Origin of the sequence: Saccharospirillum salsuginis (assembly GCF_014651855.1) — a bacterium.
Lineage (GTDB): Bacteria > Pseudomonadota > Gammaproteobacteria > Pseudomonadales > Natronospirillaceae > Saccharospirillum > Saccharospirillum salsuginis.
The window spans coordinates 1-230686 of the sequence record NZ_BMXR01000002.1 but is presented as its reverse complement, the minus strand read 5'-3'; the positions used below and the strand labels follow the sequence as shown (position 1 = coordinate 230686).

The window sequence follows — 230686 nt, the reverse complement described above, 5'->3', positions numbered from 1 at the left end:
ACGAGGACGCCCAGCGCCAGGCGCTGTTCGATGTCATGGACGACTATCGCGGCCGCAACATCCACGCCCAGTGGTCCGCCTTGTCGAGCGTCCACTGGCGCGGCCGCTACCGGGACATCCCGATGGCGTTCACACTCACGCGCCTGAACAGTGAACGCTTCGACGCCAAACCCCATCAGGGATTCGGTACCGATGGCGTTCTGACGGTCCATGCCCGGCGGCTGGAAGGCATCGTCTTCGGCACCGCCGTGGAAACCGGCGACTGGCATTGGGGGCTCGCGGCGAAGTCGATTCATCGGGACCGCATCGCGGACAGCTACACACCGCGCGAACTGGTCGAAATCGCCCGTGACAACCCGGATTTCGAGGATCTGTACAGTCACGGAAATGCGAAGAGCATCGATCTGGGCCTGCAGTTTTCCTTAGACCTGCCCTACCTGCGACAGGGCCGACTCGGACTGGTAACCCAAAACCTGGGTGGGCTCGATTTCGGAGACGCCGGTTGGATTCCGCAAACCACCAGCCTTGGCATCGCCTTTCATCCGCCCGCGCCCGGTCCGACCTCGCTGACCATCGGCGCCGACTACATCGATCTGTTTCACGACATCGATATCGACGACGATCCGATCAAGCGCACTCGCGTCGGCGTCCGCTGGCAATTGTTCGAACATCGACGCTCCGCCCTGGCCTACAGCATGGGGCTCTACCAGGGGGCGCCAACGCTGGGGCTGATATGGCGGTGGCGCGCGGTCGAACTGGCGGCCACCACCTACGCCGAAGAACAGGGCATCTACGCCGGTCAGGATCGGGAACGGCGCTACCTGTTGGGATTCGCCATCGGTATCGGCGACGCCGCGGATACCGGGCGGATCGAGCCGGGGAGCGACTGATGGTGATGGTTCGATGACTTTGGTGAAATCTCGGCTATCCTGAATACTTGGACTGCCAAGAGCGACCCGCCCGTACCTGAGACCGGACCGCACTGCCTACTATGAACCGATATGAATCAGAAGAAGTCGCCGTTTCTGTTTCTGACCTGGAAATCGGTATGCAGGTCACCCGGCTGGACCGTCCCTGGGAGGAAACCCCTTTTCTGCTGCAAGGCTTCGTCATTCAATCGATGGAAGACATCCATCAGCTGCGGACTTACTGCCGACAGGTCTACATTGATGTGAAAGTCGAACATGGCCCGGATCGGAAAGGTCCTGTCCATCCACGGCCATCAAAGGACACATCAAAGAACAAAGACGCTCCCCCGACCCGTTTCACCCCGGGCGATACACCGAAACGCAAGGTCCGCTATCTGAACCAGGTTTCTTTCCGGGACGCCGTCGAATCGTCGCGCATGACGTTCGACTCGGCACGTCAACTGGCCACCGCCATGATGGATGGGCTGCGCATCGGCCGGCAACTGGACATCAACGAATGCCGGGAAGTCGTGCGAAATGTGGTCGACAGCGTGCTGCAGAACGACAGTGCGTTGCGCTACCTCGCCATGATCAAACACAAAGACAGTTACACCGCCGAACACAGCATGAACGTCTGCATTCTGAGCGCCGCCTTCGCACGGTACCTGGGTTTGATCGAACCGGAGATCGAACGGGCCGCCCTGTCGGGTCTGCTGCACGATGTCGGCAAGAGTCGGACACCGCTGGAGGTGTTGAACAAACCCGGCCGGCTGACCCGGGAAGAAGCCTACATCATGGCTGAACACACCACTCATGGCCGCGATATTCTCATGTCGGCCAAAGGCGACCACCTGGTCGCCGTCGATGTGGCCCACTCACACCACGAACGGCTGGACGGCCAGGGCTACCCGCGCGGGCTATCGGGTTTTCAAATCCCCTACTACGCCCGACTGGTCGCCCTGACCGACGCCTTTGATGCCATGACCAGTTCCCGGTGTTATGGCCAGCCCAAGTCCAGTGAACAGGCTTTGAAAATCATCCTCCGGGGCGTGGGCACCCAATTTGATTCCGACCTGGCCCGGACCTTTGTCAAATTCATCGGTTTTTACTCGGTGGGTACGCTGGTCGAATTAAGCGCCGGACAGTTGGCCATGGTCATCCGCTACAACCCCGGGGATTTCCACAGACCCAAGGTTCTGGTCTTGAGCGACCCGACGCAGACTCCGCTCCAACAGCCACTGCCGCTGGATCTGTCCGACGCGGCCAACCAGGCCATCGCGATCCGCCAGGAAGTGCCGAACGGTACGGCCGGCTTCGACATCAGCGACTACATCGGGACGTCAATGGACCTCGCCCACCTTTGAAAGCGGCCGGTCAGGACAGCCGCAATTTCATGTGACGGTTCACATCCTTGTACAGCAGATAACGGAACGGCCCCGGGCCCCCGGCATAGCAAGCCTGCGGGCAAAAAGCGCGCAACCACATGTAGTCGCCGGCCTCGACTTCGACCCAGTCCTGGTTCAGTCGGTACACCGCCTTGCCTTCCAGCACGTAGAGGCCGTGCTCCATAACGTGTGTCTCGGCGAAAGGAATCACCCCGCCGGGCTGAAAGGTCACGATGTTCACGTGCATGTCGTGACGCAGGTCTTCCATGTCGACGAATCGGGTTGTAACCCAAGCGCCATCGGTATCCGGCATGGCGATCGGTTCCACTTCGCGTTCGTTGGTCACGAAGGGTTCGGGCACCTCGATGCCGTCGACGAATTCATAGGCCTTGCGAATCCAGTGAAAGGTCACGTTTTCATTGCCCGCGTTCTTCACCTCCCAGCGACATTCGGGCGGCAGAAAGGCGTAACCGCCCGCTTCCATCACATGGGTTCGACCTTTGACAGTCAGAGTCAGTTCTCCGCTGACCACGAACAACACACCTTCGGCGCCGGAATCCAGCTCGGGCCGATCACTGCCGCCACCCGGCGCGACCTCGACGATGTACTGGGAAAACGTCTCGGAAAAACCGGTCAACGGCCGGGACAATACCCACAGGCGCGTCTTTTCCCAGAAGGGCAGCTTGCTGGTCACGATGTCCTGCAGCACGCCTCTGGGTACAATGGCATAGGCTTCGGTAAAGACCGCGCGGTCGGTTAGCAGTTGGGTTTGCGGCGGATGGCCGCCGGTTGGAGCGTAATACGGGTTCTTGTTCATGATGGTTCCACGGGTCGATGGATAGTGCAGTAGGCGGCCTTGCGCCGCGGATTGTTGTTGGCTCTATAAATTTGACCGATCGGTTAATTTTTAAGGTTAGCATCGGGATGGAGGGGTTGCAAGGTGGTTTGTAGCGGGTGATCGGGAGTGCCTGGGTGGGGTTGTTGGATTACGGCCCTGCGGGCCTAATCCAACCTACGGAAGAAACTCTTATGCACACCGCGTTCCACAAAGTGCGGATGCTGCAGGGCTTCCGCCAGGGTCAACACCGGCTCCACGCAACAATCGCCCGACAACCGCTGCAACCAGACCGAGCGGACCTCACCGGCGAACACGGCCTGCAGATCCACCTTCAGGGCCTGTTGCCGGGCGGGCGACGGGTCCAGGAACCGTTCCACCCACTCCGGTCGCTCCAAACCGTCACACAAGGCCTGGATGAATTTCGGCTCCAGGCCGCCGACCGAGACCCATTTGCCGTCGGCGCATTGGTAATAGTCGTAAAACAGGCCGCCGTTCAACCAGCCCCGCCCCGGCTCGGGACTTGGCGTTCCGGCGGACACCGCGGGCGCCTCCATCGCGTTCAGCTTCAAGGCGCTCTCGGCCATGGACACATCCAGATACCGGCCCCGCCCGGTTCGGTGCCGTTCGTGCACGGCCGCCAGAATGGCGATGACGGCATTCAGGGATCCGGCGAGGTCCGCCACCGGCACCGAGGTCAGTTGCGGCCGCTCGCTACCGCCATAGGAAGCCAGGCCAGATAGCGCCTGGTAGTTGATGTCGTGTCCGGCTTTGTCCTTCAACGGTCCCGTTTGGCCGTAGCCGGTCAACGAACAATAGATCAATTCCGGGAAATCAGCTTTCAGGCTCTCGTAATCCAGCCCGAATTTCGCCATCACGCCGGGCCGGAACTGTTCCAGTACGATGTCGTAATCACCGAGCAATGGCCGCACCTGGTCGCGGGCACCCGGTTCGGCCAGATCCAACAGCACCCGGCGTTTGTCGCCGTTCAGATAGCCGTCCGTGGTCGGGAACTGCTGCATCAGATCCGGATGACGCGGCGAGACGATGCGCAGCACTTCGGCACCCAGGTCCGCCAACTGGCGGGTCGCGAACGGGCCCGGCAGCAGGGTGCTGAAGTCCAATACCTTCAGGCCGGTGAGCGGGCCCATCAGCGCTCCTCCGTCAGCGCGCGGCCGATGATCAGTTTCATGATCTCGTTGGTGCCGGCGTAGATGCGCTGCACCCGGGCATCGGCCCAGGCGCGGGCAACCGGGTATTCCCACATATAGCCGTAGCCGCCGTGCAATTGGACGCACTCGTCGGCCACCTTGCACTGCAGGTCGGTCGACAGGTATTTCGCCTTGGCGGCCATAATGGCATCGAGTTGTCCGTGGATATGCCAGTCCAGGCACTGGTCCACGAACACACGCATCATGGTCAGTTCGCTGTCCAGTTCCGCCAGCTTGAACTGGGTGTTCTGGAAGGCGGTGATGGGTTTGCCGAAGGCGGTGCGCTCCCGGGTATAGGTTAGAGTCTCGGCCAGCACAGCCTCGGCATGGGCGACGGCGTTGATGGCGACACTCAACCGTTCCTGCGGCAGTTCTCGCATCAGGTATTGCAAACCGGCACCGCGTTCGCCAAGCAGGGCGTTCTCCGGCAGGCGCACATCCTCGAAAAAGAGTTCGGAGGTGTCCTGGGCTTTCATGCCGACCTTCTTCAGGTTGCGGCCCTTGCTGAAGCCGGCCGAATCCGCATCCACCAGAAACAGGCTGAAGCCCTTGGAACCGGCGTCGGGGTCCGTTTTGGCGACAACGATGACCAGGTCGGCCAGTTGGCCGTTGGTGATGAAGGTTTTCGCACCGTTGAGCACCCAGCCATCGCCTTCGCGCACCGCATTCGTGGCGATCCCCTGCAGGTCCGACCCGGTGCCCGGCTCGGTCATGGCGATGGCGCCGATGCAGTCGCCGCTGACCATGGCTGGCAGATAGTGCTGCTTCTGCGCCTCCGTACCGTAGTGCAGGATGTAGGGCGCGACGATGTCCGAGTGCAGGCCGAAACCGATGCCGGTCAGACCCAGACGGTTGATCGCCTCGTCGACCAGGGCGTTGTAGCGGAAGTCGACGCCCACGCCGCCATATTCCTCCGGGACTGTCGGGCACAGCAGGCCTTGTTCGCCGGCCTTGCGCCAGAGGTCGCGGTCCACCTGCCCGGCTTCCTCCCAGGCTTCCCGGTGCGGCAGGGCTTCGGCGGTCAGGAACTGGTTGACCGCATCGCCAAACAGGCGCAGTTCGGCGTCAAACAGGGTGCGTTCGGGTCGGTTGGGGAGGTTCATGCGCGGGTGTCCTTGTCTTGGTAGGTCTGGTGGTTCCGGGCGCGTTCGACCAGGCTGGCCGGCGGCTGAAAACGGTCGCCGTATCGGCGGGCCAGGTCGGTGGCGCGCTCGACGAAGGCGTCGAGTCCGTATTGATTGATGTATTGCAGCACACCGCCGGTCCAGGCCGGGAAACCAAGCCCGAAGATCGACCCGATGTTGGCTTCGGCGACGCTGTTCAGCACGCTTTCGTCCAGAATGCGGACGGACTCCAGCGCCTGCACGGCCAGCAATCGGTCTTTGAGGTCCTGCAGCGGTGCGGTGACAGAGGCGCCGAATTCCTGGGCCAGGCCCGGCCACAGGCGTTTCGGGCCCTCCGCGGGGTAATCGTAAAAACCGGCCCCTTTGGCACGGCCGAGTCGTTTCAGCGCCAGCATCCGGTCCAGTACGGCATCGCCCGGGTGTTCCGGCGCGGTCTGACCCGCGGCTTCGAGGTCCGCCCGCGTCTGGGCGCGCACATGTTCAAGCAAGCCCAGCGAGACTTCGTCCATCACCGCCAGCGGCCCGACCGGCAACCCGGCCAGCCAGGCCGCGTTCTCGATCTCGGCGGCCGGTACGCCCTCGGCCAGCATCGCCAGGCCCTCGTAGGTGTAGGTACTGAAGACGCGTGAGGTGAAAAAGCCGCGCCCATCGTCGACCACGATCGGTGTCTTGCCGATGCGTTTCACCAGATCGTAGGCCCGCGCCAGGCTGACGTCGCTCGAATGCTCGCCGCGTATGATCTCGACCAGCGGCATCTTCTCGACCGGCGAGAAGAAATGCAGGCCAACGAAGCGTGCCGGATCGGAGACGGCCGTCGCCAGCGAGGTGATCGGCAGGGTGGAGGTGTTGGACGCGATCAGGGACTCCGTTCCGATCGCGGCTTCGGCCGCCCGGGTGACCTCGGCTTTCAGGCTTCGATCCTCGAACACAGCCTCGATGACCAGATCGCAGTCTTTCAGGTCGGTGTAATCGGACGTCGGTTTTATCGAATCCAGGACGTCATTGCCCTGCGCCTCGGTCCAACGCCCCTGGCCGACCCGCCTGGCGACGAGTTTTTCGCTGTGCGCCTTGCCGTGCTCGGCTTTCTCCCGGGAGACATCCAGCAACACCACCGGGATGCCCTTGCTGGCGCAGGCCCAGGCGATGCCGGCACCCATCATGCCGGCACCGAGAACGCCGACCCGACGAATCGGCTCGGCCTCCGCTGTCGGCCGGTTCCAACCGCCGTCGATGGCGTTTTTCTGGAAAAACAGCGTCGAAATCAGGCTCTTGGCCACCGGGCCCTTGGCCAGCGGCATGAAATAGCGGTTTTCGATCCGGCCGGCCGCCTCGATGTCGAGCGAAGCCCCCTCAACCGCCGCCGCCAAGACGGCGACCGGTGCCGGGTAGCAGCCGTGCGTCTTCTGTTTGATCATCGCCGGGGCCACCGAGAGCAACGGCGCCAGGCGCGGTTGATTGGGCAAACCGCCCGGCAGTTTGAAACCTTTCCGGTCCCAGGGCGCGCAGACCTCGGGGTTGGCGCGGATGTAGGCTTTCGCCTGTTCGTACAGGGCCTCCGTTGTGGCCGCTCGTTCGTGCACCAGACCTTGTTGCTCGGCCGCGTCCGGTGCCAATTGCTTGCCTTCGGTCAGTAACGGCATGGCCGCCTCCAACCCCAACAGGCGCACCATCCGTGACACGCCGCCAGCGCCGGGCAACAGCCCCAGCGTCACCTCGGGCAGGCCGACCCGAATGCGCGGGTCGTCCAGCACAATGCGATGCGTACACGCCAGCGCCAGCTCGAAGCCGCCCCCGAGAGCCGTGCCGGTCAGGCACGCCACCACCGGCTTGTGCAGCAACTCCAGGCGCCGGAATGAGCGTTTCAGGCTGTTCAGCAGGCCCAGCACAGTCGCGGCATTGTCGTCGTCGACCCGGCGCAGCAAATCCAGGTCACCGCCGGCCATGAAGCTCTTCTTTTCGGAGCGCACGATCACACCGGCCAGGTCCGGCCCTGCCTCCAACGCGTCCAGACACCCCGCCAGATCCTCGCCGAAAGCGGGATCCATCACATTGGACGAGGCATTCGGCCGGTCCAGGATCAGGTGGGCGATACGGTTTTCATCGGTTTCCAGTCGTACAGTCGTCATGCTCAATCCCCCAACCGTTCCACGATGGTGGCGATGCCCATGCCACCGCCCACACACATGGCCACCAGGCCATAGCGCTGGTTGCGTGCCGCCAGTTCATCCAGCACGGTGCCGATCAGCATCGCGCCGGTCGCCCCGAGCGGATGCCCCATGGCGATGGCGCCGCCGTTCACGTTCACCCGATCCGGATCCACATCCAATTCGCGCTGAAAACGCATCACCACCGACGCGAAGGCTTCATTCACTTCCCACAGATCGATGTCCCGCGCGCTCAGACCGGCCCGTTTCAACGCCTTGGTCGCCGCCGGCGCCGGCCCGGTCAGCATGATCGTCGGCTCGGATCCCACCACGGCCGTGCTGACCACACGACCGCGCGGTGTCCAGCCCCAACGCTTCGCCTGGGTCTCGTTGCCGACCAGGAGTAAGGCCGCGCCATCGGCCAAGCCGGAGGAATTCCCGGCATGATGCACATGCTCGACACGCTCCACTTCCGGGTACCTGGACCGGACCACATCATCGAACCCCGACGCGCCCATCGCGGCGAACGACGGCTTCAACCCCGACAGCCCCGCCATCGAACAATCGGCCCGCACGGTCTCATCGCGCGCCAGCACCGCCTCGCCATTGCTATCCACCACCGGCACGACCGACTGATCGAAACCGCCCCGGTCCCAGGCCGCGGCCGCCTTGCGATGCGACGCCACCGCGAAGGCATCCACCGCCTCGCGATCGAAGCCGGCCAGGGTCGCGATCAAATCCGCACCGACGCCCTGGGGCACAAACCCCGTACGGTCGTTCGTCTCCGGATCCAGCGCCCAGGGTCCGCCGTCGCTCAAAATCGGTACCCGCGACATCGACTCGAAGCCGCCAGCCACCACCAGGTCCTCCCAGCCCGAACGCACCTTCATCGCCGCCAGGTTCACCGCTTCCGCGCCCGAGGCGCAGAACCGGTTCAGCGTCACCCCGGCGATGTCCGTATCCCAGCCGGCGTAGAGACTCGCGATCTTGGCGATGTCCCCACCCTGATCCCCGATGGCCGAGACGCAGCCCAGCACAACGTCATCCACGGCACTCGTCTCCATCGGATTGCGTTCCACCAGGCGCTGCATCAGCCCGGCCACCAATTGAATGGGCTTTATCTCGTGCAGCGCGCCACCCGGCTTGCCCCGCCCCCGGGGCGTGCGGATGGCGTCGTATATAAGAGCGTCCGGTGTCATAAGAGATCCTCGGCGTGCTTGGTACGATCGGAGTGGATGGCTGAACGGCCACCGAAACTGAACCCAGCTTAGAAGCTCACCAAAATGGGGCAATGACCGAAACGGTCAGGGGAATTGATCAATTCGCTCAGACAGGCGTCGTCATGATGGAGGGGGCTGCCGGTAATCCCCGGGATTGATCCGGGTCCACCGTTTGAACGCCCGGTGAAAGGCACTGGCTTCCGAGAACCCCAGTTCGAGCGCGATCCGTTGCAGGGTCCAATCCGTGGTCTTCAGTAAATGCACGGCCCGCCCCCGACGCCACTGGTCCTTCAACGCCTGAAAGCGGGTCCCTTCCGAATGCAGATGCCGACGCAAGGTCGCCGGCGACACCGCCAACCGATCCGCCACATGGCTCTGGTCCAGGGTCAGCGGGTCCTGGCTGGCATTGAGGATACGCCGCACCTGCTGGGCCAGGCTGCGATCGCGGCGATACTGGGTGAGCAGAACGGACGGGGCCTGCGCCAGGAACTCGGCCATTTGTTCCGGTGTACGGTTCACGGGCAAGTCGAGATAGGCCCGGTCGAAGATCAGGGCGCACTCGGGTTGGCGGGCATACACCGGACAGCCGTACATGGCCTCGTACTCCTCCCGATAGGGCGGCCAATCGAACGACAGGTGCACCCGCTCCGGCAACAACGGCGTGTCCACCAGCCAGCTCGACCAGCGCAACCAGATGATCAGCAGCGAATCGTAGAACACCCGCCGGTCCAGATCGGACGGTTCGCGCAGTTGAATCACAACCCGGGCTTCCTGGCCTTCCTCGTGCAGCGAGACGTTGAGACAGTCCCCGACGATGTCGTAGAACTGGCCGCTGCGGATCAGCGCCTTGCGCAGGGTTCCGGCCGACGCGACAGCGTAATTGGCCATGGCGAAGGTGCCGGTCTTCATCTTCTGCCGGCAAAAACCGCCCGATTCGTCGCCCATCTCACGCCACAAGGTTCCCAGCCACTGGCCGAAGGCCTGGATGTCGCTGCGCCCCTGCTCCCTGAAAACGGCATCCGGGTCCAGGTCGAAGCGATGCAGAAACGCTTCCACATTCGCACCGCGTGTCTGGGCGGCGCGGGCATGGGCGGCGATGATGCTGTTGGGGACGGTGGACATGGCGGTTCGAAAGCAGGATGAAGCGGATATGGTACCCAACTGTGGGAGCGCAGTCCCCTGCGCGAAAGAATGAGGCGGAGGCCATGCGCGTTGCGACTGAATAACAAGGCTCCAATCGCCTTTTGTCCCGCTCTGGTGTTCGAATGGTCGCGCAGAGGACTGCGCTCCTACCGATATCCGCCGGCCCGGTAGTCCGGGAATTGCCATTCGAAGCCGGTACTCGCCAGCCGATCGGACAGCAACCGCTTGCCGCCACCGACCGGCGGCACACTGTCGATGGCCGGCAGCCCTTCCCGCTCGCGCAGATAGCTCAACACGTCGTACAAGGGCACCGGGCAACGGTCGGTGACCAGATACCGCTCGGCAAAAGGCGCGTCCAGCACAACATGCGCCAGGGCCGAGGCGGCATCCTCGATATGGATTCGATTGGTCCAGTGGTTGCGTTTGGGCGGCTTTTCCTCGAGTGACCGGGCCATACGCCGCAACCAGTCCCGACCCGGACCATAGATGCCACTCAGCCGGGCCACGGTCGACGGCACGGGCAGGGCGTCCACCTCGGCTTCCATCTCCGCCAATTGCTCCCCGGCCCAATCCGCCGGTTCGATCGGACTGTCTTCGGTCAGCTCGCGACCGTCATCGACGCCATAAACGCGGGAGGACCCGACAACGACCACCCGGCTCGGCATCCGTCGCCAGCGGTCCAGGCTCTCGCGCAGGCGATTGACCGGTTCGACATACCCCTGACGGTAGCCCTCGGCCGTGCGTTCGGGCGCGGACAGCGCCATGACAACCCAATCCGCGTCCAGATCGGGCCAGACCTGGGTGGCAAGATCCAGGCTGTGCTGCTCGAACCCCAGATCGGCGTCCGGCGACGAACGGCGCAAACCCACAACCTCGCCCCCCCGATCCAGAAACCGCCGCGCCACGCGCCGATTCAGATCACCGACGCCGGCCAACACCACTCGCCCTGCCATTCAATTACCCTCTTGTATCAGAAAAGACTTTTCGATAGCTTACACTTTATCCTCGATAATCCCAGGCCCAACCGGAACCCATCATGACACTGACCGAACTGCGCTACATCGTTGCCCTGGCCCAGGAGCGTCACTTCGGCAAGGCGGCGGATCGTTGCTTTGTGGCGCAGCCCACGCTCAGCGTCGCCATCAAGAAGCTGGAAGACCGACTCGGCGTCGCCATCTTCGAACGCGGCAAATCCGGCGTTCAGGTCACGCCCATCGGCCAGCGCATCGTCGAACAGGCGCAGCGGGTTCTGGAGGAGAGCCACAAGATCGAGGATTTGGCCCACGCCGGCAAGAACCAATTGTCCAGCCCGCTAAAACTGGGTGTCATCTATACCGTAGGCCCCTATCTGTTGCCGCACATCATTCCGCAACTGCGGCAGATGGCGCCGGACATGCCACTGGAAATCGAGGAAAACTTTACCGGGGTGTTACGGCACCGGCTGCGCGACGGTTTGCTCGACGCCATCATTATCGCTTTGCCGTTCAATGAACCGGATGTGCTGACCAAGCCGATGTTCGACGAGGACTTCGAAATCCTGCTACCCAGCGGTCACCCGCTGACCCAGGAGCAGGCCATCCCGGCCGAACGGCTGATCAAGGAACCCCTGCTATTGCTGGGCGAGGGCCACTGTTTCCGCGACAACATCTTCACCACCTGCCCGAACATCGCCTCCGCCTCGCGCGACCCCAAAGGGCGCGTGCGCACCATGGCCGACGGCAGTTCGCTGGAAACGTTGCGCCATATGGTCGCTTCCAACCTGGGGGTCACCATCCTGCCGCAATCGGCCACCGGCACCACTTTGTACAACGACAAGCAGGTCGCCGTGCGACCCTTCGCCGGCAAGGCCCCGCGCCGGACGGTCGCGCTGGCCTGGCGCGCCAGCTTCCCGCGCCCCAAAGCCATCGATTTGCTGGAGACCTGTATCCGACAGTGCAAGATCGGTAGCAACGCCGCCTGATCCGTCATGGCGCTTGAGCACCCCATCAACCAACTGAGCGGCATCGGACCCAAACTGGCCGAAAAATGCGCCGGCATCGGTCTGCTGACCGTCGGCGACCTGCTGTTTCACCTGCCGTACAAATACCAGGACCGGACCCGGCTGACGCCCATCGGGCAATTGAAGCTGGGCATGGCCGTGGTCATCGAAGGCGAGGTCATGGGCAGCCAGGTGTTGTTCGGACGGCGCCGTAGCCTGATCTGCCGCATCTCGGACCGGACCGGCCTGCTCACCATGCGCCTGTTTCACTTCACCAAGGCACAACAGAACCGTTTGCGGCAGGGCGCCCGCATCCGCTGCTACGGCGAGGTGCGTATGGGTTCGACCGGGCTGGAGATGATGCACCCCGAATACCAGGTGCGTGACGATGGCGATTTCCCACCGCTGGACGACGCCCTGACCCCGCTGTATCCGAGCACCGAAGGCCTGAACCAGGGTCGCCTGCGCTCACTGGTGGAACAGGCGATCACCGCGTTGAAGCGCCAGGGGGGCCTGCCCGAATGGCTGCCGCCCGACTGGCTCGCCGGCTGGGGGCTGCCGTCGCTGACCGACGCCCTATTGAGCCTGCACCATCCCTCACCCGGCAGCGACACCGACGCTCTCCTCGCCGGCCTGCATCCGGCCCAGCAACGCCTGGCGCTGGAGGAACTGCTGGCGCATCACCTGAGCCTGATGCAGATTCGCCAGAAAACCCAGGCGTTCGGCGCTGTGCGTTTTCCACCGAGCACGTCACTGGTCAGCGAACTGCTCAAACAACTGCCGTTCACCCTCACCGGCGCCCAGCAACGGGTCGTCGGCGAAATCCAGGACGATCTGGGCCGTTCGCTGCCGATGTTGCGCCTGGTGCAGGGCGACGTCGGGTCGGGCAAGACACTGGTCGCCATGCTGGCGGCGCTGCAGGTCATCGAAGCCGGTTACCAGGTTGCCCTGATGGCGCCCACCGAACTGCTCGCCGAGCAACACTTTCGCAACATGAGCCAGTGGGTCGAACCACTGGGCTTGACCTGCGGCCTGCTGCTCGGCAAACACGGCAAGAAACAACGCGGTGAGACCCTGGACGATCTGGCCCAGGGCCGTATCCAGATGATGATCGGCACCCACGCCCTGTTTCAGGAAAGCGTCGAATACGCGCAACTCGGGCTGGTCATCATCGACGAACAACACCGCTTCGGCGTGCACCAGCGTCTGGCGCTGAAAGAGAAGGCGCGACAGGGCCTGCCGCACCAGTTGACCATGACGGCCACCCCCATTCCACGCACCCTGGCGATGACCGCCTATGCCGATCTCGACGTCTCCATCATCGACGAGCTGCCGCCGGGGCGCACACCGGTGACCACCACCGTGATCAGTCAGGACCGGCGCGATGCCGTCGTCCGCCGCGTCGATGCCGCCTGTGGCGACGGTCGCCAGGTCTATTGGGTCTGCACCCTGATCGAGGAGTCCGAAGAGCTGCAGGCCGAGGCCGCCGAAGACACCGCCGACAACCTGCAGCGTGCCCTGCCCGGCCGGCGCATCGGTCTGCTGCACGGGCGCATGAAGGGCGCCGAGAAAACCCGCCTGATGACGGCGTTCAAGGACGGTCAGCTCGACATCCTGGTCGCCACTACGGTCATCGAAGTCGGCGTCGATGTGCCCAACGCCTCGGTCATGATCATCGAAAACCCCGAACGCCTGGGTCTGGCCCAATTGCATCAGTTGCGCGGCCGGGTTGGCCGGGGCTCGAAAGACAGTTATTGTCTACTGCTGTTCGGAACACCGCTGTCCGAACAAAGCCGCCAGCGACTGGAAGTCATGCGCAGCACCTCGGACGGGTTCGTCATCGCCGAGGAAGACTTGAAATTGCGCGGCCCGGGCGAGGTTCTGGGCACGCGCCAGACCGGTGCCATGCAATTCCGGGTGGCGGACCTGGAACGGGACCGTAACTGGCTGGATGTTGTACCGGAGCTGGCGCACCGGTTGACGGTCGAATACCCCGGCCACGTGGAACCGCTGGTCAACCGCTGGCTGTTCAATGCGGACCGATATGCACAAGTGTGACACAATCGACGGTTTGACACTGGGTTAATGACCATAGTCACTCGATCAGTCGACCCCTCGGGGTCATATTGATCTACACTCACGGATGAACGATAAAGGAAATCCACCACATGGCGAAAGCGATGGCCGAGCCCAACGATTCCGATCTGCCTTTCCTGGTCAAGCAACATCTGCGCAAACACGGCATCGATCATGAATTGGGCCCCTCCCGGTCCAACCGGGTGCGTGCTGAAGTAGCGCTGCTGAGCGACTCGTTCGGCCTGGTACAGGTCTTTTTCCGTTCCGACAGTCTGCTCGATCTGGAAAAAGTCCGCCGTCTGACAGGACGGCAGTTGCAGCCTCTGTCGGTCCCTGAAATCGAGAAAATCAAAGCCAAGTTATCGATCAAGACACTGCCGGCCTTCGACGACCTGATCGAAGCCGAAACCCTGATCGACAAACGGCTGCTCGACTCGCCCGAAGTGTTCATCTACAGCGGCAACAAAACCCGCCTGATTCACCTGCAGGACATCCGCCTGATCAAACAGCGCGAAACGACCAAGGTGAACGACCTGTGCGTCGACCTGCCGCCGTTGATTCCGGACCATGAAATGTCCCTGTTCGAGCACGACCGGGAAGAGATTCACCGGGCGGTCTCCAATTTCACGGCCCTGCGTATTCGCCAGCGCCTGGAAGAGACACTGGAAATACCGCCGCTGCCGCAAACCGCCCAGGCCATCATCCGCCTGCGCGTCGATCCGGACGCGGACATCAGCAAACTCAGTCGCATCGTCGAACGCGACCCCAGTCTGGCGGCTCAGGTTGTCAGTTGGGCCAGCTCTTCCTACTACTCGGCGCCGGGCTCGATCAAATCGGTCCAGGACGCCATCGTGCGGGTGTTGGGGTACGACCTGGTGATGAACCTGTCGCTCGGCCTGTCCCTGGGTCAGACGCTGGAACTGCCCAAAGACCATCCCGAAGGCTTCGCGCCCTACTGGACGCGGGCGGTCTACGTCGCCGCGACCTGCGGCGCCCTGCTGTCGCTGATTCCGCGTGAATTCCGCCCGGGGTTTGGCCTCGCCTACCTGACCGGCCTGTTGCACAACTTCGGTTACCTGATTTTGGCGCACGCCTTCCGGCCGCATTTCTCGGCCACCTGCCGGATGCTCGAAGCCAACCGCCACATTCAGCATCAACATGTCGAGCACTACCTGCTCGGCATCACCGGCGACCAGATCGCCGCGTCTTTAATGAAAAGCTGGAAGATGCCGGACGCGGTCTGCATCGGCATTCGCTATCAGGCCGAACCGGACTATCTGGGTGGGCACGCCGACCACGCCCATCTGGTGTACCTGGCCAACCACCTGCTGCAGGAATACAACCTGTTACCGGGCGAGCCGGTCCAATTCGACGACAGCGTATACGAGCATCTGCACATCAATCCGGACGACGTGGATGAAGTGATGCAGAGCCTGGTGGAATCGAAAGATCAGTTGTCGGGGATCATCAAGGGACTGGGAGGCTAAACGTAGGGTGGGCATGGCCCACCATCGGGATGGATGCAACCCGGTTCAATGCCACTGGCAGTCCATCAGATCGATCGCCTATTGCAATGGCCCGGCGTACTTCCATGGTGGGCTGTGCCCACCCTATTTCAACGACTCGTGCCCACCCTAAACGCGCGCCAAATCCTCCAACACCCCTGTCACCAACCGCCAAAACGGCTCGACTGTCGCGATCTCCAATCGTTCGGTCGGGCTGTGCGCGCCCTTGATGGTCGGGCCGAAGGAGACGATGTCGAGGTCCGGTTTCTTGCTCTTCAGAATGCCGCACTCCAGACCCGCGTGGATGGCCTTGAGCACCGGCACTTCGCCCAGTTGTCTGGCCGCGATGTCGCGGGTACGGGCGACGAGGGCGCTGTCGAAATCCGGATTCCAGCCGGGGTAGTCGAGAATGATGGAATACCCTATCTGAAAAATCTCGAACAAGGCTTCCAGTTTGTGTTTGAGCGGGCGCGCCTGGTTTTCATTGAAAAAGCGCATGCTGGTCTGAATACGCAGTGTATCGTCCTGCAGCATAACCACGGCCAGATTGACGCTGAGGTCCACCAGATCGGCCGGCTGTTGCAGGTTATAACTCTGGGCGCCATGCGGCAGGACACTGAGCAGGTTGAGGATCATGTGCGTGTCCGCGGCCGAAGCGACCAGCGGCTCTTCCCGCTCGATCGGCTCGAACACCCAGTTCAGCCCCTGGTCCGCCTCGGGCAGGTAACCGAGCCAGCGGTCGCGGACCTGATCGAGGTGGGCTTGCCACTGATCCATCTGCTCCGGGTCGACCAGAATCTCCACCGAGGCCTCGCGGGCGATGACGTTGTGGGCCACACCGCCGCGAAAACGGCTCAGTTGCCAATCCAGTTCATCGGCATCGACCAGTACCTCGGTCAGCAGTTTGTTCGCATTGCCCAGTTGTTCGTGAATCTGAATACCGGAATGGCCACCGCTCAATCCCTTCAGGTGCAACATATAGGGCACAAGACCGGGACGCGGACGCTTCATCATGATCTGGCGCTGGGCTTCATAACCATACCCGCCGGCGCAACCGATGTAGAGTTCGCCCCAGTCCTCGGTGTCGAGGTTCAGCATGCGCGTACCGGTCAGTAGAGAGGCATCCAAATTGGAGGCTCCGTGCAACCCGGTTTCTTCCTCGGTGGTGAACAGCAATTCCATTGGCGGGTGCGTCACGTCCGGATCGGTCATCGCCGCCAGGGCGGCCGCCACACCGACGCCGTTATCGGCTCCCAGCGTGGTGCGGTCGGCGCTCAGCCAGCCATCCTTGACCTGCAGGGACAACGGGTCGCGCTCGAAATCGTGTTCTTTGTCACCGGTCTTCACCGTCACCATATCGAGATGGTTCTGGATGATCACAGTCTCCGCCGACTCGCATCCTCCCGAGGCCGGCACATACACCACCAGATTACCCGCCTCATCGACCGCATGGCGAAAACCACGCTCTTCGGCTAACTTGATAATACGGTCACGCAAAGCACCTTCCTGACCGGAAGGACGCGGAATTCGGGTAATGGCCTGAAAATGACGCCACAGGTGTTCGGGTTGCTGTGGCAATGCCAGGTCAGATTCAAACTGTGCGTTCATGCGACTCCACCAATGACCAATACAAACGGCGGATCAGCTTACTGGGAGCGGTTACAAAAGGCTATTATTCGACTTTAAAAGGATTGCGGGGATACAGGACAAGTGGCAACCTGAGTTAACGTTGAGCGAACATGCCCGTCCGCTCTGGAGTACGAGCCATGGCAACCAAGCCACTTGAGGCACCGGACTATCGCAACCGCTTCAACCGCGGACTCTGGCTGAACGAACGCCGGCGCGACCTGCGCCACTACTTCGACAGCCGCCACATCGTCATCGGCGCCATCGACATCGAACCGTTCTGGAGCAAAGTCCCCTACGTCGGCCTGTGGCGCGTGCGCAGCCTCGGCACACCCGGCTTCGACGGCTGGTACGGCATCGCCGGCGACGTCCCATCCGACATTGTCGGCATCAACAACTTCAGCGACCGTCCGCGCGACATCCTGCGCTACTTCGCCGCCAAATGGCGCTTCGCCGCCGCCCGGCTCAAAGCCGGAGAAGACTACCCGGAATTTAGAATCGAATTCATCGAAGACCGGCCCAAAATCGGCGCTGCCATCGAAGACCGCGCCATGCGGCTGCAGCGGTGGGTCGACGAAGACAGCTTGTGGTAACTGCATTTAAGTAGGAGCGCAGGCCCCTGCGCGACAGAATTAACCCGAAGCACTGTGGAAGCGGCCGACTGAATACCCGGCCTATGGCGCACAGCTCCGCCGATGTCTGCGACTTGTCGCGCAGGGGCCTGCGCTCCTACAGGTAACGCGTCACCCGGCCAGTTTTCGGGCAAAACCGGTGAAATTCCGGGCCAAATCCGCCAACTGACCGGACAGTCCCTCATCCAACACCTCACCACCGTCGCCCAACACCTTACCGGCGCCACCCACACCCAACTGCTGGCGATATACATTCAGCCCCAGATTCCCCAACTGCAACCGCAAATGCGGCAAAGCCCGCATACCGCCACGCCCGCCGGGCGACGCCGCCAAAATCAGCGCCGGCTTATCCGCAAACACCGCCGTCCCCGACTCACCGCCCGTCTTGCGCGACATCCAATCCAACGTATTCTTCAACAGCGCCGGAAAGAACCCATTGTACTCCGGCGTCACCACCACCAACGCATCCGCAGCCCTCATCCGCTGATTCAACGCCTTGATCGACTCCGGCACCCCGTCACTGTCTTCCAGATCCCCGTCATACAACGGCGCCACCAAATCCCCGGGCACCACCCGATCCACCTCAACCCCCTCAACCTCCAGGTTCGCGGCAATCGCATCCAGCAAACGGCGGTTCAGACTGTTTTCCCGGCGGCTTCCGGGTAATAGTAGGGCTTTCATAGTACAAACTCCTTATCGAATGTTGGGGTCTTGACTGATGTGGCTAGCGACGGATGCCGGGTTTGCTCAGTCGGGGATATCTGAGGCATGGATGCCGAAGTTAAGCCCCCACGGATGGGTTCACGGCGGCCCCGAATGAGCAAACCCGGTAGCCGGCGCGGGTTTCCGGCACATTGGAGCCAAGCCACCAGACATCGCCATTGGTTACGAAGGTTATAATGCCGACCCACTTTCATTCCAGACAGTTATTTTGAGCAATGACTTGAATTAATCTGATCAATGAAAGACAAGCCCCATCACCTCATGTATACTCCGCGGCCGTTTTACCTGCCCAGGGAAGCCCACAACCGCTTCCCGGAAACGAATTACTGTGTCAGCAGGTGGTGGAGCCGGTTTGAACCGGTCGACGACGACCCCCTCGGATGAATGGTGTGACTCGAACAAGGCTCCCAGTGATACAGCCTGACCGGCCGTGAATACCTCATGGCCACCTCGAGGAAACAACCGATTATGACCGAAGAAACCGCCCGTTTTGACCAACTGGGCCTGGCGCCCGCCTTGCTCGACACCCTGAACAACCTCGGATACGAAACCCCGACCCCCATCCAGCTCCAGGCCATCCCCGCCGTACTCCAAGGCCGCAACGTCCTCGGCCTCGCCCAGACCGGCACCGGCAAAACCGCCGCCTTCGCCCTGCCGCTGCTGTCGATTATGGAAACCGGCAACCAGGGCCCGCAAACCCTGGTCCTGTGCCCCACGCGTGAGCTGGCCATCCAGGTGTCCGAAGCCTTCCAGGCCTACGCCAAGGGTCTCGACAACTTTCACGTCCTGCCCATCTACGGCGGCGCCGACATGCGCAACCAATTGCGCGGCCTGAAGCAAAACCCCCAGGTCATCGTCGGCACCCCGGGCCGCGTCATGGACCATCTGCGCCGCAACTCACTCGACCTGAGCGGCCTCAAGCACCTGGTACTGGACGAAGCCGACGAAATGCTGCGCATGGGCTTCGTCGAAGACATCGACTGGATTCTGGAACACACGCCGGCCACCAAGCAGGTCGCTCTGTTCTCCGCCACCATGCTGCCCCAGGTCAAACGCCTGACCCAGCAATACCTGAACGACCCGGTGCGCATCGAGATCAAACCGAACGAAACCACGCTCGGCCAGATCGAACAGTTCGTCTGGCACGTCGGCGGCATCAACAAGCTCGAAGCCCTGACCCGCATCCTGGAAGTGGAAGACTGGAACGCCGCCATCCTGTTCGTGCGCACCAAGGTCGAAAGCCAGTTCCTGGCGGAAAAACTGGCCGCACGCGGCCACGCCTGTACCGCCCTGAGCGGTGACGTGGCCCAAAAGCAGCGTGAAGACATCATCAACCAGTTCAAGAAAGGCAAGCTGGACCTGGTCATCGCCACCGACGTCGCCGCGCGCGGCCTGGACGTCGAGCGCATCAGCCACGTCATCAACTGGGACATCCCCGGCGACGTCCAGACCTACATTCACCGCATCGGCCGGACCGGCCGTGCCGGTCGCAGCGGCAAGGCGATCATGTTCGTCAAACCGCGCGAGCGCCGTCTGCTGCGCGACATCGAACGCGTCACCAAGCAGCAGCTCAAGCCCTACCCGCTGCCCAGCGCCGCCGAACTCAGCGAACACCGCGCCGCCGCCTTCAAGACGGAAATCGAAGAACGCATTGAAACCGCCGACCTCGGCTTTTTCCGCGCCGTTATCGATGGCTGGACCGAAAACGAAGACCTCGATTTGCGCGACATCGCCGCCGCCCTCGCCATGATGGCCCAGGAAGACAAGCCGTTGCAGGTACCGGAAGACCCGAAACCACGCCCGGCGAAAGAACGTCGCGAACGCCCCGACCGTGATGGTAAACCACGCCGTGAGCGCGGTGCTCCGCGGGATCGCGCACTGGACTACGACGCCAACAAATACCGCCTCGACGTCGGCCGCAAGGACGGCGTCCAGCCGGGCAACATCGTCGGCGCCATCGCCAACGAAGCCGGCATCGAAGGTCGCTTCATCAACAACATCAGCATCTTCGACAACTACACCCTGGTCGACCTTCCGACCGGCATGCCGAAGGAAATCTTCGAGCAGCTGCGCAAGACACGGGTAAAGGGTCGTCCGCTGAACCTGCGGGCCTGGGTCGAGGACGGTAAAGGCGAGAAGCGCCCGCCGCGCAAAAACAAGCCACCCCGCAAGTCGTAAGCTATTCGTCTTTGTAGGGCAGGAGAGCCCTAGGCGATATCTGCCATGGCGGGCACCGCCCGCCCTAGTTTTCCTAACGTGGCACCGGCTAGAGGGCTGCGCCCTCTCGGCAGATGTCGCCTCCGGCTCTTCTGCCCTACCCGCTCCCCTTCCCCGATTTTTACCCTTGGCTTCATAGCCACACCCCACCCGAATTCTCTACACTTCCGGTAATCCCATCGCAAACGGACGACCGAATGCTTCCCAAACACACCGCCCAGAGCGTGCTCGACCACGCCCTGGCCCAGGGCGCCGACTTCGCCGATCTGTTTATCGAGCGCCACCAAAGCCAGAACCTGCGCACCCTGCTCGACCAGGTCGAGAACGTCCAGAGCGGTCTCGATTTCGGCATCGGCATCCGCCTGGTGTACGGCAATAAGGTATTGTACGGCTACACCAACGACGACCGGCCGGAGGCGCTGAACGCCGTCATCGACCAGTTGGCCGCCAAGGACCGCCGCGACCCGGTCACCACGGCCACGGCCTTCGATTTTCGTGAATTCCCCAACCGTCACCCGGCCCGCATCGCCTTGAGCCAGGATCTGTCGCTGGCCGAGAAGGTCGACTTTCTGCGCCGGGCCGACCGCGCCGCACGCGCCCACAACGAGGCCATCGGCCGGACCATCGGCAATTGCCTGCAACGCGAACAGGACGTGGAAATCTTCACCACCGAAGGCCTGCACACCCGCGACAGCCGCCACTACTGCCGCATCGCCGTGACCGCTGTCGCGATGGATGGCAGCCGCCAGGCGACCGGTTCGGACAACGTCGGCGGACTGCTGGGCTGGGAACTGCACAGCCAGCAGGACCCGGACCGTCTCGGCGAGGAAGCCGCCCGGCAGGCCATGGTGAACCTGGGCGCCAAGGCCTGCCCGTCCGGTCACATGCCGGTGGTGATCGGTAACGGTTTCGGCGGCGTCATCTTCCACGAAGCCTGCGGCCACTTGCTGGAAACCACCTCGGTCGCGCGCAAGGCCTCGGTCTTTCACGACAAGCTGGGTGAAATGATCGCCAGCCCCGTGGTCAGCGCCGTCGACGACGGCACGCTCGACAACGTCTGGGGCTCGATCAACATCGACGACGAAGGCATGGAGACGCGCAAAACCCAACTGATTAAGGACGGCCAACTGACCAGTTTCCTGGTCGACCGCATGGGTGCGCAGCAAACCGGATACGAACGCACCGGGTCCGGCCGCCGCGAGAGCTATCGCTTCGCACCGGCCTCGCGCATGCGCAACACCTTCATCGAACCGGGCAACGACGACCTGGACGACATGGTCGCCTCCATGGATCGCGGCATCTATGCCGCCCGCATGGGCGGCGGTTCGGTGCAGCCCGGCACCGGCGAGTTCAACTTCGCCGTCACCGAAGGCTATTACGTCGAAAACGGCAAGGTGCAGTACCCGGTCAAGGCCGCCACCCTGATCAGCACGGGCCCGGCGGTGTTGCGGGAAATCAGCATGGTCGGACGCGACCTGGCGCTGGCTTGCGGCATGTGCGGCTCGGTCAGCGGCGCCGTACCGGTCACGGTGGGCCAACCCGCCCTGAAAGTGGACAATATCCTGGTGGGAGGCAACGCCTGATGACCGATACACGCCCATACGACACCCTGCTGGAGAAAGCCCGCGACCGGGGAGCCGAAGCCGACCTGATCATCGACCACCAGCAAAGCCTGTCACTGAAAGCCCGTGACGGGGAACTGGAAGAGCAGGCCGTCAGTGACACCCGCACCCTGGGCCTGCGGGTCATCAAGGACGAACGGGTGGGTCTGGCCTATTCGGAAGCCCGCGACGAGGCCGCACTCGATCAATTGCTGAACCAGGCCCTGGTCAACGCCGAATTCAGCAAGCCGGACCCGGAGCAGCAGATACCGGACAACGCCCAGACGCTGACCAGCGACGACGCCCTGCTGTGCCCGGAGAGCCACCTGACGCCGGAAGCGCGCATCGACCTGGCGCTTTACCTGGAACGCACGCTGGCTGGCCGCGACCGCATTCGCAATGTCCCCTACAACGGCGTCAGCGAGCGCATCGGAGAACGCCAGTTGCTCTCGACCCGGGGCCTGAACGCCCGCCACCGCAGCCGCACCAACAGCCTGTTCGCCTACGCTCTGGCGGCCGACGGCGACATCACCGCCATGGCCGGTCACGGCCAGACCGCACGCACCGGCGAGGCGTTGAACGCCGACGACCTGATCGAGCGGGTGTACGCGGACGCCATCGATCTGCTGGCCGGCAAGCCCGTGCCCAGCCGGCACTACGACGTCATCTTCGATACCGAGGCCCAGGCCGGCCTGTTGTCGGCTTTCATGTCGGCCCTGTCGGCCAAGGCCGCCAAAGACGGGGTCAACCCCTGGCGCGACCAGCTCGGCCAGGCCGTCGCCTCGGCCGACTTCAACCTGACCGACGAGCCGGACAACACCGACGGCTTCGGCTATCGGTTGTTCGACGCCGAGGGCACCGCCTGCCGGACCACACCGCTGATCGTGAACGGCGAATTGCGTACGCTGCTGCACAACAGCGCCACGGCCCGACACTTCGGCCTGGAAACCACCGGCCATGCCCAGCGCGGCCCGAAATCGTCACTGGGTGTCGGCGCGCACCAGCTGACCGTCACACCGGGCCGGGCGACCTCGGCGGACCTGACCTCGGGCGAGTACCTGCTGCTGACCGACCTGGACGGCCTGCATTCCGGCACCAACGCCCTGACCGGCGATTTCAGCCTCGGGGCCAGCGGGTACCTGTGTCGGGATGGCAAGCGAATTCAGGCGGTACGCGGCATCACAGTCGCGGCCAACTTCTTCGAATTGCTCAAACGGATTGCTGTAATCGGAGATACGGCGCAGTGGAACTGGCGCCGTTCGGTGAGGATGCCAACTCTCAGGTTCAGTGACGTGGCGATTTCAGGTTAATTAGTTGGGACGATGAGGGGAGATCCCCCTCTTTCCAGCGTCTGACGGGTAGGGTGGGTCGGTCCGATGCATCGGTCGCCCACCAGCCTGCTGAAAGCAATCACTACACACACCGCCAAGTGACACGTCGAAGCCAAGTTATCCTTCCATGGTGGGCAGTGCCCACCCTATTTGCATCATCGCGGCGATGGCTGCAGGTGCACGTCGGATATCTCATCGATGCGCAGCGGCATCACCATCTGGCCATTGTAGACGTTCTGCTGGAACCGCATCCGCTCCCCGTCGAGCGAGAGCATCATCCCTTCCAGGCGACGCCCGTCGTTCAGTGTCAACCAGACCGGCTGATTCAGGTGGGTCGACCATTCGGATCGGCCCAGTCGCTTGATCTTGGGTTTGGACGATGTTGGCTCTTCCGGTTGCGCCACCGTTTCCGGTTTCTCGTCGGAGTTTTCCGAGTCCGTCTCGGCCTCACCGGTTTGCCCGGATTCACGCCAATCCTCCATCGCAACCGCCACCCGGAAGGGACGCGGTTCTCCGTCGTTGGCGCGAATGCGCGGGTCCAGCAGCTGAAACAGCGCCTCCGGTGTCGGATTCATCATCGCCTGCATGAAGTTGATCTCCGGATAGGTCTCCAGCGTCAGACTGCCCGGTTTTTCCACAAAGTCACCATAGGCGGCGACCAGACCGTCTCCCGGCACCATCGAAAAGTTGGCCCAATTGGCCTCCCAGGCAGCCAGATGCTGCTGCCGGTAACTGGCGACGTCGAGCCCGGTTTCGCGGGCACAGAAGTTGAGTACCGCGTCCATGTAGCCGTGATCAACCAGACGCACTCTGGCGTGGTGCAGTTGCAGCCCGGCCTGGCCGCTGGGCAATTGCAGATCGGCACTGTATTCGACGCCGGCCATCCCCCGGGTGATCCACTCGCCGCTAACGGTCAGGCGATTCGGACCGGGCTGGAAGCGGTACTGCAGGGTCATGTCCGACAGCATGGACTGATAGCCCATGGCATCCCGGTCGGCGAAGGAGAAGTAGGTGCGTTCGCCGCAGCCGGCGGCGAAAAAGTCGGCCGGCTGGCTCGTCGCGCCCTGCCCGACCGGTTGCAGAAAGTTGTCGCCGAGATCCGCCTGAATGCCTTCGAAGTCGACGGTCAGGTTTTCCGGGGGTTGCCCGCCTTGCATACCCTGGCCAAGGTCGTACAGCGCCTTCAGGCTGCCCGTCCGAATGGCGACCCGTTCTATGCGCACATCGCCCGAAGTGCCATTGGGGTAGAAAACGACCCGGTTGATCAGCGCCGTGCCGGTCGGAGTGATGAAGATATTGCCGTGATTCAGGCTGCCGGCGGCGGCCATGTTGTCCGACATCTGGTCGATCCGGTCGCCGACCTTGCCGGCGATGATCTGGTGAGTCACAACGAAACCGCCGACGACGGCTACGAGCACGATGAGCAGCATCCTTTTCATATCGAATCCTCTGTAGGCGGAACACAAGGCATCGGGTGTACAACCGGCCCCCGACGGCCAGCTTACCGGCCCGGCATCAGCGGATCAAAGACATGGATCGCAAAACGAGCGGCTCGTGGTGAGAAAACAGGGATCCGGCAAGGCCGGGATGGGCGGATCAACCGCCCATAAAGTACCGGATGGCGGCACCGATCAGGACCAGCGGCACCAGAATCCGGATCCACTTGGAATACTTGGCGGCCTGCTCGTCGGACAGGGTGGTCGGGTTGGCCGAGGTGACTTTCAGCACCACGACCAGAACCAGCAACAGGACGGCGAGAATCGGGATAATAACGGGCATCAAAGCGCTCCAAAGAGTTCGTTCAGGCGGGCCCCGGGATCATCGGCACGCATAAAGGCTTCGCCCACCAGGAAGGCGTGCACGCCAGCCTGACGCATACGCTCGACATCACCCGGTTCGAGGATGCCGCTTTCGGTGATCAGGGTGCGCCCGTCGTCCACCGCGTCTTTCAGCGTCAGCGTGGTCTCAAGCGACACCTCGAAGGTGTGCAGATCGCGGTTGTTGACGCCGATCAGCGGCGTATCCAGCTTGAGCGCCTCGTCCATTTCCGGAGCGTTGTGCACTTCCACCAGTACGTCCATGCCCAGTTCACGGGCCTGGTCGTGCAGATCCAGCATCTGTTTCGGGTCGAGCGCGGCCGCGATCAGCAACACGCAATCGGCGCCAATGGCCCGGGCCTCGGTGATCTGATAGGGGTCGACCAGAAAGTCCTTGCGAATGACCGGCAGCTCGCACTCGGCGCGTACGGCCATCAGGTAATCTTCATGGCCCTGGAAAAAATCCCGGTCGGTCAGAATCGACAGGCAGGCGGCGCCGGCGCGGGCATAGCTGTGCGCGATGTCGACTGGCAGGAAAGGGTCGCGCAGCAGCCCCTTGCTGGGGCTGGCCTTCTTGATTTCGGCGATGACGCCGGCCTTGCCGGCTTCGATCTTGTCGGTCAGCGCCCGGGTGAAACCGCGCGGAGCCGGGTGCCGATCGAATTCGCGTTCCAGATCGGCCGCACCGATACGCCGGGAACGCTCGGTCACTTCCTCGGCCTTGCGGTCGAGAATCTTCCTCAAAATGGTCGGGGCTTGGGTCGCGCTCAACGATCAGTCTCCTGCCAGGGCGTCGGTGAAGGACGCCAGTTCCTTCATTTTTTCAAAGGCGAGACCGGTGGAAATGGCGTCCTGCGCCATGGCCACACCGGCCTCGAAGCTGTCGGCGGCGCCGGACACATAGATGGCGGCGCCGGAATTCAGGGCGATGATGTCGGCGGCCCGGGCCGAGATCTCATCATCGGCACCGGTCAGGGCGTGCTTGATCAGTTCGAAACTTTCCTGGGCGGAGTTGACCGCCATGCCCGACAAGCCCTGGGTGGCAATGCCCAGGTCTTCCGGCCGCACCTGGTAGGTGGTGACTTTTCCGTCTTTCAATTCAGCGACCACATTGCTGCCGCCGATGCTGAATTCGTCCAGGCCATCGCGCGAATGCACCACCATGACGTGCTCGGCACCCAGGCGCTGCATGACGTTGGCCAGCGGTTCGCACAGGTTTTCGCTGAACACCCCGATCACCTGGCGCTTGACGCCGGCCGGGTTGGTCAGCGGGCCGATGATGTTGAAGATGGTACGCATGCCGAGTTCCTTGCGCGGGCCGATGGCGTACTTCATCGCACTGTGGTGCGCCGGTGCGAACATGAAACCGACGCCGACGGATTCGATCGCGCGGGCGGTCTGTTCCGGCGTGATGTCGATGTTGATGCCGGCCGCTTCGAGCAGGTCGGCACTGCCGGAATTGGAGGACACGCCGCGGTTGCCGTGCTTGGCGACCTTGCCGCCGGCCGCCGCCACGACGAAAGCGGAGGCGGTGGAGACGTTGAACAGGTCCTGGCCGTCGCCGCCGGTACCGCAGGTATCGACCAGATGGTCGGCCACAACCGTGACCTGGGCCGCCAGCTCGCGCATCACCAGAGCCGCGCCGGTGATTTCCTCGATGGTTTCCCCCTTCATCCGCAGGCCCATCAAAAAAGCGCCGATCTGCGCATCGGTACATTCGCCGGTCATGATCTGCCGCATGACGGACTGCATTTCGTCCTGGCTGAAATGGCCGTGCTCCGAGATGCGCTTGAGCGCGTGTTTGATCTCCATGGCTGCTCCTGCGGTAGGGTGGTCGGTTATCGGGTGGACTATATCAGATTGACGGTGCCGGTTCAGGCTCCGATTGGCGGTCGAGCCGGTTCAGGTAGCGTTGCAACAGGGCATGGCCCTGCTCGGTCAGGATCGATTCCGGGTGAAACTGGACGCCTTCGATGTCCAGGTCGCGGTGACGCAGCCCCATGATCTCTTCGAGCGAACCATCCTGCCGCTGGGTCCAGGCGGTCATATCCAGGGTCTCGGGAAGGCTGTCCGGACGCACCACCAGTGAATGGTAGCGGGTCACGGTGAACGGATTGGGCAGACCGGAGAATACACCCCGATCACGGTGATGAACCCGGGAGGTTTTGCCATGCATGACCTGGCCGGCGCGCGTCACCTCGGCCCCATACACCTGTCCGATGCACTGATGCCCCAGGCAGACCCCCAGAACCGGCACCCGCCCGGCGAAATGCCGGATGGCGTCCATGGAAATACCGGCTTCGAACGGCGTGCAGGGGCCCGGCGAGATCATCACACCGGCCGGCGCCAGCGCATCGAGGTCGGCCAAGGTGACCGCGTCGCTCTGGACTACGGCGACATCGGCCCCCAGCTCACCCAGATAGTGCACCAGGTTGTAGGTAAAGGAATCGTGGTTGTCGATCATCACCACCGTCATGGGCGACCGGCTCCTTGAAGGGCATGTGCACCCAGTTTACCACGGTCGGTGGCGCGACGAATCCGGTTCCTCTTCGCTGCATCGGTCAGGACCCGTCGACTATACTGATCGCATGACTGAACAACCCCGCTTTCTCGCCGATGCCATGCTGGCCCGTCTGGCCCGATGGTTACGGGTGCTCAATTTCGACACCCGTCACGACCCGTCCATCCACGACCCCGAACTGGTACAGATGGCCGACCGGGAGGATCGATGGCTGCTTACCCGGGACCGCGCCCTGGTCAAGGAACTGCGACCCAGCAAAGCGGTGTTGATCACCCGGGATGATCCATTGCGCCAACTGACCGAAGTGGTCGAGCAGTGTGAACTGGATAAACCGGAGCGTTTGTTTCTGCGCTGTCTGGTGTGCAACACCCCGCTGCGCGAAGCCACCGACCGGGAAATTCGCGACCGACTGCCGCCCAGTGCCGAGAACTATCCCGACACCCGGCTTTATTGCCCCCATTGCCAGCGGCTTTACTGGCCGGGTTCGCACACACAGCGCATGACACGGACGCTGGCGCGGGCGCTACCGGACTGGTTCGACCGGTAATTTCCGCCAACGGTGCTATATTCCCAGTCACCTGGATTCGACTAACATCGAACCGACGGTAAAACCCAGAGGCACAGCATGAGCACCCAACACCTCGATTCCCGAACGCCCGAATGGCATGACGACAAGCGATGGCTGTGGTTGCTCGGGCCAGGCATTCCATTGCTGGTGCTGACAGCTCTAAGCGTATTCTGGCTCAGCGGACAGGGGGCGGCGCTGGTCTGGATCGGGCCCGTGCTGGTGTACCTGGTCATTCCGCTGCTGGACATCGGCTGCGGCGAGGACCGGCAGAATCCGCCCGAGTCCGTGATCGCTTCACTGGAACAGGATCGTTACTACCGGGTATTGGTGGCCGCTTACCTGCCCAGCCAGTTCGCCATCACCGTGTTGGGGTGCGCTTTGGTGGCCAGCCAATCGCTCCCACTCTGGCATCTGATCGGGCTGGTGTTGACGGTTGGCACCATAAACGGCATCGGCATCAACAGCGCGCACGAACTCGGCCACAAGAAAACGCGCTGGGAACGCGGACTGGCGCGACTGGCGTTTGTTCCGGTGGCCTACGGCCACTTCTTTATCGAGCACAACCAGGGCCACCATGTCCGCGTCGCCACACCTGAGGATCCTGCCAGCGCCCGCATGGGCGAGAGCTTCTGGCGGTTCCTGCCACGCACCCTGTTGGGCAGTGTGCGGTCGGCCTGGCGCATCGAACGGCTGCGTCTGGAGCGGGCAGGATCCGGTGCCTTTTCATGGGGCAACCGGGTCCTTCAGAGCCTATTGTTGACCACCCTGTTCTTCGGTGGCCTGACCGCCCTGTTCGGCTGGTCCGTCCTGCCCTTCCTGTTGCTGCAGGCTCTGTACGGCATCTCCCTACTGGAAGTGATCAACTACATCGAGCACTACGGTCTGTTGCGCGAGCGAGGCGCCAATGGCCAATACGAACGCTGCCAGCCCCGCCATTCCTGGAACAGCAACCATCGCGTAACCAACCTGGTGCTTTACCATTTGCAGCGTCATTCGGACCATCACGCGAATCCGACCCGACGCTATCAATCGCTGCGCCATTTCGATGAAAGCCCGCAATTGCCCTCGGGTTACGCCAGCCTGCTGATTCCGGCCTACCTGCCGTTCTGGTGGTTCCGGTTGATGGACAAGCGGGTGCATCGCCACTATGACGGCGATATCCGCCGGGCGAACCTGCAGCCGGGTCGGACTCGCACTCTGCTGCGGCGCTGGCCACCCCCGACCAAAGTACCGGGTCAGGCCACTTGACGGTTTGCGCGCCTTGGCGCAACGTGATTCCGCCTAAAACAAGAATCAGGGTGTCCCATGAACGATTTGATCCACGCCTTGCAGGACCTGCTGGGCGCCCATCAGGTATTGACCGGCGACGATGTCCGCCAGCGGGCCGTCAGTTGGTTCGACCACAGCCCGAACCAGGCCGGCGCCATCATCCGTCCCGCGTCCACCGAAGAAGTCGCCCAAGCGCTGTCGTTATGCCATGAGGCCGGCATATCGATTGTCCCCATGGGTGGATTGACCGGTGTCGTCGATGGCGTGCGAGCAACTCCGAACCAGATCGGCCTGTCGCTCGAGCGCCTGACCGGGATAGAACCGATCGATGTGGACAGCCGCACCCTTACCGTCGAAGCCGGCGTCCCCTTGCAGAAAGTGCATGAAATCGCCGAAGAACACGGCCTGCATTTCCCCGTCGATCTCGGTGCACGGGGGTCGTGCACCATCGGCGGTATGGCCTCGACCAATGCCGGTGGCAACGAGGTTTTGCGCTACGGCATGATGCGCGAGCAGATTCTCGGGCTGGAAGCCGTGCTGGCCGACGGCCGCGTGGTTTCCAACCTGCGCCCGCTGATGAAAAACAACACCGGTTACGACCTGAAGCAACTCTTCATCGGCAGCGAAGGCACGCTGGGCATCGTCACCCGGGTCACACTCAAACTGCGCCCGCTGCACCACAGCTTGAGCACCGCCTGGGTCGCGGTGGATGAGTTCGCCAACCTGTCGCGTTTATTGCGTCAACTGGAACGCCAACTGGGCGGCCGGCTCAGTGCGTTTGAAGTGATGTGGCGCGACCACGCCGAACTGATGGCCGGTGACGACAGCCCGCACACTCTGCCACTGGAAGACAAGGCGCCCTATTACGTGCTGATTCAGGCGGCCAACTATCACGAATCCGAATCCGCCACCTTCGAGGCCGCGCTGGAAACCGCCTTCGAACAGAACCTGATCACCGACGCCGCCGTGGCCAGTTCCCAGGCCCAGCAAGCCAAGATGTGGGCCATACGGGACGACATCGAACGTTTGACCAAAAAACTGGCTCCCTACGCCGCCTTCGACATCAGCCTGCCGATCAAGCACATGGAACCCTATGTCGACACACTCAAATCGGAGCTGACCGCGCAATGGCCGGCCGCCAAATTGATCGTGTTCGGTCATCTGGGCGATGGTAACCTGCACATCTTCATCAATGTCGGCGACGCCATGGACGATTCGAACCGGCACGCCATCGAGTCCATCGTGTATTCACCGCTGCAGCATGTCAGTGGTTCCATCTCAGCCGAGCATGGTATCGGATTGGAAAAGAAAGCGTATTTGGCATTGAGTCGCAGCGAGACTGAAATCGCGCTCATGTGGCAACTCAAACAGGCGCTGGATCCCATGGGTGTTCTCAATCCCGGTGTCATTTTCGACTGACCACCGCCGGCCGCTCGACTCCACTCGCCCCCGGGCACACAGTAGGTTGGATTAGCCGCAGGCGTAATCCAACGTGGCTACGGTGGTAATTACCCACCCCATGGCTTGGACCGTTGGATTACGCCCTTCGGGCTAATCCAACCTACTCACTAACCGCGCGCCCTTGGCACGATCTCTGCAATTTCCTGCCGACTCCCGGACGATGGCCGCCGATGTGCGTGTCGGCCGTCCGGAATAACGCGCCCCGCCCATAACGAACGCACCAAAACAAAGCGCCGGCGCACCAAAAAGACACAATCCCATGTCCGCATCACAGAAAATATTCAAGGTCCGACGCCACTACAACAAATGGGTCGCGGATCAGACGCTCGAAGATTACGCGCTGCGATTCACCGCCCATTCCGGTCGGCGGATGAGCATCGAGCGGGTCGGCCACACGGCGCTCGGGGCCACGGCTTTCCTGGCGCTGGAAGGCATCGCCGCGGCTGTGACCTTGAACTATGGCTTCATCAACACCGTCAGCGCCATGCTGGTGGTGTGCCTGTTGTTTTTCATCACCGGTTTTCCAATCACTTACTACTCGGCCAAACACGGGCTGGACATCGATCTGCTGACGCGAGGTGCCGGTTTCGGGTATCTCGGCTCAACGCTGACGTCTCTGATCTATGCGTCTTTCACCTTTATCTTTTTTGCCATCGAAGCGGCGATTCTGGCGTCCGCGTTGAAAGCCTTGCTCGGCATTCCGCTGCCACTCGGGTATTTCCTCTGCGCTGTGGCCGTGATTCCCATCGTCACCCACGGCATCAAGGCCATAAGCCGGTTTCAGGCCGGGACCCAGTGGCTGTGGTTGCTGTTGCAATGCTCGGCCCTGGTGGTCGTGGTTGTTCACGACTACCAACAGATTCCGGATTGGACGCAGTATGCGCCGGCCAAAACCCCCGGCAGCGATCACTTCGATCTGGTGTTGTTCGGAGCGGCGGCCTCGGTCTTTTTCGCGCTGGTGGCGCAAATCGGCGAGCAGGTCGACTACCTGCGTTTTATGCCGCAAAAAACGAAGGCCAACGCGCGGCGTTGGTGGTTCTGGTTGATTCTCGCGGGCCCCGGCTGGGTGCTGTTCGGGTTGATCAAGATGCTGTTGGGTTCCTTCCTCGCCTTTCTGGCGATTCGTAATGGCCTGCCGGCCGAACAGGCCTCCGACCCGACACAGATGTACCGCACCGTCTTTCTGTACCTGACACAGACTCCGGCGCTGGCGCTGATTCTGGCGGCCTTGATGGTCATCGTCTCGCAGATGAAGATTAACGTGACCAATGCCTATGCCGGGTCCATCGCCTGGTCCAATTTCTTCTCGCGGTTGACGCACAGTCACCCCGGCCGGGTGGTCTGGCTGGTGTTCAACGTAACCATCGCCCTGATCCTGATGGAGCTCGGCATTTACCAGTCGCTGGAAGCCATCCTCGGTGTTTTCGCCATCGTCGCCGTCAGTTGGTTGTGTTCCCTGTCGGCGGATTTGCTGATCAACAAACCTCTGGGGTTGAGCCCGTCTTACGTCGAATTCAAACGGGCGCACCTGTACGACATCAATCCGGTCGGCCTCGGTTCGATGATGCTGGCGACGACACTCGGCATGCTGAGCTACCTGGGCGCCTTCGGGGAAACACTCAGCCACCTGGCGCATTTCGTCAGCCTGGCCACCTGCTTCATCAGTGTACCGGCACTCGCCTGGTTAACCCGGGGTCGTTTTTATCTGGCCCGGCAATCGCCCGAATTGATACCGATGGATCGCGAAGCCGAATCCCCCGGCCGATACACCACTCTGACCTGCGGTCTGTGCGAGAACGATTTCGAGGTGGAGGACATCAGTTATTGTTCGGCCTACGAACTGCCCATTTGTTCACTGTGTTGCTCGCTGGATGTGCGCTGCCTCGACAGCTGCAAACCCAAGGCCCGATTGTCGCGACAATTATTCGACGGCTTGAGCCTGGTTTTACCGAAGCGCGCGGTACGCTGGGTCAATTCCCGACTGGGCCGATTCGTCGCTTTGTTACTGTTGATCAACGTCTTGTTGGCCGCCTTGCTGGCTGTGATCTATCGACAACTGGTCCCGGACGACCTGGCCGGCACACTGCTGTTGCAGCAAACGCTGTGGACTTTGTTTTTCACACTGCTGATCGTATCCGGCGTCATCGCCTGGTTGTTTTTACTAGCGCACGAAAGCCGGGTTGTGGCGCAAAAGGAATCGAACCGGCAGACGCAAAAACTGACGCAGGAAATCGAAGCCCACCACGCCACCGACCAGGCGTTGCAACGCGCCAAGGAACTGGCCGAACGCGCCAACGCGGCCAAGAGCCGATACCTGACCGGGCTCAGTCACGAACTGCGCACGCCCTTGCAATCCATCCTCGGTTACGCGCAGTTGTTGTCCGACCGACCGGACACACCGGAACGACACCGGCACGGTCTGTCGATCATTCATCGCAGTGGCCAGTACCTGACCGACCTGATCGAAGGGCTGCTCGATGTCTCGAAAATCGAGGCCGGCCGACTGGACCTTTATCGCAACCGAGTCGACCTGCCCGAGCTTATCGATCAGCTCGCCAACATGTTCGCCATGCAGGCGCGGGACAAGGGCATCCAATGTCATTGCACGATACACGACCCGCTGCCGCGCGAAGTCAATACGGATGAAAAACGGCTGCGCCAGATCCTGATCAACCTGCTCTCGAATGCGATCAAATACACGGCCGAGGGCGAAGTGCATCTGGACATTCGCTATCGCAACCAGGTCGCCGAGTTCACCATCCGCGACAGCGGCGCCGGCATTCCGCCCGATGCATTGGAGCGCATTTTCGATCCTTTCGAGCGCGTGCGTAACGCCGATACTCCGAACGTTCCCGGAACCGGTCTGGGCCTGACCATCGTGAAACTGCTGACCGAAATAATGGGCGGGCATCTGGACGTGACGAGCGATCTGGGTCATGGCAGTTGCTTCACCGTCAGCCTGATGTTGCCCTGGGTTACGGACGCGGCGCCCAAGCCGATTCGGCCACAGCGGGTGGTCGGTTACGAAGGCCGGCCGTTGACGTTGTGTCTGGTCGACGACGACCCGGTATTGCGCGGTCTATTGTCCGATCTGTTGATTCCGTTGGGCTTCACCACGCTCGAAGCGCACGATGCCCAAACCTGCCTGGCCATGCTCGACCGGGTCACGCCCGATCTCTTCCTGCTCGACATCTCCATGCCCGGCATGAACGGCCTGGAGCTGGCCCGGACGTTACGACAGTCGGACAATGAACGCATTCGCTCGGCCCCTATCGTCATGCTGTCGGCCGATGCCCAGGACCATCAGCGTGACCCGAACGCTCAGGCCGACTACAACGGTTACCTGATCAAACCGGTCGGTAACCTGCCGTTGCTCGACCAACTCGCGCAACACCTGCGCATCAGCTGGATCTACCAGGACGATGCGCCGAACCCACCCAATACCGTGGGTCTCGCCAACACTCCGACGCTGTCGATCCCGGACCACCCGCTGATCCATGAATTGAAAGCCTGCGCCGACATCGGCTATACCCGGGGCGTCCGTACAGCCCTGGAACGCCTGACCGACAGTAGCGTGTTGAGCGACGCCACGCTGAACCATCTGACCACCTTGAGCCAGTCGCTGCAGTTCGAACAACTGGCCCAGAGTTTGGAGGTTGAACCGTCATGACACCCCAGATCCAACGCACCGACGTCGTTCTCGTCGTCGACGATTCACCGGATGCGCTGAGCCTGATCAACGATGCCCTGGAGACCGCAGGCCTGGACGTGCTGGTCGCACTGGAGGGCAAACAGGCGCTGACCATCGCCCGTCGCATCCGGCCCGACATTATTCTGCTGGACGCCGTCATGCCGCACCTCGATGGGTTCGACACCTGCCGGGCGTTGAAAACCGACCCCGAGTTGGCCGCCATCCCGGTGATCTTCATGACCGGTCTGACCGACCCCGAGGACATCGTTCGCGGTCTGAACACCGGCGGCGTCGACTACCTGACCAAACCGATCAATCCGGAGGAGTTGCTCGCCCGGATGCGGGTGCACCTGAACAACGCCCGGCTGACCAACAGCGCCCAGACGGCGCTGGACCGTACCGGCCAAACGCTGTTGACCGTCGATGCGCAAGGCCAGATCCGGTGGGCCACGCCCCAGGCGCATGCCCTGTTGGCTCGCGCACAGGGTTCGGATAGTTGGCAACAGGGAGAACTGGCCGAACAGGTTGCGCAATGGCTGAGCCACGGCCCGGAGCCGGAGCATCAACTCGGTTTGACCGGTCTCGACCAGCCGTTGAGTGTCCGCCTGATCGCCCGGCAGGACAACGGCGAGACCCTGTTGAAACTGATCGAGGATGAACACGCCAGTGGCCCTCGGCGGCTCAAGGAAACTTTGGGTCTGACGGACCGTGAATCCCAGGTGCTGTACTGGGTCGCCAACGGCAAGACCAACCGGGAGGTGGCGCAAATTCTGGAGATGAGCCCGCGTACGGTGAACAAACACCTGGAGACGATCTTTCACAAGCTGGAGGTCGACAACCGAACGTCGGCGGCCGGCATCGCCCTGCGCAAACTGGCGATGTTATAGCCCTCGATCCATCTCACCCAGATTATTCAGCGACTCATCGTGCAAACTGACCAACAAAGGCGCGCCGTCATCATTCACACGAAAACGCCCGTAGCGGGCCGCCTCGTACCGGTCGGCCGTGCCTTCCCGGAAGAAAAAGGCATTGGTCGCGATCTTCACCCAGTGGTTCCGGATCCGATACTGCAGACGGATTTCGTTTTCCGCCAACGGCGCATCGGCGTCATCCAGTCGAACGAATTGCGCTACCCGATTCTCATCGAGACGCACGATCGCGGTACCATTCACCGTTGCCGAGGTATTCTGCCGGGCATTGCGGATATCGTTTTGCAACGCAAACCGCAATGCCATGTAATCGCCCTGCATCAACGAACGCGGGTCGACCGGCGCCAGCTCCAGATAGACCACTTCGCCCATCGCCAGGTGATACTCCTTCATGGCGATGGACAGATTGACCAAGACCAACACCACCAGCGCCGAGGCAACCACCCAGACCTTACGCATCGTTCACCTCCCGCCCCAACCAACGAACCAGAGCCCAGCGTACGAGCAGCAGTACAGCACCAAGACCGAACAGCGTGGCCGCTTTGATCAGCAAGGTCACCTCCAGCCAATAGTAATAGCTCGACACCGCCAACAGTGAGGCTGCGATTCCGAGCCCCATCAACAACCGATTGGACACCGCGAACCCCAATACCAGCAAGACAACCGCCGGCACCAGGCCAACGATTTCCAGCGACAACAGACCGATGCCTATGGACGCGAAGAAGGCCAGCGTGATCACCTTGGAGTCGACCTGCCAGTCGACCCGCTGAAATATCGCCACCAGCAATAACACCAATGCCAATAACGCGATGCCATTATCCACCCAGGTTGTCCATTGAGGGATCTGGCTGGGCCAGATCTCGTCGGCCCAACCGAAGCGAAGAAACAGCCCGATAATCACCACCCCCAACGCCAGGCCATATCCCAGCGCCTGAAAGGCCCGAGCCCAACGAGGCACCCGAAATTCATTCAGCCAAAGCACCACCAAGGCCAGCAAGGGCACTCCCGCCGGTGACGCCAACCAGCCACTCATGTACATGGCCACACCGAAGGCAAGACAGGCAAATCCCATCGTGACCACACGGTGGATGAAGTTGGGCATGGCTATCGCCAGAAACAACTGAATCGCACACAGAGCCGCCCAGAACAGGCTGTTCAGATCGAAATTCAGCTGGTCGCTGAGCGCCCAGGCGATCAATAATTGACCGGCCAGACTGACCGCAAGACCCAGGTGCTCAACAAAATCGTTACCGGCCAGCCGGAACAATCCGTAGGCACACACAAGACAGATCACCCCCACAACCGAGGCACCGCCCGCCTCGCGGACCACCGATTCCAGTGCCAGACCGAGGAAACCGAGAATAAACAGGGACGCCAGCCAGCCGGAAAGCGCCAACAGCGTTTTTACGAACCAGGGGGATTCGGGCTCCACCGGCTGTACCGGCCCTACAGGAACACCGGCCGCCTGAAGTCGGTCGGCCAAGTCGTGTGACGATTGGGTCATGCGCTCACCTCCTTGTGCAGGGTGTTCAACCAATGGGCCGACGCCGCCCCGAGGCCGAGTATAACCAGTGCGATGATCCCGAAGCCCGCCATCTCATTACCTTCGAAGACATAGCGAGCCAGCAAAGCGGTAACCACCAGCGTCGCCGATAGGCAGCCACCGGCCAACATGAACAGGTCGAGACGCCAGCGCCGGTAGGCTACATACAACCCGGCCAGCCAGAGCCCGTAAGCCAGCAAAGGCATGGCTTCGGGGTGGCGATCGTTAAACACGGCGAGCAGCGTCAACCAGGTAATGGCGGTACCGGCCGCGACCGCAACCAGGCGCCGTGCCCAGTCCACGGCCAGCCAGGTCCAGCGCAACGCGGCCGCTTCCCAGACCCCCAGAACCAGCACATTGAACAGAAACAGCAGCCAATACATCGACCAGGCGCTTTCGAACATCAGGCCGAACAGACCGAACGACTGGAAATACAACACCCCGGAGAGGTTTAACAAGGCGACCCAGACCACCCAGAGAATGACCGCCCGGCCAAGCAAAGCCCAAGGCAGCATCAACACCGCCCAGGCGAAGAACAATTGCCAGGGGTCGGCTCCGGTCTGATACACCTGTCCGACCAGCGCCAGCAACGCACCCAGCGACAACGTCGCCGCCAGCAAGGCAGCCTGTGCCGCGATGCGGTGATGCTCCCAGCGCACATAGGCTGCCACAGCCAGCAGTATCGCCACCTCGACAATCCCGAAGCGCGCGAATCGCCCCCACGCATCCCAGTTATACGCTACAAAAAACACGACCGACGCGGCCAGTGCGAGGCTGGCCATCCAGAGCAGCAAGCGGTCCAGAAATCGATACCAGTCGGCACCGCCGGGATAGAGGCCGGAAGACGTTAAAGCCTTCTGTATATCCTTCGGTGCCAGGGCGTCCTGTTTGATCAGATCAATGAATTGTCGGCGGGTCGATGCCACGAGTCTCTCCTTGGGTGTCGCGTCTTATTGTTGTATCGCGCATTCGGACAGTTTATGCGACCCGGGCTAAAAAATAACCCGCTTTGATCGAACAATTGTGATGCAAATTCAAGGGTGCCCCACTATTTGGTGACTTTGTGTGATCAATCACATCTTACTCAGCCGCCCTTGCTAACCTCGCCGACGCATCCAGCACAAAAACAACAATGGAAGCACTGTTATGACAACAATAATGAACGCAGTTGGTCCCAAGGCAAGGGCCCTATCAACTTTCTATCGACTGAAGATTGCCTGTGTGTTCCTGCTCGCCGGCGCCCTTGTGGGCTGCGGCGGACCCGGCGGACTGGCCAGTAACGCGCGTGTCTCCGACGCCGACAACGACCAGGTGGTCGCCATCGGCGATTCGATTTTCGCACTGTCGGGCAAGCTGCAGGATAACCTCGAAGACTATGCCGGTGAATCGTTCCGACGCTATACCCTGTCGGGCGCCGAGCTGGCCGGCGGCATCATCGCCACCTCGATCGTCGATCAGTATGCCATCGCCAAAGACGACAATCCGGCCATCGACACCATCGTGATGGACGGCGGCGGCAACGACATTCTGATTCCCGCCATCATGCTCGACCCTTACGACTGCAAGACCCAGTGGTACGAATTCGGCAGACTCAGTCAGAGCTGTAAAAACCTGGTCGACGATGTCTATGTCGACGCGGTCAACCTGCTGAACCGGATGCAATCCGACGGCGTCGACAACGTGGTATTCGTCGGTTATTACCACACCAAAAATGCGCTGTTGTTGCTCGACAGCATGGAGGAAGCGATCGACTACGGTGACCTGCGTCTGTCCCAGGCGTGCGCGTATTCCGTTGCGGACTGCACCTTTGTCGACCCGCGCGACAGCATTAACGACAGCGACATCATTGTCGACGGCATCCACCCGAACAGCAGCGGCTCCCAAAAGCTCGCCGACCTGACCTGGCCGGTGCTCGAACCCCTGCTGTAAACCCTCCCTCTGTGTTGGATGCACGGGGTGGCTCGACCGAGCCACCCCGACCGGTAGTCAAAACAACAATAACGATGATGACCCAGGATTCTCACCATGCTCATCAAGACTCTGACCCTGGTCGCAACGCTCGCCATCGCCGCCGGTGGTGCTACCTGGTATCGATTGAACAGTCCGAAACCGGACGCCCTGGTCGGGACGACCGTGTCGCCCCAGCCGACGAATATCGAACAACCGCTTAAAACTGCGAACACAACGAACCGTCAAGCATCGGCGAATACCGAGTCGCCCCGGGATTTCGTGGACGCCCTGGCCCGTGAACTGAAGGCGGAGTTCGGGCCTCGCATCGAGGAAGTCAGCATCCAGGCCCGGCTCTATCGCATCCGCCTGGATGTCATGGAACGCTTTCCGGCCTCAGGCCTGAACGACTTCAACAGCGCAATACGACAGGCCTTTCCCGACCATGCCCGGGCCATCCTCGCCCTGATGGACAAGTTGGACCGCTACAACGACTGGCTGGACCGGGAAACCGCCGCGCTTATGGATCTCGCCCCGCTCGAACGACACGGCACCCTTTGGGCCAAACGACGCGAACTGTTCGGTGACGACGCCGACCTGATCTGGGCCGATGAACGTAACAAACTGGCCCGCAAACAGGAGGAAATGCAAACCCTGCTGGCCGAACTGAACCAGGCCGAGCACAGCACACTCGATGAAACCCTCTATCAATTGGAAACTCGCATGAAAGACACTCTGGGCGAGGACCTGGCCCAGTACGGGGACGTTAACAGCGTCATTACGAAAGTGTTTTTCGGATTGACTTCCGTCCAGAAAACGCTGAAAGCATTACCGCCTGAACAGCGGCAGAATGAAATCGACGACATTCGCCGGCAAATGGGCTACAGCGAAGAACAGGTGGAGCGGCTGCACAAACGGGACCAGGAACGAAACCGACGCTGGAACAACGGCCACGCCTACATGGCCGAGCGCGAAACCCTGGTATCGACCCTGACCGGTGATGAACGGCGCCGGGCTTTGAATGACCTGAGAGAACAGTATTTCGGCGTCGAGGCGAAAACCATTCGGCTCGAAGAGGAAAACGGCTTCTTCCGCTACGAACGACCGCGCGTATACGGCCGGAACTGAGGCAAAGCCCCCTTCCTTGTCGCGTAAAGGGATGAAAAAGGTTAATCTTGGCGCGAATCAACCCCCTGTAATTCAACGCCATTGACCACACCTACTGATTTGAGGGGCCTCCTTAGCCCCTTTGTCCAATCCATCCTGTGAAAGAAAGGAGGGCCGCTATGAGCCCGGAAGACCAAAAAGCCCTGTCCAACCTGTCGGCCGAAGAGCGGTACGACTATCTGTTGGACGCCATCATCAAGAACGAACAGGTATGGACTTTGCAAAGTGTCGACGGCGTCGTGCTGATGTCGTCCGACCGGGTGGAATGCCTGCCCATCTGGCCACATGCCGAACTGGCCAAGGAATGGGCAAGCGGTGACTGGGACGATTGCTACCCGGCCTCGATCGATCTGGATTCCTGGATGAGCCGCTGGTTACCGGGCATGGAGGAAGATGGCTATTCGCTGGCGATGTTCCCGAGCGTGAACGAGGAAGGCATTGTCATGACCCCCGCCGAACTCAGAGACCAGTTGGAAACCGAAGACTGACGCTCGCTACAGTGCACTCGGGCGGCCACACCCCGATGCGGCCGTTCGGATTCAAGCCACCGGGCTTTCCACCGCCGCATCGGTCGGGAAGCTGATGCGGAACACGGTGCCGGTTTTCTTGCTCACATAAGTCAGGGTGCCGCCCATGCCTTCGATCAAGGCCTTGATCACCGACAGTTTCATGCCGTGGCCGTTACTGTCCCCGGCGTCGTCGCTGCGAGAGCGGAACCAGCGGGAAAGACGACGACGGGTCGCATCCGGCAGGCCCGGCCCCTGATCCCGAATGGACACCTCACACCATTGACCGTATTGACGTACGCTGACCTCCACCTGGGTGCCGGCCGGCGACGCTTCAATCGCGTTGGTCATGACCGTGGTCATTGCCTGCCGGAAGCGGCGGGCATCCAGAACGCAGCGGACCTCGGGCTCGATCTGGCCAGCCACCAACACAACGCCCCGGGTCTCGGCCATGCCCGACAGAGCGTGCATGGCTTCTTCCACCAGATCCGTCATCCGATGGGAAGCGGGCTGATAGTCCACGATTCCCGCCCCGGCCCACTCATATTTGGCCAACTCATCCACACGGGTAAGGACCCACTCGGCATTCCGATGCGCCAATTCGATCATCTGACGGGTTGTGGGCTGCAGTTCGCCTTCCTTGCCCTTCACCAGCAGGGACAGCGCATTCAGGATATTGTTCAACGGCGTGCGAACTTCCTGGCTGACGGTGGACACCAGGGTTTCTTTCAGACGCTCGGACTCTTCCCGCAGCGCCCGTTCCTGACCCTGTTGCTTGAGCCAGGCACGAATGGCCACGCCGACCAGGGCCACCATCACAGCCAGTAGGCTGTAGGCACTCAGGCGGAACAACCAGGTGAACATGTCCCCGTCCCGGGGCTGAAAGCGCAGTCGCCAGGTCGCCCCCGGCACGGTGATGACACTGGTGTACTGGGTCCGCTCCAGGTCCACCGGTTCGCCCCAGAGGACTTCGGGTTCGCCACCGCGCAGTCGGTACAGCTGAATGTCGACGTTCTGGTTCTGGCTGGCCTGCTCCAGAATCCGGAAGACGACCGGGGCATCCATCACCGTACTGACCAGCCCCCAGTATTGACCATCCACAAAGACCGGGGCTCGATAGACCAGGCCGCGTCCTCCCTGAACCAGCGATACCGGTCCCGCCAGCACCGGTTTACCGCTGTCCATGACCGCCTGCACCTCGGGCCACTGCTCCGGCAAATCTGGATAGTACAAACCCATGGCGGCCTCATTGCCTTGCAGCGGATACAGATACTGGATGCGATTGTCGGGCGCGACGCCGATGTTCAGGATGGCTTCGTCCTGTTCGAGCATCCGCGACAGCCAACGGGTCATCTCGCCCCCGTCGATATCGCCTTTCTGACTTTCGATGTAGGTGACCAGGCCGGTCGACAGGAACAGGGCCGACGACAGACGGGCTTCCATCTGGGCACGGACGTCGGCACCGACCTGCACCAGACGCTGATACTGGTCCTGACGACGCTGCTCGCCAATCTCCCAATGCAGAAACTCGACCAGCGCCACGCCGGCCAGAGCGATCACGGCCAACCACCGCAGCCAGCGACCAGAATTTCGGAACATGAAAAGGGCTCCTCGCGTCCTTGAGGGAGGTGTCCGGGCAGTCCCTATTGACTTCGGCACCCTCCAGACCCCCAGTATGAACGACTCTCGCCAGAATGCGAACCAGTCCGCATTTTAGCGACATCAGGTTCGATTCAACAACCGACGCCCCTGGGACAACACCTCCCAGCCCAGTATGGCCACAACAACTGTCAACCCCAGGCGAATCGACAACTCCAGCGCCGATTGCAGCTTGACCAGGGTTTCCGGCAGGGGTTCGTTGGCGTAGACAAGCAATGCATCGGCCTGAATCGCATACAGCAACAGCCCCATCCAGATGAGATTGATCGCGATATCCATCGACCGGATTGACGGACGCCAATAATGACGGATCAGCTTGAAAGCGGCGAACACCAGATCGATGACCAGCAAAACATTGACCAACACCATCACAAAGACGCTGATCTCGGGTAAGGACCAGGCGTAGGTCTCCCCGGCATGTTCCACCCGCAGCGGCCACCGGACCGCACCGTTCCACCACAGCAGGGCCACCAGCGCGACCACCATGTCGAAGAGCGTTTCACCCACCGGAATCCGAACGCTGACATCCCGGCTGCGAAGCACCTCGGGACGCCAGTCGACCGCGCTACCAATGCGCTCACCGGTCCGCTCGAACACGGCGAAAACCAGAGTCAGGATACCGGCTACGACCAGCCAGGTCCCCGGGAAGGACGCCAACTGCTGTATTGTGGTCTGAATGTAGCCGCCTTCTCCCAGCGCGACCTTGACCACCCACAACAACAGATGCAGCGCCGCCACCAGCACGGTCGCGACCCGAAGACTGCGAATATAGGGAAGGTACAGATCCGGCCCGATGAGGTAGCGCTCCCCAATGAACCGACGGGCCATCTTCATCGGGGGCGGTTGCTGGCGCAGAAACGTCAGCTGGTGTTCTTCACTGCCTGTTTCATGCGACTGCTCCGCGTATTGCTCGCACAAGTCGTCGTAGAGTTCGTCCCCGACGGACCGGCGTTCCGCCGGGGGCAAGTACTCCGTTACGGCATCGCTATAGCGTCTGATCAAGTCCATGGTTCACTCCTTCGGTAAAAGCGGCTCCAATGCGGAACCCAGTAAACGCCACTCTTCACTCAACCGGTGCAGGACGTCGCGCCCCGAATCGGTCAATCGATAAAAGCGCTTCTTTCGATTACCTTCCTCTCGCCACTGGCTGGACAACAGCCCTTGCGCTTCCAGGCGGCGTACCAGGGGGTACAAAGTCCCCTCGTCGATGGCGATGCCGTCATCGTTGAGCCGCTTTCTCAACGAATAGCCGCTGTGTTCGGCCTCCAGCCGGGCCAGCACGGCCATGACCAGCACCCCTCGGCGCAACTCCAGGCGTAACTTGTCGAATGTCGGGTTGGATTCCATTTACTGTGTATCACATAGTATATGGCACTCACTGTATGCCACACAGTGTCTTTGTCAAGCCTGAAGCCTATAGACTGACGGACTACATCACGCCTGCCTGCCGCACTTCCTGTTCAACGCGGCGTATGGACATGGACTGTTATTCAACCGCACGAGACGATCCGCCAGAGAGTACCTGCATGCTGTTTGCCTCAATCCCTTCAACCAAACACCTGACCTGGCTCATTCCCGTTATTTTTTCCGTTACGGCCTGCTCAACGGCCAGTGACCCCAACCCACCGGGTGGAAATGGGGATAAGGACGAAGGTACTGTACCAACCACGAACGAATTCACCCTGATCTCAGTCAACGACCAGTTGTGGCGTACCGATGCGGACGGGAATGCCGAAGTGGTGACCTACCTCAACAGCAGCAGTGACGGCAGTGCCTTCCCCTACGACGTCGAAACCGTCTTACTGAATCAACACGCTTTCTTTGCGGCATCGGACGGCATCCACGGTACGGAGCTGTGGCGGTTCGATGGCAGTGACCCCGTCATGGTCAAGGACATCAACCCCGGCAGCCCGAACAGCTACCCGACCAACCTGGTCACTATGGAATCCTCGCTCTATTTCCTCGCGTCTACGCCAGACGCTGGCCAGGAATTGTGGCGCAGCGACGGCACTGAAGACGGTACCTGGCTGGTCAAGGAGTTTCGTCCGGGTATTGAAGATGGCTTCCCCAACTCGTCCCACACAAACAATCAAATCGTGGTAGCCGCCGAACAGCAGCTCTACCTGTTGGTGGAAAGCGACGCAGACTCCCTGTCTTTGTGGAGCAGCGACGGTACGTCCGACGGTACCCAATGGGTGATGGACCTCAACCGTTACCATGAGCATCGATTGATCCCAAACGGCAATGACCTGTATCTGCTGGAATTAACCGACGATGACGTAACACTTCGATATATCGACGGCGAAACCCACCAACCAATCCACTTGGGGGACACCTACACTACCGATGACTCGACAGTTGCAACCGCCTTCCATAACGACCAGCTCCACCTGCTGGTGGGCAAAGACCGCAGTCAAATGTGGCGCAGCGATGGCACCGCCGACGGTACGACCCTCCAGTTTGAAAACGGGGTACGATGCGGAACCGAATCCACTATTCCGGTTCTCGGCGATTCACTGATTATCGTAAGAGAACTGGAAGACAACAGTTGCGAGCTGATCCGAACCGATGGCACCCCCGAAGGCAGCGAGCCGCTCAAAGACATCTCACCTGACAACACAGCGCCCTACTCGATCGGCCCCACAGCGACCCTGGGTTCAACGCTCTATTTCATCGTCGAACGCAGCGGTACCGGGCATCAATTGTGGAAAACCGATGGCACACCGGAAGGTACCGTAATGATCGAAGACACCACCGGCGACCTGACGAATGCCACGCTGACCTCATTACACACCGTGGGCAACACGCTCTACTTCACGGCACGCATTGACGCGGGGTCTGGTGAATGGTGGCGTACGGACGGCAGCATAGGTGGTGCGACCCGAGTTGCCTCCGTGGACGACAGCTATCTGGGCCGCCGAAACAACGATATCTTCGCCCTGGGCCAAAACCTGTACTTCGTTGCCAACGACGCAACAAAGGGGGCGGAGTTGTGGACCAGTGACGGCACCGAAAGCGGAACCCGGATAGTAAGCAACATCAACCAGGCCCACCCAGCCAGTTGGCCAAGCGTCGCCCTGTCCGATTACCGTAAAGCCAGCACCCATCTGGATGGCGAAGACTACTTCACCGCCTACGACAGCGAGAACGGCTGGTCACTGTGGCGAAGTGACCGTACCAAGGCGGGCACGCATCGCGTGAAAGCCATTGCCTCGTATCCGTTAAAAGATGGCATTCAGGATTTAACCACGATGGGTTCGACCGTTTACTTCCGAGTCGATGGCGGTTACCAAAGTCAATTGTGGCGCAGCGATGGTACCGAGAGCGGTACAGTTCCCATACTCAGTGCCGAGGGGGATTCACTGTATGAAGTCGATAACCTGACGGCCTTGAACGGCCTTCTGTTCTTCGAAGCGCTCGATGATGACGCCTACTCACGTCTCTGGCGCAGCGATGGTACTCAAGCCGGCACCTACCCATTGACAGGCGTGGGTTCACTGGCCGATGTCATCGTCGAGGCGCCCTCGTTCATGGTGCACGATTCAACCTTGTATTTTCCCGCGTCGGACCCGGACCACGGTGAAGAACTATGGCGCACGGACGGTACCGAAGCCGGTACCTATTTAGTCAAGGACATCTACACCGGTGAAGAAGGAAATTATCTGGAACCCTTGGGGGTAGTGGGTGACTACTTGTACTTCAGCACCTGGGAAGTGGATTTCGGTAAGGAACTGTGGCGAACCGATGGCACGGCCAAAGGCACGCATCGCGTGAAAGACATTAACCCCGGACCCAACGGCTCCGGCCCGGAAGACATAGTTGCAGTGGGATCGATCGCCTATTTCATCACCCATCTGGATGGCTACCGACTATGGCGAACCGACGGCACTGAAGACGGTACTTACCAAGTCACCGACACCACCACAACCAGCCAAGGCCGCATAGCCGCCTTCAACGAATACATATACTTTGCTGGTGTAACGTCTGAATCGGGTAACGAACTGTGGAGAACCGATGGCACGGTAGGTGGCGCCGAACTGTTAATCGATGTGCACCCTGGGACTTATGGGGGTGACCCATCAGACCTCACCGTCATCGGCAACCGACTCTACTTTGTCGCCGAACCCAGATACGGCAGCGGGTATTCTACCTGGGTCAGTGACGGCACACTTGAGGGGACGCGTTTGGTGGAGTAAATGAGTTTACGGTGCCAGTTTTCCTATGAACTCGTCGTGCTTGAAGACAGGATGGTGGACTGCACCTTCAACCTTGCGACTACCGCGATATTTTCGTCATTACCTGTCGGCACAGCGATCGAATTCCATCCAGTATTGGCGTTTTACTGAAACTATCGTAGAGACCGATCAGAAGAGCAAAAATCAACGTATGCAACCAACGGTCCGCGTCCCACCCCGATGGATTCCAAATTAACAAAAGCCAAAAAAAACCAAGAAAATACACCGGAAAGATCATCGTGTTGGCGGCCAGATACCCCCAAGCCTTCACCAGGGACACTTGGTTCCGTCGTCGTGCCGCTTTCTTCCTAATCCAGCGTTTCACCACCAGATCCTCACGGGCGGCTTCAAATAGGGCGAGCAAAAAGCCTATGCCGGACAAAATGACGACTTGTTTGAGTGTTGGTCGGGATGGCCAACCCAGGATCAATACTGCCAGGTTACAGAAAACCATCAGATAGACAGCACTCAGCCAGAAGACTACGGACTCTTTCGGGTAGGGGCGTTTCATTGTGGGTCGAATCCTTTGGGTGACAATGTGTTGCTTCCATGACGAAACCTCGCCCTACATATTTGAACACAACCGAAAGGCGAGAGACAAACACCAATGATCGCCAACCGACGTCCACCAACAGCATATCCTTGAGGCAAAAAAAAGAGGCGGGTTACGCCTCTATTCTTACCCCCGTCAACTGCGGGGGCTGTGGTCAATCAGCTCAGGCTGCTTTCTTGCTCCGACGCGCCAGGCCAAGACCCACAATGCCCAAGCCCAACAGAGCCAACGAACCCGGCTCCGGAACCGCTGCAATATTCTCCACGGCGGTATCGAACATCCAGTTGTAGTTGGACGTGGAGGTTGAATAGCTCCAGTTGTTCCAGGTCATGTAGGCGTCTTCAGTCACTTGATCCCACTGGAACGCGTTCGGTGTCCAGATGTTGTTGGTGTAATCAAAGTCGCCGAGATCGTTCAGGTCGGCAAAACCGGCGCCGCCGCCGTAGTTGGTGTTCCAGTTGTCCAGCTCATTAAAGGTCAGCCAGCCGTCGTTATTCGTGTCCGTTCCTGAGAATGAACCCGCAATAGACGAGTAACCGGAGTTTGTCGCCTGGTAATCGACAGTGATGAGGCCGGCAAAGGCGGACGAAGAGGCGGCCAGGGAAAAAGCGAGAGTGGTTAGGACCTTCATGAACTGCTCCAATCATACGGCGTAAGGTTGATCTTCGCACCAGCACTATTTATGCCAACTCGCCAACAAGCCTACCCATAGGGAGTTATGTGCACTCCATCACAAAACACCCTCGCTTCTGTAAATTTTTCCGACACCATCCTTAGCGCAAAAAGCGCTTTTCACCCTTAGTCATCCATATCTATGTGTAAGGTTTTCCGACACCCTCTGTGATCCCAACCAATCCTTCAGCGTTGTTGTGGTTCGAACCGCATCGACCACCGGCTTCTCACCGGCGCGGTCGTAGTGCCGCATCAAATCCGCGACATCCATCAAGGTCTCGTCTCGGCTGATGAATCCAACGGCCTTTGCCAACCAGGCGGGCATTCGCTGAACCTTGAGATCATGGTGCCGGGCATAGGCCGCCATAGCTTCGGCCATGGTCATGCTTTCAGAGCCATAGAGGACGATCCGACGGTTGCGAACGCTCGGGTCGGCGAGCGCGCGGCTGACTTCCCGGGCATAGTCCTGCGCCGCGATCCAGTGAATGGGTTGAGTGGACGGGCCGATGTGCACCAGCCGCTGCTTCTGTTTGAACAACGCCAGCGTTTCCATAAACCAGCTGGGCATGAACACCAGATACGGCAGACCGCTCGCCTTCAACAAGGCTTCCGCTTCCATCTTGTAGCGGTTGTCCCAACGGTCGGCGAACTCCGGATAGGCCAGGGCCGTCGAAATCATACTGATGCACTCGATGCGCTCGTCGGACAGCGCCTCCAGGATGTTTTTCGTGCCCAGTACATGGTTGTTGTAATAGCTGCGCCGGCTGTGTCCGCTGGCGTTGATATGCACCGCGTCCGAGCCTTTCAGCGCCCGTCGCAGACTGTCGACATCCAGCAGGTCGGCGGTCTCATACTCGAAATCCGGCCCCAGCAGCCGTTCCGCTTTGTCGCTGTTGCGGCTGATTACCCGAACCCGATACCCGTCCGCTCGCAGTTGGCGCGCCACGGGCGCCCCGAGCATCCCGGAACCTCCGATCACTGATGCGGTTTTCATCGCTCTGTCTCCTCAGATGGATTATGTGTTTCATCGTATCGGGGGTTTCATTCAGCGATTAGTGGGTTAATCTGATAATCATTAATCCATTTTCGGGATAATGACATGGACCTGGAAGCGATGATCTGGTTCGTCGAAGTGGCCCAGCTCGGCTCCTTCGCCCGGGCCGCCCGGCGCCTGAAGCAACCGGGCAGCAACGTCAGCCGGCGCATCGCCAAGCTCGAAGCCGACCTTGGCTTCCCCTTGCTGCTGCGGACGACCCGGTCGCTGTCTCTCACCCAGGAAGGCGAAGCCTTCCTGCCGCTGGCCCGGGAACTGCTGGAAGCACAAACCCAAATAACCGATTGGCGGGACAGCCTGGACGCGACCCCCACCGGTACACTGAGAGTCACCGCCCCGGGCGGTTTTGCCCGGGGGCCGCTGACCGACTGGCTGATCCGCTACCGTCAGAAGCACCCGAAAGTGGATGTTCAACTGATCCACAGCAACGACTACCTCGACTTCCAGGCTCACCAACTCGATTTCGCGTTCCGCCAAGGACCGCTGCCGGACTCCTCACTGGTCGCCCAACGCCTGTTCCGGATTCACTACGGCGTGTTCGTCGCCCCCGAGCGACGGATCGAAGACACCCCACTGGAGACACCCGACCAACTGACTGACCGACCCATCATCGCCTCCGGCGCCAAAGGCCAAGCCCTGCCCTGGCGCTTTCGGGACCGCACCTGGACACCCAAAAACCCCGACATCCTGTTCGAAGACATCGGCCAATGCCTGCAAGCCGCCGCAGCGGGGCTGGGCTACACCTTCACCAGCCGGTTCGAGGCACTGCCCTACTTGCAATCAGGAACGTTGGAGGAAGTATTGGTGAATGACCGGCCCGAACCGGTCGGGTTCTACCTGGTATCGCCGAGCCGGGCGCACCGGTCACTGAAGAACGAATCGTTCGTGCGGCATGTGTTGGAGGAGGTGGCGAGTTTTGGTCTGGCGGACGGGTTGTCGATTTGATTGACCAGCCACTCAGAACTCTACAGCATCACTCTTCGATTCGGATAAACGAATACTTGACCATACTCAACAAGGGGGTACTATAACCCCTATATTAAGTGCTTCCACCCCTAAATTGGGTATCTCACGTCGTATGAACCCCGTTCTTGAGGCAGTCCTAGGTAACCGAACGGCCGCACAGGTCCTGTTATTCATTACGGTTTATGGTGAAGGGCATGCCCTGCGTATTGCCAAAACCTACGACATTGGCCTAAACATGACCCAACGGCAGCTTAAAAGACTTGAAGGTAACGGTGTTCTGGTCAGCCGGTTAGTCGGTAACGCTCGTCTGTTCACCTTTAACGAACGAAATCCCACGGTGAAAAATTTAAAGAAATTCCTCCTCGCCGAAGTTGAGCAATTGCCCGAGGATGTGGTGCAAAAATACTTTAGGCAGCGACAACGCCCCAGACGATCCGGAAAAACACTATAGTTATGGATACAATCACCAGGGAAACCTCCATCGAAGAGTTGGCATCCATCCTGAGTCGGTACCTGGAAAAGGCGGGCATCCTGGCCACACTTTCGGGTGGTGGTGCTGTTTCAATATATACCCACAACGACTATCAAAGTTACGATCTGGACTTCGTTACATCGGCAAGCCGAAAAGAACTACGAGATGCGTTGGCTCCAATCGGATTCCAAGAAAGTAGTAACCTACGTCAATTCGAGCATCCACATACTGAATGGTTTGTCGAGTTCCCACCGTCACCACTCGGGTTTGGTGACTTAATCATAGATCATAAAGACATTCCGATCTTCAATACCAAACATGGACCTCTGAGAGTCATCACGCCGACGCTCAGCGTTATAGACCGACTCGCCGCTTACTGGTATCACTATGATCCACAATGTTGGGATCAAGCAATCAAAGTCTGTCAAAACAGAATTGTGGATTGGCAGATGATCTATGATTGGGCAGCCAACGAAGGGCAAAGTAAACAGTCAATTGATAGTCTACGCGCCAAATCTGAAGGTTGACAGTAAGGACAATGAATCACTCCGGGTAAAGCCGCCTCTTAATTATACCGACTACGGCGACACACGATGGTGACTCATTCGACAACACATTCAAGACCGAATAAAGGACGAAAAACGTCACTGCTTGAAACAACAGAACAAGGATCAGGGCTCAACGGTCTTCCCTGATCCGATCACAAATCGGAAACCGCACAATCGCAACCACCCCATAAACACTGTTAGACTCCGCCCAACTTCGCGGAAAGGATGCTCAGTGTGAAAGGAAAGCCCAATCACCCACACAACCCCCATGACCGCTTCTTTCGCAGCGTCATGGAGAACCGCGCCGTTGCGGAAAGCTTCATGCGGCACTACCTGCCCGAGGACATCAGCGCCGCGCTGGACCTCGACAGCCTGAAACTGGAGCACGACAGCTACCTGGACCCGGCGCTGCAGGAAACCGTCTCCGACCTGGTATTCAGTTGCCGACTGGCCGATCAACCGGCCTACCTGGCCCTGCTGGTGGAACACCAGTCCCGGCCGGACCCGCATATGCCCGTTCGCATCGGCCACTACCTGTTCAGCCTTCTGACCAAACACCTCAAACAGCAACCCAATGGGCTACTGGCACCAGTCTATGCGCTGGTGCTGTACCACGGCAGCCAGACTCCCTACCCCTATTCACTGAACCTCGCCGACTGCTTCGACGACCCTTTGGGCGTGATGAGAACGCTGCTCCAGGACCCCATCCCCCTGATTGACGTGAACCAGCTCAGTGACGACGAATTGCGCCAACAACAGTGGATCGGCATTGTCGCCCGGGCCCTTAAGCACATCCGGGACCCGGACATCGGGCCCTATCTACTGGAGTGGTTGCACGACTGCGAGGGGCTGGACGACCACAGCCAGCAATGGTTGGATTTCATCCGCACCTTGCTACACTATGCCATTGGAGCGGGTAACGTCAGCGATATCGACCATTTGGTCGAAGAAAGTCACCGCTTACCCGAGCCTATAGGAGAGACATTTATGACCATTGCCGAACAGTTAGAAGCTAGAGGCGAAGCCCGTGGTGAAGCTAAAGGACTGAGACATACAGCTTGCAACCTGCTGAAAGAAGGCGCCGACCCTAAGTTTGTGGCCAAAGTTACGGGTCTTTCTGTGGCCAGTGTTGAAGAACTGAAAAAGAACCTTCCCAAAGAATACTAGCTCCCCTTAATAATCCCCCATGTCGGCACTGTTGTTAGTGTCGGCGGGCAATTATTGATTGATCCAGAATGCGACATGGATTGGCCGGTAAAACATGCCGACCCGTTACCGGTTCTCTGAATTCCCCAGCGTCGCCCTAATAGCGATTTCCTAAAAAACAATACGCCAACGATAGGTTGGTCTCAAAGGCGTTATCACTCGCCCCATTCTCGTCCATACGTCAAACAACGTACCCAACCCCGCCAATCCCCCCATACCCTCATCCCAGAGCCTTTCCCATACTCGAACCCGCTGACAAATCCGGTTCCGAACCCGGTGTATAACCAACCAGAGGGGAAGACTCATGACATTCAAACCCACGCTCAAAGGCGTCACCTTCGCTGTGGCCGCCACCCTGGCCGCGAGTGCGGCCTATGCGGAAGACGACACCATCAAGGTCGGGGTGCTGCATTCGCTTTCCGGCACCATGGCGATCAGTGAGACCACGCTGAAAGACACCGTGTTGATGATGGTCGAGGAACAGAACAAGCGCGGCGGTCTGCTCGGGAAAGACCTGGAAGCCGTTGTGGTCGACCCGGCCTCCAACTGGCCCCTGTTCGCGGAGAAGGCGCGGGAGCTGCTGACCCAGGAAGAGGTGGATGTGATCTTCGGTAGTTGGACGTCGGTGTCGCGCAAGTCCGTGCTGCCGGTGCTGGAAGAGTTGAACGGCCTGATGTTCTACCCGGTGCAGTACGAGGGTGAAGAATCCTCGAAGAACATTTTCTACACCGGTGCGGCGCCGAACCAGCAGGCCATCCCGGCGGTGGATTACCTGATGAATGATCTGGGTGTGGAGCGCTGGGTACTGGCCGGTACGGACTACGTCTACCCTCGCACCACAAACAAGATCCTGGAAGCCTACCTGAAGGATCACGGCGTTGCGGCGAGCGACATCATGATCAACTACACGCCGTTCAGCCATTCGGACTGGCAGTCCATCGTGTCGGACATCAAGAGCTTCGGCAGCCAGGGCAAGAAGACGGCCGTGGTCTCCACCATCAATGGCGACGCCAATGTACCGTTCTACAAGGAACTGGGTAACCAGGGCATCTCGGCCGAAGACATTCCGGTCATCGCGTTCTCAGTCGGTGAAGAGGAACTGTCCGGGTTCGATACCAGCCCGCTGGTCGGTCATCTGGCCGCCTGGAACTACTTCCAGAGTGTGGACGCGGATGCCAACTACGACTTCATCGACATGTGGCACGCCTACATCGGCGATGAGGACCGGGTGACAAACGATCCGATGGAGGCGACCTACATCGGTTTCAACATGTGGGTTCAGGCGGTCGAACAGGCCGGCACCACCGATGTGGACGCGGTCGAAAAAGCGATGATCGGGCAGACCACGCCGAACCTGACCGGCGGCATGGCGGTGATGAACAAGAACCACCACCTGAGCAAACCGGTGTTGATCGGGGAGATTCAGGACGATGGTCAGTTCGAGGTGGTTTGGGAAACCATGGGTGTCGTGCCCGGGGATGCCTGGTCGGATTATCTGCCCGGTTCGAAGATGCTGTTGGCGGATTGGGCGTTTCCGTTGGAGTGTGGGAATTTCAATGTTGAGAGTGGGGCGTGTTCCGGGCAGAGCTACGAATAAGGCGATCGTGTCATAGCGTAGCCAAGTTTGAAGCGGCCGATGTCGCTTCGCTCTTCGGCCCTACGAGTATGCCGGCCGAGGTTGATCCTCGGCCTTTTCTTTCCCTTGTTTTTATTTGCTACAGCGGAGGTCTCTGTGAGACTTGCCTTTGTTTTTTGGTTCGGTCTGCTTGTGTTGTGGGCTTCGCCGGTTTGGGCGGAGGAGCCTTCGGCGGAGGTCAATACGTTGTTGGAGCAATTGACCGAGGCCGGCCTGCGGGAGACTCAGCCGATTCTGGAGCGTTTGGCGTCGTCGGGGGATGAGGCGGTTGTGTTGCCTTTGTTCCAGACGTTGCTGGACGGGGATTTGTATTACCGACGCTCGGATGGGCGTTTGTTGGTCGAGACCGATGTCGATGGTGACGACCATTATGTCGATTACTTCTCGGGTGAGGATTACGGCGAATTGGGCCGCCGGGAACAGTCGAAGGTCCGCATCAATAACAGTCTTCGCGGTTACCTATCCGAAGCCATCGCACGGATGCAGTTGAGCCATGAGGACCCGGCGGTTCGAACCGCGGCGGTGCGATCGCTGCTGGATGATCTGGACGAAAACACCGTGAGCCTTCTGGCCGAGGCTCGGGCCGGGGAGAGTCACCGTGAGGTGCGTCAGGCTCTGGATCTGGCATTGGCTATGTACACCGCCGAACAGGGCGAGAACAGCGCTGCTCGCATCACCGCGATTCAGGATCTGTCCGAGAGTCTGGAAACCGATGTCCGCAACCTCTTATTTCAACTCTCCGAGTATTCAGACGACGGCGGAGTGAAAGCGGCGGCGGCCGAGGCTATGCAGGCCATCGACCAGAAGGTCACCTTTTATGGCTATGTCGACCAGCTGTTTTTCGGGTTGAGTCTCGGCTCCGTGTTGTTACTGGCCGCCATCGGTCTGGCCATCACTTTCGGCGTGATGGGGGTGATCAACATGGCGCACGGTGAAATGCTGATGCTCGGCGCCTATACCACCTATGTCGTTCAGTTGATGATGCCGAACATGATCAACCAGTCACTCTGGGTCGCCATCCCGATGGCGTTTCTGGTGGCCGGCAGCGTGGGCATATTGATCGAGCGCTGCGTCATCCGCTTCCTGCACGGTCGGCCACTGGAAACCCTGTTGGCGACGTTCGGTATCAGTCTGATCCTGCAACAGACGGTACGCACCGTATTTTCGCCGCTGAACCGGCGGGTTGCTTCGCCGGACTGGATGAGCGGTTCCTGGGAAATCAATCCGGTGCTGTCACTTACCTACAACCGGCTGACCATTCTCATCTTCGCGGTGGTCGTGTTCGTGGCGCTGCTGCTGATCATGAAGAAAACGTCGCTGGGTCTTCAGGTACGGGCGGTGTCGCAAAACCGGGCCATGGCCAAGGCGATGGGCATTAAGACGGACTGGGTGGATGCCCTCACCTTCGGGCTTGGCTCCGGTATCGCCGGCATCGGCGGTGTGGCGCTCAGCCAGTTGACCAACGTCGGACCCAATCTGGGGCAGAGCTACATCATCGACTCCTTTATGGTCGTGGTATTCGGCGGCGTCGGCAACCTGCTGGGCACCCTGGTCGCGGCGTTCACACTCGGCATCGCCAACAAGTTCATGGAGCCGGTCACCGGTACGGTTCTGGCCAGCATCCTGGTGCTGGTATTCATTATCCTGTTTATTCAGAAACGGCCCAAAGGGCTGTTTCCGCAACGCGGGAGGGCGGCCGAATGAGTATTCTGCGCTCTGTGCTTTCGCGTCAACCGGCCGGGCAACGGGTGTTGCCGTTCGTCGTGATCCTGTTCGGGGTCACGGTGCTGGCGTCGCTCGGCAATCTGCTGGTGCCCGAATCGTCATCGCTGCATGTCAGCACCTACACCATCACCCTGCTCGGTAAATACCTCAGCTACGCCATGCTGGCGTTGGCGGTGGATGTGGTCTGGGGTTATTGCGGCATTCTGAGCCTCGGCCACGGCGCCTTTTTCGCCCTCGGTGGTTACGCCATGGGCATGTATCTGATGCGGCAGATCGGCGACCGGGGTGTTTACGGCCACCCCACTCTGCCGGATTTCATGGTCTTCCTGAACTGGGACAGCCTGCCCTGGTACTGGTTCGGCATGGACCAGTTCTGGTTCGCGATGATCATGGTCGCGCTGGTGCCCGGTGTTCTGGCGTTCGTCTTCGGCGCCCTGGCGTTCCGCTCGCGAGTCAGCGGGGTGTACTTGTCCATCATCACCCAGGCGCTGACCTATGCATTGATGCTGGCGTTCTTCCGCAACGAGATGGGCTTCGGCGGCAACAACGGCCTGACGGATTTCAAGGACATCCTCGGCTTCAGTCTGCAGTCCGACGGCACCCGGGTGGCCTTGTTTATCGCTACGGCGGTTTTGCTCGCGCTGGTGTACGGGGTCAGCCAATGGATCCTCGGGTCGCGCTTCGGCAAAGTCATCGAAGCCGTGCGGGACGGCGAAGCGCGGGTGCGGTTTCTGGGCTACCGGACGGATCGATACAAGGTCTGGCTGTTCGTCTATTCGGCCATGATCGCGGGCCTGGCCGGTGCGCTCTATGTGCCCCAGGTCGGCATCATCAACCCCGGTGAGTTCGCGCCTTTGAACAGCATCGAGGTGGTGGTCTGGGTCGCCGTCGGCGGGCGCGGCACCCTCTATGGCGCGGTGCTCGGTGCCATTTTGGTCAACTACGCCAAAACCCGGTTCACCGCTCTGCTGCCGGATGGTTGGCTGTTCGCGCTAGGCGCCCTTTTCTTACTGGTCACGCTCTTCCTGCCCAAGGGCCTTGCCGGTCTATACGGCCAGGTGCGCGAGGGCCTGAACCGCCACTCGAACACACCCGCCACAGCCGAGGAGACCACACCATGACTGCTCATCCCCACTCTCTTGAACTGTTTCGGCGGGACCGGGTCTGGCCCTTTCTGATGCCGCCGGAACCCAGAGTCGATGTCTCGCACCAGGTCATCTTATATGTGGAAGGCCTGAATCTCAGTTTCGATGGTTTCAAGGCACTGAACGATCTGAATCTCTATGTGAACGACGGCGAATTGCGCTGTTTGATCGGTGCGAACGGCGCGGGCAAGACCACGCTGATGGATGTGATCACCGGAAAGACGACGCCGGATTCGGGCACGGTCCATTTTGGACAGTCCATCGATCTGTTGCACCACGATGAGGCACGCATCGCCCAACTTGGCATCGGCCGAAAATTCCAGAAACCGACCGTGTTCGAAGCGCAAACGGTAGCGGACAACCTGGAGCTGGCGCTGAAAACGAACAAGGGCATCCTCCCAACCCTCTTTTCACAACTGTCCTCCGAGCAGGAAGACCGCATCCATTCGGTGCTTCACACAATCGGTTTGGTGCAGCAAAAACGCCTGCTGGCCGGAAACTTATCACACGGTCAGAAACAATGGCTCGAAATTGGCATGTTGTTGGTTTCGGAACCGCGATTGTTGCTCATCGACGAACCCGTCGCGGGCATGACGCCGGAAGAAACCGAGCGCACGGCGGAGCTGCTGACCTCATTGGCGGGCAAGCACACCGTCATCGTCGTCGAGCACGACATGGAATTTGTTCGCTCCATCGCACGCACCGTTTCGGTGCTTCACCAGGGCTCGGTGTTGGCGGAAGGCACGATGGACCAGGTGCAGAACCACCCGGACGTGATCGAAGTGTATCTGGGGGAAGACGCATGATACGGATTCAAAACCTGAACCAGCAATACGGCGGCACTCGGATCCTTTGGGATCTGAACCTGGACATCACCGAAGGCGCTTGCACCTGCATCATGGGGCGCAACGGTGTGGGCAAGACGACGCTGCTGAAATGTCTCATGGGGTTGTTGCCGGCGAGCAGCGGTTCGATCGAATACAACGGCCGGGAGTTAACCAAAGTCTCGGCGGAACAACGGGCACCATCCGGCATCGGTTATGTACCACAAGGGCGGGACATTTTTCCGATGCTGACCGTCGAGGAAAACCTGCGCCTCGGTTTACTCGCCCGGAAAGACAACGCGAAAGACATCCCGGAGAAGATTTTCGAACTCTTCCCGGTATTGAACGACATGCTGCACCGGCGCGGCGGGGATTTGAGCGGCGGCCAGCAACAGCAACTGGCCATCGGTCGAGCCCTGGTGCTGGACCCGAAGGTGCTGATTCTGGATGAACCGAACGAGGGCATTCAGCCCAACATCGTTAAACAGATCGGGGATGTGATTGTGAAACTGAACCAGGAAGAAGGGCTGACCGTGGTGTTGGTCGAACAGAAACTCGGCTTTGCCCGACGCGTCGGTCAGGAGTTCCGGTTGATGGAAAAAGGTCGCATCGTCGCCAGCGACCCAATGGCGAACCTGTCCGACGATTTGATTCGTCAGCATCTGGCTGTGTAACGACACCATGAATACGCGCGCTGCCATTCCAGACACCGTACAAGCCGACTCCATTTGGCGTGCCTGGCTGGAACTGGATTTCCGGCAGGGACCGCGCGGCACGCGGCTGGCCGGATGTCGCCACGAAGGGCCGCTCTATGTGCAAAAAGCGTTCTATCCGGAAGGACCGGACCGCGCCCATGCCTACTTGTTGCATCCCCCCGGTGGCATGGTGTCCGGCGACGATCTGCGCATGAGCATCAACGTCCACCCGGACGCGTCCGCCGTCATCACCACGCCCGGAGCCGGTCGTGCCTATCGCGCGCGACCGGACCGGGCCCTGCAGCACCAGCGCAATCAATTGACCGTTCACGAGAACGCCACACTGGAATGGTTGCCGCAGGAAACCCTGATCTACCCCGACGCCCGCGCTCAATTGGATACCGACATTCAGCTCGCCGAAGGCGCACGTTTTATCGGCTGGGAAATCACCAGCCTGGGTCTGCCGGCTAACCAGCGGTTGTTTGAAACCGGCGAGCTGCATCAGCGTTTGCAGATTCGGCAACAGGGTCGAATCGTGTTGCGGGAGCATCTGCACCTGATCGAACCCAGCGATGAACTGCGCTCAGGCCTGGCCGGGTTTCAGAACCAACCGGTCAACGGTTTGATGATCGCCGGACCGTTCGAGGGCGATCAAAAAACAATGGTGGATCAACTGCGCGACCACGAAGAATCAGCCACAGGTCTGGCGTTCAGCGGCATAACCCAGGTCGGTGACTTTATCGTCCTGCGCAGCCTAAGCGATCGGGCCGAACCGGCCCGGAAGTTTTTCACCCGGGCATGGACCACCCTGAGACCCGCCCTGCTCGGCATTCCCGCGTGCGAGCCGCGCATCTGGGCAACCTGAACACACCACGAGGAAAACCCGATGGAATTGTTACCCCGTGAAAAAGACAAACTGCTCACTTTCACCGCCGGTTTGCTCGCCGAGCGTCGGTTGGGACGTGGGTTGAAACTGAATTATCCCGAGGCCGTAGCCTACATCACCTTGAATATTCTCGAAGGCGCGCGGGACGGAAAAACCGTGGCGGAATTGATGAGCGAAGGCAAGCAATTGCTCAGCGCCGACCAGGTGATGGACGGCATCGCGGAGATGGTGGATGAGGTGCAGGTGGAAGCGACGTTTCCGGATGGGACCAAGTTGGTGACCGTACATCAACCGATCGTGTGACATGTGGTTGGTTGAATTGTTGGATTACGCCTATCGGCTACCGGAGCGCTGGCCGATCCAACCTACGAAACCACCAGCACTTTCCATGTAGGTTGGATTAGCGCGAAGCGCGTAATCCAACAACCGTAGGGTGGGCACCGCCCACCATGGAAGAACACAAAACCACGAAACAAAACGATCGATCCAAATACATTGCCAGCAGATCAATCCGTGGGAACACCGAATCCCATGGTGGGCAGTGCCCACCCTAGGGTGAAGCACACACCAACAACAACGAGATCAAAAAATGACCCCAGGCGAACTCCAACTAAAACCCGACCCGATTCCCCTGAACGCCGGCCGTCCCATCATCACCCTGACGGTCGAAAACACCGGCGACCGCCCGATCCAGGTCGGTTCCCACTACCACTTCGCCGAGACCAACCCGGCCTTGTCGTTCGATCGCGTTGCGGCCCGTGGCTTCCATCTCAACATCGCCGCCGGCACGGCCGTACGCTTCGAACCGGGTCAGAGCCGCGAGGTAGAACTCGTTGCCTACGCCGGCAAACGGGAAGTTCATGGCTTTCGCGCGGAGGTCATGGGCCCGCTGGATACAGGAGCAACATCATGACGACATCCAACAAAACGCTCGACCGCCAGGCCTACGCCCAGATGTTCGGCCCGACCACGGGCGACCGCATTCGGTTGGCCGATACCGATTTATGGATCGAGGTGGAAGCGGACCACACCACCTACGGCGATGAAGTGAAGTTCGGCGGCGGCAAGGTGATTCGCGACGGCATGGGCCAGAGCCAATCGAGCAACGCCACGGCCGTCGATCTGGTCATCACCAATGCGTTGATTCTGGATCATTGGGGCATCGTCAAAGCCGATGTTGGTATTCGCGCCGGTCGCATCGAGACTATCGGCAAAGCCGGTAACCCGGACATCATGGATAACATCGACATCGTCATCGGCCCGGGCACCGAAGTCATCGCCGGTGAAGGGTCCATCCTGACCGCCGGCGGCATCGATGCCCATATCCATTTCATCTGTCCGCAGCAAATCGAAGAAGCGCTGATGTCCGGCGTCACCACCATGATCGGTGGTGGCACCGGTCCGGCCACCGGCACCAACGCCACCACATGCACACCCGGCCCCTGGTACATGGGCAAGATGCTGCAGGCGACCGACAGCCTGCCGATGAACCTCGGCTTTCTTGGCAAGGGCAACGGCAGCCAGCCCGAAGCCCTGGAAGAACAACTGAGAGCCGGTGCCTGCGGTTTGAAACTGCACGAGGATTGGGGCACGACACCGGCGGCCATCGATAATTGTTTGACCGTGGCGGAACGGTACGACGTCCAGGTTGCCATCCATACCGATACGTTGAACGAATCCGGATTTGTGGACGACACCCTGGCCGCGTTCAAGGACCGGGTCATCCACACCTACCACACTGAAGGCGCCGGTGGCGGTCACGCACCGGACATCATCAAGGCGTGCGCCTCGCCGAATGTATTGCCGTCGTCCACCAACCCGACGCGACCCTACACGCGCAACACCATCGACGAACACCTCGACATGCTGATGGTGTGCCATCACCTGGACAGCAAGATTCCCGAAGACGTCGCCTTCGCGGATTCGCGCATCCGCAAGGAAACCATCGCCGCCGAAGACATCTTCCACGACCTCGGCGCCTTCAGCATGATCGCGTCCGATTCACAGGCCATGGGCCGGGTCGGCGAAGTGATCACCCGCACCTGGCAAACCGCCGACAAAATGAAAAAACAACGCGGCCTGTTGGCCGAGGATCTCGACCTCGGCTGCGACAATGTTCGCGCCCGTCGCTACATCGCCAAGTACACCATCAACCCGGCCATCGCACACGGCATCAGCCACGAAGTCGGCTCCATCGAACCCGGAAAACTGGCGGACCTCGTGCTGTGGAAACCGGCCTTCTTCGGCATCAAACCGGCGACCATCATCAAGGGCGGCATGATCGCCGCCGCACCGATGGGCGACCCGAATGCATCCATCCCGACGCCACAACCGGTGCACTACCGACCCATGTTTGGTGCGTTTGGGCAGGCCCCTGCCAAAACCTCGGTGACCTTTGTCAGTCAGGCTTCGTTGGATGCCGGCGTCGCCGACGAGTTGGGTTTGCAGCGTCGACTGGTCGCGTGCAAGAACACGCGGACCATCGGCAAGAAAGACATGATTCTGAATGACTGGCAACCGGATGTGACCGTCGACCCGCAGACCTATGAAGTGCGGGCGGACGGGCAATTGTTGACCTGCGAGCCGGCGACGGAACTGCCGTTGGCTCAGCGGTATTGTTTGTTTTGAACCTGTAGGAGCCATGGTCCGCACGCGGCACCGTGCGCGATCGGACAGTGCTCATGGCACCTCGGGTGTCGCGCACAGCGTGCGCTCCTACAGACCACCCACAAAATCGGTGACTCCTATGCTGGAAATCAACCAACGCCTCGGTCTAACCGCCATCGACCAACTCGACGGCCACCTGACCCTGACCCACGACCAACGCGAAAAAGGCCGCCTGCGTGTACTGACCGACACCGGTGAGGAAGCCCGCCTCTTCCTCGAACGCGGTCGCCCACTCGCGGTCGGTGAAATACTGAAAACGACCTGCGGTCGTCACGTGCAAATCAAGGGCGCCATCGAACCGGTGGTCACCGCGACCTGCGATGACTGGCACACATTCGCCCGCGCCTGCTATCACCTCGGCAACCGCCACGTGAAAATCGAAGTGGGCGAGAAATGGCTGCGCATCAAACCGGACCATGTATTGGAAGCCATGTTGATTCAGCTCGGTTTGATGACCCAGCCGGAAGACGCCGTTTTCAATCCGGAATCCGGAGCCTATGCCCATGGCCACCATCACCACTGACACGATGGCCGAAAGCGCCCGGCCACCGCAGTCTGGATCGGCACTACTGCGACTGCTGCAATTGAGCAGCGTCAGCCTTCCTGTGGGCGGGTTCTCGTTCTCGCAGGGTTTGGAGTACGCCGTCGAAGCCGGATGGGTGCACAACGTCGAGACCACGCGCCGCTTTCTGAGCGAACAACTCAGGTACAACCTGAGCCGGGTCGATTTGCCGATCCTGGCGCGAAGCCACGCCGCCACCCTGGCCGGGGATGCGGAACAACTGCAAGACTGCAACAACCTGATTCTGGCCTGCCGCGAGACCCGGGAACTGCGGTTCACCGACACCGCCATGGGCCGGGCGCTGGTGCGTTTGCTGCGCAGTCTGGAAATGGCACCGCCGCTTGCGGCCGACGAAGACATCAGTTTCGTCACCGCCTTCGCCTATGCCGCCGCCTGTTGGTCCATCCCCATCGATGACACGGCGCTCGGCTTCGCCTGGGCCTGGCTAGAAAACCAGGTGGCCGCAGCCACCAAGCTCGTACCGCTGGGCCAAACCCAGGCGCAGCAACTGTTGGGCGAACTGAATCCGGTGCTGACCGACGCCTGGACCCTCGCCCGGGGCATCGATGTCGACGACATCGGTGCCTGTCTGCCGGCGCTGGCCATCGCCAGTTGCCGTCACGAAACCCAATACACCCGATTGTTCCGATCCTGACTGGGAGAACCCACCATGACTCACCCCAAGCAAACCCTGCGCATCGGCGTCGGCGGCCCGGTCGGCTCCGGCAAGACCGCCCTGTTGCGGTCACTCTGTGCCGCGTTGCGCGATCACTACGACATCGCCGTCGTCACCAACGACATCTACACCCGCGAGGATGCCGAGTTCCTGACCCACCACGAAGCGCTGAGCGCGGACCGGATTCTCGGCGTGGAAACCGGCGGCTGCCCGCACACCGCAATCCGCGAGGACGCCTCGATGAATCTGGCGGCCATCGATGAATTGACGACGCGACACGGTTCGCTGGACGCGGTCTTCGTCGAAAGCGGCGGCGACAATCTGAGCGCGACCTTCAGCCCGGAACTGTCGGACCTGACGATCTACGTCATCGACGTCTCCGCAGGCGACAAGATTCCACGCAAGGGCGGCCCCGGCATCACCAAATCGGATCTGTTGATCATCAACAAAACCGATCTCGCGCCCCTGGTCGGGGCCGACCTGGACGTGATGGATCGGGATGCGAAAAAGATGCGCGGCGACCGGCCGTTTGTGTTCACCAATTTGAAAGCAGCAAAAGGGTTGGACGATGTCATCGCCTTCATTGTGCGCGAAGGCATGTTGGATTCGAAAGACATACCGCCGGCCAAGGCCGTGGTTTGATACCCATAATCCAACACCTTCTTCCCGGCACTTTATTCATCGTCGGATTACGCGTCTTCGACACTAATCCGACCTACGAAACCGTTTGGCCTTGGCAGAGGAGTAGGGTGGGCACTGCCCACCAGGGGAGGATACCCAGCCAACGGTAGATCCCATTGAAACGAAAAGAGGGCCAATCGGTGCATTCAGTGGCACATTTCGACACGTTGGTGGGCGATGCCCACCCTACGAATCGCCAACGGTCGTTCCCGGAAAACACGGTTAACATTGGAGACATAACATGACTGGAAACGCTAAACACATCGGCCTGTTTATCCTGACCGGCTTTCCCACCCTCGCTCTGGCCCACACGGGCCACGGCACAGAATCCGGCTTCACCGCCGGTCTGACCCACCCGATCGGCGGGCTGGATCACATCCTCGCCCTGGTCGCCGTCGGTTTCTGGGGCGCGCATCTGGGTGGCTCCGCCCGCTGGCAATTGCCGCTGGCCTTTGTCGCAGCCATGCTGGTCGGTGGAGCCTTGGGCATGGCAGGCATCGCCCTGCCGGGCGTCGAACCGATGATCCTGGTTTCATCCATCGTTATCGGCTTGGCACTGGCCATCAGCGGTAAACTAAACACCGGACTCGCCGCTGCCCTCTGCGCCGGATTCGCGATTTTTCACGGCGTCGCCCACGGCGCGGAAATGCCAGTCGCATCCTCCGCCCTGGGGTATGCCGCCGGTTTCGCCTTGGCGACGGCTGCGCTGCACGTGTGCGGGCTGGCTTCCGCTCAGGTGGCGAGACGCGTACCGAGTGTGCATCGCTGGGCGGGAGTGCTTTTTGCCGTCGGTGGTCTGGTATTCGGTCTCAGCTGAGCAACGCCCCCCGATCGTCGTAAGCCGCCATCCAATCGGTCAGATTGGGCGCATGACGGGACACGAACCGTTCCAGATCCGAGCGTTCGCAGGGCTGACCGGTAAACACCTCGACGTATTCGGCCACCCGGCCGATGCGTTCTTCGGTGGACTCCTGCGTGTGCATGGAAATGTAGCCGATCTGAGTCAGATAGGTGGTACGCGCGCGAACACCGGCCTCGTGTTCCGAATAGCCGAAGCGGATCAGCATCCGCGTTAAAGCCTCCAGGCGTTGTTCATCCGCCGTCGCCACTGCCTGTGCCACTTCCGGGCTCTGCATCGCCCAGTGGCGCACGGCGTATTCGAATTCGGAATCGAACAGTCGCTCGTCCAGCCAGCAGTCAAAAACATTCAGCATCGCCTCGACAATGCTGTCGGCATAGCGCTCGGTCTGCCGAATCAATCCCGCAGTGTTTTTTTCCTTCCAGCGCTCAACCAGTTGGTCCAACAGAGCTTCGCGATCCTTGAAGAACCAGTAGAAGCTGGTGCGCGAGGTGTTCAGCGCCTTGGCCAGCGGCTGGATTTTCACCGCCTCCACGCCGCCTTGAATGAAGGCGTCGTAGGCGGCTTCCAGCCAGTCTTCGGCACGGCCTTTGTGTGGGGTCGAATTCATAGCCTGACTCTTATTGGATATCGCGTGTCGCAAACGGACCGGGGTATTGCCGCTTTATGTATATCAGTGTCTTACTTCTTGACACCTATGTACAGACCTCTTTAGCGTAAAGGTCTGGCCCGCATTCAACCGGAGGCTTTCCATGGCCCAGGACCCGCTGCTGCAACCGTTTCAACTCAAGCATCTGACGATCAAGAATCGCCTGATGATGACCGCTCACGAACCCGCCTACCCGGTGGACGGCATGCCGACCGAACTGTACCGGGCCTACCACGTCGAACGGGCCAAGGCCGGCATCGGTCTGACCATGACCGCCGGATCCGCCGCTGTAGCGAAAGACAGTCCGCCGGTGTTCAACAACATCCTGGCCTACAAGGATGAGGTGGTGCCCCACCTGCGTGACCTGGTCGATGCCTGCCACGAGCACGGCACCGCTGTGATGATTCAATTGACCCACCTCGGTCGTCGCACCCGCTGGGACAAGGGCGACTGGTTACCGGCCGTCTCGGCGTCGCACCACCGCGAAGTCTCCCACCGGGCGTTTCCCAAGCAAGTGGAAGACTGGGACATCGACCGAATCATTCGCGATTACGCCGATTCGGCCGAACGCATGAAAGCGGCCGGGCTCGATGGCATCGAACTGCAGGCGTATGGCCACTTGATGGATCAGTTCTGGTCCCCGCTGACCAACGAACTGGACGCGCCCTATGGCGGCACGCTCGACAACCGGTTGAGGTTCACCTTCGACGTGCTGACAGCCATCCGGAAACGGGTCGGACCGGACTTCATCGTCGGCATTCGCTACACCGGGGACGAACAATTACCCGGCGGCCTGTCCGCCGATGAAGGGCTGGAAATATCCCGACGCCTGAAAGCTAGCGGGCAGATCGACTTCCTGAACGTGGTGCGCGGCCATATCGATACCGACCCCGGTCTTACCGATGTCATTCCCGTTCAGGGCATGCCCAGTGCGCCCCATCTCGATTTCGCCGGTGAGATCAAACGCCGGATCGATTTCCCGACCTTCCACGGCGCCAAGATTCAGGATGTCGGCACCGCCCGGTACGCCATCGAATCCGGAAAGGTCGACATGATCGGCATGACACGGGCGCACATGGCCGACCCGCACATCGTGAAAAAGATTGTCGAGGGGCGTGAAGAACAAATCCGCCCCTGCGTCGGCGCCAACTACTGCCTGGATCGTATTTACCAGGGCGGTGCGGCCTATTGCATCCACAACGCCGCCACTGGGCGGGAAACCACCATGCCGCACGAGATTTCCAAGGCCAAGCTACGTCGCAAGGTGGTGATCATCGGCGCGGGGCCGGCGGGTCTGGAAGCGGCCCGGGTGGCCGGCGAACGCGGCCATGATGTGGTGGTGCTGGAAGCCACCAGCGAGGCGGGTGGTCAGGTGCGCCTGGCCGCACAAAGCGAACGGCGGCGTGACATGATCGCCATCATCGACTGGCGACTGGCCCAGTGCGATTTGCTCGGTGTCGACATCCGCTACAACGTCTGGGCCGAGGTCGATGAGGTACTGGCGGAACAACCGGATGTGGTGATCGTGGCAACCGGAGGCTATCCGATCGAAGACCAACCCGCCGTCGGCAATAACCTGGTAGTGAATTGCTGGGACATTCTGTCCGGTCACGTCAAACCCGGCCAACGCGTATTGCTGTTCGACGAAGCCGGGGACCACCCCGCCTTGCAGGCCGCCGAGATGATCGCCCGAACCGGGGCCGAACTCGAAATCATGACACCGGACCGGACCTTTTCGGCCGAGGTCATGGCCATGACCCTGGTGCCCTACATGCGTTCACTGCAACGACCCAATGTGCGTTTTACGCCCACGTACCGATTGAATCATGTCGAACGCATCGAGGGTGCATTGCGGGCGGGCATCACCAGCGATTATCTGGATCTGGACCACGAGCGCCGAGTCGATCAAGTCGTCGTCAACTACGGTGTCACCCCCATGGCGGACGTCTATTTCGACTTGAAACCGCACTCCTCCAACGGCGGCGAGGTGGACTACGACGATCTGATCGCCGGCAACCCACAACGCGTGGTTCGCAACGGGGACGGCGGTTTTCAGCTGTTCAGAACCGGAGATGCGGTCGAGTCCCGCAATATTCATGCGGCAGTGTACGATGCGTTGCGATTAACCAAGGATCTTTAATTAGGGCGCGATCCACTGTCCTTGCCATTCGCCACCCTCGCGCACGAAGCGGGCACGGCGATGGCGATCGATCGCCAGGTGCAGCCAGTCGAGCTCGGTCAGACGGGTGACGATCAGACCGAAATGTTCGCGCCCGGCATTGACGTCCTTATTGCGCTGGCTGTCCGGTACGCCATCGGTCGGGCCGTCGAGCGGCCGACCGGGGCCGCCGAACGAGCGGTAATTATTACGCGCCACACCATCCTGGGCGGCCCAGTGGCGCTCCACCAGGGCTCCTTCGGTCAGACACTTGGACTGGCCATAGGCGCGCAATTGGTAGCCGTTGTCCGGGTCGTAAAACACCCAGGCGGCTTGCGCACGCTGATTGATCTCGGCCCACTTACCGGCGCGAGTATCGCTGTAGCAGATCAGCGTATTGTTCTCGGCATCCACCGCGCGCAGCACCAGCGTCCGGGCATTCGGCCCTTGCTGACCCTGAGTGCAAAAAACCGGCGTTCGAAACGGATGATTGCGGTCGTCCACGCCGGCATGCAAATGCTCCCAAACCTGGGAAAGGGTATCGTCCAATGTGATCATGTGTGGCCTGTCGGTGAACAAGGAGCGAATTTAGCGCGCTCATTGAAACCTGTGAATGTGACGACAGTGTAGAGGACAGTCACGCCGAACCCAAAGCACGCCGATTGCGGCACTCCCAGTGTGAAGAAGGTCACAGTCCTTTACTTTTTCGTCAATCGTTCGTAAGTGGTGCTTGCCATCACCGTCCGGAGGGCTAGAGTCAATGCCGATCTGAACGGTTTAAGTTCGCGCGTGCGAGCTTAACAAGGAAAAACGACAAAGGGATCCCTGACTTATGAGTGCCCAGACGGACAGGAGCCATGATTGGCTCTCCGGGGAGGCGGATGGATCCTCCCCTATCTCGAACACCCCCGCGAATGGCGCGGTCGACACCATTGTCAAAATGGCAACCGACGGTGCCCTGCGGGATATCCATTCCCGAATCTTCCAGAACGGCATCGATCGCCGCACCGGCGAGATGCACAGCGAACACATCGACTTCGAGCTGTGCGGACCGCTGCCGCTTGTTTGGCGGCGACGCTACAAGAGCAAAAACCGCGAACGTCGCGGTGAGCTGGGCCATGGCTGGAGCCATCCACTGCAGCAGTGCATCACGGCCGACAACGGCCAATTGCATCACCAGGACACCGACGGCACCGTGGTGTCCTATCCCCGCCCGGCCATCGGTCAGCGCATGTATTGCGCGAACCAGTGCATCCTGAGCCGTTATGGCGACTACCTGACACTGCAACGCGACGGAATCGTTCATGGGTTCGAGCCGGACCCCTGGCATCCGATGCGTTGGCGCTTGGTCCAGTTGCTGACCACCAACCTGACCCATCACTGGCAAGTGCATTACGACGACAAGGACGGCGGTCTGCTGACCGGCGCCACTGGCAGCTGGGGAGCCCGGGTCCGGTTTGTCGGCGGCCGACGTGGCTGGCTGAAAGTGACCGGCCGCGCACAAGCCGGCTGGCCCGAGCGAACCCTGGCCCATTACCACCTCGACCGTCACGGAGACCTGATCGCCGTACGCGATGGCTTCGGACGCCTGTCGCAGTACCGCTACAGCAATCACCTCTGCCGACTGCACCGGACAACCGACGGCTCCCTGCGCCGGTTCGATTGGGACACTTCAGTGGAAGAACCGCGTTGTACCCGCGCCTTCGACTTGAGTTTCAGTTGGGACGCCGACAGTCGGACCAGTCAGGCCATCAACGATCGCGGCCAGATCGATAGCCTGGTGTTCGATCGCGACGGTCGACTGATATTACACCGACATTGCGACGGGGACATCGAGCACTGGCAATACGATGACCAGGGCCGCCTGCGCGCGCAGACCGGCCCAAATGGCGCCCGCCGGTACGACTTCGACGAGCAAAACCGTTTGATTCGCTTCAACGACACCGCGGACCAGACGATGTCGCTGCACTACCAGAAAGACCGACCCCGACCGAACGCCGTCGTCGATGCGCTCGGCCAACGCACCACGTTACAGTTCCGGTTCGATGGACGTCCCACCTCTGTCTATCACGCGGACGGCCGCGAAGAACACTGGACCTACCGACACGACCGTCTGGTTCGTTACCGCGATCGTCACAACCTCCTGCATCGTTACATCTGGGACGAAGAACTGGGCGTACTCGGTCGCTATGAATGCATCGCCCTGACGGATGCGATGCAACCGGTCCTTCCACTCAACAGCCAGGTTGCGATGCGGGCCGAAGTCTCATTCGAATTCGACGACCGGGGCTGGATGCACACCCGGGTGGTTCAAGACGGCCGTCAACACGACCTGGTTCACGACGAGATGGGTCACCTGCGCCAACTGAAGGACGAAGCAAGCCGGACCTGGCGGTTCGATTATGACGGCAACGGTCGACTGGCCATTCAGACCCATCCCAATGGCAAGGCAACCCACTTTCGGTACGACCGGGAAGCACGGCCAGCCAGGTTAATTCTGCCCGGTGGCGATGAGTTACGATGCGCGATGGACGACCGGCCGGTAAGCCATTACAACGGCCAACTCTCCCCGTTTGTCGATGTCATTTTGAACCGTCAGGCCCCGACCGATCCGGGCCATGGATCCCGGGCCATCCCAGGCGTTCAGGAACACTTGCTGGATAACCTGATCGGCCCGGAGAGCCTGGTCGGTCTTCGAACCTCGAACCCGCCTCCGCGTTACGGCGCGCCAGTGACGGGTTCCTGATTCAAGCGGGATCGGCCAGCGCCTCCGCCACACGACTGGACAGGTAGCTGCCGCGATTCCGAACAAAGGCCAGCAATCGCTCCGGATAGTCCGCCGATACGGCTGTCCGGACCGTTTCCCTCGCTTCCAGATTCGCGCGCCAGGCCTGAACCCTGGGTACCTCCCGGAAGACATCCAGATCCACAACCGAGTCGAAGACGTCGAAGTAGCGGAAGATCGGCCCATACACGGCGTCGATCATCCGAAACGGTTCTCCCGAAAAGAAGGGCCCTTCCTCCAAACGATCCTCCAATTGACGAAACAGATCGGCCAAAGTCTCACGGACCGCATCGAACGCCTCCCGCGTAGGGGCGTTGTACAACTGTGCGATGCGGTTCAACAGGCCGGACCCAAACTCGATCCAGGCACGATGTTCGGCCCGTTCGAGGGCGTCTTCGGGATGCAATGAGCCGGGCGTGATCTCGTTCAGGTATTCGCAGATCACGGCCGACTCGAACAGGGAACGCCGCTCGCCCGTCACCAGCACCGGTACCTTGCCCAGTGGAGAAATCGACCGGAACCAGTCGGGTTTATTGGCCAGGTCGATGTCCGTACGGCGGTAAGGCATGTCTTTTTCCTGCAATACAATGACCGACCGCTGCACATAGGGACACAGCACATGGGTGATCAGTTCAATCATCTTGATGGTCCTCTCTTGTGGCTTCAGGTTCAGTATCTCGCTTGCATACATCGTATTGAATTCGCAATATTGGCAAATCTTATTTGCAAGTCTGCAAAGCAACCGGTGAGGAGCCGATATGGACTGGAACGCGCTCAAGGTGTTTATTGCCATTGAACAGGCCGGTTCACTGGCCGGCGCGGCACGGACGCTGGAAGTAAACCACTCGACCGTGTTCCGGCGCTTGAATGCCCTGGAAACGTCGCTGGGGGCGAGGCTCTTCGAACGCCTGCCCACCGGTTATGTGCCCACGCCGCTGGGTGAGGAACTCAGAGACATCGCCAACCGCATCGACGGTGCCTTCAACGATCTGGAACGTCGTGTCGCGGGCCGCGACGTCAGGCCAAGCGGCAAGGTCTGCATCACAGCGCCGAACAATCTCGCCTATCGTTTTCTACCGGACTACCTGGCCGACCTGCGCCGAGCCTGTCCCGAGATCGAGGTCGAACTGCTGGTCAGCAATCTTGAGGTCAACATGAACCGGCGGCAGGCGGACATCGCCGTTCGTGTGACCCAGGCGCCACCCGAACATCTGGTCGGTCGACAGGTGGGCACAATCGGCTGGAGTGTCTATGGCAGCCCGGCCTACCGGGAACGGCACGGTTACCCGTCCCATCTCGACGACTTGTCCCACCATCACCTCATCGGCGCCAGTCACGGCATGCGACATCTGCCCGCCTTCATCTGGCTCGACAAGCACTTGCAGGCCAACGTGACGGCTCGCAGCGATGATCTGGTCGCCATGTCCTGGCTGGCGCAAACCGGCCATGGACTCGCCTTACTGCCGGACGACCAGCAGCGCCCCGAACTGGAGAGATTGATGGCATTTCCGGCGGGTAAGACCTCGAACCTCTGGCTACTTACACACCCTGATCTTCGCCAGGTGGAGCGCATTCGTCGCGTCATGCAGCATCTGGCCGAAGCCTTCGCCGGGGACGATCGGTTGTAACACCAGAACCGAAAAGCGCAGAGCGGACAGATGCGACACCCACGGTTAGACATTCCTGTACGACCGGTCTAGAGTGGCTCCTTGGGAAAAAAGGGAATGCACGACCTTTCGACCGAGTTCGAGAGGTAGCAGGGACCAACAGGGAACCCCGGGAGGTGTGTTCGCACGACAGGGAAGTTTTCGCTATCCCCCTTTCATCACCATTCCATTCTTCTGGACGGTCTACCCCGTTCTCGTTATGCTCTGTCCCCGCTGAACACCGACCGATGTCGGCCACCGTTTCACGACTAATAAGCACCAAATCGGTGCGCTGACCAACCAGGGGAGCCTGCCGTTCCATGACATTGCTCAGGGAGCCCATGCTCTGGGTGCCACTGCTGACGGTGCTGGGGACCCTCGTCCCACTGATGACCGTTCGCTTTGGCCGCAGTGCCTGTGCCTTTTTTACCGCTATCCCACCCGCCATCGCGCTGTTTTTGGTTCTGTTGAATCTCCCCGAGGTCTTCGACGGTCAAACCGTTGCCGTGTCCATCCCCTGGATACCGGCGCTCGGGCTGGAGCTGGCCTTTCACCTCGACGGCCTGGCGCTGCTGTTCGCCATTCTGATTCTCGGCATCGGCCTGCTGATCATCCTGTACGCCCGCTATTACCTCTCTGAAGAGGATTCGATGGGGCGCTTCTACGCCTTCCTGATGCTGTTCATGACCGCCATGCTCGGCATCGTCATCTCCAAGAACCTGATCCAGATGTGGGTCTTCTGGGAAATGACCAGCGTCAGCTCCTTCCTGCTGATCAGCTTCTGGAACCATCGCACCGAAGCGCGCAAAGGCGCACGCATGGCGATGACGGTGACCGGCATGGGCGGGCTCGCCCTGCTCGGCGGCATCCTGTTGATCGGCCAGGTGGTGGGCAGTTACGACCTGCCCACTGTGCTCGCCAGCGGCGACATGCTGCGCAACCACGACGCCTATCCCGTCATCGTGACGCTGGTGCTGCTCGGCGCCTTCACCAAGTCGGCCCAGTTCCCGTTCCATTTCTGGTTGCCGCACGCCATGGCCGCGCCAACCCCGGTCAGCGCCTATTTGCATTCGGCCACCATGGTCAAGGCCGGCCTGTTCCTGATGGCGCGGATGTACCCGGTACTGGCGGGCACCGACCTCTGGTTCGCCGTCGTCAGCCTGACCGGCCTGGTGACCTTGCTGATCGGCGCCTACACCGCCCTGTTCAAGCACGACCTCAAGGGGCTTCTGGCCTATTCCACCGTCAGCCACCTGGGTCTGATCACCCTGCTGCTGGGCATGGGTTCCGACATGGCCGCCGTCGCCGCCGTGTTCCACATCATCAACCACGCCACCTTCAAGGCATCGCTGTTCATGGCCGCCGGCATCATCGACCACGAAACCGGCTCGCGCGACATGCGCAACCTGAACGGCCTGTGGAAATACATGCCGTACACGGCGACGCTCGCCATGGTGGCGGCCGCAGCCATGGCCGGTGTACCGCTGTTGAACGGTTTCCTGTCGAAGGAGATGTTCTTCGCCGAAACTCTGGAACAAAGCTCGCTCGGTTCGCTGTCCTGGATGATCCCGGTGCTGGCGACCATCGGCACCGCCTTCTCGGTCGCCTACTCGCTGCGCTTTATCCACGATGTTTTCTTCAACGGCGAACCGATCGACCTGCCCAAGACGCCCCACGAGCCGCCACGCTACATGCGCGTGCCCATCGAGATTCTGGTGGCGCTGTGCCTGCTGGTCGGCATCTGGCCGGCACTGATCGTCGGCGACCTGTTGGCGGTCGCCTCGACCTCGGTGATCGGCGGCGACCTGCCCTATTACAGCCTGCACATCTGGCACGGTTTCAACCTTCCGTTGCTGATGAGCACGCTGGCGATGATCGGCGGCGCCTATGTCTACTACAACCGCTACAAGCTGTTTCAGTTCCAGGCCCAGTTCCCGGAAGCCAACGCCAGCCTGATGTTCGACCGCTCCGTCAAATGGGTCATGAAACAATGCGCCATCGTCGTCGAATGGCTCGAGAACAACTCGCTGCAACGCTATAACTTTCTGCTGATCCTGTTCGCGCTGGTCCTGACCGGTCTGCCGCTGCTGGATCTGAACGCCACCGCCGGGCTGCGCCCGCAAATCCCGGTCGACGCCGTCATGCTGTCCGGCGCCGCCCTGCTGGCCTTCTCGGCGCTGGCGACCATCATCTGGCACCGCAAACGGTTGATCGCCCTGCTGATGCTGTCGGTGGTCGGCCTGATCGTCTCGCTCGCCTTCGCACTGTTCTCGGCGCCGGACCTGGCGCTGACGCAGCTGTCCGTCGAGGTGGTCACCATCATCCTGTTGCTGCTGGCACTCTACTTTCTGCCGCAAAACACGCCGAAGGAATCCAGCCCGAAACGGGTGGCGCGCGACCTCAGCATCGCCGCGCTGGTCGGCGGCGTGGTCGGTACCATCAACTATGCATTGATGACCCGCCCGCTGGAGACCATTTCCGACTTCTTCCTGGACAATGCCAAGTCCGGCGGGGGCGGCACCAATGTGGTGAACGTCATCCTGGTCGATTTCAGGGGCTTCGATACACTGGGCGAGATCACCGTGCTCGGCATCGCCGCCCTCGGTATCTACAAACTGATCGCCCGCATGGGTCTGTTCAAACCGACCAGTGATGACAGCGGCCGCCCCTGGGCCGAAGACAAGCACCCGATGATGCTGGCGGTGATTTCGCAAAGCCTGCTGCCCCTGGCGCTGCTGGTTTCGGCCTACATCTTCCTGCGCGGTCACAACCTCCCCGGCGGCGGCTTTATCGCCGGCCTGATCACGTCGATCGCCATCATTCAGCAGTACATCGCCCACGGCGTCGACTGGTTGAAGGATCGTCTCAAACTGGATTATCAGAAGGTGATCGGCAGCGGACTGTTCATCGCCGTCGCGACCGGTATCGGCAGCTGGATCTGGGGCAAGCCCTTCCTGACCTCCTGGTACGACTACCTGACATGGCCGGTCGTCGGTAAGTTCGAAGTGGCCAGTGCCATCCTGTTCGACCTAGGCGTCTACCTGACCGTTATTGGCGCCACCATGCTGATTCTCGCGAACCTGGGTCAATTGACCACCTCGGAACGCGCACGCGAAACGGAGCACGAATAATGGAAGCCGTCTTTGCCTTCTGTGTCGGTCTGCTGACCGCCTGCGGCCTCTTCCTGACCCTGCGGGGCCGCACATTTCCCGTGGTCATGGGCATCACCATGCTGTCCTACGCGGTGAATCTCTTTCTGTTTTCCAGCGGTCGCCTGATGATCAACGGCGCGCCCATTCTCGGGAAGTCGGAGCAATACTCCGACCCCCTGCCGCAGGCGCTGGTGCTGACGGCCATCGTCATCGGGTTCGCTATGACCGCTTTCGTCGTCATCCTCGCCATTCGTGCGCGTTCCGATTTGGGTAACGACCACGTCGACGGCCGCAACGAACCCGGGGTCACGACCGACCAGCCGTCGAAGGAGAAACGCTGATGCAGCACCTGCCGATTCTCCCGATCCTGATTCCGTTGCTGATGGGCACGCTGATGCTGCTGCCACCGCTGGGCAATACCATTGTCCGCCAGCGGGTGGTCTCGGTGGCGAGCAATCTGGTGTTGATGGCGGTCAGCCTGGCATTGCTGATACAGAGCCTGGACCAGTCCCAGATCTACGCGGTAGGGGACTGGCAGCCTCCGTTCGGCATCATCATCGTGGCCGACCAGTTATCCGCCCTGCTGGTATTGCTGACATCGGTGCTGAGCTTCGGTGCGCTGCTGTTTTCACTCGCCGGGGAAGACAACCAGGGCAAGTATTTCCATTCACTGTTCATGTACCAGTTGATGGGCATCAACGGCGCCTTCCTGACCGGGGACATCTTCAACCTCTTCGTCTTCTTCGAGGTGTTGCTGATCGCCTCCTATGCGCTGTTGATCCACGGCGGCGGCAAGGCCAAGACCGCCGCCAGCGTGCATTACGTGACACTGAACCTCATCGGTTCCGCCTTCTTTCTGTTCGCGCTCGGCATCCTCTATGGCACGCTCGGCACCCTGAACATGGGTGACATGGCCGCGAAGGTGGGCAGTCTGGGTCCGGGCGCTCGAATACTCGCCGAAGCCGGTGTGTTGTTGCTGTTGCTGGTGTTCGGCCTGAAAACGGCGATGCTGCCGATGCACTTCTGGTTGCCGAGAACCTATGCTGCCGCCAGCGCCCCGGTCGCGGCCCTGTTCGCGATCATGACCAAGGTCGGCGTCTACGCCATCTTCCGCATCCATACTGTGGTGTTCGGTGCGAACGCCGGCGAGCTGGCCTTCGTGGCCGTGCCCTGGATCTGGCCGCTGGCGATCGGCACCATCATCGTCGCATCCATTGGCGTACTGGCGGCTCCGACCTTGCGCATCATGATCGCCAACCTGGCACTGATCTCGGCCGGAACCCTGTTGCTGGCGGTTGTTCTGCTGAATCCGCAAGCGGTCATCGCCGGCCTCTACTACCTGGTGCACACCACCCTGGTCACCGGCGCCCTGTTCCTGTTGGCGGACCTGATCGCCACCCAGCGCGGCCAGGCGTCCGACCGCTTCGTCGTTTCCCGGCCCATGGCCCAGGCGCCGCTGCTGGGCGTGCTGTTTTTCATCGGTGCGCTCACCGTTGTGGGCTTGCCGCCGTTCTCCGGCTTTGTCGGCAAAGCCTTGTTGCTTCAAGCCGCCGAGACCAACCTGCAAATGGGCTGGATCTGGCCGACCATTCTGATCAGCAGCCTGATGGTGCTGATCGGCCTGTCGCGCGCCGGCACCAACCTGTTCTGGCACCTGTCGGGTAACAAACCCGGCACAGTCCGGTCCGAACCGATTCAGATCGTCGCCATCGCCTTTCTGCTCAGTGCCTCGCCGTTGCTGGTGATTTTCGGCGGTCCGGTCACCGAATTCGCGGCCTCGGCCGCCGAACAGATGCAGGCGACTTACCCGAGGGTGCAAACCGCCATTGAAGGAGGCTCGCCATGACCCGCTTCCTGCCCCATCCGCTGCTCAGTCTGGTGCTGCTGGTCGTCTGGCTGTTGTTGAACAACACCATCGCCGCCGGGCATATCCTGTTGGGCGGTATTCTGGCCCTGGTCATACCCTTGCTGACCACACCGCTGCAGAAAAATCATCCACCGTTGCGGCGACCGTTGCTGGCGGTGAAGTACCTGTTCGTGTTGATGTGGGACATCATTCTGTCGAACATCGAAGTGGCGATTCAGGTCATGGGGCCGTTGCGCAAACTGACGCCCGGCTTCATCGCCGTACCGCTCGATATGACGGCCGACCTGCCGATCACCCTGCTGGCCAGCAGCATTTCACTGACCCCGGGTACGGTGAGCGTGGAAGTCTCGAAAGATCATCAATGGCTCTATGTACACGTACTGAACCTGAAAAACGAAGCCGAAACGATCCAGTCCATCAAGCAGCGCTATGAGAAGCCGCTGAAGGAGATTTTCGCATGCTGAAGATCATCGTCCTGGTGAGCTGTACCTTCGTCGGCGTGGCCCTGTTGCTGAACCTCTGGCGCCTGATCAAGGGCCCGAGCGTGCTCGACCGCATCCTCGCGCTGGATACCATGTACATCAACAGCATCGCCCTGATCGTGTTGCTGGGTCTGTTCCTCGGCAACCCGCTGTATTTCGAGGGCGCCCTGCTGATCGCCATGCTTGGCTTCGTCAGTACCGCCGCGTTGTGCAAGTACCTGTTGCGCGGCGACCTGATCGAATAACGGAGTAGGTTTTATGAATGTCTTCATCGAAGCCCTGGTGATATTCCTGCTGCTGGCGGGATCGGGTTTTCTCATGGTCGGTTCCATCGGCCTCGCCCGCCTGCCCGACTTCTTCACCCGGCTGCACGCCCCGACCAAGGCGTCCACCCTGGGCATCGGCGGCGTGTTGATCGCTTCCAGCCTGTATTTCAGTGTCGAACTGCCGGGCCTGAGCGTGAAAGAACTGGTGATCACCCTGTTCCTGTTCATCACGGCGCCAATCACCGCCCACATGATGTCCAAGGCCGCGATGCACCATCAGCGCAAACCGATCGAGCGGACCCGGAATATGGACCTGATGAAACCGGCCCGGCGGCGAAAAGCCCCGGTCGACAACCAGAATCCCAAGTCCTCATGATCAAACGCTACACCGACCATTCCGCCAATGAACGCACCTACCTGGCCTGGGTGCGCACCGCCATCGCGGTGATGGCGTTCGGCTTCCTGATGGAGAAATTCAACCTCTTTCTGACGTACCTGAGTGCCTCTCTGAACGAACCGGACCGATTCCAGACCTCGATCGCCGCCGAATGGGTCGGCCTGGCGCTGTTCGCCGTCGGCATCGTCCTCATCATCAGCGCCACGGTACGCTTCTTCCTGTTCAAACGGGCCATCGAAGCCGATGACCCCGTTCCCTACGACCTGAAATTAACCAACTTGCTGATGTCCGGTCTGTTGGTGGCTCTGGCGGTTTTCCTGATGGTCTATCTCGGTGATCAGCTCTAGGACATGTCGCTCGAACAGCTTGCGAGCAAACGCTTCAACCTCTCAACGCCCAATTCGTCCATCCGCTCGATGTTTCGCTCCGGGATCTCGGCCGTATCCGGGTAGCGGTCGATCGCTTCTTCCAGGCTCGCTTCACGCAACAGGTGCAACACCGGGAAAGGAGCCCGATTGGTGTAATTTTCCGCATCATCGGGATGGGTGCCCGCGAATTGGTAATCCGGGTGGAATGTGGCGATCTGGATCACGCCTTCCAGCTTCATGTGCGCCAGCAGGCCATCCGCCAGATCGAGAAAGGCGTTGAAATCCATGAAATCGCTCAGCACCCGGGGGTGAATCAATAAGGTGGTTTCAATGGCCGGCTCATCCACCAAGCGCTGCAGCTCGATCTGAAGATCCGTCAACAACGCCTCCTCAGCGGTCGCCTCGGACACCGTGAACCGGACAGACTCCCGCACCAGCTCACGTTTGGCGAAGGGGCAGAGATTGTAGCCGACCACCAGGCGCTCGACCCAGTTCCTGACGGCTTGAATGACAAATGCGTGATCGGTAGTCAAGGTTCATGATTCCTGTGAATGCGCCGCCATCATACCGAATTCCGCCCATTTCGACTGCAAACAAGCTCACCAAACCTACCGGGCACGGTGCTCGGTTCCCTCACCCGCCGTCAGAAACAGCATCCACACCGGTTCACTCGCCTCCGCCGTATGCCACACCCCTTGCGGCACCACCACAAAATCACCCGGCTCACACAACTCAACACGGTGCTCCCCGTCGTCCTCCTCCAACACAAACGTCACCCGACCGGCCAACACACAGACCACCTCATCCCCCTTCGGGTGCATCTCCCAACTGCCCCAATCGCTGTCGAAATGATGACTGGTCACCAGAAACTCATTGTGAAAAGTACCCAGTTCACCATTGGACAACTGCTGCCAAAACCGTTCCCCCACCGGCAACCGCTCCACCGTCGCGTCGCTTCTGAGGCGAACAAAGGTGTTCAAAACATTGGATGACGTGTGATTGTTCGACATCGAAGAGCTCTCCCTGAATGGATTCGCGGTCTGAGGATAGACCATTTATATCCCAACCATAGGCTGTGTATTGAAAATTGGCGTGGTGAATTTGGACCAGTGCGGCACCAATCCGAGGTCCCGGTGCCGGGAATGCTCTGGAAGGGACATCTGAGCCATGGACTGGCGAAGTTAAGCCTACATGGATGTATTTACGGCGGTCCCTGGAAGAGCATTGCCGGCACCGGGACCGGACCCAGCCACCTTACCCGAGCAACCACCAAAACTAACCCTTGACTCCACCCCAAAAATCAATACCGTACTAGTACATGAGTACAGACCAAGACTACAAAGCCGAACTGATCCGGCATTTGCTCGCCATCGAGGACCCGACCGACATGGACGCCGCCCTCGAACGCCTGCTTACACCGGCCGAATACACCGAGATCAGCAAACGCCTGCAAATCTTCAAACTGCTGCGCCAGGGCGTGCCCCACCGGAAAATCGCCGAACACCTGGGTGTCGGCATCGCCACCGTCTCCCGGGGCTCGCGCGCGCTGAACCAGGCCACCGAAGACTGATCACCCAAGATCCACCAAGGACCCGTTGTCATGCCCCATCGACCCAAACCCTTCACCCTGCCGCGCAAGCCGCACTACGTGAAGCTCGCAGCGGATCTCGACTTCTTCGAACTGTTCAAGAAGATCGAAAAACGCTTCCAAAACTGCTTCATGCTCGAATCCCTGGGCGAGGACAGCCACCTCTCCCGCTACTCCATCATCGGCTTCGACCCGGAAACCATTCTCTACGCCAACGGCACAACCCTGAGCATCGAGGACCGGGAGGGTCATACCGAACACCACGAACACGACAACCCCTACCTGCTGCTGCGCGAGCTGATGCCGCAGAACATCATCTCGCGCAAATACGCCGGCGGTCTGACCGGCTACCTCGGCTACGACGCCATGCGCTACTTCGAGCCCACCTTGCAGCTCAAATCGAACGCGGACTTCGACACCTTCCGCTTCGGCCTGTACAAGGACGGCCTCATCCTCGACAAGATGACCGGCGAGGTCATCTACTTCTACTACGACAACAGCCGCTACGACTTCCTGCAAACACTGATCGACACCCCCTATGAAGGCAACGGCGACCTCAGCATCCGCATGCTGGGTGAGACCATGAGCCAGGCCGAGCACGCCGAGGCCGTGGCCAAGGTCAAGCAGGACATCATCGACGGCAAGATCTTCCAGTGCGAAGTCGGCTTCAAGAAAAGGCTGCACATCGAGGGCGACACCATCGCCCTGTATGAACAGTTGCGCGAGGTGAACCCCTCGCCGCAGATGTACTACGTCAAATTCGGCGACCAGAAACTGATCGGCGCCAGCCCGGAAATGCTGTTCCGCCTGCGCCAGGGCGAAATGGAGACCTTCCCGCTCGCCGGCACCACCAAACGCGGCAAGGACGACCAGGAGGACACCCAACTGGCCCGCGTCCTGCTGAACGACCCGAAAGAAATCGCCGAGCACAACATGATCGTCGACCTGCACCGCAACGACATCGGTCGGGTCGCCCGCTTCGGCACGGTCAAGGTGCGCAGCCTGATGGACATCAAACGCTTCAGCCACGTTCAGCACATCGCCAGCGAGATCGTCGGCATCATCGACGAGAACGAGGACATGTTCACGGCGCTGGCCAGCAACTTCCCGGCCGGTACCCTGACCGGCGCACCCAAGATCGAGGCGATGAAGATCATCGACGACCTGGAGAACGACGGTCGCGGCCCCTACGGCGGCGCCGTAGGCCACTTCTCGTTCAACGGCGACTGCACCTTCGCCATTCCCATCCGCACCGTCTTCGCCAACGGCGACCGCGCCTATGTGCAAACCTGCGGCGGCAACGTCTACGACAGCAACGCCGAGGACGAGTACGAGGAAATCCGCCGCAAGTTCGCCGGCACCAAACTGGCCCTGGCCCCCTTTATCGACGAGGAGACGAGCGCGTGAAGGTCTACATCATCGACAACTACGACTCCTTTACCTACAACCTGTATCAGTTCATAGGCGAGATATTGGAGACGGCGCAAAACCGGGACGCGGTCGATCAGTTCGAGATCGTCGTCAAACGCAATGACCAGGTCAGCTTCGAGGAAATCGCCGCCGCACAACCGGACCGCATCATCATCTCACCCGGACCGGGATCACCGGACGACAAGGCGTACTTCGGTGTCTGCGCCGAAGTGATCGAAAAGCTGGGCAAGACGACACCCTTGCTGGGCGTCTGCCTGGGCATGCAGGGCATCGTACACGTCTTCGGCGGCCGGGTCGTCAAGGCACCGCTGCCGATGCACGGCAAGATCAGCCCGGTCACCCACTCGGGCACGTCCGTGTTCAAGGGTGTGCCGGATCAGTTGGAAGTGATGCGCTATCACTCGCTGATCGCCGAGGCCGAATCCATTCCGACGTGCCTGCGGGTCACGGCAACGGTCGGCAGCCTCTCAGCCGGTGATTTCGACGATCTGGAGAAAATTCACAAGGGCGGGGATTTCGAAATCATGGGTGTGCAGCACCGCGACTACCCGATTCACGGCATTCAGTTTCACCCGGAATCCTTCGCAACCGAAGGCGGCAAGGAATTGATCGAGAACTTTCTGTTCATGGAAGAGTGACGAGAGTAGAAAAACCCGCTCGGCAATTCGAGCGGGCCGTGATACTCAAGCCGAACGACCATCGTAGTGGTGCACTTTCAGGCTGTCGAGATCGATACCTTCAAGGCAACGTGCATTCACAGCCGCCATAGCATTGCCACTGGGATCCACCCCTTCACCGAACGGCTGAATGCCGCACTGATTGCAGAAGTAGTTCTTGATCTTGTGGGTATTGAAGGTATACGTGCTGAGGTTTTCTTCGGGTGTCAGTAGTTTCAGGTGATCGCGTGGCACGAACCAGAGCATCGAACCTCGGCGCTGGCACATGGAGCAATTGCAGGTGATCACCTGCTCCGGTTCACCCTCCACTTCATAAGCGATGCGGCCACAATGGCAACTGCCTCGGTATGTCATGAGTGAGTCTCCTTGTTGTGTAACGCACGTACGGCCATTACCGGCGTTTGGGTTGAGCGTAGGGCAGAAGTGCGACAGCGTTATCTGCCGTGGGTAAGATATCCTGCCAATAAGCCGTCAAATGATTGTGGATACTCCCCACGGCAGACAACGCCTTCGGCCTGTTGCCGGGATACCGGACCAGACGCCCCACTTCCGCCCTACGGTTATTTACGCCGCCAGCCAGGTCAGGATGAGGGCGACCAGCGCTGGCAATGCCTGTACATACAAAATCTTCCGACTGGCCGTAGCCGCGCCAAACACGCCCGCCACCAGCACGCACGCCAGGAAGAACGTCTTCACCGCCAGGCCGTCGGCGCCCTGCAGCAGGCCCCAAATCAGCCCGGCGGCCAAAAAGCCGTTGTACAACCCCTGGTTCGCGGCCAGTGCTTTGGTCGAGGCGGCGAATTCGGCGGTCAAACCAAATGCCTTCATACCGGCCGGCTTGTCCCACAGGAACATTTCCAACACCAGAAAATACAGATGCAGAATCGCCACCAGCGCCACGACCAGATCGGACAGTATGATCATTCGGCACCCTCCGCCGGCAACGCGGCCTGATCCATGTAAAACACTTCCCAAACATGACCGTCCAGGTCCTGAAACCCGTGGCCGTACATAAAGCCGTGGTCCTGCGGTTCATTGTAGGTGGAACCGCCGGCGGCCACCGCCTTGGCGACCAAATCATCGACTTCGCGACGGTCGTCCATCGCCAATGCGATCATGACTTCGGTTTGCTGACTGGCGTCGCTGATTGGGTTCGGAGAGAAGCCCTGGAATTTTTCCCGATTCAACAGCATCACCATGATGTGGTCCGTCACCAGCATGCAGGTGGCGGTATCGTCGGTGAAGTTCGGGTCGAACCGAAATCCGAGCTGGGTGAAGAAGCGGATGCTGGCCTGCAGATCGCCGACCGGCAGATTGACAAAGACTTGTTTAACCATGAGGTCGCTCCCTGGTTTCCCGGAATGGGTGCAGGCATCTTAGCACCTTGGGACCCGAAACGATTCCCCGTTCGATCCGGAGCCCGTCAAATCTGTTCTGCCTTGCTCTCAAGGATCAGGTTCACGAAGGCTCTTCCGGTTCCGGCACAGAATAGAGCTCATCGAAATAGGCGTCGACGATCTCTTCGAACCGGCCGCTGTCCCGTAACTGGCCAAGCGCCCGATCGAACCGCTCCACTAAGGCTTCAGCATCGGGTCGGGACTTGGGCACGATAAAGTGCATGGTCAGATTTTCGACCTTGAACGGCAAGGCACGGACCTCCGACAGCGAAACGCCGGCGTTGCGCAGGATATCGCGGGCGACGTAACGGTTGATCTTAACGAAGCTGACCTCGCCTTCCAGCAGGCGCTTAAAGCAGTTTCCCATGTTGATGGGAGAGACCCGGTCGATCCGGCCTTCCTCTACCATCTGACCGATCAGCGGACCGGGCGCGTAGCCGACCGGCAGACAAAGGGTAAGCCCGGTGAGGTCTTTGGGTTCACGGGCGGTGATTTGCGTATTGCGATGGACATAGAGGTAGGAACCCACTTCGAACAGTGGCTCGGAATAGAGAAAGTGCTCGGCGCGCTCAAGAGAATGTATATAGGGGAAGGTTCCGGCGTATTGACCCTCTCGTGCCGCCTCGTAGCCTCGGGTCCAGTGCAGGAAGTCGACTTCGATTGGCTCTTCGAGGAGGTCGAATACGGCGGTCACGACCAAAGTGGCCAGACCGCCGTGGGGCAGGTCGTCGTCGGAAAAGGGGGCGTAGTCGTAACCGGTCACCAGCGGTAAGGGAGCGGAGTCTTCGGCGTACGCGGCCACGCCCATCGACCCCAGGGCCAAGCCGGTTACCAGTAACCATTTAAGCGTCAACAATCAGTCTCCCCGTAACAGCGCATCGAACCCGACGTACCCGGACTCTCTGTCAGTATAGGCGGGTTCCGTCGATGCTGCCGGTCGACTTGGTCAACACCCGCTCAACGATGGCACTGAAATCGTCCAATACCGCCTCGGCGTCGTAGTCGGCCAGATTTTGGTTTTGATGGTAGCCGTAGCTGACGGCGAGTGCGGGCATGCCGATGTCCCGGGCGGGAATCAGGTCGTTGACCGAATCGCCGACCATCAGAGCCTGATCGGGTTCGATCTCGAAGCCTTCACAAATGCGAATCAGGCTTTCCGGGTGGGGTTTGGGGTGTTCGACCTGGTCGCCGCAGAGCACGGCGTCGAATGTATCCGACAGGCCCATATGCGTCAGGAAGGGACCGGTGAAGTGGGAGGATTTGTTGGTGATGCAGGCCAGGCGCAGGCCGGCGGCTTTCAACCGGGCCAGGCCTTGCGGTACACCGGGGTAGAATTCGGCGCTGAACAGGGTTCGGGCGTAGTGTTCGCGGAAGGCGGCCAGACCGTCTTCCGGGCTCATGTCGATGCCGCGGCTTTCCAGGGCACGCTGGATCAGCTTTTTCGGGCCGTTGCCGACCCAATGGCGTACCTCGTCGACACTGCAGCCATCACCGCCCTGCTCGATCAGTACGGCGTTCACGGCCTGGTGCAGGCCACTGACGCTGTCGACCAGGGTACCGTCGAGATCGAACAGGACCGCTTTCAGTCCCATCAGAGACGGAACCCGTAGCGGTCGGCCAGGAAGTGGGCGATGGCGTGGTCGGTGTGGTGACCGATGACATCGGTGGCGACAGCCTTCAGTTCGTCCAGGCCGTTGTCCATGGCATAGGCTTCGTCGGCCAGTTTGAACATGCTGATGTCGTTGTCGGAGTCGCCGAAGCAGACGAGGCGGCGGGCGCCGGTCTGACGCTGCAGGAACTTGACGGCGTCGCCCTTGGTGCCGCTGATGTGGTGAATGTCCATCCAGTAGTAGCCTTGGTGGTACATGTCCGGTCCGGCGTAGACCTGGACGCCGGGTACGTCGGCCAGTTCTTCGGCCATGTCGAGCACCTTGGCGTTGTCGGTGATGGCGAAGATGTTGAGGACGTGTTCTTCGATGCCGGCGAAGTCTTCACGCAGCTGGACGTTGATGGACTGGCTTTCCATGTATCGGGCCCAGGATTTTTCACGATCGGTGAGGATGCGCTGGATGTAGGCGCCGATGCGGTCGTCGTGGTCGAGGGTGTTGAGCCAGGGGTTGATGCCGTGCGCATCGAGCCGGCGGCAGACTTCGAGCAGTTCTACGGGGTCCATGGCCTGGGCGTTGATGCGGGCGTTTTCGTTGAGGTCCCAGATGAGGACGCCGTTTTTGTAGGCCTGGGGGTGGCGGAAGCGCAGTTCGGGCAGGGCTTCACGGGCGCCGTGCGGCATGCGGCCGGTGGCGACGGTCCAGGCGATGCCGCGCTGGTCGAGTTCGTGCAGGGCGCGGCGGGTGACGTCGGATATGCGTTCGTCGGCGTCGATGAGGGTGCCGTCAAGGTCGAACACCAATAATTCGTCCACGGTCTCTCCTGAGTGATCGTTGAATCGGTGGTTATTGTACCGGATTGATGGGTGGTTGAGGTTCCGGTTTTGTGGTTGAACCCGCAGCGGCTACCAGGGATGCTCATTCGGGGTCGCTGTGAACCCATCCATGGGCGCTTGGCCTCGGCATCCATGCCTCGGACACCCCCGAATGAGCATCCCTGGCATCCGCTGCTAGCCAGCCGTGCGATCGGCTTATTGCCGCTGTTTCTTAAACACTGCGCGTCGCCGCCAGTTCTTTGCGCATCGCATCAATCCGCTCGCGGTAATCATTCGCATTGAAAATGGCGGAACCGGCGACGAAGGTGTCGGCACCGGCTTCGGCGATGGCGCGGATGTTGTCGACTTTGACGCCGCCGTCGATTTCGAGGCGGATGTCGCGGCCGCTTTCATTGATACGCTCACGGGCGGCGCGCAGTTTGTCGAGGGCGGAGGGCAGGAAGCTCTGGCCGCCGAAGCCGGGGTTGACGGACATGATGAGGATCTGGTCGATCTTGTCCATGACGTAGTCGAGGTAGTGCAGCGGGGTGGCCGGGTTGAAGACGAGGCCGGCTTTGCAGCCGCCGTCCCGGATGAGCTGCAGGGAGCGGTCGATGTGGTCGCTGGCTTCGGGGTGGAAGGTGATGATGCTGGCGCCGGCCTCAATAAAGTCGCCAATCAGCCGATCTACCGGGTTAACCATGAGATGGACGTCGATGGGTGCGGTGACGCCGTGTTTGCGCAGGGAGTCGCAGACCATGGGGCCGATGGTGAGGTTGGGAACGTAGTGGTTGTCCATGACGTCGAAATGAACCCAGTCGGCTCCGGCTTCGAGCACGGTGTCGACTTCTTCGCCCAGGCGGGCGAAATCGGCGGATAATATGGACGGTGCGATGACAAAATCGGACATGGTGCGCGGGTCTCTTGGCGAGCGGAAGGCCCATTCTAGTGACTGCGCGGGGGAGGTCAAACCTCGATGAAATCCCGGTTGTTCGGCTGGCTTTACCTGGGCTGTCTGGCGGTTTGGGCGACTGCGTCGGTGGCGGAACCGCTGGCGGAGGCGCGCCAGGACCATCTCGACGATCTGCAGGCCCACTACCGCAATGCGCTGCGCGGGGATCAGGTCGTGCAGTTAGGTACGGAGGCGGACCCGTTTCTCGGTCTGCGCCTGCAACAACGTACCGCTACGCCTCAGGGAGGCGTTCTGATCCTGCACGATCAGGGGCACAACCCGAACTGGCCGGTCCGGGTCCAGCAGACCCGTCATTTTCTGCCCGACAAGGGCTGGAATACGCTCTCTATCGCGCTGCCGACAACGACGGCACCGGGGCGGGAATCCGACGAATTCGCCCGCCGCATGATGGATCGCATAGCCCTGGGCCAGCAGCGGCTGAACCAGGAAGGGCTGTTCAACATTGTACTCATCAGTTTCGGCGACGGTGCCTACTGGGCCGCCCGCTACATGGCCGAACGCCTGCAACCGGACGATGAGATCGGCTATGCTCTGCTGATGATCGACGCCAACCCGGATCGCACCGACCTGCCCGGTTACATCGGTGCCCTCGACCTCCCCGTACTCGACCTGGTTTACAGCGACACCGATTGGGCTCGTGACCAGGCACGCGAACGCCAGGCCGAGGCCGCACGCAACAAGCTCCCCAAGTACAGCCTCATTCTCGACGCTCCCGCCTATACCGGCACCAATACCGACCGCCCCGGCCGTACCGTGCGGCGGATTTGGGGGTGGTTAAAACGCAACGCCGCCGGAAAGGAAGGCGAGATCAATACCCAACCCACGGAGTAGGGTTCTGATTTACGGCGGCACCCTGGCCAGCGCCCGGTGGTGGGGTTGCCGCTGGCGGACGTCGGCCCGCATGGATGCGGGCCGCCGAGCTTACATGGAAGTACTTGCAGCGGTCCGCCAGGGGCAGCCCCACCACCGGGCGCGAACCACTGCCACAAAAAAATCAAAAGGTGTTCACACCCTAACATCGGGCAATTTTTGAGCTATCATGACCTCTGGATTCAGGAGAGGCTGTATGGATACCTACGAGCGAATCAGTTCAAGCAGTACGCCCGTGCAACCCAACTGGAGCGTCGATTCCACCAGTGACCTGCTGGTCAGACTCGCCCAGGAACACAGTATTGGCGGCCTGATGCATCGCATTCTCAAAGAGGCCCGCCAACTGACCGGCGCCGAAGGCGGTACCTTCTACCGGTTTGTCGACGACGGCGACCGATCCCGCCTGGTGTTTTCCGTCATCCACAATACCGTGCTCGGCATCGAGACCATGGACGACGCCCCGGCGGCCCGATGGCACGCCATTCCGCTGTATCACGAGGGCGAGCCCAACCACCGCAACGTCGCCAGCCACGTCGCTCTGACTCGCGAACCGGTGAACATCGCCGATGTCTATACCACCGAATCCTTCGATTTCTCCGGTACCCGTCAGTTCGATGAGGAGCACGGTTATCGCTCCCAGTCCATGCTGACACTGCCGCTGCTGAACCACGAGGACCACGTCATCGGCGTCCTGCAACTGATCAACGCCCGTACCCGGGACGGTCGCAATCGCAGTTTTTCCGCGAAGGATCAGGCCACGGCCCAGGCTATGGCGAAGTTCGCCGCCATTACGCTGGACAATCAGCTCCTGGTGCAAAGCCACAAGGATCTGCTCGATGCCTTTATCCAGGCTCTGGCCCGCATCATCGATGTGCGTTCGCCGCATACCTCGGCCCATTGCCAACGCATTCCGGTACTGACCGAACTGATCGCCCGGGCGGCGTGCGAGGACAGCGACGGCTATTTCGCCGACTTCAATCTCAACGCCGATGAATGGTACGAGCTCCACGTCGCCGCCTGGCTGCACGATTGCGGCAAGCTGGCGACCTCCGAGGTGATTTTGAACAAAGGGCGCAAGCTCCAGGGCTTGCTGGACGGTTTCGACGCCGTCCGGGCCCGCTTCGCGGCCGCTGTCGCCGCTTCCCGGGATGATCGTGAAAAAGCCGACCTGCGCGAGGATCTGACGTTCATTGAACGCATCAATCGCGGCGGCGAGTTCATGTCCGACGAGGACATGGCCCGGGTCGAAGCCATCGCCGCCAGGTCCTGGCCCGACGTCAATGGGGAGTTGAACCCCCTGCTGACCGACGACGAAGTGCTCAACCTGTGCATTACCCGGGGCACCATCAATGCCGAGGAGCGGGCCGCCATCAATCGCCACATCGACATCACCATCGACATTCTCGAACAACTGCCCTTCCCGCCCAAGCTGCGCCGCGTGCCCGAATACGCCGGTGGCCATCACGAGCGGATGGACGGTCGCGGCTACCCGCGCGGGCTGACCCGGGACCAGATGTCCATCCCGGCGCGCATCATGGGTGTCGCCGATGTGTTCGAGGCGCTGACCGCCAAAGAGCGCCCCTACAAACCGCCGATGCCGTTGAGCCAGGCGTTTTCGATATTGCAGAAGATGCGGCACGACAATCACATCGACCCGGATGTGTTCGAGCTGTTTCTGAAAAGCGGGAAGTGGAAGGACTATGCCCGGGAACATTTGTTGCCCGAGCAGAATGATGTGGAGGATGTGTCGCCGTATTTGGTTTGAGCCTGTGGCCGGGATGGTTGTCGGATTACGCGCTTCGCGCTAATCCGACCTACGGTAGTTTGGATTGGCGCGAAGCGCGTAATCCAACACGTCAATCGTGAGACAACGACTTATCCGTAAATAAATAATCCTTCAACTCGTGATCAAACTTGGGATCCTTGCGCCGGATCCATTCCAGCACCATGGACGCATGCTCTTTTTCCTCGTCGCGGTTGTGCCGCAAAATGCCTTTCAGTTCCTCGTCGTGACACACGTCGATGCGCTGGTTGTACCAATCCACCGCTTCCAGTTCTTCCATCAGCGACACAATGGCACGGTGCATGTCCTTGGTCTCGTCCGACAGACGCTCAAACGGTTCGTGGTAACCTTCATTGGCCATGGGATGTTTCTCCACCGGTGATTTCACCGGTTTCAATCTAGTCGCCAACCCGGATTGCGGCAAGGTCGATCCGAACCACCCTTATTCTTCACCTCAGTGGTACCGCAATTCCGTCGACTTACCCCAAAACACCCGATAGGCGAAGGCTGTATACGCCAGAATCAACGGCAATACGATCGCGACACCGATACCGACGAAGCGCAGCGACGCTTCGGCGCTCGCGGCTTCCTGAGCACTGATGCGTCCGGGTACGACATCGGGATAAAAGCTGTAGGCCAGGCCGATAAAACTGAGCACGAACAGCAAAGCCACGCCAATGAACGGGAACCAGCAACCCACGTCATTCTGGGTGGGTACGTGTTTCAGGTATTGGTCGACCACGATCACCAGCACCAGACTGACCAACGGAATCGGCGCCAGCAGAATCACGGCCGGGAAGTTGAACCAGCGCTCGGCGATCACTTCACTGACCAGCGGATTGACCACACTGATCGCGCCGATGCCCAGCGCCGCCAGCCAACCGGCCCGGCGCGACCAGCAGGCGGCCCGGCGTTGCAGGTCGCCTTCGGTTTTCATCACCAGCCAGGCGCCGCCGATGTAGGCGTAGGCAGCACTGACGCAGACGGCGCTGAGCAGGGCGAACAACTGAGCCGCCAGGCTGTTTTCGAAACCGAGTACATAGCGGCCCAGCATATACCCCTGAGTCAGGGCGGCGAGCCAGGACCCGGCCTTGAAGGTCTTGTCCCAGGTGCGGCGATGGCCGGTCACGGCCTTGGCCCGGAAGTCGAAGGAGACGCCGCGCAGAATCAGCCCGAGCATCAACAGCGCCGCCGGCAGATACAGCTCGCGCAGCACCAGGTTGTGCGCCTGAGGGAAGGCGATCAGCAGAATGCCGACGGCCAGCACCAGCCAGGTTTCGTTGGCGTCCCAGAAGGGCCCGATGGAGGCGATCATCTGGTTGCGTTGTTCAGAGTCGTTGGCCGGCAGCACCATGCCGACGCCCAGGTCGTAGCCGTCGAGCACGGCGTAGATCAGCACGGCGACGCCCATCAGCATCAGGAAAATATCGGGTAACCACTGCGCAGGAATCATGCCTGAACCTCCTTGCCTGAGTGTGTGTCGTCTTCGAGTTTGTCCAGATCCAGCTCAGTCTCCTGTTCAAACTCTTCCACTTTCACCGACTTGCGCGCCATGTAGAACAACGTCTGTAAGTAGGCGAACAAGAGCACGGCGTAGAGCACCAGGTACATGGTCAATGACAGTCCCACCTGACCGGTGGGGACCGTTGTCACCGCCTGTTCGGTGGTCAGCACTCCGGTCACCAGCCAGGGCTGGCGGCCGATCTCGGTCACGTACCAGCCGGCCAGTGTCGCCAGCCAGCCGGAGAAGGTCATGCCCACCAGGGTGCGCAGCATCCAGATCGGCAGCCGGTCGCGGCGCCACAGCATCCAGGCGGCGGTCCAGCTCACGGCCAGCATCAACACGCCGAGGCCGACCATCAACCGGAAGCCGAAGAACAAGGGTTTGACCGGTGGGTGTTCGTTTTCGAATTCGTTCAGACCGCGAATTTCGCCGTCCCAGTCGTGGGTCAGAATCAGGCTGGCCAACCCGGGAATTTCGATTTCCCAATGATTGGTTCGCGCCGCTTCATCCGGCCAGGCGAACAACAGTAACGGGGCTCCACGCTCTGTCTCCCAAACCCCTTCCATGGCGGCGATCTTCTGCGGTTGATGCTCGAAGGTGTTCAAACCGTGCAAATCGCCGACATAGATCTGGATAGGGATCAACAGAGCCGCGACGCTAACGGCTGTCTTCATCGTCTTGTGCGGCGCCTGTTTCGGATCGCCTTTCAGGATACGGTAAGCGGACAGACCGGCGACCAGGAAACTGGCGGTCAGGCCGGACGCGATCAGCATGTGAACGAGCCGGTACGGCATCGAAGCGTTGAAGATGATGGCGCTCCAGTCCACCGGGTGAGCCACCCCGTCGATCATCTCGAAACCGGCCGGGGTATGCATCCAGCTGTTCAGGGCGAGAATCCAGAAGGCGGACAACGACGTGCCGATGGCCACCAGAGCGGTGGACAGGGTGTGCACCCAATTCGGTACCCGACCGGTGCCGAACAACATGACACCGAGGAAGGTCGCCTCCATAAAGAAGGCGGTCAGCACTTCGTACCCGAGCAGAGGCCCGGCGATGTTTCCGACGGTTTCCATGTACCCGGGCCAGTTGGTGCCGAACTGGAAGCTCATGGTAATGCCACTGACCACGCCAAGAGCGAAGGTTAACGCGAAGATCTTGACCCAGAATCGGTAGATGCGCATCCAGACGGGATGGCCGGTCATGTCGTGCCGGACCTTGAAATAGAACAGCAACCAGGCCAGCGCGATGGTGATGGTGGGGAAGAGGATGTGAAAACTGATGTTCGCGGCGAACTGAATGCGCGAGAGGATCAGGGTGTCGAGAACTTGGGGTTCCATCGAAACCTCCGCTCAAGTTATGGGGATACTGTGGTAGCGGCTGCTTTAATTGCCGGAAATCCGTGCCGGTGCAGGGGTGGTACCGGCCAGGGTCGCGGTGAATACCTCCGTGTACGCTAGACCACAGCATCCCTGCTGTGGACTTCCCTGGCCAGGACCACACCTACCCCGGCACTCGTTTGTAAGCCACCTCATCAACGGGTAGGGCAGAAGAGGCCCAGCCGACATCTGCCGTTGAGGTGCCTCTAAATAGATTCCCGGCACACTCCAACCTGGGGATTACACTGCGCACCAAAGCGTCGGACCGTTCCGCCCTACAAGGCCTTGCCTTTCGGCCGCATCCGGTCGGTGAATTCCAGCACTTTGCCGACACCGGAGCCCAGCTTCATCAAGGCCTGCAAATGCTCGGGTTTCATGTTCTGAACATCGTCGAACCAGTGGTTGAACAACTCCAGCAGATCATGGATTTCCCGCATCTGCCGCAATGCATGCGGCGGAGTCTCTTCATCGTCGAGCTCCATAAGTTGACTGCGTAACATCGACAATGTCGGGTCGACTTCACGTTTTTTACGTTCGGACAGCACCTGCTGCGCCAGTTGCCAGATACTGCCGTTGGCGATCAGGTAATCCTTGCGATCGCCCGGTTCGCGATGCGTACGAATCAGGTGCCAGCTGTGCAGCTCCTTGGTGGCCATGCTGACATTGCCGCGTGAGACACTCAGCGCGGCGGCGATCTCGTCGGCACTCAGCGGACGGTCGCTCAGGACGATCAGCGCCAGCATCTGGCCAACGGTACGATTGAAGCCCCAACGGCTGCCCATCTCACCGAAGTGGACAACACAGGATTCCAGCTCGGGGGTCAGTTTCATGCGGATACCTCTTAATTTCCGGCCAGATCCGCTTCCGGAAGCTGGATTCCATGACCTGGATCATTGATTTCTGAATTTTCAGTATTTTCTGAAACTATAAAACACAAGAAAATAATTGCAAGTGCGAGCGACGGAAGAGATGAAGATCGAAATGTAAATACTGCTCCTGCACACCGAAACGTCGGACCGCCCTGTGCCCGCAGCATAAGTACTTCCGTGTACAAACACTGCTCCTGCACATCCATGTGCCCGCAGCATAAGTACTTGTATGTACAAACACTGCTCCTGCACATCCATGTGCTCGCAGCATAAGTACATCCATGTACAAAAAAGCCTCCCGAGGGAGGCTTTGGGGTGAAGCGGGGAAGGGGCGTGCTTAGTGGATTTTCCGACGACTCAGGACCAGGCCGGCGATGCCGAGGGACAGTAGGGCCAGGCTGCCGGGTTCCGGAACCGGAATATCTGGTATGTCGGAAAAGCTTCCGGCTTCCAGGAAGACCGCGGAGTCGAGAATGGAATCGCCCGCGTCGGCGATGGCGATCTTCATGGTGTGGGTGCCCGCGCCGAGACCGGTAATGGAAGCCACGAGTTTATCGGTGAAGCCGTCGTATTCGATATCGTACGCCGCCGGACTGTTGTTATTGTAAACGTCACAATTGGGTCCGGTGCCGGTTCCAGTATTACCACAATTGACATTATTGATACTGACAGCCTGACCATCGGGGGCCTCTGCGATGTTCACGCCATCAACAAAGAAAGCAAATACATCATTAAAGCTTGAGTTCACCCATTCGTTGTATTCTTCAGAGGCGAACACATAGTTGAAATACAGGTCTCCAGAGTCGGTTTCAAAGTCAAAACTCAAAACGGCTGCGTCATTGGTCGACTGCGGGATCAGTGCATTGAGATCAGCGTCACCAGAGCCACCGCCAACGCCTTTATTGCCTGTCAAGCCACCGGAGCTGTTGGGTCCGGGCGCGTCAAGCGCACTGCCGGAGGTCATGATCAGACCGTCATCGAACCCCAACACCGACCCGCCATCGGAGAAGAAACCGGATTGGTTACTGCCCCCGTAGTAGCTGACGTTGGAAATGCTGATGCCGGTTCCAAGCAGATTGTTCGCCATGGCGGTGCCATCGGTCGACGTGGAATCGATCACCAGTGCGGAGGCCGTTTGACAAACAACGGCCGTAGACAAAAAGGCAATGCCTTTAACGAGGTTTCTCATAGCCTGAACTCCGTTTTCAGAGCTTTCTTTTCGATGGCCGCAGAAGCAGCCGTCCCCGCCGAATGAAATAGCAATAAACGGTCCAGCTGGAGAAATCGGTTATAAATCAATCCATTGTCATTGTGGCTCTTTTCGAACGTCAATCGGTCCGACAGAAATTATGAATCCTGGCCCGCTTCAATGCCCTGCCCGACCAACGGATCCTTCTGCTGCTGCAACTCATACATGTGCTTGTACAACCCCTCCTCGGCCATTAACTGGGCATGCCGGCCCTGTTGCTGAATATGCCCCTGATGCAGCACGACCAGATGGTCGGCCTCCATGACGGTACTCAGCCGGTGGGCGATGGCGATGATGGTGATGCGGCCGCGCAACTGCATCAGCGAACTCTGGATCAGCGCTTCGGTGTGGCTGTCGATGTTGGCCGTGGCCTCGTCGAGGATGAGGATGTCCGGTTGTCGGGCCAGGGTTCTAGCCAGACTGAGCAGTTGGCGCTGACCGGTGCTCAAATTGCCACCGCGCTCGGTCAGGGACGTTTGATAGCCCTGGGGCATGCGCAGGATCGCCTCGTGCAGTTGCGCCTGTTTTGCGGCCTGTTCGACCTCGGCGTCGGTGAGGTCCAGATCGAGCCGGATGTTGTCGGCGATGGTGCCCATGAAGATGAACGGGTCCTGTTGCACCAGGCCGATGCGGCGGCTGCGAATGGCGGGGTCGATGCGGTCGAGCGGGACTTCACCGACCCGGATCGTCCCTAGTTCGACCGGGTAGAAGCCCATCAGCAACGACATCAGGGTGCTCTTGCCGGAACCGGTGTGACCGACGATGCCGACAAAGGATCCCGGCTCGATGTCGAGCTGGATATCGGTCAGCACGGTCTTTCGGCGGTCGTAGCTGAACGCTTCGATCTCGAAGCGGACCGAGCCATCGCGGGGTTCGAGCGGTTGAGTCGGAATCGACTCCGGGGTCTCGTCCAACAGCTGGAACACCCGGTCGGCTGACACCAGTGCCTGCTGGAAAAGATTCAGCCGCGAAATCATGTCGATCATCGGCTCGGTCAGGTTACCGAGGTAGTTTAAAAAGGCGTAAATCACGCCAACCTGAATGGCGCCTTCGGGGCTCAGGAAGTCCCAACCGAACGCGAACAACAGAGCCGCCAGCACCAACATGTAAAGAAAATCGACGAGGGCGCGCAGCAACAAACCGTCGATCAGCATGTTGCGGATCTTGGCGCGATAGTGATCCGTGCTGGTTTGCTCGAACGCACGACTGAATCGGGCCTGCTGGTTCATCAACTGGATCACCGCCATGCCCTGGATGCCCTCGTTCAGACGGGCGTTGATGTCGCTGAGCAGGGTCCGGACTCGCTGAAAGACCGGTGTGGACAATCGCTGGTAGAGCAGCATGACGCCAACGACGGCCGGCACCAGGGCCGAACAGATCAACATCAGTTTAAAGTCCAGGAAGGCCATGGCGATGAGAATGCCCAGCATGCGAATGGCGTTCTGGATGACCACCGAGATGACGTTGACGTAGAGATCCTTGATCGTCTCGGTATCGTTGGTGATCCGGCTGATCAGGCTGCCGGTCGGGGTATGGTCGAAGAAGGCCAGGGGCAGCCGCATGACACGGGAAAATACCTGCTCGCGAATCGTCTGCACCACATCGAGAGCGATGTGGTTGAAGCGGATCGCCTGCTGGAAGAAGCAGACGGCCGAAATCAGCTGCGAGACCAGGTAGGCGATCACCAGGCCGGCGATGGGCGTGATCACCCAGACACCGGGCGTCAGGTAGCTGTCGATAAAGACCTTGATCAGATAGGGACCGAGGACGTTGCCACCGGTGGCGATGGCCAGCAGGACAATCGCCTGCACCAACAGCCGCCGATAGGCCAGGCCGTAGCGCAATAATCGGCTGAAGGTTCCGTTCATCGCCCGTCCTCCACGGCCCGTTCCAGCTGTTGATAATCGTAAGTGCGTCGGTACCAGCCTCCTGCGGCGAGCAACGAACGGTGTGTGCCGCGCTCGACACAGTGCCCATGTTCCAGCACCAGGATCTGGTCCGCGTCTTCGATGGCCGTCAGGCGATGACAGGCAATCAGCGTCGTGCGCCCGGCCCGCTCGGCTTTCAGGTGCGCCAGAATGCTTTGCTCGGTACGCACATCCACGGCCGACAGGGCATCGTCCAGAATCAGGACCGGGGCGTCGAGCAACAGTGCCCGGGCGATGGCGACCCGCTGTTTCTGGCCGCCGGACAGGGTCACGCCGCGTTCGCCGACCAGTGTGTCGTAATCGTCCGGGAAACGCAGAATATCGTCGTGAACCTGGGCGATGCGCGCCACCCGTTCGATATCGTCCCGACTGGCGTCCGGCCGGCCGAGGGCAATGTTCTCGGCCAGAGTGGCGGTGAACAGAAACGGGGTTTGCGGTACGCAAGCCAGGTGGCGTCGCAAATTAGCCAGCGTGAATTCGCTGAGTCGATGCCCGCCCAGGGCAATGTCGACATCCGGGCCCTGTTGCAGACGCAGGATTAGATCGAGCAGCGTGGTCTTGCCGGCACCGGTGGGACCGACCAGGCCGATCAACTCGCCGGCGCCGACGGTGATCAGGATGTCGGTGAGTGTGGCGTCACCGTCCGGTTGATGGCGGAACTCGTGAACAGAGATGTCCAGTTCGGGCGCTGTTTTATCCTCGAAGGTCCCGTGATCGGCGATGTCCGGTTCGGTGTGCATCAGTTCGTCAATGCGGTCGTAGGCGGCCTGGCCGCGCTCAACCAGATTCAACATCCAGCCGACGGCGAACATCGGCCAGATCATGAAGCCGAGGTAAAGCGTAAAACTGGTCAATTCACCGACGGTCATCTGATCGTGAACGATGAACCAGGCGCCGCCACCGACACTCAGGAAGAAGGACATGCCGACGGCCAGCGAGATGGCCGGGTCGTACTTGCTGTCGGTACGCGCCACCATCCGGTTGGCCCGGTTCGCTTCGCGGGCGATGGCATTGAACTGGTCATCCTCGATGCCCTCGCGACCGAAGGCGCGCACCAGCCGAATGCCGGAAACGCTTTCCTGCACCTTGTCGTTCAGGTCGCTGAAGCGAGCCTGGGCCAGTCGAAACGACTCATGCAGTTCCTGACCGAACCGCCACATGAAATAACCGACGATGGGCCAGGGCATCAGCGCGATCAGCGTCAGTTCCCAACTGATCTGGGTGACCAGCACGGTCAACACCAGAATGCCGGTGAGCGCACCGTCGAACAGCGCCAGCACGGCCTCGCCGGCGGTCATTTCCACGGCCTGGATATCGTTGGTCGCGCGCGCCATCAGATCGCCCGTCTTGTGCTTCTGGAAGAACCGGGGCGACTGAGTAGTCAGGTGGCGGTAGAGATCCCGCCGCAATCGATTGGCCAGCGAATAGCTGGCGCCGAACAACGCCACCCGCCAGATAACGCGCATGACATAGCTGAGCACCGCGATCCCGATCACGATGCCGACATTGATGAACAACCGCTCGAGCGTCAGAGTGCCCGCGGCGATGGCATCGACCACCCTGCCCGTGATCCAGGGCGGGACCAGAACGGCCAGGCCTACAACGACCAACGCCAGCACGGCAATGCTGTAGCGGCGCCATTCTTCCTTGAAGAACCAGCGCAGTTGCCAGAAAACAGACACAAAGCCTCCTTGGCGGGAGTGGAATGATTGGGAAAAGCGGGAGGATATGAAATGCGGGGCGTGGAGGCCAGAGGTTGGATTGTCTCGGGACGATCACCGCTGTCTGGATCGGCTGACGGTGGTTGGGTGGGGGCAGGCAGGGCAGAAGTGGTACGTCTGGTCCGGCATCCCGGCATCGGGCGTAGCGTTATCTGCCGTGGGGAGAATGCCCTGCCCACGGATGATCTACTGGCCCGGCTCGCTCTCCACGGCAGATAACGGGCTCACGCCCTCTTCTGCCCTACCTAATAGTCGTTCTTCCAGTTCAACTCCACCCCGCCCGAACCGATTTCACCCTGGGTATAGAACTCGAAATTCACGTTCGGCGTCACCTGGTACTGCAACCGGCTGGAGAAGGTTTCGTCGGTGCGCACGCCGGATTCCACCTGCAGGTACAAGCGGTCGCTGAGGTACTTGCCGGCCTGGACATTGACGCCGGTCTCGCCGGCTTCGTTGGTGCCGCTGTCGATGGTCAGGGCGTCGAGGCCGAGCAGTTCGCGTGTCGTGCCGAACAAATCCAGACCGCTGCCCGGGTTGCGCAGGCTGTTGAGCGCGGAAGCCAGCTGCAGGGCCTGGACGGCCGTCATCTCCTCGATACGCTTGCCGAACAACAGTCGCGCCAGCAACTCGTCATTGGACAACGGCGGTGTCGAGGTCATGGTGAGGTCCAACCGGTCCTGGTTGCCGGTGATGCGCAGGTCCACGGTTAATTCCGGCCCTTCGTAGACAGCATCGATGTCCAGCATGATCTGGCTGCCCTGGATCTGAACCGTGCCGCTCTCGATCTGGAAGATTTTGCCGAACGCGGTGTAGGTCCCGCGAATAACTTCGAAGCGGCCGCCGACTTCGGGACTGGTCAGACTATCGGTCAAATCGGTTTCGCCTCCCAGTTCAGCCTCGAGCCCCTGGCCATAAATCTGCGCGCGGCGGTCGACTCGGATACGCACCTGCCATTGCCCGCTGGGTGCGTAGGGCGTCGCCCGAATGCTCTCGTCCTGTTCCGTCTCCTGCGAGGTACGGACGACATTGAGCGAGGGCACACTGGACTGCAAAAACGAGGACAATTTGATCGTCAGCGGCATCACTTCCAATTCGCCGGCCACGGTCAGGTCGCGCCAGGGGCCCTCGACGGTCAAACCGCCATTCACCGTGGCATCGATGTCGGCCCGGCGCACCAGGTGCGCATTGCGGGTGTCGAGCGACAGGTCCAGTTCCGGCATCCACCACTCGGTGCGGTCTTCGGGCCAGTTGACGGTTCCATCCAGCGATACATTTCCGCTGCCATCGTCACCGGCATCCAGTGATAATTCGAGCGTGCGGTTGTTGGCGGTCAGGTTGGCGCTGATGTCGGACAGCACGGTCCCGTAGTTGGCGTTCTCGTAGCGACCGTTGCGAAACCGCGCCTCGCCTTCCCATTCCGGTTGCGCCAGACTGCCGACAATGGACAGGCGGCCGCTGATGTCCCCGCGAAAATCCTGCTCTGCGCTTTGTTGCAGTAACAGAGACAGTGATTCGGCATCGGTATCGATTGTGGCATCCGCTTCGAACCGCCGCTCACTGATGTCGTCGCGCCAGGCGGACAGGGCCGTTTGCGCCGTGGACACATCGACCGAGAGTCGTTCGGCGCCGTCCTTGGTCAGGCGGGCCTGAAGCCCGTGTTGACCGTCATCGGTCTGTGCCGTAACGGTCATTGCCAATGGCCAGCGTGCCGAATCCCATTCCAGGTCCGCCGAGATATCGGGTGCGGCCGGCGTTCCCGCTATGTTGAGTCGGCCACTCAGGCTACCGATCCACCGTGATTCATCGGGCAGCCAATAACGCAATTCGGGTGCGTCCAGGTTCACGGTCAGGTCGATGCTGTTCATGGTTCCCGAACCCTGCACGGAGATCCGTCCGGCCGGCCCCAGATCGGCCTGCCCCCGCTCGATGCGCCAATCGTCCAGTTGACCGTCGGCTTCAACGTCGATGTTCCAGGCGGTGTCACTGGCGAACACGGCCGACGGCGGCCGCCAGGTGCCGTCCGCCGATACGGTGGCGTCGATCGACGGGTCGGTGATCGCGCCGGAGATCTGGACATCGGCCGAGGCCTGGCCGGTCAGTTGCGGCCCCAGGGGCACGCCCAGAGCGCGCATTTGCGCGACCTGAAAATTCGATAACCGCAGCAGACCGTCGACGGTATCGCCTTCGGTATCCAGATCGGCGGTCAGGTCCGCCTGGCCCCAATTCATTTGCACCTGGTGCGCCAGGGCACCGGCCAGACCGCCCTGCCCGCGCCAGTCCAACTGGAAACTCTGGTTCAGGTAGTCGCCACGCGCGTTCAATTGACCGTCCACCCTGGGGCGCGGCCAGTCACCGGTGAGCGTCAGTTCGCCGGACGCATTGGCGGACAGGGTTTCGAGCGGCAAACCCTCGGGTTTGGGCACCCAGGACTCGAGCTGCTGCCATTGCAGGTCGGTCAGTTCGGTATGCAGATCGAAGCTCAACGGATCGAAGTCCACGGCACCACGCGCCGTCAGGCGGGCCTTGCCGGAACGAAGGGTCATGTTGTCCAACTGCACCCGCTGTGGATCCAGGTGCTGGATATCTCCATCCAGTTTCAAGTTGGCTCCCTGCCATTGACCGTCGAAACCGACGCTCCCGGTCAGGGTCGGCGCCATCAGTGACCCGCTGATCGTCCCGGAGGCTCTGGCCCGACCACTGAGTTCGGATACCGTGGCCGGTACCTTCATCGGCAGCACGGTCAGATCGGAAGGTTTGAACCCGGCGATGTTGAAGCGCCCGTTCAGCGAGGGCTCGAACGGTTGCAGGTCGCCCTGAAAATCGGCCGACAGATCGCCCCATTTCAGCCGCGCGTTGCGCACCTGCCAGCGCTCCCGTTCGGGCGCACTGACGTCGAGATCGAGCCGAAGGGGCCGCTCCTGCCATTCGCCCTCGAACACCAGATCCCCGACCACACTCGGTGCCGTCCAGGGCCCGGCGACGGTGAGGTCGCCGCTGGTGCCGCCGCGCAAGTTGTCCAGCCAGACGGGCATTTCCGGCAGAAAGGGACGAACCTGGCGCAGTCGTAATTGTTGCAGCCGCGCCCGCAGATCCAGTTGTTGCTGTTGCCAGTCGACCCCGCCGGACAGACGAGCCCGGGCATCCGACAGTGTCAATTGGCTTTCGCCGAGCGTCAGATGCCGCAGCGTCACTTCGTCCAGTCGCAATTGAGCGTTCATCGGCTGTTGCTGCCACTGCCCGACCACGTTCAGGTCGCCTTCGGCGCGCGGGTCGGTCAGGGTACCGGACCAGGTCAGATCGCCGGTCGCGCCCCAGTCCTGCTCGACCGGTAACTGGATGCCCAGACTATCGAGCCAGCGGGAGCGCACGTCATCCAGTCGGGTACCGGCGGTGAAGGTCAGATCGGCAAACGTCAGTTCGGCATGGCCGTCAACACGTCCCTGGTCGGTGGTCAATGCCAGTCCGTTTAAAGCCAGGTCACGCCGGGACAAACGCACGGCCGAGGTCAACGACAAGGACTGCTCGCGATAGCTTCCGTCGACTTGAACGGAGGCGTCCAGCGTCGGATCGGACAGAGCACCGCTCAGTCGACCCTCGCCGGACGTGCGCAACGACAGGTCCGACGGCCAGCCCGGCACCCAGGGTTGCCAGCGGCTGTCGGCGACGTCCCGCCAGTTCAGGTCCAGGTCGATTCGACGGTCGGTCCACTGGATCGCGCCGGAGGCCGACACGCGGGCCTCCCCCCAGGCCAGATCGGCGGTCTCCAGCATGACTCCGTCGGCGGTGGCCCGGGACCGGGTCTCCACGGTCACGGTTTCACCCTGCAATTGCCCGTCGAACGCCGCCTCCCCTTCGAAACGGGGCGACCGCCAGCCGCCGGTCAAACGGCCATTCGCGGCCAGGGATCCGTCCAGCCCCTCGATCGGTATCAGGCCATTGGCCAGGCCCAGTGGCATGTCGTCGAAGCGTAGCGTCAGGTCGGATCGATCGGCCTCCAGAAACCCGTGGACACGCGCTGAATGGCCGTCGACAGCCAGGGACAGTTCCGACAGGAACACCCGGCTCAAGGACGGATCGACACTGACCGACCCGTTGGCGCTGAGTTGGTATTCGCGCCAGGGCAACACCAGGTCGCGAATATTGGCCTCATAACCGGCCTCCCCGGTTCGCAGCTCAATGTCCCACTGGCCGGCCAAGGCATCGTCCAGCGGCCAATCCAGCCAGTTGGCCCAGTCGCTGTCGGCGGGCGACCGAACCGTGCCGGTGACGCGCAACGAATCGACCGCGTCGACGGCGACGGACAGCGACAGGTCGCTGCGCTCGCCCTGACGAAGCGACAGGTTAAGGCGGGCCGGCCAGCTGCCCCAGTTGATCTGGGCATCGCTGTCGACCGACGTGATCAGTGGTGACCGGCCCGGCAGGTTCAGCGCCAGCCGGTCGACCTGGAGTTTCTCAAGCCGGATCGGTGGAATGCTCGGCCACAAGGCCTGCAATTCGGGGAGGGAGAAAGAGCCCCCCTCGGACGGCTCGGGCTCGGTCGATACGGACTCGGGCAGGGTGACCTGGACACCGCCGGCCGTCAGGGCATCCACCCACAGGCGCCGCTGGAACAGGTAACGCGGCCTGAACTGCAAGCGCGCATCGCTGAGCGAAACGCGCGGCCCGGAATCGCCCGCCTGCCATGTCACCCGCCCCAGACGCCAATCCCCCAGGCTCGGCACCGACGCGTTCTCGATCACCAAGGTCTGATCGGTCAGTCGTGGCAACCACAGCTCGGCCTGCTCCAGAATCAGCAGACGGCCGCGCTCGGTCCCCAGCACGAGTCCGGTCGCTACGATGATCAGCACGATAAGGGCCAGCAATGCAGCCAGGGTCCAGAGCCAGGCGTGCAGAGCCACTTTGCGTAATCGTACCGCCATTAAAAGGCCTGCCCGAGACTGAGATAAATTTGAAAGGCGGCATCGCTGTCTCGCCGGTTCATCGGAATGGCCACGTCAAAGCGTATCGGTGCCAGGGCCGTGTAGTAGCGAACGCCCATGCCGATGCCGGTGAACCAGTCCTGATCGCGGGTGGGGTTCCACTCTTCACTAACACTGGCGACGTCGGTGAACAGCGCCACGCCCCAGTTTTGCCCCATCTGGGCGCGCAATTCCAGCGCGCCTTCCCATTTCTGGGTGCCACCTTCTGAAGTGCCGTCCACACCGATGGACCGATAGGGATAACCACGTACCGAGCCACCGCCGCCGGACACAAGGCGTTCGGAATCCGGGATCCGGTCGAGATCGGCGGTATCGGTCAATGGCCACAAGGATGTCCATTCGAGTCGATTGGCCAACACAACATCGTCGCCCAGGGGCCGATAACTGGCCCAGCCCAGGGTCCCGACAAAAAACGGATCGCTGCTGCCGGACAAACTGAAAACCGGCTCAGTCTGAACGTTGTAACGTACACCTCGTCGCGGGTTCAGGCTGTTGGGATTTTCATCGTACTCATAGGCCAGTGGAAAACGCAGCAGACTGAAGGTATTCCACTTATCATTGACCTTTTCGTCGATGCGCTCGTACGCGATGCCGTAACGGTAGGTGTCCTCGCGCGATGCCTGGCGGTTGATGGTGGCCCGACTCTCACCGCTGTAATACTCCTTGTCCTCCGGGGTTTCATGCGACACGGTGTTATTCCAGACCAGAGTATTCCGCGCTTCCAGAAAACCGGGCAGAGTGATTTGCGCATTCGCCGACTGGCGCTCGGCCCACAGTTCGGTGCCCAGGGTCAGCCGCTGCGCCCGGCCCCACATATTGCGGTGCTCCCAACCGAGCTTCAGCCCGAAGCCCTGATCGGTGTCCCAGCCAACACCGGCGCGGACCGTCCGCGGCGGCCGTTGCACCAGATCGAACCGGGCGTCGACCCGGCCCTCCTCGGTGCGCGTCAACGACCGGCGTACCGTGGCGAATAATTGCGTCTGATAGAGGTTCAGCACCGCCTGGTCGATATCCGCCCGGCTGAAGCAGGCACCGTCGTCCAGATCCGTCTGGCGGCGCAGAAAGCGTTCACTCACACCTTCCGTCCCGCTGAACGTGATGTCCCCCACCTTCGACGGCTGGTTCGCCAACACCCGGTAGACCAGATGCCCGCCGTGCTCCGCCTCGGCCAGACGTACCTGATGAGTCACCTCAAGCGTGAAATAACAGCCCTTGTCATCGATAATCGCGCGTAACTGGGACTGATCCGCCAAAATGGTCTCCGCCACCATCGGCTCGCCGACCCCAGCCAATGGCCAGGTCTCCGGCGTTTCGATGTCGACCCCGTCGATGGTCACGCTCAGTACCTTGTACTGTTCTCCGGTGTCGATCCGATATTGGATGTGTTCGCCGTCGTATTGAGCACCGGTAAACAACCGAATCGTCGATTCGAAGAAGGTGTAGTCGACCTGGGATTCGGGCACGGTCCGGTAAATGATATCGGCGTCGTAAAAGCCGTGTGAATCGAGCACCTGACGCATGCGTTCGATCTCGCCACGAGACAGCCGCGACAGATTGGGAGAGAGATTGATGGAACCCAGCGATTCGCGATACTGCTCCAACTGAGCGATCAGGGCGCGGTGCAGCGCGCGGTTACCGGGCTCGACAATGAGGTTGTTTTTCAATACAGGGGGCAGCCCGGCGGTTTCCTCCGCCTTCACAGCTCCTCCCAGCATCAGGAGGGGCAACACCCATATAAACTGCCTTGTCAGTCGGTTGCAGATAATCGTTCTCCATAAGCCCGGCCCGTGTCACCCTTCATCCTAACCGTTTCAGGCTGAACCCGGGATGACCAACATATAGCCGGGAGCCAGGTCACATATTCCAATAGGTCATTTCACCCAGGCCGGCTATAACTTTAAAATCGTCGGCCAGTGAATAAAAGTCGCACGACCCATTTTTGGCGCTGTTGTCCGGTCAGGTTCGGCCGTTCCCCGGTTCGTAACCGGCCCCGATCCAGGCAACGCGCCCATTATCGTTGAGGATGCTCGATGAAACGAGACAAAAAGCGCGTTGAGGGTGAAGTCTGGAGCGAGGATCGACTGGCCGAATACCTCGATTTCAAGACCTATGACGGCACAGACCCGGATTTCCACTGCCTTTACCGGGCTTATACACGCATGAACGAGGAGACGTTCGCCCGTTTCGTCAAACTTTTCCGCGAGAAGGGGCGGAACGTCGAGGCCAAAAACCTCGAAGGTGAGACACTGGCGGACATTCTGCGCAAGCACACCCAGGCTTCCGATTATCTGGCGGTACTGGAAGGTTAGGTGCCTTCTACTCCTTCCTGGGTGGCTATTTCTCTTTGTTAGCCAGGAATCCGTGCATGGTGGGAGTAAGGCCTTCAGGGGTCGCCGTCAATACATCCATGTAGGCTTGGCCGCAGCATCCATGCTGCGGACATCCCCTGAACACCTCACCCCCACCACGCACTCAGTTTGGTGCAAATAGATCCTCAAAATTCCTACGCCAAAAACCCTCAAACATCCTACTACTCCAGATAGTCAAACATCAGTTGGTACTGCACTACTTCTCACGATGAGCTTGGATCAAGCTCAATCACTGACGTGTTTATGGGAAATTCATCTGGACCGAGCCACATCCGGGGTGTGGGGGCTGGGGGGTAGACCCATATGGGGATGTCCGCAGCAGGGACGCTGCGGCCAAGCCTACATGGACGTATTCACGGCGACCCCAAATGGGTCTACCCCCCAGCGCCCCAGAGGCAAACCAGGTGTAGAAGGCACCCGGAAAACAAACCACATTCTCATCAATCCCGAAGGGCCTCGAGTACCTCATCAAGGCGAGTCGCACCCACCACGGCCATGCCGTCGATGGGTTTCTTGGGTTGGTTGGCCTTGGGGATGATCGCCTTGCGGAAGCCGTGTTTGGCCGCCTCGATAATGCGTTCCTGGCCGTTCGGCACCGGGCGAAGCTCGCCGTTGAGGCCGAGCTCGCCGAAGACGACCCAGTCTCTCGGCAGCGGCCGGTCGCGCAGGCTGGACAGGACCGCCAGCAAGGTAGCGAGGTCGGCACTGGTTTCGGTGACCCGGACGCCGCCGACGACGTTGAGGAAGACATCCTGATCACCGGTGAAGACGCCGCCGTGACGGTTGAGGATGGCGAGGATCATCGATAACCGGTTGGTGTCGAGACCGACGGCGACGCGGCGGGGGTGGCCCATGTTGGCACCGTCGACCAACGCCTGGAGTTCGATCAGCAGCGGCCGGGTGCCTTCCCAGACGACAGTGACAATCGAGCCCGGGGATTGCTCGGTGCTCTTGTTCAGGAAAATGGAACTGGGGTTTTTCACCTCCTTCAGACCGACATCGAGCATGGCGAAGACGCCGAGTTCGTTGACCGCGCCGAAGCGGTTTTTGATGGCGCGCAGGGTGCGAAAGCGGCTGTCACCGGAGCTTTCCAGCATGACACTGGCGTCGATCATGTGCTCGAGCACCTTGGGGCCGGCGAGGCTACCGTCCTTGGTGACGTGCCCGACGATGACCAGGACGGTGCCCGTCTGTTTGGCGAAACGGGTCAGCCAGGCGGCGGATTCGCGCACCTGGGAGACGCTGCCGGGGGCGGATTCGATGTCCGGCGCGTGCATGACCTGGATGGAGTCGATGACCAGCACGCGCGGTCTGTGCTCCTGAGCCGTTCGGGTGATGGATTCGACCGAAGTCTCAGCCAGGATGGCCAGGTCGTCCATCGGCAGGCTCAGCCGTTTGGCGCGCAGGGCGATCTGCTGGACGGATTCCTCGCCGGAGACATACAGCACCGACAGTTGCCGGGCCAGGTGACACAGCGTCTGCAGCAACAAGGTACTTTTACCGGCACCGGGATGGCCGCCGATCAGGACGACCGAACCGGACACCAGGCCGCCCCCCAGGACCCGGTCGAATTCGCCCATGCCGGTGCGAATGCGGATTTCCTCTTCGAGATTGACGTCGGACAGTTTCTGCAACTGGCTGCGGCTGCCGGTGAAGCCGCTGCGCTGGGTGTCGGTGTTGTTGAAATCCGGCTGGCGGGCAACCGCACCCTTGGCTTCGCGGAATTCCTGCAAGGTGTTCCAGGCCTTGCATTCGGTGCACTGCCCTTGCCACTTGGAATAGTCGGCCCCACAGTCGGAGCAGACGAATTGTGTTTTTGCCTTGGCCAAATCGGTGCCTCTCGAAAATAGGTTGGCGGCTGGTTCGGGTTAATGGTGGGCGATGCCCACCCTACGAAGTGTGCCCCTTAGCCCGACATCCCGGTGGCGTAGTGTCTCACAACAAAACCACTGGATAAACAACCAGCTAAAACATCCCCTTGTAACGGCCTCCGGGGTCAGTAATCATTCACTCACGCATCAATCACAGGATCCGCGGATGGATTGGACACAACTGCTCACCACCGAACGCTACGGACACGAGGCGATCGACGTCGAGGAACTCGGCCGCAGTCACTTTCACAAGGACCACGATCGTATCGTATTCTCCAGCGCTTTTCGCAAGTTGGGCGGCAAGACCCAGGTGCACCCGCTGGCCAAGAACGATCACATCCACAACCGGCTGATTCACAGCCTGGAAGTCGGCAGTGTCGGACGCAGCCTGGGCATTCGGGTGGGTGAGCGCATCCGTGACCAGTTGCCGGCCTGGATCGAGCCGGACGATCTGGGCGTTATCGTCCAGAGCGCCTGCCTGGCGCACGACATCGGCAACCCACCGTTCGGGCACGCGGGTGAATATGCGATTCAGGACTGGTTCAAACAGCCGGAAAACCGCTACCTGATCGAACCGCTGCCCGAGGCCAACCAGCGCGACCTGATGCAGTTCGAGGGCAACGCCCAGGGCTTTCGCATCATCGCCCAGGTGGAATACCACCTGAACCGGGGTGGCCTGCGGTTGACCTATCCAACGCTCGGTACATCCATCAAATACCCCTGGACAGCGGATAACGCCAACGCCAAGGGCAAATTCAGCTGTTTCCAGCCGGAATACCGCATCCTGCAGCAGCTGGCACACCGTTTGGGGCTCGAACCCGACGGCGACCTCGGCTGGTGCCGCCATCCGCTGAGCTACCTGATGGAAGCGGCGGACGACATCTGCTACGCCCTGATCGATCTGGAAGACGCGGTCGAGTTGCACATTCTGGATTTCAACGAAGTGCGCCAGGTGTTTCAGAACATCCAGAGCACCGGCGACCTGGGGCTCGACGACGGCGACAACGGCATTTCCCCCAACCGCCAACTGGCGGCGCTGCGCGGCAAAACCATCGGCGTGATTGTCGATGCCGTCGTCGACGCCTTCGTCACCCACCTGCCGGACATCATGGCCGGACGGTTCGACGGCGACCTCATGGCCGCCTGCCCAGAACAGATTCGAAGCGGCGTCGCCCAGGCCAAGCAACTGGCCAAGAACAAGGTATTTTTGGACACTCAGAAAACCGAAACCGAGATCGGCGCCTACGCCGTCCTCAGCACCCTGTTGCAGGCCTTCATCACCGCCGGTTACGAACTGCACCGCAAGGGCGATCACGGCCAGTTGAGCTACCGCGCCAAACGGGTATTCGACCTAATGGGGTCCGAAGCGCCCTCAGCGCACTGGTCACCCGAGGAGATCTACTACCGCCTGGTCGACCACATCGCCGGCATGACGGACAACTACGCCAGCTACCTGGCGCGCCAGATCGGAGGTCCGTCCCAGCCGCACTTTGTATAGGGAAGCTCCGAACCATTGCCCTCAAGCTTCCTAGGTACCTGCAGGATTTGGGACCGCAACTTCGGAACTGGCCACGTAAACGAGCGACGGGCGCCGGGGGTTCCCTTGTGGGGAAGTCCGCAGCAAGGATGCTGCGGTCTAGGCCCCATGGATGGGTCAACGCCGACCCCACAAGGGAACCCCCGGCACCCGTCGCGGGCCACTGCCTCCCAACTGACTCGAACTCCAGAAGTTGACTAGGGATTCTACAAATACCCAACAGATTCGTGACCACCAGCACTCCCCATCCCGGGGAGCATCGCGGACAATAGGCGCCATTATGGAACAAGGAGTGCCTCATGCGTCCCCTGACACTGGCTCTGATCGCCTTCACCGCCAGCCCGGCCATGGTTGTCGCGGAAAACCCCGTCGACAACCCACCCTACAGCGTCGATACCGAAGCCACCGCCACCGCGGAGACCCAGGACGAAGCCTGCAACCGCGCCTTCGACCTGGCCAGGGAAGACGCCCTGAATCAAATTGACCAGCGCTTCGACACCGGTGAAGAGGAACCCATGCATCGGGTTGAATTGCACAGTCGAGAGGATATCCGGCTGGGCGAAGTCGACGAGGGATTCGAATGCCGCGTCATCGGCCAGTGGGTCGCCATACCAACCGGCGTGACCGTCGAGGAGACTGATGATTCCTCCCTTTATGGCGGCATTGAGACCATTCGCGGAAAATACCAGGCCGACTGCATCAGCGAAGACAACGGCGCTGCCTGTCGCCGCCAAATCGAGCGCGAGGCGGCCGCCGACCTGAAAGACGACCTGATCCACGAGCTGGATCTGAATGCCGGCGACATCGAACTGGTCGCGGACGGGTTCGAAGGCAGCCAATCCTACCGGTACAAAGGCCGCGACCTGACGCTGACCATGGATGGCACCTTTTACTACCGAATCGAAGAACCCGGCCCGGCCGCACGCATGGCGCGCGCACCCAAGCCCTCCGGTACCGAAGGCGAAATCAGTGTGAAGTCCGAGCAGGACAAGAAAGACCACTTCACCGACAATCTCGACTTTACCGTCTTCTACAACTGGGACGGCAACGACAGCGCCGCAGGGGACGAACTGGCCCTCAGCACCAATCGCTGGGGCGTGGGCCTGTGGGTCAATAACCGCTTTGGCTTCTCGGCGTTCTGGGGACAGGAAAGAGCCGGCATCGCCGACTCGAACGGGGACGTTCATTTGGCCTCGGACCGCTACGATGTCCAGGGCATCGGCATCGGGTACCGGGTTTTCGAGAACCGCGCTGTGACGCTGGAAAACATGGTTCATTTCGTGGATGCCGAACCCTACTCCACTCAACTGAATCCAGGCTGCTCCGGTTGCACCCCGCGTGAGTACGATGCCGACGATTACTATCAGGCCAGCATCAATCTCAAGACCAACACCGAGGGGCTCAACATCGGCTGGCAACTGACCTGGAAGCTGCGCGACGACCTGTCCCAATACGACAGCCTGTCCGGCGGCTGGTACCTCGAACTCCAATTCTAACCCCGGGGAATGCCGGCGTTCCGCCGGTCGGGTGGCTGAGTTAAGCTGGTTGCCTAGAATCCGCATCGGCTGCCCGGGATGCTCATCTGGGGCCGCCGTGGACCCCTCCATGGGGGCTTAGCCTCGGCATCCATGCCTCGGATATCCCCATATGAGCATCCCGGGCATCCGCTGCTAGGCGATGGAGCCACCGAACACTAGCACCGGGAGGCGGGGTGTGCCCTGGAGGGGACATCTGAGGCATGGATGCCGAAGTTGAGCTTACATGGATGTATTCATAGCGGTCCCCGGAAGGGCATGCCCCGCCTCCCGGTGCGGGTTTCTGCCGCTGTAGGATAACCAACCACCTGGTCGGCGGAACGCCGACATCTCCGGGGCTTTACGCTTACCCTGGGTCTCGTTAGTCTTGCTCGCTTGTTGTTGATTCCGGGAACCGTTCATGTCCTCCGAAACCCGAGCCCTGGGTTATGCCCTGACCGCCGTCCTGCTGTGGTCCACCGTGGCGACCGCCTTCAAGGTGGCTTTGAAATTCGTCACCGTCAGTCAATTAATGGCGGGGGCTTCGGTGTTTTCCATCCTGGCTCTGGCTGGCGTGCTGGCCATTCGCGGCGAGTTCAAGGCCGCCCTGACGAGACTCTGGTCCGACCGTAACGCCGCCATTCGTCTCGCCCTGATCAACCCCGTGCTCTACTACGCCGTCCTGTTCGAAGCCTATGATCGACTGCCGGCCCAAGTCGCCCAACCGGTGAATTACACCTGGGCGATCACGCTGGGTCTGCTGTCGGTGCCTTTTCTGGGCCACAAACTGACCCGTTGGGATCTGATCGGCATGCTGCTCGGTTATTCCGGGGTGGTGTTTATTTCGCTGGCGGGCAAGAACGTCAGCGGGGAGCTGGATGGTTTCGGGCTCTTTCTGGCTCTGGCTTCAACCCTGCTCTGGGCCGGATACTGGTTGCTGAATACCCGCGATTCGCGCCCGCCGATCATCGGGTTGTTCCAGAATTTTGTCTACGGCCTGCCGATACTGGTTGTCTGGATGCTCTGGGCGGATGGCATGCCCGCCTTAGCCAACTGGCAGGTCGGCGCCAGCCTGGCCTATGTGGGCGTATTCGAAATGGGCATTACCTTCGTATTCTGGCAATTGGCGATGCACCACACCAATAACGCCAGCCGCATCGGGACGCTGATATTTCTGTCGCCCTTTATCAGTTTGTTTCTGATTCACTTTATTCTAGGCGAACCGCTGCAAGTGATGACGTTCGGAGGGCTGGGGTTGATCGTCGGCGGGCTCGTACTGCAACAACGCATGGCTCGCCGGAAGGTGGCCGTGGCCTGAATTCTGGGTCGCCGGCTTTCGTGGCCCGATTGGCGCTCCCGCATTGATGGCTTCGTCAGCCTCGCAGCATTGGATACACGTAGGGCAGAAGAGCCGTAAGGCGTTATCTGCCATTCTGTCGTGAGGCAATGGATGGATCATCGCCCTCGTATGTTTCCGGCAGATAACTAACGCCTTACGGCTCTTCTGCCCTACAACTCAGCGGTATCGGATTTCTCCAGCCTATTCATCTTCCACCTTAAAGATTTCAAAGCCACGCGCCTGGTAGTTCGCCAGGGCCGAGGGATGATCGTCCGAGCAGGTATGCAGCCAGACCCGCTCGGGCGGATTACCGTCTTCATCCGTCCAGTTGAACGCGACTTTGAGAGCCTCAGACAACATCGGCCCGCCCAGTCCCATTCCGATAAAGGGTTTGGCCAGGCCGACCGAGATGAATTCCACCTGGTTTCCCGGTTGGCGCTCCATTTCCACGTAACCGGCCGGGCTGCCGCGCACCATCAACAGCCAGATGCGGTGCTCGGGCCGTTCGGTGTGTTCGCGCCAGCGCTCCATCGACCAACTGTTTTTATCGCGCCAGTTCCAGTGCTGGCCCACCAGTTGGTAGAGGAAGCGGTTGAACTCGCCCTGTTTGACTTCAACCTCGGCGAACTGCAAGGGCAGGTCCGGCCAGGGTTTGGCGTTCAGTTTCTCGTGCGAGCGCAGTTCCAGGTGCCAGACCGTGGTCATCCGAACAGTTTCTCCTTGCTGACGACGATGCCGGTTTCATCGGCATAGAGCCACATGCCCGGTTCAATCGTCTGACCGGCGAAGGTGACCGGAACATCCACATCACCCAGGCCTTTCTTCTCGGTTTTCACCGGAATGCTGGCCAGGGCGCGGACGCCGATCGGCATGCGTTGCAGTTCGTGAATGTCGCGGGCGCAACCGTTGATGACGACGCCCTGCCAGCCGTGATTGACGGCGTCCAAAGCGATCTGGTCGCCGATCAGCGCCCGGCGCAAGGAGGCGCCGCCGTCTATGACCATGACCTTGCCGTCGCCATCGGTTCCGGCCAGTTCCTTCACGCGGGAGTTGTCTTCATAACAGTGCACGGTGACAACCTGACCAAAGAAAGCCGGCTTGCCGCCGAAGTCGCGAAACAGCGGCTCCAATACCTGGGCCTGTTCGGGATGGGCGTCGCACAGATCAGGGGTGTTCCACATAATGTATACTCGCTCGTTTTTTTTGAATGAATGGTGGGCGCATCCCGGTTTTTCAGCCTAACCTAATGCCAGACCAACACACGGAACCCGCCGCTGGAAGGCCTCTTGAGAGGCATTCCCGTGACGACGTAAGCGAGATGATGAATGTTGTTATTGGAAACGGACCGACTTCAAATTGTCGACCCGCAGGCGATCAACGCCCGGCAATTGTATGAATATCACCATCGAAACACGGACCATTTTGCCCAAGGGGGCGGCACATTGCCAGCCACGCTGGACGAGTGTCAGCGCCGGCTGGCGAACGAGAAACGAGTCTGGGGGCTGGATATGGGGTATCGCTACTATGGCCTGTTGGAAGGCGACCCCATTCTGGACATCGGTCTGTCCAACATCGTACGCGGGGTGTTCCAGGCCGCGCACCTGGGCTATCGGTCCCATCAGGATTATCAGGGCCAGGGGTACATGATCGAAGCGCTGCAGTCGGTCATCGAACACGCCTTCGGGCCGTTGAACCTGCACCGCATCATGGCCAACTACCAGCCCTGGAACAAAGCCAGCGGACATATCCTGGGCAAACTCGGGTTCGTCGAGGAAGGGATGGCCAAAGACTATCTGTTCATCGACGGCGCCTGGCGGGATCATATTCTGACGGCACTGATCAACCCGGACTGGAAGCCGAAACCGTAGATCTCGTAGGGTGGGTCGGACCGACCCACCCTACACGGCTTTCGTTACGTGCAGGGTTGCATCGATTTTGGTGGTGGGCCGTGCCCACCCTACTTGGCCGCGATATCCACCATATCCTGAAAGCTCTGCTTGGAGTGCTTGCCGAATTCGACCGAGCGCTTCAGGCGATGAATCCCCTTGATGAACCGCAACGAACCGGACTCGGCGCGAATGACGATCGAGTGGGTGGTGATGCCCCCGTCCCGGTCGTAATGCACACCGTCGAGGAAAGGCCCGTCGGTAATACCGGTGGCGGCGAAGAATGCATCATCGGCGGTGATCAGGTCTTCCAGCTTGAACACCTGCTCCAGATCGACGTCCATCTCCTGCAGTGCCCGCTTCTCGGTTTCCAACTGGGGCGCGCGTACGCCCTGCATGCCACCGTTCAGGGCTTTCACGGCCGCGGCCGAAATAACGCCTTCGGGGGTTCCACCGATGCCCATCAGCACATCGACACCGGTACCGGGAATGGCCGCCATCAGCGCGCCCATCACATCGCCGTCGGTGTGCAACTGCACCCGAGCGCCGGCGGCGCGGATTTCCTGGATCAGGTTCTTATGACGAGGCCGGTCGAGCACAAAGACGGTGACTTCGTTGACCTTGCGCTGCAGGGCATCGGCGATGGAATACAGGTTATGGGCGACGGATTGGGTGATGTCGATGGCGTCGCGAGCGGCTTCGCTGACGACGATCTTGTTCATGTAGAAAGAGGGGCCGGGGTTCCACATGGCGCCGCGTTCGGTGGCGGCGACGACGGAGATCGAGTTCGGGCGGCCAGTGGCCAGCAGGCGGGTGCCTTCGACCGGATCGACCGCGATGTCCAGTGGCGGCGCGTCGCCAGTGCCGACGGCCTCGCCGTTGTACAGCATCGGGGCTTCGTCTTTCTCGCCTTCGCCGATGACCACGACCCCGTCCATACTGACGGTCTCCAGGACGGCGCGCATGGCATCCACGGCAGCGCCGTCACCGGCCTCCTTATCGCCCGCGCCCATGAAGCGCGAAGCGGAGAGTGCCGCAGCCTCGGTCACCCGGACCAATTCCATGCCCAGGTTACGATCAGGCTGTCTAATCATGTTGTTACCCTTCGTTTTGTCAGTTGATAGGCAATGGCCAGTGTGTGGCTCTGATTGTTTTATCAATTGTCATCGAATCACATTACGATCTGTCGCCGTTTACAACGTGATTCAGCGAGGACTATACCCGGCAAAATTCGCTACACAAGCACAGACAGCCGATAATGGATCAAATATTATTTAATTACAGAAACCGTCCCGTTTGGACGGAAACCTAACCGATTAAGATGAAACTTTCTTTCAAGGAAGGTCCGACCATGAACCAACCCATGCCCACCCTCATCGGCCATCGCGGCGTCGCAAGCCTGGCCCCCGAAAACACCGCCGCCAGCATTCGCAAAGCGGCCGAACTCGGCATCGACTGGATCGAGCTCGACGTCACCCTGGCCGGAGACCACAGCCTGGTCATGATGCACGACCCCACCCTCAAACGTTTTACCCGGGAACACACACGCATCAGCAACCTCAACCGGGCCCAACTGGAAACCATCGACGCCGGATCCTGGTTCAACAAACACTACGCCAGCGAGTCGTTGATGTTTCTGGAAGAGACGCTGGCACTGGTGAAAGAACTCGATCTCGACCTTAACCTCGAGATAAAAATAAATCCTGACCTGTCGGCCGAGAAACTGGTTGAAGGGGTGTTGGCTACACCGGGATTATCTGAACTGATTGACAACAAAAAATTGTTGATATCCAGTTTTCATCATCCGGCCTTGGCACAGGTTGCCCAGGCTATGCCGGATTGTCCGTTGGGGGCTTTGTATGAAGGAATGAAGGACGACTGGCGGACGTCTCTGGTTGGCTTCAATCCAGTCAGCATTCATTGCGATGCCGGTCAACTGACCGAAAAACGCGCCGCGGATGTGTTAAAGGACTATCCGCTGTATTGCTACACCGTGAACGATACCGTGACGCTGAAGAAGCTGGTGGATATGGGTGTGATTGGCGTATTTTCGGATCGAGCTCATGCCAAAGAACTAAAAGCCGTGTTCTCGGACTCGTAGGGCGGAAGAGGCCGAAGGCCGTTATCCGCCAATGTGCCTCGGATTAAAACAGTGGCGATGGAGTTTTCCGTGCCACGATTATCGGCAGATATCGCTTCGCTCTTCTGCCCTACGTTGCGGCTGACACCAATGGTAGCGTCGGGTGGCGGGGTGCTCATTCCGGGAAGTCCAAAACATGGATGTTTTGGTCTAGCCCCCAAGGAAGGGTTTACGGCGACCCTGAATGAGCACCCCGCCACCCGACGCGGATTCCCGGCTATTACTATTACGTCTTGAACCGCTCCGCCTGTGTCCGCAAGCGATCCGAATGACCGGCCATCTCCCGGACACCGGCCACGGTCTGCTGGGCCTGCTCCGCCACCTGGGCGATCAGCGAGGCAATACTCGTCACACTGTTGTCGATCGAATCGGTAGCCTCCGTCTGCTCCTGGGTCGCCTCGGAAATATGCTCATTGGTCGAACGAATCTCGCCGACAATCGCCAGTACCGACTGCATCGCCTCACTGGCCCTGGCACTCAATTCACCCGCACTGGTCGCCGACTCCACCGAGCGTTGCATCGCCGTGACGGTTGAATTCACCTCCGTCGAGAACTGATCGATCATGTCCTTGATCTCCTTCGACGACTGCTCCGTCTTCTGAGCCAGATTGCGCACCTCGTCCGCCACCACGGCAAAACCACGACCCTGCTCACCGGCCCGCGCCGCCTCGATGGCCGCGTTCAACGCCAGCAGGTTGGTCTGCTCCGACACGCCCTGAATCACATCCACCACCGCATGGATCTCCTCGGTCCGCGACGCCAGCTTGTCCAGATTGTCGGCGGCGCCCCGTATTTCGTTTTCCAGCATATGCACCTGCTCACCGCTGTCGGTGGACTGGCGGCTGCTGTCGCGACACTGTTCCTCGGCTTCCAGCGCCCGATGGGCGGCCTCACTGGTGTGCTCGTTGATACCGCGCACCGTAGTGGACAGTTCGTTGATGGCCGCGGCCACCTGGTCCACCTCGGAATTCAATTGCTCGAGGATACGGCCCACTTCCTCGTTCGAGGCGGAATGCTCCGAGACCTGCTCGGCCATCAGCGTGGCGCCCTTGCGTACATCCGCCACAATGCTGCCGAAACTCTCCAGCATGCCGTTGAACGTCTTGGCGATGCGACCGACCTCGTCACGCCGCTTCAGATGTACGCGCTGGGTCAGATCGGCGGTCTCATCGATGCGCTTGATGGCTTTTTCCAGCTCGAAGACGGGGCGACTGACCGACCGCGACAATAAGTATCCGACAGCCAGGAACAAGAGGCTGACCACGGCCAGTGTGATCCAGCCCTGGGTCTGGGTCGTGCGTCCCTCCGCCGCCGTTTGCTCGATACCGGCGATCAAGGCACTGCTGCCGTCGGCCACCGAGTTCGACGCGGCTTCCACGTTATCGACCGAGGTTTCCATCTGCGCCAACGACTGGCTCACGCTTTCATTCGCCGCCACCACGGCCTCGCTGGCCAGCTGGGAGACAACTTCGATCATGGTGTTCATCGACAGGAAGTTGTTCTGGGTGGTCTGGACGATGCGGCGGGCATCGTCGTCGCGGCCCGCTTCGAACAACTCGATTGCTTCGGCAATGTTCGCGTTGAAATCCTCCAGGTCGAGCAGGAAGACATCGATCGCCTCCGCCAGTTCATCATCCAGTTCGGCCAGGCGCCCGACCGCTTCACGCAGGGCTTCCTCGGCCTGATCCCCCTGGCGGATGTCGTTCTGAGCCAGCGAGGCGGTGGAGGCGAACCGCCAGAACAGGAATTCGGGGTACTGCTGCAGCGCCACTGCGGTCTGTTGCTGGACGGCCAGGGCATCCAACTGCGATTGCAACGCCTGTTGCTGTTGAGCCAGCTGTGCTTTCTGCCCCTGGATGGCCTCGCTTTGCTGAGCGAGCGTGGCGCGCTGGGCATCCACCAGAGTGCCCTGGGATTCCGCTTCGGTCACCAGTTGCCGCACTCCGGCCATCACCAGGGCGAAACCGATCACCAGCAGGACGATCAACAACCCCACCATGACCAAAGTTCGTGTGAAAAGCGTCCAGTCCCTGGGACTCAGCACTTTCTTGACGTTCATGCGGCTACCTCGTGTTGTCATCATTCCGCCTGCAAAAGTTGTTCAATATCCGAACAGTGTAGCTCTATCCAGGCGTACCGGGTTTTCAGGATTGCGGCCTTGAGCGGTCACTTACCTTGGAGCGTGCACAGGGCCCGCGTATGATGCCGGTCACATTCTCCTCAAGGGAACCGCCACCGTCATGCTGACACTGATCCGCGGAGCCCAGGTACTGGCACCGACCGACCTGGGCGTCCAAGATGTATTGATCGCAGGCCAACGCATCGTCGCCATGGGCGAATCGCTGTCGTTGCAGGGATCGGGCGTTGATATCGAGGTTATCGACGCCGATGGCCAATACTTGACGCCGGGTCTGGTCGATACCCTGTCGCACATCACCGGCGGCGGCGGTGAAGGCGGTTTCCACACTCGCACACCGGCCATGGAATTCTCCGACGCCATTCGCGGCGGCGTGACCACCGTGACCGGCGTGCTCGGCACCGACGCCATTTCCCGCACCCTGCCGGACCTGCTCGCCAAGGCCGCCGGGCTGGAAGCCGAGGGCCTGACCGCCGTGTGCCACACCGGCAGCTATCAAGTACCGGTGCGCACCCTGACCGGCAGCGTCCAGCAGGACATCATGCTGATCGAGCGTTTCGTGGGCGTGGGCGAAGTGGCCATCGCCGACCATCGCGGCAGCCAGCCGAGCTGGCGCGAACTGGCCCGGGTCGGCGCCGAAGCCCGCGTCGGCGGCCTGCTCAGCGGCAAGGCCGGCATCGTCAGCATCCACGTCGGCGAGAGCGAGGACTACCTGTCCCTGCTGTTCGAAGTGGCCCAGAACTCGGACATCCCGCTCAGCCAGTACTACCCGACCCACATGAACCGCTCGCCCGGCCTGATCAAAGACGGTTTGCGTTTCATCAAAGGGGGCGGCACCATCGACTTTACCGCCAGCCATACGCCGGAAATCCTGGCCGCCGGCGAGGTCAAATGCGCCAGCGCCCTGAAATTCGCGCTGGACCGGGGTGCCGACGAAAACCGCATCACCTTCAGCACCGACGGCCACGCCAGCCTGCCGCACTTCAATAAAGACGGTATACTGGAAAGCCTGAAGGTCGGCGCCATGGATGCCATGCTGAACGAATTCCGCGACGCCGTTCTGGAAGAAGGCGTAAGCATCAGCACCGCCCTGAAGGCCGTGACCGCCAACCCGGCCGCTGTACTGAAGCTGCCCAACAAGGGCACACTGGCCACAGGCAACGACGCCGACCTGCTGCTGCTCGACCGCGACAGCCTGGCTCTGAAGTCGGTGATGGCCAAAGGCGACTGGTGTCTGTGTGATGGCGAATTGTTGAAGAAAGGTACATTCGAGTAACTCTGGTTTCGGAACTTGGACATGCTGGCGGTTGAAACCCGCACAGGCTGCCGGGTAGGCCTATTCGGGGTCGCCGTGAACCCATCCATGGGGGCTTGACGGCCGCCATCCGGGCGGCCGACATCCCCGAATAGGCCTACCCGGCACCCTGCGCTAGCCACCGCGGGCTCCGAGACCAGAGTTACAGCACCAAATCAACGGGAGAAGTAACAAGGGTGACCCAACGAATCGGTTTTGTGTTGTTACCGGGGTATTCCTCCATGGCCTATGTCTCCGCCATGGAGCCATTATTGGTCTGTAACGAACTCACGGGCGAGGACGCCTACTCCGCGTTCACCGTCGCGCTGTCCGGCGATAAGACCTATTCCAGCCTCGGCAACCGCATGGATACCGACTACTCCCTGGACACCGCCCCCGACGCCGATGTCTGGATCGTCGCCGGTACCTCCCCCGCTCGTCACCCGGAAACGCCCGGCCTGATCGACTTCCTGCAAAGCCGCCCGACCCGGTGCGCACTTGGCGGCCTGGCCAGTGGTACCTATGTTCTGGCCCGGGCCGGCCAGTTGAACGGCTACCGCGCCGTGGTCCACTGGCTCGGCTACGACGAACTGCTCAAGGAACACAAATCCATACTGCTCGCCAGTGAGCAATTCTGCATCGACCGCGATCGCCTTACCTGCCGGGGCGGTAGCGCCAGCCTGGACATGATGTTGATGTGGATCGCCCGGGGCATGGGTGCGGACATCGCCGAAGCCGTCTCACGCCACTTCGTCAACGAACGGCTCGGCATTCCGTCCGACACCGTGCCGCAGCAGTTGAGCGAACGCACCCGCGCCGAACAGCCGAAACTGGCCGAAGCGCTGGAACTGATGGAAAGCAACATCGAGGAGCCGCTGACCACCGACGACATTGCCTACCACGTCAAGATCAGCCGGCGGCAGCTCGAACGGCTGTTCAAGAAACACCTCAACGCCGTGCCCAGCCGTTATTATCTGCAGATCCGCCTGGAGAAAGCGCGCAATAAACTGCTCAGCAGCAGCGAGAGCATCGCCGAGATTGGTCTGAGTTGCGGCTTCAGCTCCGGGGCGCATTTCAGCACCGCCTATCGGAACCAATACGGTCTGACGCCGTCCGAAGACCGCAGCCTGCATCAGAAGATGGCGGTGGATAAGTAACGGTCAAACCGGTTTTCGTCGCATTGGTCACATTCGTGACCATCGGCCATGGCAAGGGCGGGTCGCTATCCCCTAAGCTGGCAGGAAGCCAACCGCACAAGGGAACCCGACCATGGACGCCAATACTCCCCTCATTCCCCGCCGCCATATATTCGGCAATCCCGAGCGCGCCTGTGTCCGAATCAGCCCCGACGGCCAGCACCTGACCTGGCTGGCACCGCTCGATGGTGTCATGAACATCTGGTTGGCGCCGAGCGACGATCTCGACACCGCCCGTCCGATCACGCGGGACACGCATCGCGGCATTCAATCACACCTATGGGCCCCGAACGGCCGCGTGGTGCTGTACGACCAGGACCGGGATGGAGACGAGAACTGGCACATTTACGGCATCAACGTCGAATCCGGCCAGTGCCTGGACCTGACGCCGATTGACGGGGTCGCGGCCTTCGTCGCAAAGCTCAGTTACCACCATCCGGACAGCCTCGTAGTCGGTCTAAACGACCGGGACGAATCGCTGCACGACCTCTACGTCATAAATGTCCTGACCGGCGAACGGAGATTGCTGGTCGAAAACCCGGGCTATCAGCTCATCACCGTGGACCGGGACTTCCAGGTTCGACTGGGTGAAAAAATGGAAGCGGACGGGTCCGTTCAACGGTACCGGTTCGAACGTGAGGAATGGCGTCCCTTCGACCGAATTCCGGTCGAGGATTCGATGACCACCTACATCGTCGGGTTCGAGAACGACCCGGACCAGCTGTTGATGGTGGACAGTCGCGATCGGGATACGGCGGCCCTGGTTCGCTGGAATCTGGCTTCGGGTAAGAGCGAGACCTTGCTGTCTGATGAACGAGCCGATGTCTCCGACGTGATGATTCAGCCGGTCACACACACCGTGCAGGCCGCGGCCGTTGAGTACGAACGGTTGGAATGGACGCCTCTGGCCGCCGGAATCGAAAACGATCTGGCCTATTTGAACACGGTGTGCGACGGCGATTTTTCCGTGGTTTCCAGAACCAGGGATGACCGGCAGTGGATCGTAGCCTACAGCAGCCCAGAGCAACCCGGGCGTTTCTATCGGTACGACCGCGCGAATAAAACGACCGACTTTCTGTTCAACAGCCGTCCCGATCTGGAAAACGCCCCCTTGTCGCCCATGCATCCGGTCATCATTCCCGCCCGCGATGGTTTGAACCTGGTCAGTTACCTGACTTTACCGCTGGAGAGTGACCCGGATCGGAGCGGTGTCCCTTCAGCGCCCCTGCCCATGGTCCTGCTGGTACACGGCGGCCCCTGGGGGCGCGACAGCTATGGACCCGACGCCAAACACCATTGGCTGGCCAACCGGGGTTATGCCGTTCTCAGTGTCAACTTCCGGGGGTCGTCCGGATTCGGCAAAGCCTTCATCAACGCCGGCGACCGGGAATGGGCCGGCAACATGCACAACGACCTGGTCGACGCCGTCGATTGGGCGGTCGAACACGGCATCGCCCAGCGTGACAAAGTCGCCATCATGGGCGGCTCCTATGGTGGCTATGCCACCCTCGCCAGCCTCACCTTCACGCCGGACGTGTTCGCCTGCGGTGTGGACCTGGTCGGCCCGGCCAATCTGATTACCCTGCTGGAATCCATTCCGCCCTACTGGGCTACGATTTTCGACATGTTCGCCAATCGGGTGGGCGACCCGCGTACCGAAGCGGGCCGAGCGTTTCTCCGGGAAAGTTCTCCTCTGACCTTTGTCGACCGAATCTGTAAACCGCTGCTGATCGGCCAGGGCGCCAACGACCCGCGCGTCAAACAACAGGAATCCGACCAGATCGTCGCCGCCATGAAGGAGAACGACATCCCGGTCACCTACGCGCTCTATCCCGACGAAGGCCATGGGTTTGTTCGGCCGGAGAATGCCCTGTCCTTCAACGCCATCGCCGAACATTTCCTGGCAACCGTCCTGGGCGGCCGGGTCGAGCCGATCGGGAACGACTTGGAAGGGGCCAGCCTGCACATTCCCGAGGGCGGGCAATACATTCAGGATCTCACCCTGGATCAGGGTTCATCGACATAATCGACCGATGGACCACAGTCACAGCTGACGGTATTGCTGGGGTGTGATCCCCAGCACCTGCTTGAAGCTTCGACGCAGGCTCGCATCGTCGGCATACCCCAGCTCATGACTGATGCGGGAGACGGTTTTTCCGGTCAGCGTCAGTTGGTCCGAGACCTGCTTGAGTTTGATCAGACGCATCAGATACCCGCAGCGATAACCACTGACCCGCTCTACGCGTCGCATCAAGGTCCTGGGGGTCAGATTCAAGGCGTCGGCCAGCGCCTGGGTGGTGATCTGCACAGCCGGTGTGGCTTCCACCCAATGCACCACGGACCGAATGAAGGGGCTCTCGTGAACCAAGCCCGGGAGATTCCGGAAAACCGAAGGCTGAACCCGAGGGCGCGGTAACATCAGATGGGTTTGCACCGAGTTTCGCACCGCGACACCGCAGGTCTCCTCGATCAACGCCATCGCCAGCGGCTGATGGCCGGATACGCCGGCCGCGGTGGCGACCGAGGGACGATACAGGCAGGTCGAATCCGACGTCCAACGGACGTCCGGGAACCGGTTGGCGGCCCAGTCCAACAGCCACCAGGTCGTCGTGGCCGGTTGTCCGGCCAGTCGACCCGTTTCCGCCAGCAAGCCCACGCCGGTGCAATACGCCCAGAGCCGCGTTGACTCGGGCAGTCCTCTCAGCACCCGGATCATGCCGTCGTCCGACGGCTGCGAGATGGACGCAATGTCCCGCCAGGCACCCGGCACCAGAACCGCGTGCAACCGGCATTCGGACAACGCCCGGGTCTCCACGGTCACGCCCGTCGCCACATCGAATGCACCGCTTCCGACCCCGACCCATTGACACTCGAACACGCGCTGACCGACACGGGCATTGGCCGCTTTCAAGACATCGCCAAACGCCAACAGGCCGGCCGCCATACAACCGGGGTACACCAGGAGCCCGATCTTCATTTGTCCATAATTTCCTGCTTTATGACGTTTTTTGCCATCGTACCGACCGGGCACGGGAACCACAATAACGGCATCAGACAGGAGGACCCATGAACATCACTCAGATTCGCAACGCCACTGTAATTGTCAATTGGGGCCAGACCCGACTGTTGGTCGACCCCATGCTGGCCCCAAAAGGCCGTATTCCATCCCTGAAATACGCAACCCGACATCGGCGCCGCAACCCTCTGGTCGATCTGCCGGTCAACGCCACCGAGCATTTGAATTCAGTGACGCACTGCCTGATCACCCATTGCCAGAAAGGGCATTTCGATCATCTGGATCGAACCGCGACACGATGGTTGCGGGACCGCCAGATACCGGTGATTTGCATGGAGGTCGATGCCGATTTCCTGGCCAAAAAAGGCCTGTCGATACAGGTGGTCCTGCAAGCGGACCAGACTCAACCCTTCCTCGATGGCCATATCACTCCGATTCCCTGTGTCCACGGTTACGGCTGGGTCGGTGGCCTGATGGCCCATGGCTCGGGGTATGTCATCGACATCCCGAATGAACCCAAGCTCTACATCGCCGGCGACACCGTCTATACCGAGGCGGTCGAAACCTGCCTGAGCGAACACCAACCGGAGGTCAGCGTCATCCCCGCCGGCGGTGCCCGGTTCGACCTGGGCGGTGACATCATCATGGGCATCGAAGACGCTATCCACTTCAGCCGACGCGCGACGGGACAGGTGATCGCCAATCATCTTGAAGCGCTGGATCATTGTCCCGTCAGTCGAAACGCGCTTCAGGACGCCGTGAACCGGCACGGCGTGTCCGCACTGGTATCCATCCCACAAGATGGAGAGACGTTAAATATGCCTTAACCATGTCCCACGGGAGTTATGGGCCGAGCCCGAAGCCCACCCTTGCCGCCTGTCACCATCGTCGTGGGGCGCTTACTGTGAGCGAGCCTCCAGCCAGGTTTTCAACGGCTCCCAATACATTTTGTACCAGCCAGACTCCAGATGGGCTGCGGAACCTTCCGGAATGCCGGTATGGTCCAACACCAGCAATGTACGGTCGTCTAGAGGCTGAAAATCAAGTCGAACGATGGAGTAGACCCCATCCGGCCAATCCGCCCCACGCCATGCCTGAATAATCCGTTGATGCGTAACCAGCTCAATCTGACGGCCGTCCACGCCACCGTCATACACTGAGAAAGCGCTCCCCTCGACGGGTTCGATACGGGCCGGCGATCCGGTGAATGCGCTGTGTTTCTCGGCATTCACAAACGCATCGAACAATGCTTGAGGCGTTGTATTAAAGGTGTTTTCCTGATGAATGGAGGTTGTCATAAGTGTCTCCTTCGGTCTGGTCAGTTCGTTTGCTAAACCATATGGTTTAGCTTCTAAAACACTAAACCCTTTGGTTAACCATTGCAATACTAAACTGATTGGTTAATATTCAGCTCATGATGACACTCCGCTCAACACCGACCGCCCCCATCGACGAGGACCGGTTGGACCTCGTCTTCAAAGCATTGTCGGACAGGACACGCCGCCAAATGTTGGCGATGCTCAGTCGGGGTAGCGCCACCGTTAGTGAACTGGCTGCGCCATTCGACATGTCGTTGCCAGCCGCTTCAAAACATTTGAAAGTATTGGAGAACGCACAACTGGTCATCCGGACCAAATCCGGACGTGTTCAAACCTGTACCTTTCAGCCAGATCCCATGGCTCATGCCGATCAATGGTTGGAACACTACCGGGTATTCTGGAACAACCGTCTTGAATCCTTGAAAAGCTATCTGGAAGACAAGGACAGCGACACATGAACGCCCCGTCACTCAATTTAATCGCCCGACGTATCATCCAGGCGCGACCCAGCCAGGTCTTTCATGCCTGGACGTCACCCGAGGCCTTGAAGGTGTGGTGGGGACCGGCCGGCGTCGACTGTCCGGCTGCAGAGGTGAACCTGGTCGAAGGTGGCGAATACCGCATCGCCAACCAGCTACCGGAAGGCAACCTCCTGTGGATTACGGGCACTTTCGAGGAAATCGTTCCCAACGAGAAACTGGTCTATACATGGCTGTCGAGTGACCACCAAAAGATGCCCGAACGGGTGAGCGTCTATTTCAAACCGGTAACCGAAGGAACGGAAGTGATCGTCGTGCATGAACGCATCATGGATAAAAGAACCGTTGAGCAACACAAAGCCGGTTGGGAAGGGTGTCTCGAGGGACTGGTACAGTTTTATTCAGGCCCGCTCCGCCGGAACCCTTCATAATGCGAATGTCGTATCAGCCCGACCGATAATAGCCTGACATGCGTTCAATTTTCCGAATCATATCCTCCCGCAATTCCGGCGGACCCAGCACTTCAACTTCCGGCCCGAAGCGAAGCAATTCGTGGCAGGCGATGGACTGTCGGACAACCGGAATCGTCACCCGGCGCCATCCGTCGTCGTCCGGCGGCTCGACTTCCGCTCGTTCCATGGCGTAGGTCGAGCTGACGTACGACAGTATCTTCATACCGATCTCACTCAAACGTAACTCGGCCAACACAGGGTACTGCTTTTCCTCCAGCTCCCGCTGGGATGCCTGCCAGTATTCCGCCAATTGAAAGTGGTCGGGACGCTCGAAAGTTTCCTCCAACACCGTCAACGAACGAATGCGGGTTACCCTGTAAGTCCTGAGATCCGATTCACAGCGTGCGACCATGTACCAGGCACCGCTTTTCAGTACCACACCCAAGGGTTCGGTCACTCGTTCTCGCTCACCCGTCCAACTGCGATAATTCATTCGAATCCGCCGCTGCTCAAGAACGGCGGTCATCAGGTCCGGCAGGCCATCGGCTTTTTCCTGTTCGGAAAACCAGTTGGGGGCGTCGAGTAAAAACCGGGATTGCAGACGGTCTGCGCCCTGGCGCAGTTTCTCGGGCAGCGCCGTGTGTAACTTCAGTTGAGCGTCAGCCAGGGTGGGGTACAAACCCAGGTCCTTGGCCGGGCCGGGAATACCGGCCAGGAACAAGGCCTCGGCCTCTTTCGCCGACAAACCATTCAGCCGGGTGCGGTAGCCATCCAACAACCGATAGCCGCCATCCGAGCCCCGTTCGCTATAGACCGGCACGCCCATCTCACTGAGCGCCTCGATGTCGCGATACAGGGTGCGCACCGAGGTTTCACAGACGTCCGCCAGCTCTCGGGCGGTCACCTTGTCCCGTGTTTGCAGCGTCATCAGCAGTTTGAGCAACCGGCCGGCCCGCATAGGCACTCCTTTCCGAACTATTTTTTCAGTATAGCCTTGATACCTGACATAAGGTGTCAGGATTGGAGCCTACCATCGTTCCTGCAGTACCACTCACATGCAAGGAGAGAAACGATGTCGACACACGAACTGACTCTGTACCATTCCCCGCAAACACGCGGTACCGGCGTGCTGTTCCTGCTGGAAGAGCTGGGTGTGCCCTACCAACTGAAGCTGGTGGACATCAATAAAGACGAAAACCACCTGCCGGAATTTCTGGCCGTCAATCCGTTGGGCAAGTTCCCGACCCTGGTTCATAACGGCACCGTGGTGACCGAACAGGTAGCCTGCTACCTGCATCTGGCGGATCTGTTTCCTGAAAAAGGACTGGCGCCCGCCATGGACGACCCGCAGCGCGGTGCCTATATGCGCTGGATGGCGTATTACGGCAGCAGTTTCGAACCCGCCGTCATCGACCGGGCCCTGAAACGGGAACCGGGCGACAGGAGCATGATGGCCTATGGCACATTCGAAGTCATGCAGAAGACCGTTTTCGACCAGATCGCCAAGGGCCCCTACTTGCTCGGCGATACCCCCTATGCGGTGGACCTGCTTTGGGGAATCGCCCTGCGCTGGTGCCGTCAATTCGGGCTGATTGATACGAACGAAGCGGTGGACGACTACATCGCACGTATCACAGCACGCCCGGCGTTCGTTAAAGCCGAGCAAATCGACCAGGCATTGGTGGAAGAGTCGACGGCCAGGCAGACAGAAGAAGCCTAACGCAAACACAGGGGGTCCTGTAGGCCAGGACCCCCTTCCTGCCCTGCCCCTTTTGGCCAGCGTCACACACCGACGGGTTAGATAATCGGCGTCTTATTGTGCTCAAATTTCGGAGTTCGAGTCAGCCGAGAGGCGGTGGCCCGCGTCGGCTACCGGGAACACCCCTGTGGGGTCAGCGTAGATCCATCCATGGAGCCTAGACCGCAACATCCATGTTGCGGACTTCCCCACAGGGGTACTCCCGGCATCCGCCGCTTATCTGCTCGGCGAACTCCGAAACTTGAGTTATTGTGGCTTCCCTCGACTTAGCGGAGAATGAGCGATCCACTCATTCGCCCTGGTCGACATCCACAAACGCTATGGATTATCTGGCTTTCCAGGAACACAAGAACCTGCTCAGTATGGGGCTGCACCGGCTGGACCTGGCTGACTGGTTGATCCCCGATGAACGCCTGGCGGATCAGGTCAGGCTTAAACAAGCGCTGTGGCGAGACAAGGGCGAGCGGGTATTCAGCGCCCTGCCCTCTTCCGACGCCGCCCAGCGCGAAGTGGCCCGATTGATGGCTGATCATCTGCCTCGCCGTTTCCCGACCCTGTACCAAACAACAGCGGACGGCCTGTATTGCACCGCCACCGGCCAGACCCAATCCTGGCATGCCGCCCGGCACCCTCTGCTGCCGCTGTCCTGGTGTGTTCAGGAAGACCTCTGCATTCTTGAACCGGACGACGGCGACTATCGACTGACCGCCGCCAGCCTGGCACCGAGTTATTGGAATCTGCTCGAGAAGGTCGGGCACACCCTGGATGCGGTGCACGGCCCGGTACCCGGGTACGAGGAACAGCTCAGCCACAAGGTCAATCGGTTCTTCGAACGCATCAAAGTCGATCGACCGGTCTGGCGGGGTAATTGGTCGGTGGTTACCAGCGATCGGCTTTATCAGCCGGGCGGCGAGGAATCCGAGCCCATTGCGGATCCCGATGCTATTCCCGAACGCTGCCACATACGTACCGAGCGGCAAACATTGAGGCGATTGCCTGAAACCTCCGCCGTGCTCTTTACCATCCGCGTCGCCATCCGCCCTTTGTCGGATTACCTGGAACAGCCCCAGGTACTGAATGACCTGCTCGACACCCTGTCCGGGATGTCCGAGGCGGAACGATCGTACAAGTCGCTGCACCTGCTGGAACCGGCCTTGTCCGACTGGCTGTCGGGGCAAAGTCGGTCATTCGCGAGCCGTGATTAACCGAGCAGGACGGATGTCCATGTCGTCGGTTCTTTCAAAAAACAACGACATACCTGACACGACGTGACAAGACTCTCGACACACAGTTACCCGCTGACAGCACAATACTTATTCTTCCGTGAGGAACATCCAGGGATGACGTCAGCCATGGCAAACGGTTGAAACAACCGGACGCTTACTGGATGCCGGCACTCCGGTCACCGCACGGGTCATGCGGCCTTGGTCACCGGTACGGCCTCAGGCTCCGGTTTGACGGATTTTTCCGTGTACCGCTTGGTGAAGTGGACGATGCCTTTCTGCATCAAAATAAACAGCAATAACAAAACGCCGATGGCAACCTTGGTCCACCAACTGTTCAGCGTGCCGTCGAAAATGATCAGTGTTTGGATGATCCCCTGGATGAGCGCACCGAGGAACGCGCCCACCACAAAACCCACACCACCGGTCAGCAGGGTTCCACCAATGACCACGGCGGCAATGGCGTCGAGCTCCACGCCCACCGCCGCCAGCGGATAACCGGATCCGGTGTAGATGGCGAAAACGATTCCCGCCGCGCCACTGTAAAAACCGCTCAATGCGTAGATCTTCACCAGAGTGCGGTTGACCGGTACGCCCAACAACGAGGCCGACTGTTTATCACCACCGATCGCGTACACATTCAGGCCAAACCGGGTTCGCTTCGCGACCACCATGCCGATGACCAACAGGACGATCATCGCCATGGCAATGAAGGTCAGTCCGCCTCGACCGGGCAAGGGCACGTATATTTCGGCCAGGGTCACCAGGAAAGAATGGTCGATGGGCACCGAGTCCAGATTGATCAGATAGGCCAAGCCCCGAAACAGGAACAAACCGGCCAGGGTGACAATAAAGGGCTGAATGTCGAAGTAGGCAATGATAACGCCCATCATGGTGCCGAAAAACGTAGCCACGCAAAGCGCGATGACGGCCGCAAATACCGGGTGAATCCCCAGCCCGCTGATCAGGTACGCCAGCAAGACGCCTATGAAGGCGATCATCGAACCGACAGAGAGGTCGATACCGCCCGAAATGATGACAAAACTCATGCCCACTGCGGTCACGATCAGAAAGGCGTTGTCGGTCAGCAGGTTGGTAAAGACGAGCGTATCGCGAAACCCTTTGTACTCGTAGATGCCGTATCCGTAGAGCAGCACGAAGACAACGATCGTCGCGATCAACGGCAGGACGCGTTCATTCAACATGGGAAGACCTCCTGGCCAACATCAGACGGGATTTAACGAAATCACGGGTTCTGGATGACTGAATCAGCAATACGAGCAGGACAATGCTGGCCTTGACGATCAGGTTGTACTGCGCCGGCAAACCGCTGGTGAGGATCGCGGTGGTCAGTGTCTGGATGATCAAGGCTCCGATCACCGTCAACCCCAGATAGATACGGCCGCCACTGAGCGAAGCCCCCGCGATCACCACCGCCAATATGGCATCCAGCTCCAGCCAGAGACCGGCATTGTTGGCGTCGGCTCCTCGTATATCGGCCGCGAGAATGATGCCCGCCATGGCGGAACAAAACCCGGAAAACACATAGGCGATGAGTATCAGCATGCGGGAATCGATGCCCATCAACCGGCTGGATTCGGCATTGGCCCCGACGGACTCGAAAAACAGACCCAGCGCGGTTTTGCGCAACACCAGGGCGGTCGCCACGACGATGACGATCGCGAGCACCACTCGCAACGGCAACCCGGCGAAGAAACCATTGCCGATCGCGTTGAAGAATTCCGAATGGAAGGTCACGATTTGACCGCCAGTGATCATCTGGGCGATGCCTCGACCGGCCACCATGAGGATCAAGGTGGCGACAATGGGTTGAATACCGAATACCGTCACCAGCAGTCCGTTCCACAGTCCGCACGCCATACCGGCCAGCAGTGCACAACCCATGACGACAAACGGTAACCATTCCGTATTCACGGTCAGAACGGCCGTCACCGCACCGCTGATGGCGATAATGGAGCCGACCGACAAATCAATGCCTTTGGTGCCGATCACAATCGCCATGCCAACGGCCACCAGCAACATAGGCGTGGCTCGGTGGACAATGTCGACCAGACTGCCATAGATATGGCCGTCGACGATGGAAATATCCAGAAACCCCGGCGTGACCAGGGATGTACCCATAATCAAAACAAACAACGAGATCACGGGCGCCAATGTCTTCGCGTCCGGTCTCGGCTTACTGACAAATTGCATGCTGACCTACCTTCCACTCATTGCGCAATGGCCTGAATAATGGACTTCTGGCTGATCCGGTCGCCCGATACTTCGGCTACCTTGGTGCGATCACGCATCACAGCCACCCGGTGCGCGAAGGCAACGATTTCTTCCACCTCGGAAGACGCCACCAGCAGGGACATCCCCTCCCCGCACAAATCCTTGATGATCTGAATGATTTCATGGTGAGCGCCGACATCGATACCCCGGGTGGGTTCATCCAGAATCAACAGTTTCGGCTGCGTGATCAGCCAGCGTGCCAGTATGACCTTTTGCTGATTACCGCCGCTGAGCTCGCCGATGGGTTTCTCCATATGGGGGGTTTTGATGTTCAGGCGCTGAATGAATTCATCCACAATGGCTTTCTGTTCCGACATAGGCATCGGTGACCACCAGCCCCTGGCCGACTGCAACGCCAGAATCAGGTTTTCGCGGACACTGAGTTCGGCGACGATGCCATGATGTTTGCGATCCTCCGGACAATAGGCCATGCCCTGGGCAATGGCTTGCTTGGGCGTATTGATTGACACCTCAGTACCCAGCCAGCTCTTGCGACCCTGATCCGGGCGTTTGGCGCCAAAAGCCAACTGACAGACTTCCGTGCGTCCGGAGCCCAACAAACCCGCCAAACCGACCACTTCACCCTGGTGCAAATCCAGGTCCAGAGGGTTCAGCATATTGCGTCGTCCCACCTGTTTCAGGGAGAGTATCCGCTGACGATTACCGTGTTCGAGGGACGAATCACTTTGCTCGTGGTGCAAGGTGTCCAGATCTTTACCCAGCATATGACTGACCAAATCTGAACGGGACAATGCCTCGGTCTTGAAGGTGCCGACATGACACCCGTTGCGCAACACACTGATGGTATCGGATATGTCATACACCTGATCCAGAAAGTGCGTTACAAAAATAATGCCCATGCCTTCGGACTTCAGCTGTCGCATCAGTTCGAATAACCGAGCGATTTCCTGGCTGTCCAGACTGGCGGTCGGTTCGTCCAGAATCAGAATTCGGGCCTTGGATCCCAGCGCTCGGGCAATGGCCACCATCTGCTGAATCGCGACCGAATGGGAGTCCAATTGGCTGCGCAAATCGATGTCCAAACCGACCCGGCGCAACATCTCCCTGGCTCGGGATTCCGCACTGCGCCAGCTGATCAGCCCCATGCGTTTGGGCTGGTCCAGCAAGGTCAGATTTTCCGCGACCGTCATGGTCGGAATCAGGTTGATTTCCTGATAGACCGTTCGAATGCCGTGCTTTTGAGCGTCCAGTGAATCATGAATGTGTACCGGCTTACCGTCCATCACCAGGCTGCCGCTGTCTTTGACGTAGATACCGGTCAGGACTTTGATCAGCGTGGATTTTCCGGCACCGTTCTCACCCAGCAGGGCGTGGATTTCACCCGCGTTAAGCGTCAGCGAGACGTTGTCCAGAGCGCGAACGCCGGGAAAGGATTTATGGACTCCCTCGATGGAGAGAAGCGGGGGGTTATTCTGGTCCGTCATGTGAGTATCCCGTGGATCAGAGAAAGGCGCCCGCAGGCGCCTATCATCGGTTGAAACTTACTTACGGGCTTCGTATTCGGCCGCGGCGGTATCCGGCAGGTACAGCGGTCCGTTGGCCTTGATCCACTTCGGTACATCTTCACCGTCGTTATGAGCCGCGATGGCATCGAACGCCGGCCCACCCAGGTGAGGATTGAGTTCGATGGTGGCATTGGCATCGCCATCGGCCATGGCTTTGAAAATATCCGGCACGGCGTCGATGGACACAACCAGAATATCATCCGCCGGATCCAACTGAGCTTCCTTGATGGCCTGAATGGCACCCAGTGCCATGTCATCGTTGTGAGCGAAGACTGCGCAGATACTGTCACCGCCCCCTTCAGCTTTCAGGAAGCTTTCCATGACTTCCTTGCCACCGGCACGGGTAAAGTCACCGGACTGTGAACGGATGATCTTCATGTTCGGGAAATTGCCGATCAAGGCATCAAAGCCGCTCTTACGATCGATGGCGGCGGAAGAACCAACCGTTCCCTGCAGCTCCACGATGTCGCAATTACCATTGGTCTCGGCCGCAAGCCAGGAACCCGCCAGAGCGCCTTCCTCTTTAAAATCGGACGCGACTTTGGTCAGGTACAGACTCGGATCGGCGTCGACACCGCGGTCGATCAACACGACCGGAATATCCGCACGATCGGCCTCGCGAAGGACCTGATCCCAGCCGGATTCAACAACCGGCGCCAGCAGAATGCCATCCACGCCCTGGGCGATGAAGGAGCGCACGGCTTTGATCTGGTTTTCCTGTTTTTGCTGAGCATCCGAGAATTTCAGGTCGATTCCCCGGCGTTCGGCTTCGGCTTTAATGGAATTTGTCTCCGACGTCCGCCAGCCACTTTCCGAACCGATTTGTGAAAAGCCGTAGGTGGGTTCCGCAAAGGACGGGCTACTCATCAATATCGCCGTCAATGTGGCGAGAGGAGTAATCAAGGACTTAATATTCATAGCAGTCTCCTGTGAATTTTTGTTGTTTATCCAGGCATACGCAGATGTCTTATCAACGTGGAATCGATTAAAATCCATGGCATGATCAATGTGAACCCACTCACGTTCAGTACAGCCGATTTATCCATATTCCCAGCCACTTACTAAAATGGCGAGCCGGAACCGGTTTTGTGACGACCATTACGATGCCAAACAAGCAGTTATCGACCGTCTGACCCGGTATTTATGCAACTAGGGAAAATGACTGGGGTTAAAAAGACTATCCGACTTTGCCGGTTTCCGATTGTGCGTGCGGCGCCCTGGATTTCCGGGTCTTAACCATAGAGAAATTTCGATTGCGAAGGAATCTCGCGCCCGCCAAGAGCACTTCCCTCAGGCGTGGTCCGCCATGCCTTTCAAAGTAAGCATCCTCCTCTCGCAGCGCGCGTGTCGGCCTCGCCTGTGGAAACGGTACCTGACCGAGACCTCGGTTCAAAATGCGGTTTTGCGTCAGATCCGTCTCGTGTTTTAGATATCGCATGCCAGCCTCCGTTTCCAGGTATTGAACACCACACAAGTCGCTCACTGGTGTGGGTACCCGCCAAAAGGCGAGCTTCCGGCTATTGACTGAGGCTGAGATTACAAGACAATCACCTCTCAAGATACGAAACGAAATGAACAGGTCTTTTCATGAATGAAACAAACATCGACTGGAACGATCTGCACTTGTTCCTCGCCGTGGCGCGCGAAGGCGGCCTCTCAAAGGCAGCGAAAACGACCCAACTCAGCGCCGCGACACTGGGCCGTCGCATGCATTCGCTGGAACGGAGCATGGGGCGTGAACTGTTCGTCAGGCATGACCGCGGTTACGAACTGACCGCAGAGGGTAAAACCCTGCTGGAAGGGCTCGCAGAGATTGAATCGGACCTGTTTCGTCTGACCGCCCAGCCCACACAGGGGGATCGGCCGCTGGTCAAGATATCCGCCGGCACCTGGACGACGCTGGCCCTGTTGCCGCACCTCGACACCCTGACCGGTACACCTCCCGACCTGCGCCTGCGCTTTATATCGGCGGAACAGGTACTGGACATCTCGCATCGCGAAGTGGTGATCGGTTTCCGCAACCGCCGGCCCACGGAGGAGACTCTCGTTTGTCGCAAACTGGCGCGCGTCGAGTTCGCTCCATACGCCACTGAAAGCGCACCGGAACGCTGGGTCAAAGTCCTGGCCGACACCCCCTCGTCCCACTGGCTCGACCGCACGGTCGGCAACGACGCGGTGTGCGAAGTCAATACCCCGCGCAACAGCCTCGACCTGGCCCTCGCCGGTCAGGGCATCGCCCTGCTGCCGACTTTCATCGGCGACCTCCACCCTCAATTGCATCGGACTGGCGGCCCCATTGGCGAGTTGAGCCACGATCAATGGCTGGTGACCCACCAGGATGACCGCCATCTACCGGAGGTACGGCGCGCGATTGAACGGCTTTGTCAGGTCTTGGAAGGCGCGGGGCATTAGGCCAGCGTCTGGGTGGGCATGCGATCTGAGGCTACAATCTATAGCCTACGCCACACCAAGATTCGATTGTTGGCTGGCATCGAAACATCGTCGTCCAAGCGAAGGTCGACGGAGCCGGCCAGGGCTTCGAGGTCAACGGTATCCCGGATGCCCATGTGACTCTCGCGGGAGCGCAGGTAGCGGTCAAACTGGCGATTGCTGTCGCTGGTATAGCGCCCCTGGTCGTTGAACGGTCCGTAAAGACAGAAAACTCCGCCGGTCGGCAATCGCTGGGCAACACCCTCAAACATCCGCTCCACCTCGGCCCAGCTCATGATGTGCGCCGTATTGGCGGAAAACACCGCATCCACATCCGGAATCGGCCAATCGTCTGTACCGACATCCAGAGCCACAAAGGGCAATAGGTTGAGGGCTTCACAGGCGGCCAACCGATCCTGACCAAGATGAGCCGAGTCGGGATGGTCACTCGGTTGCCAGGTCAGGTGCGGGAGTGCTTCAGCAAAATAAACCGTGTGCTGGCCCGTCCCGGTTCCGATCTCAAGTACGCTGCGGGCTTGATCGAAGACCGAACGCAGGCATTCCAGAATGGGTCGCTTGTTGTTTTCACAAGCCTGGGAGAAGGGAAGTTCAGTCATGGTGTTCAGCATTCCGAACTAGGGGATAATGCACGACACATTAACACAGGACATACTGCCGACAATATCATGATGCACACTCATGCTCGGTAAACCGGTATGCGCAACCGCCTGTCCAGAAGTTGATGCTATGGCCAGAATCATTCAGAAAAACAGGTCAGCCATGCTCCGCCACCATCCGCCGGAACTGATGATCGATTCCCGCCAGGTTGCCCTGCACGTACTCGATAAATCGCCGCGTGACCGGTGAATGACTTTTCGCCGTGGGATACACCAGACACCAGGACCGGCGCAGCGGAAACCCTTCCAGGGGAAGGGTTTTTAGGCTGCCGAGTTTCAATTCCGACAAAACACTCAGTCGAGGCAAAATCGCCACGCCGAGGCCGGCGATGACCGCGTGTTTCAACGACTCGTTCGAGCCGACCTCCATCGACGGCTCCAACCGCAGACGCTGGTGCAGACAATGCTGCTCCAGCGCCAGCCGGCTACCGGAACCCCGTTCACGCGCCAGAAACCCCTGTTGCAGAAACTCTTGGGGCGAGACATCGTCGCGTCCGGCCAGAGGGTGGTCGGCGGGCACCACCGGGATTAGTTCGTTATCCAGAAACGGAACCGATGAGACCGGCCGGTCGGTCGGGACAATCCCCATGATCAGGACATCATCGGTATTCTGATTCAACCGTTCGATCGCAGCGGCACGGTTGACCACCTGAACGGACATATTCACCTCAGGGTAATCCGCCAGGAAGGGTTTCATCACATAGGGAATCACATATTGCGCCGTGCTCACCGCCGCCACCTTGAGATCGCCGGAAATCTGCCCTTCCAGCGCATGAATATCATTCTGCAACCGGCGCAGCTCCTCGAATATAACCGCGACGCTCTCCTCCACCATCTCGCCCACCGCCGTGCAATACAACGTGCGGCCGATGTACTCGAACAACTTCTGGCCGAGCGCGGATTCCAGCTGCCGGATCTGCGAGCTGACCGCCGGTTGGGTCAACCCCAACAGATCCGCCGCCTTGCCATAGCCCCCCGTGGTGTACACCGCCTGAAAGACTTCCAACTGGCGCAACGACAACCGACTGAGCAACTTTTGAACGCTGAGTGGCACGGTTTGGCCCTCTTAATGATTACTCATAAGGCAGACCTTATACAAAATATAAAAACTATCAATTTTTAATTATGAAGAGGCTGTCGTAGGTTATGAGCAGTTTTAGGAATTCGTGGACAGTTGGGTGCCGGGGAAGGTGTTGGGTTACGCCCTTCGGGCTAACCCAACCTACTTGATATTAGGCTGCGGCTCATTCTTTGGTGGGCAGTGCCCACCCTACAGGGCTAGCGCCGGATGCCGGGTAGGCCGATTCGGGGATGTCGGCAGCCATGGATGGCTGCCGCCAAGCCCCCACGGATGGGTTGAGTGGGCGGCATCCCGCGCGACCCCGAAGCGGCCTACCCGGTAGCCGGTGCGGGTTCAACGGTAAGGATTCAGGCAACGAGCGGGAGGACGACCCATGCTCAAAAAAGTGCTCATCGCCAACCGCGGCGAAATCGCGGTCCGCATTATCCGCGCCTGCGCGGAATTGGGCATCCGCTCGGTCGCCATCTACACCGAGCCGGACCGCTATGGCCTCCACGTCAAGCGGGCGGACGAATCATACTCGCTGGGCGACGACCCTCTGGCCGGCTACCTGGACCCGCAGCGCATCGTCAACCTGGCCAAGCAAGTCGGCTGCGACGCCATCCACCCGGGCTATGGCTTCTTGTCCGAAAACGCCCGTTTCGCCGAGCTGTGCGAACACCAGGGCATCACTTTCGTCGGCCCCAAATCGTCCGTCATCGCCCGAATGGGTGATAAAACCCAGGCCCGAAAAAGCATGCAAGCCGCCGGAGTGCCGGTCACACCGGGCTCCGACGGCAACCTGGACAACCTGGAGGACGCCCTGGCCGTCGCCGAGGAGATCGGCTACCCGGTCATGCTCAAGGCCACATCCGGCGGCGGCGGGCGCGGCATTCGCCGCTGCGATTCCGCGAATGAACTGAAAAGCCACTATCCCCGGGTTATCTCCGAGGCGACCAAGGCCTTCGGCTCGGCCGAGGTCTTTCTGGAGAAATGCATCGTCAACCCGCGCCACATCGAGGCGCAGGTGCTGGCCGACAGCCAGGGCAATGTTATTCACCTGTTCGAGCGCGACTGCTCCATCCAGCGTCGCAACCAGAAACTGATCGAGATCGCCCCCAGCCCGCAGATCACGCCGGAACAGCGTAACTACATCGGTGAGCTGGCGATTCGCGCCGCCAAGGCTGTGGGCTATGAAAACGCCGGCACCGTCGAGTTCCTGGTCACCGGCAACCAGGTCTACTTCATGGAAATGAACACCCGGGTGCAGGTGGAACACACCATCACCGAACAGATCACCGGCGTCGACATCGTTCAGGAACAGTTGCGCATCGCCTCCGGCCGGCCGCTGCGCTATGAACAGCAGGACATCCGCCACCAGGGGTATGCCATCCAGTTCCGCATCAACGCCGAGGACCCGAAGAACAACTTTCTGCCGAGCTTCGGCCGCGTGACCCATTATTTCGCACCCGGCGGCCCCGGCGTACGGGTCGATACCGCCATTTTCACCGGTTACGACATTCCCCCCTATTACGATTCGACGTGCCTCAAGCTGATTGTCTGGGCATTGAACTGGGAAGACGCCATCGCACGCGGCCAACGCGCACTGGATGACATGCGGTTGCACGGCATTCGCACCACCGGTCATTACTACCAGCAAATCCTGGCGCACCCCGATTTTCAGAAGGGACAGTTCAACACCAGCTTCGTGCCGGATCACCCCGAACTGCTCGACTATTCCGTCAAACGCCATCCCAGTGAAATCGCGCTGGTGCTGGCCTCGGCCATTGCCGCCCACGCCGGATGGTAAGGAGGAATCCGATGAACCCCGTAGAAATCACCGACGTCACACTGCGCGATGCGCACCAGTCGTTGCTCGCCACCCGGATGCGCACCGAAGACATGCTGCCGATCTGCGAGAAACTCGACGCCATCGGATTCTGGTCGCTGGAAGTCTGGGGCGGCGCCACCTTCGATGCCTGTGTGCGCTTCCTGAAGGAAGACCCCTGGGAACGGCTGCGCCAACTGCGCAAAGCCCTGCCCAACACCCGCCTGCAAATGCTGCTGCGCGGCCAGAACCTGCTCGGTTACCGGCACTATGCGGACGATGTGGTCGAAGCCTTCGTCACCGCCGCGGCGGACAATGGCATCGACGTGTTCCGCGTGTTCGATGCGCTGAACGATCTGCGCAATCTCGAGGTCGCGATGAAGGCCGTCAAGACGGTCGGCAAGCACGCCCAGGGCACCATCTGCTACACCACCAGCCCGGTGCATACCGCCGAGTTGTTCGCCGAACAGGCGAAGGCATTGCGCGACATGGGCGCGGACTCCATCGCCATCAAAGACATGGCCGGCCTGCTCACGCCCTACGCCACCTTCGAACTGGTCAAGGCGATCAAGTCCGAAGTCGATCTGCCGCTGGCCATTCACAGCCACGCCACCTCCGGGCTGTCGCCGCTGTGTCAATTGAAGGCCATCGAAGCGGGAGCGGATCGCATCGACACCGCGATCTCGTCGCTGGCGGGCGGCACCAGCCATCCGTCCACCGAATCCCAGGTGGCGGCGCTGAAAGGCACGCCCTACGACACCGGTCTGGACCTGGAAGCACTGCGCGACATCGCCGATTACTTCCGTGAGGTGCGCAAGAAATACCACCAGTTCGAAAGCGAGTTCACCCGCGAGGACGTCTCGGTTCAGATCAACCAGGTGCCGGGCGGCATGATGTCCAACCTGGCCAACCAGTTGAAGGAACAGAATGCGTTGGATCGGATTCGTGAAGTCTTCGACGAAATCCCGCGGGTGCGCGAAGACCTGGGCTACCCGCCACTGGTCACACCCACATCGCAAATCGTCGGCACCCAGGCGGTCTATAACGTTCTGGCCGGCGAACGCTACAAGACGATCACCAACGAGGTGAAGCGATACCTTCAGGGCGGCTACGGTAAGCCGCCGGCGCCGGTCAGCCAGGCCGTGCTGAAAAAGGGCATCGGCAACGAATCCGTCTCCGACGCGCGCCCGGCCGACGCTCTGGAACCGGAAATCAAGAAACTGACGCGGGACATCGGCGATCTGGCGACGAATCGGGAAGACGTGCTCACCTACGCCATGTTCCCGGATCTGGGGCGCGACTATTTGCAAAAACGCGCCGAAGGCCAGCTGGATCCCGAACCCCTGCTGCCCCCGGAATCGGCCCACAAACCAGTGGCCGCCAGCCCGACCGAGTTCAAGGTGGATGTGCATGGTGAAACCTATGAGGTCGCCATCACCGGGGTCGGTGAATTCGGCGGTGGCAAACGCAAGCTCTATGTCTCGCTCGACGGCATGCCCGAGGAAGTGGTCTTCGAAACCGTCAGCGAATACGTGGCCGAGGCCAAGGGCGGGCGCAGGAAAGCGACCGAACCGGGCCACGTGACACCGGCCATGCCGGGCAACATCGTCGATGTGCTGGTCGCCGAAGGCGACACAGTCGAAGCCGGCCAGGCGGTGTTGATCACCGAGGCCATGAAGATGGAAACCGAAATTCATGCCAGCGTAGCCGGCACCGTTCAGGCCGTTTACGTGCAGAAAGGCGACCGGGTTACCCCGGGAGAGATCTTGGTTGAGATCGGTTAAGCCGGTCGGTCACCCGCGAGAGGTTAGGTAATCGGATATTCCCGCTTTGCGGTGGGCGCTGTCCATGGGTGACTGAACGGTCGCTTCCCCGAGACGGGAGGCATCGGTCCAATCGAGTTTGGCGCACAGCCCCGGGGCGGTGCGCCTTTTTTTTTAACTGTTAAATCGCTCACGGACCCGGGAATCCTGTGTTGTTCCCTCCCGGGAATTTCGATATTGTCCGACCACACTCAATCTTCAGACCATCAATGGATTCCATGCGATCATGCTGAGTCGGCGAACGATCTCACACAGCCAATGGGTACTGGCGATGACCATGATCCTGATAGCATTGATGGTTCAGGGTGTTTCGGCCGCCAACCAATGGCGACACTCCCTGAGCGAACAAGCCAACGGGTTTTCGATCCACATCCACCCGGTCGATGCGGACACCCTCCTCGCCAAGTCACACCACATTCATGACCATGCATCCATTGACGACACCCTTCATTTGACCCTTCATGCGTTGGGAGCCGCTGAAGCCTCCCTCGCGAATGGCGTTCCGTCGATGAATGCGCCACTCGTCAAGTCGACACAGGCCAGCACAGAACCGTGCAGCCTGACGACCGCTCCTCCTGACCGCTTGTATCGCCCACCCAAACCCATCGTCGGCCAGCATTCACACCGGACACCGATTGGGTGCCCGGACTCTATGTAATATCAATTTGGAGACATTGATGATGAAGTTACCGATCCGACGGGGTTGGGGCATGCGCCTGAGCTTGTGGCGCGTACTCTTCATTCTGTGTGTGGCTACCCTCCCCGCCATGGGGTGGGGGCACGGTGTTGAAGAAAGCGATGCGCTCTTTCTTGAACAAAGCAGCGGCACCCAGATCCTTCCGTTTATTTATCTTGGCGCCAAACACATGGTTACCGGCTATGACCATCTATTGTTCCTGGTGGGTGTCATTTTCTTTCTGTTTCGCATGAAAGACATCGGCGTCTATGTGTCTCTGTTCGCACTCGGGCACAGTGTGACCCTGCTGTTCGGCGTGCTGTCGAATGTTCACGTCAACCCTTACATCGTCGATGCGATCATCGGCCTTTCGGTGGTGTACAAAGCGCTGGACAACTTGGGAGCCTATCAGCGCTGGTTCGGGGTTCAGCCGAATACCAAGCTGGCTGTACTGATTTTCGGCTTTTTCCATGGCTTTGGTCTCGCCACCAAACTGCAGGACTTCACGCTGTCGGAAGATGGGTTGGTCGCCAACATTCTGGCCTTCAATGTGGGCGTGGAGTTGGGCCAATTGCTGGCCTTGGGGGCCATTCTGATCGTCATGAACTACTGGCGTAAGACAGACGCCTTCAGTCGACAGGCATTTGCCGCCAACACCGCGCTCATGGCGTGTGGTTTTCTGCTGACAGGCTACCAACTGACCGGACTCGTATTCTCTGTATAAGGTTTTGACTATGCATACAATGAAGGAATCAGACCGAGACGTCCTCCCGTCTCACACCTCGCTGCTCAAAGCGACCCTGGGGGCATTGCTCATTGGAGCGATATTGCTCGTCACGGCGGTCATGCCGGCTGAATTCGGCGTGGACCCCACTGGCCTGGGCGGTGTTATGGGCTTCGACCGTCTCCATTCGGAAGCGGACACCACCGAAGCTTCGAACGATACCGGCACCGGTTCCGCTTCCCTTATGGGCGGTATGGAGCCCCCGGTCTGGCGAGGGAATCAACCCCATCGATCAGATCGGATGTCGTTGACACTCGCCCCCGGTGAGGGAGCCGAAATAAAGGCGCAAATGGCCGAAGGCGACCGATTTGTCTTCAATTGGCGAGCCGAAGGCGGCACGGTCACGTTCGATATGCACGGCGAACCCCCGAACGCGGGTGATGAATTCACAAGCTACTGGGTCGGTCGGGATCAGACAACCGCCAGTGGCACCTTCGAGGCACCGTTTGAAGGAACGCACGGGTGGTTCTGGGTCAACCGCGGCCGTGAACCGGTCACGGTGTCCGTCGAGACCAGTGGGTTCTACCAATCACTCTTCAAACCCTGATCACCCAACCTATTTGTTTAATCGAGGATTTTCACAATGAGCACATTGATAAAAGGCATTGCACTGACATTCACCCTGTTGTTCTTATCGTCCGCCTGGGCACACACCGATCATGGCCCGAAGGAGCCGCTAAGCCAGGACACCATCGTCGAACGTGCTAATCAAGCGGTGGAGCAATTGGTCAGCAATGACCGTATTCCATCATCCTGGCAGGGTGCTTACGAGCCGGACGTCACCCGGCAGGACAGCCAGTTTGGTCTTATCTGGTCTGTTCTGTACCAGAATGACGCAATCGATGACCCCGATGAGCAATCGCTTTACATCTTTCTGGACGAATTCGGCAATGTCGTGAATGCCAATTATTCCGGCGAGCTATGAGCGAGAGTCGGGCCAATCGGGATGATGCCGGTCGATAACAAACGGATGCCGGTGTTCACCCGTTGAGTGCTCGTGCGGATGGGAGTGAGGTTCTGGCCCCTCCCATCCCTCATGACGATGTTGATGGTGCTCATCGTGATAGTGCAAATGAGTATGATGCATTGCTTCATGACGATGCAGCAGATCGATGGAGTCCGTTGCGGGCCACAAGTAAGCGGCTATCAGAACCGATACCAGGGCCACCCCTCCCAACACCATAAATCCACTGATCAAACCCACCTGGGCTCCAAGCCAACCGGCCAGTGGATAGGTGATCAACCAACAGGCATGAGAGAGCGAGAACTGCGCCGAAAACAAAGCCGGTCGGTCTGATTCCTGACAGGACTCGGTCAACAGCCGACCGATCGGGGTCAACACCAGAGCGGTTCCCGCGCCCACTATTCCCCAAAGCACCATCAACCCTCCGATTGAAGGGAGCGTCACACCAAGCAACACAGCCAGTGACATCATGAGCCCGCCGGTCATCTGAATCCGTCGAAATGACCATCGATTCGATAGTCGGGGGAGCGTGAAAGCGGCGACCATCGACCCTCCGCCCGCAGCCGCCATGGCCCAGGCGACCCAGGATTCGCCCAGTCCAAGCTCGGTTCTGACATACACGACCGTATTGACGATCTGCATCGCGCCCGCAGAGGATACCGCCAAACTCAACGCCAGTACCGCTCTCAATCTTGGAGTTTTCAGGTAGATCGAAATGCCGCGACTCACTCGCACCCAGAATCCATCCACATCGGCGCCCTGCTTCATGGGGGGAATACCTGAATGCATCACCAGAGCTGCCGACACGAGGAAAGCGATGCCGTTAAACAGAAACAAGTTGCTGAAACTGATGGTCAGAATCAAGGCGCCGGCGATCATCGGACTCAACAGGTTTTCCAGATCGTACGCCAGCCGGGACAGTGACAATGCACGCGTGTATTCCTCCGGATCCTTTACGATGTGAGGGATCGTGGCTTGAAAGACCGGAGTAAACCCCGCCGAGAAGACATTCAAGGTAAACACCAGCAGATAGATCTGCCAGATTTCGGTGACAAATGGCAACAATGCTACCGATACGGCTCTGAACACATCGAGCGCCACCAGGAACGAACGGCGCGGTAACTTTAACGCCACGGCGCCGAACAACGGAGCGATCAGCACATAAGCCACCATTTTAAGCGCCAGTGCGAACCCCAATACCTGTCCGGCTTGGCCACCGGCGAGTTGATGAGCCAGCAAGGCCAGAGCCACGGTGGTTAGGCCGGTTCCGAACAGGGCGATGACTTGCGCCAGTAATAGATGACGAAACGCCGGTATGTTCAATGGACTGAGCAACACGGGACACTCCAGTGGGCAACAAAACCACTACTATCAACGAACCGCAGATACACAACAACGCTTCAGGGGCCGACAGTTTACATCATTTCGTCACAACACCCGGGTTTCCCGGTAGTCAGGGGCATTCAACATCCCGACTAAGGGCGTTACCCAACCACACTACTGAGCAATACCGCCAGGAACAGCCAACCGCTGAATCGTTTGTTGTAGTCGAACGCAAAGGCCACCAGATAAAGCGGCCACACTCCGGGCGGCAGATCGACCGGGGCTTCAACCGGTCGGGGTTCTCGAAACCGTTTGGCGGTTTCGATGAAACGCGGTAAGGCCAGCCAGGTCAGCAGGTACCAGAGACTCAGTGCCCCGGACCCCACGCCCAACGCCAGGCCACCGTACTGAATGGCCCACAGACCGATGACCGTATGGCGACTGTTCGATTCGCCCAACAACACCGGCAAGGTATACACGCCTTTCTTGCGATCTTCGGCCAGTTTGTCGGTGTGCTTGCCGAACAACACGGTGGCGGGGCCGATGCCGTAAATCGCACTGACCCAGATCATCGTCGCTGTCATGTCGCCGGAAACCACATAGGCGGACGCCAACACCATTAAAGGCCCCCACACCAGCCAGACGGCGGGCTCCCCCAACCCGATGTACTTCAGCGGCCAAGTGTAGAACAGCACAAAGAACGCGCCCGCCAGCATCCAGTACAGGGTCTGAATGTCGGTTCGCAGCACCAAAACCAGCCCAACAGCGATCGCCAGTCCACCCGTCAGTGCGATGTACCCCAATAATTGCCGCTCGGTAAGGAAACCGCTTTCCAGAGGCTGAGGCCCGTATTGAGTGCGGAAATAATTGCCCTTGTCGATGCCTTTTCTGGAATCGGTCCAATCGTTCACCAGATTATTGGTGCCGTGAGCCAACACCAGACCAATGCACACCAGGACGGCGTTCAGCACATCGAAGGATTGGCCTGGAATCGCCAACACCATGCCCAACCCCGCGGAAAACAGGGTCATGACGAAGACGGCGGCCCGGCTGGCCACCAACCATCGTTTCAGGCGGCCCATGGCCTGCCAGTCCCGGGTATCGAGCCTGGGGATTTGCGTCAAAACTTCACGCCAACTGGGGATCATGCAACGCACTCCGAATCGGGGTTCACAACATCGACTATCTTACACTGATCGTTCCACCTGTGTGGTTCTTCCACCACCGGGATTGACCTTGATCACAATCCGCCCTCGCCTAATGGAATTTACAGGACATTCCGAATGTGGCGGGCGAAATCATCTATACTGAGCGAAGTTACCGAGTCCGGATGTGAAGTTCGTTACCATGCCCCCAATCCAACCGTTTTCGTCATCCACGGTTAGCGCCCTGCTGTTCGCCTTGAGCATGACATTCCCGACCTGGGCCGATGGCCCGCTGCATGTCGTGACCGAGGAATTCCCGCCCTACAACCATCTGGTCGACGGAGAAGCCCATGGTCTCTCGACCGAGGTCGTCCAGGCGGTACTCGATCATGCGGGGGTGGACGCCGACATCGACTTTTATCCATGGGCCCGGGCCTATCAAATCGCGCAAGCCGAACCCAACACTCTGATTTACTCCATCGCCCTGATTCCCGAGCGGGAACCCTTGTTCGAATGGATTGGCGTCATCGCGCCCTATCGAACGTCGTTCTATAAACTCAAGTCCAACACCGATCTGACTATCCAATCCCTTGAAGACGCGCGCCCGTACCGGATTGGTGTCTCCCAGGAGGATGTGATTAAAACCTACCTGGAAAACCGGGGGTTCGAACGATTCGAAATTACCAACGACGACGATCTGATTGTCCGAATGCTGTATTTTGGTCGAATGGAACTGATCGCCCATGACGAGGCCGCGATGCCGATTCGCGTGAAAGCGGCCGGGTTCGATATGGCGCTTATCGAGCGTGCCTATCGGATTGACGACCTGACGGGCAGCCTGTATATGGCCATGCACCCGGACAGCGACCCCGACTTGATTCGCGCCTTACGGGACAGCCTGGCCGCCATCAAGGCCAATGGAACGTACGAAGCCATTCTGTCCCGATACTTCCCGGAATAGACCTGAGATGCCCTGACTCAGTCGTCGCTGCCCGATTTCTTGCGCTTGAGCGGCGTGAAACCATCGCGTTCGGCCTCGGTGCGCTTCGGCCGGGCCGGCCTTCTCTTCTTGGCGGTTTTCGCCTTGGCTTTTTGCTTGGCCTTGTCCTGCTTGCCCGGTTTTTTCTTGCCGTACGCCTTACCCGAAGCGCGCACCTTGTCCGGCCCCTGATAGCGGCTCTTCAACCCCGGTAATTCGGCCCGCTCGAAGGTTGTACCCAAATAGCGCTGAATGCTGGCCATCAGGTTCCATTCGTTCGGTGCCACCAGGCTGACCGCCCGACCCGGTTGTCCGGCCCGGCCGGTACGACCGACGCGATGCAGGTATTCGTCGCCCTTGCGGGCCAGGTCGAAGTTGATCACCAGGCCGACATTCGGCAAGTCCAGCCCGCGTGCGGCCACGTCCGTGGTCACTAATACCTTGTATTTACCGCTGCGCATGCCGCTGACCACTTCGTTGCGCTCTTCCTGTGTCAGGTTGCCGTGCAGCAAACCGGCGCGCCGGGTGCCGCTGCGCAGTTTCGCCTGTAACTGTTCGGCTTTGACAATGGTATTGGTGAAGATGATGACCTGACTGGCGGTGTCCTGCTGGACCAGCGCCTGGACCTGTTTTTCCTTGAAGGTATCGTCGTGCGCCAGCATGAATTCCTGCTTGATGTTGGCGGGCACGGTACGCTGCTCGTGCAGGGCGATGGTTTCCGGATCCGACAGCAGTTGGCGGGCCATGCCCATAACACCGCGATGATCCAGAGTCGCCGAGAACAGCATGGTTTGACGCTCGGCCGGACACTGACTGGTGATTTCCAGCACGTCATCGCGAAACCCCATGTCGAGCATACGGTCGGCTTCGTCAAGAACCAGATATTCGATGTCCGCCAGATCGACCGACCCCAGCTTGAGGTGTTCTTTCAATCGGCCCGGCGTCGCGATCAGGATGTCCGGTACCTTGCGCAGGGCGGCGTTTTGCTCCTTGAAGGAGGCGCCGCCGGTGAGGCTGTAGCCGGTAACGTCGATGTCCGCTCCCAGTTGCCGGCACACCTGATGGATCTGGCGCGCCAGCTCCCGGGTCGGCACCAGGACCAGAGCGCGAATGCCGACATGGCGCGGCGGAGCCCGGTTGAACCGGGAGACCATGGGCAGGATGAAGGCCACCGTCTTGCCGCTGCCGGTCTGCGCGCTGACCAGCAGATCCTTGCCGTCCAGCAAACGCGGAATGACCGCCTCCTGGACATCAGTGGGTTCGATAATTCCATGCTTGGTCATGGCGCGGGAGAGCGGGGGTACCAGATCGAGTTCGTCAAACACTTAAGCGGTCACCTGTGGAGAGGTCGGGTTCATTCATTGGGGCGGCAGTATAACAGAGGGCGTCCGATATCCCGACGGTGAATCCACGCACGGCCGGATCAGTCGTCCCCATGTCGCCGTCCGACCCAGCCAACACCCGCCAGAATGGCCAGACAGGCGAATACCACCAGAGGCCATTCGATCCTGGGCATCACCATCATCGGGGCGCCGGCGGTGTTCGCCAGCGAAGACAAGCTCAGTGCCAGGCCATAGACGCCGACGCCGACCGACAAAACGGCAAGCACCGCCCACTGCAGACGGTTCCAACGAATCGCCCGGGAGCGGCGGCGAACGACCCGGTCCGCCAGATCCTTGGGTGCGGTAACCGGAAGCGGTTCCTCAAGCATCCGGTACAGACGGAAATAAGCGGCATCAACAGGATCCGATGGTTCCGACGTCGACCGCTCGACCCGAATCTGCCGGCGCCATTCCGGTGAATCGTCAGTGTCCGTTGTCATGTGATTTCCTCTTCGGTCAGCCAGGTTTTCAGGGACTGGCGCGCTCTGAACAGGTGGCTCTTAACCGTGCCCGCCGGTAAGTCCGTCATCAGGGCGATTTCCGCCGTGGTCAGCCCCTGCAAGTGATACAGCGAGACGATGGTGCGCGGCAATGGCGCCAAGCGGGACAAGGCCGCCTGCACACGTGCACGGTTCCGGGCCCGGTCGGTACCGACGAGCGGGTCGCTGTCCGCGCCGGGGTCGGGCACCGCCAACACGGCGTCTTCATCCGCCACCAAGGGCAACCGCTTGCGCTCCAGATGACGCACCGCCCGGCTGTAGGCGATGCGACCAATCCAGGTCGCCAACGAACTCTCGAACCGGAACTGCCCCAGACGCTGGAAAACCCGCAGGAAGACGTCCTGGCTCAGCTCGCGGGCGTCCTCCTCGTTGTGCACCATGCGATACACCACATGCCAAACCAACGCCTGGTGCTGCGCCACAAGCTGTTTGAAACCCTCCGCGCTGCCATCGAGCGCCTGGGTTACCAGGGTTCGGTCATTCGTCATGCATTCATAGATACGTCCGTTGCCGAATCGGTTGCAACGCACGGCCTGCATTTTGTGACCTTTGGCTGCAACCGGTTGGGCGCCGAGGGTATCTATCCCATCAAGACGTCGTCACCGCACAGGAGATTCGTTTTGTACGACATCATCGCCATTCTCATCCCCATCGTGCTGGCCCTTTGCCTGCTGATCGCCGTGCGCATTCTGGCCGACGCCGGCGTACGCAAACGCGTGACCGATACCCAGAGCGACGCCGACGTGGCCCGGTCCATCCTGGAAGCCGGTCGCGACAAGCGGAAACAGGTCCGGCTGACCTGGGGGGTGATGGGCATCAGCGTCGGGCTGGCCCTGGTACTGGTTGGATGGATCGGCCTGGGTGTGAATAACCCGGTCACATACGGGGTGATTTCCATCATGGCCGGATTCGGCGCTTTACTGTCCATGTGGCTGGGCCGACGACTGTGACCTGACGAACGCCTTCCCGAACCCACCCATCCCATACAAAGGAGATCCACAATGGACAGATTCCCGTCCAGGCCCGCCCGCGCCCTGACGTTAACGCTCGCCATACTGTCGGCGCTGGCCGGCACGACCCACGCAACACAACCCGGCACCCCGCCCGACCCCATCCGGCGGGTAGTGACTGACACCATGAATCTGTACGACGTGCCCGGCCTGGCACTGGCGCGAATCGCAGCCGGAAACGTCGTCTGGATCGGTACCTTCGGCCGGGCCGATGCCAACCGCCCCGTTACCCGGCAGACGCTGTTCAATGTCGCATCCCTGACCAAACCGATGTTCGCTGTCATGGTGATGCATCTGATTCAGGACGGTCGCACCACCCTCGACGAACCCCTGGCCAACGGCTGGGTGGACCCGGATATCCAGGACGACCCGAGACACCGTCAATTGACGGCCCGTTTGTCGCTGAGCCACCAGACCGGCCTGCCCAACTGGCGCGGCAATAACCCGCTCTTCTTCATGTTCGACCCCGGAACCCGCCACGAGTATTCGGGCGAAGGGTTTGAATACCTGCGCCGCGCACTGGAGCGGCGGACCGGTCAATCCATGGACGCCCTGATGAGCCAGTACGTGACCGGGCCGTTGAACCTGAACCACACCCACTACGGCTGGCATCGCCGTCTCGAACCACGCATCGCCACCGGCTACGACGAATCCGCCTCACCACTCGATGTGGGTTACCTCGAGCACCGCAGCACCAATGCGGCCGCCAACACGTTCACGACCATCGGTGACTACGCCGACTTTGCGGCCTGGGTTGCCGGCGGCGCGGGACTGAGCGATGCCGGGTTCCGGGAAATGACGAGCCTGCAATCGCAACACGACGACCCCTGGGAATTTTTCGGACTGGGCTGGCGCCTGCTCCTTTTGGACGACCGCACGGTACTGGAACACGACGGCCGTGAGTCCGGCGTGCGGACCCAGGTGTTTATCGACCCCGAATCCGGCGACGGTCTGGTGATCCTGACCAACAGCTCCAACGGAGAACTCGTAGTCCGCCCCTTGCTGGAAGCAACCTGGCCAAAGTCCGACGACATCCTGCATCAACGCGACACCGATACCTGGCACTACCTGCAATCCCTGCCCGGTTCGATGCATTGGAACATGGTGAATTTCATCGCGGGCTCGCCCTCATTCACGCTAAAACTGCTCCACGCCGCCCAGGTCGGCCTGATCGAACCTTCCGGTTTAAGCGACAGCGAGTTGGCAAGGGCCCGCGCCGCCATCGATGACTTTGTCGTCCGCATGCATCGAGGTGAACTGAGCCAGGCGGATGTTATGAACCAACTGATGATATTGGGATCGGGTGAAGGCAAAGATTTTCGTTTGGATGACCACTGGACATCCAGTGACAGTAAAGTGTGGATCAATCGCTTGCTTGATGTGAGCGCTGAATTCACACAACCGGGTTCTTGAAATACACGGGTGGGAATCCTGGCTTGCGTAGCTTTTGTGATGCCCGCCCCCGTTTACATCCGGTGAATACAGAAAAACGGGGAAATGTTTGATCACGTTTAAAGCGTCTGATAAATACGAGGTTTCAAATCCATCACAAACAGCCTGGAGACAAGGAGTGAACATCCGCCTCGCGAACGACAGGGACCTGAACGAACTGGAACGATTGAATACCCAAATCGCCTGGTATCATCATGACAAGGCCCCACAGGTCTTTGTGCCGCCCGGTCAAAAGGATCGGGAATATCTGGTCAAGAATCTCAAAGATCCGGACATCCACATCTGGGTGGCCGAACAGGATGACCGTTTGATCGGCTTCGTGACCGCGAACATCCATCGCAATACCGACATCCCTTTTCTGACAACCGTACCTATATGCTGGGTTAAAACCATCGTGGTCGACGAAGCGAATCGCTCAACCGGGGTTGGCAAGGCTTTACTGGACGCGGTCGCCAGTTGGGCCAGACAGAATGGTGCTCGGGAAATCAAGCTTCAGGTCATGGAATTCAATGACAGCGCCCAGGCGTTTTACGCCAAATTGGGATACACGACCCAGTCGCGAACAATGTCGCTTGAACTAGACGACTGAATGGCCTCAGCGATGGAGTTCAGAATCGAAACCGAACGACTGATACTCGAACCTGCAAAAGCCTCGGATGCAAGATCCCTTCATGATGTCTTGTCCGACCAGGATCACATGCGTTTCACAGCCTCGACAGCCGATTTTGCCGCAAGCCAACGTTACTTTCGCTCGCTGGAACAACACTGGCGGCGGCATGGCTTCGGTGCCTGGACGCTGGTTCACCGGCAAACATCGGAGACACTGGGTTGGGGAGGCTTGATCATGGACGAGGATGAACCGGGTTGGGGACCGGAACTGGTTTACTTTTTGGCGCCGTCATTTACCGGCAAGGGCTATGCCTACGAGATGGCTAAGGCCGCAACGGTTTGGGGATTCGAAACACTGGGGTTGGACAAAATTTGTGCATTTGCCAAGCAGGACAATCGTCCCTCTCAGCGGCTACTCGTTAAACTTGGATTCCGTAAAGTCCGATTTGTGGCATCACTTAAGCGGGACTACTTTGAACGGCTACCGTAACCGTTCCATGGATCACCAGTAACAATACCTTGCACCTTTGGGAGATTTTCCCGATGCCCAAACTCTGCATCATTTCCGGCAGCGGCCTCAGTGCCTCGGCCGGGCTGTCGACGTTTCGCGGACCGGACGGCCTGTGGCGCAACCACGACCCGATGACACTGGCGACGCCCGAGGCCTGGCAGCGTGATCGGCACCTGGTCACCGAGTTTTACAACGAGCGCCGCGCCAAGGCCTGGCAGGCCGAGCCGACGGCGGCGCACCGTGCCATTGCCCGGCTCGAGGAGGGTTTCGAGACCACCATCGTGACCCAGAACGTCGACAGTTTGCATGAGCGGGCCGGGTCGAGCCGGGTATTGCATCTGCACGGTGAGCTGGACCGGGTGCGCGATACGGCCGATCCGAATCAACGGAAAGATCTGCACGGTGCGGCCGTGGATCCGGATGAACAAACGCCGGGCGGCGGTTATTGGCGGCCGAATGTGGTCTGGTTCGGGGAGACTATTCACCATTACGACGAAGCGCTGGACGCTGTGGCCTCGGCGGACCGGTTGATTGTTGTCGGAACGTCGCTGACGGTGCAGCCGGCAGCCTCAATGATGCTGTATGCGGCAGATCAAGCCGAGAAAGTCGTGGTGAACGCCGAACCGCTCGACCTGCCCGAGGGGTTTCGTTTCATTCAGACGCCCGCGGACGAGGCTTTGCCAGCGCTGGCGAAACAGTGGCTGGGGCATGTGTAGGGTGGGCACCGCCCACCATGGACGTATCGTGCACCACGAAAGTTATACACGGCTTCCGTACCAAGCGCTTGTAGGTTGGATCGGCCGGCGTTCCGGTAGCGCAGCGTAATCCAACACCAAACGTGCCTCTTGGCCATCCCTGTGGCGATTTTTGTTGGATTACGCCTTTGGCTAATCCAACCTACATTAAAAGGAGGCTGTGTTGAATGTCTGTGGTGCAGTATGCTTTCTCGGTGGGCAGTGCCCACCCTACAAGTGCCCCTCTTGGGGTTCTGACTCTATAACCCCGTGTCGCACCCTTGTTAAAGGTCCGGCGCGCATTTCTCTAGAATGATCCCATCACCGACCCCCGGTTCCGTTTGGTTTGTCGACCGGGGTTCGCCACCAGACACACTCGTTGGGCCCCGTGCTGCGGCTTGTACCGCGCCCCAACCCGAACCGATGGAAGTCGAGATGAGCGATATTACAAGAGAACAGTTTGATGACGTCATGGTCCCCAACTATGCCCCGGGCAAAATCATCCCGGTACGCGGCGAAGGCTCGCACATCTGGGATCAGGACGGCCGTGAATACATCGACTTTGCCGGCGGCATCGCGGTAAGCGCCCTGGGTCACGCCCACCCCGCCCTGGTCGAGGCGCTCACCAGCCAGGGCAACAAGCTGTGGCACCTGTCCAATGTCATGACCAACGAGCCGGCCATCGCCCTGGCGAAGAAGCTGACCGATCTGACTTTCGCCGACAAGGTCTATTTCTGCAACAGCGGTGCCGAAGCCAACGAAGCGGCGCTGAAGCTGGCCCGCCGTCATGCCTGGCTGAAGCACGGCGACGACAAGCATGAAATCATCTCCACGCTGAGCTCCTTCCACGGCCGGACATTGTTCACCGTCTCCGTCGGCGGCCAGGCCAAATACAAGGAAGGCTTCGAGCCGACCCCGGGCGGCATCAGCCACGTGCCCTACAACGACCTGGCGGCGATGGAAGCCCAGATTTCCGACAAGACGGCGGCCGTTATCGTCGAGCCGATTCAGGGTGAAGGTGGCGTGACGCCGGGCAAGAAAGAATACCTGGAAGGCCTGCGCGCGCTCTGTGACAAGCACGATGCCCTGCTGATTTTTGACGAAGTTCAATCCGGCGTCGGTCGCACCGGCGAGCTGTACGCCTACCAGAAGTATGGCGTCACACCGGACGTACTGACCACGGCCAAAGCCCTGGGCGGCGGCTTCCCGATCGGCGCCATGCTGACCACCGACGAGTGTGCCAAGAGCCTGGGCGTCGGCACTCACGGGTCCACCTACGGCGGCAACCCGCTGGCCTGTTCCGTATCCCTGGCGGTGATCGAAACCCTGACCGCTCCCGGTGTGCTGGACGGCGTTGAAGCCAAGGGCCAGCGCATCCGTGACGGTCTGGCCAAGATCAACGAGCGCTTCCACCTGTTCAAGGAAGTGCGGGGCATGGGCCTGCTGATCGGTGCCGAACTGGTCGACGAATGGCAGGGCAAAGCCAAGGAATTCCTGGGCGCGGCACTGGACGAAGGGGCCATGCTGCTGGTCGCCGGACCGAACGTGTTGCGTTTCGCCCCGTCTCTGATCATTCCGGATGCCGACATCGATGAAGGTCTGGCACGCCTGGAAAAAGCCATCGAGAAGGTGGTCGGCTAAGGCCGCTCACCCTTCGTCTCGCGATCCCTTGAGGGAAATCAGCTGGGCCGCTCCGCGGCCCTTGTTCGAGAGGAATCAACATGCTCGTTGTTCGCCCGAGTAATTTCGTGGATCTGACCAGCATCGAACGATTGCTGGACGCCACCGATGCCCGCGTGACCACTCTGCCGTCGGCCCGGGACAAGCTGTCGGAGAAAATCGGCCAGTCGGACGATGCCTTCAATACCGGCATCGACCAGGACGGACCAGCGTCCTTCCTGTTCGTTTTGGAGGACACCGAGCAACAGGAATTGCTGGGTACGGCCGGCGTCGACACCGAAGCCGGGGGTGGTTATCCGTTTTTCAACTACCGGATCGATGAAGTGGTGCACGCCTCACACCATCTGAACGTCAGCTCCAAGGTGCCGATCCTGTTTTTATCACATGAATTGACCGGCAAAACCCTGCTGCGTTCGTTCGCTATCGAACCCCGGGTCAAGCAAACCGAAGCGTTCGATCTGCTGTCGCGCGCGCGCCTGTTGTTCATGGCCTGCCTGCCGGAGCGTTTCCAGCGTCAGGTTATTATCGAAGTGCAGGGCATATTCAACGACAAGGGCGAGTGCCCGTTCTGGGATGCCGTCGGCCGTCACTTCTTCGGCATCGACTTCAACACGGCGGACTATTACTGCAGCGTGAAGAGCAAGACCTTCATGTCCGAACTGATTCCGCAGCACCCGATCTACGTGCCGTTGTTGCCCGAGGAAGCCCGGGGCAACATCGCCCAGAATCATGAAGCCGCCAACCGCGCCTGCCAATTGTTCTACCGCGAAGGCTTCGACAAGACCCAGTTCATCGACCCGTTCGATGGCGGTCCGGTATTGTCCGGCGACCTGTTGAACCTGTTCACGCTCAAGCATGTGCGCCACAAAAAGGCGCGCCCGAGCGACGTGGTGGGCGGCATGAAATATCTGATCAGCAACCGCTCGCTGAACGATTTCCGTTGCACCATCGGCACCCTGGTCGATGGCATCGGGGAAACCATTCGCATACCCCTGGAAGTCGCGGAGGCGTTGAACGTCTCCGAAGGGGATGCCATCGCCTACGCGCCGCTGTAAGGAAGGGAACGACCATGTACATTCGCCCCGTTATCCCGGCCGACATCGACTATTTGTGCACCATGGCCAAGAACTCCGGCGTCGGCGTCACCACCTTGCCGGACAACCGGCAAAAGATGCAGGCCAAGCTCGACAAGGCCGTGGCCTCCTTCAACAAGGAGCTGCCGGAAAAAGACCGTCTCTATCTGTTTGCCATGATCGACCCGGCCACCAAGGACATCGCCGGTATCTGCGCGCTGGAGGCGAGCATCGGCCACGACGACATCTGGTACAACTACCACGTCGGCAAGACGGTGCACTCGTCGAAAGACATCGGCGTGCACAAGATCACCCAGACGCTGTACCTGAGCAACGACCTGACCGGCAGCAGCGAAATCTGCACCCTGTTCCTGATGCCGGACTACCGCAAGAACCAGAACGGCCAGTTGCTGAGCAAGAGCCGCTATCTGTTCCTGGCGGAATTTCAGGAGCTGTTCGGCCGCACCATCATCGCCGAAATGCGCGGCTACAGTGATGAACAGGGTCAGAGCCCGTTCTGGGAAAGCCTCGGCCGACATTTCTTCCAGATGGAGTTCTCGGACGCGGATTATCTGACCGGGCTCGGCAACAAGGCGTTCATCGCCGAACTGATGCCGAAGTTCCCGATCTACGCGCCCATGCTCTCGCCCGAAGCGCAACGCGTCATCGGCCAGGTTCACCCGGACACCGAACCGGCGTTGGCGATGCTGCGTGCCGAAGGTTTCGACTTCAACGGTTATGTCGACATCTTCGACGGCGGCCCGACCGTATCGGCTCGCATCGCCGACATCCGTGCCGTCAAGGACAGCCGGACAATCGATGTCGAGATCCGGACCGACGCCCCCGAGCCGGACCTGACCCGCAAGGACGGTTTGACCCTGGTGTCCAACCGTCGTTTCGAAGATTACCGCGTGGTGCTGGTCAACAGCACCGCCCTCCAGGATTCCACCCTTCACCTGAGCGCGGCCCAGGCCGAGCACTTGAACGTCGACAACGGCGATTCAGTGCGAGCCGTCGCGCTGCGACCACGGAGATCGTCCGATGCCTGAACCCAGACTCCTGATCAACGGCCAGTGGCAAGACGGCCACGGCGACAACCTGCAATCCATCAACCCGATTTCCCAGGCTGTGGTCTGGGAAGGCAAGACCGCCAATGCCGACGACGTGGACGCGGCGGTCAAGGCGGCCCGTACCGCGTTCCGCGGCTGGAAAAAACATTCGCTGGATGAGCGCATCGCCATCTGTCGCCGCTTCGCCGAACAGCTGGAAGCGCATAAAGAAGACCTCGCCCGCGTCATCGGCTCGGAGACCGGCAAGCCGCTGTGGGAAGCGCGCACCGAAGTCGGCGCCATGATCGGCAAGGTCGACATTTCCGTTAAAGCTTATGAAGAACGCACCGGCGAGAAACACAGCGAATTGGCGGACGGCGAAGCCGTCTTGCGCCACCGCCCGCACGGTGTCGTCGCTGTCTTCGGCCCTTACAACTTCCCCGGCCACCTGCCCAACGGTCACATCGTTCCGGCGCTAATCGCCGGTAACGCCGTGGTGTTCAAACCGAGTGAACTGACGCCGAAAACCGCCGAGGAAACCGTGCGTCTGTGGCAGGCCGCCGGCCTGCCGGAGGGTGTCATCAACCTGGTGCAAGGCGCCAAGGAAACCGGCATCGCCCTGGCCGGCCACGCCGGTATCGACGGCCTGTTCTTCACCGGCTCCTCGCAGACCGGTGAACTGCTGCACAAGCAATACGGCGGCCAGCCGGGCAAGATCCTGGCGCTGGAAATGGGCGGCAACAACCCCTTGATTGTCGATACCGACATTGACGAGGACGCGGCCCTGCACCACGTCCTGTTCAGTGCGTTCATTTCCGCCGGTCAGCGCTGCACCTGCGCCCGCCGCCTGTTCATTCCCAAGGGCGAGCACGGCGATGCCTTCCTGAACAAGCTGATCGAGGCCTCGCGCAACCTGACCGTCGGCCACTACGACGCCGACGATCAACCGTTCATGGGCTCGGTCGTCTCCCTGGACGCCGCCGAGAACCTGCTCAAGGCGCAACAGGACCTGGTCGGCCGTGGCGGCAAGATCCTGCTGGAAATGACATCGGCCGAAGCAGGCACCGCCCTGCTGACCCCGGGCATTGTCGACCTGACCGATGCCAAAGACGTACCGGACCAGGAATATTTCGGCCCACTGCTGAGTGTTTATCGCTACGACAGCTTCGACGACGCCATCGAAGGCGCCAACGCTACCCGCTACGGCCTGTCCGCCGGCCTGCTTTCGAACGACCGGTCCAAGTACGAGCATTTCTTCGAGGAAATCCGCGCCGGTATCGTCAACTGGAACAAGCCGATCACCGGTGCGGCCAGCACCGCGCCGTTCGGCGGCGTCGGCGCCAGCGGCAACCACCGTGCCTCGGCCTACTACGCGGCGGACTACTGCGCCTACCCGATCGCCTCCATGGAAGCGCCGAAGATGGCGAAACCCGCCCAGACTTCACCGGGGATGAATCTATGACGTCGTTTGAAATGAACCTGGACGGGCTGGTCGGGCCGACCCACAACTACGCCGGCCTGTCCTATGGCAACATCGCCTCGCTGAGCAACGAAGCCGGTGTTTCAAACCCGAAAGAGGCCGCCAAGCAGGGCCTGCTGAAAATGAAGGCGCTGGCCGACATGGGCTTTCGCCAGGGCATCCTGCTGCCACACGAGCGGCCGGCTATCTGGACGCTGCGTGAACTCGGTTATTCCGGCACCGACGCGGAGGTCCTGGCCAAGGTGGCCAAACAGAACCCGGCGATCCTCAGTGCCGTCAGTTCCGCCTCCTGCATGTGGACGGCGAACGCCGGAACCGTTTCGCCGAGCGCGGACACGGCCGACGGTCGGGTCCACTTCACCGCGGCCAACCTGAACGCCAAGTTCCACCGCTCGATCGAGCACCCGACCACCACGCGGATGCTCAAGGCCATCTTCAGTAACGAGCAACACTTCGCGCATCACGACGCCCTGCCCGCCGTCAGCTTCTTCGGCGACGAGGGCGCGGCCAACCACACCCGCTTTTGCGGGCGTTACGACGAGCCGGGCGTGGAACTGTTCGTCTACGGTCAGGAAGCGTTCAACAACGACGCGCCGAGACCGACGAAGTTCCCGGCTCGTCAAACTCTGGAAGCAAGCCAGGCCATCGCCCGTCTGCACGGTCTGGACGAGAGCCGGGCCGTGTTCGCGCTGCAAAAGCCCGAAACCATCGACGCCGGCGTCTTCCACAACGACGTCATCGCCGTCGGCAACGGCAACGTCCTGTTCTACCACCAAGAAGCCTTCGACCGCACCGAGGCCGTACTGGACGAACTGCAACGCAAACTGGGCGATGTCGAACTGATCGCCGTTCGGGTGCCGACCGACGCGGTGTCGGTTCAGGACGCCGTGCGCTCCTACCTGTTCAACAGCCAATTGCTGAGCAAGGAAGACGGCTCCATGATGCTGGTCGTGCCGGGCGAATGTCGCGAGGTTCAACCGGTGTCCGACTATCTGGACCGGCTGGTCGACGACAAGACCAACCCGATCAACACCGTCCAGGTATTCGATCTCAAACAGTCCATGCAGAACGGCGGCGGCCCCGCCTGCCTGCGTCTGCGTGTAGCGCTGAACGAGACCGAATACCAGGCCATGGACCAGGGCGTGATCATGAACGACACCCTGTTCACCACCCTGAACGACTGGGTAGACCGGCACTACCGCGACAGCCTGACCCAGGCCGACCTGGCCGACCCGCAGCTGTTGATCGAAAGCCGCGAGGCGCTGGATGAGCTGACGCGGATTACCAAAGTCGGCAATATCTATCCGTTCCAACTCTAATTTGCCCCTCTCCCCCAGCCCCTCTCCCGGTGGGAGAGGGGTGTAGATAATCATGGTGAGCCTGTAGGAGCGTACGCTGTGCGCGACCCATCATGGTCTTTGACTCCCGAGTCGCGCACGGTGCGCGCTCCTACACGGCCTTTTCCATTGCATTGGTTATAAATTCAGCTATCTTTAAGTGATCGAAAACGAACGTGGTGACGTATGTCTGCTGTTTACCGGCAGACTCTCCAGCGAGTATGCCGTCACCGGAGGATACAGGATGTCATCGATCGATTGGCTGGCGGATGAAACCACCGGCAAACCCTCTGAAGCCGAACAGGGATGGCAAGTACTGGTCGTCGACGACGAACCGGAGGTCCATGCCGTCACCCGCCTGGCTCTGCGCCGATTCCTGTTTGAAGACCAACCCCTGGTCGTTCACACCGCGTCCAGCGCCGAAGAAGGCCTGGCCATCGCCCACAAGCTCGGCGACGATCTGGCCATGGCCATCATCGACGTAGTGATGGAAACCGAACAGGCCGGCCTCGACCTGGTGAAAGCCATCCGCGAGGAAGTCGGCAACCACATTACCCGCCTTGTCCTGCGCACCGGCCAACCCGGCAGCGCGCCGGAATCCGACGTGGTGCGCGATTACGACATCAATGATTACAAAGAGAAGACCGAACTGACCGCCCAGAAATTCCATACCATGATGTACGGCGGGCTCAGGAACTATCGGGATTTGAGGGTCATGAGGACCAGCCAGACCCAGCATTGATCGTTGCATGTAGGGCGGAAGAGCCGAAGGCGATATCCTCCGCTATCCGACCAGCCCCTGAATCCAGCGCTTGCCTCAGTTAGAAACGGCGGATGACGCTGTCGCCCGAAGTGTCGGACGACATCCGCCCTACCCGCAATTAATAATCGTCCGTTCCCTGAATCGAGAGCTTGGCCGCCTGACCGGTCAGATGGCCGGGGTCGGTTTCCTGATCCAGCTTGATCATCAGACGCAGGTCGTTCGCTGAATCCGCGTACGCCAGAGCGTCCTCGTAGGTGATTTCGCCCCGTGAATAGGCTTTGAACAACGCCTGATCGAACGTCTGCATCCCCTGCTCATTGGACTTGGCCATCAAGTCCTTCAACAGATGCACCTCGCCTTTGCGGATGTGGTCCGATACCAGCGGCGTATTCACCAGCACCTCGATGATCGCCTTACGGCCCTGACCATCCGGCGTGGGAATCAACTGCTGGGCGACAATGCCCTTGAGGTTCAAGGACAGGTCCATCCACAGCTGACGCTGCCGGTCCGACGGGAAGAAGTGCATGATGCGGTCCAGCGCCTGGTTGGCGTTGTTGGCGTGCAGGGTGGCCAGACACAGGTGACCGGTTTCGGCGAACGCCATGGCGTAGTCCATGGTTTCCTTGGTCCGCACCTCCCCGATCATGATCACATCCGGCGCCTGACGCAGGGTGTTTTTCAGGGCGACCTCGAAACTGTCGGTATCGATCCCGACTTCGCGCTGGGTAACAATGCTGCTTTCGTGCTGGTGAATGAATTCGATCGGGTCCTCGATGGAGATGATATGGCCTTTCGAATTCCGGTTCCGGTGACCGATCATCGCCGACAAACTGGTCGACTTACCGGTACCGGTCGCCCCGACAAAGAACACCAGACCGCGCTTGGTCATGGCGAGTTTCTTGATAATCTCGGGCAGACCCAGCTCTTCGACACGCGGAATCCGGGTTTCAATGCGACGCAGCACCATGCCGGCAAGGTTGCGCTGGTGAAACGCACTGACCCGGAAGCGGCCGATGCCCCGGGCGGAGATGGCAAAGTTACACTCCTGGGTTTCGGCGAATTCGACCCGTTGCTTGTCGGTCATGACGGACAGCACGAGTTCCCGGGTTTTCTCGGGGCTCAGCGGGTTCTTGGTCACCGGCACGATCTGCCCGTGCACTTTCATGCTCGGCGGCACCCCGGCGGTGACGAACATGTCCGAGGCCCCTTTTTCCACCATCAAACGCAGTAATCGATCAAATTCCATAGCCGTTTCCAGTTCTCATTGCTCCAGAGGTTGGTCTGGAGGCTTGGTCACTAATTGTGTTGTGCCAATCGTTTGGGTTTGTGCCTGTGGCACCTTTTATCCGGGTCCGATTGTGCCAGTCGTTTGTGTCTGTGCCTTCTACCCCTTTTGCTGGGTAGGCATCGTGCCTGTCGTTTGTATCTGTGCCTTCTACCTCTTTTACTGGGTAGGCATCGTGCCAATCGTTCGCGCCCGATGGCGGGTGCTCCCCCTGACGGACCGCTGCAAGTACTTCCATGTAAGCTCGACGGCCCGCATCCCTGCGGGCCGACGTCCGTCACGGGGACACCCGCCACCGTGCGCTTGTTATGTATTCACTTTGCAGTACAGCAAGTTCCGCCAATCATTAGTCAAGTAGGGTGGGCATTGCCCACCAGCTTTTGGTAAGCAACCCCAGCCTACACCATTCAACCGGGAGACGAGCCGGAGCCGAGTTATCCTTCCATGGTGGGCCGTGCCCACCCTACTCGACTGGCCGTTCATATCTCGGACGTTTCGGTGACACCGTTGTAAGCGACCGGTGGTGGGTGTGCGCCTGGCGGGCGTCGGCCCGCAGGGATGCGGGCCGCCGAGCCTACATGGACGTACTTGCGGCGAACCGCCAGGGGTACACCCACCACCGGCCGCGGACCCACGGCTCCCAAGCCAACCCAGCAAGAGTCAACCACAGCCACAAAACAATACCGGGCCTCAGAAACTCTCAGGCTGTTTGGCCTTCTCGCGCGCGATCTCCCGGGAAATCATGCCTTTTTGGACCAGGTTGGCGAGGCACTGGTCGAGTGTCTGCATGCCGACCTGGGCACCGGTCTGGATGGCCGAGTACATCTGGGCCACTTTGTCTTCGCGTATCAGGTTCCGGATCGCCGGGGTGCCGATCATGATCTCGTGTGCCGCGACCCGGCCGCCGCCGTTGCGCTTCAGCAGCGTCTGTGAAATCACCGCCTGCAGGGATTCCGACAGCATCGAGCGGATCATCGACTTTTCCTCGGCCGGGAAGACATCGACGATCCGGTCGATGGTCTTGGCGGCTGAGGTGGTGTGCAGGGTGCCGAACACCAGGTGGCCGGTTTCGGCGGCGGTCAGCGCCAGGCGGATGGTTTCCAGGTCCCGCAGCTCGCCGACCAGGATGATGTCGGGGTCTTCCCGCAGCGCCGAGCGCAGGGCTTCGGAGAAGCCGTGGGTGTCGCGGTGAACTTCGCGCTGGTTGACCAGGCACTTCTTGGATTCGTGCACGAATTCGATCGGGTCCTCGATGGTGAGGATGTGCTCGTACTTGGTCTCGTTCAGGTAGTTCATCATCGCCGCGAGGGTGGTGGACTTACCCGAGCCGGTCGGACCGGTCACCAGAACGATGCCGCGCGGCACGGAGGCGACGTCCTTGAAGACCTGGCCCATGCCCAGGTCTTCCATGGTCAGTACTTTGGACGGAATGGTCCGGAAAACGGCGCCGGAGCCCCGGTTCTGGGTGAAGGCGTTGACCCGGAAACGCGCCACGCCGGGCACTTCGAACGAGAAGTCGGTCTCCAGGAATTCCTCGAAATCCTTGCGCTGCTTGTCGTTCATGATGTCGTAGATCAGCGCGTGCACTTCTTTATGGGCCAGGGCCGGCAGGTTGATACGCCGGATGTCGCCATCCACCCGGATCATCGGCGGCAGGCCGGCGGACAGGTGAAGGTCGGATGCGTTCTGTTTCGCGCTGAAGGCGAGCAGTTCGGTAATGTCCATTCAGTTCCCCAATACTACGGTCGTTTCCGGGTGCGGCCTCCGTCTCTAGGCAACGGGTACTCGGCCTGACACATCCCGGACAGGAAAAGATACAATACTCAGGCAGCGCCAAAACAGTTATGCTCTCGGGTTTTGAGACACAGCCTGCAAAAGCCGCCTTAGAATTCGGTTGTCATTCAGTGTAACCGAAGGCGGCGGATTTGCGAGCGTGCGGCGCGACAACCCCAGCAACCTCGATGGACATCCAGTGAACAGCGAACCTCACGCCAACGCCATTGCCGACAATCTCGCCTCCGTAAAGGCCCGCATCCGTTCCGCCTGCGAACGCGCCGGCCGCTCCGCCGACGACGTCACCCTGGTCGCGGTCAGCAAAACCTGGCCGTTGGCGGACCTGCTGGCCGCCGTCTCCGCCGGCGCGACGGATCTGGGCGAGAACTACGTTCAGGAGTCGGTCGACAAGGTCGATGCCTGGAGCGGCCCCCGGCCGGTCTGGCATTTCATCGGGCCGCTGCAGAGCAACAAGACGCGGGCCATCGCCGAGCGTTTCGACTGGGTGCAGACCATCGACCGGCTGAAGATCGCTCGGCGTCTGTCCGATCAACGCCCGGAATCGATACCGCCGTTGAATGTCTGCCTGCAGGTCAATATCAGCCGGGATCCGGCCAAGTCCGGCGTCACGCCGGACGAGGTGACCGAACTGGCCCGGTCGGTGAGTGAACTGCCGCGCCTGCGACTCGCCGGTCTGATGGCGATTCCGGCGCTGGATCTGCCGGAGGCCGAGCTGAAAGCCCAGTTCTTGCAATTGAAAAGCCTGAGAGACACCCTTATTACAGACTTTCCGGACTGTCAGGCCCTGTCCATGGGCATGAGTCAGGATTTCGAGATCGCCATTGAGTGCGGTGCCACCCATGTCCGGGTCGGCAGCGCCATTTTCGGACAACGTCACCGCTGAATCGCCAGCCCAATACCGGCACAAAAGGAGAATCGCATGCACGACCCCACCATCGGCTTCATCGGCGCAGGCAACATGGCCGGCGCCATCATCGACGGTATGCTGGCCAGCGGTTTTCCCGCGGATCGGATCTGGATCTGCGATCGCAACGAGGACAAGCGCCAGGCGTTCGACCACAAGGGCCTGCACGCCACGGCGGACAACGCCACCCTGATCCGGGCCTGTGACATCGTTGTGTTGGCGGTGAAGCCGCAAGCGCTGAAGTCTGTCGTCGAGCCGCTGGCGTCCGAATTCAAGGCGCGCAACCCGCTGGTGGTCAGCGTCGCCGCCGGAGTCACCGCCGAGAGCATCGACCGCTGGATCGGCGGCGGTTTCGCCATCGTGCGGACCATGCCGAATACCCCGGCTCTGGTGATGACCGGTTCCACCGGCCTCTATGCCAACGCCCGCGTCAGTGACGGTGAGAAAGGCGCCGTGGAAAGCATTTTCTCCGGCATCGGCACGGCCGTCTGGGTCGACCGCGAGGACGATTTGCATGCCGTAACGGCCGCCAGTGGCAGCGCCCCGGCCTATTTTTTCCGCTTTATGGAAGCCATGCAGAAGGCGGCCGAGGCCCAGGGGCTGGACGCCGCGACCGCCAGCGCCCTGATCGCGCAGACCGCCCTCGGCGCGGCGAAAATGGTTCAGGAGACCGGCGAATCACCGGCCGAGCTGCGGCGCAAGGTATGCTCGCCCAAGGGCACCACCGAACAGGCCATCCTGAGTTTCGAGCGGGACGACATCGACGCTGTGGTGGCGCGGGCCATGGAAGCCTGTCACCATCGCTCGATCGAACTGTCCAAGGCACTGGCGGACTGACCGAACCGCCAGGCCGAATCACGCGTACGACTGTCATCTTCAAATAAAGGAGTCCCCCATGCTGGGCGAAATTCTGGTTCTGATCCTGAAAACGGCCTTCGCCATTGTATTGATCGCTTTGGTGGCCCGATTCCTGGCCCAGGTCGCGCGAGCCGATGTCTATAACCCGCTGGCGCAAACGGTCCTGAAAATCACCAATCCGTTCCTGATGCCGCTGCGGCGGATCATTCCGGGCTATGCCGGGCTGGATTTCTCTGCCCTGTTCTGCATCTGGGTCGGCCAGATCATCCTCGCCCTGATGATCTTCGGTTTGATGGGCACCAATCCGCTGGCCAACCTTGGCCAGATCGTCGTCTGGGCCCTCATCGCCGTGGCCGGCATCATCCTGACGGTGCTGCAGTGGAGCATGATCATCGTGGCCGTGGGCAGCTGGATCTCGATGGGCCAGCAAAACCCCCTGCTCGGCTTCATGGCGCAGATGGTCGAACCGTTCGTCGGACCGTTCCGCAAACTGAACCTGCAGGTCGGCATGCTGGATCTGTCCTACATCGTGGCCTTCCTGGTGCTGATCATCCTGCGTGATTTCATCCTCGGTCGAATGGTGTTGCCTCCCACCGGCTTCTACGAAGTCCTGAGATACAGCACCCGAGGCTTCAGTCCGTTCATCGGCCTCTGATCAGACGTTCACGGGCCGGCCCTCGCGCCGGTCCCGTCCCAGGCCCCAGGAAAGACCCTTCATGCCCACAGACATCCCGGCTGACAGCGTAGGTCTGATCAGCCCTCAAACAGCGACCTTCGATGAACCGTTGCCGTTGCGCAGCGGCCGGACACTGCCGTCCTATCAACTGGTGTACGAAACCTACGGCACGCTGAACGCGGACCGCTCCAACGCCATTCTGATCTGCCATGCGTTGAGCGGCCATCACCACGCCGCCGGCTACCACAGCATGGACGACCGCAAACCCGGCTGGTGGGACGCCTGCATCGGCCCCGGTAAGGTGATCGACACAAACCACTATTTCGTGGTCTCGGTCAATAACCTGGGCGGCTGTCACGGCTCCACCGGCCCGACCAGTATCGACCCGGCAACCGGCCGCCCCTACGGTCCGGATTTCCCGATCATGGCCGTACGCGACTGGGTGAAAAGCCAGGCCCGCCTGGCGGACCGGCTTGGCATCGAACGCTGGCACGCCGTCATCGGCGGCAGTCTCGGCGGCATGCAGGCGCTGCGCTGGTCGATCGACTATCCGGAGCGGATGCGCGGTTGCGCCGTTATCGCCGCCGCGCCCAAGCTCAGCGCCCAGAACATTGCCTTCAACGAAGTGGCCCGCCAGGCGATCGCCAGTGACCCGGACTTCCACCAGGGCTACTACATGGATCACGACACCCGTCCGAAAAAAGGCCTGATGCTGGCGCGCATGCTGGGTCACATCACCTATTTGTCGGACAGCGCCATGCGCGAGAAATTCGGCCGCGATCTGCGTTCGGGCACACTGAATTTCAACTACGACGTCGACTTCGAAGTGGAAAGCTACCTGCGCTATCAGGGTGAAAACTTTTCGGACCAGTTCGATGCCAATACCTATTTGTTGATGACCAAAGCCCTCGACTACTTCGACCCGGCCGCCGACCACGACAACGATCTGGCCCGTTGCCTGAGCCAAAGCCGGTGCCGCTTTCTGGTGGCCTCGTTCAGCACCGACTGGCGTTTCGCGCCGGACCGCAGCGAGGAAATCGTCCGCGCCCTGGTCAAGGCGCGGCGCCCGGTCAGCTACCTGGAAATCGACGCGCCACAGGGCCACGACGCCTTCCTGTTCCCCATCCCGGAGTACGTCGACCTGATCAAGGGCTTCCTGGGGTCGCTCGAAACCGGAGGTGCCGCTTGATGAGACCGGATCTGGACTATATTCAACGGTGGGTGAACCCCACCAGCCGGGTGCTCGACCTGGGCTGCGGCGACGGGTCCCTGCTCGCGCTGCTGCGCGACCACAAACAAGTGAGCGGCTACGGCCTGGAGATCGACACCGGCAACATCGTCGAATGCGTGCGGCGCGGCGTGGATGTCATCCACCGCGATCTGAACAACGGCCTGGACGACTTCGATGACCAGAGTTTCGACACCGTCATCATGAGCCAGTCGTTGCAGCAGACCACCAAGCCGGATCGCATCGTCGAGGAGATGTTGCGCATCGGGAGGGAGGCCATCGTCACCTTCCCCAACTTCGGTCACTGGACCACCCGGGCCTACCTGGGTTTTCGCGGCCGGATGCCGGTGTCGGAATCGTTGCCGTATGCCTGGTACGAAACGCCGAACATTCACTTCTTCACCTTTCGCGACTTCGAAGTGTTGTGTCACGAACGAGGCATTAAAATACTGGAAAGGACGGTGGTGGACCGGAACCACGAAGCCAACTGGAAGATCCGTCTACTGCCCAACTTGCTGGGCGAAATCGCCCTCTATCACATAACGAGGTGAGCATCATGAGAATCCATCGCGCCGCGATGCTGCTGCTCGGCCTGGCCATGACACTGGGTCTGGCCCATGCGGAACAGAAAGTGGAATTTCGCGGGCACGAGTTGCATTACATCGTGCTCAACAGCACCAACCTGTCTCCGGAGATCGCCAGCCAGTACGGCCTGCAGCGCTCCGGCCGAATGGCGCTGATCAATCTGTCCGTGCTCGAACAACAACCCGATGGCGTGGCCACGCCAGTCGAAGCCGATGTCTCGGTGCGGGTGCGCAACCTGATCGGCCAGGCGCAGGATGTGGATCTGGAGGTGGTGCGTGAGCAGAACGCCATCTATCACCTGGGCCAGGTGCGCATCGACGACCGCGAAATGCTCTGGTTCGACGTCACCGTCGACCTGCCGGACGAACCCGTCTTCGAATACAGCTTCAGTCAGGAAATGTGGGAGGAAGGTGAATGAGCCAATGGGTGCTGGCCTCCGGCAACGCCGGTAAGTTACGGGAATTCGGCCGCCTTCTGGAACCGCTCGATATCGAGGTGGTGCCGCAGAAAGAGCTGGGTGTGGTCGACGCCGACGAGACCGGCCTGAGCTTCATCGAGAACGCCATTCTCAAGGCCCGCCACGCCGCCGAGGCCACGGGCCTGCCTGCGCTTGCGGACGATTCGGGCCTGGAGATCGACGCCCTGAACGGTGCGCCGGGTATTTACAGTGCCCGGTACTCGGCGCTGATCGGCGGCGAGCACAATGACACCGCCAACATCGAGCGGGTGTTGAACGAGTTGAAAGACGTCCCGGAAGCCGAACGCACCGCTCGATTCCAGTGCGTGCTCGCGTTTATGCGCCACGCCCAGGACCCGACCCCGCTGATCGTCCAGCGCAGCTGGGAAGGCGTCATCCTGACCCAACCGGTCGGCGAGGACGGTTTCGGCTACGACCCCATTTTCTACGTGCCCGACCAGGGTTGCACGGCGGCGGAACTGGCGCCCGAGGTCAAAAACCGCCTATCGCATCGCGGCCAGGCCATGGCCGCCTTCCTGCCGTTGCTGGAGCAACGGCTGACCTCATGACCGTGCAACGGCCGCTGTCCGTTTATGTGCACGTGCCCTGGTGCGTGCGCAAATGCCCCTATTGCGACTTCAATTCCCACGCGCTGGATCCGGAGCTCATCCCCGAGGCCGAGTATCTGACCCGTCTGTTCGAGGACCTCGACCAGGACAGCCCGTTGGCTCAGGGCCGGCCGGTCACGTCCGTCTTCTTCGGGGGCGGTACGCCCAGCCTGTTGTCGCCGGACGCCATCGGCGCGATCCTGGAGCGGCTGGATCAGCGACTGGGGTTCGCGCCGGACTGCGAGATCACCCTCGAAGCCAATCCGGGCACCGTGGACGAGAGTCGCTTCAAGGGCTTTCGCGCGGCCGGTGTGAACCGGTTGTCGGTCGGCGTACAGAGTTTCCAGGCACACCACCTGCAGCGCCTGGGTCGCATCCACGACCCCGGCCAGGCCCGGCACGCCGTGGACAGGGCCCGCGCCGTCGGTTTCGACAACTTCAATATCGACCTGATGCATGGTTTGCCGGACCAAACCGAGACCGAAGCGCTGGACGACCTCGAACAGGCCATCGACCTGTCGCCCACCCATCTGAGCTGGTATCAGCTGACCATCGAACCGAACACCGAATTCTACCGCCAGCCACCGGTGCTGCCCCGGGACGATACCCTCTGGGCGATTCAGGAAGCCGGTGAGGCACGACTGGCGGACGCCGGCTACCGCCAGTATGAAGTATCGGCCTATGCCCGTCCGGGCCTGGCCTGCCGGCACAACCTGAACTACTGGGGTTATGGCGACTATCTCGGCATCGGGCCGGGCGCCCACGGCAAGGTCACCTGGCCGGCGACCGATCGGGAACCGGTCCGCATCGTGCGCACGCGTAAAACCCGGCTGCCCAAAGACTACCTGAACCGGGACCGGTTACTGGTGCGTCACGAGGAAACGGTCACGTCGGAGGATCGTCCGTTCGATTATTTCATCAACACCCTGCGTCTGGTCGACGGCATGCCGCAGGCGGACTTCGAAGCCGCGACCGGCCTGCCTTACAGTGATATAAAACCGACAGTGGACAGCCAGATCGAACGTGGACTGCTTCAAATTCACAGCGGTCGACTGAGCACAACGCCTCAGGGTTTTCTATACTTGAATGACATCCTCGCCGAGTGGTTGGCATGAAGACCCTGGCCCGTCACTTTTATTCCCTGCTGTTCTACCTGCTGGTGCCGGCGGTACTGGTGCGGGTCTGGCTGCGCGGCCGAAAACTGCCCGCCTATCGCAAACGAATCGGGGAACGCTTCGGCCATTGGCCCAAAATGCCGGAAGGCATGCTCTGGGTGCACACGGTCAGCGTCGGCGAAACCATCGCGGCCCGTCCGCTGATCGAACGCTGGCTGGAACGCCACCCGGACATCCCGGTCCTGGTCACCACCATGACCCCGACCGGCTCGGACACGGTCCGCGCCCAGTTCGACGACCGGGTGTATCACGCCTACCTGCCCTGGGACCTGCCGCACGTCCAGAAACGCCTGGTGCGCACACTGAAACCGCGTGCCCTGGTCATCATGGAAACCGAACTCTGGCCCAACCTGGTGCACCACTGCAATAAAGCCAAGGTTCCCGTCATGCTGGCCAACGGCCGGCTGTCGATCAAATCCATGCGCGGCTACCGCAAGCTGCGCTGGCTGACCCAGCCGATGCTGAACAGCCTGACCGGCATCGCTGCCCAGTACGCGCCGGACGCCGAACGCTTTCACGAACTGGGCGTGGAACAGGGTCGGCTGGAAGTGACCGGCTCGATCAAATTCGACCTGCCGCTGACGTCGGAACTGCACAGTCGCATCGAACAATACCGCCGGCAATTGCACGGTCGCCCCGTCTGGGTGGCCGCCAGTACCCACACCGGCGAGGATGAACAGGTTCTGGAGGTGCACAAGGCCGTCCGCACGCAGTTGCCCGATGCACTGCTGATCCTGGTGCCGCGCCACCCGGACCGTTTCGACACCGTCGCCGACCTGCTAGACCAGCACCGCTGGCGCTACAGCCGGCGCAGCCGCATCCAGAAACCGCGCAAGACCGACGCCGTCTTCCTGGCCGACACCCTGGGCGAACTGATGCTGTTCTACGGTGCCGCCCAGGCCGCTTTCATCGGCAACACCCTGAACGGCGGCGGCGGCCATAACCCGATCGAGCCGGCGGCCCTGGCGCGACCGGTGCTGATGGGGCCAAGCTATTTCAACTTCCAGTCCATCGTCGACGCCATGGCCAAAGACCACAGCGCCGTGATTGTCGAGGACACCCAGGAGCTGAGCAAACGCCTGATCGGCCTGCTCAAATCCCAGGACCTGCGCGATACCTTCGGGCAGCGCGCCTACCTCTTCTTCCAGCAGCAACAGGGCGCGCTCAAGCGGCTCGAAAACTGGATCGAGAAGCAACTGGAGCTGGATGCCGACAGCCAGGGCATCAGCAATTCAAAGGCCATTCGGCCGATCAATTCCTGAACCAAGATTCGGCGGTCGTACTTCAGTGGTATAACCCGCACCGGATACCAGGTAGACCCATACGGGGTCGCCGTGAACCCGTCCATGGGGGCTTGGCGGCAGCCATCCATGGCTGCCGACATCCCCGTATGGGTCTACCTGGCATCCGGCGCTAGTCACTATCCTCTGGTCACAATTTTATCCCTCTTCTTAGGGGGTGGGGACTGGCACGGCAGACAGCCCCTGAGGCGGGGGTAGCCCTCCCAGGGGATGTGGGCAGCAAGGATGCTGCCGTCAAGCCTCCATGGACGGATTCACGGCGGCCCCAGGGAGGGCTACCCCCGCCTCAGGGGCGAACCCAGCCACGGAACCAGCAACCTGCAGTCGAGCCAGACCACTGCCCCGGACAGATACCCACAAAAAAGCCGCCCTAGAGGCGGCTTTTTGATGTTCGCTTGAATCCCGGAGGATTCAGATCACTTCAACGTCGGAGGCTTGCGGGCCTTTCTGACCTTCGGTGATGGTGAACTGAACGGCTTGGCCTTCAGCCAGGGTACGGAAGCCGTCACCCTTGATGGCACTGAAGTGTACAAAGACGTCTTTGCCGCCTTCCACTTCGATGAAGCCAAAACCCTTGGTCTCGTTGAACCATTTTACTTTGCCGGTTTGTACGGACATGTGCGATCTCCTGAAGGACGCGTTTTAACAATGTGGCGCCACTGGCCCGGGCAACCCGAGCTTACGCCGCCGGGTAAAGATAACGTCTACTTACGCGCAACCTTTTCAGGGGAACTGCAAAGTCTCACCGGGTCTTGCTTATAAGTATTGCGAAAATCTTTAACAGCGATCACTTTAGCGCAGCGTTGCGGGATGTAAAGCATTTTTTCGTCTTACTTTCACGCCTCGCCAGGCCTGTCAACGCTACCCGTTCGGGCCACTTTCGGTCGATGCTCGGCCGGCCAGGTTTCTGTCGAAGATTCGGCCGGCCAGGGCTCCACCTTACACCCGAGTGTGGCGTGAAGCCGTGACGTTTCCATGACAAAACGGACCGTTCCGAATCACTCCATCCGGCCGCTGCGTGCCTGCTTTTCCCGCTGCACCCGGCGCGCCATCTTGCCGAACGACTTCCATTTCTCGCGCTGTTGCCAGGCGGTTCGGGACGCGCGCTCGGTCTCGCGCAACAGCTTCAGGTAACTCTGCAAGCGGCGCGGTTCCAGTTCGCCGGCCTCGACCGCCGCTTCCAGCGCACAGCCGTCATCGCCCTGATGATGACAGTCGTTGAATCGGCATTGACCCGCCAACTCATCGAGGTCGTCGAACAGCCGGTGCACGCCCTCGGTGGCATCGCCCAGGCGCAGTTCGCGCATGCCGGGCGTGTCCATCACCCAGGCGCCACCCGGCAACCGCACCAACTGGCGGGACGTGGTGGTGTGGCGCCCCTTGGCGTCGTCCTCGCGGATCGCCCGGGTGGCCTGGTCTTCCCGACCCATCAGGGTGTTGGTCAGCGTCGACTTGCCGACCCCGGAGGAGCCGACGAAGGCCAGGGTCCGGCCGGCCAACAGCCAGGGCGACAGGGCCTCCCGAATACCGTCGTCCAGCGCGTTGAGCACCACCACCGGCACATCGGTACGGATGCTCTGGGCGCGCTGGCGGTAGGCCTCGGGGTCGTCACACCGGTCCGCCTTGGTCAGCACCATCACCGGGTCGACACCGGCACTGAACGCCAGCGCCAGATAGCGCTCCAGACGCGACGGATTGAAATCGGCGTTGCACGAGGAGACAACGAACAGGGTGTCGAGATTGGCCGCGATCAACTGCGGTTTGGGATTGCTGCCGGACGCGGTCCGCTTCACCAGGCTCTGGCGCTCCAGCATTCGCATCGGCCGCGAAGCGTCGTCATACAGCCAGAGCCAGTCGCCCACGGTGGGGCGTTCATCCGGGGTGGCTTGCAGCCATTGACCGGTCAGGTCGAGCGCCTGTTCACCGGCCTCGGTCAATACGATCAGTCGATCGCGATGGACGGCCGCGACACGCGCCGCCCGGCCCTGTTCCAGGTCGTCCAGAGACAGTTGTTGCATGAATACGGGGTGCCAGCCGAGTTCGGCCAGCGAGTAATGCGATGATGACATCGGTCTGTCCTTTACTGGGTCCGGGCCATGACACGGCATGACCCGGGACAATCGGTTCCCGGGCACACCACTGCGGCGCACCCGAGTCTTTATCGAACGTCAGGACAGGCGGGGTGGAGCGTTACACTCCTTGGAGGCCTTCGACGGAGGTCGAAGAACTTAGGACTGGGGAGAGCGAGCGCGCCTTATACCCGGCCTGCCGATACGGCAATCGGCGAAGCGGTGTGAATGATGGCTGTCATAATGGCTCTCCTTTTCTGGAATGGGTCCGGAGCCTGCGCTCCAGACCTGAAAGTGTGCACCGAGGCGGTGATCCGCGCAAGCGTTCTCAGACCTTGAGGCCCAGCACCTGGACGACGGCGCCCATCCCGGTGTGTCCCCGGCCTTCGATCACCGGGCGTTCGACCGACTGAATCTCATCCAGGTGAAGCCCTTCGAGTTCGGTCCGCAGTTCGGCCTCGGTCATCATCAGATCGGCGTTCGGCGGTCCGCCGGTCCCCAGCTCCAGCTGTTCCGGACGATAGGCTTCGAGAACGAACAGGCCGCCGGGTTTCAGTGCGGCGAACACCTGTTGGTGCAGGCGCCGGCGGGCATCGGGCGGCAGGTGGCAGAAGATGGATACGATGCCGTCCCATTGTTCATGTCCGAGCGAATAATCGGCCAGGTCCGCCTCCTCGATTCGGATCGAGACACCGCGGGAATCGGCCAGGCGCCCGGCCTTGGCCAACCCCACCGGTGAGCTGTCCACGGCGGTGACATTCAATCCGCGCTGCGCCAGATAAACGGCATTGCGGCCCTCCCCCTCGGCGAGACACAGCACACGCGCGCCGTCGGCGAACAGGTCCGCCTGTCGTCGAAGATAGTCGTTGGGTTCGGTGCCGTAGACATAGTCGTCACCGGCATATCGGTCATCCCACATCGCAAAACCTCATAACGGATTCGAATAAATCAATGGAGACAGCCTCCCGATGCTTCAACCCTGTAAACTGTGCCGTCTGTGATCCAGGACTGAGGCAAGCGTGCAAATCTGCTGATACAATGCCCGCTTTCGCACCGTGGACGAGCCGCTTAGACGGCCCAAACGGCAGTATATCAACCGAAAGATGGAGCCCTGGATGAAAGGACACCTGACCCGCTTTGCCCTGGCCGCCTCGCTGACGGCGGCCATCGCCACCCCGGCCTCGGCCTTCGATTTGTTCGGCCTGTTCTCGAATGACGAGAACACCCTGGAAGCCATGCTGGAAACCGTTCCCGCCGATACCCCGATCTTCGCCGCCGGCCACGCGGACAGCCGGATGGGCCGGTTCAGCGACAACATGATGATGCCGTACACCGAGTCGGACATTCGCGATCTGAAAACCCTGCTCGAATCCGAGGCCGACCTGGACTCCCCGGCGATGGCGCTGTTCGTCTGGTGGCTCGACGACTACATGACCCATCTGTCGGACGGCTACCAGGCCCTTATGGACCGCTATGGCATGAAGGAAGACGGCGCCGCCCTGTTCTTCCTGGACGGAGCCATGCCGGTCGTCCGTTTCGCCCTGGAAGACGAGGAAGCCTTCCGCACCCTGCTGTCCGACGCCGAAACCGAAAGCGGCGCCGAGTCACGCACCACCGAGGTCGACGGGGTTTCCGTTCAACTGTGGCGGCTGACACCTCCGGGAGAAGAACTGTCGGCCGACCTGGCGGTTGCCGTCAATGAAGGGGTCGCCACCGTGTCTCTGTTCAACGGCCAGGACACCCAGGACATGATGGCCCGTCGACTGGGCTTGTCTGACATCGAGCAGTCCATGGCCGACGCCGGCACCTGGGACGCTTTGGGTGAGACCTACGGCTTCGACGAAAAGACCCGCATGTTCATCGACATCGCCAATGTGGTCGAAAGCATCCTGCAACCGGAAAACACCGCATTCGGCCGCGACCTGTCCCGCCTGGCACCGGACGTCATGGCCGACGCCGGCGGTTCGCTCGACGCCACCTGCCGCGCCGAAATCGTCGATCTGGCGCGTCAGGCGCCCCGTCTGGTCGCCGGCAACAATGCCCTGGAAGTCAGCGGCGACACCCTGAGCCAGAGCGTGCGACTGATCTGGGAAATCAACAACAGCCAGGTCACCGGTGAGCTGCAGAAGCTGTCCGGTTCCCTGCCCGACTACGCCGGCGACGCCTCGGACAAGCTGTTCGCCCTGGCCCTCGGTCTCGACGTGAACAAGCTGGCTCCGGTAGCCACGGCCCTGTGGACCCAGTTCACCAACGCCGACTTCGAATGTCAGCAGCTGATCGACCTGCAGACGCAAGCCCAATCCACCAACCCGGCTATGCTGGGTATGGCCAGCGGCATGGCCCAGGGCGTCAAGGGCATCGGCGCGGCGCTGTACTCGGTCGAAGCCGACCCATCCAGCCCGGCCGGAATCACCGGTTCCGCCCTGATCAGCCTGAGCGCGGAAAGCCCGGAAACCATCGCCGGCCTGATCACCACCAGCGTGCCGGGCATGGCCGGTTTGAGCATCCCGAGCAACGGCGACGCTGTTCAGGTGCCGACACCGCTGCCGAGCCCGACCGTGTACGCGGCCATCAAAGGCAAACACCTGGTGGTCTATACCGGCGACCCGGCCAAGTCCGCGGCCGACACCCTGGCCAGTGAAGCGCTGAACACCCGGGGCGTCACCTCGGCGGCCTTCAACTACCAGCGTTTCGGGCAGGCGGCGCTGGATGCCCTGGATACGATGCCCAATGCGGCCGGCCTGAGCGAGTTCTCACCGGACGGCAACTGCAGCGATGTATACGCCGGCGTGATCCAGCTCGCCCAACTGCCGATGGAGCTGACCTACCAGGACGACTATACCGATCGCGGTTGGGAAGCGCTGATCGACGTCGATGTCCAGGCGGCAGACAACACCCGTGTCACGGTCGAGAGCGGTACCTACACCACCGAGACGCTCGACTACGACTGCAGCTGGTTCGGCTCCGGCCAGGAGACCTTCAAGAGCGACGGTACCGGTGCCTACACCGAACAGGACGGCGCCGGTCAGTGCGACCTCTACCGCATCGAATACGAATGGGAGCAGGAAGGCGCCAGCCTGTCCCAGGCGGTCGTTCGCGAGCAGAGCCGCGACAGCTGTGACGCCGAGTGGACCGACGTCGAGGCGGAAAGCTACGAATGCACCGTCCTGGGCGAATCCGACGGCGGATTCTATTGCCTGTACAACTTCGACGGTGAAGCCACACTGATGCGCTACACCCGCAACTGAAGCCCCCCCGGCCCCCGGTTCCGCCGGGGGCTTTTCGCATGGCTTAATTCGCGAAGCACTCCACCAGATCATCCAGCACCCGCCGCGTGCGCAACGGCAGATACCGCTTGCTCGGATAGAGCGCATTCAACGCCACCTCTGGCCCCCTGAACGCCGGAAACAACGGCACCAGATGCCCCTGTTGCAAATCGTCCATCAAATCCAGCCGGGACTTGTAAATAATGCCGGCCCCCTCCAGGGCCCATTGATGTACCAGGGCACTGTCATCGGCCCGCCGGTCTCCCTCGACGCGAACCTCATGCGTTTTCCCGTCCCGCTGAAAGGTCCAGGTCGTGCGCGGCCGGTGGTTGCTGTAGAACGTCAGGCAATTGTGGTGAGCGAGTTCACGCGGATGTCGGGGCGTGCCGTGTCGGGCCAGGTAATCGGGCGAGGCACAGGCGACCTGTTCGCTGACGGTCAACCGCCGGGCAATCAGACTGGAATCCTGCAGGTCACCGTAGCGCAGCGCGATGTCGACGGACTCCCGGGTTAGATCGTGCAAGGCGTCCGAAACATGCAGCACCAATCGCAGGTCCGGGTGACGCCCGAGACAGTCGTCCAGCCAACCGCTGAGCCAGGTTCGCGCCAGATCGGTGGGCGCGGATAAATGAACCTCCCCGCTGACCGTCCGGCTTCGGGCCCCGATCAGTGCCTCCCCGTCCGCCAGCATACCCAGCGCACCGCGACCATGTTCGGCAAACACCTCCCCTTCCGGGGTCAACCGCAACGACCGGGTGGAGCGTTCGAACAAACGCACATTCAACTGCGCCTCCAGCCGCTTCAGGGCGGCACTGGCCGCCGCCGGCGTCAGGTTCAACTGCCGGGCCGCGGCGCTCAAACTCCCCGCCTCGGCGGCGCGCAGAAACAGATTCACATCGGTCAGGCTGTACATTTTCAAATGTCCATTGAAAGTACTGTTGATTTCAATGCCATTATCAAATCCAGTTAACCCGATCACAATAGCCTCGTCATTCACCGACGGGACCACACCATGCCCAACCCGCACCACACTCTCGCCCGGGACAGCGCCGTATCGGTACTGAACCGAGCCCGGGTCCTGGCCGTAAAAGCAGCCACCCACTGCCATAGACAAAACCTGGATCCGGTCGATCTGCTCAACGCCCGGCTCGCACCCGACATGCTGAACCTGGATCGCCAGTTCCAGATACTGACCAGCGGCGCACGCGGCAGTGTCATCCGCCTCGCGGGCGGGTCACCGCCGACGCCGGAGGCACCGGACTACGCCGTATTCAATCGCGGCGATGAGCGGGATTTCCGCGAACCGGCCCGGGATTTCGACACCATCGAATCGGATTTGAAACGCGCCCTGCGGGACCTGGAACGGCACTCAGCCGAACCAGACTTCGATGTTGAAACGCGCCCTATCGACGTCCAGTGGCGTGGCCGAATTCGGCGTTTTAACGCCCCTGACTTTGTAATGCGCTACGTTATCCCCAACCTGTACTTTCATCTGAGCATGATCCACGCGCTGCTCAGGCACCAGGGCGTGCCACTGGGCAAGGCGGATTTCGAAGGACCGCCCAGCTACCGGATTGTCTCAGCCATCGAACCAACGGAGCCTCACGATGATTGATCTCTACTACTGGACCACCCCGAACGGCCACAAGATCACTCTCTTCCTGGAAGAAACCGGATTACCGTACAAGGTGATACCGATCAACATCGGCCGGGGTGACCAGTTCGAACCCGAGTTCCTCAAACACTCGCCCAACAACAAGATCCCCGCCATCGTCGACACAGAACCGGAAGATGGCGGCGAGCCGGTATCGGTCTTCGAATCCGGCGCCATCCTGGTCTACCTGGCCGAGAAAACCGGCCAGTTCATCGGCGAGACCCCACGCCAGCGACTGGACGTCATGCAATGGCTGTTCTGGCAAATGGGCGGCCTCGGCCCGATGGCCGGGCAAAACCACCACTTCAACGCCTACGCGCCAACGCAAATCCCCTACGCCATCGATCGCTACGTCAAGGAAACCGCCCGCCTCTACGCGGTTATGGACAAACGACTCGGCGAGCAACCCTACCTGGCCGGGGACTATTCCATCGCCGACATGGCCAGCTACCCCTGGGTCGTGCCGCACGAACGCCAACAACAGAGCCTCGACGACTTCCCCAACCTCAAGCGCTGGTACAACGCCATCGCCGAACGCCCGGCCGTGAAACGCGCCTATGCCCTGGCCGAGGACATCGCGCCGCCTAAGAAAGACGGCTTCAGCGAGGAGGAAAAACAGGTACTGTTTGGGCAGGATGCATCGCGAGTGCAACGCTGATAGCTGGTCGGCAAAACATGGAGCCCAGTCGATAGTACATTGCCAAAACCCGCACCGGCTGCCGGGTAGACCTATTCGGGGTCGCCGTGAACCCATCCATGGGGGCTTGACGGCCGCCGTCCGGGCGGCCGACATCCCCGAATAGGTCAACCCGGCACCCGGCGCTAGCCTGATGCCCCCTACCCCCTCATGGTGCACTTACCCACACAATCTGTGGATAAGGCTGTGATTAGCCTTGGGAGAAGCCGATCCGGCGCGCTTTTGGCGCACTTCTCCAAAAGGCGTTAAAAAACAATCAGTTATAGTTCACAGTTTTGCGGTCTGACACAGTTCTGTCATACCGACGTCATAGACTTCGAAGCCCCATTTCAAGAAGTCTATGCCGCTTATGACCGCTCACACTCCAAATTCCTCATTTTTGTCGGCCAAAACCGGTTATGCCACGTCGCCCCGCCCGAGCCCGAACCGCAAGCCGGTCCTGCCCAGCGTCTGGCGACGCGTACTGATGGCGTTGATCGCCCTCGGTGGGTTGGCATTATTGGTTTCCGCCCTGGACTCGCCTGTCATGGAGCAGATCACAGGCACCGTTCACATCGACCAGGACATCGGCAAGGACACCACCTGGCACGCCAACCGCACCTATGTGCTGGAAACCGATGTCTTCGTACACGGCGGTGCCCGCCTGACCATCGAGCCCGGCACCCGGATCCTCGGCGAACACGGCTCGTCGCTGATCGTCGCCCGCGAAAGCCAATTGATCGCCCGGGGCACCCGCTCGGCTCCCATCGTCTTCACCAGCGCCCAGGATGTGGGTGAGCGTGCCAGGGGTGACTGGGGCGGAGTGGTCCTGCTCGGCGAGGACCGCACCAACGAAGCCTTCGCCCGCGTGGAAGGTGTGGACGGCCGGGACATTCGCGGCCATTTCGGCGGCCAGGTCGAGGAAGGCAGTTGCGGCGAGTTGACCTTCGTACGCATCGAATACGCCGGTTACGAGGCCTTTCCGGGCAATGAATTGAACGGCCTGACCCTGGGCGGTTGCGGACCGGACACCGTGCTGGAGCACATTCAGGTACACAAGGCGCTCGACGACGGCATCGAATTCTTCGGAGGGTCGGCCAGCATGCGTCATGTGCTGATCACAGGCGCCCGCGACGACAGTCTGGACTGGGATCTGGGTTGGAACGGCCGGGTACAGCACTTGATCATTCAACAGCATACCGGTGAAGGCGACCGCGGTTTCGAAGGCGACAATTCACCGGAGCGCGACGACGCCCGGCCTCGCTCCACGCCTGAATTCAGCAACGTCACCCTGATCAGCAACAGCGGCGAACACACGGCCATGGTGTTGCGCAGCGGCACCGCCGGTCGCTTCGGTAACATCCTGATCGCCGGCTACGGTACGCACCCGATCGACCTGCGCGACCCGCTGACCGGGTCGCTGCTGGAGCACAACCAACTGGCGTTCGACTCGCTGCTGATCGAGAGTTCCCGGAGTATCGAACAGATTTGGCCGGCCGAGACGGGAGAGAAGAACAACGATGCCGGTGTCGACGAGGCCACCGTGTTCGCGGCCCCCACCCAGACCGCCGAGAAGCTGTTCACCCAGAACGCCCGCAACCCGCGCCAGCCGGTTTTCCGGCCAGGCATGCAGGCGTATCGCGAACAGGCCAGTTGGCCGAGCGACAGTGATTTCTGGGACCGAAGCGCCACCTATTACGGTGCCGTGGATCCGCAGGTGTCGAACCCCTGGTATCTGGGTTGGACGGATTTCAGCGAGAACTGAGGTTGGGTTGTGATGTTGGATTACGCCTTCGATAGCGCGCCAGCGCGTAATCCACCCCCCCCGCCCGGCCTTATTCAACACCCGGCAATGCCGACGCATCGCCGGTTTCAATGGCCGACCGGATCTGGGCCGCCAGCCCCTTGGCCTGGCGAATTTCACCGCGCGTCATCCCGGCGCTCAGCATCGGACGCAATGCGATGGCGGAGCTGTTGCCGGCTTCCGCCGCCAGGTCGTTCCAGGCGTAGGCCCGCACCAAGTCGACCGAGACGCCTTCGCCGGTGTAGTACATATACGCCACGCTGTACTGGGCATGATCGTGCTCATGCAAGGCCGCCTTACGGAACCAGCGGAAAGCTGTGGGAAAATGACGCTCGACAATGAGTCCTTCGTAATACAGTTCGCCCAGGTTGTTTTCGGCGATCGAGTATTCCTGTTCCGCCGCTTTTCGGTACCAGTGCAGTGACTGATCGAAATCCTGCACCACGCCGAGACCCGTCTTGTACAGATAGGCCAGGTGATTCTGTGCCGGCGAATACCCCTGCTCCGCTGAACGCACAAGCCATTGCGCCGCTGTGTCGTAATCCGTCTCAACGCCGACTCCGTCGTAATACAGCAGGGCCAACCGGTACTGGGCATTGTCGTGTCCCTGTTCGGCGGCCAGACCGTACAGCCGGTGGGCCTGCTCGATGTCCTGCTCGGTCCCCAGACCGTACGCATAGGACCACCCCAGGTTGAACCAACCGTCGATGTGGTCCTGCTCCGCGGCTTTTTTGAACCAGCCAAACGCCTTATCGTGGTCCTGCTGAACGCCCCGACCGTCCTCATACATCAAGCCGAGGGCATTCTGGGCATCGGCATCGCCCCGAATCGCGGCCTTGCGATACCAGTTCGCGGCGACACTCGGGTCGGCGTCGACGCCATAGCCGTTTTCGAACATCCAGGCCACGTTGTATTGGGCGCCCAAATGGTCCTGTTCCGCTGCCAATTGCATCCACAACACGGCTTCTTCGTAATCGGCCTCCACCCCCGCGCCTTGCAGGTACAGCACGCCCAAGGCGTTCTGGGCCGCCGAATGCCCCTCGCGAGCCGCCCATTCGTAGTGGTCGAAGGCGGTTTCCAGGTTTTCCTCGACACCCTCGCCGTTTTCATAGAGCAAGCCAAGGTGGTAGTGGGCCTCGGCGTAACGCTGCCCGGCCGATTGGCTCAGCCAGTGCGCGGCTTTATCGAAGCTCTGCTCCACTCCGTCGCCCCAGTAATACATCATGCCCAGATTGTCCTGGGCGACGGCATCGCCCTGCTCGGCCGCCGCCCGGTAGAGCTCGACCGCCCGTACCAGGTCCTGTTCAACGCCATAGCCCGATTCATAGAGCACACCCAGGTTGTTTTGTGCCGACGCATGGTTCTGGCGCACCGCCTTTTCGTACCAGCCGGCGGCCGCGATCAGATCCTGGGGCGCGCCATCACCAAAGTGATACAGATAACCCAGGGTATATTGGGCATCGGCATCGCCTTCCTCGGCCAGAATGCGAGTCCGGTGGAATTCGCTGGAATAGTTCGGATCGATGGCGGATTCGGAATCGGCTTGCGGTTCATCCGATTGGGGCGGCTGGGTGGTCGCGCATCCACCGAGTATGAGGGTCGACGCGGCGCACCACAGAGTGACGGAACGGAGATTCGGGAAAAACGGAGATTTTGAATAAGGGGACGGCATGGGATCTTCCCTTGTGACTGCGGATAAAAAAGCTACCACAGCCTTAGGCGGAGTGCGACGCCCCTCACTCGTGAGGTGCGCCGAAGCGAATCTCCTCCCCATTGCTCAGAATCAACCGCACATCCGCCGACCGCCCTTCGTCATCGAGCGCCACATATCCCAGGCTGCACTGATTCACCAGCAGGCGTCCGCCCATTCCTTCCGGGTAACGCTTGCGGATCGTCATGCGACGGCGTTTGGTGAACCAGTTCAACGGTGAGCCGGGCCTGAACAGCCAACGGTCCAATCGATCGAACCGGGGCAGCAGTTTTTCCGGGAAGGTGTTGCGCAAACCGCTGCAGGTGATCTGGGTGATCTCCGGACTGCTCTTGCTGTGTTTGATGCCGACGTCGTATACGAAGGAATAATGCACGTCGCCGCTGAGGATGGTGAAGTGCTTGGGTGTCCGGGCGTGCTGGAAGATATTCAGCATGACGTTGGCCGCTCCGGGGTGGGCCATCCAGTTCTCCGCATCCACCATCAATGCCTTGCCTAAAAAGGTGAAAACACGCTGGACCGTCTCGATCAGTTTGACGCCGAATACAGGCGCCGCCGAGACCATGATCACGGCGCGTTCGTGAATCAGGTCCTGCTGCAGCTCGGTCAGCGCTTCCCAGTCCATCAACCCGGACGGTTTGCCGGGGCTGGATTCCGAGCGCCAGCGCCGGGTACGGGTATCGAGCACCAGCCATTTGGGGTCGGTCGGCAACCGGTAATGCCACTCCTCCCAATCCAGCAAGGCGTCGATGGTGCGGTCGTGAACCGCCTCGTTCAGTTCGCCGTCCTCGCTGGCCGACTCGAACAGGGGCGCGATGGTCTCCGTCAACAGAGGTTTCAGTCGCTCCGGGTCGTTGCCCCACCCCTGGCACAGCCCATAGGCCAGCAGAGCGTTGCCGATGATGCGCCTGGAAAACGGATGGCCATAGGCGGCTTCCTCCCAGCCCCGGGTCAGGTTCCAGTCGTCGGTGATGTCGTGGTCGTCGAATATCATGTACACCGGCACATGAGCCAGCGCCCGGTGAATAGCCGGCAAGGACCGTTCGAACCCGGCCAGGTTACCCAGCTCGCGCTCGTATTCGGCTTTGTCCCGGTCTTCCAGGCGTGGAGCGGTCCGGTCCAGCAACGGCCAGAGCTGAGGCGACCAGACCAGCAGGTACATCGCCAGCATTTCGGAGAGGGTGATCAGATGGTTGCGGGCCGACACCGCGGTGAAGATCGGCTTGCGCACGCCGCCGAAGAAGAGGTCCTGCAGCAGTCGGTTTTCGCGCGTACTGGGCAGCAGGGACTCGCGGTGATAATAGGTGAACGCGCTGACGAACAACCCCTGGCTGTCGTTGGTTTCCGCTTCCTGCCAGCGCTCGTCGTACAACCCCAGTCGGCGAATGACGTCATGGATCAGCCGCAACATCGGGCCGGCGACATCGTCGGCGTAGATCTGGTCACCGGTGAGCATCAGCAGCGACGGACGGGCTTCGGCTTCCGTCAAACCGCCTTCGATGCGCCGGTCCACCTGGGCCAGGGCGTCGTCTCCGGCGTAATGCGGTTTACGGCAGGAACCGTGCAGGAATTGTCGCAACCGGGTGTGGACAGCCACCGTCGGCCAGGGTTGGCCCGGGTACAACAAGTCGGGCACCAATTCCGACAGCGGGCGAGTGCCCGAGCCGGCCTTGAGCTGCAAGTCGTATCCGATGAGGTCGCCGTCGGCGGCGTTCAGCGGCACCTCGATCAGATGCAGCCAGGCTTGCCGACCCACCCGGATGGACCGGGTGCAGGTCGCCAGGTCGAGCTTGTCCAGCACCGTTTCGTCGGTACCCGGGTGCAGCACGATCCGCCCATACAACGGAGCCGAAGTCGCCAGCCACAGCACCAGGCGATCGGTCTGCAGCCGACGCACCATGGGCCCGGCCAGGATCAAAGGCAGGTTGGTCGGTTCGGGTTCGACAGGTGCGAAGGTCAAGGGGTGTCCTTAGATTGAATCCAATCATCGTTCAGAGACTCATTCAAGCCTACCGACGCGCACCCAAGCGTACCAGCACTCGAGCGTAAAGGCTGCGTCATCACCATTGGGTCACGGTTCCGACATCTTAATGTCAAACAGCGGTAACACAACTTCGGAACACTCGTCCCCCGCTTACCCGCATCCTTCAACGATCCGTGATACAAAAAGGACAGGACCATGCATGACGATAACAACAAGCCGGTCGAGTTCGACCGCCTGATCGACAAAGCCATTTCCCGCCGCAGCCTGATCAAGGCTGGTGGCGCCGCCGGTGCCGCGACCTTTCTGGGCGGTGCCTCGCAACTGGCCATGGCCGTGAGCCAGGCGACCACTCTGATGGGTTTCGAGAACATCCCGACCAGCACGGCGGACGAGGTCTCTCTGCCGGCCGGTTATACCTACGACATCCTGATGTCCTGGGGCGACCCGGTTCTGGATGGCGCGCCCAAATTCTCCCGCTCCAACAGCGCCGAGGACCAGGCCGGCCAGTTCGGCGACAACACCGACGGCATGGAGCTGTATCACGTCACCCGTGCCGACGGGTCCATCGACCCGAACCACGCTGTGTTGGCCGTGAACAGCGAATACTACAACGACGAATTCATCTTCGAGCACGGCGAAGCCGCCAAGACCGCTGAAGACGTGCGCAAGGGCATTTACGCCCACGGCATCACCGTTGTCGAGGTCGAGCGCAAGCGCAACGGCACCTGGCAGATCAAAAAAGGCGCGCCGATGAACCGCCGCCTGCACGGCTACGCCGAGTTCGAACTGACCGGTCCGGTCGCCGGCAGCGATTACGTAAAAACCAATGCCGATGCCACCGGCCGCAAGGTGCTGGGCACCTTCAACAACTGCGGCGCCGGTCGCACGCCCTGGGGCACCTACCTGACCTGCGAGGAAAACTTCAACGGCTACTTCGGCGCGCCGGAAGGCACTGCGCTGACCGAGGCCCACAAGCGTTATGGCCTGAGCAAAAACGGCTTCGGCTACAACTGGTGGCCGCATGAGGACCGTTTCAATCTGGCCAAGGAACCGAACGAGCCGAACCGTCACGGCTGGATCGTCGAGATCGACCCGATGGACCCGACCTCCACCCCGAAAAAGCGCACCGCCCTCGGCCGTTTCAAACACGAAAACGCCGCCATGACCATCAACAAGGACGGTCGTGCCGTGGTCTATATGGGCGACGATGAGCGCGGTGAGTTCATCTACAAGTTCGTCTCCCGCGACACTTACGACGCCGACAACCGCGAACGCAACATGCGCTTGCTGGAACAGGGCACGCTTTACGTAGCCAAGTTCCACGACGGCGGCATGGGCGAGTGGATTGAGCTGAGCTACGGCCGTAACGGCCTGACCCGGGAGAACGGGTTCGAGAGCGAAGCCGATGTTCTCGTCCGCGCCCGAGCCGCCGCCACCTTCGTCGGCGCCACCACTATGGACCGCCCGGAATGGGTCGCCTGCCACCCGTCCTCGCCGATGGTGTTCTGCACCCTGACCAACAACAAGAACCGTGGCGTCAAGGACAACCAGCCGGTTGGTGGCCCGAACCCGCGCGCCGAAAACCACTTCGGCCAGATCGTGCGCTGGATGCCGGAAAACCGCGACCACAGCTCCGACCGCTTCGGCTGGGACCTGTACGCCGTCGCCGGTAACCCCGAAACCCAGACCGGTCTGTACGCCGGCAGCGACAACGTCACCGCCGAGAACATGTTCAACAGCCCGGATGGCCTGGTGTTCGATCAATTCGGCCGCCTCTGGATCCAGACCGACGGCAACTACTCGAACGAAGGCATTTTCGCCGGTCAGGGCAACAACCAGATGCTGTGCGGCGACCCGGTGACCGGTCACATCCGCCGCTTCATGGTCGGCCCTCAGGGCTGTGAGATCACCGGCATCACCTTCTCCGACGATCACCGCACGGCATTCGTCGGCATTCAGCACCCGGGCAATGCCTGGCCAAACACCGACAAAGACGGTGTACCGCGTTCCTCCATCGTCGCGATTCGTCGCGAAGACGGCGGCATCATCGGCGCCTGATCGGTACGCGATCGCGTAAACAAAAAAACCTCCCGGTCGGGAGGTTTTTTTTGCCACCAACAAGGTTTAGATCAGACTGTCCAGATCCACGTCGACCAGGCTTTCAAACGCAGGCTTGGCGAAGTAATAGCCCTGATACAGGTCGATTCCCAGCCCTTCGAGAAACCCGAATTCCTCCCGCGTTTCGACGCCTTCCGCCAGCGGTTCCACCCCCAGGTCGCGCAACATCTTCACCGTCGACGCCAGAATGATTTGCCGTTTTTTATCCCGGTCGCAATCGCGGATCAGTGACATATCCAGCTTCACGATGTTCGGTTGGACCTCGGCCAGGAGGTTAAGACCGGAATAACCGGCCCCGAAATCGTCGAGCGCGGTCTGAAAGCCCTGTTGCTGGTAATACTCGAGAATGGCCATCAAATGGCGCTCGTCGGCCACCTGTTCCACTTCTGTGATCTCGAACAGGATGCGATCGATGGGGAAATTCGCTTCCGCGGCGGCCTCCAGGGTGGTGCGAATGCACAGTTCCGGCCGATAGACGGCATTGGGCAAGAAATTAATGCTCAACAGGCCGGTCAAACCCAGGCGGGAAGCCAAATGGATCGCCTTGACGCGACACGCCTGATCGAAGCGGTAACGATTGCTGTCGTCCACTCGCTCAATGATCGAATAGGCCGGTTCACCGGCCGTGCCCCGAACCAGAGCTTCATATCCGAGCACCGCACGCTGATTGAGACTGACAATAGGTTGGAACGCCATGGAGAAATCAAAGCCCAGCAATTCGGGCGAGCGACACTCCCGGCAGGCCAGGGAACGGAAATCGTCGGGTTTGTACATGAACATTGGACTGAAAACGGATTCATCGTCCAGTGTAGACGGGCTTCGTCCAGTGTGCAGCTTACGATTCGATCATTGCTCGCCGTTGTTCGACGCCTTACCGCCGGTTCCGGAAACCGGTTCGGTTGATGCACCAATTTCACCAATCGGCATATCGACCGGTGTTCTGGCACAGGAATCGCATTAAAGGATTGCGGTGAAACGCCGTTACCTGAACTACACTAAAAAAACAAGTCAGCCTTAAAAACGAGCGGTCAGGCCATGAAAATTAAAAAACTCCCTCTTACTTTGAAGATCAGCCTGCTGGTGTCCGCCCTTATCCTGGCACTGCTGTTACTCGCCCTCTTGTTCGTGACCAGCTTCAACACCGTCATCAGCAACAGTGAAAAAGACGCTCAACTGCGCCAATTCGTGACCTCCATGACGGAGAACTGGAGCCGGTTGCAAGGCCAATACACCACCGCCAAGGATCTCGGCCCCCGCTATTTCGCCGGCGGTATCGATCTGTCGGAGCTGGAAGGCTCGATCGCAGCCGCCCAGGAAACCGAAGCCACTCTGGTCGAACAGGTCAACAGCCTGACACCGGACCTGGTTGAAAGCTGGGACAAGGTCATGCTGGCAAAAACGGACACCTCACTGCGGACCCTGGCCGACAACCTGCTGACCGAGCTGCAATCGTTGCAGGACGCTTTTGACCAAGCCGGCACCGCGTGGGCGGAAAAAGCCACCTGGAACCAACGCAACGCGGTCGAAGCCGCCCTGGAAGAAGCGCTGGGACCGGTCGAGGCGCGCATTAACACGCTGAAAACCCAATACAACACCCTGGTCGATACCCGATCCGAGAACCTGATCGAGTCACAGCAGGCAACGGTGCAAAACCTGATCATCGGCCTGGCTGTGCTGATCGTGGCGGCCGTGGCGGCGGCCATCTGGGTATTACGCACCCTGAAACGCAACCTCAAATCCATTGTGGACGTCACCCAACGGCTGGCCGGCGGTGACCTGACGGCCAACATCCAGGCCCAGGAGAACGGCGATGAGGTGGACGAAGTCAAACTGGCCGTGGCCCGGATGAATGAAAAACTCGCCACCATCGTCGGCTCGGTGATGGACCTGTCCGAGCACCTGCAAAAAGCGGCCAGCGACATCATGTCCGACACCGAAGCCCGGTTTCAGGATGCCGAAACCCAGCAGGACAAAATGAAACAGCTCGCCCACGCCATCGGCGAGCTGCAGACCGCCTCGCATCAGGTCTCCGAAGCGGCCGCCGAGTCACTGACCGTTTCCGAACAGGCCAACGAGTCCGCCGAGACCGGCAACCGCACCGTTCAGGAAGCGGTCGACGCCATCCAGACGCTGGCGGCCGAGATCGAACAGTCGGTCAGTGTCATCGAAAAACTGGACGGCCAGGCCGAGAACATCACCACCATCATCACCTCGATCCAGGGCATCGCCGAGCAAACCAACCTGCTGGCACTGAACGCCGCCATTGAAGCCGCCCGCGCCGGCGAGCAGGGCCGGGGTTTCGCCGTGGTCGCCGACGAGGTACGCAAACTCGCCCACCGCACCCAGCAATCCACCGAGGAAATCCAGCAGACGCTGGAAGACCTGCGCAACGGCACCCAGAACGCCGTCAACGTGATTGGCGGCAGCCACACCAAGTCCGTGGCCTCAGTGGAGACCATCAGCCAGGCGGGCGAGACCATCAAGACATTTGTTCAGGCCGTGGAACAGATCAAGGACTGGACCCTGCAGACCTCAGCCGCCGCCGAGGAACAGAACGCCACGCTCGGCGGCATCACCAACACCGTGAACGAGGTGAACGAGATCACCGAGGAAAACGCCGAACGGGCACGCGGTTCCGTCGAATCGACAGAATCGCTGAACGAGCTGAGCGAAGAGTTGCTGAAGTCAGTGTCGTTTTTCCGTTTGAAGTAAGGTCCGAATCCGGGGCCCGCCAACCCAAAGGCTGTCCCTCAATACCCGCCAGCGCCGTCTTGACCCTGGAGGCTTCCGAAGCCGTCGTGGGGTCGAGGTGACGCGCGACGAACCGGGCCAGATCCTCGGTCGAGGCAAAGAGCCCTCACGCGCCTCGGGCAATGACCGGAGTCGAGGCGGCCTATTGGCCGATATCGACCAAGCCTTGATGTGGATGCGCCAGTCTTTTCGGATCCGGCGTGTAGCCGATCCCGACCTGGCTCTGTGCGGTAAAGGGCTCTGAGCCATCGGCGTCGATCAGGCCGACCGTTTCGATGAATCGCCCCTTGGGATTGATCAGTGCGACACCGATGCCCGCCCGGTGGCCGTTGTCGATCGCCCGGGCCAGACTCTGCCGCACCGGTTCGGGAATGGCTTCCACCGATGCGGTATCGTAGCCCGTCACGCAGCCGGCCAAGCCGGTCCACATGCCGGCCAGTATCATCATTCGGAGAGTGTTCATGGATGATCCTCGTCAAATTCGAGGATATCCCCGGGCTGGCAGTCCAGTGCCCGACAAATAGCCTCAAGCGTATTGAAACGGATGCCGCGCACCTTGCCGGTTTTCAACAACGACAGATTGGTGACCGATACGCCCACCCGGCTCGACAATTCGTTCAGCGACATTTTGCGTCGGGCCATCATCACATCCAACCGAACCACGATCGGCATCAGATGATCTCCTCGCTGTCCTCACGCAAGACCATTCCGATGCGAAACGCCTCGGCCACCACCAGCATCAGCACACCGGTCACGGCGAACCCTAGGTCCGGATCCAGAACCAGGCGCAAGTCATACATACCGGCCTGGTTCCAGGGAAGCACCAGATGAGTTTCACCATCGATGGGTGTCACCTGACTCAGCACCACCCGATGCCAAAGCAGATCGCGTATGACTTGCCAGATCGGAAAGGCCAGCAGAAGCACACCGATCCACCGCAAACGCCGGGCACTGCCGGGCGAGAACGGCATGCCATCGCGCACCTCGCGGGTAAAGGCCCGCAACAGCCACAGGCCGGACAGGATCAAGCCGCCGGAAACGATGACATCCGACAACCGCAGCAGCCAGGAGAGACCGTAACCGGTGTGCTCTACGGTCAGGGTTCCACGGGTGAACGCCAGAACGGCGTCGGAGACCGGAGCCTCGATGCGCATCGGTACATCGAACCGGGACACCTCGGCCACCAATGGCCACTGTGTCACCAGAGGCTCGCCAAGCATGGGTGCCGCCAGCAGGATGATTCCGGCCACCGCCAGCAACAGGCCGGCGCCACCCCACACAACCGTCAGTATCCAATGTAATCGACGCGCGTTCATCCGGGATCCCTGATTGGAATTTAACCGGAGATTAGCGCTCGAAATTACAATTAACAATATATTTTTTATGTTTTACATAAAATATGATCGGAAACAGCAAAGATGGCGACCGTTTCTGTTTGAAGGAACGCTTGCCTCATCTCGTAGATCAACGGTGCACCCGTCACAACGCGTCCGACATCGGAGTCAACGAGGTTGGGTTATCGCGCATTCGTCGGCGTCTAGGGCTCACAGCCGATTAGGGGTCGAAGTCGTCCCGGCGCATGACCAGGACGACGGAAGGGTGCCATTCCCCGCGCACATACCGGCGGGGACCGGCTTCGTTGCTGACCGTGAACCCAAGGCTTTCGGCCAGGCGGATAGCCGCCCGGTTCTCAACCAGCGTGTCGGCCACGATGCGGTGCAGCGACCAGTGCGAAAACGCGAAGTCGAACAAGGCCCGAGACGCCTCACGGGCATAGCCCAGTCCGCGGCAGTCTTCGGCGAGTTCGCAGCCGAAACCGCCTTCGGTCGGATCGTCCGGGTTCAGGCGCACGCCCACGGTGCCGACCAGACGATCGGTCCTGCGTTCAATGACCGCCAACTGATAGCGCAGCCGGGGAAGCTCACGCGACCAGTCGACGAACCAGCCCACCAGTTCGGCCGAGCGTTCCGGCGTAAGGTCGTCGCTGTCGTGCCAGCGATGGCTGTGTTCGGATCGAATCGCGGTGTAGGCGTCGACATCCTCGGGCCGAAAATCGCGCAGCCTGAGGCGTTCGGTTTCCAGACAGAATTCACTCGGTTCGGGGAGAATGATGTCCACAGCGCTTTGTTACCTCTCACCTATAGTTTTCACCCTGCGACAGGACTAGTGTAGAGCAATCGTTTCAAGGACCCGACCTTCATGAATACCCAGCCATCGGATTGGGCCATCGATGTTCATGGCCTGAGCAAACGCTTCGGTCCCACCCGGGCCGTCAACGGCATCGACCTGGCCGTCAGACCGGGCCGGGTCTACGGCCTGCTGGGTCCGAACGGGGCCGGAAAGACCACGACGGTGCGCATGCTGGCCACTTTGCTGCAACCGGATGCCGGCGACGCCCGTGTGCTGGGGCTCGACCTCCACCGGGACGCGCACCGCATTCGCCAGCGCATCAGCCTGACCGGCCAGTTCGCCTCGGTCGACGAGGATCTGACCGGCCTGGAAAACCTGCGACTGCTCGCCATGCTGCTCGGTTTTCGCGGCAAGGCCGGTCGCAAGCGCGCCGGAGACCTGTTGGACGCCTTCGACCTGGCCCAGGCCGCCGACAAGCAGGTGAAACATTATTCCGGCGGCATGCGGCGCCGGCTCGACATCGCCTCCTCGCTGATCGTACCGCCGGAACTGCTGTTCCTGGACGAGCCGACCACGGGGCTGGATCCGCGCTCGCGCAACCAGGTGTGGGACATCGTACGGGCGCTGACTGACGCCGGCACCACCGTGCTGCTGACCACCCAATATCTGGAAGAAGCGGACCAACTGGCCGAGCGTATCGCCGTGATCGACCACGGTCGGGTCATCGCCGAGGGCACCAGCAGCGAGCTGAAACGCATGGTAGGCTCCGGCACATTGCGGCTTCGCCTGCAACGGCCGGAAGACCGCCCCCGCGCCCAAACCTGGCTGACACAGGCATTGGAGGCCTCGGTGACGCTGGAAGCCGAACCCACGTCGCTCTCGGTCCAGTTTTCCGACACCCACAAGGCCACCGAAGCCCTGGCGGGCCTGTCACAGGCCGGCTTTCCGCTGGCCAGTTTTTCGATGGACCAACCGAGCCTGGACGAAGTCTTCCTCGCCCTGACCGGCCATCACTCGGATCCCGAACCCCACCGCGACGAGGTGGAGACAACCCCATGACCCAGACCGCCAACACCCCAAAAACGGCTCCGACGCCCTCCGCGCAGAACGGGCCCGACCTGAATACCCTGATGCACGCGGTCGAGAGACCCGCCCTGCCCGGCGCACCGGCCAACGTCATCGCCTTCGGCTGGCGTGCCCTGCTGAAAATCAAGCACGTGCCCGAGCAGTTGTTCGATGTCCTGGTCACACCGATCATGTTCACGGTGATGTTCACCTTTCTATTTGGCGGCGCCCTGGCCGGTTCGCCGCAGGAATACCTGGTGTTCCTGCTGCCCGGGATTCTGGCGCAGACCGTGGTGTTTACCGTCGTCTATACCGGTGTGACGCTGAACACCGACATCTCGAAAGGCATTTACGATCGCTTCAAGTCGATGCCGGTCTGGCACCCGTCGCCATTGGTCGGCGCCATGGTCGGCGATGTGATTCGCTACACCGGCTCGTCCGTCATCGTCTTCTTCATCGGATTTCTGCTCGGCTACCGGCCCGAAGCCGGCCTCGGCGGCGTAATACTGGCGATCGTGCTGCTCAACGCCTTCGCCTTCGGCATCGGCTGGGTGTTCACCACGCTCGGACTGCTGATGCGCACACCCGGTGCCGTCATGACGTTGAGCTGGCTGGTACTGATGCCGGTCACATTCGCGTCCAACATCTTCGTCGACCCGGCCACTATGCCGGACCTGTTGCAGACGATCATCGCGTTCAACCCGATCGCCCATCTGGTGACCGCGTTGCGGTCCATTCTCGCCGGCGCGGCGGACCCGGGCGGTATCGCCCTGGCGATGGTCGCCCCGATCGTGTTAACGGCGATCTTCGGACCGGTCACCATGCGCCTCTACCGACGCCAGCGCTGAACCCACCACTTGGGAGGGGGCGGTAAGCCGGACAATCCACCGACTTATCCCCCTCCAGCCTCAAGTATCCCCAACTTTGACCGATGACAAGGTATCCGACCTTGACCGGCTGCTATAGTTTGTAGCTCGGTATAACGACTTTGGGATCTCCTCCTATGCTCCGACTGCTCAAGAACGCGCGCTTGAAGTACAAGTTCTGGTTGTTGAACATTCTGGTATTCGCTGTGCTGTGCCTGTTGGTTCTGTATTCCATGCGCCAGATCGCCTCGGTATCCGGGGATGCCTTCACCACCGTGTTTTGGCAGACCGCGCCAAGCTTCGCCGGTGTGGTCGCGATACTGATGGTGTTGGAAATGCTCGGCTCTCAAGTCTTGATCAGCTTTATCGAGCGGCATGTGAACCGCCTGAAAACCACCATGGTCGAGGTGCAGAACAGCGGCGACCTGAGCCGACAGGCCGAGGTCGATTCCAGCGACGAGATTGGCGAGATGGCCGACGCCTTCAATGCCATGCAGGACCGCACCGCCGGTGTCATTCGCGGCATGAAAAGCGCCATCGAGCAGCTCCATTCCGAAGTGGCCCAGTTAACCGACGACGCCGATGCGCGGCGCGACGATCTCACTCGTCAGCAGGAAGGTGCGGATCGCTCGGCCGAGGTGGTCGAGACCATGTTGCAGAGTTTCCAGGGCATCGCCGCTCAGGCGGACGATGCGCGCGGGTTATCGAAGGAGGCCCGCAACGCCGCCGTGGAAGGCAGCCGCCAGGTGGCTCAAAGCACCGAGTCCATCCAGAAGCTGGCCGGCATCATCCAGACGGCAACCGAGAATGTCGGCGCCCTGGCGGACAATAGCAAGGAGATCACCCAGGCCGTGGAGGAGATTCGCGGCATTGCCGAGCAGACCAACCTGCTGGCCCTGAACGCGGCCATCGAGGCGGCCCGGGCCGGTGAACAGGGCCGCGGTTTCGCCGTGGTGGCCGATGAGGTGCGCAAGCTGGCGCAACGGGTTCAGGATTCGACCGATCAGATTCAGTCGACCATGGACCGGTTACTGGGCGCGATGGAGACGTCGGTCAGTCAGATGACGGACAGTTCGGGGCAGGTGACGATCTGTGTCGATGAGGCGACCCAGGGGCGCGAGGCGCTGGATGCGATCAATGAGGTGGTGTCGCGTATCGCAGATACCAATGAGTCTATCGCGCGGGTGTCGGATGAGCAGACGGGATCGACCGATGAGGTGTTGGCGAACGTTCAGGGGATTCGGGAGACGACCCAGAACATGGTGAGCCAACTGGTCGCCAGCGCCGAGATGAGTCACCGACTGAAGCAACTGATCGAGTCGCTCGAGTCGACCTCTTCGCAGGTATCCGTCAAATAGACTGAGTTGCCGATGGCCCGCGACGGCTGCCCGGTACGCTCCTCCGGGGTCGCGCGGGATGCCGCCCACTCAACCCATCCATGGGGGCTAGACCGCAACATCCATGTTGCGGACTTCCCCGGAGGAGCGCACCAGGCATCCGCCGCTTACTTAGGTGGCTAATTAGTCAAGTAGGTTGGATTAGCGCGAATGCGCGTAATCCAACAATCAACTCAACCTCCAATCTACCCCTTCAACAACTTCTGCAACCACCCCGAAATATCCCGAATCTCTTCGGGATGCACACTGTGCTCCATCGAATAGGTTTTGTACTCCACCGGATACCCCAGACGATTCAGTTCCTGAGCCGCATTCCGGCCGAGCGCTTCGGGAACGATGGGGTCGAAGGTGCCGTGGCCGACGAAGGTGGGGAGCCGGGCGTTGGTTTCGGAGCGTTGGATGTCGTCCGCCGTGGCGAAGTAGGTGGACAGGGCCATTAAGCCGCCGAGGGGTTTGGGGTGGCGCAGGGCGCATTCGTAGGCGACGGCGCCGCCCTGGGAGAAGCCGGCGAGGATGATGCGGCGGCTGTCGATGCCGCGTTCGAGTTCGCGGTCGATGAAGGCGTCGATGGCGGCGGCGGAGGTGCGCAGGCCCTGGGTGTCGACCTTGCGGTTGATGGTCATCTCGTAGATGTCGTACCAGGCGGGCATGACGTAGCCGGCATTGATGGTGACGGGAATTTGGGGGGCGTGCGGGAAGATGAAGCGGATGCCCAGGTCGTCCGGCAGGTGGAGTTCGGGGACTATGGGTTCGAAGTCGTGCCCGTCGGCACCGAGGCCGTGCAGCCAGATGACGGTGGCGTCGGGGTCGGGTCGGGTGCTCAGTTCGATGTGGGGCAGCAGGTCGGCCATATTGGTTGATGCGTCCGCTTGATGAGAATTCGGGGCGCATTATAGGGGTTGGATGCGGGTGAGCGCACGCCTGGTGTCGGTCGATTTTTGATCTATGCTTCGGGTCCGGTCGTATTCGTTGAACCATCAACCCTGTACGAAGGAGTGACCCCGATGCGTTTAAAGACATTGACGACTTCACTGTGTTCGCTGGCTCTGGCGGTGAGCGTGTCCGCGACGGCGTACGCCGAGATTGTGGCGGAACCGCACGTGTATCAGGTCGGCGAGATGAATTTCAAAGGCTATGTGGCCTACAACGAGAATCTGCCCGCGACCCGGGGCACGGTGCTGATCGTGCACGATTGGGACGGGCTGACGGAGTATGAAATGAGGCGCGCGGAGATGCTGGCGGCTCAGGGGTACACGGCGTTCGCTATCGATGTGTACGGCGAGGGTCGTCTGCCGACGTCGTTGGAGGAGAACCGGGCCCGCTCCGGTGAGATGTATTCGAACCGGTCGGCGTTTCAGCAGCGGTTGCAGGGGGCATTGGATGAAGTGACCAACATCGCTGGCGGCACGGACGATGTGGTGGTGATCGGCTACTGTTTCGGCGGTGCCGGTGTGCTGGAATTGGCGCGCACGGGAGCCGAGACGGAAGGTTATGTGTCGTTCCATGGTGGCCTGGGGTTGCCGGACGGGCAGAACTACAACAATGTGGCGGCGCCGGTCATGCTGCAACACGGTTCTGCCGATCCGGTCTCGGGCATGTCGGATCTGGCGGCGCTGATCGATGATCTGCAGGCGGCCGGAGTAGAGCATTCCGCGCAGATCCATGGCGGCGCCCGGCATGCGTTCACGGTCCACGGCAGCGGCGATTACGACCTCGAAGCCGACCAGGCCTCCTGGCACGCGCTTCTGGGCTTCCTGTCCGAGCGGCTTGATTGACTCCCTCTGCCCGACCACCCGGTCGGGCAGACGCACCCTTAACCTAAGGTGGCGTCGAGGAACATCATCACGCAGAAGCCGACCAGGAGCGTGAACGTGGCGAGGTTCTGAAAATGTCCTCGATGGGTCTCCGGGATGATCTCGTCACTGATGATGAACAGCATCGCACCGGCTGCGAAACCGAGCGCCCAGGGCAGCAAGGGTTCGGTCAGCCCCACCGCGACACTGCCGAAAAAGCCACCAACGGGTTCGGCGAGGCCGGTCAGAAACGCCACAGCGAACGCCTGCGTGCGCGTGTAGCCGATGGTCAGCATCGACGCTGCGACCGCGAGCCCTTCGGGTATGTTCTGTAGCCCGATCCCCAGCGCCAGAGCCTGACCGTTGGCGATGTTACCGCCGCCGAAGCCAACGCCCACGGCCATGCCTTCCGGAAAGTTATGCAGGGTGATGGCAATCACGAACAGCCAGACCCGGCTGAGCATGCGGGTGTCCGGCCCTTCCCGACCGATAAAAAAGTGCTCATGCGGCACGTAATTGTGAATGACAAACAGGATGATCGCCCCCAGCAGCAAACCGGCGATCACCACCGCCACGGCAACCGGTTCGGCGTACCCCAGTTCCAGCCCGTAGTCGATCCCCGGCAGAATCAGGGAAAACACCGACGCCGCTAACATAATCCCCGCCGCCAGGCTCAACAGCCCATCCTCGATGCGCTTCGACAACGTGCGGATCAAATACACCAGCACCGCCCCGACACCGGTACCCAGACCGGCCAGCAGGCTGTAAACCGTACCCATAACCACCAGGTTGTCGCTCACACCGTTTCTCCTATCGCCTGTATCTTTGGCTGATGTATGTCCACTACGGGCAGTCGTATTGAACTAGCCAGTGATCCGAGTGCCCCAGGGGCGGGTAGGGTCTCCAGGGACGTGGGCCGCAGGACCGTTTTTTGCTCCTGCAAAAACGGCACTTCCGCCATCCATGGCGGTCGGACTCGGCCGTCGAGCGTACAGGGATGTATTTACAGCGACCCTGGAAGGCCCTACCCGCTCCTGGGGCACGAATGCCCGACTCACATTCAATGGAACCACCGAGTTAACATTGGAACAATATTAGAAAGTCTATCTCCCCTATTGGCGGACCTGATCGAAATTGTTACAACAATCCACAACACTCGATTTCCACAGGAGTGTCATTTTGCGGCCATAACCGCTATATTCCAGTAGATAATAAAAATTGCCTTAACCCATGAACGCACCGTCGCTATACGCCGCGATCGACCTCGGCTCAAACAGTTTCCATCTGGTGATCATGAAGTCCGATGGACAATCCTTGCACTCCGTCGATTGCAAGCGCGAACTGGTGCGTCTGGCCGCCGGCGTCGACGCCAAAACCGGCCGCCTCAGCCGCGAGGCTCGCTCCCGGGCACTGCGCTGCCTGTCCCACTTTCACGATACCCTGAGCAAAATGCCCGACGCCCATGTGACCGCGGTCGGCACCAGCGCATTTCGACGCCTGATCGGTGACAAACGCTTCCTCAAGCTCGCCGAAGCCACACTCGGCCAACCGATCCGCATTCTCAGCGGCGACGACGAAGCCCGCTACATCTACCGGGGCGTATCCCACGGCCAGCCCATCGACCAGCACCGTTTCGTGCTCGATATCGGCGGCGGCAGCACCGAAATCATCGTCGGCCACGGCCGGCAACCCGAAGCCGTCGCCAGTCTCGACCTTGGCTGCGTCACACTCACCGCCCAGTTTCTCGACCACGACCGCCTGACCGACTATCACCTGTCCGCCTGCGAAGCCTATGTCGATGACCAATTGGCGCAGATCAAGCCCCGCTTCACCGGTCGCGACTGGGACGACGTCATGGGCTCTTCCGGCAGCATCAAAGCCGTTAGCTGGGCGTTGAGCAATCTGGGCCTGAGCGAAAACGGCGTGATCGAACGCAGCCAGCTCGACCGACTGCATCCGGTGCTGACCCAGGCCGACAGCCAACACCAGCTGTCCCAATTGCTGGAACTGAGCCCGCGCCGCATCGCCGTCTTCGCCGCCGGCTACATCATCCTGCACCGAGTATTCCACGCTTTCGACCTGGAGCGGATGCGCATTTCCTACAAGGCCATTCGGGAAGGGTTGATCGACGAGATGATCCGGCCGGACGTGCCCACGCACGCGGCCAGTTGACCCCCTATTCCCCTTTTTCGCTCCCCCATATTTAATTTACGAGTCGACCTAATTACCGAAAGACTCTAGACTGGCCGCTTCCCGCACTTGAAGACACTCCGGACCTCCATGAAGAAGAGCGATACAGAACAGATCCGGGCGGCCAATCGCGTCGACATCATCAATACCCTGCGTGTTTTTGGCCCCCTGGCCCGAGTCGACATCGGACAACGGACACGGTTGAGTCCGGCCACGGTCACAGCCATCACCTCGGATCTGGTCGCCGAAGGTGTGATTCGCGAGGTTCAAAAACCCGTCTCGGCCACCGGCCGCGGGCGCCCCCGAGTGCTGATCGGCCTGAATCCCGATCACGCCTCGGCTTTGGGCATCAAATTGTCGATCAATGAGATCCGCCTGATGCTGGGCGACCTGCAAGGCAACATCGTTGCGGAAACGGTGGTGACGGCGGATACCCAATCGCTCGACCAGGCCTCGTTGAACGATCTGCTGGTCGATCAGGCATCCCGTTTTCTGGAAGACTACCCGGATCACGCCCGCCGACTGGTCAGCCTGGGCGTCGCAATCCAGGGCATTGTGGACGCCCACCGGGGCTATTCGGTCTGGAGCCCGGCGCTGAGCATCAAGAATGTCAACATGACCGCGGCTCTGGAAGCCGCTTTCGAGTGTCCGGTCGAACTCGCCAACGACACCAACTGCATTGCCCACGCCATACACAAACACCCCGAGTACCTGCAAAAACCGGACTTCGCGGTCATCATGATCGGCTACGGTGTCGGAGGCAGTCTGATCCTGAACGGCGACCTGTACAGCGGTCACAATGGCGCCGCCGCTGAATTCGGGCACACCAAATACACTCCGACCGGTCCAACCTGCGCCTGCGGAAAAGCGGGCTGCATTGAAGCCTATGTCGCGGACTATGCGCTTTACCGGGATGCCCGGGCGTTAATCGATTTACCCGAAACCGATCGACGACATCCCTCAGAAGACGAGATGCGGCACCTCACGCAATTGGCCCGCGACGGCTCGACGCCCGCCCGCGAGCTGTTTGACCGGGCCGGCCGGGTGCTCGGTTTCGGCATCGCCAACGTGCTGGCCCTGATCAGCCCGGAACGCGTCGTCGTCACCGGTCCCGGTGTACGGGCGTACGACTTGCTGGAAGACAGTATCCAGGCGGGCATCCAGGAGGCCCTGATACCGGAGCTGGTGGGTCGCACCGAGATTCAATCCTACCCCTGGTCTGAAGACATGACCGGTAAGGGCGTCATCGCCCTGGCTCTGGGGCATTTCCGCTGAAATCAACCCAACTCCGGCCCCGTGCTTCCTGTCTGTTCTTGTAAAGCCAGAGCGGACACAAACGACACCCGCAGCCTGGAAATTCGCACAGACTCTGATAGCATCGCGCCCTCCCTGGTTTCCGGCCTCTCAATGTTCGCAGCCTTTTGCGACCCGATTCAGGTGCGTTCCGTACTCGCCAAGGAATGACGAGAGATCCCCAGGCAAACCCCAACCGACTCTTTGATTAGGAAGTACAATGAGAAAACAATTATATGTTGCCGCAGCTCTGGCATGCTCCCCTTTGTCCGCCGTATACGCCACCGAAATCAACATCAACCCTCTTGGGTTGATCATCGGCTCCCTCAATGGCAACGCATTGTTCACCCTCACTGAAGATGAAACCACCAAGGTGGGTCCGAGCTTTGGCTATCTGGGCCTGGACCTTGGCGATGTCAAATTAACAGCGACCACCATAGGTGTTCGGTTTGAAAAGTCCACGGCGACACAAGGATACGATGATGGCGCCTTTTTCGCTGCAAATGCCGGTTATACCAGCCTAACAGTTGAAGAAACCGACTCTTATTCCAGCACCAACTGCGAGGCCACAGCCACAGGCCTGACGGCGACCGGACTGGTCGGTTACGGCTGGTATTTCGACAACGGTTTTTCTTCGCGCGTGGCAGGTGGCTACACAGTGGGCAACCTGGACATTGAAGCCCAGTGCGATAACGAAGCAGAAACGGCGGCGGAAGCGTATGGCGGCCTGGCATTGGAATGGACACTGGGGTTCCGGTTCTGATCTCACGCCGAACAAACCTCGGCGACTTTTGTCGCTGAGTTAAGCGATCCGGACTGTCGGCTATGTCAGGGCCATTGCGCCGACTGGAACTTGCCAATTGTCAGTTCGGATCACGTCGAGATTTCTGTTATGTCGACCCTGGAGGCAATGTCATTAATTGGGCTCAATCGTTTTGTTTCGCAGCCCTTTGTTCCCCATGGCGGGGCTGACGACCTTAAACCCTATGGTTATCGTGAGGCTTGGGAACCAATTGAACCCTGTACCCCAGCTTGTCCAAAATCTTGAACATCGTTTTTAGAGTGGGGTTCCCATTTTCATCCAGCGCATTGTTCAAGGAACTGCGGTTCATACCCAGATCGTTGCTTAACCCCCGAATGCCGCCATCGTAGTTCTTTGCTATTCGACGAAGCGCAACCAAGAGCAGTGCTTCATCTCCTTCCTCCAGCACTTCATTCAGATAGGCTGCCACTTCCTCGGAATCCTGCATCCAGTTTTGGGCATATTCGTCGAGTGTCGCTGCTTTCTTTTCCATAGTGTGACCTTAAAAATTTGAAATTAATGTAACAGCTTCCAGGTCCGTTTAATTTCTTTGGCTCGCCTCACGTCCTTAGATTGAGTAGCCTTGTCGCCGACACAGGCAACGACATATATGGCCTCCCCATCCTGGAAGTAATAGATCCGATAGCCCGGACCATAATGGAGCCTGATCTCCGATACCCCCTCCCCCACAGGTTTCACATCGCCAAGATTACCCAATTCCAATTTGTCGAGTGCTAATCGAATTTTTGCCTTTGCCTTTCGATCCCTCAGTTCTTCAATGTCAGCCTGAACCTCGTCCGTTAACAGTACCTTCAACATCACCTCCTTCTGATCTTAAGTGTCCACTATAGTAGCCACTCTTTAGAGTGTCCACTAAAATAGTCACTCCTAATTTGCTTAATCTAGGAACGAGCACTTCAAATGCTGTTAGATTATCCGCAATGATGCAGGGAGGGGAGGCAGGATGGAAGAAAATAGATGTCGTCAGGTATGGACCGAGGCCGTATCCAGCCTCGGGAATCTGAGTTAGTAGAGTGTCGGATCATCCATACAAAATGCGATTAACCCGATTCTCCAGCATCTCTTGGCGACTGGACACGGGTTGGGGGTCGATGTCTTTGGCCACCGCGTATTCGGCCACGGCATCCAGATCCATCCGGCCACCCAGAATGTCTTGTCCCAGCGCGTTGTTCCAACCCTGATACCGCTGTTCGACGAAATCGCGCAGGGAACCGGACTCATACAATTCCGCTGCCTTGGTGAACGCCAGAGCCAGGGTATCCATGGCGCCGATGTGGGCGTGGAAGAGATCGTCCGGTGCAATCGAGGTACGGCGCAGTTTGGTGTCGAAGTTGAACCCGCCGGTGGTGAAGCCACCGGCTTTGATGATCTCGTAGCAGGCGAGCATCATGTCTTCCACGCTGTTGGGGAACTGGTCGGTGTCCCAGCCGTTCTGGTAGTCGCCGCGGTTGGCATCGACGGAGCCGAAAATGCCGAGCGCCGAAGCGGTGGCCAGTTCGTGCTGGAACGTATGGCCGGCCAGGGTGGCGTGATTCACTTCGATATTGACCTTGATCTCGTTCTCCAGCCCGTATTTCTGCAGAAAACCGAAGACGGTCGCAGTGTCGTAGTCGTATTGGTGCTTGGTCGGTTCCTGCGGTTTGGGTTCGATCAGGATCGCCCCTTTGAAACCAATCTTGTGCTTGTGCTCCACCACCATCTGCAGAAAACGACCGAGTTGCTCCTGTTCCCGTTTCAGGTCAGTGTTAAGCAGGGTTTCGTAGCCTTCGCGGCCGCCCCAGAGCACGTAGTTGGCACCGCCCAGGCGATGCGTGGCCCCCATGGCCTGTTGCACCTGGGAGGCAGCATAGGCGAACACTTCCGGGTCGGGATTGGTGGCCGCGCCGGCCATGTAACGTTTGTAGCCGAAGTTCTTGGCGGTGCCCCACAGCAGGCGCATGCCGGTGGCCTCCTGCTTGGCTTCGGCACGGTCGATCATTCGCGCGAGGTTGTCGCGGCTCTCGCGGATAGTGGCACCTTCGGGGGCGATGTCGTAGTCGTGGAAGGTCCAGAACGGAGCGCCGAGTTTGGCGAAGAAGTCGAATGCGACGTCCATTTTCTCGGTCGCGCGGGCCATGGGATCGCCCGGGGCCTGCCAGGGACGCTCGAAGGTGCCCTCGCCGAAGACATCGAAGCCGTCCCAACAGAAGGTGTGCCAGTAGCAGACGGCGAAACGCAGTTGATCTTTCAACGGTTTCCCAAGAACAATGCGTTCCGGGTCGTAGTGCCTGAACGCGAGCGGATTGGTCGAACGCGGGCCTTCGTACCGGATCGGTTCGATGCCCTCGAAATAGGTCGTCATGGTCTGTCCTCGCATTATTTGGGGTGGTTCAGAGACGACGTTCGTTGGTAGAGATCCCGATACAGCGCCAGACGCTCCCGGTAGTAGACTGCCCTGGCATGGTCAGGCTGATGGGTCTGCACAATCGCCGGTGGTGGGCAATGACGTTTCAAGGAATCGACGTCGTCCCCGGCCAAGCCAATCCGGGCCAGGCGGGCCGCACCCAGACCGGGACCGACTTCGCCACCGGCGCGGAAATGCAAAGGCCGTTGCAGCACATCGGCGATGATCTGGCGCCAGCGCTCGGAACGGGCACCGCCGCCGATCAGGGAAATATCATTCAACGGCGCATCGGCCTCGCGCAGGGCCGCCTCGCCGTCGGCGATGCTGAACGCCACACCTTCCAGGATCGCCAACGTCAAATCGGGCCGGCGCGTGCGGGCGGACATACCGAAAAACTGGGCGCGCGCATAGGCGTCGTTGTGCGGAGTGCGCTCACCGGTGAGGTATGGCAGAAAAGTCACCTCCGTCTCGGTTTGGCCGCTGTCGTCCAGCTCTTTCAACAGGCCAGCTACGTCCGTGCCCTGCAACCGTGCCCACCAATCCAGGCTGCTGGCGGCGCTGAGCATGACGGACATCTGGTGCCAGCGTCCGGGCAGGCAATGGCAAAAGGCATGCACCGTTTGTTCCGGTGCCGCCTTGTGCGCTTCGCTGACAACGAAGTAAACGCCGGAGGTCCCCAGTGAAATGAACCCCTGCCCCGGTTCGGTGACACCGACGCCGATGGCCCCGGCCGCGTTGTCCCCCGCCCCACCGACCACGGGGATGGGCGCCATATTCAAGGCCTCGGTCGCCTCCCGGTTCAAGGTCCCGCCGATTTGACTGCCTTCGATCAGTCGCGGCATGTGCTCGCGGTTAAGGCCGGTGGCATTAAGCAGAGCGTCATCCCAATCCCGCTTGGCCGGGTTCAACCAAAGGGTGCCGGCGGCATCGGACATCTCGGATATAAAGTCGCCCGTCAGGCGATAGCGCAAATAATCCTTGGGCAACAGAACCTTGGCCGTACGTCGGAAGATGTCGGGCTCGTGGCCGGCCACCCACAGCAGTTTCGGGGCGGTAAACCCCGGCATGGCGATGTTGCCGGAGCGTTCGCGGAAATCCGGCAGTGCGGCTTCGAGTTGACCGCATTCCGCAAAGCTACGGCCGTCGTTCCAGAGGATGCAGGAGCGTAAGACCTGACCGTCCGCGTCGAGCAGAACGGCGCCATGCATATGGCCCGCGAGGCCGATGGAGCGGATCTCGGACACATTCAGCGTCGCGCTCAGGCGCTGCAAAACGGCGACCAGAGCCTGCCACCAGGATTCCGGTTCCTGTTCGACCCAGAGCGGATATGGGCTTTGGGTGTCCAGCGCCTCGGTTTCAGTGGCGACCACATCGCCGTTGTTATCGATCACCACCGCTTTCAGGCCGGAGGTGCCGAGATCCAGTCCCAGATACATGATCGCCTCTTTTTTGTTCGCGTCTCGAAATTATAGATCGGGGTGACCTGGTCAGGTCAAATACTTTTAATGCCAAAAAATATAGAAAACAGCGGAGTCGAATACGAAAGGCGGGGAATGAGGGAAAAGTCGGAAGGGCCGCCACCTCGGTGTGGGCCTAACCACGACACCGGGGTGACGGATACCCGTTACGCGAGCGCGTCGCGAACCGCTTCCGACAGGGATGTGGTCGGGCGACCCAGGAGACGGCTCAAGTCGTTCCCGGAATCCGAAAGCCAGCCCTCGGCCGCACGTGCTTCGGCATCGGCAAGAATGGACGCGAACCCTTCCGGCAGGCCGATCTGAACAAGCATCTGTGTAAAGTCCTGCTCGGAGAGCGCACGATACTCGATAGATCGATCAGTCTGACGCGCGATTTCCCGGGCATAATCGGCCAATGTGAAGCCCTCGTCACCCGACAACTCATACACCCGGCCGGCTTCACTGTCGGCCGACGTCAGTACCCTCGCGGCCGCTTCGGCCAGATCATTGCGGGTCGCGGTGTTCAATACCCCCTCGCCCGCCGCACCGGCAACCATACCCGCCTGCAATACACCGCCCAGGGACTGGGTGTAGTTTTCGGTGTACCAGCCGTTGCGCAATAATACGGTCGGCAGACCCGACGCCTGCAGCGCTTCTTCGGTTTCCTTGTGTTCTTGCGCCAGAATCAGTGGGGACCTATCCGCCTTCAGGATGCTGGTGTAAGCGAGCAGTTCGACACCTTCCGCTTTGGCAGCGTCGATGACGGCCTGGTGATGGGGCATCCGCTGACCGACCGCATTAGAGGATATCAGCAGCAGTTTACTGACACCGTTCAGTGCGGCGGACAGCGTCTCGGGGCGGTCGTAGTCGGCTTCACGAATCGTAACGCCCTGTTCGCGTAATCCCTGGGCGTTGTCCGGGTTGCGCACCAAGGCAACAATATTGGATGCTTCAGTCCGGTTCAGCAGGTGTTGAATCACAAGCCGGCCCAGTTGGCCGGTAGCGCCTGTTACTCCAATCATGGTGTTTCTCCTCACGTGTGTCTGGAATTCGCACTCAGTGTGCGCGACACTCATCGTTCCGATAAGACCACCCAAACCGAATGGAGTGTTCGGCTTTTGAGTACAATAGACTTCTCTCATCTGCGCTTACTGGCCGTCTACACCACCGTGGTCGAAACCGGCAGCTTCGCGGCCGCCGCCCGCAAGCTGCACACCAGTCGATCGCGCGTCAGCGAACAGGTAGCGCAACTGGAAGCGGACCTCGGCGTGCGTCTACTGCAACGCTCGACCCGCCAGCTCACGGTCACACACGAAGGGCAACGGGTGTACGACCAGGCCCGGGCACTGCCCTCCATTCTGCAGGACGTCGAAGCTATCGCCACGCCGCGCGAGCCCAGCGGACGGGTGGCCATCACCTTGAATCACGACATCGCCCACAAATTCATCCTGCCCAGATTGGCGGACTTTCAGCGACGCTACCCCAGGATTCAATTGGACTTTGTCCTGAACGACGAACGGATGGATCTGGTCAGTGAGCAAATCGATCTCGCGATTCGCATCGGACTGCCACGAGACGATTCAGTGGTGGCCCGGGTCCTGTACGAAGAGGCGGTCACGCTCTTCGCCAGCCCCGCATTCGTCGACACGCACGGCTTGCCCGATACCCTGGCGGAGCTGGAAGCCGCTCCCTGGACGCTGCTGACGCAATCGCATCACGGCGATGTTGTGCGGTTAAGGCAGGGAGACCAGACCGTGGAAATTCGCCCGACAGTGTTCACCCGGTGCAATTCCCCGCTGTTGCTGCAACACCTGGTGTTGCGAGGCTATGGCATAGGCCCCATGCTGCCGGGCGTCATGCGGGCTGAAATCGAGGCCGGGCAGCTGATTCCGGTCATGCCTGAACTGTCGAGCGACCCCTTGGTGGTATCGCTGGTGTACCCGTCCCGCAAACAGTTGCCCGAACGAACGCGGGCGGTGGTGGACTACTTGATGGCAGAGCGATTGTTTCAGCAACCGGAGGGGCTCTGAACGATCAGCAATCCAGCGCTTTTCCGCGCCGGGCCATGGACACCGCCCGGCCGATGAACTCCTCTATTCGGGTTTCCGGGACCCGCTTTGTTTTGGTGAACCGGATGCACCCTTTGCCCAGGTTCAGACCGGCCAGAAGCTCGCCCTCCGGGTCGATGTCAGTGGTATTCCCAACGTACAGACTGACGTAACCGCGCTGCGCGTTCAGATGAAACACATATTGCCCGCCGAAGTAATACCCCAGCATTTTGTAGTGAATGCGCTCTTCAATGGCGTTGTCCTGCTGCAGAATCAGCGTTCGCAGAGCCTCCAGGGAGTCTTTTCGCCAATCGTCATCCAGAGCGCGCAGATAGGCGTCCGGCGTATCGACTTCATATTGCATGCTGCATCCTCCACCCGTCGGTAATCCGTTCCGGCAGTATAGACTGAACGGAGTGGGCCTCACATCCGTAGCATACTCGAATGGACGCGCATCAAATTGCCCACTCGTTCCGGACAGCACGAGCAATTCAGCACCAGCCGGGTAGATACCGACTCGGCGGATTCCAGCACCTACTGGACCCAGGTGTTTGGCACTCCGCGCGATTGAACCCTCAGTCGTCCGATTCGTCCTCTTCCTCCTGGCGAACCTGACGCTCTTCCTCTTCCATCAAAATGGCGTGAATCTCGTCCAGCACCCCTTCGACATCGGCGTTCGCTTCGTCGAGGTCGAATTCGCCGGTCAGTTCCAGCTCGGGGTGTAGGTCGCCGGACTTGTACAGCGACCAGATTTCCGGCGCATACCGTGTTTCTGCCAGTTCCGGGGCGAACTGGGCGTAGTAGCGCGTCATGTTGGCGACATCCCGCGCCAGCATGCGTTCGGCGTTGTTGTTGGCCGCGGCGTCGACCGCCTGGGGCAGATCGATGATGACCGGGCCATAGGCGTCGACCAGGACGTTGAACTCGGACAGATCGCCGTGGACCAGGCCGGCACAGAGCATCAGTTTGACGTAATGCATGACCAGGGCGTGGTCTTCGAGAGCCTGTTCGTGGGTGAGAATGACGTCGTTCAGGCGGGAAGCGACTTCGCCGTCGTCGTCCGTCACCAGCTCCATCAGCAATACGCCGTCGACGCAGCCGAAGGGTTCCGGCACCCGTACGCCGATGTCGGCCAGGCGGTACAGCGCGTCCACCTCGGCGTTCTGCCAGGTGGACTCCTGTTGCCGGCGGCCATATTTGGAGCCTTTCTCCATCGCCCGGGCGCGGCGGCTGTTGCGCACTTTGCGCCCTTCCTGGTAGGTCGCGGCCTGTTTAAAACTGCGTTTGGCGGCATCTTTGTAGACCTTGGCGCAGCGGATGTCGTTGCCGCAGCGCACCACCCATACGGAGGCTTCCTTTCCGCTCATCAGCGGGCTTATGACTTCATCGATCAGGCCGTCTTCAATCAGCGGCAGGAGTCTCTTGGGTGGTTTCATTCGTGCGGGCGTGTCTCTTGGGTGCGGAAATGGCGGTCTGGCGGCCGGGTGATGTGAGGGGCTATTGTAAAGAAGCGCGACGCCGGTGAATAGTGATTGACGCCAGCCCGGGCAATCTATACTGTGCGCCTCAGCTTAAGAAGTTAGTCTTACCTTGTTGAAATCGCAGTTCGAAGTCCTTTTGCAGTCTAGCAACCTGTCTATTGTGCCTCGCCAGTTTCACCTAGTAATCACAACCTTTCTTAGCATGACCCGCCTGACTTCAGGCACACACACTTTAGATATTTAAGGAGCCTAACATGGCTACTGCTACCGGCACTGTAAAATGGTTTAACGAAGCGAAAGGTTTTGGCTTTATCGAGCAAGAATCCGGCGCTGACGTCTTTGCACACTTCAGTGCCATCACCGGCACGGGTTTCAAAACCCTGGCCGAAGGCCAACGCGTTGAGTTCACCATCACGCAGGGCCAAAAAGGCCTTCAGGCCGAGAACATCGTCGCCGTATAACGACGACTCTCATTGCCGGGCCGCATGCGGGCCGGCATAGACCATCTCAGAATGGTCGACTCAAAAAAGCGGAACCCAATGGGCTCCGCTTTTTTTGTTCCTGTACCCCCGACCTCACTCCGGTAGCTTCGAAGCCCAGAGCGCCAGCTTGTGCCGCATCCCCTGTTGCGAGATCTGATCGTTGGGCAGTGGCTGAATCAGTCCATCGTGCACCAGCAACCGGTAAATGAATTCGATCTTGACTTCGGCGGAGTCCGTCGGCTCGAACTGCACCACACCCCGCGCCTCACCGTATTTGATGCCGGTCTCAATGGCCTTCTTGACCAGTTCCTTCTCGTTCTTGAGCTTCTTCATGGTGATACGGACCTCTTCGCTTGGCATCCACAAGATGGTTCACCACAAGCATAGCTCACTGTCACGGATCCAATAACCCGCCGGTCACCCATCCACGGCCACCAAATCGCACCAGGAGCGATCCTGCAGGGGTGCGTTCATCGCCCACCGATGGGTCAATCGAAAACCGTCCGCATTGAATTGAAACACCAACTCACTGACGAACCCGGCCAGCGAACCCCCGCCCTCGAAACCAAAGGCATGGACATCGTCTTCATCGCGCCTTTGCTGATGCACGGAGACGGAAGGCAGCTCATCCATTTGCGTGTGGATGGACGGGACTCCCCCCTCGTCCACACCGATAAGACCGCATTCGTAGTGAACCTGGGTGCCGTCCTCGATACGGACAGCTCGGTAGGAATAATTGTATGCCTGGGTGTTCTCGACTGGCTCGACAAGGAAGGTTCCCTCGAAGTCTTCACCTTCGTGATTGACGCCCTGGCCGACGTATCGCCGTGTTTTGAATTCCATATGCAATGCTCCTTGTCACTTGTCTTTTATTACTTATTCTCACTATGAAAAGTATTCACCCTTGATAAATTTGAATCAGGTTGCCACACGTATCCGCGAATATCGCAATGGTCACCTCTCCCATATCCGTTGGATCCATTGTGAACCTCACATCCTTTCCTTTTAGTCGCTCATATTCCGCTTGTACGTCGTCGACTTCAAACGCCGTGATCGGTATCCCTTGTTCCATCAGGGCATCCTGAAACTGCCGTGCAGCCGGATTATTATTGGGTTCCAGCACAAGTTCAACATCCTTGGGTCCGTCCGCCGACACAACGGTCAGCCACCGGAATTCACCGACCGGTATGTCTTTGGACAGTTCAAAACCGAGAATCTTGGTGTAAAAGGTCAGTGCTTTTTCCTGGTCATCAACAAAAATGCTGTTCAGTTTGATCTTCATAGCGCCTCCCACATGGCAACGTACTATCGTTTAGGTTGAGCCACCAGAATAGCCGTTACCTTTAGGAATAACTTCTTCAATCTTGCGGTTTACTTCATCTTCCCCGGCATCAGGGAAAAACACCCCGGAATCAGGCTATCGGGCAAGGTGGGCCGAACCTTTCGCTGTGATCGATAGCGGTACCGAAAAGCACGGGGAGACAGGCCGACCTGTTGTTTAAACTGGGTCGTGAAGCTGCCTGTGCTACTGCATCCTGTATCCATACAGATTCGGGTTACGCTTATATCCGTAGTCAGCAACCAATCCTTGGCTTTGTCTATCCTGGCGCGGATTTGACACTGGTTCGGGGTCTCTCCAAACACGGATTTATACAACCGGATAAAATGGAAAGTGGATAGACCCACGGATCGTGCGACTTCGGGAACCGACAGACTGTCAGCATCGGCTTGTCGCAGTAAAACTCGGGCTTTACACAACCGATTCAACAGATGTTTGTGGAGCATAGTCGCCCCCCTCTATAGTGAAAAGCTTTCAAGCCGGGTATACCGCCTAGCAACTATGGCCCATTTACGAATCGGGGACAATCCATCGGGGGCGGTCAGGTCTCCTGGTGGTACCTCTCACTCGCTCTCTCAGTGCCGTTTTTGGGAACTCCCGTGTCGTGATTGACAATGCCGGCCGCCACACAGCAGCCATGTTTAGGGCCGTCCACCCGGCTGACAAGAGGACCAGGCCATGACGACTCACTCCAACGACAACCCGCTGCTGTCCACGTACCAGGAACGTGCCGCCGAGGCACGGCATACCACCAGTGTCGACCAGTCCGGTCGCAAGGTGCCCATCAACCTGCGCCAGTCCGGGCCGACACCCGTGGAGATGCTGATTTCCACCCGGGTGCGGAAGTCGCCGTATTGGCATCTGTCGGTGGAGTCCGGGTGTTGGCGGGCCACCGTTTACAACCGCATCTACCATCCGCGCGGCTACGTCCGTCCCGAGGAAGGCGGCGCCATGGTGGAGTACAACGCCCTGATCAATGACGTGACCATGTGGAACGTGGCCGTCGAGCGGCAGATCCAGGTGAAAGGGCCAGACGCCGAGGCCTTCGTCAATTATGTGATCACCCGCGATGCGACCAAGATCAAACCGATGCGCGGCAAGTATGTGATCCTGTGCAATGAAGACGGCGGCATCCTCAACGACCCGGTGTTGTTGCGCGTCGCCGAGGATGAGTTCTGGTTTTCACTGTCCGACAGCGACCTGGAAATGTGGCTGCGCGGCGTGAATCTGGGCATGGGCTACAACGTCAGCATTGCTGAAATCGACGTCGCGCCGGTCCAGATTCAAGGGCCGAAATCCGAAGCCCTGATGACGGATCTGTTCGGCCCGGCCGTCAAGGAATTACCCTACTACGGCCTGATGGAAGGCCAGGTCGAAGGCTGCGATGTGATCGTTTCGCAAACCGGGTTCACCGGTGAAAAGGGCTACGAGATTTATCTGAAAGACGCCACCCTGCACGCGGAAACCTTGTGGTATGCGGTGCTCGCCGCCGGCGAAAAACACAACCTGCGCGTCATTGCCCCGGCCCACCACCGTCGCATCGCGGCGGGCATTTTGAGCTGGGGGCAGGACATCGATCAGGAAGTGATTCCCTTCCAGTGCAACCTGGCCTACCAGGTGCCACGCAACAAGGACGCCGACTACGTCGGCAAGCAGGCGCTCGAACATGCGCGTGCACAAATCGAGGCGGGCGATCCGCCGTTCGAACTGGTCATGGTCGGGCTGACCTTTGGTGGCGCACCGGTGACCGATTACGCCAACGACTTCTGGTTGCTCACCGAAACGCCGGACAGCGACGCCATCGGTTACGTAACCTCGCCCTGGTATTCCCCGGAACTGGAAACCAACATCGCACTGGCGTTTGTGCCCTGGGAATCCAGAGACCTCGGTACCCGATTGACCGTACACCTGCCCCCGGAATACGCGACCGCCGATGGCACCACCGCGGTCGGTGCGGAGATCGTCGATGTACCCTTCCGCCCGTCGGTGAACCCCAACGCGCGTGAACGGGCCCGGTCCAAGGGCATCGATTTCGTCGACTGACGGCATCGATTGAAAAAGGGGGAAGGCACCATGCTCCACTCCGAGCCGGCAAACGGTCGGCCTGGCGATACGACGGCGGGCGCTCTGAACAGGCTGATTCAGGGCGCCTCCCTCGAAGCCACGCCCAGGCAGATCCTGGGGACTCCGTCCCTGTCCACGATGTTACCCCGGGGCTTGTCGGTCTATGTGCCGTTTCTGCCGAAGGCCGAGTTTTCCGAAACATTGGCGGCTTGCCATCGGCTATTGGCGGAGGGTTTTGTGCCCATCCCCCACCTGCCGGCGCGGGCGGTGTCGAGCATGGCGCAATTGGACGGTTGGCTGTCCGATCTGGCCGGCTCCGGTGTGCATCGGCTGTTGCTCATCGCCGGGGACACAGGCAAGTCGCTCGGCCCCTTCGCCGACACCCTGGCCGTGCTGGCGTCCGGCGCTTTGCTCCGTCACGGTTTCAGGAACATCGGCATCGCCGGCCATCCGGACGGCCATCCCGTCGCTTCCCCCGTCGAATTGAAACGGGCCCTTGCGGTCAAACAGGACTACGCCCGCCAAACCGATTCGCGACTGTGGATCGTCACCCAGTTCACCTTCGAAGCGGAGCGAGTACTGAGCTGGCTGAACGACAACGCGACCGACCTGCACCCCTGGCCGGTGTACGTCGGCTTGCCCGGCCCGAGCGGACTGAAAACCCTGCTGGCCTATGCCGCCCAATGCGGAGTGGGCACCTCGGCCAAACAGGTCCTGAAACGACCGGGCACGACGCGACTGCTGCGAGCCTGGACGCCGGATGGCGTGGTCGACAACCTGGCGCACTACCGGGCCAGGCATCCGGACTCACCCTTAGCGGGGCTCCATCTGTTTCCGTTCGGGGGGCTGCAGAAAACCGCCCAGTGGCTGCACAGCCGACGCCTCGAAGCCGACCCCGCCGGTGACAACGACTCACTCAATCGCACCCAGGAGACAGGACCATGAGCACCCAGACCGATACCGTCGCGCCAAGCACGCCCGACTGGCCCGCGCCCGGCACACCGGACATCGAAATCGCCCGGTCGGTACAGCCGCAACCCATACTGCCGTTGGCGCAACAACGGCTGGGATTATCGGCCGACAGTCTGGTGCCGTTCGGCCACTACAAAGCCAAGCTCGATCTTACTCACATGGGGAATTTGAGCGCACAGCCATACGGCAAACTGGTGCTGGTCACGGCCATCACACCGACGCCCGCCGGTGAAGGCAAGACCACCACCAGCGTCGGTCTGAACGACGGTCTCAATCAGTTGGGTGTGCGTTCGTCGGTGTGCTTGCGCGAGCCTTCGCTCGGCCCCTGTTTCGGCATGAAAGGCGGGGCGGCCGGTGGCGGACGTGCGCAAGTCATTCCGATGGAAGACATCAACCTGCATTTCAACGGGGATTTTCACGCCATCACGGCGGCGCACAACCTGTTGGCGTCACTGATCGACAACCATCTCCATTGGGGCAACGAAGCCGACATCGACCCGCGACGCGTCACCTGGCGACGGGTGCTGGATTTGAACGACCGCTCGTTGCGCAACACTCTGACCGGTCTCGGCGGCGCCGCACATGGCATTCCCCGGGAAACCGGCTTCGACATCACGGTCGCCTCGGAACTCATGGCGATATTGTGTCTGGCGGAAAACCAATCCGACCTCCACCGTCGACTGGGCGACATCATCATCGGCCAGCGGCGGGATCACAGTCCGGTTCGGGTGCGGGACCTGGGTGCCGAAGGGGCGATGACAGTGCTGTTGAAAGACGCCCTGAACCCGAACCTGGTGCAAAGCCTGGAACACAACCCGGTGTTCATTCACGGCGGCCCGTTCGGCAACATCGCCCACGGCTGCAATTCGGTCACGGCCACCCGGGCGGCCTTGTGCCTGAACGATGTCGTCGTCACCGAAGCCGGTTTTGGCGCCGACCTCGGCGCGGAAAAATTCATCGACATCAAATGCCGACAGTCCGGTCTGCGGCCGGATGCGGCTGTGCTGGTGTGCACCGTGCGGGCGCTGAAACTGCAGGGCGGCGCACGCAAGAAAGACCTGGCCAACCCCGACGTCGCCGCCTTGCGGGCGGGCGCCGTGAACCTGGAACGCCACATCGACAACCTGCGGCAGTTCGGCTTGAACCCGGTGGTCTGCGTCAACCGTTTCCCGACCGACAGCGACGAGGAATTGTCGACCCTCACGGCCCTGTGTCGGGACCTCGGTACCGACGCCGTTCTGGCCAGCCACTGGGCCGACGGCGGACCGGGCGCGACCGAACTGGCCCAAGCCGTAATGGATCGGCTCGAACAGGGAACGCCCGACATCCAGTTGCTCTACGAAAACAGTCAGCCGCTGGCCGAGAAAATCCACACCATTGCGACGCGGCTGTATCGCGCGGGTTCGGTCAGCTTCACTCGCGAAGCGCAAAAACAGATCGAGGAATACGAGGCGCTCGGCTTCGGCCACCTGCCGGTGTGCATCGCCAAAACCCAATACAGTTTCTCGGCCGACCCGACGTTGCTTGGTGCGCCCGAAGGGCACGACCTGCCGGTTAAACGACTGACCCTGTCGGCCGGCGCGGGTTTCGTGGTGGCCGTCTGCGGCGACATTATGACCATGCCGGGCCTTCCAAAACGACCCGCAGCCCTGGACATGACGCTGGATGAACACGGGCTGATCGTCGGACTGTCGTGAGTATTGCCGATACCGCGACCGAGGTTAATCGAACCCGGCGTGAGTCCCGTCGTTCAAACGCATCACGTCGGAATACGTCAGCGGCATGAACTCGAGATAAATGGCGTCGAGCGTGCCGTCTTCGATCATCTGGCCGATCACGGCATCGTACCGGCGCATCAAATCGGCCCGGTCCGCGTTGAACACCAAGTAGAGGTTGGTGGAATCCACCAGCGGTCGCAACCGCTTGATCTCAATCCCGATGCGTTCGCTGAGAATGGGGACGCTGTACAGGTCGCCCAACGCATAGTCGATGCGCCCGGCCTGCAGGACCCGCAACATCTGTTCATCGGTTGTGAAATAGCGGGGTCGCCACCCCTCGAAAGCGGCGATGGTCGGGGTATAGTCGTAACCGCGCACCATGCCGATGCGTTTTCTCCGCATGAAGTCCCACGAAAAATCATCGACCGGAAAATCGGCCAGCACATAAATCGCCAAGGGGTAGGACGCCGTCGGGTGGGAGCCCGCCACGAACGGCTCCAGGTCGGCATTGTCGATCACGGCGTCATAGTGCCCCAACTCCACCAATCTCAGGCAACGTGGCCAAGGCAAGGCGTGCGCTTCAAACGACATACCCAGACGACGAAAAGCTTCCTGATAGATCCGAAACGATATGCCGCTCTCAATGTTCCCATTCTCGGCATAAGTAAATGGAGGCCACTCAACACCACACAGGCGGACAGTGTCCGAGGTGGCCGCGCCGGCGCATGCCATTAGCAATAGAGTCAGCAGCGTTTTCATCGGCCTCCCCGCCGCGCGATGCATGGATACAGGGGAATGAGGTACACATTGTGATTGTAGACCAGGACCGAGCCGGGCGCTCCGTGCACGTTGAAGGTGTCCGCATTCGACCGCCCTGCCGCAGTGTTGCACATTCGAGGGCATCGGGACCTTGCACAGTCGCGCCAGGCGTTCTACTCTGACCTGGTAACCGGTTTCATTCAGGTCGTGCCCGGAACTGCCATAGCATCAACCTGAGCTAACAAAACGGGGAAATTCGCCTCCATCGGGAGGTTTTTTTTAGCCCTCAAACTGTAACCGGTTACATACGAATATCGATGAAGCCCTGCGCACCCATCGATGCCGTATCCGTTCAGCACCCAAGGCAGAGCCACCGCTGATCCGGATAGCCCACCAAGGAAGGCAGCTGATGTTCCCCAGCGGGTCGTAACGCTCTGGTCCGAAAACAGCAATAACAAGGATCAAGACCATGACCTTACGAACGCATCATCCTTCCACCCGCCGCCGGCTGGGCTCATTGAGCCGTGCCGCACTGTGTCTTTCCACCCTGCTGGGCGCCGCCCAGGCGTACGCCGTCGAGCCGCTCAGCGTCCAGGGCAACCAGGTTCTGGTGGGCGGGGAAGCCCGCAGCCTGGCCGGCATCAGCCTGTTCTGGAGCAACACCGGCTGGGGCGGCGAGGATTTTTACACCGCCGCCGACGTACGCACCATGAAAACCGAGTTCGGTGCGGACCTGGTGCGCGCCGCGATCGGCCATGCCGCCGACGGCGGTGTCGACCGGGACTGGGACGGCAATATGGCGCGACTGAACCGCGTTATCCAGGCCGCCATCGATGAAGACCTCTACGTGATCGTGGACTACCACAGCCACCACGCCCACGAAGACTGGGCCATGGCCAAGTCGTTTTTCGAGACGGTCGCCTATCGTTGGGGCGACCACGACAACGTCATCTACGAGCTCTACAACGAACCCCTGGACGTCTCCTGGGATAACCAGTTGAAACCCTATGCCGAGTCGGTGATCGACACCATCCGCGCCATCGATCCGGACAACCTGATCATCATGGGCACACCCAACTGGTCGCAGGATGTCGATGTCGCTTCCTGGAACCCGATCGACCGGCCGAACATCGCCTACACCCTGCACTTCTACGCCGGCACGCACGGCCAATCCCTGCGCGATAAAGCCCAAACAGCCCTCGACAACGGCATCGCCCTGTTCGCCACCGAGTGGGGCACGGTCAACGCCAACGGCGATGGCGCGGTCAACTACGCGGAGACCGACCGCTGGATGACGTTCTTCAAAAACAACCACATCAGCCACGCCAACTGGGCCTGGAATGACAAATACGAAGGCGCCTCCATCTGGCGACCGGACGGCTCGCTGACCGACTCCGGCCAGTTGGTTAAAACCATCGTCAGCCAGTGGAACGACGACACAGAACCGCCCGACACCGGCACGGTTCACATCGAAGCCGAAGCCTTCGATTACATGAGCGGCATCCAGACCGAGTCCACCTCAGATGACGGCGGCGGTCTCAATGTCGGCTGGGTGGACGCCGGCGACTGGCTCGCGTACCACGATGTCGACCTCCCCACCACCGGCACCTATCGCGTCGAGTTCCGCGTCGCCAGCGCCTGGTCGAACCCGGGCGTTGTGCAACTGGAGCGAGCTGGCGGCTTGCCCGTGTACGGCCAGGTTCAGGTGCCGGCCACCGGCGGCTGGCAACAGTGGCAAACGGTCTCGACCACGGTCGACCTTTCGGCCGGTCGCCAGAACCTTGGCATCGCCGCGCCCCAGGGCGGTTGGAACCTGAACTGGATACGGTTCACACCGCTCAACTAAGCATTCCGTCACTGTCGTTCGCAAGGACTCGAACGACCCATCCCGGCCGGTCATCACACCGGCCCCAACCCCTGAAAACAAGGAGAACGCTATGTTTTCGAATGCACTCAAACCCGGCCTGTGGGTCCTACCCCTGAGCCTGGTGCTGTCCACTCCGCTGTTCGCCGATACGACATTGACCGATGTAAATCTTGGCGAAGCACTGCAAAAATCCATCTACTTTTACGAAGCGCAACAAGCCGGCGACCTGCCCGACTGGAACCGGGTCGAATGGCGCGGTGACGCCGTCCTCAACGACGGTCAGGATGTCGGTGTCGACCTCTCCGGCGGCTGGTTCGACGCCGGCGATCACGTCAAGTTCGGGTTCCCCATGGCCGCCTCCGCCACCATGCTGGCCTGGGGCGTTCTGGAGAACCCGCAGGCTTACGAACAGACCGGCCAGATGCCGCACATCCGCAACAACCTGCGGTTCGTGGCGGACTACTTCATGGCCGCCCACACCGCACCGAACGAACTGTACGGCCAGGTGGGCCAGGGCTCGGCCGACCACGCCTGGTGGGGCCCGCCGGAAGTGATTCATCTGACGCATCGTTCCGCCAGCCAAAGGCCGGCTTTCAAGATCGATGCGGACTGTCCGGGGTCCGACCTCGCCGGTGAAACCGCCGCCGCATTGGCCGCCATCTCCCTGGTGTTCGAAACCGCGGACCCGGACTACAGCGACCAACTGCGCACCCACGCACGGCAACTGTACGACTTCGCCAAAACCTACCCCGGCAAATACAGCGACTGCATCACCGACGCCCAGTCGTTCTACAACTCCTGGAGCGGCTACCGGGACGAATGGGTCTGGTCCGCGATCTGGCTGTACGAGGCCACGGGCGATACCGACTACCTGGATAACGCCCGGGCCGATTATGCCCAGCTCAACACCGAACCCCAGTCCGACATCAAGTCCTTCAAATGGACGCACGCCTGGGACGACAAGAGCTACGGTTCCTACGTACTGTTGGCGCAGCTGACCGACGAGGCCGAATACCAGACCGATGCCGAACGCTGGCTCGATTACTGGTCCACCGGTTACCAGGGCGAACGTGTGCCCTACACCGAAGGCGGCCTGGCGCAACTCGATACCTGGGGCGCCACCCGCTACGCCGCCAATACCGCCTTTGTGGCGTTGGTGTATTCGGATTACTTGCGGGGCACCGACCCGGACCATCCGAAGATCGCCCCCTACTACGACTTCGCGGTCGGGCAAATCGGGTACATCATGGGCGACAACCCCGAAGGCATTCCCTACCAGATCGGCATGGCGCCGGACGGGCCGAAAAACCCGCACCACCGGGGCGCTCACGGCTCCTGGGCGGACAGCCTGCAAGTGCCCGAGCAAAGCCGGCATCTGCTGATTGGCGCGCTGGTCGGCGGGCCGGGTTCCGGTGACGACTACAGCGACGACCGGGGCGACTACATCGCCAACGAAGTGGCGACCGATTACAACGCCGGCTTCACCGGTGCTCTCGCCCGGCTCTGGCTGGATTTCGGCGGCGACCCGATTCCGGACGATCAGTTCCCGCCCGCCGAGGAACGCGACCTGGAATATTTCGTCGAGGCCAAGGTGAACGCGGAAGGGCCGCGCTTCATCGAATTGGCCACACGGGTGAATAACCGCTCCGCCTGGCCGGCGACCGGAACCGATGAGATGACGTTCCGCTACTTCGTCGACCTGAGCGATGAAATCGACCTCGGTTATACGCCGGAGGATGTCACCGTCAGCACCGCCTACAGTCAGGCGACCTCGGTGTCATCGCTGATGCCCTGGGGCGACCCCGCCAACAACATCCACTACGTGGAAGTGGACTTCACCGGCGTCGACATCTTCCCCGGCGGTCAGTCGGATTACCGCAAAGAGGTCCAGTTCCGGTTGTCGTTGCCGAGCGACAGCGATGAACCGCACTGGGGCAATGACGGCGACCCATCCTGGGACGGGTACGACACCACCTACCGCAACGCCCCCAAGATCGCCCTCTACAACGGAGATGCCCTGCTCTGGGGATCCGAACCGGGCGAGCCCTGCGGCACCGACACCAACTGCCCGCCGACCGCGCGCGATCTTGAACTGACCGCACCGCAGAACACCGCCCTCACCGTTCAACTGGACGGCCAGGACGCGGACGGCGAGATTCAGAGTTACCAGACCACCGACCCCGCCAACGGCACCCTGACCGGCACCGGCGCAACGCGAACCTACACGCCCGATGCCGGCTTCACCGGAACGGATGCATTCACCTACACCGTTGTGGACGACCAGGGAGCCACTTCCCAACCGGCGACGGTGTCGATTGCCGTGAAATCACCGGGGAACGGCGGGCTCGGTTGTGAGTTCCGGATCGACAACGCATGGAACACCGGCTTCATCGCCACCGTGACGCTGAACAACGAAGGGCCGGACGCGATTCAGGAGTGGACCGTTTACTGGACCTTCCCGGACGGCATCGGCGTCGTCAACCACTGGAACGCGACCCTCTCGGAGGGGCCGACCTACACGGCCACACCCCTCGACTGGAACCGGACCATCCAGCCCGGCCAATCCGTCAGCTTCGGCCTGCAGGGTTCCAAACCCGACGGCGAACCCGCCCCGACACCGGACCTCGATGGTCCGCAATGCTCATGAAAATTTTTGGGAGACAACGCATGAACATCCATCACTTTATCTGGCGCACCCTGGTGTCCATTCTGTTGCTTGGCCCAACATTAGGCTGGGCCGCACCGACCCAGATTCCGGGGCGACTGGAAGCGGAAGACTACGACAGCTACTACGACACCACCACCGGCAACAGCGGCGGTGCCTATCGTTACGATGACGTCGACATCGAACCCACGACCGATGCCGGTGGCGGCCACAACGTCGGTTGGGTCGCCGCGTCCGAATACCTGAAATATCCGATTCAGGTAAACCAATCCGGCACCTATCGCATCACCCTGCGCAGCGCCACGCCCTACAGTAACCGAGGCGTTCGGGTGAAGATCGACAACACCGACGTCAGCGGCCGGCTAACTGCCCCCAACACCGGCGGCTGGCAGAACTGGACGGACGTGAGTTTCGAAACCCAACTGACAAGCGGCCAGCATCAGGTGGAAGTGTATTTCGAAGAGGACCTGCAAAACCTGAACTATCTGGACTTCACCTGGCTGGACGACGACTCGAACAACGACTGGCAATTGGTCTGGTCCGACGAGTTCAACGGCAACCAGATCGACACCGGTAAGTGGGAACACGAAGTGAACGGCTGGGGCGGTGGCAACAACGAACTGCAGTACTACACCGCGCGGCCTCAGAACAGCCATGTCGCCAACGGCGTGCTCACCCTCACCGCCCGTCAGGAACGCTACACCGGCCCGGACGGCACACGCGAATACACCTCCGCCCGGCTGCGCACCCAACACAAAGGCGACTGGCGTTACGGCCGTGTTGAAGTGCGCGCGAGAATGCCGGAAGGCCAGGGCCTGTGGCCCGCCATCTGGATGCTGCCGACGGACGACGCCTACGGCGGCTGGGCGGCCAGCGGCGAGATCGACATCATGGAAGCGGTGAACCTGAACAACGGTGGTGGTAACGAGGTGCACGGCACCCTGCACTACGGCGGTGAATGGCCGAACAACACCTACAGCGGCGAAGCCTACACGCCGCCGACGTCCGTAGTCGACCACTTCCACGAATACGCCATCGAATGGGAGCCGGGTGAAATCCGCTGGTACGTCGACGGCGTTCACTACCAGACCCAGAATGACTGGTGGACGTCCAACGGCGCCTACCCCGCCCCATTCGACCAGCGCTTCCACCTGATATTGAACGTGGCCGTCGGCGGCAACTGGCCGGGCAACCCGGACGGTTCCACCGTATTCCCGCAAACCATGCAGGTGGATTACGTGCGGGTGTATCAGCGCCCGTAACGGGAACGTACAAGCACACCACAGCCGGTTAAAACGTTACCGGTTGTGGTGTGCAACCGACACGGGTCAGACGTGCTGATCGATCAGGATCGGATTGCCGTCCGGGTCTTCCAGCGTGATATAGGCCGGACCGGTGGTGGACTCGTCCGCCTCTTCGATCAGTTTGACCCCTTTGGCTTTGAGGTCGCGCTGAATGTCGCGTACATCCGGCGTGCCCTCCACCGTCTGAGCGTTGTGGTCCCACTTCGGGTTGAACGTCAAAATGTTCTTGTCGAACATGCCCTGGAACAGACCGACCAGATGATCGCCGTTCTTCATGATCAACCAGTTCTGATCGATGTCGCCGCCGAACTTTTCGAAGCCCAGTTTCTCGTAAAAATCACGCGAGGCGTGAATGTCTTTGACCGCCAGGCTGATTGAAAACGCACCCATTTCCATCGTTAACTCTCCATCGGTTGTTGTTGTAAACCCTCACGCGGTACCCGCACCCGCGGGCACCAGAGGCAACGCACACCATAGATCGTACGTTTGCCACTGCGTGGTATGTGGCGGTTCGCAGTATAGCTCCATCGCCGGCGCGTGTGCCGGCTCGTAAGCGCTTTGCGGCAGCCAGACCCGGTAGAGGTACTGCCAGATCTGATCCTCCTGTTCCAGCGTGCCCTGCAGCCGAATGCGAACCACGGTTTGCTCGGGTAATTGAGCGACGCTTATACCTTCCGGCACCTCGTCCGATTTCACCGGTCCGGCCGCCCACTCGAACGTGCAGCGTTCCAGGGGTGTCAGATCCGGGTCGTCATGCGAGCACCCCAGGAACAGAGCGCCCTCATGTTGAGCCAGTGTGGATTCGTACCAGGGCCAGAGTCGGTCGTACGCCGCCATGACGCCTTCAAAGTCCCGATAGGCGTCCGTCACCTGGAGGCGCGCGACGCCCATGGCCGGCAGAGTCACCACCTCCGGTGTCCAGCCGTAGGTGTCCGCCCATTCACACAACGCTGTTTGATCGTAAACCGGGAACGCATCCGGCTCCCGACCGATCTTGCGCTTTTGCAGGGGTCGATCCCGGTCCCAGTCTTTTGGAGACAGGCCAAACACCTTGCGAAAAGCACGACTGAAACCGTCCGGGCTTTCGTAGCCGTGCTGCAGCGCGACTTCCACCACGCTCAAATTGAGGTTCGACCGCAACGCCATGGCCGCACTTTCCATGCGCGTGCGCTGGATGTACTGCCCCAGCGGCTCTCCGGTAATGGACTTGAAAATGCGATGGAAATGAAACGACGAAAACGATGCTACATCCGCCAGGGTGTTCAACGACAAATCCGCTCCGGGATTGGACCGGATGTAAGCAATGGCGGCGTCCACGCGGCGTCGGTACGACAGGTCGGTGGTGTATTTCATGCGGCGCTCCCTGTGCAGGTTCACTACGGGCGGCGGTTAAGTGGTACTGGATGCAGGATAGCTAGGAACGACAACAACTAGACGACCGTGGCGTTGAACGACTGAAATTGCCCCGGCGTCATCGCCAGGCGTTGTTTGAAGTGCCGCTGGAAATGCGCCTGATCGGCAAAGCCGAGATCCAACGCGACATCGCTCAGCGGCCGACCGGTTCGCAACAATCGCTTGGCGCGCTTGATGCGATGATCCAGCTGATAGGCGTGTGGCGCCATGCCATAGGTTTGCTTGAAGGTACGGATAAGGTGATAGCGACTGACGCCCGCCTCCTGCGAGAGCTCATCCAGCGTGAGGGTTTGGTCGAGGTTGTCCAGAATCCGGTCCCGCACGCGGGCGAGACCGGTCGAATCCGTCCTGTAGTGCCGTTGAGCCGATCCCTCGGCCAGACACCCGGCGAGGTAGCCAACGAGCAGACTTTCGGCCTCCAGCGAACCGGCACCGGCTTCCAACTGCCGAAACAGGGTATCGAACCGCTGGAAATAAACCGGGTTCGACTGGAAGTGCGCGGGAAAGGCCTGATAGTCCTGCCCGGAACCGGTCAGTTCCTGTTGCAGCCGACCGATCCAGCCGGTATCGACAAACAGCATGCGGTAGGACCAGTCGCCCTCGTCCGGGTTGCAGGAATGGGCATCGGCCGGGTTGATGGTAACCGTGGAGCCCTGACCGATGGTGTGACGGTCCGACCCGTTGCGGTACAACGCCTGCCCCTGATCGATGACACCGAACGAAAACTCATCGTGGGAGTGCGTGTGATAACAGGCCTGGGAACGCCGCGCCCGACGCATTTCCACATAGGGCAGCGCCGGACAGGGCTTCAGGTAAAAGGTGGGGTCGGGGGCCATCGACGCACTCCATTGTTTATACGGTAAACCGTCCTCGGAAAAACAAGGTACCCGGCCCCGGCCGGCGCTTCAAGCCAAAGGAAGCGCCCGGGCCGGCCCGGGCAGGAGAGACGCCACAGCCCGGGACGTACGCCAATGGGGAAACGGCCGCTACCGCGCGGCCAACGGCACCGCATCCCGACCGTTCGAGGCCATCCACGCCACGGCGGCGCGGCTCAGCCAGTCGCAGAAGACCATTTCGCAGTGGTGGAACCCCCGACCGGGAAACCCGCCTTCGAACCAGCGCAACAGGCAGTGTTTCAGCGCCATTTCCGCATCCGCGGGGTTGGTGCGCGCCAGATGCCGCGTTTGCTCGAAGAAATCCCGCCCGCGGGCGGCGGCTTCCTCCGCCGTCAGCGCCCCCTGGCCATCGTACTCCCACCAGGCGATATCGCCCGGCCGGTCCTCATCCCAACGCAAGTCCCGCACATAACCCAGGTCGTACCGCGTGTGGGGGTTGGCATCGAGCGCAGCGGGATCGGGCCGGTCTTCCAAGGCCCGCAGCACCGCCAAGGCAAAGCGCTCGCCGACCCAAAACGCATACCCCTGAGCCAACTCCCGCCGAGCAAACACCGAAACCGACCCCTGTAGGAGCGCATGGTCCGCACATCGGCGCCGTGCGCGACCCACCTCACCCCCTTCCGACGGGACCGAACTCCGAACACGCCCCCCAACCCGCTCCACCAAACACGCCTCCCAAGCCTGGGCCAGCGGCGTTTCCAAAAACCGGTCGGGATGGTGCGCCGGGTCGCCACCGGCGGCCTGGTGCAGATCGTTCAGGGAATAGAAATCGTCCCGTATGCGAACGGGATGGGACAAGACAGTGAGATAACTGTTTTCAGTGGGACTTATTTGGGACGAGCGGGATTCTGGCGTATGATTGCAATCAGCCATTATAGACTCCTATTCAGTCTGTGGTGGTCAGCTACTTTCGGGTGCGCCAACACCCGGAGGTAGCGCTTATTTATTGATCAACTTCGTCGATAGTGCGACCTTTCGTTGTTAAGCGTTCTACTTCCTGTTCATGCTCTCTGAACACAGAGAGCATCCGTCTATTCACGCATGAACCACTGTTAAAATCAACCGGTTTTTTGGTGGATTTTGCGGGCAGTTTAGTTTGCAGTTAAGAGCAGTTTACTCGTCTGCTATACTGCTTAAATCGTGCCTTCATTGAAGGAGCGGACACACTTGACTTCCTATCCGTTTCAATCCTTGCGCTCCGTCACAAAATGCACTAAACATGAGTCCATGTGCGATGCATATCCCGGATATTTGTCGGGATATGCGTTCGGGAAGACACTGATCCCGGGGATACTCGTCTGGTGAGACGGTTTTTTCGGAATTGATATGAATCAGCAAGGCGTTCTGGGGCTGACTCCAGGCACGGTGGTGCTGGGTTGCGGTAGTACGAGGTTGCGATGTCACGTAGTCGATATACTGGAATAAGGGGCGCAGGCGACGATGAAAAATGGCTGTTATTTGTTCAAGGAAGTTCTAAGATATGGAGTTAGGTGAAATCACGATAAAAAACTCAACTTGGGCATGGAACAAGCTGCGCGAGGCGAGAAAGCTTGATTATCAGATCGGAGAGGAGTCATTAACAGACTTCATTATTCTCAACATAAAGAAATGGGGCGCAGGAAAGATCGCCGTCAAATCTTTCACAAGACATGATGAGTCCTTGAATGGCGCAGACTGGGAATGGTGGTTCACCGGTCCGAGTGGGAGATGGCTCGGCATGAGGGTTCAGGCGAAAGTTCTAAACCTAGCTTCTGAAAAATACGAACACTTACACCACAAGAATAAGAATGGACACCAAGCTGATCTACTGATTAGCGATGCGAGAAAGAAACGATTAATTCCACTCTACTGTATGTTCACGAACTGGGATACGAAAAAGTATAAAACTGGGTGGGTGTGTCGCACTTATAAACCCACTGTTAGGCACTTTGGTACCGCAATACTGAATCCTCATTTCGTCAAGCAGCTTCAGTCGTCAAACGAAAAACGCCTTTCCTCAATCATTGGTTCTCTCAGACCCATGCATTGCATTTTTTGCTGTTCAGGTTTTGGTGGTAGTGATCTTCCGGCGCGAGCACTAAATTGGCTTCAAGGAGCAGGTATTCTTCAAGGCACTGATGATGGGGAAGATTACGAAGAAGTATTTTATATGCACGATGAAGCTCCATTTTATGTTTACCAAATGCTTGAGCGTGACCTAAAAGACGGTATCGTCGATTTACAGGATGATCGACTCAAACGAGTCACTGTTTTTAGGGAGCTAGAAAGTGGCACGTAACATAACCAGTGAATTAAGCCGACCAATTTTCCGCTGCCGCTCCAAATTGGCGGGCTATTCAAGGCGTTAGCGGTCTAGGAGGATTATGAAGAATGTAGCTTTGGTCGCAGTGTTTCTGCTTTTTCCGGCTCTCGACGCGTTGGCTGAAACATCTGGCTCTTCAGCCGATTCCGGGCGGGCGTTTTTTAGTGCTTTAGAATGTACTGTTTTAGCAGCAAAGATCGGACGGTCTGAAGAACAAAAGCGGCTTTTCGAATTCGGATACAAAGAAGGGAAGAAGTTCATTGACTCGGTGAGGTCAGGCGAAATTAGTGAAGAAGACCTTTCCTCGAAGGTCCCTGTGGGAGTACTCTGGCACATGCAAGGACCTACCACTGATTTCATTCTAGGGCGCATATATGAGTCGGCTGCGGAAAACGTTCTGGAAGGAGTTTATGGCAGCGCTAATGAGGTGCTCTCAACAGAAGAGCAGAACCGGATTGCAGAAAATAAGTTCTCTACCAAGAACTGTGAGTTGATTGGACAGTCCGCTAACCAGTAAATCAAGCCGACCGTTTTGCGCTGCCGCTCCAAACGGCGGCTTATTCCGACGTTAGCTGAAAAAGGAAAATTTGTGCAGTCAGTTTTCATTCGACATAACTGTTTATCTACTCCCCACGTTCTGCGCCAATTGTGGGAGAGGCGGCTGATTGCGTTGCATTATGACGATGACTTTTCCACCAACCCCTCTGACTACTATCCTGCAGGCCGAAAGGCACTCGAAAGATTATGGGGATACTGTAACGACGGCGCTATTGTCGGCGCTGATTATAGGCGTCTAGATGGGTCTAAAATGCTCGTTGGGTTCCTGGAGCAAGGTACTCAGATATTCTCTGAAGAATTCCATGATCCCAGCTCTGGCGAGTCATTTATTTACAAAGTGGCTGCCCTGAGTAGTGCAGTTGTAGTTCCTTACGCCGACTACCCATTGCTAGTTGGTGTCCAGCCGAGACAGGCAACATTAACGGGATGGCCCAGTGCGGAAGGGGCGCTGTTAGCGGCTGTGGAAGGACGATCACTGCCGCGCAAGGTAAATTCGTTACACCCAAGCCAACTTGAGGTTCTTTGCTACGAATGGCTGCGCAGTTCCGGGCAATTGGAGCGACTCGTTTTGCCTATTGGCAGAGGGCTAATGGATATCGATATTTTTGGCATCGATAGGGATGGGAAAAGGGTTATTGGTCAGGTTACCTATAGCAAACACGCTGCAGACCTTTCGGACAAACAATTCCGACTTTTGAGGCATGCACGTGATATTGATTCCGTTTACTTTTTTCTGCCAGAGGATGCCCCTCTGGTTGCCGGTGAGGGCGTCGAGTTGGTCACGTTTCGGAAAGTCTTGGATGACTTGGAAACAGACCAAGATGTCTCAACAAAATCCATGCTACGAGAAATGTTTGCAGAGTACAGCTAACCATGTGGTCAACGGGACGCCAACTACGCTGCGCTCCTTTGGCGCCCATTACCACTGGCGTTAAGTTTCTTTAGAGTAAGGAGTTGAAAATGGATGTAGCCCCAACCTTCGGTAGTAAAAAATTCCTGTGTCCCCATTGCAGGGTTGTTGCCCAGCAGACTTGGTTTGATGTCAGGCAGGCAGCAAAGTCTGCCAACACCATCATTAGTCACGTTTTTTACGAATATCGTGGAACTGTCGCGGACTGGGAGCAAAAGGCAATTGCGCAGTTTATTCGACAAGTCAACGATGCCAATGATCGACATATGTTGGATTTCGTCCCACCTGGGTTCTCTGTCGCAACATGTAGTTCTTGCGATAAATTCACGCTTTGGGTTGAGGGCAAGCTTGTGTTCCCACCTAATATTCCAGTCGCTCCCCCAAATTCAGACATGGATGAAGATATACAATCATTATATTTGGAAGCAGCCAGTATAGTTGGTGACTCCCCACGCGGTGCGACCGCATTGCTCAGGCTGGGGTTGCAGTTATTGTTAAAGCAGCTTGGAAAGTCCGGAAAGAATATCAACAGTGACATCAAGGAACTTGTTTCTGATGGACTTAGCCCGAAAATTCAACAGGCGCTTGATCTTTTGAGGGTAGTTGGCAACAACTCTGTGCACCCTGGGCAGATAGATATGAATGATGGAAGGGAGATCGCACTAAAGCTATTTCACGTCTTAAATTTTATCGCTGACGAGATGATCTCCAAACCAAAGGAACTTGAACTTCTATATTCTGAAGTCGTTCCTGATGAAACAAAGCAGCATATTAATGAGCGCGACGGGAATGGAAGCTAACTTGAAAACGCACATAACCAGTGCAGGAACGGCGACTCCCACTACATTGCGTCTTCGGCTCCATTCCGTGGTCGCGAAAGCTGTCATGCGTTTTTAGGGATCACGAGCCAATATGGATGATTTTTTTAAAACTAAAGTTGGGTTTACCATCGGGCTTCTCGCTGCAGTATTCGCGTTTAAGCCGCTGGTCGACTCTAACTCCGACGTTGGATTTAGCATATTTCAGTTAAAAATCACCATTGGATATGCATACATATTTTTGACTGCCTTTTTGGGTTTGGCGGTATACTTTATCTCACTTCAGTTTGCATCTTCCAGGCACATTAAATCTCTTGTTGCTATTAGCGATGCTTGTTATTCAGTCGCATTGGCGACGCCCCCAGTTTTTTTGGCGTTCTGGTTAATAACTATAAGCCTAAGCTACATTGGGTCGTATGTCAGTCAAATCCCGGAATACGCGATTAACTTCCTAACCGGCGTACTCACAAGTATTTTAGCCAGCATGATCTACTCATTTCTACGGAGATCTATTAAGTCAAAATTCTTAGCCGCCGAGAAACAGCAAGAGCGGAAAGCTGACTTTGAAATTCTTGCTAGAGCAAAGCAGCTTGCCGATATAGGTATGTTTGATATGTCTGTGTTGGAGTCGAGCAAAGTTGTGGAGTCTGCTTTGAGGCGATTATTGGAAACAAGGGGCATTTCAGCGAAAAAAGGAACCATGATTGAGCTGGTTCAACTATCAGAAAGAAACAGAATATTGAGCTCTGAAGAAATCAACTTCCTAAATGAAATTAGGCAAAAGAGAAATGAATCTGTCCACTTAATCGATACAATTGACAAACAGTCAGCTAATCGGGTTTTGCATATCTCTAGGGAGTTGCTCGCAAAGCTTGATGCCGTCTCATCTTCCTCTGGGTATGAATGGCTTGAAAGGAACCGGTATAAGGTTATTCAATTACTGAAAGAAGGCGACCTTAAAAAATGCCAACCAGCATTAGATAGGCTAAAAGAGGCGTGGAAAAACCGCGATGGTGCGGTTTGGTTGGAGTTGACCGATTTCTTTGAGGTTGCTCTTACTTCTAATCCGGAATTGATCGTTAGCATGTTCGAGAATGATGAGGAGTTACTTGATAGTTGGCTAGAAAGAGCTGGTGCTCAATTATTCACTGACTTTTCGGGAAGAGAGAAGGAGCGACTTACTAGGGTGCGCTCGGTAATTATCTCTCAACTTAAAAAATACATTGCTGGTACAAATAGCAGGTCGAGACGCGAGGTAGCCGATAAGATTCTATCTGTCATTGAAGAATCTGAGGTCAGAGAGATTGATTGAAAACTTAACCATTGTGTCAATTAGGACACTCGTCAACTCGCGAATAGTACGCATGCGATATACCTCCGAAGCACCCATTGAGGGGAAAATTGTCAATTTAGATTTTCGCACATGTATTGATTTAAATAAGCTAAAATTCGAAACAGTTGAGCTGAGGGTGAAGCCCACCGACAACTACCTCTTGATAAATGACCGAAATCTCAATTTGGCGTTTTTGCAATCATTCAACACAACCTAAGTCACTATACTATCCCCTGTGCATACAGCTCAATTATTCCGTCGCCAGTCGACCAGTTCAATGGGGTACAGTGGATTATCGCTTATTTTTGAATCATCCCAATCTATATCGACTACCAAAGCGCCTAGTTCAAAAACCCAATAGCCAAAATGTGTATAGTATTCAGGGTCCAGCTCTTTGTGGCTATCTAACCAACCGGCCCCGTACTTCTCAAGTCCTTGGAAATAGCCCTTTAAAAAACCATCTAACGTAGCATTCCGCTGTTTGTCATCATACTGGCCTAAAGCATCGCAAAGTGGACCATTTAGAGCTGGGAACAGTACATTTGTGCAAGGAGTAAAGCTTCTGTCGAACGCATTATACAGCCTGCCGACAAGCATATCCTTTTCCAGGAATGGTATTTTCTCACCAACTTCAGATATATTCACCTTTAGTAAGTAAGCAATTGAAAGTGCCCATACAATTAGCATGTAAAGGTTTATACTTGCATCCATTTCAGTACTGGAGGCATCCAGATATTCCTTTAGAAACGCCACACTCTTCTCGCTTTCGACTTTTACCTCTTCCAGACCATACCCTAATGTATATTTTATAATGGTAAGTTCGAGTTGCTCTTCAAACCGGGAAAATGAGGTTATTTTCCTTTTCCGTTCATCCAGGTCTGGATTGGAAAGGGTATTTTCATACGTTGGTATCGCTACTTCTTCAATAAATGCGCGATATTCATCCAGCATGTTTTGATCAGCAAACGAAGTTTGTCTCATTACCATGTTATTTCCTCCTTAACCACTCTGCCCAAGTCGGGTCTATAGCGAAGTCCCACTTTTTCATAGTCACCTTGTCGAATAGCCAGTCGCTCCCGCTTGCTTAATTGGTGCTTAGACTGAGATACGATCCACTCGTCACTCATCTGCTTAATTCGTTCGCCATTTGGTCCAGTGATCGAGCCAAATGTACTTTTGTGGTATTTAGCTTCAATCACAATGTAAGTCGGCGGCGGATTGGCATTCAGGAAGATCCCATCGATGCCATGTTGCCCATAAGTCGGTCGCCGGAACCCGGGCACCACTTTATGCCCCAGCCGATCCATATAGTCATAAGCAGCATCCTCGGCGAACTCAGCCTTGAACCGATTCGTCCCGGGCGTAGTCTTGTGCTTGCCACTCTCGTAAAACCGCCGTTCCTCGTGATCGTACTCCTTGCGCGGGCCATTGTAACCGGGGTTGCGTTTGGTGTTGTAGCTGCCGTCCGCGCCTCGGAACCAGTGATGCCCGTTGGGGGCGGG

The 230686-nt window shown here is 60.0% G+C and carries 214 protein-coding genes (1 of these 214 cut by a window edge); 118 read left to right on the top strand and 96 right to left on the bottom strand.

Annotated features, from left to right (window positions below; translation table 11 throughout):
• A protein-coding gene (locus IE111_RS04235) for a hypothetical protein (protein WP_189607257.1) crosses the window boundary here: on the top strand, positions 1-890 show its 3' portion. Its footprint begins 289 nt before the window's first position; 890 of the gene's 1179 nt are visible here — the last part of the coding sequence; the start codon falls outside the window, past its left edge; its stop codon occupies positions 888-890.
• 101 nt (positions 891-991) lie between these two features.
• Positions 992-2272, top strand: coding sequence for a cyclic di-GMP phosphodiesterase (locus IE111_RS04230; protein ID WP_268245014.1), 1281 nt, complete (start codon positions 992-994; stop codon positions 2270-2272).
• A gap of 10 nt (positions 2273-2282) precedes the next feature.
• Here IE111_RS04230 and IE111_RS04225 read toward each other — a convergent pair whose 3' ends face one another.
• From IE111_RS04225 to IE111_RS04195, 7 genes are all read right to left on the bottom strand, one after another.
• Entirely contained in the window at positions 2283-3110 is an 828-nt protein-coding gene (locus IE111_RS04225; protein WP_189607255.1) for a bifunctional allantoicase/(S)-ureidoglycine aminohydrolase, read from the bottom strand.
• 185 nt (positions 3111-3295) lie between these two features.
• Positions 3296-4279, bottom strand: a complete 984-nt coding sequence (locus IE111_RS04220; protein ID WP_189607254.1) for a CaiB/BaiF CoA transferase family protein — start codon at positions 4277-4279, stop codon at positions 3296-3298.
• On the bottom strand, positions 4279-5442 hold the full coding sequence (locus IE111_RS04215; protein ID WP_189607253.1) for an acyl-CoA dehydrogenase family protein: 1164 nt from the start codon (positions 5440-5442) through the stop codon (positions 4279-4281). The genes IE111_RS04220 and IE111_RS04215 overlap by 1 nt, the downstream gene beginning before the upstream one ends.
• Complete coding sequence (locus IE111_RS04210; RefSeq protein WP_268245013.1) at positions 5439-7589, bottom strand: 3-hydroxyacyl-CoA dehydrogenase NAD-binding domain-containing protein; 2151 nt, start codon at positions 7587-7589, stop codon at positions 5439-5441. The genes IE111_RS04215 and IE111_RS04210 overlap by 4 nt, the downstream gene beginning before the upstream one ends.
• Before the next feature lie 2 nt (positions 7590-7591).
• Positions 7592-8806 (bottom strand): acetyl-CoA C-acetyltransferase, encoded by a 1215-nt coding sequence (locus IE111_RS04205; RefSeq protein ID WP_189607251.1) that lies wholly within the window; start codon positions 8804-8806, stop codon positions 7592-7594.
• A 141-nt stretch (positions 8807-8947) separates the two neighbouring features.
• Entirely contained in the window at positions 8948-9949 is a 1002-nt protein-coding gene (locus IE111_RS04200) for an AraC family transcriptional regulator (RefSeq protein ID WP_189607250.1), read from the bottom strand.
• Between the two features lie 167 nt (positions 9950-10116).
• Positions 10117-10923, bottom strand: a complete 807-nt coding sequence (locus IE111_RS04195) for an NAD-dependent epimerase/dehydratase family protein (protein ID WP_189607249.1) — start codon at positions 10921-10923, stop codon at positions 10117-10119.
• Positions 10924-11006: 83 nt separating this feature from the next.
• Here IE111_RS04195 and IE111_RS04190 point away from each other — a divergent pair, with 83 nt between their 5' ends.
• The 3 genes from IE111_RS04190 (at position 11007) to IE111_RS04180 (ending at position 15511) form a co-directional block, all read left to right on the top strand.
• The gene (locus tag IE111_RS04190; RefSeq protein ID WP_189607248.1) at positions 11007-11930 is read left to right on the top strand and encodes a hydrogen peroxide-inducible genes activator; all 924 of its coding nucleotides are present in this window, start codon (positions 11007-11009) and stop codon (positions 11928-11930) included.
• Between the two features lie 6 nt (positions 11931-11936).
• Entirely contained in the window at positions 11937-14006 is a 2070-nt protein-coding gene (gene recG / locus IE111_RS04185) for an ATP-dependent DNA helicase RecG (protein ID WP_189607247.1), read from the top strand.
• A 110-nt stretch (positions 14007-14116) separates the two neighbouring features.
• Positions 14117-15511, top strand: a complete 1395-nt coding sequence (locus IE111_RS04180; RefSeq protein WP_189607246.1) for an aminoacyl-tRNA deacylase and HDOD domain-containing protein — start codon at positions 14117-14119, stop codon at positions 15509-15511.
• A 147-nt stretch (positions 15512-15658) separates the two neighbouring features.
• Here the strand turns inward: IE111_RS04180 and pepD are convergent, their stop codons facing one another.
• Entirely contained in the window at positions 15659-17137 is a 1479-nt protein-coding gene (gene pepD / locus IE111_RS04175) for a beta-Ala-His dipeptidase (protein ID WP_189607245.1), read from the bottom strand.
• A gap of 158 nt (positions 17138-17295) precedes the next feature.
• Between pepD and IE111_RS04170 the strand changes: the two genes are divergently transcribed.
• The gene (locus IE111_RS04170) at positions 17296-17748 is read left to right on the top strand and encodes a DUF4826 family protein (RefSeq protein ID WP_189607244.1); all 453 of its coding nucleotides are present in this window, start codon (positions 17296-17298) and stop codon (positions 17746-17748) included.
• Between the two features lie 150 nt (positions 17749-17898).
• On the opposite strand, the gene IE111_RS04165 is transcribed toward IE111_RS04170, so the two are convergent.
• On the bottom strand, positions 17899-18468 hold the full coding sequence (locus tag IE111_RS04165) for an NADPH-dependent FMN reductase (protein WP_189607243.1): 570 nt from the start codon (positions 18466-18468) through the stop codon (positions 17899-17901).
• 510 nt (positions 18469-18978) lie between these two features.
• On the opposite strand from IE111_RS04165, the gene IE111_RS04160 reads away from it, so the two are divergent.
• From IE111_RS04160 to IE111_RS04150, 3 genes are all read left to right on the top strand, one after another.
• Positions 18979-20688: a DEAD/DEAH box helicase gene (locus IE111_RS04160; RefSeq protein WP_189607242.1), complete on the top strand. Its 1710-nt coding sequence runs from the start codon at positions 18979-18981 to the stop codon at positions 20686-20688.
• A gap of 236 nt (positions 20689-20924) precedes the next feature.
• Positions 20925-22310 (top strand): TldD/PmbA family protein, encoded by a 1386-nt coding sequence (locus IE111_RS04155; protein ID WP_189607241.1) that lies wholly within the window; start codon positions 20925-20927, stop codon positions 22308-22310.
• Entirely contained in the window at positions 22310-23638 is a 1329-nt protein-coding gene (locus IE111_RS04150) for a TldD/PmbA family protein (RefSeq protein ID WP_189607240.1), read from the top strand. Before IE111_RS04155 ends, IE111_RS04150 begins: the two co-directional genes overlap by 1 nt.
• A gap of 176 nt (positions 23639-23814) precedes the next feature.
• On the opposite strand, the gene IE111_RS04145 is transcribed toward IE111_RS04150, so the two are convergent.
• From IE111_RS04145 to IE111_RS04125, 5 genes are all read right to left on the bottom strand, one after another.
• Complete coding sequence (locus tag IE111_RS04145; RefSeq protein WP_189607239.1) at positions 23815-25098, bottom strand: aq_1923 C-terminal domain; 1284 nt, start codon at positions 25096-25098, stop codon at positions 23815-23817.
• Positions 25099-25255: 157 nt separating this feature from the next.
• Entirely contained in the window at positions 25256-25438 is a 183-nt protein-coding gene (locus IE111_RS04140) for a hypothetical protein (RefSeq protein WP_189607238.1), read from the bottom strand.
• Positions 25438-26247, bottom strand: coding sequence for an indole-3-glycerol phosphate synthase TrpC (gene trpC, locus IE111_RS04135; RefSeq protein ID WP_189607237.1), 810 nt, complete (start codon positions 26245-26247; stop codon positions 25438-25440). Before trpC ends, IE111_RS04140 begins: the two co-directional genes overlap by 1 nt.
• Positions 26248-26250: 3 nt before the next feature.
• On the bottom strand, positions 26251-27288 hold the full coding sequence (gene trpD / locus IE111_RS04130) for an anthranilate phosphoribosyltransferase (RefSeq protein ID WP_189607236.1): 1038 nt from the start codon (positions 27286-27288) through the stop codon (positions 26251-26253).
• Between the two features lie 43 nt (positions 27289-27331).
• Positions 27332-27952, bottom strand: a complete 621-nt coding sequence (locus tag IE111_RS04125; protein ID WP_189607235.1) for an anthranilate synthase component II — start codon at positions 27950-27952, stop codon at positions 27332-27334.
• Positions 27953-28064: 112 nt separating this feature from the next.
• Between IE111_RS04125 and IE111_RS04120 the strand changes: the two genes are divergently transcribed.
• From IE111_RS04120 to IE111_RS04100, 5 genes are all read left to right on the top strand, one after another.
• Positions 28065-28544: a Mut7-C RNAse domain-containing protein gene (locus tag IE111_RS04120; RefSeq protein WP_189607234.1), complete on the top strand. Its 480-nt coding sequence runs from the start codon at positions 28065-28067 to the stop codon at positions 28542-28544.
• Between the two features lie 78 nt (positions 28545-28622).
• Positions 28623-29813, top strand: a complete 1191-nt coding sequence (locus IE111_RS04115) for an alkane 1-monooxygenase (RefSeq protein WP_189607233.1) — start codon at positions 28623-28625, stop codon at positions 29811-29813.
• Positions 29814-29870: 57 nt separating this feature from the next.
• Positions 29871-31253 (top strand): FAD-binding oxidoreductase, encoded by a 1383-nt coding sequence (locus tag IE111_RS04110; RefSeq protein ID WP_189607232.1) that lies wholly within the window; start codon positions 29871-29873, stop codon positions 31251-31253.
• Positions 31254-31554: 301 nt separating this feature from the next.
• A complete protein-coding gene (locus IE111_RS04105) occupies positions 31555-34965 on the top strand; it encodes a hybrid sensor histidine kinase/response regulator (RefSeq protein ID WP_189607231.1) in 3411 nt (1136 codons plus the stop codon).
• Positions 34962-35873, top strand: coding sequence for a response regulator transcription factor (locus IE111_RS04100; protein ID WP_189607230.1), 912 nt, complete (start codon positions 34962-34964; stop codon positions 35871-35873). The genes IE111_RS04105 and IE111_RS04100 overlap by 4 nt, the downstream gene beginning before the upstream one ends.
• Here the strand turns inward: IE111_RS04100 and IE111_RS04095 are convergent.
• The 3 genes from IE111_RS04095 to IE111_RS04085 are packed head-to-tail and all read right to left on the bottom strand — an operon-like array spanning position 35868 to position 38384.
• Positions 35868-36374 carry a GDYXXLXY domain-containing protein gene (locus tag IE111_RS04095; RefSeq protein ID WP_189607229.1) on the bottom strand — a complete coding sequence of 169 codons (507 nt, stop codon included), beginning with the start codon at positions 36372-36374 and terminating at the stop codon, positions 35868-35870. The genes IE111_RS04100 and IE111_RS04095 overlap by 6 nt on opposite strands.
• Entirely contained in the window at positions 36367-37419 is a 1053-nt protein-coding gene (locus tag IE111_RS04090; protein ID WP_189607228.1) for a DUF4401 domain-containing protein, read from the bottom strand. The genes IE111_RS04095 and IE111_RS04090 overlap by 8 nt, the downstream gene beginning before the upstream one ends.
• Positions 37416-38384 (bottom strand): DUF2157 domain-containing protein, encoded by a 969-nt coding sequence (locus IE111_RS04085; protein WP_189607227.1) that lies wholly within the window; start codon positions 38382-38384, stop codon positions 37416-37418. Before IE111_RS04085 ends, IE111_RS04090 begins: the two co-directional genes overlap by 4 nt.
• A 232-nt stretch (positions 38385-38616) precedes the next feature.
• Between IE111_RS04085 and IE111_RS04080 the strand changes: the two genes are divergently transcribed.
• From IE111_RS04080 to IE111_RS04070, 3 genes are all read left to right on the top strand, one after another.
• The gene (locus tag IE111_RS04080; protein WP_229805212.1) at positions 38617-39387 is read left to right on the top strand and encodes an SGNH/GDSL hydrolase family protein; all 771 of its coding nucleotides are present in this window, start codon (positions 38617-38619) and stop codon (positions 39385-39387) included.
• A gap of 96 nt (positions 39388-39483) precedes the next feature.
• Entirely contained in the window at positions 39484-40533 is a 1050-nt protein-coding gene (locus IE111_RS04075; RefSeq protein WP_189607226.1) for a hypothetical protein, read from the top strand.
• 158 nt (positions 40534-40691) lie between these two features.
• Positions 40692-41060, top strand: coding sequence for a DUF2750 domain-containing protein (locus IE111_RS04070; protein WP_189607225.1), 369 nt, complete (start codon positions 40692-40694; stop codon positions 41058-41060).
• Between the two features lie 51 nt (positions 41061-41111).
• On the opposite strand, the gene IE111_RS04065 is transcribed toward IE111_RS04070, so the two are convergent.
• The 3 genes from IE111_RS04065 to IE111_RS04055 all read right to left on the bottom strand — a co-directional run bounded on the left by IE111_RS04065 (position 41112) and on the right by IE111_RS04055 (position 44084).
• On the bottom strand, positions 41112-42677 hold the full coding sequence (locus IE111_RS04065; RefSeq protein ID WP_189607224.1) for a sensor histidine kinase: 1566 nt from the start codon (positions 42675-42677) through the stop codon (positions 41112-41114).
• 123 nt (positions 42678-42800) lie between these two features.
• Positions 42801-43745, bottom strand: a complete 945-nt coding sequence (locus IE111_RS04060) for a hypothetical protein (RefSeq protein ID WP_189607223.1) — start codon at positions 43743-43745, stop codon at positions 42801-42803.
• Between the two features lie 3 nt (positions 43746-43748).
• Positions 43749-44084, bottom strand: a complete 336-nt coding sequence (locus IE111_RS04055; RefSeq protein ID WP_189607222.1) for a PadR family transcriptional regulator — start codon at positions 44082-44084, stop codon at positions 43749-43751.
• Between the two features lie 179 nt (positions 44085-44263).
• On the opposite strand from IE111_RS04055, the gene IE111_RS04050 reads away from it, so the two are divergent.
• Positions 44264-46933 (top strand): ELWxxDGT repeat protein, encoded by a 2670-nt coding sequence (locus IE111_RS04050; protein ID WP_189607221.1) that lies wholly within the window; start codon positions 44264-44266, stop codon positions 46931-46933.
• Between the two features lie 79 nt (positions 46934-47012).
• On the opposite strand, the gene IE111_RS04045 is transcribed toward IE111_RS04050, so the two are convergent.
• The 3 genes from IE111_RS04045 to IE111_RS04035 all read right to left on the bottom strand — a co-directional run bounded on the left by IE111_RS04045 (position 47013) and on the right by IE111_RS04035 (position 49191).
• Complete coding sequence (locus IE111_RS04045; RefSeq protein WP_189607220.1) at positions 47013-47483, bottom strand: hypothetical protein; 471 nt, start codon at positions 47481-47483, stop codon at positions 47013-47015.
• Positions 47484-47688: 205 nt separating this feature from the next.
• On the bottom strand, positions 47689-48156 hold the full coding sequence (locus tag IE111_RS04040; protein ID WP_189607219.1) for a PEP-CTERM sorting domain-containing protein: 468 nt from the start codon (positions 48154-48156) through the stop codon (positions 47689-47691).
• A gap of 171 nt (positions 48157-48327) precedes the next feature.
• Positions 48328-49191 carry an SDR family oxidoreductase gene (locus tag IE111_RS04035; RefSeq protein ID WP_189607218.1) on the bottom strand — a complete coding sequence of 288 codons (864 nt, stop codon included), beginning with the start codon at positions 49189-49191 and terminating at the stop codon, positions 48328-48330.
• Positions 49192-49296: 105 nt separating this feature from the next.
• Here IE111_RS04035 and IE111_RS04030 point away from each other — a divergent pair, with 105 nt between their 5' ends.
• The 17 genes from IE111_RS04030 (at position 49297) to IE111_RS03950 (ending at position 64757) form a co-directional block, all read left to right on the top strand.
• Positions 49297-50196 carry a LysR family transcriptional regulator gene (locus tag IE111_RS04030; RefSeq protein ID WP_189607217.1) on the top strand — a complete coding sequence of 300 codons (900 nt, stop codon included), beginning with the start codon at positions 49297-49299 and terminating at the stop codon, positions 50194-50196.
• Positions 50197-50329: 133 nt separating this feature from the next.
• Positions 50330-50668: an ArsR family transcriptional regulator gene (locus IE111_RS04025; RefSeq protein ID WP_189607216.1), complete on the top strand. Its 339-nt coding sequence runs from the start codon at positions 50330-50332 to the stop codon at positions 50666-50668.
• Positions 50669-50670: 2 nt separating this feature from the next.
• Positions 50671-51216 (top strand): hypothetical protein, encoded by a 546-nt coding sequence (locus IE111_RS04020; protein WP_189607215.1) that lies wholly within the window; start codon positions 50671-50673, stop codon positions 51214-51216.
• A 255-nt stretch (positions 51217-51471) separates the two neighbouring features.
• On the top strand, positions 51472-52404 hold the full coding sequence (locus tag IE111_RS04015; protein ID WP_189607214.1) for an Rpn family recombination-promoting nuclease/putative transposase: 933 nt from the start codon (positions 51472-51474) through the stop codon (positions 52402-52404).
• 343 nt (positions 52405-52747) lie between these two features.
• Positions 52748-54040, top strand: a complete 1293-nt coding sequence (gene urtA, locus IE111_RS04010) for an urea ABC transporter substrate-binding protein (RefSeq protein ID WP_189607213.1) — start codon at positions 52748-52750, stop codon at positions 54038-54040.
• Between the two features lie 135 nt (positions 54041-54175).
• The gene (gene urtB / locus IE111_RS04005; RefSeq protein ID WP_229805210.1) at positions 54176-55783 is read left to right on the top strand and encodes an urea ABC transporter permease subunit UrtB; all 1608 of its coding nucleotides are present in this window, start codon (positions 54176-54178) and stop codon (positions 55781-55783) included.
• A complete protein-coding gene (urtC, locus tag IE111_RS04000) occupies positions 55780-56925 on the top strand; it encodes an urea ABC transporter permease subunit UrtC (protein WP_189607211.1) in 1146 nt (381 codons plus the stop codon). Before urtB ends, urtC begins: the two co-directional genes overlap by 4 nt.
• Complete coding sequence (urtD, locus tag IE111_RS03995; RefSeq protein ID WP_189607210.1) at positions 56922-57755, top strand: urea ABC transporter ATP-binding protein UrtD; 834 nt, start codon at positions 56922-56924, stop codon at positions 57753-57755. The genes urtC and urtD overlap by 4 nt, the downstream gene beginning before the upstream one ends.
• Positions 57752-58447 (top strand): urea ABC transporter ATP-binding subunit UrtE, encoded by a 696-nt coding sequence (urtE, locus tag IE111_RS03990; RefSeq protein WP_189607209.1) that lies wholly within the window; start codon positions 57752-57754, stop codon positions 58445-58447. The genes urtD and urtE overlap by 4 nt, the downstream gene beginning before the upstream one ends.
• Before the next feature lie 7 nt (positions 58448-58454).
• Entirely contained in the window at positions 58455-59333 is an 879-nt protein-coding gene (locus IE111_RS03985) for an urease accessory protein UreD (protein WP_189607208.1), read from the top strand.
• 21 nt (positions 59334-59354) lie between these two features.
• On the top strand, positions 59355-59657 hold the full coding sequence (ureA, locus tag IE111_RS03980) for an urease subunit gamma (protein WP_189607207.1): 303 nt from the start codon (positions 59355-59357) through the stop codon (positions 59655-59657).
• Between the two features lie 286 nt (positions 59658-59943).
• Complete coding sequence (locus IE111_RS03975; RefSeq protein ID WP_189607206.1) at positions 59944-60267, top strand: urease subunit beta; 324 nt, start codon at positions 59944-59946, stop codon at positions 60265-60267.
• Positions 60264-61982, top strand: a complete 1719-nt coding sequence (gene ureC, locus IE111_RS03970; RefSeq protein WP_189607205.1) for an urease subunit alpha — start codon at positions 60264-60266, stop codon at positions 61980-61982. The genes IE111_RS03975 and ureC overlap by 4 nt, the downstream gene beginning before the upstream one ends.
• Before the next feature lie 118 nt (positions 61983-62100).
• Complete coding sequence (gene ureE / locus IE111_RS03965; protein WP_189607204.1) at positions 62101-62544, top strand: urease accessory protein UreE; 444 nt, start codon at positions 62101-62103, stop codon at positions 62542-62544.
• The gene (locus IE111_RS03960; protein WP_229805208.1) at positions 62525-63238 is read left to right on the top strand and encodes an urease accessory protein UreF; all 714 of its coding nucleotides are present in this window, start codon (positions 62525-62527) and stop codon (positions 63236-63238) included. The genes ureE and IE111_RS03960 overlap by 20 nt, the downstream gene beginning before the upstream one ends.
• Before the next feature lie 15 nt (positions 63239-63253).
• Entirely contained in the window at positions 63254-63901 is a 648-nt protein-coding gene (gene ureG / locus IE111_RS03955; RefSeq protein ID WP_189607203.1) for an urease accessory protein UreG, read from the top strand.
• Between the two features lie 280 nt (positions 63902-64181).
• Positions 64182-64757, top strand: a complete 576-nt coding sequence (locus IE111_RS03950; protein WP_189607202.1) for a HupE/UreJ family protein — start codon at positions 64182-64184, stop codon at positions 64755-64757.
• Here the strand turns inward: IE111_RS03950 and IE111_RS03945 are convergent.
• Positions 64750-65409, bottom strand: coding sequence for a TetR/AcrR family transcriptional regulator (locus tag IE111_RS03945; protein WP_189607201.1), 660 nt, complete (start codon positions 65407-65409; stop codon positions 64750-64752). The two genes, IE111_RS03950 and IE111_RS03945, sit on opposite strands and share 8 nt — an antisense overlap.
• 142 nt (positions 65410-65551) lie before the next feature.
• Here IE111_RS03945 and IE111_RS03940 point away from each other — a divergent pair, with 142 nt between their 5' ends.
• Complete coding sequence (locus tag IE111_RS03940) at positions 65552-67588, top strand: NADH:flavin oxidoreductase (RefSeq protein WP_189607200.1); 2037 nt, start codon at positions 65552-65554, stop codon at positions 67586-67588.
• Here IE111_RS03940 and IE111_RS03935 read toward each other — a convergent pair whose 3' ends face one another.
• Positions 67589-68164 carry a pyridoxamine 5'-phosphate oxidase family protein gene (locus IE111_RS03935; RefSeq protein WP_189607199.1) on the bottom strand — a complete coding sequence of 192 codons (576 nt, stop codon included), beginning with the start codon at positions 68162-68164 and terminating at the stop codon, positions 67589-67591. It abuts the gene before it with no gap.
• Between the two features lie 274 nt (positions 68165-68438).
• On the opposite strand from IE111_RS03935, the gene IE111_RS03930 reads away from it, so the two are divergent.
• Positions 68439-70352 (top strand): DUF6531 domain-containing protein, encoded by a 1914-nt coding sequence (locus IE111_RS03930; RefSeq protein WP_189607198.1) that lies wholly within the window; start codon positions 68439-68441, stop codon positions 70350-70352.
• A gap of 1 nt (position 70353) precedes the next feature.
• On the opposite strand, the gene IE111_RS03925 is transcribed toward IE111_RS03930, so the two are convergent.
• The gene (locus IE111_RS03925) at positions 70354-71031 is read right to left on the bottom strand and encodes a glutathione S-transferase family protein (protein WP_189607197.1); all 678 of its coding nucleotides are present in this window, start codon (positions 71029-71031) and stop codon (positions 70354-70356) included.
• A gap of 118 nt (positions 71032-71149) precedes the next feature.
• On the opposite strand from IE111_RS03925, the gene IE111_RS03920 reads away from it, so the two are divergent.
• The 8 genes from IE111_RS03920 to IE111_RS03885 all read left to right on the top strand — a co-directional run bounded on the left by IE111_RS03920 (position 71150) and on the right by IE111_RS03885 (position 78548).
• Positions 71150-72019 (top strand): LysR family transcriptional regulator, encoded by an 870-nt coding sequence (locus tag IE111_RS03920; RefSeq protein WP_189607196.1) that lies wholly within the window; start codon positions 71150-71152, stop codon positions 72017-72019.
• Between the two features lie 338 nt (positions 72020-72357).
• Entirely contained in the window at positions 72358-75168 is a 2811-nt protein-coding gene (locus IE111_RS03915; protein WP_229805206.1) for a monovalent cation/H+ antiporter subunit A, read from the top strand.
• Complete coding sequence (locus IE111_RS03910) at positions 75168-75530, top strand: Na+/H+ antiporter subunit C (protein WP_189607195.1); 363 nt, start codon at positions 75168-75170, stop codon at positions 75528-75530. Before IE111_RS03915 ends, IE111_RS03910 begins: the two co-directional genes overlap by 1 nt.
• Positions 75530-77035 (top strand): monovalent cation/H+ antiporter subunit D, encoded by a 1506-nt coding sequence (locus IE111_RS03905; protein WP_189607194.1) that lies wholly within the window; start codon positions 75530-75532, stop codon positions 77033-77035. Before IE111_RS03910 ends, IE111_RS03905 begins: the two co-directional genes overlap by 1 nt.
• Positions 77032-77520 carry a Na+/H+ antiporter subunit E gene (locus tag IE111_RS03900; RefSeq protein ID WP_189607193.1) on the top strand — a complete coding sequence of 163 codons (489 nt, stop codon included), beginning with the start codon at positions 77032-77034 and terminating at the stop codon, positions 77518-77520. The genes IE111_RS03905 and IE111_RS03900 overlap by 4 nt, the downstream gene beginning before the upstream one ends.
• Positions 77514-77783 carry a K+/H+ antiporter subunit F gene (locus IE111_RS03895; protein WP_189607192.1) on the top strand — a complete coding sequence of 90 codons (270 nt, stop codon included), beginning with the start codon at positions 77514-77516 and terminating at the stop codon, positions 77781-77783. The genes IE111_RS03900 and IE111_RS03895 overlap by 7 nt, the downstream gene beginning before the upstream one ends.
• A gap of 13 nt (positions 77784-77796) precedes the next feature.
• Entirely contained in the window at positions 77797-78180 is a 384-nt protein-coding gene (locus IE111_RS03890) for a Na+/H+ antiporter subunit G (RefSeq protein ID WP_189607191.1), read from the top strand.
• A complete protein-coding gene (locus tag IE111_RS03885; RefSeq protein WP_189607190.1) occupies positions 78177-78548 on the top strand; it encodes a YidH family protein in 372 nt (123 codons plus the stop codon). Before IE111_RS03890 ends, IE111_RS03885 begins: the two co-directional genes overlap by 4 nt.
• Here IE111_RS03885 and IE111_RS03880 read toward each other — a convergent pair.
• Both IE111_RS03880 and IE111_RS03875 read right to left on the bottom strand, forming a co-directional pair.
• Positions 78545-79102 (bottom strand): DUF1415 domain-containing protein, encoded by a 558-nt coding sequence (locus IE111_RS03880; protein WP_189607189.1) that lies wholly within the window; start codon positions 79100-79102, stop codon positions 78545-78547. The two genes, IE111_RS03885 and IE111_RS03880, sit on opposite strands and share 4 nt — an antisense overlap.
• 75 nt (positions 79103-79177) lie before the next feature.
• Positions 79178-79579 (bottom strand): cupin domain-containing protein, encoded by a 402-nt coding sequence (locus tag IE111_RS03875; protein WP_189607188.1) that lies wholly within the window; start codon positions 79577-79579, stop codon positions 79178-79180.
• Positions 79580-79887: 308 nt separating this feature from the next.
• Here IE111_RS03875 and IE111_RS03870 point away from each other — a divergent pair, with 308 nt between their 5' ends.
• Genes IE111_RS03870 through IE111_RS03860 form a run of 3 tightly spaced genes read left to right on the top strand, consistent with a single transcriptional unit; the run spans position 79888 to position 82226 of the window.
• Positions 79888-80139, top strand: coding sequence for a Trp family transcriptional regulator (locus IE111_RS03870; protein ID WP_189607187.1), 252 nt, complete (start codon positions 79888-79890; stop codon positions 80137-80139).
• Positions 80140-80169: 30 nt separating this feature from the next.
• The gene (locus IE111_RS03865) at positions 80170-81564 is read left to right on the top strand and encodes an anthranilate synthase component I family protein (protein WP_189607186.1); all 1395 of its coding nucleotides are present in this window, start codon (positions 80170-80172) and stop codon (positions 81562-81564) included.
• The gene (locus IE111_RS03860; protein ID WP_189607185.1) at positions 81561-82226 is read left to right on the top strand and encodes an anthranilate synthase component II; all 666 of its coding nucleotides are present in this window, start codon (positions 81561-81563) and stop codon (positions 82224-82226) included. Before IE111_RS03865 ends, IE111_RS03860 begins: the two co-directional genes overlap by 4 nt.
• 45 nt (positions 82227-82271) lie before the next feature.
• On the opposite strand, the gene IE111_RS03855 is transcribed toward IE111_RS03860, so the two are convergent.
• The 7 genes from IE111_RS03855 to rpe form a co-directional block, all read right to left on the bottom strand.
• Complete coding sequence (locus IE111_RS03855; protein WP_189607184.1) at positions 82272-82619, bottom strand: GFA family protein; 348 nt, start codon at positions 82617-82619, stop codon at positions 82272-82274.
• A 210-nt stretch (positions 82620-82829) separates the two neighbouring features.
• A complete protein-coding gene (locus tag IE111_RS03850; protein WP_189607183.1) occupies positions 82830-83189 on the bottom strand; it encodes a DUF1304 domain-containing protein in 360 nt (119 codons plus the stop codon).
• Positions 83186-83602: a VOC family protein gene (locus tag IE111_RS03845; RefSeq protein ID WP_189607182.1), complete on the bottom strand. Its 417-nt coding sequence runs from the start codon at positions 83600-83602 to the stop codon at positions 83186-83188. The genes IE111_RS03850 and IE111_RS03845 overlap by 4 nt, the downstream gene beginning before the upstream one ends.
• 121 nt (positions 83603-83723) lie before the next feature.
• Entirely contained in the window at positions 83724-84518 is a 795-nt protein-coding gene (locus IE111_RS03840) for a substrate-binding periplasmic protein (protein WP_189607181.1), read from the bottom strand.
• 49 nt (positions 84519-84567) lie between these two features.
• Positions 84568-85254: an HAD family hydrolase gene (locus tag IE111_RS03835; protein ID WP_189607180.1), complete on the bottom strand. Its 687-nt coding sequence runs from the start codon at positions 85252-85254 to the stop codon at positions 84568-84570.
• Positions 85254-86084, bottom strand: a complete 831-nt coding sequence (locus IE111_RS03830; protein ID WP_189607179.1) for an HAD-IIB family hydrolase — start codon at positions 86082-86084, stop codon at positions 85254-85256. Before IE111_RS03830 ends, IE111_RS03835 begins: the two co-directional genes overlap by 1 nt.
• A gap of 232 nt (positions 86085-86316) precedes the next feature.
• Positions 86317-86994 carry a ribulose-phosphate 3-epimerase gene (gene rpe, locus IE111_RS03825; RefSeq protein WP_189607178.1) on the bottom strand — a complete coding sequence of 226 codons (678 nt, stop codon included), beginning with the start codon at positions 86992-86994 and terminating at the stop codon, positions 86317-86319.
• Positions 86995-87060: 66 nt separating this feature from the next.
• On the opposite strand from rpe, the gene IE111_RS03820 reads away from it, so the two are divergent.
• Together IE111_RS03820 and IE111_RS03815 are read left to right on the top strand one after the other, a co-directional pair.
• Positions 87061-87888 carry a DUF3530 family protein gene (locus tag IE111_RS03820; RefSeq protein WP_189607177.1) on the top strand — a complete coding sequence of 276 codons (828 nt, stop codon included), beginning with the start codon at positions 87061-87063 and terminating at the stop codon, positions 87886-87888.
• A 235-nt stretch (positions 87889-88123) separates the two neighbouring features.
• Positions 88124-89692, top strand: a complete 1569-nt coding sequence (locus tag IE111_RS03815; RefSeq protein ID WP_189607176.1) for a GAF and HD-GYP domain-containing protein — start codon at positions 88124-88126, stop codon at positions 89690-89692.
• Between the two features lie 91 nt (positions 89693-89783).
• Here the strand turns inward: IE111_RS03815 and IE111_RS03810 are convergent, their stop codons facing one another.
• From IE111_RS03810 to IE111_RS03770, 9 genes are all read right to left on the bottom strand, one after another.
• Entirely contained in the window at positions 89784-90071 is a 288-nt protein-coding gene (locus tag IE111_RS03810; RefSeq protein ID WP_189607175.1) for an encapsulin-associated ferritin-like protein, read from the bottom strand.
• 93 nt (positions 90072-90164) lie between these two features.
• Entirely contained in the window at positions 90165-91163 is a 999-nt protein-coding gene (gene cydB, locus IE111_RS03805; protein ID WP_189607174.1) for a cytochrome d ubiquinol oxidase subunit II, read from the bottom strand.
• Positions 91160-92551: a cytochrome ubiquinol oxidase subunit I gene (locus tag IE111_RS03800; RefSeq protein ID WP_189607173.1), complete on the bottom strand. Its 1392-nt coding sequence runs from the start codon at positions 92549-92551 to the stop codon at positions 91160-91162. Before IE111_RS03800 ends, cydB begins: the two co-directional genes overlap by 4 nt.
• 314 nt (positions 92552-92865) lie before the next feature.
• Positions 92866-93420: a GbsR/MarR family transcriptional regulator gene (locus IE111_RS03795; RefSeq protein WP_189607172.1), complete on the bottom strand. Its 555-nt coding sequence runs from the start codon at positions 93418-93420 to the stop codon at positions 92866-92868.
• A gap of 376 nt (positions 93421-93796) precedes the next feature.
• Positions 93797-94648, bottom strand: a complete 852-nt coding sequence (locus tag IE111_RS03790; protein WP_189607171.1) for a choice-of-anchor L family PEP-CTERM protein — start codon at positions 94646-94648, stop codon at positions 93797-93799.
• 158 nt (positions 94649-94806) lie between these two features.
• Complete coding sequence (locus tag IE111_RS03785) at positions 94807-96576, bottom strand: ABC transporter transmembrane domain-containing protein (RefSeq protein ID WP_189607170.1); 1770 nt, start codon at positions 96574-96576, stop codon at positions 94807-94809.
• Entirely contained in the window at positions 96573-98318 is a 1746-nt protein-coding gene (locus IE111_RS03780; RefSeq protein WP_189607169.1) for an ABC transporter transmembrane domain-containing protein, read from the bottom strand. The genes IE111_RS03785 and IE111_RS03780 overlap by 4 nt, the downstream gene beginning before the upstream one ends.
• Before the next feature lie 284 nt (positions 98319-98602).
• Complete coding sequence (locus IE111_RS03775) at positions 98603-103276, bottom strand: translocation/assembly module TamB domain-containing protein (protein WP_189607168.1); 4674 nt, start codon at positions 103274-103276, stop codon at positions 98603-98605.
• On the bottom strand, positions 103276-105036 hold the full coding sequence (locus IE111_RS03770; protein ID WP_189607167.1) for an autotransporter assembly complex protein TamA: 1761 nt from the start codon (positions 105034-105036) through the stop codon (positions 103276-103278). The genes IE111_RS03775 and IE111_RS03770 overlap by 1 nt, the downstream gene beginning before the upstream one ends.
• A 330-nt stretch (positions 105037-105366) precedes the next feature.
• Between IE111_RS03770 and IE111_RS03765 the strand changes: the two genes are divergently transcribed.
• On the top strand, positions 105367-105645 hold the full coding sequence (locus IE111_RS03765) for a PA4642 family protein (protein WP_189607166.1): 279 nt from the start codon (positions 105367-105369) through the stop codon (positions 105643-105645).
• 500 nt (positions 105646-106145) lie between these two features.
• On the opposite strand, the gene radA is transcribed toward IE111_RS03765, so the two are convergent.
• Complete coding sequence (gene radA, locus IE111_RS03760) at positions 106146-107534, bottom strand: DNA repair protein RadA (RefSeq protein ID WP_189607165.1); 1389 nt, start codon at positions 107532-107534, stop codon at positions 106146-106148.
• Positions 107535-107742: 208 nt separating this feature from the next.
• On the opposite strand from radA, the gene IE111_RS03755 reads away from it, so the two are divergent.
• The 3 genes from IE111_RS03755 to IE111_RS03745 all read left to right on the top strand — a co-directional run bounded on the left by IE111_RS03755 (position 107743) and on the right by IE111_RS03745 (position 111945).
• Positions 107743-109074 carry a deoxyguanosinetriphosphate triphosphohydrolase gene (locus tag IE111_RS03755; RefSeq protein WP_189607164.1) on the top strand — a complete coding sequence of 444 codons (1332 nt, stop codon included), beginning with the start codon at positions 107743-107745 and terminating at the stop codon, positions 109072-109074.
• A gap of 338 nt (positions 109075-109412) precedes the next feature.
• Positions 109413-110609: a hypothetical protein gene (locus tag IE111_RS03750; RefSeq protein ID WP_189607163.1), complete on the top strand. Its 1197-nt coding sequence runs from the start codon at positions 109413-109415 to the stop codon at positions 110607-110609.
• 439 nt (positions 110610-111048) lie between these two features.
• On the top strand, positions 111049-111945 hold the full coding sequence (locus IE111_RS03745; RefSeq protein WP_189607162.1) for a DMT family transporter: 897 nt from the start codon (positions 111049-111051) through the stop codon (positions 111943-111945).
• A gap of 222 nt (positions 111946-112167) precedes the next feature.
• Here IE111_RS03745 and IE111_RS03740 read toward each other — a convergent pair whose 3' ends face one another.
• Positions 112168-112671, bottom strand: coding sequence for a GNAT family N-acetyltransferase (locus IE111_RS03740; RefSeq protein WP_189607161.1), 504 nt, complete (start codon positions 112669-112671; stop codon positions 112168-112170).
• On the bottom strand, positions 112668-113147 hold the full coding sequence (gene rraA, locus IE111_RS03735; RefSeq protein WP_229805205.1) for a ribonuclease E activity regulator RraA: 480 nt from the start codon (positions 113145-113147) through the stop codon (positions 112668-112670). Before rraA ends, IE111_RS03740 begins: the two co-directional genes overlap by 4 nt.
• A gap of 144 nt (positions 113148-113291) precedes the next feature.
• Here rraA and IE111_RS03730 point away from each other — a divergent pair, with 144 nt between their 5' ends.
• The gene (locus IE111_RS03730) at positions 113292-113834 is read left to right on the top strand and encodes a GNAT family N-acetyltransferase (RefSeq protein WP_189607160.1); all 543 of its coding nucleotides are present in this window, start codon (positions 113292-113294) and stop codon (positions 113832-113834) included.
• 89 nt (positions 113835-113923) lie between these two features.
• On the opposite strand, the gene glpX is transcribed toward IE111_RS03730, so the two are convergent.
• A complete protein-coding gene (gene glpX / locus IE111_RS03725; RefSeq protein ID WP_189607159.1) occupies positions 113924-114946 on the bottom strand; it encodes a class II fructose-bisphosphatase in 1023 nt (340 codons plus the stop codon).
• A 257-nt stretch (positions 114947-115203) separates the two neighbouring features.
• Here glpX and IE111_RS03720 point away from each other — a divergent pair, with 257 nt between their 5' ends.
• Positions 115204-115953 (top strand): glycerophosphodiester phosphodiesterase family protein, encoded by a 750-nt coding sequence (locus IE111_RS03720; protein ID WP_189607158.1) that lies wholly within the window; start codon positions 115204-115206, stop codon positions 115951-115953.
• Between the two features lie 265 nt (positions 115954-116218).
• On the opposite strand, the gene IE111_RS03715 is transcribed toward IE111_RS03720, so the two are convergent.
• On the bottom strand, positions 116219-118051 hold the full coding sequence (locus tag IE111_RS03715; protein ID WP_189607157.1) for a methyl-accepting chemotaxis protein: 1833 nt from the start codon (positions 118049-118051) through the stop codon (positions 116219-116221).
• Between the two features lie 181 nt (positions 118052-118232).
• On the opposite strand from IE111_RS03715, the gene iadA reads away from it, so the two are divergent.
• From iadA to IE111_RS03700, 3 genes are all read left to right on the top strand, one after another.
• Entirely contained in the window at positions 118233-119405 is a 1173-nt protein-coding gene (gene iadA, locus IE111_RS03710) for a beta-aspartyl-peptidase (RefSeq protein ID WP_189607156.1), read from the top strand.
• Positions 119406-119620: 215 nt separating this feature from the next.
• Positions 119621-120580: a GlxA family transcriptional regulator gene (locus tag IE111_RS03705; protein WP_189607155.1), complete on the top strand. Its 960-nt coding sequence runs from the start codon at positions 119621-119623 to the stop codon at positions 120578-120580.
• Positions 120581-120692: 112 nt separating this feature from the next.
• On the top strand, positions 120693-122645 hold the full coding sequence (locus IE111_RS03700; protein ID WP_189607154.1) for a S9 family peptidase: 1953 nt from the start codon (positions 120693-120695) through the stop codon (positions 122643-122645).
• Positions 122646-122663: 18 nt separating this feature from the next.
• Here the strand turns inward: IE111_RS03700 and IE111_RS03695 are convergent, their stop codons facing one another.
• Entirely contained in the window at positions 122664-123596 is a 933-nt protein-coding gene (locus tag IE111_RS03695; protein ID WP_189607153.1) for a GlxA family transcriptional regulator, read from the bottom strand.
• Between the two features lie 89 nt (positions 123597-123685).
• Here IE111_RS03695 and IE111_RS03690 point away from each other — a divergent pair, with 89 nt between their 5' ends.
• Positions 123686-124462 (top strand): MBL fold metallo-hydrolase, encoded by a 777-nt coding sequence (locus IE111_RS03690; RefSeq protein WP_189607152.1) that lies wholly within the window; start codon positions 123686-123688, stop codon positions 124460-124462.
• A 72-nt stretch (positions 124463-124534) separates the two neighbouring features.
• Here the strand turns inward: IE111_RS03690 and IE111_RS03685 are convergent, their stop codons facing one another.
• Complete coding sequence (locus IE111_RS03685; RefSeq protein ID WP_189607151.1) at positions 124535-124933, bottom strand: SRPBCC family protein; 399 nt, start codon at positions 124931-124933, stop codon at positions 124535-124537.
• 116 nt (positions 124934-125049) lie between these two features.
• Here IE111_RS03685 and IE111_RS03680 point away from each other — a divergent pair, with 116 nt between their 5' ends.
• Both IE111_RS03680 and IE111_RS03675 read left to right on the top strand, forming a co-directional pair.
• Positions 125050-125412, top strand: a complete 363-nt coding sequence (locus tag IE111_RS03680; RefSeq protein WP_308427486.1) for an ArsR/SmtB family transcription factor — start codon at positions 125050-125052, stop codon at positions 125410-125412.
• Positions 125409-125864, top strand: a complete 456-nt coding sequence (locus IE111_RS03675) for an SRPBCC family protein (RefSeq protein ID WP_189607150.1) — start codon at positions 125409-125411, stop codon at positions 125862-125864. The genes IE111_RS03680 and IE111_RS03675 overlap by 4 nt, the downstream gene beginning before the upstream one ends.
• 13 nt (positions 125865-125877) lie before the next feature.
• Here IE111_RS03675 and IE111_RS03670 read toward each other — a convergent pair whose 3' ends face one another.
• Positions 125878-126843 carry a helix-turn-helix transcriptional regulator gene (locus IE111_RS03670; protein ID WP_189607149.1) on the bottom strand — a complete coding sequence of 322 codons (966 nt, stop codon included), beginning with the start codon at positions 126841-126843 and terminating at the stop codon, positions 125878-125880.
• Between the two features lie 114 nt (positions 126844-126957).
• Here IE111_RS03670 and IE111_RS03665 point away from each other — a divergent pair, with 114 nt between their 5' ends.
• A complete protein-coding gene (locus IE111_RS03665) occupies positions 126958-127605 on the top strand; it encodes a glutathione S-transferase family protein (protein ID WP_189607148.1) in 648 nt (215 codons plus the stop codon).
• A gap of 359 nt (positions 127606-127964) precedes the next feature.
• Positions 127965-128849 (top strand): heme-dependent oxidative N-demethylase family protein, encoded by an 885-nt coding sequence (locus IE111_RS03660; protein ID WP_189607147.1) that lies wholly within the window; start codon positions 127965-127967, stop codon positions 128847-128849.
• Between the two features lie 209 nt (positions 128850-129058).
• On the opposite strand, the gene yjfF is transcribed toward IE111_RS03660, so the two are convergent.
• From yjfF to IE111_RS03640, 4 genes are read right to left on the bottom strand one after another with little or no spacing between them, the layout of a single operon-like run.
• Positions 129059-130072, bottom strand: a complete 1014-nt coding sequence (gene yjfF / locus IE111_RS03655) for a galactofuranose ABC transporter, permease protein YjfF (protein WP_229805202.1) — start codon at positions 130070-130072, stop codon at positions 129059-129061.
• Positions 130062-131081 carry an ABC transporter permease gene (locus IE111_RS03650; protein ID WP_189607146.1) on the bottom strand — a complete coding sequence of 340 codons (1020 nt, stop codon included), beginning with the start codon at positions 131079-131081 and terminating at the stop codon, positions 130062-130064. The genes yjfF and IE111_RS03650 overlap by 11 nt, the downstream gene beginning before the upstream one ends.
• 17 nt (positions 131082-131098) lie before the next feature.
• Positions 131099-132607 carry a sugar ABC transporter ATP-binding protein gene (locus IE111_RS03645; protein ID WP_189607145.1) on the bottom strand — a complete coding sequence of 503 codons (1509 nt, stop codon included), beginning with the start codon at positions 132605-132607 and terminating at the stop codon, positions 131099-131101.
• Positions 132608-132664: 57 nt separating this feature from the next.
• On the bottom strand, positions 132665-133606 hold the full coding sequence (locus IE111_RS03640) for an ABC transporter substrate-binding protein (RefSeq protein ID WP_189607144.1): 942 nt from the start codon (positions 133604-133606) through the stop codon (positions 132665-132667).
• Positions 133607-134275: 669 nt separating this feature from the next.
• Here IE111_RS03640 and IE111_RS03635 point away from each other — a divergent pair.
• Positions 134276-135100, top strand: coding sequence for a LysR family transcriptional regulator (locus IE111_RS03635; protein WP_189607143.1), 825 nt, complete (start codon positions 134276-134278; stop codon positions 135098-135100).
• Between the two features lie 38 nt (positions 135101-135138).
• On the opposite strand, the gene IE111_RS03630 is transcribed toward IE111_RS03635, so the two are convergent.
• Both IE111_RS03630 and IE111_RS03625 read right to left on the bottom strand, forming a co-directional pair.
• Positions 135139-135735, bottom strand: a complete 597-nt coding sequence (locus IE111_RS03630) for a DUF938 domain-containing protein (protein ID WP_189607142.1) — start codon at positions 135733-135735, stop codon at positions 135139-135141.
• A gap of 157 nt (positions 135736-135892) precedes the next feature.
• The gene (locus tag IE111_RS03625) at positions 135893-136849 is read right to left on the bottom strand and encodes a LysR family transcriptional regulator (protein ID WP_189607141.1); all 957 of its coding nucleotides are present in this window, start codon (positions 136847-136849) and stop codon (positions 135893-135895) included.
• Between the two features lie 400 nt (positions 136850-137249).
• Here IE111_RS03625 and IE111_RS03620 point away from each other — a divergent pair, with 400 nt between their 5' ends.
• From IE111_RS03620 to IE111_RS03595, 6 genes are all read left to right on the top strand, one after another.
• Positions 137250-138665, top strand: a complete 1416-nt coding sequence (locus IE111_RS03620; RefSeq protein ID WP_189607140.1) for an acetyl-CoA carboxylase biotin carboxylase subunit — start codon at positions 137250-137252, stop codon at positions 138663-138665.
• Positions 138666-138676: 11 nt separating this feature from the next.
• On the top strand, positions 138677-140467 hold the full coding sequence (gene oadA / locus IE111_RS03615; RefSeq protein ID WP_189607139.1) for a sodium-extruding oxaloacetate decarboxylase subunit alpha: 1791 nt from the start codon (positions 138677-138679) through the stop codon (positions 140465-140467).
• A 310-nt stretch (positions 140468-140777) separates the two neighbouring features.
• Complete coding sequence (locus IE111_RS03610) at positions 140778-141164, top strand: hypothetical protein (protein ID WP_189607138.1); 387 nt, start codon at positions 140778-140780, stop codon at positions 141162-141164.
• Positions 141165-141183: 19 nt separating this feature from the next.
• Complete coding sequence (locus IE111_RS03605) at positions 141184-141906, top strand: HupE/UreJ family protein (protein WP_444544498.1); 723 nt, start codon at positions 141184-141186, stop codon at positions 141904-141906.
• A gap of 19 nt (positions 141907-141925) precedes the next feature.
• Positions 141926-142513, top strand: a complete 588-nt coding sequence (locus IE111_RS03600) for a hypothetical protein (RefSeq protein ID WP_229805200.1) — start codon at positions 141926-141928, stop codon at positions 142511-142513.
• 36 nt (positions 142514-142549) lie between these two features.
• Positions 142550-142891 carry a DUF6488 family protein gene (locus tag IE111_RS03595; RefSeq protein ID WP_189607136.1) on the top strand — a complete coding sequence of 114 codons (342 nt, stop codon included), beginning with the start codon at positions 142550-142552 and terminating at the stop codon, positions 142889-142891.
• On the opposite strand, the gene IE111_RS03590 is transcribed toward IE111_RS03595, so the two are convergent.
• Complete coding sequence (locus IE111_RS03590; RefSeq protein ID WP_444544497.1) at positions 142886-144268, bottom strand: MFS transporter; 1383 nt, start codon at positions 144266-144268, stop codon at positions 142886-142888. The genes IE111_RS03595 and IE111_RS03590 overlap by 6 nt on opposite strands.
• A gap of 146 nt (positions 144269-144414) precedes the next feature.
• Positions 144415-145401, bottom strand: a complete 987-nt coding sequence (locus IE111_RS03585) for a prenyltransferase (protein ID WP_189607135.1) — start codon at positions 145399-145401, stop codon at positions 144415-144417.
• A gap of 199 nt (positions 145402-145600) precedes the next feature.
• Between IE111_RS03585 and IE111_RS03580 the strand changes: the two genes are divergently transcribed.
• Positions 145601-146359, top strand: coding sequence for a substrate-binding periplasmic protein (locus IE111_RS03580; RefSeq protein ID WP_189607134.1), 759 nt, complete (start codon positions 145601-145603; stop codon positions 146357-146359).
• Positions 146360-146376: 17 nt separating this feature from the next.
• Here the strand turns inward: IE111_RS03580 and IE111_RS03575 are convergent, their stop codons facing one another.
• The 3 genes from IE111_RS03575 to IE111_RS03565 all read right to left on the bottom strand — a co-directional run bounded on the left by IE111_RS03575 (position 146377) and on the right by IE111_RS03565 (position 148747).
• The gene (locus IE111_RS03575) at positions 146377-147702 is read right to left on the bottom strand and encodes a DEAD/DEAH box helicase (protein ID WP_189607133.1); all 1326 of its coding nucleotides are present in this window, start codon (positions 147700-147702) and stop codon (positions 146377-146379) included.
• Positions 147703-147800: 98 nt separating this feature from the next.
• Positions 147801-148199, bottom strand: a complete 399-nt coding sequence (locus tag IE111_RS03570; RefSeq protein ID WP_189607132.1) for a hypothetical protein — start codon at positions 148197-148199, stop codon at positions 147801-147803.
• A complete protein-coding gene (locus IE111_RS03565) occupies positions 148196-148747 on the bottom strand; it encodes an RNA polymerase sigma factor (protein WP_189607131.1) in 552 nt (183 codons plus the stop codon). Before IE111_RS03565 ends, IE111_RS03570 begins: the two co-directional genes overlap by 4 nt.
• 132 nt (positions 148748-148879) lie before the next feature.
• Between IE111_RS03565 and IE111_RS03560 the strand changes: the two genes are divergently transcribed.
• From IE111_RS03560 to IE111_RS03510, 11 genes are all read left to right on the top strand, one after another.
• Complete coding sequence (locus tag IE111_RS03560; protein WP_189607130.1) at positions 148880-149209, top strand: hypothetical protein; 330 nt, start codon at positions 148880-148882, stop codon at positions 149207-149209.
• Between the two features lie 51 nt (positions 149210-149260).
• The gene (locus IE111_RS03555; protein ID WP_189607129.1) at positions 149261-150682 is read left to right on the top strand and encodes a serine hydrolase domain-containing protein; all 1422 of its coding nucleotides are present in this window, start codon (positions 149261-149263) and stop codon (positions 150680-150682) included.
• A gap of 88 nt (positions 150683-150770) precedes the next feature.
• On the top strand, positions 150771-151310 hold the full coding sequence (locus IE111_RS03550; protein WP_229805198.1) for a GNAT family N-acetyltransferase: 540 nt from the start codon (positions 150771-150773) through the stop codon (positions 151308-151310).
• Positions 151311-151820, top strand: a complete 510-nt coding sequence (locus IE111_RS03545; RefSeq protein WP_189607128.1) for a GNAT family N-acetyltransferase — start codon at positions 151311-151313, stop codon at positions 151818-151820. It begins immediately after the preceding gene.
• A gap of 53 nt (positions 151821-151873) precedes the next feature.
• Positions 151874-152557, top strand: a complete 684-nt coding sequence (locus tag IE111_RS03540) for an SIR2 family NAD-dependent protein deacylase (RefSeq protein WP_189607127.1) — start codon at positions 151874-151876, stop codon at positions 152555-152557.
• Between the two features lie 453 nt (positions 152558-153010).
• On the top strand, positions 153011-154216 hold the full coding sequence (locus IE111_RS03535; RefSeq protein WP_308427485.1) for an aspartate aminotransferase family protein: 1206 nt from the start codon (positions 153011-153013) through the stop codon (positions 154214-154216).
• An 80-nt stretch (positions 154217-154296) separates the two neighbouring features.
• Positions 154297-155310: an arginine N-succinyltransferase gene (gene astA, locus IE111_RS03530; RefSeq protein WP_189607125.1), complete on the top strand. Its 1014-nt coding sequence runs from the start codon at positions 154297-154299 to the stop codon at positions 155308-155310.
• Positions 155311-155324: 14 nt separating this feature from the next.
• A complete protein-coding gene (astA, locus tag IE111_RS03525; RefSeq protein ID WP_189607124.1) occupies positions 155325-156377 on the top strand; it encodes an arginine N-succinyltransferase in 1053 nt (350 codons plus the stop codon).
• Positions 156370-157839 carry a succinylglutamate-semialdehyde dehydrogenase gene (gene astD, locus IE111_RS03520; RefSeq protein WP_189607123.1) on the top strand — a complete coding sequence of 490 codons (1470 nt, stop codon included), beginning with the start codon at positions 156370-156372 and terminating at the stop codon, positions 157837-157839. Before astA (IE111_RS03525) ends, astD begins: the two co-directional genes overlap by 8 nt.
• Complete coding sequence (gene astB, locus IE111_RS03515; protein ID WP_189607122.1) at positions 157836-159176, top strand: N-succinylarginine dihydrolase; 1341 nt, start codon at positions 157836-157838, stop codon at positions 159174-159176. The genes astD and astB overlap by 4 nt, the downstream gene beginning before the upstream one ends.
• A gap of 262 nt (positions 159177-159438) precedes the next feature.
• A complete protein-coding gene (locus IE111_RS03510; RefSeq protein WP_189607121.1) occupies positions 159439-159936 on the top strand; it encodes a response regulator in 498 nt (165 codons plus the stop codon).
• Positions 159937-160075: 139 nt separating this feature from the next.
• Here the strand turns inward: IE111_RS03510 and IE111_RS03505 are convergent, their stop codons facing one another.
• Positions 160076-161203: a PilT/PilU family type 4a pilus ATPase gene (locus tag IE111_RS03505; RefSeq protein ID WP_189607120.1), complete on the bottom strand. Its 1128-nt coding sequence runs from the start codon at positions 161201-161203 to the stop codon at positions 160076-160078.
• A gap of 729 nt (positions 161204-161932) precedes the next feature.
• Entirely contained in the window at positions 161933-162967 is a 1035-nt protein-coding gene (locus IE111_RS03500; protein ID WP_189607119.1) for a type IV pilus twitching motility protein PilT, read from the bottom strand.
• A 247-nt stretch (positions 162968-163214) separates the two neighbouring features.
• On the opposite strand from IE111_RS03500, the gene IE111_RS03495 reads away from it, so the two are divergent.
• The 9 genes from IE111_RS03495 to waaA all read left to right on the top strand — a co-directional run bounded on the left by IE111_RS03495 (position 163215) and on the right by waaA (position 170789).
• Positions 163215-163919, top strand: a complete 705-nt coding sequence (locus IE111_RS03495; protein WP_189607118.1) for a YggS family pyridoxal phosphate-dependent enzyme — start codon at positions 163215-163217, stop codon at positions 163917-163919.
• Between the two features lie 36 nt (positions 163920-163955).
• The gene (gene proC / locus IE111_RS03490) at positions 163956-164777 is read left to right on the top strand and encodes a pyrroline-5-carboxylate reductase (RefSeq protein ID WP_189607117.1); all 822 of its coding nucleotides are present in this window, start codon (positions 163956-163958) and stop codon (positions 164775-164777) included.
• A gap of 58 nt (positions 164778-164835) precedes the next feature.
• Positions 164836-165453 carry a YggT family protein gene (locus IE111_RS03485; protein WP_189607116.1) on the top strand — a complete coding sequence of 206 codons (618 nt, stop codon included), beginning with the start codon at positions 164836-164838 and terminating at the stop codon, positions 165451-165453.
• A gap of 61 nt (positions 165454-165514) precedes the next feature.
• A complete protein-coding gene (gene metX, locus IE111_RS03480) occupies positions 165515-166663 on the top strand; it encodes a homoserine O-succinyltransferase MetX (RefSeq protein ID WP_189607115.1) in 1149 nt (382 codons plus the stop codon).
• On the top strand, positions 166663-167253 hold the full coding sequence (gene metW, locus IE111_RS03475; protein ID WP_189607114.1) for a methionine biosynthesis protein MetW: 591 nt from the start codon (positions 166663-166665) through the stop codon (positions 167251-167253). Before metX ends, metW begins: the two co-directional genes overlap by 1 nt.
• Positions 167254-167258: 5 nt before the next feature.
• Complete coding sequence (locus tag IE111_RS03470) at positions 167259-167705, top strand: DUF4426 domain-containing protein (RefSeq protein ID WP_189607113.1); 447 nt, start codon at positions 167259-167261, stop codon at positions 167703-167705.
• Entirely contained in the window at positions 167702-168313 is a 612-nt protein-coding gene (gene rdgB / locus IE111_RS03465; protein ID WP_189607112.1) for an RdgB/HAM1 family non-canonical purine NTP pyrophosphatase, read from the top strand. The genes IE111_RS03470 and rdgB overlap by 4 nt, the downstream gene beginning before the upstream one ends.
• A complete protein-coding gene (gene hemW, locus IE111_RS03460; protein ID WP_189607111.1) occupies positions 168310-169467 on the top strand; it encodes a radical SAM family heme chaperone HemW in 1158 nt (385 codons plus the stop codon). Before rdgB ends, hemW begins: the two co-directional genes overlap by 4 nt.
• Positions 169464-170789: a lipid IV(A) 3-deoxy-D-manno-octulosonic acid transferase gene (gene waaA / locus IE111_RS03455; protein WP_189607110.1), complete on the top strand. Its 1326-nt coding sequence runs from the start codon at positions 169464-169466 to the stop codon at positions 170787-170789. The genes hemW and waaA overlap by 4 nt, the downstream gene beginning before the upstream one ends.
• A gap of 450 nt (positions 170790-171239) precedes the next feature.
• Here the strand turns inward: waaA and IE111_RS03450 are convergent, their stop codons facing one another.
• The 3 genes from IE111_RS03450 to IE111_RS03440 form a co-directional block, all read right to left on the bottom strand.
• A complete protein-coding gene (locus IE111_RS03450) occupies positions 171240-171446 on the bottom strand; it encodes a cold-shock protein (RefSeq protein ID WP_108126131.1) in 207 nt (68 codons plus the stop codon).
• A 380-nt stretch (positions 171447-171826) separates the two neighbouring features.
• Positions 171827-172897: a ribosome small subunit-dependent GTPase A gene (gene rsgA, locus IE111_RS03445; RefSeq protein WP_189607109.1), complete on the bottom strand. Its 1071-nt coding sequence runs from the start codon at positions 172895-172897 to the stop codon at positions 171827-171829.
• A 328-nt stretch (positions 172898-173225) separates the two neighbouring features.
• The gene (locus IE111_RS03440) at positions 173226-173816 is read right to left on the bottom strand and encodes an SAM-dependent methyltransferase (protein ID WP_189607108.1); all 591 of its coding nucleotides are present in this window, start codon (positions 173814-173816) and stop codon (positions 173226-173228) included.
• Between the two features lie 196 nt (positions 173817-174012).
• Here IE111_RS03440 and IE111_RS03435 point away from each other — a divergent pair, with 196 nt between their 5' ends.
• On the top strand, positions 174013-176145 hold the full coding sequence (locus IE111_RS03435; RefSeq protein WP_189607107.1) for a hypothetical protein: 2133 nt from the start codon (positions 174013-174015) through the stop codon (positions 176143-176145).
• Positions 176146-176188: 43 nt separating this feature from the next.
• Here IE111_RS03435 and IE111_RS03430 read toward each other — a convergent pair whose 3' ends face one another.
• Positions 176189-177076, bottom strand: a complete 888-nt coding sequence (locus IE111_RS03430; RefSeq protein WP_189607106.1) for a LysR family transcriptional regulator — start codon at positions 177074-177076, stop codon at positions 176189-176191.
• Positions 177077-177175: 99 nt separating this feature from the next.
• Between IE111_RS03430 and IE111_RS03425 the strand changes: the two genes are divergently transcribed.
• The 3 genes from IE111_RS03425 to IE111_RS03415 all read left to right on the top strand — a co-directional run bounded on the left by IE111_RS03425 (position 177176) and on the right by IE111_RS03415 (position 180258).
• The gene (locus IE111_RS03425; protein ID WP_189607105.1) at positions 177176-177778 is read left to right on the top strand and encodes a DUF1993 family protein; all 603 of its coding nucleotides are present in this window, start codon (positions 177176-177178) and stop codon (positions 177776-177778) included.
• Complete coding sequence (locus IE111_RS03420; RefSeq protein WP_189607104.1) at positions 177771-178475, top strand: glutathione binding-like protein; 705 nt, start codon at positions 177771-177773, stop codon at positions 178473-178475. Before IE111_RS03425 ends, IE111_RS03420 begins: the two co-directional genes overlap by 8 nt.
• 388 nt (positions 178476-178863) lie before the next feature.
• On the top strand, positions 178864-180258 hold the full coding sequence (locus IE111_RS03415; protein WP_189607103.1) for a beta-helix domain-containing protein: 1395 nt from the start codon (positions 178864-178866) through the stop codon (positions 180256-180258).
• 70 nt (positions 180259-180328) lie between these two features.
• Here the strand turns inward: IE111_RS03415 and IE111_RS03410 are convergent, their stop codons facing one another.
• The gene (locus tag IE111_RS03410; protein WP_189607102.1) at positions 180329-181969 is read right to left on the bottom strand and encodes a tetratricopeptide repeat protein; all 1641 of its coding nucleotides are present in this window, start codon (positions 181967-181969) and stop codon (positions 180329-180331) included.
• 64 nt (positions 181970-182033) lie between these two features.
• Positions 182034-183965, bottom strand: a complete 1932-nt coding sequence (locus IE111_RS03405; RefSeq protein ID WP_189607101.1) for a metallophosphoesterase family protein — start codon at positions 183963-183965, stop codon at positions 182034-182036.
• Between the two features lie 219 nt (positions 183966-184184).
• Between IE111_RS03405 and IE111_RS03400 the strand changes: the two genes are divergently transcribed.
• Positions 184185-186047 carry a PhoX family protein gene (locus IE111_RS03400; RefSeq protein WP_189607100.1) on the top strand — a complete coding sequence of 621 codons (1863 nt, stop codon included), beginning with the start codon at positions 184185-184187 and terminating at the stop codon, positions 186045-186047.
• 66 nt (positions 186048-186113) lie between these two features.
• On the opposite strand, the gene IE111_RS03395 is transcribed toward IE111_RS03400, so the two are convergent.
• The gene (locus tag IE111_RS03395) at positions 186114-186881 is read right to left on the bottom strand and encodes an EAL domain-containing protein (protein WP_189607099.1); all 768 of its coding nucleotides are present in this window, start codon (positions 186879-186881) and stop codon (positions 186114-186116) included.
• 261 nt (positions 186882-187142) lie between these two features.
• Here IE111_RS03395 and IE111_RS03390 point away from each other — a divergent pair, with 261 nt between their 5' ends.
• The gene (locus IE111_RS03390) at positions 187143-188819 is read left to right on the top strand and encodes a methyl-accepting chemotaxis protein (protein ID WP_189607098.1); all 1677 of its coding nucleotides are present in this window, start codon (positions 187143-187145) and stop codon (positions 188817-188819) included.
• Positions 188820-189000: 181 nt separating this feature from the next.
• On the opposite strand, the gene IE111_RS03385 is transcribed toward IE111_RS03390, so the two are convergent.
• The 4 genes from IE111_RS03385 to IE111_RS03370 form a co-directional block, all read right to left on the bottom strand.
• Positions 189001-189321: a hypothetical protein gene (locus IE111_RS03385; protein ID WP_189607097.1), complete on the bottom strand. Its 321-nt coding sequence runs from the start codon at positions 189319-189321 to the stop codon at positions 189001-189003.
• Entirely contained in the window at positions 189318-189530 is a 213-nt protein-coding gene (locus IE111_RS03380) for a helix-turn-helix domain-containing protein (RefSeq protein ID WP_189607096.1), read from the bottom strand. The genes IE111_RS03385 and IE111_RS03380 overlap by 4 nt, the downstream gene beginning before the upstream one ends.
• Positions 189530-190174: a DUF2975 domain-containing protein gene (locus tag IE111_RS03375; RefSeq protein ID WP_189607095.1), complete on the bottom strand. Its 645-nt coding sequence runs from the start codon at positions 190172-190174 to the stop codon at positions 189530-189532. The genes IE111_RS03380 and IE111_RS03375 overlap by 1 nt, the downstream gene beginning before the upstream one ends.
• Before the next feature lie 238 nt (positions 190175-190412).
• The gene (locus IE111_RS03370) at positions 190413-190976 is read right to left on the bottom strand and encodes a GNAT family N-acetyltransferase (RefSeq protein WP_189607094.1); all 564 of its coding nucleotides are present in this window, start codon (positions 190974-190976) and stop codon (positions 190413-190415) included.
• Between the two features lie 81 nt (positions 190977-191057).
• Between IE111_RS03370 and IE111_RS03365 the strand changes: the two genes are divergently transcribed.
• From IE111_RS03365 to IE111_RS03355, 3 genes are all read left to right on the top strand, one after another.
• Positions 191058-192047 carry an ATP-binding cassette domain-containing protein gene (locus IE111_RS03365; RefSeq protein ID WP_189607093.1) on the top strand — a complete coding sequence of 330 codons (990 nt, stop codon included), beginning with the start codon at positions 191058-191060 and terminating at the stop codon, positions 192045-192047.
• Positions 192044-192901, top strand: coding sequence for an ABC transporter permease (locus IE111_RS03360; protein ID WP_189607092.1), 858 nt, complete (start codon positions 192044-192046; stop codon positions 192899-192901). The genes IE111_RS03365 and IE111_RS03360 overlap by 4 nt, the downstream gene beginning before the upstream one ends.
• Positions 192902-193056: 155 nt before the next feature.
• Entirely contained in the window at positions 193057-194277 is a 1221-nt protein-coding gene (locus tag IE111_RS03355; RefSeq protein WP_189607091.1) for a methyl-accepting chemotaxis protein, read from the top strand.
• Positions 194278-194501: 224 nt separating this feature from the next.
• Here the strand turns inward: IE111_RS03355 and IE111_RS03350 are convergent, their stop codons facing one another.
• Entirely contained in the window at positions 194502-195167 is a 666-nt protein-coding gene (locus IE111_RS03350; protein WP_189607090.1) for an alpha/beta hydrolase, read from the bottom strand.
• Between the two features lie 153 nt (positions 195168-195320).
• Here IE111_RS03350 and IE111_RS03345 point away from each other — a divergent pair, with 153 nt between their 5' ends.
• Complete coding sequence (locus IE111_RS03345) at positions 195321-196091, top strand: dienelactone hydrolase family protein (protein WP_189607089.1); 771 nt, start codon at positions 195321-195323, stop codon at positions 196089-196091.
• A gap of 38 nt (positions 196092-196129) precedes the next feature.
• On the opposite strand, the gene IE111_RS03340 is transcribed toward IE111_RS03345, so the two are convergent.
• A complete protein-coding gene (locus IE111_RS03340) occupies positions 196130-196909 on the bottom strand; it encodes a ZIP family metal transporter (protein WP_268245012.1) in 780 nt (259 codons plus the stop codon).
• Between the two features lie 430 nt (positions 196910-197339).
• On the opposite strand from IE111_RS03340, the gene IE111_RS03335 reads away from it, so the two are divergent.
• From IE111_RS03335 to IE111_RS03325, 3 genes are all read left to right on the top strand, one after another.
• Complete coding sequence (locus IE111_RS03335) at positions 197340-198281, top strand: Ppx/GppA family phosphatase (protein ID WP_189607088.1); 942 nt, start codon at positions 197340-197342, stop codon at positions 198279-198281.
• Between the two features lie 108 nt (positions 198282-198389).
• Positions 198390-199574, top strand: coding sequence for an ROK family protein (locus tag IE111_RS03330; RefSeq protein ID WP_189607087.1), 1185 nt, complete (start codon positions 198390-198392; stop codon positions 199572-199574).
• A 238-nt stretch (positions 199575-199812) separates the two neighbouring features.
• The gene (locus IE111_RS03325) at positions 199813-200355 is read left to right on the top strand and encodes a hypothetical protein (protein ID WP_189607086.1); all 543 of its coding nucleotides are present in this window, start codon (positions 199813-199815) and stop codon (positions 200353-200355) included.
• 214 nt (positions 200356-200569) lie between these two features.
• On the opposite strand, the gene IE111_RS03320 is transcribed toward IE111_RS03325, so the two are convergent.
• From IE111_RS03320 to IE111_RS03300, 5 genes are all read right to left on the bottom strand, one after another.
• On the bottom strand, positions 200570-200887 hold the full coding sequence (locus IE111_RS03320) for an addiction module antidote protein (protein ID WP_189607085.1): 318 nt from the start codon (positions 200885-200887) through the stop codon (positions 200570-200572).
• Positions 200888-200910: 23 nt separating this feature from the next.
• Entirely contained in the window at positions 200911-201213 is a 303-nt protein-coding gene (locus IE111_RS03315) for a type II toxin-antitoxin system RelE/ParE family toxin (protein WP_189607084.1), read from the bottom strand.
• A 223-nt stretch (positions 201214-201436) separates the two neighbouring features.
• Positions 201437-202756, bottom strand: coding sequence for a xylose isomerase (xylA, locus tag IE111_RS03310; RefSeq protein ID WP_189607083.1), 1320 nt, complete (start codon positions 202754-202756; stop codon positions 201437-201439).
• Positions 202757-202770: 14 nt separating this feature from the next.
• A complete protein-coding gene (gene xylB, locus IE111_RS03305; protein ID WP_189607082.1) occupies positions 202771-204234 on the bottom strand; it encodes a xylulokinase in 1464 nt (487 codons plus the stop codon).
• 188 nt (positions 204235-204422) lie between these two features.
• Positions 204423-205277, bottom strand: a complete 855-nt coding sequence (locus IE111_RS03300; RefSeq protein ID WP_189607081.1) for an SDR family oxidoreductase — start codon at positions 205275-205277, stop codon at positions 204423-204425.
• A 96-nt stretch (positions 205278-205373) separates the two neighbouring features.
• On the opposite strand from IE111_RS03300, the gene IE111_RS03295 reads away from it, so the two are divergent.
• Complete coding sequence (locus tag IE111_RS03295; protein ID WP_189607080.1) at positions 205374-206285, top strand: LysR family transcriptional regulator; 912 nt, start codon at positions 205374-205376, stop codon at positions 206283-206285.
• 4 nt (positions 206286-206289) lie between these two features.
• Here IE111_RS03295 and IE111_RS03290 read toward each other — a convergent pair whose 3' ends face one another.
• Together IE111_RS03290 and IE111_RS03285 are read right to left on the bottom strand one after the other, a co-directional pair.
• Entirely contained in the window at positions 206290-206667 is a 378-nt protein-coding gene (locus IE111_RS03290) for an iron chaperone (RefSeq protein ID WP_189607079.1), read from the bottom strand.
• Positions 206668-206878: 211 nt separating this feature from the next.
• Positions 206879-207739, bottom strand: coding sequence for a PA4780 family RIO1-like protein kinase (locus tag IE111_RS03285; RefSeq protein ID WP_189607078.1), 861 nt, complete (start codon positions 207737-207739; stop codon positions 206879-206881).
• 299 nt (positions 207740-208038) lie between these two features.
• Here IE111_RS03285 and IE111_RS03280 point away from each other — a divergent pair, with 299 nt between their 5' ends.
• On the top strand, positions 208039-208245 hold the full coding sequence (locus tag IE111_RS03280) for a cold-shock protein (RefSeq protein ID WP_189607077.1): 207 nt from the start codon (positions 208039-208041) through the stop codon (positions 208243-208245).
• Between the two features lie 114 nt (positions 208246-208359).
• Here the strand turns inward: IE111_RS03280 and IE111_RS03275 are convergent, their stop codons facing one another.
• The 4 genes from IE111_RS03275 to IE111_RS24775 all read right to left on the bottom strand — a co-directional run bounded on the left by IE111_RS03275 (position 208360) and on the right by IE111_RS24775 (position 210051).
• Positions 208360-208599, bottom strand: coding sequence for a DUF5062 family protein (locus tag IE111_RS03275; protein WP_189607076.1), 240 nt, complete (start codon positions 208597-208599; stop codon positions 208360-208362).
• Positions 208600-208683: 84 nt separating this feature from the next.
• Positions 208684-209109, bottom strand: coding sequence for a hypothetical protein (locus IE111_RS03270; protein WP_189607075.1), 426 nt, complete (start codon positions 209107-209109; stop codon positions 208684-208686).
• 55 nt (positions 209110-209164) lie between these two features.
• On the bottom strand, positions 209165-209548 hold the full coding sequence (locus IE111_RS03265; protein ID WP_189607074.1) for a VOC family protein: 384 nt from the start codon (positions 209546-209548) through the stop codon (positions 209165-209167).
• Between the two features lie 89 nt (positions 209549-209637).
• The gene (locus IE111_RS24775; protein WP_373300849.1) at positions 209638-210051 is read right to left on the bottom strand and encodes a helix-turn-helix domain-containing protein; all 414 of its coding nucleotides are present in this window, start codon (positions 210049-210051) and stop codon (positions 209638-209640) included.
• 232 nt (positions 210052-210283) lie between these two features.
• Between IE111_RS24775 and IE111_RS03255 the strand changes: the two genes are divergently transcribed.
• From IE111_RS03255 to IE111_RS03245, 3 genes are read left to right on the top strand one after another with little or no spacing between them, the layout of a single operon-like run.
• Positions 210284-211648 carry a glycine cleavage T C-terminal barrel domain-containing protein gene (locus IE111_RS03255; protein WP_189607073.1) on the top strand — a complete coding sequence of 455 codons (1365 nt, stop codon included), beginning with the start codon at positions 210284-210286 and terminating at the stop codon, positions 211646-211648.
• A 30-nt stretch (positions 211649-211678) separates the two neighbouring features.
• Entirely contained in the window at positions 211679-212614 is a 936-nt protein-coding gene (locus tag IE111_RS03250) for a methylenetetrahydrofolate reductase (RefSeq protein ID WP_189607072.1), read from the top strand.
• Entirely contained in the window at positions 212611-214338 is a 1728-nt protein-coding gene (locus IE111_RS03245; protein WP_189607071.1) for a formate--tetrahydrofolate ligase, read from the top strand. Before IE111_RS03250 ends, IE111_RS03245 begins: the two co-directional genes overlap by 4 nt.
• A gap of 24 nt (positions 214339-214362) precedes the next feature.
• Here the strand turns inward: IE111_RS03245 and IE111_RS03240 are convergent, their stop codons facing one another.
• Positions 214363-215091, bottom strand: coding sequence for a substrate-binding periplasmic protein (locus IE111_RS03240; RefSeq protein WP_229805248.1), 729 nt, complete (start codon positions 215089-215091; stop codon positions 214363-214365).
• Between the two features lie 496 nt (positions 215092-215587).
• Between IE111_RS03240 and IE111_RS03235 the strand changes: the two genes are divergently transcribed.
• The 3 genes from IE111_RS03235 (at position 215588) to IE111_RS03225 (ending at position 220912) form a co-directional block, all read left to right on the top strand.
• A complete protein-coding gene (locus tag IE111_RS03235; protein WP_189607069.1) occupies positions 215588-216964 on the top strand; it encodes a cellulase family glycosylhydrolase in 1377 nt (458 codons plus the stop codon).
• 91 nt (positions 216965-217055) lie between these two features.
• Positions 217056-219632: a glycoside hydrolase family 9 protein gene (locus tag IE111_RS03230; protein ID WP_189607068.1), complete on the top strand. Its 2577-nt coding sequence runs from the start codon at positions 217056-217058 to the stop codon at positions 219630-219632.
• 20 nt (positions 219633-219652) lie between these two features.
• The gene (locus IE111_RS03225) at positions 219653-220912 is read left to right on the top strand and encodes a family 16 glycosylhydrolase (RefSeq protein ID WP_189607067.1); all 1260 of its coding nucleotides are present in this window, start codon (positions 219653-219655) and stop codon (positions 220910-220912) included.
• A 66-nt stretch (positions 220913-220978) separates the two neighbouring features.
• Here the strand turns inward: IE111_RS03225 and IE111_RS03220 are convergent, their stop codons facing one another.
• The 4 genes from IE111_RS03220 to IE111_RS03205 form a co-directional block, all read right to left on the bottom strand.
• Positions 220979-221350 carry a VOC family protein gene (locus IE111_RS03220; RefSeq protein WP_189607066.1) on the bottom strand — a complete coding sequence of 124 codons (372 nt, stop codon included), beginning with the start codon at positions 221348-221350 and terminating at the stop codon, positions 220979-220981.
• Positions 221351-221383: 33 nt separating this feature from the next.
• A complete protein-coding gene (locus tag IE111_RS03215) occupies positions 221384-222307 on the bottom strand; it encodes an AraC family transcriptional regulator (RefSeq protein ID WP_189607065.1) in 924 nt (307 codons plus the stop codon).
• Between the two features lie 77 nt (positions 222308-222384).
• Positions 222385-223203 (bottom strand): AraC family transcriptional regulator, encoded by an 819-nt coding sequence (locus tag IE111_RS03210; protein WP_189607064.1) that lies wholly within the window; start codon positions 223201-223203, stop codon positions 222385-222387.
• Positions 223204-223353: 150 nt separating this feature from the next.
• Positions 223354-224136, bottom strand: a complete 783-nt coding sequence (locus tag IE111_RS03205) for a hypothetical protein (protein WP_189607063.1) — start codon at positions 224134-224136, stop codon at positions 223354-223356.
• Positions 224137-224743: 607 nt separating this feature from the next.
• On the opposite strand from IE111_RS03205, the gene IE111_RS03200 reads away from it, so the two are divergent.
• The 5 genes from IE111_RS03200 (at position 224744) to IE111_RS03180 (ending at position 229163) form a co-directional block, all read left to right on the top strand.
• On the top strand, positions 224744-225541 hold the full coding sequence (locus IE111_RS03200) for a DUF6615 family protein (protein WP_189607062.1): 798 nt from the start codon (positions 224744-224746) through the stop codon (positions 225539-225541).
• A gap of 85 nt (positions 225542-225626) precedes the next feature.
• Entirely contained in the window at positions 225627-226082 is a 456-nt protein-coding gene (locus IE111_RS03195) for a hypothetical protein (protein ID WP_189607061.1), read from the top strand.
• Positions 226083-226154: 72 nt separating this feature from the next.
• Positions 226155-226994 (top strand): hypothetical protein, encoded by an 840-nt coding sequence (locus tag IE111_RS03190; protein ID WP_189607060.1) that lies wholly within the window; start codon positions 226155-226157, stop codon positions 226992-226994.
• A gap of 89 nt (positions 226995-227083) precedes the next feature.
• Complete coding sequence (locus IE111_RS03185) at positions 227084-227833, top strand: DUF4145 domain-containing protein (RefSeq protein WP_189607059.1); 750 nt, start codon at positions 227084-227086, stop codon at positions 227831-227833.
• Between the two features lie 112 nt (positions 227834-227945).
• Entirely contained in the window at positions 227946-229163 is a 1218-nt protein-coding gene (locus IE111_RS03180) for a HEPN domain-containing protein (RefSeq protein ID WP_189607058.1), read from the top strand.
• Positions 229164-229430: 267 nt separating this feature from the next.
• Here the strand turns inward: IE111_RS03180 and IE111_RS03175 are convergent, their stop codons facing one another.
• A complete protein-coding gene (locus IE111_RS03175) occupies positions 229431-230171 on the bottom strand; it encodes a PoNe immunity protein domain-containing protein (protein WP_189607057.1) in 741 nt (246 codons plus the stop codon).
• The coding region (locus tag IE111_RS03170; protein WP_229805197.1) for a hypothetical protein at positions 230165-230686 on the bottom strand (522 nt) is incomplete at its 5' end. The genes IE111_RS03175 and IE111_RS03170, both read right to left, overlap by 7 nt.

Bases quoted from the DNA above. Each gene is read 5' to 3' on its own strand.
- IE111_RS04045 (WP_189607220.1), bottom strand. From the start codon at position 47,483: ATGAAACGCCCCTACCCGAAAGAGTCCGTAGTCTTCTGGCTGAGTGCT.
- IE111_RS03375 (WP_189607095.1), bottom strand. From the start codon at position 190,174: ATGAACGCGCGTCGATTACATTGGATACTGACGGTTGTGTGGGGTGGC.
- IE111_RS03650 (WP_189607146.1), bottom strand. From the start codon at position 131,081: ATGCAATTTGTCAGTAAGCCGAGACCGGACGCGAAGACATTGGCGCCC.
- IE111_RS04215 (WP_189607253.1), bottom strand. From the start codon at position 5,442: ATGAACCTCCCCAACCGACCCGAACGCACCCTGTTTGACGCCGAACTG.
- astA (WP_189607125.1), top strand. From the start codon at position 154,297: ATGCTCGTTGTTCGCCCGAGTAATTTCGTGGATCTGACCAGCATCGAA.
- IE111_RS03580 (WP_189607134.1), top strand. From the start codon at position 145,601: ATGCCCCCAATCCAACCGTTTTCGTCATCCACGGTTAGCGCCCTGCTG.
- astB (WP_189607122.1), top strand. From the start codon at position 157,836: ATGACGTCGTTTGAAATGAACCTGGACGGGCTGGTCGGGCCGACCCAC.
- IE111_RS04090 (WP_189607228.1), bottom strand. From the start codon at position 37,419: ATGACCCAATCGTCACACGACTTGGCCGACCGACTTCAGGCGGCCGGT.
- IE111_RS03905 (WP_189607194.1), top strand. From the start codon at position 75,530: ATGCAGCACCTGCCGATTCTCCCGATCCTGATTCCGTTGCTGATGGGC.
- IE111_RS03975 (WP_189607206.1), top strand. From the start codon at position 59,944: ATGACCCCAGGCGAACTCCAACTAAAACCCGACCCGATTCCCCTGAAC.
- IE111_RS03795 (WP_189607172.1), bottom strand. From the start codon at position 93,420: ATGAAACTGACCCCCGAGCTGGAATCCTGTGTTGTCCACTTCGGTGAG.
- IE111_RS04080 (WP_229805212.1), top strand. From the start codon at position 38,617: ATGAACGCAGTTGGTCCCAAGGCAAGGGCCCTATCAACTTTCTATCGA.
- rpe (WP_189607178.1), bottom strand. From the start codon at position 86,994: ATGTCCGATTTTGTCATCGCACCGTCCATATTATCCGCCGATTTCGCC.
- IE111_RS03605 (WP_444544498.1), top strand. From the start codon at position 141,184: ATGATGAAGTTACCGATCCGACGGGGTTGGGGCATGCGCCTGAGCTTG.
- IE111_RS03175 (WP_189607057.1), bottom strand. From the start codon at position 230,171: ATGGTAATGAGACAAACTTCGTTTGCTGATCAAAACATGCTGGATGAA.
- IE111_RS03315 (WP_189607084.1), bottom strand. From the start codon at position 201,213: ATGTTGAAGGTACTGTTAACGGACGAGGTTCAGGCTGACATTGAAGAA.
- IE111_RS03200 (WP_189607062.1), top strand. From the start codon at position 224,744: ATGGAGTTAGGTGAAATCACGATAAAAAACTCAACTTGGGCATGGAAC.
- IE111_RS03935 (WP_189607199.1), bottom strand. From the start codon at position 68,164: ATGATCACATTGGACGATACCCTTTCCCAGGTTTGGGAGCATTTGCAT.
- IE111_RS03290 (WP_189607079.1), bottom strand. From the start codon at position 206,667: ATGCAATATGAAGTCGATACGCCGGACGCCTATCTGCGCGCTCTGGAT.
- waaA (WP_189607110.1), top strand. From the start codon at position 169,464: ATGAAGACCCTGGCCCGTCACTTTTATTCCCTGCTGTTCTACCTGCTG.
- IE111_RS03240 (WP_229805248.1), bottom strand. From the start codon at position 215,091: ATGGCATGCGCCGGCGCGGCCACCTCGGACACTGTCCGCCTGTGTGGT.
- IE111_RS03665 (WP_189607148.1), top strand. From the start codon at position 126,958: ATGTCGACACACGAACTGACTCTGTACCATTCCCCGCAAACACGCGGT.
- urtC (WP_189607211.1), top strand. From the start codon at position 55,780: ATGAGTATTCTGCGCTCTGTGCTTTCGCGTCAACCGGCCGGGCAACGG.
- IE111_RS03585 (WP_189607135.1), bottom strand. From the start codon at position 145,401: ATGATCCCCAGTTGGCGTGAAGTTTTGACGCAAATCCCCAGGCTCGAT.
- IE111_RS04055 (WP_189607222.1), bottom strand. From the start codon at position 44,084: ATGGAATCCAACCCGACATTCGACAAGTTACGCCTGGAGTTGCGCCGA.
- metW (WP_189607114.1), top strand. From the start codon at position 166,663: ATGAGACCGGATCTGGACTATATTCAACGGTGGGTGAACCCCACCAGC.
- IE111_RS03915 (WP_229805206.1), top strand. From the start codon at position 72,358: ATGACATTGCTCAGGGAGCCCATGCTCTGGGTGCCACTGCTGACGGTG.
- IE111_RS03690 (WP_189607152.1), top strand. From the start codon at position 123,686: ATGAACATCACTCAGATTCGCAACGCCACTGTAATTGTCAATTGGGGC.
- IE111_RS04070 (WP_189607225.1), top strand. From the start codon at position 40,692: ATGAGCCCGGAAGACCAAAAAGCCCTGTCCAACCTGTCGGCCGAAGAG.
- IE111_RS04155 (WP_189607241.1), top strand. From the start codon at position 20,925: ATGCTTCCCAAACACACCGCCCAGAGCGTGCTCGACCACGCCCTGGCC.
- IE111_RS03660 (WP_189607147.1), top strand. From the start codon at position 127,965: ATGGATTATCTGGCTTTCCAGGAACACAAGAACCTGCTCAGTATGGGG.
- IE111_RS03400 (WP_189607100.1), top strand. From the start codon at position 184,185: ATGCATGACGATAACAACAAGCCGGTCGAGTTCGACCGCCTGATCGAC.
- IE111_RS03500 (WP_189607119.1), bottom strand. From the start codon at position 162,967: ATGGACATTACCGAACTGCTCGCCTTCAGCGCGAAACAGAACGCATCC.
- IE111_RS03875 (WP_189607188.1), bottom strand. From the start codon at position 79,579: ATGTCGAACAATCACACGTCATCCAATGTTTTGAACACCTTTGTTCGC.
- IE111_RS04160 (WP_189607242.1), top strand. From the start codon at position 18,979: ATGACCGAAGAAACCGCCCGTTTTGACCAACTGGGCCTGGCGCCCGCC.
- IE111_RS04165 (WP_189607243.1), bottom strand. From the start codon at position 18,468: ATGAAAGCCCTACTATTACCCGGAAGCCGCCGGGAAAACAGTCTGAAC.
- IE111_RS03750 (WP_189607163.1), top strand. From the start codon at position 109,413: ATGCGTCCCCTGACACTGGCTCTGATCGCCTTCACCGCCAGCCCGGCC.
- IE111_RS03390 (WP_189607098.1), top strand. From the start codon at position 187,143: ATGAAAATTAAAAAACTCCCTCTTACTTTGAAGATCAGCCTGCTGGTG.
- IE111_RS03960 (WP_229805208.1), top strand. From the start codon at position 62,525: ATGGCCACCATCACCACTGACACGATGGCCGAAAGCGCCCGGCCACCG.
- IE111_RS03685 (WP_189607151.1), bottom strand. From the start codon at position 124,933: ATGACAACCTCCATTCATCAGGAAAACACCTTTAATACAACGCCTCAA.
- IE111_RS03185 (WP_189607059.1), top strand. From the start codon at position 227,084: ATGGATGTAGCCCCAACCTTCGGTAGTAAAAAATTCCTGTGTCCCCAT.
- IE111_RS03230 (WP_189607068.1), top strand. From the start codon at position 217,056: ATGTTTTCGAATGCACTCAAACCCGGCCTGTGGGTCCTACCCCTGAGC.
- IE111_RS03215 (WP_189607065.1), bottom strand. From the start codon at position 222,307: ATGAAATACACCACCGACCTGTCGTACCGACGCCGCGTGGACGCCGCC.
- IE111_RS03345 (WP_189607089.1), top strand. From the start codon at position 195,321: ATGCGTTTAAAGACATTGACGACTTCACTGTGTTCGCTGGCTCTGGCG.
- IE111_RS03885 (WP_189607190.1), top strand. From the start codon at position 78,177: ATGATCAAACGCTACACCGACCATTCCGCCAATGAACGCACCTACCTG.
- IE111_RS03785 (WP_189607170.1), bottom strand. From the start codon at position 96,576: ATGAACGGAACCTTCAGCCGATTATTGCGCTACGGCCTGGCCTATCGG.
- yjfF (WP_229805202.1), bottom strand. From the start codon at position 130,072: ATGTTGAATGAACGCGTCCTGCCGTTGATCGCGACGATCGTTGTCTTC.
- IE111_RS03790 (WP_189607171.1), bottom strand. From the start codon at position 94,648: ATGAGAAACCTCGTTAAAGGCATTGCCTTTTTGTCTACGGCCGTTGTT.
- IE111_RS03755 (WP_189607164.1), top strand. From the start codon at position 107,743: ATGGATTGGACACAACTGCTCACCACCGAACGCTACGGACACGAGGCG.
- IE111_RS03250 (WP_189607072.1), top strand. From the start codon at position 211,679: ATGCTCCACTCCGAGCCGGCAAACGGTCGGCCTGGCGATACGACGGCG.
- IE111_RS03415 (WP_189607103.1), top strand. From the start codon at position 178,864: ATGACCGCTCACACTCCAAATTCCTCATTTTTGTCGGCCAAAACCGGT.
- IE111_RS03800 (WP_189607173.1), bottom strand. From the start codon at position 92,551: ATGGAACCCCAAGTTCTCGACACCCTGATCCTCTCGCGCATTCAGTTC.
- IE111_RS03180 (WP_189607058.1), top strand. From the start codon at position 227,946: ATGGATGATTTTTTTAAAACTAAAGTTGGGTTTACCATCGGGCTTCTC.
- IE111_RS03335 (WP_189607088.1), top strand. From the start codon at position 197,340: ATGAACGCACCGTCGCTATACGCCGCGATCGACCTCGGCTCAAACAGT.
- IE111_RS03235 (WP_189607069.1), top strand. From the start codon at position 215,588: ATGACCTTACGAACGCATCATCCTTCCACCCGCCGCCGGCTGGGCTCA.
- IE111_RS04210 (WP_268245013.1), bottom strand. From the start codon at position 7,589: ATGACGACTGTACGACTGGAAACCGATGAAAACCGTATCGCCCACCTG.
- IE111_RS04180 (WP_189607246.1), top strand. From the start codon at position 14,117: ATGGCGAAAGCGATGGCCGAGCCCAACGATTCCGATCTGCCTTTCCTG.
- IE111_RS03815 (WP_189607176.1), top strand. From the start codon at position 88,124: ATGGATACCTACGAGCGAATCAGTTCAAGCAGTACGCCCGTGCAACCC.
- IE111_RS03930 (WP_189607198.1), top strand. From the start codon at position 68,439: ATGAGTGCCCAGACGGACAGGAGCCATGATTGGCTCTCCGGGGAGGCG.
- IE111_RS03620 (WP_189607140.1), top strand. From the start codon at position 137,250: ATGCTCAAAAAAGTGCTCATCGCCAACCGCGGCGAAATCGCGGTCCGC.
- IE111_RS03730 (WP_189607160.1), top strand. From the start codon at position 113,292: ATGTTGTTATTGGAAACGGACCGACTTCAAATTGTCGACCCGCAGGCG.
- urtE (WP_189607209.1), top strand. From the start codon at position 57,752: ATGATACGGATTCAAAACCTGAACCAGCAATACGGCGGCACTCGGATC.
- IE111_RS03695 (WP_189607153.1), bottom strand. From the start codon at position 123,596: ATGAAGATCGGGCTCCTGGTGTACCCCGGTTGTATGGCGGCCGGCCTG.
- trpD (WP_189607236.1), bottom strand. From the start codon at position 27,288: ATGGAGATCAAACACGCGCTCAAGCGCATCTCGGAGCACGGCCATTTC.
- IE111_RS03470 (WP_189607113.1), top strand. From the start codon at position 167,259: ATGAGAATCCATCGCGCCGCGATGCTGCTGCTCGGCCTGGCCATGACA.
- glpX (WP_189607159.1), bottom strand. From the start codon at position 114,946: ATGATTAGACAGCCTGATCGTAACCTGGGCATGGAATTGGTCCGGGTG.
- IE111_RS04040 (WP_189607219.1), bottom strand. From the start codon at position 48,156: ATGAAGGTCCTAACCACTCTCGCTTTTTCCCTGGCCGCCTCTTCGTCC.
- ureE (WP_189607204.1), top strand. From the start codon at position 62,101: ATGCTGGAAATCAACCAACGCCTCGGTCTAACCGCCATCGACCAACTC.
- IE111_RS03635 (WP_189607143.1), top strand. From the start codon at position 134,276: ATGAATGAAACAAACATCGACTGGAACGATCTGCACTTGTTCCTCGCC.
- IE111_RS03570 (WP_189607132.1), bottom strand. From the start codon at position 148,199: ATGACAACGGACACTGACGATTCACCGGAATGGCGCCGGCAGATTCGG.
- IE111_RS03320 (WP_189607085.1), bottom strand. From the start codon at position 200,887: ATGGAAAAGAAAGCAGCGACACTCGACGAATATGCCCAAAACTGGATG.
- IE111_RS03540 (WP_189607127.1), top strand. From the start codon at position 151,874: ATGCCCAAACTCTGCATCATTTCCGGCAGCGGCCTCAGTGCCTCGGCC.
- IE111_RS04200 (WP_189607250.1), bottom strand. From the start codon at position 9,949: ATGTCCACCGTCCCCAACAGCATCATCGCCGCCCATGCCCGCGCCGCC.
- IE111_RS03325 (WP_189607086.1), top strand. From the start codon at position 199,813: ATGAGAAAACAATTATATGTTGCCGCAGCTCTGGCATGCTCCCCTTTG.
- proC (WP_189607117.1), top strand. From the start codon at position 163,956: ATGCACGACCCCACCATCGGCTTCATCGGCGCAGGCAACATGGCCGGC.
- IE111_RS04050 (WP_189607221.1), top strand. From the start codon at position 44,264: ATGCTGTTTGCCTCAATCCCTTCAACCAAACACCTGACCTGGCTCATT.
- IE111_RS03270 (WP_189607075.1), bottom strand. From the start codon at position 209,109: ATGGAATTCAAAACACGGCGATACGTCGGCCAGGGCGTCAATCACGAA.
- astA (WP_189607124.1), top strand. From the start codon at position 155,325: ATGTACATTCGCCCCGTTATCCCGGCCGACATCGACTATTTGTGCACC.
- IE111_RS24775 (WP_373300849.1), bottom strand. From the start codon at position 210,051: ATGCTCCACAAACATCTGTTGAATCGGTTGTGTAAAGCCCGAGTTTTA.
- IE111_RS03435 (WP_189607107.1), top strand. From the start codon at position 174,013: ATGAAAGGACACCTGACCCGCTTTGCCCTGGCCGCCTCGCTGACGGCG.
- IE111_RS03545 (WP_189607128.1), top strand. From the start codon at position 151,311: ATGGCCTCAGCGATGGAGTTCAGAATCGAAACCGAACGACTGATACTC.
- IE111_RS04095 (WP_189607229.1), bottom strand. From the start codon at position 36,374: ATGCGTAAGGTCTGGGTGGTTGCCTCGGCGCTGGTGGTGTTGGTCTTG.
- IE111_RS03450 (WP_108126131.1), bottom strand. From the start codon at position 171,446: ATGTCCGTACAAACCGGCAAAGTAAAATGGTTCAACGAGACCAAGGGT.
- IE111_RS03410 (WP_189607102.1), bottom strand. From the start codon at position 181,969: ATGCCGTCCCCTTATTCAAAATCTCCGTTTTTCCCGAATCTCCGTTCC.
- IE111_RS03275 (WP_189607076.1), bottom strand. From the start codon at position 208,599: ATGAAGAAGCTCAAGAACGAGAAGGAACTGGTCAAGAAGGCCATTGAG.
- IE111_RS03225 (WP_189607067.1), top strand. From the start codon at position 219,653: ATGAACATCCATCACTTTATCTGGCGCACCCTGGTGTCCATTCTGTTG.
- IE111_RS03630 (WP_189607142.1), bottom strand. From the start codon at position 135,735: ATGACTGAACTTCCCTTCTCCCAGGCTTGTGAAAACAACAAGCGACCC.
- IE111_RS03950 (WP_189607202.1), top strand. From the start codon at position 64,182: ATGACTGGAAACGCTAAACACATCGGCCTGTTTATCCTGACCGGCTTT.
- IE111_RS03895 (WP_189607192.1), top strand. From the start codon at position 77,514: ATGCTGAAGATCATCGTCCTGGTGAGCTGTACCTTCGTCGGCGTGGCC.
- IE111_RS04150 (WP_189607240.1), top strand. From the start codon at position 22,310: ATGACCGATACACGCCCATACGACACCCTGCTGGAGAAAGCCCGCGAC.
- IE111_RS04105 (WP_189607231.1), top strand. From the start codon at position 31,555: ATGTCCGCATCACAGAAAATATTCAAGGTCCGACGCCACTACAACAAA.
- IE111_RS04035 (WP_189607218.1), bottom strand. From the start codon at position 49,191: ATGAAAACCGCATCAGTGATCGGAGGTTCCGGGATGCTCGGGGCGCCC.
- IE111_RS03565 (WP_189607131.1), bottom strand. From the start codon at position 148,747: ATGACGAATGACCGAACCCTGGTAACCCAGGCGCTCGATGGCAGCGCG.
- IE111_RS03855 (WP_189607184.1), bottom strand. From the start codon at position 82,619: ATGACATACCGAGGCAGTTGCCATTGTGGCCGCATCGCTTATGAAGTG.
- IE111_RS03675 (WP_189607150.1), top strand. From the start codon at position 125,409: ATGAACGCCCCGTCACTCAATTTAATCGCCCGACGTATCATCCAGGCG.
- IE111_RS03280 (WP_189607077.1), top strand. From the start codon at position 208,039: ATGGCTACTGCTACCGGCACTGTAAAATGGTTTAACGAAGCGAAAGGT.
- metX (WP_189607115.1), top strand. From the start codon at position 165,515: ATGCCCACAGACATCCCGGCTGACAGCGTAGGTCTGATCAGCCCTCAA.
- IE111_RS04205 (WP_189607251.1), bottom strand. From the start codon at position 8,806: ATGACACCGGACGCTCTTATATACGACGCCATCCGCACGCCCCGGGGG.
- IE111_RS03420 (WP_189607104.1), top strand. From the start codon at position 177,771: ATGATTGATCTCTACTACTGGACCACCCCGAACGGCCACAAGATCACT.
- IE111_RS03900 (WP_189607193.1), top strand. From the start codon at position 77,032: ATGACCCGCTTCCTGCCCCATCCGCTGCTCAGTCTGGTGCTGCTGGTC.
- IE111_RS04230 (WP_268245014.1), top strand. From the start codon at position 992: ATGAACCGATATGAATCAGAAGAAGTCGCCGTTTCTGTTTCTGACCTG.
- IE111_RS04060 (WP_189607223.1), bottom strand. From the start codon at position 43,745: ATGGACTTGATCAGACGCTATAGCGATGCCGTAACGGAGTACTTGCCC.
- IE111_RS03360 (WP_189607092.1), top strand. From the start codon at position 192,044: ATGACCCAGACCGCCAACACCCCAAAAACGGCTCCGACGCCCTCCGCG.
- IE111_RS03940 (WP_189607200.1), top strand. From the start codon at position 65,552: ATGGCCCAGGACCCGCTGCTGCAACCGTTTCAACTCAAGCATCTGACG.
- IE111_RS03535 (WP_308427485.1), top strand. From the start codon at position 153,011: ATGAGCGATATTACAAGAGAACAGTTTGATGACGTCATGGTCCCCAAC.
- ureG (WP_189607203.1), top strand. From the start codon at position 63,254: ATGACTCACCCCAAGCAAACCCTGCGCATCGGCGTCGGCGGCCCGGTC.
- IE111_RS03220 (WP_189607066.1), bottom strand. From the start codon at position 221,350: ATGGAAATGGGTGCGTTTTCAATCAGCCTGGCGGTCAAAGACATTCAC.
- IE111_RS03595 (WP_189607136.1), top strand. From the start codon at position 142,550: ATGAGCACATTGATAAAAGGCATTGCACTGACATTCACCCTGTTGTTC.
- IE111_RS03720 (WP_189607158.1), top strand. From the start codon at position 115,204: ATGAACCAACCCATGCCCACCCTCATCGGCCATCGCGGCGTCGCAAGC.
- xylB (WP_189607082.1), bottom strand. From the start codon at position 204,234: ATGTATCTGGGACTGGATCTCGGCACCTCCGGCCTGAAAGCGGTGGTG.
- recG (WP_189607247.1), top strand. From the start codon at position 11,937: ATGGCGCTTGAGCACCCCATCAACCAACTGAGCGGCATCGGACCCAAA.
- IE111_RS03910 (WP_189607195.1), top strand. From the start codon at position 75,168: ATGGAAGCCGTCTTTGCCTTCTGTGTCGGTCTGCTGACCGCCTGCGGC.
- IE111_RS03485 (WP_189607116.1), top strand. From the start codon at position 164,836: ATGCTGGGCGAAATTCTGGTTCTGATCCTGAAAACGGCCTTCGCCATT.
- IE111_RS03245 (WP_189607071.1), top strand. From the start codon at position 212,611: ATGAGCACCCAGACCGATACCGTCGCGCCAAGCACGCCCGACTGGCCC.
- IE111_RS03645 (WP_189607145.1), bottom strand. From the start codon at position 132,607: ATGACGGACCAGAATAACCCCCCGCTTCTCTCCATCGAGGGAGTCCAT.
- IE111_RS04020 (WP_189607215.1), top strand. From the start codon at position 50,671: ATGGATACAATCACCAGGGAAACCTCCATCGAAGAGTTGGCATCCATC.
- IE111_RS04140 (WP_189607238.1), bottom strand. From the start codon at position 25,438: ATGCCCGTTATTATCCCGATTCTCGCCGTCCTGTTGCTGGTTCTGGTC.
- IE111_RS03700 (WP_189607154.1), top strand. From the start codon at position 120,693: ATGGACGCCAATACTCCCCTCATTCCCCGCCGCCATATATTCGGCAAT.
- IE111_RS04145 (WP_189607239.1), bottom strand. From the start codon at position 25,098: ATGAAAAGGATGCTGCTCATCGTGCTCGTAGCCGTCGTCGGCGGTTTC.
- IE111_RS03380 (WP_189607096.1), bottom strand. From the start codon at position 189,530: ATGCCGATCGTGGTTCGGTTGGATGTGATGATGGCCCGACGCAAAATG.
- IE111_RS03355 (WP_189607091.1), top strand. From the start codon at position 193,057: ATGCTCCGACTGCTCAAGAACGCGCGCTTGAAGTACAAGTTCTGGTTG.
- IE111_RS03835 (WP_189607180.1), bottom strand. From the start codon at position 85,254: ATGGGACTGAAAGCGGTCCTGTTCGATCTCGACGGTACCCTGGTCGAC.
- IE111_RS03920 (WP_189607196.1), top strand. From the start codon at position 71,150: ATGGACTGGAACGCGCTCAAGGTGTTTATTGCCATTGAACAGGCCGGT.
- IE111_RS03925 (WP_189607197.1), bottom strand. From the start codon at position 71,031: ATGATTGAACTGATCACCCATGTGCTGTGTCCCTATGTGCAGCGGTCG.
- IE111_RS03670 (WP_189607149.1), bottom strand. From the start codon at position 126,843: ATGCGGGCCGGCCGGTTGCTCAAACTGCTGATGACGCTGCAAACACGG.
- IE111_RS03640 (WP_189607144.1), bottom strand. From the start codon at position 133,606: ATGAATATTAAGTCCTTGATTACTCCTCTCGCCACATTGACGGCGATA.
- IE111_RS04075 (WP_189607226.1), top strand. From the start codon at position 39,484: ATGCTCATCAAGACTCTGACCCTGGTCGCAACGCTCGCCATCGCCGCC.
- IE111_RS03395 (WP_189607099.1), bottom strand. From the start codon at position 186,881: ATGTACAAACCCGACGATTTCCGTTCCCTGGCCTGCCGGGAGTGTCGC.
- IE111_RS03205 (WP_189607063.1), bottom strand. From the start codon at position 224,136: ATGGCTGATTGCAATCATACGCCAGAATCCCGCTCGTCCCAAATAAGT.
- IE111_RS03740 (WP_189607161.1), bottom strand. From the start codon at position 112,671: ATGACCACGGTCTGGCACCTGGAACTGCGCTCGCACGAGAAACTGAAC.
- IE111_RS04120 (WP_189607234.1), top strand. From the start codon at position 28,065: ATGACTGAACAACCCCGCTTTCTCGCCGATGCCATGCTGGCCCGTCTG.
- IE111_RS03555 (WP_189607129.1), top strand. From the start codon at position 149,261: ATGGACAGATTCCCGTCCAGGCCCGCCCGCGCCCTGACGTTAACGCTC.
- IE111_RS04125 (WP_189607235.1), bottom strand. From the start codon at position 27,952: ATGACGGTGGTGATGATCGACAACCACGATTCCTTTACCTACAACCTG.
- IE111_RS04195 (WP_189607249.1), bottom strand. From the start codon at position 10,923: ATGGCAGGGCGAGTGGTGTTGGCCGGCGTCGGTGATCTGAATCGGCGC.
- IE111_RS03510 (WP_189607121.1), top strand. From the start codon at position 159,439: ATGTCATCGATCGATTGGCTGGCGGATGAAACCACCGGCAAACCCTCT.
- IE111_RS03715 (WP_189607157.1), bottom strand. From the start codon at position 118,051: ATGAACGTCAAGAAAGTGCTGAGTCCCAGGGACTGGACGCTTTTCACA.
- IE111_RS04115 (WP_189607233.1), top strand. From the start codon at position 28,623: ATGAGCACCCAACACCTCGATTCCCGAACGCCCGAATGGCATGACGAC.
- IE111_RS03440 (WP_189607108.1), bottom strand. From the start codon at position 173,816: ATGTGGGATGACCGATATGCCGGTGACGACTATGTCTACGGCACCGAA.
- hemW (WP_189607111.1), top strand. From the start codon at position 168,310: ATGACCGTGCAACGGCCGCTGTCCGTTTATGTGCACGTGCCCTGGTGC.
- xylA (WP_189607083.1), bottom strand. From the start codon at position 202,756: ATGACGACCTATTTCGAGGGCATCGAACCGATCCGGTACGAAGGCCCG.
- ureA (WP_189607207.1), top strand. From the start codon at position 59,355: ATGGAATTGTTACCCCGTGAAAAAGACAAACTGCTCACTTTCACCGCC.
- IE111_RS03850 (WP_189607183.1), bottom strand. From the start codon at position 83,189: ATGATCATACTGTCCGATCTGGTCGTGGCGCTGGTGGCGATTCTGCAT.
- IE111_RS03680 (WP_308427486.1), top strand. From the start codon at position 125,050: ATGATGACACTCCGCTCAACACCGACCGCCCCCATCGACGAGGACCGG.
- rsgA (WP_189607109.1), bottom strand. From the start codon at position 172,897: ATGTCATCATCGCATTACTCGCTGGCCGAACTCGGCTGGCACCCCGTA.
- IE111_RS04025 (WP_189607216.1), top strand. From the start codon at position 50,330: ATGAACCCCGTTCTTGAGGCAGTCCTAGGTAACCGAACGGCCGCACAG.
- urtD (WP_189607210.1), top strand. From the start codon at position 56,922: ATGACTGCTCATCCCCACTCTCTTGAACTGTTTCGGCGGGACCGGGTC.
- IE111_RS04225 (WP_189607255.1), bottom strand. From the start codon at position 3,110: ATGAACAAGAACCCGTATTACGCTCCAACCGGCGGCCATCCGCCGCAA.
- IE111_RS03195 (WP_189607061.1), top strand. From the start codon at position 225,627: ATGAAGAATGTAGCTTTGGTCGCAGTGTTTCTGCTTTTTCCGGCTCTC.
- astD (WP_189607123.1), top strand. From the start codon at position 156,370: ATGCCTGAACCCAGACTCCTGATCAACGGCCAGTGGCAAGACGGCCAC.
- IE111_RS03810 (WP_189607175.1), bottom strand. From the start codon at position 90,071: ATGGCCAATGAAGGTTACCACGAACCGTTTGAGCGTCTGTCGGACGAG.
- iadA (WP_189607156.1), top strand. From the start codon at position 118,233: ATGCTGACACTGATCCGCGGAGCCCAGGTACTGGCACCGACCGACCTG.
- cydB (WP_189607174.1), bottom strand. From the start codon at position 91,163: ATGATTCCTGCGCAGTGGTTACCCGATATTTTCCTGATGCTGATGGGC.
- IE111_RS03870 (WP_189607187.1), top strand. From the start codon at position 79,888: ATGAGTACAGACCAAGACTACAAAGCCGAACTGATCCGGCATTTGCTC.
- IE111_RS03775 (WP_189607168.1), bottom strand. From the start codon at position 103,276: ATGGCGGTACGATTACGCAAAGTGGCTCTGCACGCCTGGCTCTGGACC.
- IE111_RS03845 (WP_189607182.1), bottom strand. From the start codon at position 83,602: ATGGTTAAACAAGTCTTTGTCAATCTGCCGGTCGGCGATCTGCAGGCC.
- IE111_RS03350 (WP_189607090.1), bottom strand. From the start codon at position 195,167: ATGGCCGACCTGCTGCCCCACATCGAACTGAGCACCCGACCCGACCCC.
- IE111_RS03820 (WP_189607177.1), top strand. From the start codon at position 87,061: ATGAAATCCCGGTTGTTCGGCTGGCTTTACCTGGGCTGTCTGGCGGTT.
- IE111_RS03745 (WP_189607162.1), top strand. From the start codon at position 111,049: ATGTCCTCCGAAACCCGAGCCCTGGGTTATGCCCTGACCGCCGTCCTG.
- IE111_RS04100 (WP_189607230.1), top strand. From the start codon at position 34,962: ATGACACCCCAGATCCAACGCACCGACGTCGTTCTCGTCGTCGACGAT.
- ureC (WP_189607205.1), top strand. From the start codon at position 60,264: ATGACGACATCCAACAAAACGCTCGACCGCCAGGCCTACGCCCAGATG.
- IE111_RS03300 (WP_189607081.1), bottom strand. From the start codon at position 205,277: ATGATTGGAGTAACAGGCGCTACCGGCCAACTGGGCCGGCTTGTGATT.
- IE111_RS03505 (WP_189607120.1), bottom strand. From the start codon at position 161,203: ATGGAATTTGATCGATTACTGCGTTTGATGGTGGAAAAAGGGGCCTCG.
- oadA (WP_189607139.1), top strand. From the start codon at position 138,677: ATGAACCCCGTAGAAATCACCGACGTCACACTGCGCGATGCGCACCAG.
- IE111_RS03600 (WP_229805200.1), top strand. From the start codon at position 141,926: ATGAAGGAATCAGACCGAGACGTCCTCCCGTCTCACACCTCGCTGCTC.
- IE111_RS03285 (WP_189607078.1), bottom strand. From the start codon at position 207,739: ATGAAACCACCCAAGAGACTCCTGCCGCTGATTGAAGACGGCCTGATC.
- IE111_RS03765 (WP_189607166.1), top strand. From the start codon at position 105,367: ATGAAACGAGACAAAAAGCGCGTTGAGGGTGAAGTCTGGAGCGAGGAT.
- IE111_RS03385 (WP_189607097.1), bottom strand. From the start codon at position 189,321: ATGAACACTCTCCGAATGATGATACTGGCCGGCATGTGGACCGGCTTG.
- IE111_RS04190 (WP_189607248.1), top strand. From the start codon at position 11,007: ATGACACTGACCGAACTGCGCTACATCGTTGCCCTGGCCCAGGAGCGT.
- IE111_RS04110 (WP_189607232.1), top strand. From the start codon at position 29,871: ATGAACGATTTGATCCACGCCTTGCAGGACCTGCTGGGCGCCCATCAG.
- IE111_RS03210 (WP_189607064.1), bottom strand. From the start codon at position 223,203: ATGGCCCCCGACCCCACCTTTTACCTGAAGCCCTGTCCGGCGCTGCCC.
- IE111_RS04170 (WP_189607244.1), top strand. From the start codon at position 17,296: ATGGCAACCAAGCCACTTGAGGCACCGGACTATCGCAACCGCTTCAAC.
- IE111_RS03365 (WP_189607093.1), top strand. From the start codon at position 191,058: ATGAATACCCAGCCATCGGATTGGGCCATCGATGTTCATGGCCTGAGC.
- IE111_RS03890 (WP_189607191.1), top strand. From the start codon at position 77,797: ATGAATGTCTTCATCGAAGCCCTGGTGATATTCCTGCTGCTGGCGGGA.
- IE111_RS03865 (WP_189607186.1), top strand. From the start codon at position 80,170: ATGCCCCATCGACCCAAACCCTTCACCCTGCCGCGCAAGCCGCACTAC.
- urtA (WP_189607213.1), top strand. From the start codon at position 52,748: ATGACATTCAAACCCACGCTCAAAGGCGTCACCTTCGCTGTGGCCGCC.
- IE111_RS03265 (WP_189607074.1), bottom strand. From the start codon at position 209,548: ATGAAGATCAAACTGAACAGCATTTTTGTTGATGACCAGGAAAAAGCA.
- IE111_RS04220 (WP_189607254.1), bottom strand. From the start codon at position 4,279: ATGGGCCCGCTCACCGGCCTGAAGGTATTGGACTTCAGCACCCTGCTG.
- IE111_RS03425 (WP_189607105.1), top strand. From the start codon at position 177,176: ATGCCCAACCCGCACCACACTCTCGCCCGGGACAGCGCCGTATCGGTA.
- IE111_RS03255 (WP_189607073.1), top strand. From the start codon at position 210,284: ATGACGACTCACTCCAACGACAACCCGCTGCTGTCCACGTACCAGGAA.
- rraA (WP_229805205.1), bottom strand. From the start codon at position 113,147: ATGTGGAACACCCCTGATCTGTGCGACGCCCATCCCGAACAGGCCCAG.
- IE111_RS04065 (WP_189607224.1), bottom strand. From the start codon at position 42,677: ATGTTCCGAAATTCTGGTCGCTGGCTGCGGTGGTTGGCCGTGATCGCT.
- IE111_RS03945 (WP_189607201.1), bottom strand. From the start codon at position 65,409: ATGAATTCGACCCCACACAAAGGCCGTGCCGAAGACTGGCTGGAAGCC.
- IE111_RS03985 (WP_189607208.1), top strand. From the start codon at position 58,455: ATGAATACGCGCGCTGCCATTCCAGACACCGTACAAGCCGACTCCATT.
- IE111_RS03610 (WP_189607138.1), top strand. From the start codon at position 140,778: ATGACCATGATCCTGATAGCATTGATGGTTCAGGGTGTTTCGGCCGCC.
- IE111_RS04030 (WP_189607217.1), top strand. From the start codon at position 49,297: ATGGACCTGGAAGCGATGATCTGGTTCGTCGAAGTGGCCCAGCTCGGC.
- IE111_RS03430 (WP_189607106.1), bottom strand. From the start codon at position 177,076: ATGTACAGCCTGACCGATGTGAATCTGTTTCTGCGCGCCGCCGAGGCG.
- rdgB (WP_189607112.1), top strand. From the start codon at position 167,702: ATGAGCCAATGGGTGCTGGCCTCCGGCAACGCCGGTAAGTTACGGGAA.
- IE111_RS03330 (WP_189607087.1), top strand. From the start codon at position 198,390: ATGAAGAAGAGCGATACAGAACAGATCCGGGCGGCCAATCGCGTCGAC.
- pepD (WP_189607245.1), bottom strand. From the start codon at position 17,137: ATGAACGCACAGTTTGAATCTGACCTGGCATTGCCACAGCAACCCGAA.